We start from the raw sequence: 219,108 nt of genomic DNA, 5'->3' as shown, positions 1-219,108 counted from the left end.
CAGGCCCTGGCGGTCGAGATCGCTGGCGATCGCGCCGACCGCGACGTCGGTGACGGGCCGGACGTCGCCACCGAGGAAGGCGAGCTTCCCGACGACCGACAGGACGGCGACCAGCGCGCCGGCGCTAAGCGCGGCGAGGTTGCGAGGCATGGAGGATAGCCGCACATAGGATCGCGCCGCAGGCGACGAGCGAGGCCAGGCCGAACAGGGTCGCGCCCGGGCCGTGGTGGAGCCATTCGTAATATTGCGGGAAGCGCACGATCGCGGCGATCCGCACGACGTTGGTGGCGACCACGGCGACCCCCGCGGCAATTCCCGCAAGGACGATCGGGCGCGTGATCGGGGTGCGGAACATCTGCGTCAGGCTCGCCCACAGGATCGTCGCCTGCGACAGGTTCTTCAACGACGAGCAGGCTTCGAGGATGATGACGTGGGTGATCTGGTTCGAGCCGGGAACGAAGTCGGTGTCGACCACGTTGCCGTAGCCGCTGCTTCCCGTCACCGCGCGGACGATCGTCGCGTCGAGCGCGAGGATCGGCTCGGCGAAGGCGCTGAGCAGGAAGGCCCCGCCGACGAAGGTCGCCGCGACGACGCCGATTCGCCACACCGGGCTTTCGCGCGGCGAGGTCGCGAGCGCATAGGCCGCGAGCGGGACGAAGGCCGACTTGGCGAACCAGTGGAGCGGGACCAGCGCGAGCAGGCTGACGACGACCGCCGCCAGCCAGTCGAGCGGCCGGACGGGCTCATCATCTGCCGCGCGGGCGACCGTGATGAACGCGAAACCGGCGACGTAGAACACCAGCCCAACGGCGAACAGGTTGAGGCCCGAGCGCCACAAACCCTCCGCCGCGACGTCCTGCGCGGCGAGTGGAAGCTCGCTGTTGACGAGGAGAAGGACCGCCAGAAACGCAAAAAGACCGGCGCGGTTAACGCCGATCTCTGCGCGCGGCGTGGCCGCGATCTGCAAACTGCTTAGCGGGCGATGCGACGACGCATGAAGCGGTAAGCACCCATCGCGAGGCCCATGCCGATGACACCGGCGCCGATTTCCGGACCCGGGACACCGCCACCGCCGCCGCCGCCAGCGATCTGCGAAAACGCCGGCACGCTCTGACAGACGCCGATCACGGCGATCAACACACCCATCCGAAACTTCGACATAACATACCCCTTAGACGCGATAACCGAGTCAAAGCATTGTCGAGGAAGATCGTTCCGTTTTCAACCAACAATTTCACTTAAATCAGGAAATGACGCTTTCGGGCAACAAAACGGCGGAGCGTTGCCGCCCCGCCGTCCGATCGCCCCCGTGCAAAACCGTGTCAGGCGGCGGCTTCCGCCTCGTCGGTGGCGACGTCGCGAAGCACATAGCCGCGGCCCCACACCGTCTCGATGTAATTTTCCCCGCCGCAGGCCAGCGCCAGTTTCTTGCGCAGCTTGCAGATGAACACGTCGATGATCTTGAGCTCGGGCTCGTCCATCCCGCCGTAGAGGTGGTTGAGGAACATTTCCTTGGTCAGCGTCGTGCCCTTGCGAAGCGACAAGAGCTCGAGCATCGCATATTCCTTGCCGGTCAGGTGGACGCGGTTGCCGTCGACCTCGACCGTCTTGGCGTCGAGGTTGACCGCCAGCTTGCCGGTGCGGATGACCGACTGGCTGTGGCCCTTCGAACGGCGGACGATGGCGTGGATTCGCGCGACCAGCTCGTCGCGGTGGAACGGCTTGGTGACATAGTCGTCGGCGCCGAAGCCCAGCGCACGGACCTTGCTGTCCATCTCGCCCACGCCCGACAGGATCAGCACCGGGGTCGAGACCTTGGCGGTGCGCAACTTCTTGAGCACGTCGTAGCCGTGCATGTCGGGCAGGTTGAGGTCGAGGAGGATGATGTCGTAGTCGTAGAGCTTGCCGAGGTCCAAGCCCTCTTCGCCCAGGTCGGTGGTGTAGACGTTGAAGCCTTCGGTCCCGAGCATGAGCTCGATGCTCTTGGCGATGGTCTCTTCGTCCTCGATCAGCAGAACCCGCATCGTTCCAAACCCCTGTTCCTCGTCGCCCGCCGCGCCTCTTTAGGACGCGCTTAACGACGTTGAAGCCGTCATTAACCATTCGGCTTCTCGCCCCAAAAGGTTAATCTTGTGTAAAGCTTCGTAAAGAGGGGGCGGCGTTGCAACATTGCATCACATCGCGCAGGGGGCGGTGGTGAGCCTCGAACAGCAGATCCTCTTCGTCGACGGTGCGACGATCGTCATCGACAAGCCCGCCGGCCTGGCGGTCGACGCCCCGCGCGGGGGCGGCGACAGCGTCGAGGCGCGGGTCGGGCTGGGCGAGCTCAACCTCGGATTTCGCCGGCCGCCGGTCGCCATGCACCGGCTCGACCGCGACACCTCGGGCTGCCTGCTGTTCGCGCGCAACCCCAAGGCGCGCGCGCAATACCAGCAGGCGTTCGAGGGTGGGGCGGTGCGCAAGGCCTACCTCGCGGTGATCGACGGGACGCTCGGCGCCGACGAGGGGACGATCGACCTTCCGGTCGCCAAATTCTCGACCGCGCGCGGGGGGTGGCGGATGGTGGTCGACCCTGCGGCGGGCAAGGCGGCGCGGACCCACTGGAAGCGGCTCGGCGAGGCCGAGGGGCAGACATTGCTCGAACTTCGCCCCGAGACCGGGCGGACCCACCAGCTGCGGGTCCACGCGGCGCGCGGGCTGGGGGCGGCGATCGTCGGCGACCCGGTCTATTCGCGCGCCGACGACGCGCCGTTGGGCGCGATGCAGCTGCCCGACAGCGGGATGCTGCTCCACGCGTGGCGGCTGTTCGTGCCGCGCGATCCCAAGGAGCCGGTCGACGTCATCGCACCGGTCCCCGACCGGTTCGGTCGCTGGCTGGATTTCCTGCCGTGAAGCCCGAGGAGGTGCGGCTGCCCGAAGAGGCGCTGAGCGAGAAGTTCCTCGCCGCGACCGGGCCCGGCGGGCAGAACGTCAACAAGGTCGCGACCGCGTGCCAGCTTCGGGTCGACGTCTTCCGGCTCGGCCTGTCGCCCGCCGCCTATGCGCGGCTGAAGGCGCTGGCGGGGAGCAAGCTGACCGCCGGGGGCGAGCTGGTGATCACCGCGCGGCGCTATCGCACGCAGGAGGCGAACCGCGAGGACGCGCGGCGGCGGCTTGCCGAGCTGGTCGCCGAGGCCCACATCGTCCAGGCCAAGCGCCGCCCGACGCGGCCGTCGCGCGCGGCGAAGGCGAAGCGGGTCGAGACGAAAAAGAGCCGCGGCGCGATCAAGGCCGGACGCGGCAAGGTGAGGCTGGACTAGATGTACGATTTCAGGATCGAAGCGGCGGACAAGGCGACGCTCTATCGCGACCTCGCGAGCGCGCTCCAAGGGCTGGTTGGGGGCGAGCGAGACGGGGTCGCCAACATGGCCAATGCGGCGGCGCTGATCTGGGAAAGCCTGCCCGACCTCAACTGGTGCGGATTTTACCGGAACGTGGGCGAGGAACTGGTCGTCGGGCCGTTCCAGGGGCGCCCGGCGTGCATCCGGATCAAGTTCGGCGAAGGGGTGTGCGGGGCGGCGGCGGCGACGCTCGAGACCCAGCGGGTCGAGGACGTCCATTCGTTCGACGGCCACATCGCCTGCGACGCGGCGAGCGAGAGCGAGATCGTCGTTCCGATCGTGCGCGACGGCAAGCTGCTCGCGGTGCTCGACCTCGACAGCCCGAAAAAAGCCCGCTTCGACGCGGACGACGAAGCGGGCTGTGAACGGCTGGCGCAGATTTTGTCCAGCGCGATCTGATTATTTGATCACGACCGCCGCTGGCTGCGGCGCGGGGGCCGGGGTGGCCGACGCGATGGTCAGATCCTCGTCGAGGAACGCCTTGACCCCGCTGCCCGCCGGGATCTTGGCGCTGGTCCCGGTCATGAAGAAGCCCGCCACCGGCAGGAGGACGACTGCACCGACCACGCCGGCCGTTCCGGTCGTTCCCTTGTCGTCGAACGATCCGCTAAGTCGAACGAGCCGGTCGCCGACGCGAACGCTCAAGACGCGTGCGACGATGCGTCCCGACTTGCCCCACATGCCCTTGCGCCGGACATCTGTGATTTCGCCGGTCGCGGGGCTTCCGGCCGGAATGACGATTGATCGACCGAGCATGACGTCGCTGGCGACGGTCATCCTGAAGCGGTTGCCTTCCCGGACGGTCTTGTCGTTCGAGTCGAGGCTTTCTTCGAGGCGGAGCGGAATCTCCACCCCCGCGCGAAGAACGTTACCGCCGTCCGGCGACACGATCGTCGCGCGCTGCGGCGCGGCGAGAGCGGCTTGACCATTGGCTTGAGCGAGGGCGGAAGACGAAATGAGCAATGCCGCAGAAGCGGCGACTGTGAGACGAAGCATGAAACCCCCCATTACTTCCGCCACAAAGAGTAGCGGATGTCGAATTCATGCACAGTTTTGTCGTCGACGCAAACCGCCCTTAACTCAGCTTTTCGAGCTGGTCTTCGCTTAGCCCGCCGGGGATGACCATCACCGGGCAGGGGAGCTTGCCCGCGTCGTTGCCGGTGAAGTCGGCGACCAGCGGGCCGGGGCTGCCCGAGGCGGCGGCGCCGAGGACCAGCGCGGCGATGTCCTCGCGCGTGCCGACATAGGCGCGCACTTCGGTCACCGGGTCGCCCGCCTTGACGACGATGTGCGGCCTGATCCCCGCGGCGTCCATGATCTCGCCGACCGCGGCGGCGACGCTGGCCTCGATGCGGAGCCGCTGTTCCTCCTCCATCGCCGCCTGGACCCCGCCCCACTGGACGAAGTCCTGCGGCTGGGTGACCGCGAGCACCTCGACCGCGCCGTGGGTCTTGCTCGCGCGGCGCGCGGCGAAGCGGAGCGCGACCCGCGCCTCGTCGCTTTCGTCGATCACCACCAGATAGGTGCGTGCCACGGCTGCCCTCCTCTCGCGTCGCGGCGGCAGGCTGCGCACAAAGTCGGGCGCGGCGCAAGCGGGCGCACTTGACCCGGCGGGCGCGTTGGCGTTTGGAAGCGCTCGAAAAGCAACCACGGGAACGCCGAATGCCGATCGAACTCAAGATGCCCGCCTTGTCGCCGACGATGGAGGAGGGAACGCTCGCCAAATGGCTGGTCAAGGAGGGCGACAGCGTGTCGTCGGGCGATATCCTCGCCGAAATCGAGACCGACAAGGCGACGATGGAGTTCGAAGCGGTCGACGAGGGCACCGTGCTCAAGATCCTGGTCCCCGAGGGCTCGGACGGGGTCAAGGTCGGGACGCTGATCGCGATGCTGGGCGAGGAAGGCGAAAGCGCGGAAGCAGCCCCGGCACCCGCCGCCAAGCCCGAGCCCAAGCCCGAACCCGAAGTCGCCAAGGCGGCCGAGCCCGCGCCGCCCGCCAAGGGTGGCGGCGAGACTCCGCCCGCCCCCGCGCAGCCCGCGAAGGGCGGCAGCGGCGAGCGGATCAAGGCCTCGCCGCTGGCGCGGCGGCTGGCCGAGGCGCAGGGGATCGACCTTTCCTCGCTGACCGGCAGCGGGCCTGGCGGGCGGATCGTCCGCGCCGACCTCGGCAAGGGCGCGGCCAAGCCCGCGGTTGCGCCCACCGCAGTCGCCGCGGCTCCGGCCCCTGCCCCTGCCCCCGCGTCCACTACGCAGCCCGCGCCGGTCGATCCGGGCGACACGCCGCACGAGGCGGTCAAACTTAGCAACATGCGCAAGACGATCGCGCGGCGGCTGACCGAGTCGAAGCAGCAGGTGCCGCACATCTACCTGACGGTCGACATCCGGCTCGACGCGCTGCTCAAGCTTCGCGGCGAGCTCAACGCCGGGCTCGCCTCGCGCGGGGTCAAGCTCAGCGTCAACGACCTGCTGATCAAGGCGCTCGGCGTCTCGCTGATCGAGGTTCCCGAGTGCAACGTCAGCTTCGGCGGCGACACGCTGATCCAGTACAAGCGCGCCGACATTTCGGTCGCGGTGAGCATCCCGAACGGGCTGATCACCCCGATCGTCACCGGGGCCGAGGACAAGTCGCTGTCGAAGATCTCGAACGAGATGAAGGAACTGGCGGCGGCGGCGAAGGACGGCAAGCTCCAGCCGCACCAGTACCAGGGCGGCACCGCCAGCCTGTCGAACATGGGGATGTACGGGATCAAGCAGTTCGAGGCGGTGATCAACCCGCCGCAGGGCATGATCATGGCGATCGGCGCGGGCGAGAAGCGTCCCTACGTGGTCGGCGACGCCCTCGAGATCGCGACGGTCATGTCGGCGACCGGCAGCTTCGACCACCGCGCGATCGACGGCGCCGACGGGGCGCGGCTGATGAAGGCGTTCAAGGAGCTGTGCGAGAACCCGATGGGGCTGGTCGCCTGAGATGAGGTGGGTTTCGGCCCTCATCCTCGGCGCGATCCTCGGGTTCATCCTGCCGCTGGCGTTCGGCGGGCAGGATGGGTTGTGGCTCAACAGCTGGGCCGGGGCGGGGACGATCCGGCCGTCGGAGACGTCGCCCGGGCTGCTGTTTTCGATTCCCGTCGCGGCGGTGGGCGCGATCGCGGCACGGCTGTTCTTCAACTGGCACCGGAACTAGCCGCCTGGCGATGCGCGAACCCCTGATCCGCACCACCGCCATGCCGGCCGACACCAACCCCTATGGCGGGGTGTTCGGCGGCTGGCTGATGGGGCAGATGGGGCTTGCCTGCGGGAGCTTCGTGTCGCGGCGGACCGGGGGCAAGGCGATCCTCGTCGCCGCCGACGCTCTGAAGATTCCCGGCGCGATGGCGGTCGGCGACGAACTCAGCGTCTACGTCGAGCCGCTGAAAGAAGGGCGTACCTCGCTGCGGCTTCGCGCCGAGGGGATCGCGCGAGAGCGCGACGGGAACAATGAGATTTTGGTGGCGGAGGGCGAGTTCACCTTCGTCGCGCTGGACGCGGCGGGCAAGCCGCGCGCAATCGGGAAAGAGAGCAATGGCTGAACCTTCATACGACCTCATCGTCCTCGGTTCGGGCCCCGGCGGCTATGTCGCGGCGATCCGCGCGGCGCAGCTCGGGCTCAAGGCGGCGATCGTCGAGCGCGAGAACCTCGGCGGCATCTGCCTCAACTGGGGCTGCATCCCGACCAAGGCGCTGCTTCGCTCGGCCGAAATGCTTCATCACATGAAGCATGCCGACAGCTTCGGGCTGGCGCTTAGCGGCGAGATCAAGCCCGACCTGGGCAAGGTCGTCGGGCGCAGCCGGGCGGTGGCCAAGCAGCTCAACCAGGGCGTCACCCACCTGATGAAGAAGAACAAGATCGCGGTGCACATGGGCAGCGGCGTGCTGACCGCGCCGGGTAAGGTCGAGGTGAGCGGCGAGAAGGGCAAGGAGACGCTGTCGGCCAAGCACGTCATCGTCGCCACCGGGGCGCGGGCGCGCGACCTGCCGTTCGCCCCCGCCGACGGCAAGCGCATCTGGACCTACCGCCACGCGATGGTGCCGCCCGAGATGCCGACCGAGCTGCTGGTGATCGGGTCGGGGGCGATCGGGATCGAGTTCGCCAGCTTCTACAACGACATGGGCGCCAAGGTGACGGTGGTCGAAATGCTCGACCGGATCGTGCCGGTCGAGGATGCCGAGATTTCGGCGCATCTCGAAAAATCGCTGACCAAGCAGGGTATGACGATCCGCACCGCGACCGGGATCGAGGACCTCAAGGCCGACGCGAACGGGGTGACCGCGAAGATCAAGGGCAAGGACGGCAAGGTTGCCGAGCTGAAGTTCAGCCACGCGATCGTCGCGATCGGGATCGTGCCGAACACCGAGAACATCGGGCTCGACAAGCTCGGCGTGACGATGGAGCGCGGAATCGTCCAGACCGACGGGCTGATGCGCACCAACGTCGCCGGGATTTCGGCGATCGGCGACATCACCCCGGGGCCGTGGCTGGCGCACAAGGCGAGCCACGAGGGGATCATCGCGGTCGAGGCGATCGCGCAGGCGCTCGGCAACAAGCAGGTCCATCCGCACGCGATGGACAAGTCGAACATCCCCGGCTGCACCTATTGCCACCCGCAGGTCGCCAGCGTCGGGATGACCGAGGCGAAGGCCAAGGAGGTGGGGCACAAGGTCAAGACCGGCAAGTTCCCGTTCATCGGCAACGGCAAGGCGATCGCGCTGGGCGAGACCGACGGGTTCATCAAGACGGTGTTCGACGCCGAGACCGGCGAGCTATTGGGCGCGCACATGATCGGCGCCGAGGTGACCGAGCTGATCCAGGGCTATACCGTCGGCAAGCAGGCCGAGCTGGTCGACGAGGATTTCATCCAGACCGTCTTCCCGCACCCGACGCTGAGCGAGATGATGCACGAGAGCGTGCTCGCCGCCGACGGGCGGGTGATCCACATCTGACCCGCGCGCGGGGGCAGCGGCGGGGCAGGGCGGCGGCGCCGGCGCGCTGGCCGCTGGCGTTCGCCGCGGCGGCACTGGTCGGGTTCGCGGCGAGCCTTGCCCTGTTCCACCCCGGGATCGCGATGTACGACACGCTGGCGCAATATCGCCAGGCGCTCGACGGCCAATATGACGACTGGCACCCGCCGGTGATGGCGTGGGTGTGGCACGGCCTGCACCGGCTGTTCGGCGGAGCGGGCGGCCCGATGCTGGTGCTGCAGATGGCGACCTATTGGGCGGGGTTCGGCGCGATCGCGGCGGGGCTGGCGCGCGCCGGGCGGCCGGTGGCGGCGGCGCTCGTGCTGGGGCTGGCGGCGATGCCGCTGACGCTCGGCTGGCAGGCGGTGCTGCTCAAGGATTGCCAGCTGCTCGGGGCGATGCTGGCGGCGAGCGGGATCGTCGCGTTCGCGCGGCTCGGTGGGGGGCGGCTCGGCGGGGGACGGGTCGGCGTCTTGGGGTGGCTCGCGGTCGCGCTGCTGCTTGCCTATGCCGCGCTGCTCCGCGCCAACGCGATCTTCGCGGTCGCGCCGCTCGCGGTGCTGCTGGCGTGGCCCGGGGCGGGGCGGGTGCGGCAGGCGGTTGCGACCGCCGCGCTGGTCGGGATCGCGCTGGTCGCCGCGCCGGTCGTCAACCACCGGTTGATCGGCGCGAGCGCGAGCGCGGTCGACAAGACGCTGCCGCTCTACGACCTCGCCGCGATCGGGATTGCCGCGCCGACGGGAAGCCCGTTCACCGCCGACGAGCTGGCCGACATCCGCGCGCGCCATTGCGCGTCCCCCTACTGGTGGGACCCGCTGGGCGAGGAGGAGGGCGGGTGCCAGGCCGATATCGACCGGCTGCAGGAGGAAGTGCCGAGCGGCGCGCTCTACCGTGCCTGGGCGGGGCAGGTGGCTGCGCATCCGCTGGCCTATGCCCTGCACCGCGCGGCGCACTGGAATTCGACCGAGCGGTGGCGAGTGCCCGACGGCTTGATCGGTGCGGGGCCGCCTGACGAGGCCGAGCCCAACGACCTCGGCCTCGTCGCGCCGAGGAGACCGGCGGCGATCGCGTGGCAGGGGCTCGCCGACCGCCAGGCCGACAGCCCGCTCGGCTGGCCGATCCTGTTCACCGCGCTGGCGCTGGTCGGGACGATCGCCGCGTGGACGCGCGACGAGCCGGCGGGGCGGATCGCGTTCGCGCTGGCGGGGTCGGCGCTGGCGCTCGAGGCGAGCTTCGTGGTGGTCAGCATCGCCTCGGACCTGCGCTATCACTTGTGGACGATCGTCGCCGCGCCGCTCGCGCTGGTGCTGCTCGCCGACCGGCGGCCGAGCCCGCTCGCGCTGACCGGGTCGGTCGCGCTGGTCGCCGCGCTGCTCGCCACCGGCTGGCAGGCGCGCGCCGCGTTGCCGCGCGCTCCCGACAGCTACCAGGCGATGCTCGGCTGGCGCGGCTGGCCGGTGGACATCGCCGCCGACCGCGCTAAGCCCGCGCCATGAGCGGACGATCGGCAGGCGGACACGAGAACAACCGGACCCTGTGGATCGCCTTTGCCGCGAACCTCGGCGTCGCGATCAGCAAGTTCATCGCCGCCGCCTTCACCGGCTCGTCGGCGATGCTGACCGAGGGGGTCCACTCGGTGGTCGACAGCGCCAACCAGCTGCTCTTGCTGTGGGGGCGCCGCGCCGCCAGGCGCCCGGCCGACAAGCTTCATCCGCTCGGCTACGGGCGCGAGATTTACTTCTGGAGCTTCGTCGTCGCGGTGATGGTGTTCGCGCTCGGCGCGGGAGTGTCGATCTACGAGGGCGTGATCCACATCCAGCATCCCGAGGAGCCGGTCAGCCCCGGCTGGGCCTATGGCGTGCTGGCGGTCGCCTTCCTGATGGAGGGCGGATCGACCGTCTCGGCGTTCAGGGAATTCAAGGCGGCCAAGGGCAGCCTCGGCTGGTTCGAGGCGGTCACCCGCTCAAAGGACCCGCCGGCGTTCATCGTCCTGCTCGAAAATGGCGCGGCGATGGCGGGCATCCTCGTCGCCGCGGTCGGGCTGACGCTGACCCTGCTGCTGAAGAGCCCGTTTTTCGACGGGGCGGCGTCGGTGGTGATCGGGATCATCCTCGGCTTCACCGCCTGGCTCCTAGCCGCCGAATCGAAGCAATTGCTGATCGGGGAGAGCGCCGATCCCGAGATGGTCGACGGGCTCAAGGCGCTGACCGAACGTCAGCGCGGGGTGACCGGGGTTGGCGACGTGCTGACGCTCCATTCCTCGCCCGATTCGATCACCGTGCTGATGAGCGTCGATTTCGAGGACTCGATGAGCGCGGGCGACGTCGAGCGGCTGGTCGAGTGCATCGAGGACGAGGCGCAGGCGCGCTGGCCGACGATCAAGCGGACCTTCATCCGCCCGCGCGCGGGGGCGGCGGCGCTGGTGTTGCCCGACAAGCGCGCCGACTGACGAAACCCGTCCGCCGCCTCGCGCATTGGAGCGCGCGAGGAGACGAGGATGACAGCGACGACCGACGCCGACGACAAGGCCGACATCCGCAAGGATTTCGGCGAGGCGGTCAACATGGGGCCTGCCGAGCTCGAGAAATGGCTCGACAGCGAGGACAGCAAGACGGTCGGCTGGAAGGGCGCGGACGGCGACGGCAAGGGCGAGAGCGTCGGCCACGAGAGCGGGCGGCACATCGTCCGGATCAAGCGCAAGGACGTGAGCGACCTCACCGCCGCAGACTATGCGCACATGAAAAAGGTGATCGGCTATGTTCACCGCCATCTCGCGCAGCGCCCGGCGCACCCCGAGGAGTCGAACTGGCGCTACAGCCTGATGAACTGGGGCCACGACCCGATGAAGAAGAAAGGCTGAGCGGCGATGAAGGGATTCCACGACGACATCGAGGCGCTGACCACCGGCAACGGCGAATTTCGCCGCGTGCTCTACACCGGGCATCACCTCCAGCTGGTGCTGATGACCCTGCCGCCCGGCTGCGACATCGGCAGCGAGGTGCATGACGAACGCGACCAGTTCTTCCGGTTCGAGGAAGGCGAGGGCGAGGTCGAGATCGACGACAATCGCTACGCGGTGACCGACGGCAGCGGGGTCGTCGTCCCGGCGGGCGCGCGGCACAACGTCCGCAACACCGGCGATGCGCCGCTCAAGCTCTACACGCTCTACGGGCCGCCCGAGCACAAGGACGGGATCGTCCAGGCGACCAAGGAAGAGGCCGACTCCCGCCACCACGACGAGGAGTGGGACGGGGCGACGAGCGAATAGGGGTCAGCCGATCAGAAGGGCGGGCCGTGGTAGTGCCACTTGTCCTTCTGCGGGCGGTAGTTGCCCGAGATGGCCGCCTCCTGCCGTTCCTTGTGCGCGCTTGCCATCGACCATTGGCGAATCCCGAGCCCGATCGCGCCGAACGCGGTGCCGATGCCGAAGCCGCCGTACGGGAAGCCGTTGTAGTAGAGGTAGCCGAGCCACGCCGCGCCCGCGCCGATCAGCCAGAAATGAAGTTTGCCCACGCCTTGCCCCGTTTGAAAACTGCCGAACGCTCACCGCTTTAGCCCCTCACGACTAACGGTCGGTAAATGGCGGCGAGGGGCAGTAGGCACGGGGGCGAACGGTTGACGATCGGGGCGAATCCCACTAGGGGGCCGCTCGTCCGTGCCAGCTAATTGGCCGGGCAGAGCTGAACATTGCTTCAAGCACGCGAAACTCCGGCCGGCGTTTGCCGCCCGGGATTTCGCGCTTTTGCATTGGGCAAAGTAACCGCCGGCGATTCGGTCCGGCAACGAAAGGTGAAGGCTTCATGCCGACGATTAACCAGCTGATCCGCAAGGGTCGCGACCCGCAGAAGGCCAAGTCGAAGGTCCCTGCGATGGAACAGAACCCGCAGAAGCGCGGCGTCTGCACCCGCGTCTACACGACGACCCCGAAGAAGCCGAACTCGGCGTTGCGCAAGGTGGCCAAGGTTCGCCTGACCAACCAGCGCGAAGTCATTTCGTACATCCCGGGCGAGGGCCACAACCTGCAGGAACACAGCGTCGTGCTGATCCGCGGCGGCCGTGTGCGCGACCTTCCCGGCGTGCGCTACCACGTCCTTCGCGGCGTGCTCGACACGCAGGGCGTGAAGGATCGCCGCCAGTCGCGCTCCAAGTACGGCGCCAAGCGCCCGAAGTAAGCTGGTTTCGCCGGCCGCGCCGCTTGAGGCTGGCGCGCCGCTCTTGATAAGGAATAACTTATGTCCCGTCGTCGTCGCCCAGAAAAGCGCGTCATCCTGCCGGATCCCAAGTTCGGCGACATCACCCTGTCGAAGTTCATGAACAACATCATGCTCGACGGGAAGAAGTCGGTCGCGGAAAGCATCGTCTACACCGCGCTCGACAATGTCGAAGCCCGTCTGAAAAAGGACCCGATCGCGGTTTTCCACGACGCGCTCAACAATGTGAAGCCGGGCATCGAGGTCCGCAGCCGCCGCGTCGGCGGCGCGACCTACCAGGTCCCGGTCGAAGTCCGCGACGTCCGCGCGCAGGCGCTGGCGATCCGCTGGCTGATCACCGCCGCGCGCGGGCGCAGCGAGAAGACCATGGCCGGCCGCCTATCGGGCGAGCTGATGGACGCCTCGCAGAACCGCGGCAACGCGGTGAAGAAGCGCGAGGACACGCACCGCATGGCCGAGGCCAACCGCGCCTTCTCGCACTACCGCTGGTAACGATGGCGTCGCCCAACTGGCGCTGTCGAAAATAGTCCCTATATTCAGGGGGATCGGCTTTGCGCCGGTCCCCCGACATTGTTAAGGAAGCCCACTGACATGGCCCGCAGCCATCCGCTCGAACGCTATCGCAACATCGGCATCATGGCGCACATCGACGCCGGCAAGACGACGACGACCGAGCGCATCCTCTATTACACCGGCAAGTCGTACAAGATCGGCGAGGTCCACGAGGGCTCGGCGACGATGGACTGGATGGAGCAGGAGCAGGAGCGCGGGATCACCATCACGTCCGCGGCAACGACGACGTTCTGGAAGGCCGAGGACGGGCAGGGCCCCGAGCACCGGATCAACATCATCGACACTCCTGGCCACGTCGACTTCACCATCGAGGTCGAGCGTTCGCTGCGCGTGCTCGACGGCGCGGTCGCGGTGTTCGACGGCGTCGCCGGCGTCGAGCCGCAGTCGGAGACGGTGTGGCGGCAGGCCGACAAGTACGGCGTTCCGCGGATGTGCTTCATCAACAAGCTCGACCGCACCGGCGCCGATTTCTACTATTGCGTCCAGTCGATCATCGACCGCCTCGGCGCCAAGCCGCTGGTGCTGACGCTGCCGATCGGCGCCGAAAGCGATCTCAAGGGCGTGGTCGACCTGGTCAACATGCGCGGCATCGTCTGGCAGGACGAGAGCCTGGGCGCGAAGTTCGACTATACCGACATTCCCGCCGAGCTCGCCGACAAGGCGGCGCAGTATCGCCACGACCTGCTCGAGACCGTCGTCGAGCAGGACGACGAAGTCATGATGGCGTATCTCGAGGGCGAGGAGCCCGACGTGGCGACGCTCAAGGGGCTGATCCGCAAGGGCACGCTGGCGCGCGCGTTCGTGCCGGTGGTGTGCGGTTCGGCGTTCAAGAACAAGGGCGTCCAACCGCTGCTCGACGCGGTCGTCGACTACATGCCGAGCCCGCTCGACATTCCGCCGATCAAGGGCATCAACCCCGACAACGAGGCCGAGGAAACCCGTCCGTCGAGCGACGACGAGCCGTTCGCGGCGCTGGCATTCAAGATCATGAACGACCCGTTCGTCGGCTCGCTGACCTTCGCGCGCATCTATTCGGGCAAGCTGTCGAAGGGCAGCTACCTGAACTCGGTGAAGGACAAGAAGGAAAAGATCGGCCGCATGCTGCTGATGCATGCCAACAGCCGCGAGGACATCGACGAGGCCTATGCGGGCGACATCGTCGCGCTGGCGGGGCTGAAGGAAACCACCACCGGCGACACGCTGTGCGCCGAAAAGGCGCCGATCATCCTCGAGCGGATGGAATTCCCCGAGCCGGTGATCGAGCTGAGCGTCGAGCCGAAGACCAAGGCCGACCAGGAGAAGATGGGCGTCGCCCTGTCGCGCCTGGCCGCCGAGGACCCGTCGTTCCGCGTGTCGACCGACCATGAATCGGGCCAGACGATCATCAAGGGGATGGGCGAGCTTCACCTCGACATCCTGGTCGATCGCATGAAGCGCGAGTTCAAGGTCGAAGCGAACGTCGGCGCGCCTCAGGTGGCGTATCGCGAGTCGCTCGCGAAGCCGGTCGAGCTGATCTACACCCACAAGAAGCAGTCGGGCGGCTCGGGCCAGTTCGGCGAGGTCAAGGTCGCGCTTCGCCCGGGCGAACGCGGCCAGGGCATCAACTTCATCGACTCGATAAAGGGCGGCAATATTCCGCGCGAATATATCCCGTCGGTCGAGAAGGGCATGCGCGAGACCGCCGAGACCGGCTCGCTGATCGGCTTCCCGATCATCGACTTCGACATCGAGCTGCTCGACGGCAAGTATCACGACGTCGACTCCTCGGCGCTGGCGTTCGAAATCGCCGGCCGCGGCGCGATGCGTGAAGCCGCCCAGAAGGCCGGCATCAAGCTGCTCGAGCCGATCATGAAGGTCGAGGTGGTGACCCCCGAGGATTATCTCGGCGACGTCATCGGCGACATGAACAGCCGGCGCGGCCAGATCCAGGGCACCGACAGCCGCGGCAACGCGCAGGTGGTCGAGGCGATGGTGCCGCTGGCCAACATGTTCGGCTATGTGAACCAGCTGCGCTCGTTCACGCAGGGCCGCGCGCAGTACACCATGCAGTTCTCGCACTACGAAGAAGTGCCGCAGAACGTCGCCGACGAAGTGAAGGCGAAGCTGGCGTAATCGAAAATTAGTCGTTAAGGGCGCGCTCGCAACCGGGCGAGCGCCGCCCGATTCCATCAGATGAGCAAGAAGAGGCGTTAAAATGGCGAAGGCAAAGTTTGAGCGGAACAAGCCGCACTGCAACATCGGCACCATCGGTCACGTCGACCATGGCAAGACGTCGCTGACGGCGGCCATCACCAAGGTGCTGGCGAAGCATGGCGGCGGCGTTGCCGTCGACTTCGCGAACATCGACAAGGCGCCGGAAGAGCGCGAGCGCGGCATCACCATCTCGACCGCGCACGTCGAGTATGAGACCGACAAGCGCCACTATGCCCACGTCGACTGCCCGGGCCACGCCGACTATGTGAAGAACATGATCACCGGCGCGGCGCAGATGGACGGCGCGATCCTGGTGGTGTCGGCCGCCGACGGCCCGATGCCGCAGACCAAGGAGCACATCCTGCTCGCCAAGCAGGTCGGCGTTCCGACCATGGTGGTCTTCCTCAACAAGGTCGACCAGGTCGACGATCCCGAGCTGCTCGAGCTCGTCGAGCTCGAAATCCGCGAGGAGCTTTCGAAGCGCGACTTCGACGGCGACAACATTCCGATCGTGTCGGGCTCGGCGCTCGCCGCGCTCGAGGACCGCAACCCCGAAATCGGCGACGAGAAGATCCTCGAGCTGATGAAGGCGGTCGACGACTGGATCCCGCAGCCGGAGCGTCCGCTCGACAAGCCGTTCCTGATGCCGATCGAAGACGTGTTCTCGATCTCGGGCCGCGGCACCGTGGTCACCGGCCGCGTCGAGACCGGCGTCGTCAAGGTGGGTGAGGAAGTCGAGATCGTCGGCATCAAGGACACCAAGAAGACGACCGTCACCGGCGTCGAAATGTTCCGCAAGCTGCTCGACCAGGGCGAAGCGGGCGACAACATCGGCGCGCTGATCCGCGGCGTCGGCCGTGAGGAAGTCGAGCGTGGCCAGGTTCTGGCCAAGCCGGGTTCGGTCACGCCGCACACCGAGTTCCAGGCCGAGGTGTACGTCCTGTCGAAGGACGAGGGCGGCCGTCACACGCCGTTCTTCGCCAACTATCGTCCGCAGTTCTACTTCCGCACGACCGACGTGACGGGCGAAGTGCAGCTGCCGGAAGGCACCGAGATGGTCATGCCGGGCGACAACGTGTCGCTGGGCGTGAAGCTGATCGCGCCGATCGCGATGGACCAGGGCCTGCGCTTCGCGATCCGCGAAGGCGGCCGGACCGTCGGCGCGGGCGTCGTCGGCAACATCACCAAGTAAGGTTCGGCGCCTCCGGGCGCTGGACGATGAAAAGCCCGGTGCTTCCTTGCGAAGCGCCGGGCTTTTTGTTTCTGCACTCGCTGACTGCCGAGAAGCGCGGCAAATTTCGTCGATGTTCTCGAGAAGCGTATTTCAACGGGCCGCTGCGAACCTCAGTCGCCTACCTCGCGAAGGATGGTTGGCCGCCCTTTTTGCGAGCGCGATGTCTGCGGCTTCTGATATTGTTTTCTGGGCAACCGGCGAAAAGTTGACGACGGCGGCGATCGTGCCGGCAGTTCTCCTCGTGGCTGCTTCGCTGGCCGCGATTTACATTAGCACGCTCGGCATCATAGGTCGAAAGACGAGTTGGGCTGGCTATCTGCGCTTCGCCGGGATCAGCGCCGCGATGCTCGCCCCGCTCGGGGTCGTGCTTACGTTCGCGATCTCGACGAAGGCGGATTTTACCGAATCCGCTCGCGTGCTTGGATTGTTGCTGGGCCTTTTGATCTCTTTCTTTTTGGTAAGCCTTTTATCGTGCTGGCCTATTGCCCAGTCGCTCTCGGCCGCGTTTGTCTCTCCGGTACAAATATGGCGAAAAACACGAGGCCATCGCCTCTCGCTGATTACTGCTTCGCTTATATTGAATGGACTAAAGAGGGCCGACTTTATTCCAGAAATCGCGAAGGCGCAGGACGTCGTATCGGCTTCAGTCATTGCAATTGCTAATGGCCTTCTCAACGTGGTCGTGCTGGCCCTGACAGCGGCGGTTGCAGCAGCGGCTTGGGAATTGCAGCGCGAAACGGAGGCTGCCCGGCTTAGCGAATGACCGCACAGCTGACATCAACCTCGGCTCGTCGGCAATCCGCAATACCAAGGGGTTGATCTTCGCGCCGCTCGTCGGTAGAGGCGCCTCCAACGACGGGGATTCGTCCCCGTCCTGCAAATCATAGTCGAGGTCGTCCGACCCGGGGAACCGGGGTCAAACCGGGTGGCCTCTTTGTTTTCGGACCGGCAACGGTCCGTCGGCTCTTTCGCATCGGTAGGGACATGGAAACGCAGAATATCCGCATTCGCTTGAAAGCCTTCGATCACCGCGTGCTCGATCAGGCGACCGGCGACATCGCTGACACCGCTCGCCGCACCGGCGCGCTCATTCGCGGTCCCATCCCCCTGCCGACGCGCATCGAGAAGTTCACCGTCAACCGCTCGCCCCACGTCGACAAGAAGTCGCGCGAGCAGTTCGAGGTGCGCACCTACAAGCGGCTGCTCGACATCGTCCAGCCGACGCCCCAGACGGTCGACGCGCTGATGAAGCTCGATCTCGCCGCCGGGGTGGACGTCGAGATCAAACTGGCCTAAGGGCTGGCGCGCGGCGGTCGAATCGCTTCTTCGGCGATCCTGCTTCGCGAAAACCATAAGGGATACCGCGGTCGTCCTCCGGGACAACCGGCCTGCGTCCCCCGTCTCTCGCTAACGCGAGAATAGCCCGGCGGGGGCTCGCATCATTCAAATGGGCTGCATGCCTGTTCCGGCGACGGGGCAGGCCTCTGTGAGGAGCAACTGGTCATGCGCACTGGCGTGATCGCGAAGAAAATGGGAATGACCCGCCTGTTCCAGGCGGACGGGCGCCACGTGCCCGTCACCGTCCTCCAGCTGGAAGACGTTCAGGTCGTCGGCGTTCGCGAACAAGATCGCGACGGCTACACCGCCGTCACCCTCGGCGCCGGGAAGGCGAAGGCGAAGAACGTCGCCAAGCCGCAGCGCGCCGTCTTCGGCAAGGCCGAGGTCGAGCCCAAGGCGAAGGTCGTCGAGTTCCGCGTGGCCGAGGATGCACTCCTCGACGTCGGCGCGACCATCTCGGCCGACCACTTCGTCGCCGGCCAGAAGGTCGACATCCGCGGCGTGACGCAGGGCAAGGGCTTTGCCGGCGCGATGAAGCGCTGGGGCTTCGGCGGTCTGCGCGCGACCCACGGCGTGTCGGTCTCGCACCGCTCGCACGGTTCGACCGGCAACCGCCAGGACCCGGGCCGCGTGTTCAAGAACAAGAAGATGGCCGGGCACATGGGCGCGCGCAACCGCACCCAGCAGAACCTGGAAATCGTCCGTACCGACGCCGCCCGCGGGCTGCTGTTCGTCAAGGGCTCGGTCCCGGGCCACAAGGGCTCGTGGGTGACCGTCGCCGACGCGATCAAGCTGAGCCGTCACGACGAGGCGCCGTACCCGGCGGGCCTGTTCGACCCGAGGGCGAAGGCCCCGGTCGACGAAGCGCCGGCCGGCCTGGTCGACGATGCCGCGGTCCACGAGATTCCCGCGCTGCCGAGCGACGAGGAAGTCGCGGCGATCGCGGCCGAGCAGGAAGCGGGCGCGGAAGCGGCTGCTGCCGAGGCTGAGAACAACGATGCCGGTTCGGCCGACGCGGGCGACAAGCCTGCTGCCGACGAGAGCAAGGAAGGCTAAGCGATGAAGGTCAAGGTTCAGACCCTCGACGCCGGCAAGGGTGGCGATCTCGAGCTCAACGATGCCGTGTTCGGCGTCGAGCCGCGCGCCGACATCCTCCACCGCGTCATCACCTGGCAGCTGGTCAACCGCCGCGGCCCGGCGCGCGCCGCGCGCGAGCGCAGCGACGTTGCCCGCACCGGCAAGAAGTTCGGCAAGCAGAAGGGCGGCGGCACCGCCCGTCACGGCGATCGTCGCGCCCCGGTGTTCATCGGCGGCGGCAAGGCGCACGGCCCGCGGGCCCGCGTCTTCACCAGCTCGCTGAACAAGAAGGTCCGTGCGCTCGGGCTCAAGATGGCGCTGTCGGCGAAGGCCAAGGACGGCAGCCTGATCGTGCTCGACAACCTCGATCTCGGCAAGGAAGCCAAGACCAAGGCGCTGTCGGCCAAGCTCGGCAAGCTGGGCTTCGGCAAGACTGCGCTGGTGATCGACGGCGAGGCGCTCAACGTCGGTTTCGCCCGGGCGTCGTCGAACCTCGGCGCGATCAACCTGATGCCGGCGGCCGGGGCCAATGTGTACGACATCCTTCGCCACGAGACGCTGGTCCTGACCCGCGCCGCGGTCGAGAAGCTGGAGGCGCGCTTCGCCGTCACCGGAGGGGCTGAATAATGGCTAAGAAACCGCAGGCGGCGGCGATCGACAATCGCCACTACGACGTCATCGTCGCGCCGCACATCACCGAGAAGTCGACCCTGGTCAGCGAACAGAACGCCGTGGTGTTCAAGGTCGCCAAGACCGCGTCGAAGCCGCAGATCAAGGCGGCGATCGAGGCGCTGTTCAACGTCACCGTGACCGGCGTCAACACGATCGTCACCAAGGGCAAGACCAAGCGCTGGAAGGGCGAGGCCTACAAGCGCAGCGACGTCAAGAAGGCGATCATCCGCCTGAAGGACGGCGATTCCATCGATATCACGAGCGGGATCTAACCGATGGCACTCAAGCAATATAAGCCGACTTCGCCGTCGCGCCGCGGGCTCGTCCTCGTCGACAAGTCGGCGCTGTGGAAGGGCAAGCCGGTCAAGGCGCTGACCGAAGGCAAGCGCAAGACCGGTGGCCGCAACAACAAGGGCCACGTGACCTCGCGCGGGATCGCCGGCGGTCACAAGCAGAAGTATCGCATCATCGACTTCAAGCGTCGCACCTGGGACGTGACCGGCACGGTCGAGCGGATCGAATATGACCCGAACCGCTCGGCGTTCATCGCGCTGGTGACCTACGAGGGCGGCGAGCAGGCCTACATTCTCGCGCCGCAGCGGCTCGCGCCGGGCGACAAGGTCGTCGCGGGCAAGAAGGTCGACGTGAAGCCGGGCAACGCGATGGAGATCGGCCAGATGCCGGTCGGTACCATCGTCCACAACGTCGAGATGAAGCCGGGCAAGGGCGGCCAGATCGCCCGCGCCGCCGGGACCTATGTCCAGGTCGTCGGCCGCGACAAGGGGATGGTCATCGTCCGCCTCAACTCGGGCGAGCAGCGCTACATCCGTTCCGACTGCATGGCGACGGTCGGCGCGGTGTCGAACCCCGACAATGGCAACACCAACCTGGCGAAGGCCGGCCGCAATCGCTGGCTGGGCCGCCGTCCGCTGACCCGCGGCGTCGCCAAGAACCCGGTCGACCACCCGCACGGCGGTGGTGAAGGCCGGACCTCGGGCGGCCGTCACCCGGTCACTCCGTGGGGCAAGCCGACCAAGGGTGCCCGCACCCGTCACAACAAGGCGACCGACAAGTTCATCATCCGGTCGCGCCACGCGAGGAAGAAGTAATGGCTCGTTCCGTCTGGAAAGGTCCGTTCGTCGAGCTGTCGCTGCTGAAGAAGGCGGAGACCGCGCAGGACAAGGGTGGTCGCGCGCCGATCAAGACCTGGTCGCGCCGTTCGACGATCCTGCCGCAGTTCGTCGGCCTGACGTTCAACGTCTACAACGGCCGCAAGTTCGTGCCGGTCTCGGTCAACGAGGACATGGTCGGAATGAAGCTCGGCGAGTTCGCGCCGACCCGCTTCTTCCCCGGCCACGCCGCCGACAAGAAGGGTAAGCGCTGATGAGCAAGCCCAAGAGCCCCCGCAAGGTCGGCGACAAGGAAGCGCTGGCGACCGGCACGATGATTCGTGGCTCGGCGCGCAAGCTGAACCTCGTCGCGGGCCTGATCCGCGGCCGCAAGGTCGAGGAAGCGCTCAACATCCTCAAGTTCTCGCCGAAGGGCATGAGCGAGGATGTCTACAAGGTGCTGGCCTCGGCCGTCGCCAATGCCGAGAACAACCACAACCTCGACGTCGACGCGCTCGTCGTCAGCGAGGCGTCGGTCGGCAAGTCGATCTCGATGAAGCGTTTCGCGACGCGCGCCCGCGGCCGTTCGAGCCGGGTGGTCAAGCCGTTCTCGCGGCTCCGCGTCGTCGTTCGTGAGCAGGAAGAAGCCTAATGGGTAACAAATCGTCCGCGATCGGCCTTCGGCTTCAGATCAACCGCACCTGGGACAGCCGCTGGTACGCGGAAGGCCAGGACTACGGTCGTCTGCTGCTCGAGGATCTCAAGATCCGCAAGTACATCATGGCGAGCCTGCCGCAGGCCGCGATCTCGAAGGTCGTGATCGAGCGCCCGGCCAAGCTGTGCCGCATCTCCATCTATGCCGCGCGCCCCGGCGTGATCATCGGCAAGAAGGGCAGCGACATCGAGAAGCTGAAGTCGAAGCTCGCCAAGATGACGGGTTCGGATGTCAGCCTCAACATCGTCGAGATCCGCAAGCCGGAAGTCGACGCCCGCCTGGTGGCGCAGGGCATCTGCGACCAGCTCGAGCGTCGTATCGCCTTCCGCCGCGCGATGAAGCGCGCGGTGCAGTCGGCGATGCGCCTCGGCGCCGAGGGCATCCGGATCAACTGCGGTGGCCGTCTCGGCGGCGCCGAGATCGCGCGCTCGGAATGGTATCGCGAAGGCCGCGTTCCGCTGCACACGCTGCGCGGCAACGTCGACTATGCGGAAGCCCAGGCGCACACCGCCTACGGCGTCTGCGGGGTCAAGGTGTGGGTCTTCAAGGGCGAGATCCTCGGCCACGACCCGATGGCCCAGGATCGGCTTATGCTCGACGCGCAAACTTCGGGCGTTCGCCCGATGCGCGACGACCGGCGCTAAGGATTAGATCATGCTGCAACCCAAGCGCACCAAATTCCGCAAGGCCTTCAAGGGCCGCATCCACGGCAATGCCAAGGGCGGGACCGAGCTCAACTTCGGCGCCTTCGGCCTGAAGGCGATGGAGCCCGAGCGGATCACCGCGCGCCAGATCGAGGCGGCCCGCCGCGCGATCACGCGTCACATCCGTCGCCAGGGCCGTCTCTGGATCCGCATCTTCCCCGACCTCCCGGTCTCGTCGAAGCCCGCCGAAGTCCGCATGGGCTCGGGCAAGGGCGCGCCCGAGTTCTGGGTCGCGCGGGTCAAGCCCGGCCGCATCCTGTTCGAACTCGACGGCGTCCCCGGCCCGCTCGCCAAGGTCGCGTTCGAGCGCGCCGCGGAGAAGCTGCCGATCAAGGTCAAGGTGGTCGCCCGCCTTGGCGAAACGATGGTCGAGGAGGACTAAGCCATGGCCAAGAAGGAAAACCTTTCGGTCACCAGCGACGACCAGCTCGCCACCCAGCTTTCGGAGCTGAAGCGCGAACAGTTCAACCTGCGCTTCCAGTCCGCGACCAACCAGCTCGAGAAGCCGTCGCGGGTCAAGGAAGTGCGCCGCACCATCGCCCGGATCAAGACGCTGCAATCCGCCCGCGCGCGTGAAGCGGCCAAGGCGTAAGGGAGTATAGGAAGATGCCCAAGCGCGTCCTCACCGGCACCGTGGTGTCGGACAAGGGAGACAAGACCGTGGTGGTCCGCGTCGAGCGGCGGGTGAAGCACCCGCTGTACGGCAAGATCATCAAGCTGTCGAAGAAGTATCACGCTCACGACGAAGGCAATGCCTACAAGTCGGGCGAGCAGGTGCGCATCGAAGAGTGCGCCCCGGTCTCGAAGCTCAAGACCTGGACCGTGGTGGAGCGCGTCGGCGCCGCCCCGATCGAGGCCCACGAGTATGACGAGAACGCCGTGAGCAAGCCGGCCGACGAGGCCGCTGCGCCGAAGAAGGCGACCAAGGGCAAGGCCAAGAAGGCCGAGCCGGCGGACGCCACCCCTGAAACCACCGAAGCCTAAGGAAGGACTGACCCATGATCCAGATGCAGTCCAACCTCGAGGTCGCCGACAACTCGGGCGCCAAGCGCGTCCAGTGCATCAAGGTGCTCGGCGGATCCAAGCGCCGGGTGGCCGGCGTGGGCGACATCATCGTCGTCTCCGTCAAGGAAGCGCAGCCGCGCGGCCGCGTGAAGAAGGGCGACGTTCACCGCGCGGTGATCGTGCGGACCGCCAAGGACATCCGCCGTCCCGACGGCTCGGTGATCCGGTTCGACACGAACGCTGCGGTGCTGGTCAACAAGAACGAGGAGCCGATCGGCACCCGTATCTTCGGCCCGGTGGTCCGCGAGCTTCGCGCCAAGAAGCACATGAAGATCATTTCGCTCGCGCCGGAGGTGCTGTAATGTCCGCCGCCAAGATCAAGAAGGGCGACAAGGTCGTCGTCCTGTCCGGCAAGGACAAGGGCCGCACCGGCGAGATCGCCAAGGTGCTGACCAAGGACGCCAAGGTGATCGTCAGCGGCGTCAACGTCGCGGCGCGTCACAAGAAGGCGACCCAGGCCAACCCGCAGAGCGGGATCGAGCGCAAGGAAGCGCCGCTGCACATCTCGAAGGTCGCGCTGGTCGACCCGAAGGACGGCAAGGCGACCCGCGTCCGGTTCGAAACCGGCAAGGACGGCAAGAAGGTCCGCGTTTCGGCGCGCACCGGGGAGAAGATCGATGGCTGAGCAGGCTTACACGCCTCGCCTGAAGCAGGACTATAACGAGCGCATCGCCAAGGCGATGACCGAGAAGTTCGGCTACAAGAACGCGCTCGAGGTGCCCAAGCTCGAGAAGATCGTGATCAACATGGGCGTCGGCGAGGCGACCCAGGACAAGAAGAAGGTCGAGCAGGCCGCCGCCGAGATGGAAAAGATCGCGGGCCAGAAGCCGGTGATCAACAAGGCGAAGAAGTCGATCGCGCAGTTCAAGCTGCGCGAGGGCATGCCGATCGGGTGCAAGGTCACGCTTCGCCGCGAGCGGATGTACGAGTTCCTCGACCGTCTCGTGACGATCGCGCTGCCGCGCGTTCGCGACTTCCGCGGGCTCAACCCCAAGTCGTTCGACGGCCGCGGCAACTATGCGATGGGTCTCAAGGAGCAGATCGTGTTCCCCGAGATCAACTATGACCAGATCGACAAGGTCCGGGGCATGGACATCATCATCACCACCACCGCGAAGACCGACGAAGAGGCGCGCGAACTGCTGCGCCTGTTCAACTTCCCCTTCCCGGCGGCCGAACAGAAAGAAGCCGCGTAAGCGGCGCTGGAGAACTTAAGTCATGGCGAAACTGAGTTCCGTGAACAAGAACGAGCACCGTCGCAAGCTGGTCGCCAAGACCGCTGCGAAGCTCGAGAAACTGAAGGCGAAGGCGAACGACAAGTCGCTCGACGAGACCGAGCGTCTCATCGCGCGGCTGAAGATGGCCGAGCTGCCGCGCAACGGCAACCCGACCCGCATTCGCAACCGCTGCGAGCTGACCGGACGGTCGCGCGGCTATTATCGCAAGTTCCGCCTGTCGCGGATCATGCTTCGGGAACTGGGCAACAAGGGCCTGATTCCCGGTCTCACCAAGTCGAGCTGGTAAGGACAGCGTATGGCGATGACCGATCCCCTGGGTGATATGCTCACCCGCATCCGCAACGGCCAGCAGGCGAAGAAGGACAGTGTCCTGACGCCGGCGTCGAAGCTTCGCGCCCACGTCTGTGACGTGCTCCAGCGCGAGGGCTTCATTCGCGGCTACAGCGAGGAAGAGCTTGCCGGCCAGAAGGGCCTGCGCATCGAGCTCAAATATTTCGAGGGCCAGCCGGCGATCCAGCACCTGGCCCGCGTCTCGAAGCCGGGCCGCCGCGTCTATTCGGGCAGCAAGGAGCTGCCGCGGATCCGCAACGGCCTTGGCATCACCATCGTCTCGACGCCGCGCGGCGTGCTCAGCGATGCTGAAGCGCGCGAGCATAACGTCGGTGGCGAAGTGCTGGCGGAGGTGTTCTGATGAGCCGCATCGGTAAGAAGCCGGTCGCGCTGCCGAGTGGCGTCACCGCCACGATCGACGGGTCGACCATGACCGTGAAGGGTCCGAAGGGCACGCTCAGCATGCCGCTGATGGACGACCTCGTCTCGTACAAGGTCGAGGACGGCCAGGTCGCGGTCCAGCCGCTGACCCAGGCGCAGCGCAACCGCGCCGCGTGGGGGATGCAGCGGACCAACGTCCAGAACCTCGTCACCGGGGTGACCGAGGGCTTCACCAAGGTGCTCGAGATCACCGGCGTCGGCTACCGTGCCAACGCGCAGGGCAAGACGCTCAAGCTGCAGCTCGGCTACAGCCACGACGTCAACGTCGCGGTGCCCGACGGGCTCGAGGTCAAGACCCCGGACAACACCACCGTCGAGATCAGCGGCATCGACCGGCAGAAGGTCGGGCAGCTGGCCGCCGAAATCCGCCGCTGGCGCAAGCCGGAGCCCTACAAGGGCAAGGGTATCAAGTATCGCGGCGAGTTCATCTTCCGCAAAGAAGGCAAGAAGAAGTAAGCCATGGCGAAACTCTCTCTCTTCGATCGCCGCCGCCGCCGGGTTCGCACCGCGCTGCGCGCACGCGCCTCGGGCAAGCCGCGGCTGTCGGTTCACCGCTCGGGCCGTCACATCTATGCGCAGGTCATCGACGATGCCGCGGGCAAGACGATCGTCTCCGCCTCGAGCCTCGACAAGGACCTCAAGAAGGACGGCGGCGCGACCCGCGATGCCGCCAGCAGCGTCGGCAAGGCGCTGGCCGAAAAGGCCAAGAAGGCCGGCGTCGACAAGGTCGTGTTCGACCGCGGCGGTTTCCTGTTCCATGGCCGCGTCAAGGCGCTGGCCGATGCCGCCCGCGACGGCGGACTGGAGTTCTAAATGGCTGATGAAAACCAAACCCCGGTGGCCGACCAGACCGCCCCCGAAGCTACCTCGACCGAGGGCGCGCCGGCCGAGCAGCAGCGCGACGCGCGCGGCCCGCGCGGCGGCCGTGGCCGTGGCGGTCCCGGTGGCGGGCGCGGCGGCCGTGACGGCAATCGCGGGCGTCGCGACGACCGTCGTGGCAACCGCGACGAGGACGGCGGCGAAGAGCTGATCGAGAAGCTGGTTCACATCAACCGCGTCTCGAAGACCGTGAAGGGCGGCAAGCGCTTCGGCTTCGCCGCGCTGGTCGTGGTCGGCGACGGCAAGGGCCGCGCCGGTTTCGGTCACGGCAAGGCGCGCGAAGTGCCCGAAGCCATCTCGAAGGCCACCGCGGCCGCGAAGAAGGCGATGGTCCGCGTTCCGCTGAAGGACGGGCGCACGCTCCATCATGACGGGCTCGGCCATTTCGGCGCGGGTCGCGTGACGCTCCGCACTGCCCCGGCGGGGACCGGCATCATCGCCGGCGGCCCGATGCGTGCGGTGTTCGAGAGCCTCGGCGTCCACGACGTGGTGACCAAGTCGGTCGGCACCTCGAACCCCTACAACATGATCCGCGCGACCTTCGAGGCGCTCAAGGACCAGACGAGCCCGCGCTCGGTGGCCCAGCGTCGCGGCAAGAAGGTCAGCGACCTGCTTGGTCGCGGCGGGATGGACAAGGCCGAGGCCGAAGCCACCGCCGACGCGGTGACGGAGTAAGCGACATGGCCAAGATCAAGATCACCCAGACCGGTTCGCCGATCCGCCGCGACAAGACCCAGCGCGCGACGCTGGTCGGTCTCGGCCTCAACAAGATGCACCGCACCGTTGAAGTGGAGGAGACCCCCGAGGTCGCCGGCCAGGTCAAGAAGGTGGCGCACCTGGTGAGCGTCGAACGCTAATATCCAAGACCGGGCATCGGCCCACGCGCGACAAAAGCGAAAGCGAGTGCAATCATGAAGCTGAACGAAATCAAGGACAATGCCGGCGCCCGCAAGGGCCGGGTGCGCGTCGGGCGCGGCATCGGGTCGGGCCTGGGCAAGACCTCGGGCCGCGGTCAGAAGGGCCAGAAGAGCCGCAGCGGCGTCGCCGTCAAGGGCTTCGAAGGCGGGCAGATGCCGCTCCACATGCGGCTGCCGAAGCGCGGTTTCAACAACATCTTCGCCAAGGATTACGCCGAGGTGAACCTGGGCCAGATCCAGAAGCTGATCGACGCCAAGACGCTCGACGGCCAGGGCACGCTCGACCATGACGCGCTCAAGGCGGCGGGCATCGCGCGCGGCGGCAAGGACGGCGTCCGGCTGCTCGGCAAGGGCACGCTGACTGCCAAGCTCAGCTTCAAGGTTGCCGGCGCGTCGAAGTCGGCGATCGAGGCGGTCGAAAAGGCCGGCGGCAAGGTCGAGCTGATCGAGCGCAAGGATCCGGCCGCGCTGGCCGCCGCGAAGAAGGGCAAGACCCGCGACGCGCGGCTCGAGGCGAAGGCCAAGAAGGCGAAGGCGTAACCTTCGCCTCGCCGCATGAAGGGCTTCGCAAGCGCCCTTCCGTGACTATATCGGGCGGCGGGGGGTCTTTCGGGGCCATCCGCCGCTTTTCTTCTGCGCAGGATTGATCGATGGCATCGGCAGCCGAACAACTGGCATCCAATATTTCGCTCGGCAGCTTTTCGAAGGCCACCGAGCTCAAGAAGCGGCTGTGGTTCACCCTCGGCGCGCTGATCCTGTTCCGACTGCTGTCGTTCGTCCCGATCCCCGGCATCGACCCGCACGCCATGGCCGCGCTGTACGAGACGCAGTCGGGCGGCGTGCTCGACTTCTTCAACACCTTTTCGGGCGGCGCGCTGCAGCGCATGTCGATCGTCGCGCTGGGGGTGATGCCGTACATCACCGCCTCGATCGTGGTGCAGCTCGGCTCCTCGCTCTACGGCCCGTGGGCGACGCTCAAGAAAGAAGGCGAAACGGGGCGCAAGAAGCTCAACCAGTACACCCGCTACCTCACCGTGCTGCTGGTGATGGTGCAGGGCTATTTCATCGCCACCGGGCTCGAAGGCCTCGCCGCAAAGCAGGGCATTTCGGCGGTGGTCGAGCCGGGGATGCTGTTCCGCCTGTCGGCGACGATCAGCCTCATCGGGGGCACGCTGTTCCTGATGTGGATCGGCGAGCAGATCACCAGCCGCGGGATCGGCAACGGGGTGTCGCTGATCATCATGGCGGGCATCGTCGCGCGGCTTCCGCAGGGCATCGGCCAGCTGCTCGAAAGCGGGCGGAGCGGGGCGATGGACCCGTTCCTGATCATCACCATCGCGGTGCTGGCCTTCGCGCTGATCCTGTTCATCTGCTTCATGGAGCGGGCGCAGCGGCGCGTGCTGATCCAGTACCCCAAGCGCCAGACCGCGCGCGGGATGATGCAGCCCGAGCGCAGCCATTTGCCGCTGAAGCTCAACACCGCGGGCGTGATCCCGCCGATCTTCGCCTCGTCGCTGCTGCTGCTGCCGATCACCATCCTCCAGATGGCGGGCGCGCGAAGCCAGGCCGGGTCGAAGAGCAGCGAGCTGCTGATCACCCTGTCGACCTATCTCCAGCATGGCTCGCCGCTGTTCATGGTGCTCTATGCGGCGGGGATCATCTTCTTCGCCTTTTTCTACACCGCGGTGCAGTTCAACAGCGAGGAGACCGCCGAGAACCTCAAGAAGCACGGCGGCTTCATCCCCGGCATCCGCCCGGGCAAGGCGACCGAGAATTATTTCGATTACCTGCTCAACCGGATCACGGTGATCGGTGCCGCCTACCTCACCGTCATCTGCCTGATCCCCGAGATCATCTCGAACCAGATGGGGCTGACCAACCTCCGGCTCGGCGGCACCAGCCTGCTGATCGTCGTCAACGTGACGATGGACACGGTAAGCCAGATCCAGAGCCACTTGATCGCGCATCAATATGGCGATCTGATCAAGAAGGCGAAGCTCAAGACGGGCAAGCGCCGCTAAGGGTCGTCACTAGTCAGGGGCATCGCCGTGGACATCATCCTGTTGGGACCGCCGGGCGCGGGCAAAGGCACCCAGGCCGAGCGGCTGGTGGCCGAACATGGCATGGTCCAGCTGTCGACCGGCGACATGCTCCGCGAAGCGCGCAAGGCCGACAGCGACCTCGGGCGGCAGGTGGCGGCGGTGATGGATTCGGGCGCGCTGGTCAGCGACGACATCGTCTCGGCGCTGATCGACGAGCGGCTGTCGCGGATGGACGCGGGCGAGGGCGCGATCTTCGACGGCTATCCGCGCACGCTCGCGCAGGCCCAGGCGCTCGACGCGATCCTCGCCGCGCGCGGACGCGAGATCGACCATGTGGTCGAACTTGTGGTCGACGAGGACGCGCTGGTCGAACGGATCACCGGCCGCTTCAGCTGCGCCAGGTGCGGTGCCCCCTATCACGACAATTTCAAGCAGCCGAAGGTCGCGGGCACCTGCGACGTGTGCGGCGCCCACGAATTCGTCCGCCGGCCCGACGACAATGCCGAGACGGTACGCAAGCGGATGGCCGAATATCGCGCCAAGACCGCGCCGATCCTGCCCTATTATGAGGCAAAAGGCCTGATCGCGCGCGTCGACGGGATGGGTTCGCCCGCCGACGTCACCGCCGCGATCGACGCGATCCTCGGCGAATAGGCAGCCCGCGTCAGTCGGCGCGGTCGAGCGTCACGTAGCGATAGGCCGGGGTCTCGGCGGTCGCCTCATGGTCCTCGCACGCCACTTCGCGCCACCGCTCGGACGCGCGCAGGTCGGGCATGGTGACGTCGCCGTCGACCTCGGCCAGCACCTCGGTCAACTCGATCCGGTCGGCGCGCGGCTCGAATTCCTCGAACACCACCGCGCCGCCGATCACCGACACCGCCCCGTCCCCGGCGAGCGCCAGCGCCTCGTCGACCGACCGCGCGACCTCGACCCCGGGGTGCGACCAGGCCGGGTCGCGGGTCATGACGATATGGCGGCGACCGGGAAGCAGGCCGGGCAGGCTGTCGAACGTCTTGCGCCCCATGATCAGAGCGCTGCCCATCGTCAGCGCCTTGAACCGCCTGAGGTCGGCGGGGATGTGCCACGGCAAGGCGCCGTCGCGGCCGATGACGCCGTTGATCGCGCGGGCGAGGAGGAGGGTGATCGCCATGCCAAGGCGCTTGCCCCAGCGCGCGCGCTTTGCAAAGCGTCGACGCGATGAATCGCGTTCTCGCCCTCGTCGAACGGCTGCGTGATCGCTTCGGCGAGCGCGCGGTGGTGACCGACCGCGACGCGATCGCGCCGTGGCTGACCGACTGGCGCGGGCGCTGGACCGGGGCGGCCGAGGCGCTGCTCCAGCCCGGATCGACCGAAGACGTCGCGGCGATGGTCGCGGCGGCACGCGAGGCCGGGGTGGCGCTGGTGCCGCAGGGCGGCAACACGTCGATGGTCGGCGGCGCGACCCCGCCCGCCGACGGGTCGGCACTGATCCTGTCGCTGCGCCGGATGAACCGCATCCGCGCGATCGAACCGGCGTCGCGAAGCGCGCTGGCCGAGGCCGGGGTGATCCTGCAGACGCTGCACGAGGCCGCGAACCACGAGGGGCTGCGCTTTCCGCTGACGCTCGGCGCGCGGGGCAGCGCGACGATCGGCGGGCTCGTCTCGACCAATGCCGGGGGGACGCAGGTGCTCCGCTTCGGCACGATGCGCGGGCTCGTGCAGGGCATCGAGGCGGTGCTTCCCGACGGGACGGTCCACGACGGGCTGAGCGGGCTCAAGAAGGACAATCGCGGGACCAGCCTCGACCAGCTGTTGATCGGGGCCGAGGGTACGCTTGGGATTGTCACCGCCGCACGGCTCCGGCTGGTGCCCGCGGTGGCGGCGCGCGCGGTCGCGTGGCTCGGGCTCGCCAGCCCGCACGCCGCGCTCGACACGCTCCGCGCGCTCGAGGCAGCGACCGACCGGATCGAGGGGTTCGAGCTGGTCCCCGACGAGAGCCTGCAGGCGGCGTTGAGCGAGATCGAAGGGACCCGCGCCCCGCTGGCGGGCGCTCATGCGTGGCACGTGCTGGTCGAGGCGACCGCCGCCTCGCCGGCCGAGGAAGCGCCCGAGGCGCTGCTCGAACGACTGCTCGCGCCGCTGCTGGCGAGCGGGCTGGTCGAGGACGCGACCATCGCTGCGTCCGAATCGCAGGCCGAGGCCTTCTGGCGGATCCGCGACAGCCTGTCGGAGGCCGAGAAAAAGGCGTTCGGCCCCGCCACCCAGCACGACCTTTCGGTCCCGGTCGAACGCATGCCGACCTTCCTCGCCGAGGCGTCGGCGGCGGTGGAGGCGGCGTTTCCGGGGACGCGCGCGTCGGGCTTCGGCCACCTTGGCGACGGCAATATCCATTTCCACGTCCGCGCGATGGCACGCGGCCGTCCCGGCTGGATCGACCACGAAGGCCCGGCGGTGACCCGGCTGGTCGACGACCTCGTCACCGCCGCGGGCGGTTCGATCAGCGCCGAGCACGGCATCGGCCAGATGAAACGCGACGAACTCGCCCGGCTCGACCCGGCGCGCGTCGCGACCTTGAAAGCGATCCGCGCCGCGCTCGATCCGGGCGGGCTGATGAACCCGGGGAAACTGACATGAGCAGGCTTGCAGGAATCGAACTCGGCGGCACCAAGATCATCGCCGCGATCGCGGAAGGGACGACGATCGTCGCGCGGGAGCGGTGGGAGACCGGCCAGCCCGCCGACACGCTCGCCGCAGTCAACCGCTGGCTTCGCGAGCGGCAGGCCGAAGCCCAGTTCGAAGCGCTCGGCATCGCCGCGTTCGGCCCGGTGCGGGTCGACCCGGCGGCAAGCGATTTCGGCCATATCCTCTCCACTCCCAAGCCCGGCTGGGCGGGGGCCGACCTCGCGCCGCTCGCCGACGGCCTGGGAGTGCCGTGGGGGCTCGACACCGACGTCAACGCCGCCGCGCTGGCCGAGGCGCGGTGGGGCGCGGGGGCGGGCGCCAACTATTCGTCGCTGGTCTATCTCACCATCGGCACCGGGATCGGCGCGGGCGTGCTGATCGACGGTCACCCGCTGCACGGCGCGCTGCATCCCGAGATCGGGCATTTGCGGGTGCGCAAGGCCGACGGTTTCGCCGGGGTCTGCCCGTCCCACGGCGATTGCGCCGAGGGGCTGGTCGCCGGCCCGGCGCTGTGGAAGCGGCTGGGCGGCGACCCCAACGCGGCGGCCGACCTCGACGCCCCCGCGCGCGACCTCGCCGAACTGTTCGCCGCGCTGCTGCTCGCCTATGCGCCCAACCGGCTGCTGGTCGGCGGGGGGATTGGGGTCGGGGTGCCGCGGCTGATCGACGCCGCCTGCGCGCACGTCCCCGCGATCCTCAACGGCTATCTGCCCGGGCTCGACAGCGCCGCGGCGGTGCGCGCGGTGATCGAGGCGCCACGGCTCGGCGCGGACGCGGGGCCGCTCGGCGCGATCGCGGTCGCTGATGAAGCCCTTCGATTACGCTGACGCGTTCAATCGATTGGACCGATTGACTGCCAAGGCCTAGACCGGCCGCCTGTTCCATTCAGCGGAGACGATTCTCATGGACGCGAAAACTGGCGATATTGGCGGCTGCCCGATGCACGGCGGCAAGGCGCGCTCGCTGCTGGGCCGCACCAACAAGGACTGGTGGCCCGAGGCGCTTCCGGTCGACATGCTCCACCAGAACGGCCGGTCGCCCGACCCGATGGGTCCGGATTTCGACTATGCGACCGCGTTCAAGGGCCTCGACCATGACGCGCTCAAGGCTGACCTCACCGCGCTGATGACCGACAGCCAGCCGTGGTGGCCGGCCGACTATGGCCACTACGGCCCCTTCTTCATTCGCATGGCGTGGCACGCGGCGGGGACCTACCGTGTCACCGACGGGCGCGGCGGCGCGTCGAGCGGGCAGCAGCGGTTCGAGCCGCTCAACAGCTGGCCCGACAACGGCAACCTCGATAAGGCGCGGCGCCTGCTGTGGCCGATCAAGCAGAAGTACGGGCCGGCGATCAGCTGGGCCGACCTGTTCATCCTCGCGGGCAATGTCGCGATCGAGAGCATGGGCGGGCCGGTGTTCGGCTTCGGCGGCGGACGCAAGGACGTCTACCAGTCGGAAGGCGACACCTTCTGGGGCGCCGAGGAAATCTGGGTTAGCGACGGCGCGCCGACCCGGATCACCGAGGAGCAGGTCGAGCTTGAAGGCCCGCTAGCGGCGATCCAGATGGGCCTGATCTACGTCAATCCCGAAGGGCCGGGCGGCGATCCCGACCCGCTGAAGTCGGCGCGCGACATGAAGGCGACCTTTTCGCGCATGGCGATGAATTCGGAGGAGACGGTGGCGCTCACCGCCGGCGGCCACGCGTTCGGCAAGGCGCACGGCGCCAAGCCCGCCGACAATTTCGGCAAGAACCCGGCGTCGGAAGCGCTCCACCTGCAGGGGCTCGGCTGGCTGACCGACGACGAGCAGATCGGCAAGGGCAACATCACCACCTCGGGGATCGAGGGTGCCTGGTCGAACAACCCGACGAAGTGGGGCGGCGACTATTTCCGCCTGCTGTTCAAGTACGACTATGAGCTGACCACCAGTCCGGCGGGCGCAAAGCAGTGGACCCCGGTCAACCCCGAGCCCGAGGACATGGCTCCCGACGCACGCGACCCCAACAAGCGCGTGCCGACGATCATGACCACCGCCGACATGGCGCTGAAGATGGACCCCGAGTTCCGCGAGATCTCGCTCCGCTTCAAGGACGACCAGGCCGCGCTCGACGATGCCTTCGCCCGCGCCTGGTTCAAGCTGACCCATCGCGACATGGGCCCCAAGGCGCTCTACCTCGGGCCCGACGTCCCCGCCGAAGATCTCATCTGGCAAGACCCGGTGCCGCAGGGGACCGTCCCGTCGGCGGCCGACGTCGCCGCGTTCAAGGACAAGGTGCTGGCGAGCGGGCTGACGATCGCACAGCTGGTCAAGACCGCCTGGGCCTCGGCCTCGACCTATCGCGGGTCGGACAAGCGCGGCGGCGCGAACGGCGCGCGGATCGCGCTCGCCCCGCAAAAGGACTGGGCGGTCAACGAGCCCGCCGAGCTCGCCAATGTGCTCGCCAAGCTCAACGAGCTGCGCGGGTCGATCAGCCTCGCCGACGCGATCGTGCTGGCCGGCTCGGCGGCGGTCGAGAAGGCGGCGAAGGACGGCGGCAACGCGGTTGACGTGCCGTTCACCGGCGGTCGCGGCGACGCGACGCAGGAATGGACCGACGTCGAGAGCTTCCACTGGATGGAGCCGCAGGCCGACGGGTTCCGCAACTTCCTCAAGACCCGCCAGAATGTGAAGACCGAGGAACTGCTGCTCGACCGCGCCTCGCTGCTCGGGCTGTCGGCGCCCGAGATGGCTGTGCTCGTCGCCGGGCTGCGCGTGCTCGGCGCCAATTACGGCGACCGGCCGGAAGGAGTGTGCACCCACCGCAAGGGCCAGCTGACCAACGATTTTTTCGTGAACCTGCTCGACAACAACACCTTCTGGGACCTGAAGGACCCGTCGAGCGACGAGGAGTTCGTCGGCTACAGCCGCGGCGGGCGCGAGCAGAAGTGGACCGCGACCCGCACCGACCTCGTGTTCGGGTCGAACAGCCAGCTTCGCGCCATCGCCGAGGTCTATGCCGAAAAGGGCGGCGACCGGAAGTTTGTGGCGGACTTCGTCAAGGCGTGGGTTAAGGTGATGAATGCCGACCTGATCGGCTAAACCACGCTTCGGTCAAGGTAGCGGCCAGCGCCCGACCCCGGGCGCTGGCCGTTCCTTTGTCCGCTCAGCGCTGCATCTGCATGTTGGTCATCGTCTCGGGCGGCATCATGTTCGCGTTGAGGTTCGACATGATCCACAGCGTTCCGACGCACACCAGCACGACGACCAGCACCCCGAAGGCGACCGCGAGCGCGTTGTTGGTGTTGTCGGGACCGCTGGTGAGGTGAAGGAAGAAGACGAGGTGGATGCCCATCTGCGCCACCGCCAGCACGAGCAGCCCGATCGCCACCCCCGGCTGCCAGAAGACGCCGCCGTCGATCGCGATCCAGAAGGACACGCCGGTCAGCGCCGCCGCGAGGACGAGCCCGATAAGATAGCCGACGACTCCGTCGATCGGGTCGCGGTGGGCGTCTTCGCCGGGGGCGCGGTCGGCGCCTTGCGGGGTGTTGTGCTGCTCGCTCATCCGCGCGCTCCGAGTAGATAGACGACGGTGAACACGCCGATCCAGACGATGTCGAGCGCGTGCCAGAACAGCGCGAAGCACAGCATCCGCCGCTTGATGTCGTCGCGGAAGCCCTTTGCCCAGAATTGCGCCATCATCGTCCCGCACCACAGGATGGCGGCCGAGACGTGCAGCCCGTGGCAGCCGACGAGCGCGAAAAAGGACGACAGGAATGCGCTTCGCTGCGGGCCCGCGCCCTCGGCGATCATGCCGACGAACTCGTTGAGCTCGAGCGCGACGAAGACGAAGCCGAGCAGCCCCGTGACGAGCAGCGCGACCTGGGTCCAGCGCATCGAGCGCGCCTCGGCGGCGATGCTCGCCATGCCGCAGGCGAAGGTCGACAGCAGCAGGCAGCCGGTCTGGATCGCGGTTGTGTCGAGGTGGAACAGCTGCCGACCCGACGGGCCGCCGTCGGTATTGCCCGACAGCACCGCATAGGCGGCGAAGAAGCCCGAGAAGAGGATGATGTCCGACACCAGGAACAGCCAGAAGCCGTAGCTGACGACGATCCCCTTGGGCGCGGTCCCGCCCTCGGGCTTGGGTTCGCCGAGGATGGCGTGCGGGTCGGCCGAGGCGGCGCTCACTGGCTCCACTCCGGGTGAGCGAGGAGCGCGGTCTTGCGCTCGCGATTATGGCGCGAATAGGCGGCGAGCGTGTCGGCATCGACCTCATATTCCGGCTCGTCGCGCCACGCGAACCAGACGAACACTGCATAGGCGCCGATCAGCCCGAGGATCACCGCCCACCAGATGTGCCAGATCATCGCGAAGCCGAGCACGGTGGTGAAAAAGGCGACGACCACCCCGGTCGGCGAATTATGCGGCATGTGGATCGCCTGATAGTCGGGCTCGTCGGGCAGCTTCTGCTGCTCGATCGCCAGCCGCTTCATCCCCCAATAGGCCTCGGCATCCTCGACATGGAGGTCCTGCGAGAAGTTGTAGGAGGGCGGGGGCGAGCTCGTCGCCCATTCGAGCGTCCGCCCGTGCCACGGGTCGCCGCTTTCGTCGCGAAGCCGCTCGCGGTCGCGGATCGACACGTAGAGCTGGATCGCTGTGCAGGCGATGCCCGCGAGGATGATCAGCGCCCCGACGCCCGCGACGTAGAGATAGGGAATCCAGTCGGGATCGGTGGTGTGCTGCATCCGCCGGGTCATGCCCATCAGCCCGAGCGCGTAGAGCGGCATGAAGGCGACGTAGAAGCCGACCACCCAGCAGGCCCATGAGGCAAGGCCCCACCGCTCGTCGAGGCGGAAGCCGAACGCCTTGGGGAACCAGTAATTATAGCCCGCGAACGCCCCGAACAGCACGCCGCCGATCACGACGTTGTGGAAATGGGCGACGAGGAACAGCGAGTTGTGGAGGACGAAGTCGACCGGCGGGACCGCGAGCAGGACGCCGGTCATCCCGCCGATGACGAAGGTCACCATGAACGCCACCGCCCACAGGAGCGGGACCGAGAAGCGGACCCGGCCGCGGTACATGGTGAACAGCCAGTTGAACACCTTCACCCCGGTCGGCACCGCGATGATCATCGTCGCGACGCCGAAAAAGGCGTTGACGTTGGCCCCCGCGCCCATGGTGAAGAAATGGTGCAGCCAGACGATGAACGACAGCACCAGGATGGCCATCGTCGCGGTGATCATCGAGCGGTAGCCGAACAGCGGCTTGCCGCTGAAGGTCGAGATCACCTCGGAAAAGATGCCGAACGCCGGAAGGATCAGGATGTAGACCTCGGGGTGGCCCCACGCCCAGATGAGGTTGACGTACATCATCGCGTTGCCGCCGCCGTCGACGGTGAAGAAGTGGAAGCCGAGGTAGCGGTCGAGCATCAGCATCGCGAGCGTCGAGGTCAGGATCGGGAAGGCGGCGATGATCAGCAGGTTCGAGGCGAGGCTGGTCCAGCAGAAGATCGGCATCCGTGTCAGGCTCATCCCCGGCGCGCGCATCTTGAGGATGGTGGTGACGAAGTTGACGCCGGCCATCAGCGTTCCGGCGCCTGATATCTGGAGGGCGACGAGGTAATAGTCGACCCCGACGCCCGGCGAATAGGCAAGCTCGCTGAGCGGCGGATAGACCAGCCAGCCGGTACGCGCGAACTCGCCGACGATCAGGCTGATGTTGATCAGCGCCATGCCCGAGGCGGTCAGCCAGAAGCTGACCGAGTTGAGCGTGGGAAAGGCGACGTCGCGGATTCCGAGCTGGAGCGGGACGACGAAGTTCATCAGCCCGATCATGAAGGTCATCGCGACGAAGAAGATCATGATTGTCCCGTGCGCCGAGAAGATCTGGTCGTAATGTTCGGGCGAGAGGTATCCCGGCGCCCCCGCGACCGCCATCGCCTGCTGCGAGCGCATCATCAGCGCGTCGACGAAGCCACGCAGCAGCATCACCAGCGCGACGACGCAGTACATCACCCCGATCCGCTTGTGATCGACCGAGGTGATCCATTCGCGCCAAAGATAGGGCCAGTAGCCCTTCGACCAGGTCCAGAAGAGCACGGCGACCACGCTGACGATCACGATGCCGCCCGCGACGAGCGGGATCGGCTGGTCCAGCGGGATGGCGTCGAGGCCGAGTTTGCCGAACAGTTTCACCGGTTGCCTACCCTCTGCGTTTGTCCGTCGACGACCGCCGGCGGGGGCGGCGCCGCGGCGCGCCCCGCGACGATGTTCGCGAACAGCGCCGCATCGACCGCGCCGAACTGCGTCGGCGGGACGTTGCTCGACCGCTGCGCCAGCTTCGCGAAGGCCGGCGCGTCGAGCGCCGGCCCCGCCCCCCGGCTCGACGCGGCCCAGCGCGCGAAATCGGCCGGGGCAAGCGCGTCGACCGAAAAGCGCATGTCGGCGAACCCGTCGCCGCTATACTGCGCCGACATGCCGGCGAAGCGGCCGGGGCGATCGGCCTGAAGGTTCAGCCGCGTGACCATCCCCGACATGGTGTAGATCTGGCTGCCGAGCTGCGGCACGAAGAAGCTGTTCATCACGCCGTCGGACGTCAGCTGGAACTGGACCGGGGTCCCGGCGGGGATGACCAGCCGGTTGACGCTCGCGACGCCCTGCTCGGGATAGATGAACAGCCATTTCCAGTCGAGCGATACGACCTCGACCTGGACCGGCTTGACCGACGAGGCGAGCGGGCGCGACGGCTCGAGCTGCTGGCTGCCGATCCACGCGATCCCGCCGAGCAGCAGCACGACCATCGCCGGGATCGCCCAGACGACCAGCTCGACCTGTCCCGAATAGACGAAGTCGGGATCGTAGACCGCGCGCTTGTTGCCGGCGCGGTACCACCAGGCGAAGGCGATCGTCGCGAGGATCGTCGGGATGACGATCGCCAGCATGATCCCCAGCGAATTGAGCAGCAGCGTGCGCTCGGCCTCGGCGACCGGCCCTTGCGGCCCGAGCACGCCGCGGCCGCATCCGGCGAGGCAGAGCGCACCTGCCGCTAGCAGCGCGGCGCGCGCCCGCCGCGGGGCGGCATTTCCCATGGTCGGCATCGGCTCGTTCGGCACGTGACCCATCATCGTTCGCGAGCGGCGGACGGTCGCCCGACCGCCTGGTGGCCGGACTGAACCGCGGCTTGTCGCGCGACTCGCGGTCCCGCCGGACCCGCTCTCTTGGGGCGCCTTTAGTCCGGTAGACCGCTTATGGCCACCGCCAACTACGGTCAGATCTTCGCGCCAGGCGCTGAGGGCTCGCAGCGTCTGCCGGGTCAGTAACATTGACTCTGGAACCCCGCTTCGCTCTCTCATTCCAACCGGGGCGGAGGGGGATAGGATGCGGTTGTTCGCTTGGCTGGCCTTCGCGATGCTTGCCGGCAACGGGCCACCGCCGAAAATGGTCGTCGTCCGGGGACCCGCGGAATTGCCCGCAAAGCAATATGTTGTTGGCGGCTTGCCGAGCGTCGCCTTCCAATCGAATCGGTTCCTGACGGAGACGGTCCCTTCGCTCCGCGAGGACGTGGAGCATCTGCGGCAAACGGTGAGGATTGAAGACAATGTCCTCGCCAACGATCTGATCGCGGGATTGGCCGCGATCGCCATCCTGCAAAACCGGCCGAAGGACGCGATGGTGCTGGTCGAGGAAGCGCGAGCGGCGGGCGTCAAGCCACGCCAGCGTGCCTTCGACCTCCTGCCTTACGAGTTCGCCGCGGCCGTCGATCGAGGCGGCGCTCCCCCTGATTGCGGTCGGGGAGCAGCGCTCCTCGCCCGCCGGCTGGATTCCGTTCCGCCAGCCGTCGCAAGGGGAGAGGCGATCGCTCGATACGCGCAATTCGAAACCACTAGTCGCGCCTTGTTGGTCGGGTCGATCAAAGCGTCGATCGATCCGATAGCAGTTGCCAATCATGGCCGCGTGACCCTGCTGCAGGCCCTTCGCCTGGCGCGAAGCCGCGCAACCGCCGCAGCCATACCGGCCTGCCGGTCGGCGGTGAGTGAAATGCTTCGAACGTGGCTTGCGGATCCGCGCCACGCCGCCACCAACATTTGGAACGCGCGCGAACCCGCTGCGACGGCATTTTCGCACGCCTCTCCCGTCGTCGTGGCAATCTGGGACAGCGGCTACGATCCGAACCTGTTTCCCGGGCAGCTCGCACATGATCCGGCCGAGCCGGTCGACGGCCAGGATAATGATCGCAACGGCGTCGTCGATGACTGGAACGGCCCGACGCTCGACTATCGCCTGCGTCCGATTGCCGCGTCCTTACCGCCTCCCTCGCCGCTATTGGCGAGGCAACTCGACATGCAAATGACGCTCCACAAGGGCAACGACGACATGGAATTGGGCCTCGGCACCCCCGAAGCCGGCTTCATGGCAAAGCGCGCGCGCGAGGCTGATGTCGAGGCGCAGACCAACGACGACCTGCTGTGGAACGAGGTCGGGATCCGCAATCATGGGACCAAGCTCGCCAGCGAGATTGCGGACGGCGCGCCTTACGTCCGTCTCTACAACGTCTTCGCCTTGCCGTTTGGCTATGATCCCACGGCCGTGCCGCTCGACGAGGGACAGATCGATCGATGGGTCGCGGCGATCGATCGGGCAGGAGCGCGGATGCGAGCGGCCGGTGTGCGCGTCGCCAACCTCAGCTGGGGCATTACCGCCGCGGAGATCGCGCAGAACCTTCAGGAGGTCGGCGGCGAAACCGACCATTCGCGAGCCGTCGAGCGCGGAAAGGCATTGTTCGCAAAGGCGGATGCGGCGCTGCGTCGGGTCATCGCGGAATCGCCGGATATTCTGTTCGTGACGGGAGCGGGCAACAGCAACCAGAGCGACGTCATCCTGGCCTCATCGCCGCAATCGATCGTGGCGCCGAATCTGTTGGTGGTCGGCGCCGCGGAGCCGGATGGTACGATCAGCGACTTCAGCACCTTCGGCGACAGCGTTTCGATCTACGCCTGGGGCAATGGCGTGCCGGTGAGAACGCCGGGGGGCGGTGCCACGCACGGCAAGGGCACCTCCGAGGCGGCCCCCCTCGTCGTTCGGGCGGCCGCCCAAATGCTGGCCGTCAATCCGCGGCTGTCCGCCGTCCAACTTTCGCAAGCGTTGCGGTCGACCGCTACCAAGGGTGACGATGGCCTAGCCCTACTCCACCCCGCAAATGCGGTCGAATGGGCGAGGACGCATTGAACGACTTTCGTCGCGTTTGGCGGGATTCCGGCAAATTTTTCAATAGGTCAGCTCGCTCGAAACTGGCGCGCCCGGCAGGATTCGAACCTGCGACCACGAGCTTAGAAGGCACGTGCTCTATCCAGCTGAGCTACGGGCGCGCGCAGCGGCGCTTATGCGGGGGCCGGAAAGGGCGGGCAAGGTCACATATTTGTTTCTTGAGGCGCGATTGCGAAGGCCCCAAGTCCGCCGCTTCGCATCATCCAACGACAGAAAATGGAAATCCTGATGACCAAGCGCTCCACCGGCAAGTCGATCGCGATCTGGGTGCTTCGCCTCTTCCTCGGCCTCGCGTTCCTCGCGGCGGCGGCGATGAAGCTTAGCGGACAGCCGATGATGGTCGCCGAATTCGACAAGGTCGGCCTTGGGCAGGGCTTTCGCTACCTGACCGGGCTTCTCGAGCTCGCCGGCGGGATCGCGATCCTCGTGCCGCGCAGCTCGACGCTCGGTGCGTTGACGCTGCTGCTGGTCGACGTCGGCGCCTTCGTCGCGCAGTTGCTCGTCCTTCACGGGGACGTCATTCACACGCTCGTGATCGCGGCTTTGCTGGTCGTCCTGATCGCACTCCAGCGCCGGTCAGGCGAGCAGGCCTTCGACCAGTCCGTCGAATAGCCGGCGGCCGTCGGTGCCGCCGTGCGCGGCTTCGATCACCCGCTCGGGATGTGGCATCATGCCGAGCACGTTGCCCGCGTCGTTGAGGATCCCGGCAATCGACCGCGCCGAGCCGTTGACCTCTTCGGTATAGCGGAAAGCCACCCGGCCCTCACCCTCGAGCCGGTCGAGCGTCGCCGCGTCGGCCTGGAAATTGCCGTCGTGGTGCGCGACCGGCACCGCGATTTCCTCGCCCGCGCGGTAGCGGCTGGTGAACAGCGACTGGCTGTTCTCGACCTTGAGGCCCACCGTTCGGCAGACGAAGTGGAGCCCCGCGTTGCGCATCAGCGCGCCGGGCAGCAGCCCCGCCTCGGTCAGCACCTGGAAGCCGTTGCAGATGCCGAGCACCGGAACGCCCTTGCCCGCCGCCTCGGCGACGGCGCGCATGATCGGCGAGCGTGCCGCCATCGCCCCCGAGCGAAGGTAGTCGCCGTACGAAAAGCCGCCGGGGACGGCGATAAAGTCGGTGCCGGTGGGGAGCGCGCTGTCGCGGTGCCAGACCATCGCCGGGGCGCGGCCGGTCACTTCGCGAATGGCGACGGCAAGGTCGCGGTCGCAGTTGCTGCCGGGAAAGACGATGACCGCCGCGCTCACGCGGCGGGCTCCAGCCGCTCGATGCGGAAATTCTCGATCACCGTGTTGGCGAGCAGCTTGCGGCACATCTCGGCGATCGTCTCGTCGTCGGTCCCGTCGGCGAGGTCGAGCTCGATCAGCTTGCCCGCGCGGACGTCGGCGACCCCGTCGAACCCGAGACCCTCGAGCGCATGGTGGATCGCCTTGCCCTGCGGGTCGAGCACGCCGGGCTTCAAGGTGACGAACACGCGGGCTTTCATCGGGGGCTCCTCGGGCAGGAATGGCGATGCGCGCCCCTATGACGCCGACGCCGCAAAACGACAAGCTTCACCATCCATTTACCATTTGGGCGGACAATCGGCGACGGTTGCCGGGACTCGCTCCGGGGCCGTGGGGAAGGGTTGTTCGATGGTTCCGCTGGCCGCCGCCATGTTCGTCGCGCTGTTCGGCTGGGGCGCGCAATATTTCGGCTGGGACGATGCCGACGGCAAGGTCCAGCTCGCGCTGGTCACCGCCTACGTCCTCGGCGCGGTCTGCGGCTACAAGAGCAAGGGCTGATCGGCTAGGGCGGTCGGCGATGACCGACCTGCCTCCCTATGCCAAGCTGCTGCGCCTCTCGATGAGCGACGGGCTGGTGACGATGCCGTTCCACGACGACGTGCTCGGCCGGCCGGGCTTCCTCCACGGCGGGGCGATCGCGGGGCTGCTCGAATTCGCTGCGTTCGAGGCGCTGAAGGCCGCGCTCGGCGACGAGCCCGCGAGCCTCAAGCCGATCAGCGTCACGGTCGACTATATGCGCGGCGGCGCGGCGCGCCACGGCCAGACCAGCGCGAAGGGGACGGTCGAGCGGCTCGGCAAGCGGATCGCCAATGTCGAGGCGATCGCCTGGCAGCACGACCCGGCGCGGCCGATCGCCGCGGCGCGGATCAACTTTCTCGTCGAACGCGCGTCAGCCGCGGCCTAGCCGCCCGACCTCGCCGGCGTGAAAGCGCGGGCCGCCGAACAGCTCGTCGAGCACCGCCTGCCGTTTCATATAAAGGCCGATGTCATGCTCGTCGGTCATGCCGATCCCGCCGTGCATCTGGACGCCCTCCTGCACCGCGAGCCGCGCGACCTTGCCCGCCTTGGCCTTGGCCACCGCGGTCATCAGCGCCGCGCGCGGGTCGTTGGAATCGAGCAGCTGCGCCGCCTTCATCGTCGCGGCGCGCGCGATCTCGATCTCGCCGTAAAGGTGCGCGGCGCGATGCTGGAGCGCCTGGAACTCGCCGATCAGCCGCCCGAACTGCTTGCGCTGCCGAAGATAGTCGAAGGTCATCGCCGCCGCGCCGGCGGCGACGCCGACCAGCTCGGCTGCCGCGCCGGCGCGCCCGGCATCGAGCGCGCGCGACAGCGGCGCCCAGCCGCCGTCGACCTCGCCGACCACCGCGTAGGCATCGACCGCCACGCGCTCGAAGCCGATCCGCGCCGCCTTCGACGAATCGGCCAGCGCGACGTTCTCAATTGTCAGCCCCGCCGCGCCCTTGGGCACCGCGAACAGGGTCATGCCGTCGATCTCGCCCGCCGACCCGCCGGTCCGCGCCGCGACCAGCAGCAGGTCCGCGCTCGCGCCGTGGACGACGAACTGCTTGGCGCCGTCGAGCACGAAGCCGTTGCCCTGCCGCTCGGCGCGCATCGCGGTGCGCGCCGGGTCGTGGTGGCGTCCTTCGTCGACCGCCAGCGCGGCAACGGTCTCGCCCGCGGCGATACCGGGAAACCAGCGCGCGGCCTGCGCGCTGCCCTGGAGCGCGCGCACCGCCGCCACCGCGGTCGTGAGGAAGGGGGAGGGGGTGAGGTTGCGCCCCACTTCCTCGAGCACGAGGTTCGCCTCGACCTGCCCGAGACCCGCGCCGCCCTCGGCCTCGGGGACCAGCATGCCGGTCAGCCCGAGCTCGGCGAACTGCTTCCACAGCCCGTGGCCGAACCCGTCCTTGCAGCCGATGTCGCGCCAGTGGCGAAGCTGGGTCCGAATCGCCCCCTCGTCGGCCATGAACGGCGCGACGGTGTCGTGGAGCATCCGCTGGTCGTCGGTCAGGATCATCATCGGCTCACGCCCCCGGCAGTCGAAGGATATGCTTGGCGACGATGCCGAGCTGGATCTCGCTGGTGCCGCCCTCGATCGAATTGGCCTTGGTGCGAAGCCAGTCACGCGCCGCCTTGCCGCCGTTCGACCGGTCGCTGTCCCATTCGAGCGCGTCCGACCCGCCCGCCGCCATCGCCAGCTCGTGGCGGCGCTTGTTGAGCTCGGTGCCGGCATATTTCATCATGCTCGGCATCGCCGGGTGCGCTTGTCCGGCCTTCAGCTCGTCGATGAACTTCTCGCTCATGGCGGCGAAGGCGAGCGCGTCGACGTCGAAGTCGGCGATTTCGGCGGCGAGCAGCGGGTCGTCGACCGGACCGACGCTTTCGCCGAGCGTCAGCTTGGCCCCGCCGAGCCCCATGCCGCTGATCATCTCGCGTTCGTGGCCGAGCAGATATTTGGCGACGTCCCAGCCCTTGTCGACCTCGCCGACGACCTGGTCCTTGGGGACCTTCACATCGTCGAAGAAGGTTTCGCAGAAGGGCGAATAGCCGCTGATCAGCAGGATCGGCTTGGTCGAGACGCCGGGGCTCTCCATGTCGAACAAGAGGAAGCTGATCCCGCCGTGCTTGCTCTCGCTGGAGGTGCGGACGAGGCAGAAGATCCAGTCGGCCTGGTCGGCGTAGCTGGTCCACACCTTTTGCCCGTTGACCAACCAGTAGTCGCCCCGATCCTCATCAAAAGCTTCTTCGGCCTTGGTCTGAAGCCCCGCGAGGTCGCTGCCCGCGCCCGGCTCGCTATAGCCCTGACACCAGCGGATCTCGCCGCGCGCGATCTCGGGGAGGAAGCGCTTCTTCTGCGCCTCGGTGCCATATTTGAGCAGCGCCGGCCCGAGCATCGATATGCCGAAGCTGGTGAGCGGCGGCCGCGCGCCGATCGCCGCCATTTCTTCCTTGAGCACCTTGGCCTCGGGCGGGGTCAGTCCGCCGCCGCCATAGTCCTTCGGCCAGTCGGGAACGGTCCAGCCGCGCTCGCCCATGACCCTCAGCCAGTCGCGCTGCGCATCCGACTGGAAGACGAAATGCCGCCCGCCCCAACAGGCGTCCTTTTCGCTCTTCATCGGCTTCCGCATCTCGGGCGGGCAGTTCGCTTCGAGCCAGGCGCGGGTGTCGGCGCGGAAGCGTTCAAGATCGGTCATCGGAGTCGTCCTCTCGATCCCCATCTTGTCGCCCGCGCCCGGCAGGTCAAATGCCGCGCTTTCCCTAGGGGCGGGGTTTGAGGCCCGAATGGGTGATGTGCCAGCGGCGCTGCTCGGCGCTCGATCCGGGCACGTCGTTGACCCGGCGCATGGTGATCGGCCCTTCGAGCGTGAAGCCGCCGCCCCTCGACAGGTTGCCGGTGACCTGCAGCGGGACGGTGATGTAGGACGAGCCCGCCGCGCCCTCCATCGGGCCCGGATTGCCGATGTGGCAGTCGTAGGCACGGTACTTGGCGAAGCTGTCGCTGAACTGGCCCAGCGTCATGCCGGTCGCCTTTCCGCCGCCGTCCCACAACGCGTAGGCGTCGCGATACCGCTTAGTCGCCACCGCGTCGCAATATTCGAGCAGCCGGCGCGCCGCGCCCGCGGCGGTCTTTTCGCCGGGCGGAGGGGGCGCGTCGGGGTCCATATGCGGCGGCGGCGGGTTCGCGTCGGGCCGCGCCGGCGTGCCAGGCAAGCCCGGGATCGGGACGGGGACGGGAGTGGTTCCCTGGCGACCTTGCGCGCGTCCGATCCGCGCCTCGGGCGAGAGGTCGTTGGCGACCGGGCCGACGCTGTTCACGTCGGGCGTGGCCGGGAGCACGGTCTTGGTATCGGCATTGGCCTGGTTTCCCAGCTGGTCGGGCTGGACGGGCGAGTGGCAAGCGCCGAGCAGCAGCGTGGCGGAAAGGAGCGTCATCCGGGTCATGCGGGCTGAACCCGCGGCGAGCGAAGCCCGTTCCCCTTGCCCTGTCGCTGCGCTCGTCCTAGCCGGTTTCGACACGCAACCGAGGCGGCGTTCGCGGGCAGGAGAGACCGGTGGATTTTGACCTTACGGAACGGCAGGCTTTCTTCCGCGACAAGGTGAAAGCGTTCATCGATTCGCAGGTCCGCCCACGAGTCGGCGACTATCATCTGCAGCAGGCCAGCGGGGATCGCTGGAAGGTCCTGCCGGTCATCGAGGACCTCAAGCCCAAGGCGCGCGGGGCGGGGCTTTGGAACCTGTTCATGCCGCCGGGCGGCGCGCTCGCCCATGCCGACGAGAGCTTCGCGTTCGAGGGCGAGCAACTGACCAACCTCGAATATGCGCTGTGCGCCGAGGAGATGGGACGAATCCTCTGGTCGGCCGAGGCGTTCAACTGCTCGGCCCCCGATACCGGCAATATGGAGGTGCTCCACCGCTACGGCACCCGCGAACAGAAGGAGCAGTGGCTTGCCCCGCTGATGCGCGGCGAAATCCGCAGCGCCTTCCTCATGACCGAGCCGGGGGTCGCAAGCTCGGACGCGACCAACATCGAATGCCGGATCGACCGCGACGGCGACGATTACGTCATCAACGGCCGCAAATGGTGGAGCTCGGGCGCGGGCGACCCGCGCTGCAAGGTCGCGATCCTGATGGGCAAGACCGACACCGAGGCGCGCAAGCACCAGCAGCAGTCGATGATCCTCGTCCCGCTCGATGCGCCGGGGATCACGATCGAGCGCCACCTCAGCGTATTCGGCTATGACGACGCACCGCACGGCCACATGGAAATCGCGCTGAACGACGTGCGCGTCCCCGCCGCCAACCTGCTGCTCGGCGAGGGCCGCGGGTTCGAGATCGCGCAGGGACGGCTCGGGCCGGGCCGCATCCAGCACTGCATGCGCACCATCGGCGCCGCCGAGGAATCGCTCGAGCTGATGTGCGCGCGGCTCCAGTCGCGCGTCGCTTTCGGCAAGCCGATCGCCGCGCACAGCGTGTGGGAACAGCGCGTCGCCGAGGCGCGGATCGAGATCGACTGCACCCGGCTGCTGTGTCTCAAGGCCGCCGACATGATGGACAAGGCGGGCAACAAGGCGGCGAAGGCCGAGATCGCGATGATCAAGGTCAAGGCCCCGCGCATGGCGCTCAAGGTGATCGACGACGCGATCCAGGCGTTCGGCGGCGCGGGCGTGTCGCAGGACACGCCGCTGGCGCACAGCTATGCGGGCATCCGCACGCTGCGCCTCGCCGACGGGCCCGACGAGGTGCACAATCGCAGTATCGCGCTCGCCGAGTTCGCCAAGCACGGGGCCGGCGCTTGAGTGGGCTGTTCGACCTGACCGGCAAGGTCGCGATCGTCACCGGCTCGTCGCGCGGAATCGGCAGGGCGATCGCCGAGGCACTGGCGGAGCAGGGCGCGAAGGTCGTCATCTCGAGCCGCAAGCAGGACGCCTGCGAGGAGGTCGCCGCCGCGATCAACGCCGCGCATGGCGAGGGCACGGCGGTCGCCATCGCCGCGAGCATTTCCGAGAAAGAGGCGCTGGAGCATCTCGTTGCCCAAAGCCGAGCCGCCTTCGGCCGGATCGACATCCTCGTCTGCAACGCCGCGTCGAACCCCTATTACGGCCCGATGGCGGGGATCGCCGACGACCAGTTCCGCAAGATCCTCGACAACAACGTCCTGTCGAACCACTGGCTGGTCCAGCTCGTCGCGCCCGAGATGCTCGAACGCGGGAACGGCTCGATCGTCATCGTCAGCTCGATCGGCGGGCTGACCAGCTCGACCGTGATCGGCGCCTACAACATCTCCAAGGCCGCCGACTTCCAGCTGGCGCGCAACCTCGCCGCCGAGTTCGGGCCGAAGGGGGTGCGGGTCAACTGCATCGCGCCCGGCCTCGTCCGCACCGATTTCGCCCGAGCGCTGTGGGAAAATCCCGACACGCTGAAAGCCGTCACCCGCACCACCCCGCTGCGCCGGATCGGCGAGCCGCGCGAGATCGCGGGGGCGGCGGTCTACCTCGCCAGCGACGCGTCGAGCTTCATGACCGGGCAGGCGCTGATCGTCGACGGGGGAAGCACGATCGGGGTCGGGCTGTGAGCCGGCTGGCGGGCAAGATCGCGATCGTCACCGGCGCAGGGTCGGGCATCGGCGCGGCCACGGTCGAGCTGTTTCGCCGCGAAGGCGCGACGGTGGTCGGCGCCGACCTCAAGGGCGCCGACGTCGCCTGCGACGCGGGCGAGGAGGAACAGGTCCGCGCGCTGGTCGAGCAGGTCGTCGCCGATCATGGCGGGCTCGACGTCTTTTTCGCCAACGCCGGCGTGTCGGGCGGGTTCGACAGCCTGTTCGAGCAGGACGCGGCGACCTGGGCCGAGATCTTGCGGATCAACCTGATCGGCCCGTTCCTCGCGATCAAATATGCCGCGCCGGCGATGAAGGCGAAGGGACGCGGGTCGATCATCGCGACCGCCTCGGTCGCCGGGCTTCGCAGCGGCGCGGGCGGGCCGGCCTACAGCGCGTCGAAGGCGGGCGTGATCAACCTCGTCAAGGTCGCCGCGACCCAGCTCGCGGGCGCGAACATCCGGGTCAACGCGATCTGCCCGGGGCTTATCGAGACGGGGATGACCCAATTCATCTACGACCGCGCGCGCCAAAAGGGGCAGGAGGCGGCGATCGGCCACCTCAATCCCTTGAAGCGCGGGGGCGAGCCCGTCGAGATCGCCAACGCCGCGCTGTTCCTCGCCAGCGACGAGGCCAGCTACGTCAACGGGCAGGCGATCGTCGTCGACGGCGGCCTGTCGGCCTCGCACCCTTTCAATCACCAAAGCTACGGACGGACTTCGACATGAGCGATGCCATGACCAGTGGGCCCATCACGACCCAGATCCACCACGACATTCTTGTCGTCACCTCGAACAACCCGCCGGTCAACGCGCTCGGGCTCGCGGTCCGGCGGGGGCTGGTCGCGGCGATCGAAGAGGCCGAGGGCAATGACGCGGTCAAGGCGGTGGTGATCCGCTGCGAAGGACAGACCTTTTTCGCCGGCGCAGACGTCAGCGAGTTCGGCACCCCCAAGGCGTTCGAACAGATGCTGCCGACCGTGGTCGACATCATCGAGAATTGCACCAAGCCGGTGGTCGCCGCGATCCACGGCACCGCGCTCGGCGGCGGGCTCGAGGTCGCGCTCGCCTCGCACTATCGCGTCGCCGACAAGACCGCGAAGTTCGGCGTTCCCGAGGTCAAGCTCGGCATCCTCCCCGGCGCGGGCGGCACCCAGCGGCTACCGCGCGTCGCGGGCGTGCCGCTGGCGCTCGAGATGGCGACCACCGGCAAGATGATCGGCGCGAAGGAGGCGAGCGAGGCGGGGCTGATCGACCGGATCGTCGAGGGCGACCTCCTCCAGCACGCGGTCGCCATGGCCGAGGAAGTGAAGGACATTCGCCCGCTGCCGAAGTCGAGCGAGAAGCAGGACAAGGTCAGCGGCGTCGACCCGTCGGTGTTCGCCGACTTCCGCAAGGCCAACGCCCGCAAGTTCCGCGGCTTCGACGCGCCCGAAGCGAACATCCAGTGCATCGAGGCAGCGACCGCCAAGCCCTATGCCGAGGGCGTTCAGGTCGAGCGCGCCAAGTTCATGGAGCTGATGAGCGGGCTCCAGGCCAGGGCGCAGCAATATTTCTTCTTTGCCGAGCGCAAGGCGGCGAAGATCGACGGCATCCCCGAGGACACCCGGCCGCGCACGATCGCCAAGGTCGGGGTGATCGGCGCGGGGACGATGGGCGGCGGCATCTCGATGAACTTCCTGTCGGCGGGAATCCCGGTGACGATCTTCGAGATGAACCAGGAAGCGCTCGACCGCGGCACCGGCATCATGCGCAAGAATTACGAGGCGACGGCTGCCAAGGGCCGGATGAGCGCGGACCAGGTCGAGCAGGCGATGGGGCTGCTGACCCCGACGCTCGATTTCGCCGCGCTCGCCGATTGCGACCTCATCATCGAGGCGGTGTTCGAGCAGATGGAGATCAAGAAGGACATCTTCACCCGCCTCGACGCGACGGTGAAGCAGGGCGCGATCCTCGCCAGCAACACCAGCTACCTCAACATCGACGAGATCGCGGCGGTGACCAAGCGGCCTGAGGACGTGGTGGGCTTGCACTTCTTCTCGCCCGCCAACGTGATGAAGCTGCTCGAAGTCGTGCGCGGGGCGAAAACCGCGCCCGACGTGCTGGTCACCGCGATGCTGCTCGCCAAGAAGATCAAGAAGGTCGCGGTGGTCGCCGGGGTGTGCCACGGCTTCATCGGCAACCGCATGCTGATGCCGCGCCAGGTCGAGGCGACCAAGCTGCTGCTGGAGGGCGCGACGCCCGAGCAGGTCGATCGCGTCCATGTCGAGTTCGGCATGCCGATGGGCCCGTTCCAGATGGCCGACCTCGCGGGCGTCGACATCGGCTGGCACCGCGACCCGACCCGGATCGAAAACATCCGCGATGCGCTCGCCGCCGAGGGGCGCTGGGGCCAGAAGAAGCAGGCCGGCTTTTACGATTACGACGACAAGCGCCGACCGTCGCCCAGCCCGCGCGTGCAGGAGATCATCGACGATTTCCGCGCCAAGTCGGGGGTCGAGAAGCGCGACATCAGCGACGAGGAAATCGTCCAGCGCACGCTTTACACGATGGTCAACGAGGGCGCGAAAATCCTCGAGGAAGGCATGGCCCAGCGCGCGTCCGACATCGATGTCGTCTGGGTCTATGGCTACGGCTGGCCGGTCTATCGCGGCGGCCCGATGTTCTGGGCCGACAGCGAGGGGCTGCAGAAGATCGTCGACGGCCTCGAGGCGCAGGAATCGCGGATGGGGAGCGATTTTACGTTCAGCAAGTTATTGCTCGACAAGGCCGGGAACAATGAGAAGTTCACGCGCTGAAGGGAGACGCGCTCGATGTCGGACTATATGGTCAGCGAAACCACGGGGCAGGCGGCCGTCCGCTACCGGCCGAGCGTCATCGCGCTCCACTGGATCAGCGCGTTCCTGATCATCGCCCAGATCTTCGTTGGGCTGAAGTTCGGCGACATGCCCAAGGGGCCGGCGCGGATGGACCTGTTCGCTTGGCATAAGCTGATCGGCGTGGCGATCCTGCTGCTCGCGCTCGCCCGGCTCGGGGTCCGGCTGATGAACCCGCCGCCACCCTATCCGGCCGACATGCCGACGTGGGAACGTGCGGTCGCGGTGTGGACCCACCGCCTGTTCTATTTCCTGATTATCGCGCTCCCGGTGACCGGCCTCGCCGCCGTGTCGGGACGCGCGGTCGGCGGGATGACCGACCTCAAGTTCGGTCTGAAGTTCCCGGTCGTCCCGATCCCCGGCATCGGCGAATCGCACGAGTTGCTCGCGTGGGGCCTGATCGGCCTGCTCGCGCTTCACGTCCTCGCGGCATTGAAGCACCAGTTCATCGGCGACAGCCCGGTCAAGCGGCGGATGTCACCGGTCGGCTGATCGTAAACGAAGGATTTGTGACTGTACGGGCGTAGACACCAGCAAGACGCATCGTCGGACCGGGCCTTTCTGCGCGAAGCGGAGCTCGCGGTCCTCAACGCGCCCTTCGTCGAGGAAGGGTGGCGCAGTGCGCTTTGCGCGGTGTCGAGCGCGCTTCACTCGCGCGGCGCGAACCTCGTCTGCCTGGGCGGCGACCTGCCAACCCTCAACCTCGTCTCGGGCTTCGACCAGGGCGAGATCGACGACACGTTCGGGCTCCCCGAGCTGTGGGGCGCGGCGAACTGGCGGGTCGGTTCGACGACGAGGGTCGGCGATATCCAGCACGAACATCATTACGACCAGTACCGAACGCAGGCCCGAACCGAGATGTACGACGACGCGGTGAGCGATCTCGACATGCCCTATGGGTGCCAGACGCTGTTCCTCCAGGACGGTCGCGGCTTCGTCGGGCTCGCCCTGTTGCGCGGGCGGCGCAACGGGCGCTGCAAGGCCGAGACGCTCGCGGGTTTCAGCCGCCTCGCGCATTTCGTCGACCAGGGCGTGCGCGCGGAAATGGCGCTGGCGGGGGAGGGCGCGCACGTCGCGCTCGGCAACTACGACTCGATTTCGCCGCCGCTCTTGCTGCTCAACCGGCTCGGCTGGCTGGTCGCGACCAGCCCGGCGGCCGACCTCGCGCTCGACGAAGGCGACGCGGTCCGGGCCCGCGGCCGGCGAATCGCCTTCGTCGACGAGCGTCTCGACCGGAAATTCTGGCGGATCGCCGCCGCGCTTTTGCAACCCGGCAATGCCGCGCGCTCGATCAGCCTCGCGGTCGCGTCGGGGGCGATGCGGGCGCTTCATGTCGCGCGGATCGGCGGGGACGAGGACGCGCTCGGGCTTCACCCGTCGCTAGCGGTGCGGCTCGATTACGGACCGGCGTCCTAGCGCGCCGTCTCGCTGCTGTCCTCGGGCAGCAGAGCGAGCATCGCGCCCGCGATCGCGGCAAGCCCCGCCCCGGCGAGAAAGGTGGCGCTGGCCCCGTCGCGGTCCCAGATCAGCCCCGCGCCGAGGCTCGACAGCAGCGCCGCGACCCCCGACACGAAGAAAAAGGCGCCGAAGCTGACCGCGCGCCGCTCCGGCGCGGCGGCGTCGGCGACCATCCGGCTGAATACCCCCTGGGTGAGCGCCATGTGCGCGCCCCACAGCACGATCCCGGCGGCGACCGCGGCCAGGCTGGTCGACCAGGCCAGCCACAGGTCGGCGACGACCAGCACCACGATTCCCGCGCCGAGCAGGTGGCGCGGCGCGATCCGGTCGCTCCACGCCCCGGCGGGGTAGGCGAGCAGCACGTAGGACAGGTTGAACACCGCGAGTGCGAGCGGCGACCAGGCCGGGGCGACCCCCGCGTCGATCGCGCGCAGGACGAGGAAGCTTTCCGAAAAGCGCGCGAGCCCGAACAGGAACCCGACCTGGAGCAGCCGCCGAACGCCGGGGTCGAGATCGCGCAGCCCGCCCCAGCGCGCCTTGGGCGCGGGCACGGGCTTGTCCTCGCGCTCGCGCAGCATCGCCAGCAGGAACAGGAACGACAGCAGCGCCGGGATCACCGCGATCCAGAAGACGGTGCGGATGTCGTCACTGAACGCCCACATCAGCGCCACCGCCGCTAGCGGCGCGAGAAAGGCGCCGACGGTGTCGAGTGACTGGCGCAGCCCGAAGGCGGCGCCGCGCTGTTCGGGCGGGGTCTCGTCGGCGATCAGCGCGTCGCGCGGGGCGCCGCGAATGCCCTTGCCGATCCGGTCGATGAACCGCGCGCCGAGCACTGCGATCCACCCGGTCGCGAGCGGGAACAGCGGCTTCGACAGCGCCGCCATGCCGTAGCCGAGCAGGATCCACGGCTTGCGCCGCCGCTGCCGGTCGCTGAGCGCGCCGCTGCCGAGCTTGGCGATGTTGGCGGTCGCTTCGGCCACCCCGTCGAGCGCGCCCATCGCCGCGACCGGAAGCCCGAGCGTGACGGTCAGGAAGGCGGGGAGCAGCGCGTGATAGATCTCGCTCGACAGGTCCATCAGCAGGCTGACGATGCCGAGCACCCAGACGGTGCGGGGAAGCGATTGGCGCATCGCGCGACGCTAGCGGGGGGCCGCTCGCCGCGAAAGGGCGGGCGTGAAAATGCGTAAACATATTTGCGTGACGGCAAGTTTTCAGCTAGGGGTCCGGCATGTGGGGTAACAATTCTCCGGCGGCGCTTGCCGCGCGTTTCGCGGGACTGGTCGAACGGCTTGGCGGCGATGTCGGCGCCGCGCGCGCGGTCGGCCAGCAGCGCGAACTGCTCGAAGCGGTCCACCAGCTCGAACCCGCGACGCTCAACCAGGTTGCCGACCGGGTCGGGCGCGGCGCGCCCGCGGTCAGCCGCGCGGTCGACGCGCTGGTTCGTGCCGGGCTGGTCGAGCGGCAGGCCGATCCCGATCATCGCCGCCGCCTCGCGCTTCGCCTCACCGAGCAGGGGCACCAGGTGCTCGGGCGCCCCTCGGCGGGCGATGCGAAGCTTGAGGGCAAGCTCGCCAAGCTCGCCGCGAGCGAACTTCGCGCCCTCGAACGCGGGCTCGAAATCCTCGAGCGGCTGCCGCGGTAAGGTCTCGGCGCCTTACGCCGGTTGCCGCATCGCAGCATTTGCGCTAGGGGCCCGCGCAACCCCTTTTTCAGGAAAAATCGATGTCCCTTCGTAACGTGGCGATCATCGCCCACGTCGACCATGGCAAGACCACGCTCGTCGACCAGCTGTTCCGCCAGTCCGGCACCTTCCGCGACAACCAGCGCGTCGAGGAACGCGCGATGGACTCGAACGACCTCGAAAAGGAGCGCGGGATCACCATTCTCGCCAAGTGTACCTCGGTCGAGTGGAACGGCACGCACATCAACATCGTCGACACTCCCGGCCACGCCGACTTCGGCGCCGAGGTCGAGCGGATCCTCAGCATGGTCGATGGCGTCATCCTGCTGGTCGACGCCGCCGAAGGGCCGATGCCGCAGACCAAGTTCGTCACCGGCAAGGCGCTCGGCCTCGGGCTCAAGCCGATCGTCGTGGTCAACAAGATCGACCGCCCCGACGCGCGCGCCGCCGAAGTGCTCGACGAATGTTTCGAGCTGTTCCTCAATCTCGAGGCGAACGACGAGCAGCTCGATTTCCCGGTGCTCTACGCCTCGGGCCGCGCGGGCTATGCCGGGCGCGAGGACACGGTGCGCGAGGGCGACCTCACCCCGCTGTTCGAAACGATCGTCAGCCACGTGCCCGCACCGGGCCTCGACACCGACGCCGAGTTCAAGATGCTCGCGACGCTGCTCGACCGCGACAATTTCCTCGGGCGGATCCTGACCGGGCGGATCGAGAGCGGCACGCTCAACATCAACGACCCGATCCGCGCGATGGACGTCAACGGCAAGGTCGTCGAGGACGGCCGCGTGACCAAGCTGTTCGCTTTCCAGGGGCTCGAGCGCGTGCCGGTCGAGCAGGCCAAGGCGGGCGACATCGTCGCGATCGCCGGGCTGATGAAGGCGACCGTGTCGAACACCATCGGCACCCCGCAGATCAGCGAACCCTTGCATGCGCGTGAGATCGATCCGCCGACGCTCAGCATGACCTTCGCGGTCAACGACAGCCCGTTCGCGGGCAAGGACGGCGACAAGGTGCAAAGCCGCGTCATCCGCGACCGGCTCGAGCGCGAGGCTGAGGGTAACGTCGCGATCCGCGTCAACGAGACCGCGGGCGGCGAGGCGTTCGAAGTCTCGGGCCGCGGCGAGCTCCAGCTCGGCGTGCTGATCGAAACGCTTCGTCGCGAGGGCTTCGAACTGTCGATCAGCCGTCCGCGCGTGCTGTTCCGCGAAGGCCCCGACGGCCGCGAGGAGCCGTACGAGACCGTCGTGGTCGACGTCGACGACGAATTTTCGGGCACGGTCATCGACAAGATGGCGATGCGCAAGGCCGAGATGACCGACATGCGCCCGTCGGGCGGCGGCAAGACCCGGCTGACCTTCAGCGCGCCGTCGCGCGGGCTGATCGGCTACCACGGCGAGTTCCTGTCGGACACGCGCGGCACCGGCATCATGAACCGGCTGTTCGAGAAGTACGGCCCCTACAAGGGCAAGATCGACGGCCGCGCCAACGGCGCGCTGATCTCGATGGAGCAGGGGGCCGCGGTCGCCTACGCGCTCAACGCGCTGGAAGAGCGCGGCGTGCTGTTCGTCTCGCCCGGCGACATGCTCTACCAGGGCATGATCATTGGCGAGAGCGCCAAGCCGCACGATCTCGAGGTCAACGCCCAGAAGTCGAAGCAGCTCACCAACTTCCGCGCGTCGGGCAAGGACGAGGGCATCCGCCTCACCCCGCCGCGCAAGATGAGCCTCGAACAGGCGATCGCCTACATCCAGAACGACGAGCTGGTCGAAGTCACGCCCAAGGTCGTCCGCCTGCGCAAGCGCCACCTCGACCCGCACGAGCGGAAGAGGGAGAGCCGCAAGATGGAAGTCGCATAGCGGCGACCCCGCCGAGCGGTGCGTAAGCGGCGCGAAGCAAGCGTCGCACCGTCGAGAGACGGGGTCGCGCGGCCGACGGCCGAGTAGAACGAGAGCCGATCGACGGCGCGGGGATTCACTCCCCGCGCCGCGAACGCATTTTGAGAAAAGACGAGACCCATGACCCACCCCGCCGTCCACCCGACCCTCGCCAAGGCGCTCGAAGCGCGCGGCTACGCCACGCTGACCGCGGTCCAATCGGCGGTGATCGAGCCCGAGGCCGAGGGTCGCGACCTCGTCGTCTCGGCGCGCACCGGGTCGGGCAAGACGGTCGCCTTCGGGCTCGCGATGGCGGGCCAGCTGATCGAGGGCGAGCGCGTGCCGTGGCTCCAGCAGCCGCTCGGGCTCGTCATCGCGCCCACCCGCGAGCTCGCGCTCCAGGTCGGAAAGGAGCTCGAATGGCTCTACGCCGGGGCGGGGGCACGGATCGTCACCTGCGTCGGCGGGATGGACCCGATGAAGGAGCGCCGCGCGCTTCACGGCGGGGCGCATCTCGTCGTTGGCACGCCGGGGCGGCTTCGCGACCATCTCGAACGCGGCGCGCTCGACCTCAGCGAATTGCGCGTGGTCGTGCTCGACGAGGCCGACGAGATGCTCGACATGGGTTTCCGCGAGGAGCTCGAGGAAATCCTCGACGCCACCCCCGACACTCGCCGCACGCTTCTCTTCTCGGCGACCATGCCCCGCCCGATCCAGGCGCTGGCCAAGCGCTACCAGAAGGATTCGCTGCGGATCGAGACGGTCGCGCAGGGCGAGGCGCACGCCGACATCGCCTACCAGTGCGTCAGCGTGAACCCGACCGACATCGAACATGCCGTGGTCAACCTGCTCCGCTTCCACGAGGCCGAGACCGCGATCCTGTTCTGCGCGACGCGCGAGGCCGTGCGCCGGCTCCACGCCAGTCTGACCGAACGCGGCTTTCAGGTCGTCGCATTGTCGGGCGAGCATAGCCAGTCCGAACGCAACAACGCGCTCCAGGCGCTGCGCGACGGACGGGCGCGGGTTTGCGTCGCGACCGACGTCGCCGCGCGCGGGATCGACCTTCCCTCGGTCGGGCTGGTGATCCATGTCGAGCTGCCGCGCGACATCGAGGCGCTGCAGCACCGTTCGGGCCGGACCGGGCGCGCGGGGCGCAAGGGGACCGCGGTGCTGATCGTGCCGTTCCGCCGCCGTCGCAACGTCGAGGGGCTGCTTCGCCAGGCCAAGGTCGCCGCCGACTGGATCGAGCCGCCCCAGCCCGAGGAAATCCGCGGGCGCGACCGCGCGCGGCTGATGGAGCAGCTGACCGAGCCGGTCGAGATGGACGAGGACGACCGCGCCTTCGCCGAGCAGCTGATGGCGACGCTGACCCCACCCGAGATTGCCGCCGCGCTGGTCCGCGCGCTGCGCACCGACCTGCCCGCGCCCGAGGACATTCTCGCCGCCGGGCCGCGCGAGCGGGCACAGGACGCGGGGCCGCGCGCCGGGTTCGAGGGCGCGGGCTGGTTCCGGATCAACGCCGGGCGCCGCCACCGCGCCGACCCGCGCTGGCTGCTGCCGCTGATCTGCCGCTACGGCCATGTCACCCGGCAGGACATCGGCGCGATCCGCATCGCCGCGAGCGAAAGCTATTTCGAAGTGTCGGCGCGCGCGCTTCCGGCCTTCCGCAAGGCGCTGTCGCGCGCGGTGATTGCGCCCGAGGACGAGGGGCTGATGATCGAGGGCACGCCCGGGCCGCCGGTCCCCGGCACTCCCGTCCAGCACCGCCCGCGCCCGCACCCGATGACCAATCGCCCGCCGGTCAAGCGTCCGGGCCGGGGACCGAAGCGCTAGGCCTCGCCTTTCGCCCGCCCCCGCGATAGTCTGCCCGCTCGGAAGGGGGCCGATGACCGAGGGGCGCAAGCCGATCCTGTTCCTGAGTTACGCGCACGCCGACGAGGCGCGCGCGCGGCGACTGGCGAACGTGTTGACGTCGGCGGGCTACCAGCTGTGGTGGGACGCGCTGATCGAGGGCGGGGCGGCCTTCGCCACCTCGATCGAACAGGCGCTAGAGACCGCTGACGTGGTGGTCGTCCTGTGGTCGGCCGCCTCGGCCAAGTCTGATTGGGTCCGCGACGAGGCCGCGCGCGGGCGTGACCGGCACCGGCTGGTCCCGCTGAGCCTCGACGGCACGCTTCCGCCGCTCGGTTTTCGCCAATATCAGCAGATTGACCTCAGCCAGTGGCGCGGGCGGCGCGACAAGAGGATCGCCGCGGTCGAACGCGCGATCGCCGCAGTGATCGCGGGCCAGGTGCCAAGCGCCACCGCGGCGCCGTTCGTCGCCGACCGGCGCGCGTCGCGCCGCGGCGTGCTCTTGGGCGGCGCGGCGGCGGGGGTCGCACTGCTCGGCGGGGGTGCCTGGCTCGCCAATCGCGAGGGCTGGTTCGGCGCCGACCCGCCGCCGAGCCTGGCGGTGGTGCCCTTCCGCGATCTCGGCGGCGCGCCCGACCAGCGCTTCCTTGCCGACGGGCTGACCGAGCAGGTGCGAGTCGCGTTGACCCGCCTGCCCGAGCTCCAGGTGCTCGCCGCGACCTCGAGCGCCAAGGCCGCCGAGCAATCGGCCGACGCCAAGTCGATCGGCCACCTGCTCAATGTCGCTTGGGTGCTCGCCGGGTCGGTGCAGCGCGCAGGAAACCGGGTGCGGATCGTCACCGAGCTGAGCGACGGCGCGACCGGCTTCTCGCGCTGGACGCAGAGCTTCGACCGCGGGCTCGACGACATCTTCGCGGTCGAGAGCGAGATCGCTGGGCGAGTGGCCGAGGCGATGTCGGTCCAGATCGCGGTGCGCGAGGCGGCCCCCGGCGGCACGCGCAACGCCGACGCCTATCTCGCCTATACCCGCGGCAAGGCGCTGTTCGACCTCGCCAAGGACCAGGCGTCGGACAAGCGGGCGCTCGACTATTACGAGCTCGCGCTCGCCGCCGATCCCCGGTTCGCGCTCGCCTGGGCGGCCAAGTCGCGCTCGCTCGCCGCCTGGGCCAACGAATATGCGGTCGGTCCCGACATGAAGCCCTTCTACGAACAGGCGATCGCGGCGGCCGAAAAGGCGGTCGGCATCGCCCCCGGGCTCGCCGAGGCCCAGCTCGCGCTCGGCTTCGCCATTTACAACGGCAGGCTCGACGCCCCCGCCGCGCGCCCGGCCTACGACCGTGCTTACGCGCTGGGCAAGGGCGACGCCGACGTAGCGCTGCTCTTCGCGCTTTATTGCGGGCGCACGGGAAGGCCGGGGGAGGCGGCGCAGGCGGCGGCGCGCGCGGTGCTGCTCGACCCGCTCAACGCCCGCGCCTTCCGCGCGCAGGGGTCGGTCGCCTATGCCGCGCGCCGCTACGCCGACGCGCTCGGCCCGCTGGGGCGCGCGCTCGCGCTCAACCCGGCGATTACTTACGTCCACGCGCTCCAGGGCTTCTGCCTGCTCGGGCTCGGGCGAGCGGGCGAGGCGATGAAGGCGTTCGCGGCCGAGCCGCAACCGATGTTCCGCCTGTCGGGCCTCGCCATCGCGCAGGCGCGGTCGGGGGACAAGGCGGCGGCGACGCGGAGCTTCGAACAGCTGGTCGCCCAGTCGGGCGACGCGGCGGCCTACCAGCAGGCCGAGGTGTTGACCGCGCTCGGCCGACCCGACGAAGCGATCGCCGCGCTCGCGCGCGCCCGCGCGGTCGGCGACACCGGGCTCCACTTCCTCGCGACCGACCCGCTGCTCGACCCGCTTCGCGGCGACCCGCGCTTCGTCGCCTTCGCGCGCGAATTCCGCGGGTGAACCGGGCGACTCGCCCGGACCCGCGAAAAGTGGCATAAGTCCGAGGTTGTTTGGGAAGGGACGGATCATGGGCAAGGACAAGGACAAGGACCAGCAGGGTCAGCCGCAGGGCATCGTCGATGGCGATCCCAACACCCGCAAGGGCGTGACCCGCAACTCGGCGATCGACGGGGACCCCAACACCCGCGCCAAATAACCGCGTCAGGCCGGGGTGTCGGCCAAAGCGAGGATCGCCTGCCATTCCCCGGCCCTGACCGGAGTGACGCTTAGCCGCGACTGGCGAAGCATCTCCATCGCCGCGAGTGGCTTGCTCGCCTTGATCTCGGCCAGCGTCACCGGGCGCTTGAGCGCCTCGCCGGGCTCGACCCGGACGCTCGCCCACTGTCCGTCGGCGCCGTCGGGTTGCCACGCGCGGGTGATGCGCATCCTCGCCACCACCGCCTTCTGCTTGTTCGAGTGGTAGAAGAATGCCTCGTCGCCGGGCTTCATCTCCTTGAGGAAATTGCGCGCGGTGTAGTTGCGCACCCCGTCCCACTCGGTCGCGCCGTCGCGCACGAGGTCGTCCCAGCCAAACACGTCGGGCTCCGACCGCAGCAGCCAATAGGCCATGTCATTCCTCCGTTCGATTCGCCGCGACCTAACAAGGGCGGAACGACGAAGCGAGTGCCCAGCCCGGTGAACCGTTAAATTGCGTAAAAATTATCGATGTTTTTCAATCTGTTCCCACATTTATCGCAGATCGACCCCGGTTCATCGCCGTTTCCTTGTTTGCGCCGCAGCAATTCGTAAATCGCCCTCACGAAGTTTTTTAGCGAGAGATCCGGCGCAGCGTGGGGGCCGCCGGTTCGTGGGCAAGACGGATGGTTCGGGAGCGTGGCACGTCATCGCAGGGCGATGACGGCCGCGTTCCCGACCAGCCGCCAGAGAAGAGATACAGGTTGATCAGCATTTTGGGAGCCGGCCGCGCGTCGGCCGTGGCGGGGACGCTTTTGCTTGCGCTGGCGGGGTCGTCGGCGACCGCGCAGATGGTCGCGCCGGGGTCCGTCCAGCCTTACATCCAGCCGCTGGTCCAGCCGGTCGTCGCCGCGGTCCAGCAGGCGGTCGCGCCCGACCTCGACCAGCTCGTCGCGAGCAACAGCGGCGAGGACGCGCTCGACGACCAGGCGCAGTGCCTCGCTACCGCGGTCTATTTCGAAAGCCGCGGGGAGCCGCTCCAGGGCCAGCTCGCGGTCGCCAACGTCGTCATCAACCGCGCCCGCTCGGGCCGCTTCCCCGCCGACTGGTGCGGGGTGGTAAAGCAGCGCGCCCAGTTCAGCTTCGTTCGCAACGGCGCCTTTCCGTGGATCGACCCGGCGTGCGAGGCATGGCGCCGTGCCCGCGCAATCGCCCGGATCGCGCAGAAGAACCTCGCGGTCGAACTGCCCGCCGACGTGCTGTGGTATCACGCCAACTATGTCGCGCCGCGCTGGCGCAACCAGCTGGTCAAGGTCGAGCAGATCGGCGCGCACATCTTCTACCGCGCCTAGTTCCGCTCGCTTCGACTCGGTTCGTCGCCGAAAGCGGGCGGACTGGCGTTAACCCGTATGACGGGGGATTCGCGTGCCGATCGAAGTCGGTCAGCATCCCGTTCTAAGACAAGGATAATTGTCACGGGGAGACGCGACCTGTGCTGCGAATATTGATCGTCGAGGATGACCGGCAGCTCGCGACGACGCTCAAATATCTGGTCGAGGACAACCCGCGCTATCGCGTCGTCGGGATCGCCGACGACCTCGAAAGCGCGGTCGAGGTGGCCGAGCGCGAGACGCCCGACCTCGCGCTGGTCGATCTTCACCTTGCGCGCGGCACCACCGGTTTCTCGGTCGCGGTGCGGATGGGCGACAGCGGCATTCCCTGCTTCTTCATCACCGGGCGCGCGCCCGACTTCCCGATGCCCGACCTCGCGCTCGGCTGCCTGATGAAGCCGTTCACCGCCGAGGACATCCACCGCAGCCTTGCGGCCGCCGAGGACATGATGCGCGGGCGTGAATCGCTCCGCCCCAAGCTTCCGGTCAACCTGACGCTTTACGACCAGGCCGACGGCGAGGCAGCGCCGGAGGAACCGGGGTTCATCCCGTCAAAGCCGTCGCTCAAGACGCGGCTCGAACATTGGATCGCCGGCACGCAGCATTAGGCCCGTGCGGGGCGGGCTCAGCCTTCGCCTGATCCTACCAGCTTCGGTTCGAACGGTTTTCGCGCCGGCACCCCCGCCCGCGGGTGCGCGGCGAGGAAGGCGGGCAGGTCGTCGATCGCGGGCGACCAGAAGAAGCCCTGGCCCATCGCGCAGCCCGCGCTGGCGAGCACCGCGCGGCTGGTATCGTCCTCGATCCCCTCGGCGACCAGTTCGAGCCCGAGCTGGCGGGCGAGGTGGATGATCGCCAGCGTCACCGCCCGCTCGCGCGGGTGGCTCGCCATCCGGTGGACGAAGCGCTTGTCGATCTTCAGCCGGGTGATCGGGAAGTCGCTGACGTGGCTAAGGCTCGAATAGCCCGTTCCGAAATCGTCGAGCGCGATTCCCACGCCCGCCATCCGGAGACGCTCGAGCACCGTTCGCACCCGCGCCTGCTCGCCCAGCAACAGCGTGCTCTCGGTGATCTCGATCACCAGCCGGTCGGCGCCGATCCCCGCATTCCGCAGCCGGTCGAACAGCGCGTCGGCGAAGCCCGTCGCCATCAGGTCGCTCGGCGCGACGTTGACGCTGATCGCCTCGAGCCCGGGGCAGCTCTCGAGCATCGCGACCGTGTCGGTCATTACCCGGTCGAACACCCGCGCCGCGAGCCGGCTGTCGCCGAGCCCGAGCGCGAACTGTTCGGCCGGGACGACCTCGGTCCCGTGGCACAGGCGGATCAGCGCCTCGGCCCCGACGACATGGCCCTCGCGAAGGTCGACGATCGGCTGGAAAAAGGTCCGCACGCTGCCGTCGTGAAGCGAATCGCGCAGCCGCGCGCTCTGCTCCATGCGGGCGGTCGCGCGCCGTTCGATCGCCAAGCGGTTGCGCACCACCGAGCCGCGTTCGCTCTGCTTGCCATGGTAGAGCGCGGCATCGGCGCGCTGCTCGGCCGCCACCAGCGAGCGGTCGGCGCGGACCCGGCTGAGCCCGATCGTCGCCCCCAGCGTCAGCACGCCGAACGCCGAATCGCGCGGCTGGCGGAGCGATTCGACGAGCGTGTCGAGCCGCGCCTTCACCGCCTCTTCCTCGCCGTCGACCAGCATCCCGAATTCGTCGCCGCCGATCCGCGCGACGAGCGCGTCGGGAAACGCCTCGGCCATTCGCTCGGCGGCGGTGCGGAGCGCATGGTCGCCCGCCGCGTGGCCGAAAATATCGTTGATCAGCTTGAGGTGGTCGAGGTCGATGAGCGCGCAGAACAGCTTGCGCTCGGGATCGGCGGCGCGGACCGCGCCTTCCTCGTAAAAGGCGCGGCGGTTGAGGATCCCGGTCAATGGGTCGTGGGTCGCCGCCCAGCGCAACTGGTCGCGCTGCGCGCTCTCGTCGCTGATGTCCTGCACGACCCCGAAAATGCACGGGCGGCCCTGGCTGTCGGGGCGGGCGTGGCCGAGCGCGCGGATCCGCCGACGAACGCCGTTGGCGGTATACATCGTCGCTTCATAGTCGAAGTCGCCGCACACCTTGAACGCCTCGACCATCAGCGCGCGGGCGCGGACCCCGTCGTCGGGCTCGTAAAAGGAAAGCGCGTGGTCGACGTCGACCGGCGTCTCGGCCGGCAGTTCGTAGAGCGCGTAGGTCTGCTTCGAAAAGTGGAGCCGGTTGTCGCCGTCGAGCCACCAGTGGCCGATCTTGCCGACCTGTTCGGCCTGTTCGAGGTAGCGGGTGACCAGCGCGCCGGCTTCGTGCGCCCGCCGCGCGTCGTCGGCGGTCTCGGCGAGCGCGACCGACTGCTGCTGCGCCTTGAGCAATGCCTCGGCCATCCGCCCCAGGTCGACGATCGTCGCGATCTCCTCGGCGGAGAAGGTGCGGGGCCGCCGGTCGAGGATGGTGAGCGCGCCCGCGACATGCCCGCCGGGCAGGCGGAGCACGGTACCGAGATAGGCGCGAATGCCCCCGCCGACGACCAGCGGATGATCGCGGGTCCGCGGGTCGGCGGCGGTGTCCTCGATGACCATCAGCCCGCCCGCCGCCACCGCATGCTCGGTAACCGACCAGTCGCGCGGCATCTCGCTCTGTTCGAGCCCGATCGAGGCCTTGAAGATCACCCGGTCGGCGCCGACCAGGCAGACATAGGCGACCGGCGCCGACAGCAGCCGCGCGGCAAGGTCGACCAGCGGCGCGAACGCCCCGCCGCTTTCGGCGTCGAGCAAGCCCGACGCGCGCAGGGCCTCGACCCGCGCCGCCTCGTCGCTGCTCAACCCGGATACGGTCTGCAAACTCATCGCCGTCGTGGCTTAGCGAGAGGAGCTTAACATTTCCACTTGGCCGCGCGGTCGGCGGCGGGCGGCAGGAAAATTGGATGCCCGACGTGGATTCGAACCACGATTGACGGAGTCAGAGTCCGTAGTCTTACCATTAGACGATCGGGCAATCGTCGCCGGTGGGGGCCTTAGGAAGACCGCCCGGCCAAGTCAACGCTTGGCGCCGACGGTTGCGCATCGGCGGCGATTGGCGTTATGTCGAAGCCAAGTCAGCCGTCCGGCAAATCATTTCCGGCGGCGAAGGATAGAAATGGGTTCGGCCATGGCGCAGTCTGCCGCCACGCCGCCGCCGCCGGCTCGTTCCGTCGGCCCGGCCGCCTCCCCGGGAGGCCATGATCGGCACCGCCCGACCGCGCATCGCCATACCTATGCCGCGCTCGACCTCGGCACCAACAATTGCCGGCTGCTGATCGCGCGACCCGTCTTCAACGGCTTCGTCGTGATCGACGCCTTTTCGCGCGTCGTCCGGCTGGGCGAGGGCCTCGCGCTGTCGGGCCAACTCAGCAAGGAAGCGATGGACCGGGCGGTTGGCGCGCTCGCGATCTGCGCCGACAAGCTCGTCCGCCGCAACGTCAGCCTGTCGCGCTCGGTCGCGACTGAGGCGTGCCGCCGCGCCGCCAACGGGCGCGAGTTCATCGAGCGGGTGAAGCGCGAGACCGGGGTGGTGCTCGAAATCATCCCTCCCGCCGAGGAGGCCCGGCTGGCGGTGCTCGGCTGCCACAAGCTGCTCGAACCCGGCGGCGGTCCCGCGCTGATCTTCGATATCGGCGGCGGGTCGACCGAGCTGGTGCTGGTCGAACCGGGCGAGGGCGAAGCGGCGCCGCGGATCCGTGCATGGTGGTCGGCGCCGTGGGGCGTCGTCTCGCTGACCGAGAGCGAGGGACGCGAGGCGCTCGAGGGCCCCGACCGGGTGCGCGCCTACGAGCGGATGCGCGAACGCGTCCGCCGCAGCTTCGCCCGGTTCGTCGAGATGCTGCCCGAGGAAAAGGCCAACGTCGGCCTGCTCGGCACCTCGGGGACGGTGACGACGCTGGCGAGCGTCCACCTCGCGCTTCCCGCCTACGACCGGCGCGCGGTCGACGGGCTGAGCGTCCCGGTCGCGGACATGCGGCGGATCTCGACGATGATCGCCGAGATGGACTTCAGCGGCCGGGCCGGGCTGCCGTGCATCGGCAGCGACCGTGCCGACCTCGTCGTCGCGGGCTGCGCGATCCTCGAGGCGATCCTCGACATCTGGCCCGCCGAAAAGCTGGGGGTCGCCGACCGCGGCATCCGCGAGGGCATCTTGCGCTCGCTGATGGCGCGCGACGGATATGCGCTGTGACCGAGCGGCTGCGGTCGGCCAAGGGGCGCAAGGTCAGCTCGACCAAGTGGCTCGAGCGCCAGCTCGCCGACCCTTACGTCAAGCGGGCGAAGGCCGAGGGCTATCGCAGCCGCGCCGCCTACAAGCTGATCGAGCTCGACGAGAAGTTCGACCTGTTGAAAGGCGTCAAGGCGGTGGTCGACCTCGGCATCGCCCCCGGGGGCTGGAGCCAGGTGGTGCGAAAGCGTGTGCCCGCGGCGAAGGTGGCGGGGATCGACCTGCTGCCGACCGACCCGCTCGACGGGGTCGCGATCCTGCAGATGGACTTCATGGACGATGCCGCGCCCGACCGGCTGCGCGAGGCGCTCGGCGCGCCGCACGCCGACCTCGTGCTCAGCGACATGGCCGCCAACACCGTCGGCCACCCGCAGACTGATCACCTGCGGACGATGGCGCTGGTCGAGGCGGGGATGATGTTCGCCGCCGAGATCCTTCGCCCGGGCGGCGCCTATGTCGCCAAGGTGCTGGCCGGCGGCGCCGACAATAACCTCGTCGCCGAGCTCAAGCGCCGCTTCACCACGGTCAAGCACGCCAAGCCCCCCGCCAGCCGCAAGGGCTCGAGCGAATGGTATGTCGTCGCGCAGGGCTTCAAGGGCTAGGCCGCGCCTCCTTCCGCCTCGTCGCGCGTTAGAGCGGTCGGACAAGGAGCAACAAGCGATGCACACCCGCAAACTCGGCCGCGACGGCCCCGTCGTGTCGGCGATCGGCCTCGGCTGCATGGGGATCAGCACCGCCTACGGGACCGCGCTGGGCAGGGACGACGGCATCGCGCTCCTTCGCGGCGCGGTCGACCGCGGGGTCAGCCTGTTCGACACCGCCGAGGTTTACGGCCCGTTCGTAAATGAGGAGGTCGTCGGCGAGGCGCTCCGCCCGGTCCGCGACCGGGTCGTGATCGCGACCAAGTTCGGCTTCAATTTCGACGTCGACGGGAAACAATTGCCCGGGGTCAACAGCCGTCCCGAGCGAATCCGCGCGGCGGTCGACGGGTCGCTGAAGCGGCTCGGGGTCGAGACCATCGACCTGCTCTACCAGCACCGGGTCGACCCCGACGTGCCGATCGAAGAGGTCGCGGGGACGGTCAAGGCACTGATCGCGGCGGGCAAGGTGCGCTTTTTCGGGCTTAGCGAGCCGGGCGTCGACACGCTCCGCCGGGCCCATGCCGAACAACCGGTGACCGCGGTGCAGAACGAATATTCGCTGTGGTGGCGCGAGGTCGAGACCAACGGCACGCTCGCCGCCTGCGACGAACTGGGGATCGGGCTCGTGCCCTACAGCCCGCTCGGCCGCGGCTTTCTCACCGGGGCGTTCCCCAGCGGCCAGGCGCTCGGGGAGGGCGACTTCCGCGCCAACATCCCCCGCTTCCAGCCCGACGCGCTGGCGCAAAATCAGGCGTTCGTCGAGCTGCTTCGCTCGGTCGCGCAGGACGAGGGCGCGACCCCCGCGCAGGTGGCGCTGGCGTGGCTGCTCGCGCGGCGGCCGTGGATCGTGCCGATCCCGGGGACGACCAAGGCGTCGCGGCTGGACGAGAATATCGCCGCGACCGCGCTCGACCTGTCGCCAGGCGATCTCGCCAAGCTCGACGAAGGCGCATCGCGCCTCGTCGCGGCGGGCGAGCGCTACGCTCCGGCGCAGCTGGCGATGGTCGGGCGCGAGGCGACCCGCTCCGACGCCTGACCGGACGGTTGGTCGGCCAGACGATCAGAACGGCGCGCCGCGGCGACTAGGCCCAACAGCACCCACAAGTGGCGGGCATCCTCATACGAGCCGGTCAGCCCTTCGGCGGCGAACGCCGCGAGCCAGGCGAGCGCGAGCGTCGCGCCGAGGCCGTTCCCGCGCAGCGACACCGTCACCCAGCCGATCAGCAGCGCCAGCCCGGCAAGGCCGACCAGCCCGGTCTGCGCCGCGATATTGAGGTAAACATCATGCGCGTCGGTGACATTGTGCCACGCGCCGCCGGGATCGAGATAGTCGACCGATACCGGCCCCCCGGTCAGCCCCGTCCCGACCAGCGGATGCGCGGCCCACAGGCGCAGCGCGTCGCTCCACGCCAGCCAGCGAACCGCGGGATAGAACGGATGGCCCAGCATCTCGATCGACCAGTGCGCCGACGGGTGCGCGACCGGGGTCAGCGCCGCCGCCACGACCGACCCGGCCAGCGCGGCCGCGCCGCCTGCCAGCCACCAGCGCGATCGCCCGTCGCTCAGCGTCAGCCAGCCGCCGATCGCCAGCGCGAGCCCGCCGAGCCCCGGCGTCAGGCAGTACAGCGCGGTGATCGCGCTCGCTCCGCCAATCGTAAGGAACTTCCCACGGCCGATCCAGCCCGCGCGGCGCGCGTGGAGCAGCAGCAACACCGACACCGTCAGATAGGTGCAGAGCATCGCCGGGAAGGCGAAGGTCGACTGGAGCCGGGGATAGGGGCCGGGCGCCAGCGTCCCGAACGGGTGGAGCGCATAGTCGAGCCGGATGCCGAAGACGAACAGCGCGAGCGCGAGCACACCGACCCCCGCCGGGATCGCGCTCGCCCACAGCCACCGCCGCGCGGCGCGCTCGACCTGTCCCGCCGCGAGCCGGCTGGCGAGCAGCGCCAGCGCCGCCGAATAGCCGAGGATCGCGATCCGTTCGGGAACGAGCGTGCCGGCCGCGACCGTCGCGACGAGGAGTAGGCCGACATAGCCGAGGATCGGCAGGTCGCCAGGTTCGACCTTCAGCCGCGTCTCGCCGCGCAGCAGCGCCGCGACCCAGCACCCCGCCGCCACCGTGAACAGCGCCTCGGTGAGGCTAAGCGTCGCCCCGGCATAGGGGATGCCGAGTCGCGGCACCGCCAGCGACACGATGAGCGCGAGGAACGCGACCCGCGCGCTGGCGAGCACGTCAGCCTTTCCGCGCCGCCGCGATCGCTGCTTTCAGCCCGTCGTAGCCGACCGCCGCGTTGATCACCCGGTTGCCGACCACGAACAGCGGGGTGCCGGTCGCGCTGACCGCGCGGGCGAACTCGAAATTCTGGCGCAGCTCGGCGTCCTCGTCGGGGGTGATGCTGTCGGCGGCGGGGGACACGCCGACCTTGGCGGCGGCGGCGGCGATGTTCGCCTCGCTCGGGCTGTCGGTGCCGAACAGCGCGTCGTGGAAGGCGGCGAACCGGCCCGCCTTGGCCGCGGCCAGCGACACCTTGGCGGCGGCGAGGCTGTTCGGCCCGAGGATCGGAAGCTCGCGATAGACCACGCGCAGACCCTTGTCCTCGCTGAGCAGCCGGGCGATGTCGGGGTTCGACCGGCGGCAGTAGCCGCAGGCGTAATCGTAGAAATAGGTCAACGTCACGTCGGGCTTGGTCGCGCCTTCCCACGACGAATAGAAAGGCGTCTCGATCCGCGAGCGCCACGCGGCGAGCGTCGGCGCATATTGCCGGTCGCGAAGCGAATCGCCGACCTCGATCAGCATTTCGGGATGCGCCATCAGCGCCGATCGCACGAGCTTGGTGCCGACCAGTTGCGGCGCACCGAGCAGCAGCCCGACCACCGCGCCCGCTCCGACGAGCCCGCCGACGATCGCCGCGACCAGCGACGTCCCGCCGCGCGACCCGTTCCCCCCTGTTTCGACCGTCACGACTTGCCCTTTTTCTTCTTTTTCAATTCGGCCTCGGCCACCATGGCGATGTCCTGCGCGCGAAGATAGTCCGGCGTCCCGGCCTTCAGCCCGGCCATCGCCGTCTTGGCCGCGCCGAGCGCCTTCTTGGTATCGCCCTCGAGCTTGCTCTGCTCGGCATAGGCGAGCGAGGCGCGCGGCTGGTCGCCGTCATGGTCGTAGATCGACCCGAGCACGTACCAGGCGAACGGATTGTCGTTGTCGCGATTGACCGCCGCCTTCACCACCGCCTTGGCCTCGGCGAAATTCTTCGGATCCTCGGTCGCGATCAGCGCATGGCCGAGCATCACCGCGATCATCGGCTGGTCGGGCGCCTTCGCGACGGCGAGCCGCAGCGGGGCGATCGCGTCCGCCGGGTGCCCGCCTTCGAGGAGGATCTGGCCGTAAAGCTCGTTGTAATAGGGGTCCTCTGGGGCGAGCCTCAGCAGCGCCTGCGCCTCCATCTGCGCCTTTTGCGGATAGGAGCCCTGGTGATAGGCATAGGCCCGCGCGTAATGGGCGGCGGCGCTCTGGTCGCTCTCGGGATATTTCTGGACTGCGGTCTTGGGCTCGAGATAGCCGGTCAGCTTGCCCTTCACCCGCTGGAACCGCGCCTCGATCGCGGGGTCGCTCGGCCGGTTCCACGCCGGGTCGTGCTCGAGCTTCTGGTCGAGCGCGGCGATACGGTCGGCCGACAGCGGGTGGGTTCGGCCATAGGTCTGGTCGCTGTCCTGCGGGATGGCGAGGCGATATTCGAGGTTCTGCAGCTTCTTGAAGAAGTCGAGCATCCCCCTGCCGCTGATCCCCGCCTTCGACAGGTAGGTCGCCCCGGCGGCGTCGGCGGTCGCCTCTTGGCTGCGGGTGTAGGACAGGAAATTGCTCTGCGCCGCGGTCTGGCCGAGCGCCATGATGCCCATGCCGGCATCGCCCGCGCCCGCCGCGATCGCCGCCGCGCCGAGCAGCAGCGACAGGATCGAGATCCGGCTCGCCGATTTCTCGCCCTCGCCGATGCGGATCGCGTGGCCGCCGGCGACGTGGCCGAGCTCGTGCGCCAGCACGCCCTGCACCTGGTTGGCGTTGTCGGCGGCTTCGATCAGCCCGCTGTTGACATAGACCACCTGTCCGCCGGCGGTGAAGGCGTTCACCTCGGGGTCGTTGAGCAGGATGATCTGGACGTTCTTGGGGTCCATCCCCGCCGCCGCGATCAGCGGCGCGGCCATGTCGTGGAACAGCTTCTCGGTCTCGCTGTCGCGCAGCGCGTCCTGCGCGGCGGCGGGCTGCGCGGCGGCGAAGACGAGGGTCAGCGCCACCATGGCGCAGCGGGCGAAGCGGCGGACGGCGGTTCTCATCGCCCCGCCTGTCGCGCGATGCGGCTGAACCGACGATGAGCGCGAGCCCGGCCGCGTGGGCCGGGATCGCCGCGCATCGTCGGCCTAGTCACGATCAGCCGAAGGTTCGCTGCCACCAGCCGCGGCGCGGCTCGCCCTCCTCGGCCTCGGCCTCGGGGGCAGGGGCGGGATCGGGTTCCGGTGTCTCGCTCGGCGCGGGTTCGGTCGCGGTCGTCGGAGCTTCGTCGACGACCTTCTTGGCGCGCGACCGCTTCGGCTTGGCCGGGGCCTCGACCGGGGCCGTCTCCGCCGCCGGGGCGTCGACGGGCGTCGGCTCGGCGATCTCCGGCTCGGCAGCGACCGGCGCGGCGACCTTGCGCGCGCGGCTGCGCTTGGGCTTGGCCGGCGCTTCCTCCGCGACGGGCGCGTCGAGCGCGGGCGCCTCGGCCTCCGCCGCCGCGCGGGCGCGGGGCCGGCGCCGGGTCTTCGGCTTCGCCTCGGCTTCGGCATCGGCCTCTGCTTCGGTCCCGGCCTGCGTTTCGGCGACGGGCGCTTCCTCGCTCACCGGAAGGTCGACCATCGGCGTGTCGGCGACCGGGGCGTCGCCCTCGCTCGAATCGGCCAGATCGCCCTGCGATCCGCGCCCGCGCCGCCCGCGACCGCCGCGACGACCGCGACGCGAGCGGCTCCGCTCTTCGCCGTCATCCCCGCGATCATCCGCGTCGCGCGGCTCGATCTGGCCCTCTTCGGCATCGTCGGTGTCGCCGTCGGCCTGCGCCTCGAACGACCCGCCATGATCGGCGGCCTCGCCCTCCTCGCCACGCTCGTCGCGATTACGCCGGCCGCGCCCGCCGCGACGCCGCCGCCGCCGCTTGCGACCGCCCTGGTCGTCGCTGTCGCCACGGCGCGAGTCGCCGCGCTCGCCGCCGTCGGCGTCGTCCTCGTCGTCCTCTTCGTCGATCTCCTCGACGACGTCGTCTTCGTCTTCCTCGACGATCGGCGCGGCGATCCGCTCACGCGGGATCGGCCGGTTGCCGGTCGAATCGACGTTCATCCGCGCGCCTTCGAGCGCCTCGTCGATGACGATTTCGATGGTGACGCCATAGCGCGCCTCGATCTCGGCGAGTTCGGCGCGCTTCTTGTTAAGCACGTAGATCGCCGCCTCGCGCCCGGCGCGCAGGATCAGCCGGTCGCCGCGTCCGCGCGCCGCTTCCTCCTCGAGGATGCGAAGCGCCGACAGGCCCGCCGACGAAGCGGTGCGCATCAGCCCGGTGCCCTCGCAGTGCGGGCAGGCCTTGGTCGACGCCTCGAGCACCCCGGTGCGAAGCCGCTGGCGGCTCATCTCCATCAGCCCGAAGCTGGAAATGCGCCCGACCTGGATCCGCGCCCGGTCGTTCTTGAGGGCGTCCTTCATCGCCTTCTCGACCTTCCGGTTGTGACTGTTCTGCTCCATGTCGATGAAGTCGATCACCACCAGCCCGGCCATGTCGCGCAGCCTGAGCTGGCGGGCGATTTCGTGCGCCGCCTCGACGTTGGTGGCGAAGGCGGTCTGCTCGATGTTGTGCTCGCGGGTCGAGCGGCCCGAGTTGATGTCGATCGAGACGAGCGCCTCGGTCGGGTTGATGACGAGATAGCCGCCGCTCTTCAGCTGGACGACCGGCTGGTACATCGCGTTGAGCTGGTCCTCGACCCCGTAGCGCTGGAAGATCGGGGTCGCGTCGTCGTAATGGCGGACCTTCTTCACGTGGCTCGGCATCAACAGCTTCATGAAGCCGCGCGCCGCCTTGTAGCCGTTCTCGCCCTCGACGATCACCTCGTCGATGTCCTTGTTGTAAAGGTCGCGGATCGCGCGCTTGACCAGGTCGCTGTCGCGATAGATCAGCGCCGGGGCCGACGAGGACAGCGTCTTTTCGCGGATCTCGTCCCACAGGCGCGCGAGATAGTCGAAGTCGCGCTTGATCTCGGTCTTGGTCCGCTCGAGCCCGGCGGTGCGAACGATCAGCCCCATCGTCTGCGGCAGGTTCAGATCGCTCATCATCTGCTTTAGCCGCTTGCGGTCGGCGCCGTTCGAGATCTTGCGCGAAATGCCGCCGCCGTGGCTGGTGTTGGGCATCAGCACGCAATAGCGGCCGGCGAGGCTGAGATAGGTGGTCAGCGCCGCGCCCTTGTTGCCGCGCTCTTCCTTGACGACCTGGACCAAGAGGACCTGGCGGCGCTGGATCACGTCCTGGATCTTGTAGCGCCGGCGAAGCGCCTGGCGCTTCTTGCGAAGCTCGTCGGCGGCGCTTTCGTCGACCGGCGAGCGCGACGAGCCCGTGCCGACCTCGGTCGCGTCGGCGGCGACGTCGCCGCCGTCCTCGCCATGATCGTCGCCCGCATCGTCGTGCGCGTCGTCATGGCCGTCGTCGCCATAATCGTCGGCCTCGGCGCGCAGCCGCTCTTCCTCGGCGGCATGCTCGGCCTCTTCGCGCAGCAGCGCGTCGCGATCGGCCTTGGGGATCTGGTAATAGTCGGGGTGGATTTCCGAGAAGGCGAGGAAGCCGTGCCGGTTTCCGCCATATTCGATGAACGCCGCCTGGAGCGAGGGCTCCACGCGAGTCACCTTGGCGAGATAGATATTTCCCTTGAGCTGCTTGTGCTCGGCGGACTCGAAATCGAATTCCTCGATCCGGTTACCCTTGGCGACCGCGACCCGGGTTTCTTCCGGGTGGCGCGCATCGATCAGCATGCGCATGGACATTGAATGTTCTCCGCTCGCGCGCGGCGGCCGACTTTGGCCGGCGGCGCGCGAAATGGCCCGAGGTCAACGCCGATTCGGCGGCGGTGAGGCGGGCGGATGGGGTGGAATATGTCTTTGCTGCGTCATTGCGTGCCAAGCTGGCCAGGGCCGGATGGCCCAGGGACGCGCCGACCCGCTTATAGAGCGAGTGGAAAATCACGTCCTTCGAAATCATGCAGCGTCAACCTTGCGATGCCGCGCTGGTCCGGCATGGCCGGTCGCGGCTGGCGTCCCGGCAAACCGGGGCGATAGGCGGGCCTAGCACCGCCACCCCCCGCTTAGCAACATCGCTGACGCGACGATGTTCGCGGGGGTTTGACGAGGGGCCGACCTGCGACGAAGATGGCGACGGGTGGAGCGTCGTTCAATCCTGATCGCTACCGGGGCAGGGGCCGGCCTCGTCGCGCTCGCCGCGGCGGCGCTGCTGCTGCGCCCGGCGGCGCCGGGCACTGCCGGGGCTGACGACGCGCTGGTCGGCGAGGCACGCGACGGGCGCGTGCGGGTCGACCTGCCGCGGGTGATGGCCGGGATCACGATCAGCCAGTCGAAGGTGCCAGGCCGCCCGATCGTCGTGATCGACCCCGGCCATGGCGGGCGCGACCCGGGCGCGACCGGGGTGTCGGGCGCGGTCCACGAAAAGGATTTGACCCTCGCCGCCGCGCGCGAGCTTCGCGACCGGCTGGTCGCCGATGGGCGGGTGCGGGTCGCGCTGACCCGCGACGACGATCGCTACCTGACGCTCGAGGAACGCGCCGCGATCGCGCGCCAGCTCGGCGCCGGCCTGTTCGTGTCGATCCACATGGATTCGGCGCCCAATCCGCTGGCGCAGGGAGTGACCGTCTATTCGCTAAGCGACGTCGCCTCCAGCGCCGAGGCGGCGCGGTTCGCGGGGGTCGAGAACGGCAGCGCCGCGCTGTCGAGCGACAGAGACGGCTCGGTCCGCGCGCTGCTCGCCGACGTCGCGCTGCGCGACCAGATGGAACAGTCCGCCGCCTTTGCCGAGCGCGTCGTCGCGCGCGCCGCGGGGGTCCAGCTTCGTCCGCGCCCGCACCAGTTCGCCGCTTTCCACGTGCTTCGCCGTACCGAGGTTCCCGCATTGCTGGTCGAGGCGGGCTATGTCAGCAACGTCGACGACGAGAAGCGGCTGTCGAGCCCGGAAGGGCGCGCCCCGCTGATCCGCGCGCTGGCCAGCGCGATCGAGGCCGACGTCGCGACCCGGACCGCGCGCTAGAAGCCCTTCCGCCGCCGCCCCGCACCCGCTAGACAACCGAGCAGCATGATCGACCTCGTCGCGTTCAACACCCGCGTCCACGACCGCCTCGCCCCCTATTTCCAGCGGCGCTGGGTGCGCCGTTCGGCGTGGGGGCTGGGCGGGCTGTTCCTGCTCTTCGCCTGCCTGTGGATCTGGATCGCGAGCGGCCTGCCGTCGAGCGAGAAGCTGCTCGCCTACCAGCCGCCGCTGCCGACCAACGTGCGCGGTTACGACGGCGACCCGGTCGGCACCTTCGCGCGCGAGCGCCGGGTCGAGCTCAGCTACAACGAATATCCGCCGCTGGTCGTCCACGCCTTCATCTCGGCCGAGGACAAGAATTTCTTTTCGCACTCGGGCATCGACATCGGCGGGCTCGCCTCGGCGGTGTTCGACTATTCGCTCAAGAAGGCGACCGGCGGCGGGCGCGCGCGCGGCGGGTCGACGATCACCCAGCAGGTCGCCAAATATCTGCTGCAGGACAACAGCTACAACGTCGGGCGCAAGGCGCGCGAGGCGGTGCTCGCCTTCCGGCTCGAATCGACGCTGACCAAGCAGCAGATCCTCGAGCTCTACCTCAATTCGATTTTCCTCGGCCGCAACGCCTATGGCGTCCAGTCGGCGGCGCGCGCCTATTTCGACAAGGACGTGCAGGACCTGACCCTGCCCGAGGCGGCCTATCTGGCGGTGCTGCCCAAGGCACCGTCGAACTACGATCCGCTGCGCGCCACCGCCAAGGCGCTCGGGCGGCGCAACTACGTCCTCAACGAGATGCTCGCCAACGGCTACATCACCAAGCAGCAGCACGACGAGGCCGAGGCGACGCCGCTGGGCACGATCCGCTATGGCGCCGGGGTCCATTTCCGCGACCAGGGCGGCTATTATCTCGACTGGGTCCGTCGCCTGCTGATCGCCAACAAGGACTTCGGCGAAAATGCCGACGCCGGGCCGAACAGCGTCTATGCCGGCGGGCTGTGGGTTCGCACCTCGATGAACCCGGTGATGCAGGACGCCGCCGCCGACGCGCTGCGCGAAGGGCTGGCGACATTCGACGGGGGCAAGGGCTGGCGCGAGACCGGGCTGACGGTCGACCCGACCGGCGACTGGCGCGCGCAACTGTCGAACCTCGCGCTCGGCACCGGTTTTCCCGACTGGACCAAGGCGGCGGTGCTTTCGAAGGGCGGCGGGCAGGCGACGATCGGGCTTCCCGACGGCTCGACCGGGACGCTTGCCGCCTCGGCCGCGGTGCAGCCCAAGCGCGGGGTCGGCGGGGCGGCGTTCGATTATCTGAAGCCGGGCATGGTGATCGTCGTCAAGCGGATGGGCGGGGACAGCTACGCGCTTCGCTCGATCCCCGAAATCGGCGGCGCCTTCCTCGCCGAGGAGGTCCACACCGGGCGGGTGCTGGCGATGCAGGGCGGGTTCGACGTGATCGGCTCGTCCTACAATCGCGCGATGCAGGCCGAGCGGCAACCGGGTTCGGCGTTCAAGCCGGTGGTCTATACCACCGCGCTCGAAAACGGGATGACCCCCGCCTCGATCATCGTCGACGGGCCGTTCTGCGTCTGGCAAGGCGCCGCGCTCGGCAACAAATGCTTCAAGAATTTCGAGAAGGGCGGCGGCGGCCCGCACACCATGCGCTGGGGGGTCGAACAGTCGCGCAACCTGATGACCGTACGCGCCGCCTCGCAGATCGGGATGGGCAAGATCGTCGAGACCGCCAAGGACCTCGGGGTCGGCAAATACGATCCCTACCTGTCGGTGTCGCTCGGTGCGGGCGAGACCACCGTCCAGAACATCACCAACGCCTATGCCATCCTCGCCAACGGCGGGCGGCAGGTGAAGCCGAGCGTGATCGACTTCGTCCAGGACCGTAACGGCAAGGTCGTCTATCGCACCGACAATCGCTGCCAGGTGATGGAGGGGTGCAACGCCCCCGACTGGGACGGCAAGCCGATGCCGCGCCCGCCGCTTCGCCAGAAGCAGGTGGTCGACGCGATGGCCGCCTACCAGATGGTCCACATCATGGAAGGCGTGATCGAGCGCGGCACCGCGGTCGTGCTTCGCGACCTCGACCGGCCGCTGTTCGGCAAGACCGGCACTACCAACGGCCCGACCAACGTGTGGTTCGTCGGCGGCACCCCGGACGTCGTCACTGGCACCTACCTCGGCTACGACAATCCGCGGCCCATGGGCAGCTATGCGCAGGGCGGGCGGATCGCCGCGCCGGTGTTCAAGCAATGGGCGCAGGTCGCGCTCAAGGATGCGCCGAAGATCCCGTTCGTCGCCCCGGCGGGAATCCGCATGGTCCGCATCGACCGGGTCACCGGCAAGCGCGTGTTCGGCACCTTCCCGACCGACGAGGATCCCAAGTCGTCGGTGATCTGGGAAGCGTTCCAGCCCGAAACTGAGCCGCGCCGCAGCTTCCGCCGAAGCGCCAGCATCTCGACCGACACCGGCGAGGCCGACGAGACCGGCACCGGCAGCCTCGGGCTCGACGCCTTCGGCAAGCCGCGCGCCGCCCCGAAGAAGCCGGCGCCCAGGCCCAAGGCCAAGCCCGCCGACAGCGCCGACTTCTTGCAAAGGCAGGGCGGCATCTACTAACCCGCCGGTTCGAACAGGAACGGAAAGCTTATTCCATGCGCGCCGAAGCGCAGACATCGATCGACCAGGTCAACGCCGCGACGCAGCTGCTGCGCCGCTTCCTCGACTGGGACCGCGCCAACAAGCGGCTCGGCGAGCTTAACGCGCGGGTCGAGGACCCGACGCTGTGGGACGATCCCAAGGCGGCGCAGGAAGTGATGCGCGAGCGTCGCCGGCTAGAGGAGGCGATCGGCGCGACCACCAAGCTGGAAACCGAGCTCGCCGACACGGTCGAGCTGATCGAAATGGCCGAGGCCGAGGGCGACGCGGCGCTGGTCGACGACGGGGTGCGCGCGCTCGACGAGCTTGCCCGCCGCGCCGAAAAGGACAAAATCGCCGCGTTGCTGGCGGGCGAGGCCGACGCCAACAACAGCTATGTCGAGATCAACTCGGGCGCCGGCGGGACCGAGAGCAACGACTGGGCCTCGATGCTGCTGCGAATGTATACCCGCTGGGGCGAACGCCACGGGATGAAGGTCGAGATGGTCGACCATCATTCGGGCGAGCAGGCGGGGATAAAGTCGGCGACGATCCTGCTGAAGGGCGAGAATGCCTACGGCAACCTCAAGGTCGAGGGCGGGGTGCACCGCCTCGTGCGCATCTCGCCCTACGACAGCTCGGCGCGCCGCCACACCAGCTTCGCCAGCGTCTGGGTCTACCCCGAGGTCGACGACGACATCGAGATCGAGGTCAACGAAGGCGACCTCAGGATCGACACCTACCGCGCCAGCGGGGCGGGAGGCCAGCACGTCAACACGACCGACTCGGCGGTCCGCATCACCCACCTGCCGACTGGGATCGTCGTCGCCTGCCAGAACGAGCGGAGCCAGCACAAGAACCGCGCCTCGGCGATGAAGCAGCTCAAGGCACGCCTGTACGAAAACGAGCTGCAGAAGCGCGAGGCCGAGGCCAACGCCGCGAACGCCGCCAAGACCGACATCGGCTGGGGCCACCAGATCCGCAGCTACGTCCTCCAGCCCTACCAGCTGGTCAAGGACCTGCGCACCGGGGTCACCTCGACCGCGCCGGGCGACGTGCTCGACGGCGACCTCGACCGCTTCATGGCGGCGGCGCTGTCACAGCGGGTGACCGGCGAGAAAGTGGACGTTGAAGACGTCGACTAAGCACGCGCTGCTTTTCGCGGTCGCGCTGCTGGCGGGATGTCGCCGGCAACAGGACATTGCATTTCCGCCCGCCGGGCGCGACGTCGCACCGGTGGTCAGCGACCAGTTCTCGACCGAGGACGCGCGCGACCGGCTCGGTGAGGCCGAGGAGGTGATGCGGCTGGCCAGGGTCGCGCCGGGAATGATGGTCGCGGACATCGGGGCGGGGGAGGGCTATTACACCGTCCGCCTCGCCCCCGCGGTCGGCAAGACCGGGCGCATCCTGGCCGAGGACATCGACGCCGGGATAATCGACCGGCTCGCCCAGCGGGTCCAGCACGAGGGGCTCGACAATGTCGCGGTCCGGCTCGGCACGCCCGACGATCCCAAGCTTCCCGCGGGCACCTTCGATCGTATCTTCCTCGTGCACATGTACCACGAGGTGACCAGCCCCTACGCCTTCCTGTGGCACCTGCGCGACGGGCTCAAGCCGGGGGGCGAGATCGTCGTGGTCGACGCCGACCGGCCGACCAACCGCCACGGCATCCCGCCCGCGCGGCTGGCGTGCGAAATGGCGGCGCTCAACCTCCATGCCAGCGGGTATAATGTCCTCAACGGCGGCGACTCCTTCGTCACCCGATTCACCATCGCCGGGCCGAAGCCGGCGCCGGGAGCGATCAAACCGTGCGAGCGGCCCGATAGCTGACGGGTCGCCGCGAGCCGTCAAGCCGCTGGCTAGATACCGGTAACGCCCGCGAACAGCCGCCCGACGAGCGCGGTCACCGCCATCGCGATCGTCCCGAACACCACCACGCGGACCGTTCCCTTGAGCAGCGGCGCGCCGCCGGTCTTCGCGCCGAGCGCACCGAGGATCGCGAGGACGACGACGGTCACCGCCGGGATCGCCCAGACCACGGCAGGGCCGCGGACGAGCAGCGCGGTAATGAGCGGCGCCGCACCGCCGACAAGGAAGCTCGCCGCCGAGGCGATCGCCGCCTGGATCGGGTTGGCGCTCAACTCGTCGGTGATGCCGAGCTCGTCGCGGGCGTGCGCCGCCAGCGCGTCTTCGGCGCTGAGCTGCTCGGCGACCTTTTCGGCAAGCTCGGGCTTGACCCCGCGCTCCTCGTAAACCTTGGCGAGTTGCGCCTGCTCGCCCTCGGGGTCGTTGGCGAGCGACTGCTTCTCGCGCGCGAGCTCGGAACGCTCGATGTCGGCCTGGCTCGACACCGAGACATATTCGCCCGCGGCCATCGACATCGCCCCCGCCGCGATTCCGGCGACCCCGGTGAGAATCAAATGTTGGGCCGAGACCGAGGCGGCGGCGACGCCGATCATCAGGCTGCCGGTCGACAATAGCCCGTCGTTCGCCCCGAGCACCGCCGCCCGCAGCCACCCCGATCGATTGACGTAATGCTCGGTGCCGGCGTTGGGCTCGGCAGGGTCGGCTTGGGCAGTCATGGCGGGCTCCGGCTGGGTGCTGGCTAAATCCCGCCCGGCCGATAGCGTTCCATCGATGCGATAGCCGATGCTGGCGACAGGGCTTGTCCTCCGATCTCACGAACCGGGCGAGCCCTCCGACCGGGACGTCGCCTAGAGCAGCCCCATCCGGCGAAAGCTGCTGACGTCCGCCGCGCCGAACACGAGGTGATCGACCACCGCCAGGTCGATCGATTCGGCGGCGACCGCCAGTCGCCGGGTCGCGCGCTGGTCGTCGGCGCTCGGCCGTGCGTCGCCGCTGGGGTGGTTATGCGCCACGATCACGCCCGCGCTGTCGAACCGGGCGGCATCGCCGATGATCGTCCGCACGGGCAGGTCGACCGACCCCGCCTCGCCGACATGGCGCGACAGGTGAAGGCATCGGGCCTGCTGGTCGAGGTGGGCGACGAACAGCGACTCGGTCCCGGCCCGACGGTCGGGGAAGCAGCCCTGGAAAAAGGCCACCGCCGCGTCGTACCCGTCGAGCCGGGCCGGGGATTCGGCACGCTGAAACGCCATGCCGGGAGCCTATGGCGGCGACGGGCAAGGCCCAACGGCAATCCAATCCGCTGTGGACCGATCAATCCGGCTGGACGCGGCGCGCGGCGGGCCGCAAGGTGCCGCGATGCAATCCTATCTCGACTTGATGCAGCGGATCCTCGACGAGGGCGTCGTGCAGGACGACCGCACCGGTACCGGGACGCTTAGCCTGTTCGGGGCGCAGCTGCGGTTCGACCTCGCGCGGGGCTTCCCGCTGCTGACGACGAAAAAGCTCCATATCCGATCAATTATCGTCGAGCTGCTCTGGTTCTTGCGCGGCGACACCAATGTCCGCTGGCTGCAGGAGCGCAAGGTCAGCATCTGGGATGAGTGGGCGGACGAGGCGGGCGACCTCGGCCCGGTCTACGGCAAGCAGTGGCGCGACTGGGAAAGCGCGGACGGACGCCATATCGACCAGATCGCGGGGCTGCTCGACCAGATCCGCAACGATCCCGCGTCGCGGCGGCAGATCGTTACCGCGTGGAACCCGGGGGAAATCGGGCGGATGGCGCTCGCCCCGTGCCATTGCCTGTTCCAGACGCAGGTCGCCGCCGGAAACGACGGTATTCGCCGTTTGAACCTCCAGCTCTATCAGCGCAGCGCCGACTATTTCCTCGGCGTGCCGTTCAACATCGCCAGCTACGCGCTGCTGACCCACATGCTCGCGCGCGAATGCGGGCTCGAGCCGGGGACCTTCGTGTGGACCGGCGGCGACGTTCACCTCTATTCGAACCATCTCGAACAGGCGAAGACCCAGCTCTCGCGCGACCCGCGGCCCTTGCCGACGCTGGTGATCCGCGACCGCGGACAGGATCTGTTCGGCTACGAACCCGACGATTTCGCCTTCGAGTCCTATGTTCCGCATCCGCATATTTCGGCGCCCGTCGCGGTCTAGGAACATTTCGGCTTCGCAATGGCACCAAGCCGTGCCATCTGCGTTCATCCCTGGGTTTTAACGGAGGAAGTGTCCCATGGTTCGCAAGCTCACCACCATCGCCCTGATCGGCCTCGGTCTCACCGCCGCCGCCTGCAACACGGTTCGTGGCGCCGCCGCCGACGTCAACTCGGTCGCGAACACCACCGAAAACGCGATGAAGTAAGCCTCGGGCAAACTAGCGTCAGGGAGTAGTATTCATGGTTCGTCAGATCATAACGTTCGCGCTGATCGGCGCGGGTCTCACCATCGCCGCCTGCAACACCGTTCACGGTGTCGCCAAGGACATGAACTCGGCCGCCAACGCGACCCAGAACGCGATGCACTAAGGCCTGACGGTCTTTCGTCGCCCACTGGCGATAAAATAGCCCCGCCGGATCGCGATCCGGCGGGGCTTTTTTTCGAACTTAGGGCGCGATCAGGAGAGACGCGCCGCGATCTGCCCGAGCACGGCCGCGAGCGCGGCATGGCGGGCGGCGTCCGCGGGCGCGGTCGACGCTTCCGCCGCCAGCGCCTTGAGCCGCGCGGCGAGCGCGCCGTCCTTGCCGCCCGCGCCGAGCCGGGTGTCGGCCTCGGCCAGTGCCGCCGCGAGTCGCTGGTCGTAGCTCGCGTCGAGCGCCCCCCCTCGCCGCAGCTGGTCGGCATAGGCGCGCGCGACGACCGGCACCGCGGGCCAGCTCACCGGGTGCTGGTCCTGCGGATTGAAGGTGTCATTGTTGTAGGAAGCGAGCGCCGCCGCCGCGATCTCGTTGGCGCTGAGCGAGGCGCTCGGCTTCAACTCGAGCACGTCGAGCCCGCGGATGATCTCGGTCGCGTAGATCTTGCCCTTGTAATAATAGGCCGACCAGTCGCCGCCGAGCACGAGCCGCTTGGCATCCATCGGCCCGCGGTCGAACGAGGCGATCTCGGTCGGCCTGGTCGCGTCGGTGAAGTCGAATACCGAGATGCCGCCCTGGTACCACGCCTGGACCATGATGTCGCGGCCGGGGACCGGGACGATCGAGCCGTTGTGCGCGACGCAATTCTCGGTCTCGGTCTGGACCGACGGCAGCTTGTAGGTGCCGCGCCGCACCAGCTTGCCGTCGACCATGTCGTAGAGCGCGTCGGCGCCATAGTTGCGCGGGTCCGAAATCTGGCAGCGCGGGCGCATCCCGCCGCCCCATTCGTCGGTGAAGATGACCTTGGTTCCGTCATTGTTGAAGGTCGCCGAATGCCAGTAGGCGAAGCCCGGGTCGGTCACCGCGTCGATCCGCTTCGGGTGCCGCGGATCCGAAATGTCGAGCAGGATGCCGTTGCCCGAACAGGCACCAGCGGCGAGCTTGCGCGACGGGAAGACGGTGATGTCGTGGCACTGGTCGGTGACGCTGGTTTCCTGCGTGCCGTCTCCGTGGTTCCCGCCCTGCCAGAGCCCGGCGAGCTCGCCGGTTTTCAAATCGGCGAACACCGCCGGGCTGTCGACGATTCGCGCCGCGGCCGGATTGGCGACCGGTATCTCGACGATGTCGATCCTGAACCGGCTCGAATTGGCCGAGGGCAGCGCGACGCAGCCCGCCAGTTCGGCCGCCTTGCGGACCCCGGCGGTGCCCGAAACGTAAACGAGGATCTTGCCGTCGCCCTCGGGCCCCTTGACCACCGAATGGGTGTGCGATCCGCGGCAGGTCTGGACCTGTCCGACCTGGCGCGGGTTGGCGAGGTCGGAGATGTCGTAGATGCGGATTCCGCGGAACCGCTCCTTGCTGACGTCGCCCTTGACCCCCTGGGTGCCGCAGTCGACCCGCCCGTTGGGCATTTCGACCGAGGCGATCAGCAGATTGCCGACCACCGACACGTCGTCCTGCCCGCCCGGGCAGACCAGCGATCCGGCGTGAACCGGCACTCCGTCGGTGCCGAGCCGGTACATGTTGATGCCGTGGAAATTGCCGACGAACAGCGTGTCTCCGCGAAACGCCATGTCGCTTTGCATGAACAGGTTAAGCGGCCAGCGATCGCTTGCCGGGGCATCGGCGACCTTCTTCCCCTTCGCGGCGGGCTTCGGGCTTGCGCTGACGCGGGTCAGGTTGGCGCTCGCCTTGACGCCCTTGGTCGCCATCGGCGGGGGCAGGTCGGCGGGGTTCTGCGGGTCGAAGAAGCCCGCCGGGCGCGGCAGCGAGGTCACCAGCGCCATGTTCGACGCCGCGATCCCGGCATCGCGGAAACCCGCCTTCAGCCGGTCGCGCGGATCGGTCGACAGCGTCGCGGCAAGCTCGGCCATTCGCTTGATCTCGGCGGTCTGCTCGTTGCTGACGTCGCTGGTGAACTGAAACAGGACCGGATCGTAGGCGGCGCCCTGCTGGTGGAGCAAATCCTCGACCATCTGCACCGCGCCCTCGTGGTGCGCGCTCATCAGCTTGAGGAACATGCGGTCGAAGTCGACCCCCTTGGCGGCGGCGAGCGCGGCCATCTGCGCCGGGGTCGCCATGCCCTTCATGCTCATCGCGCCCATCATCATCATGTCGGGCATCCCCGGCATCGCCGCCATCGGCGCGTCGGCCGCCGCCGACTGGCCGCGCGCGGCGAGCCATTCGCGCATGAATTTCATCTCGTCCTTCTGCGAGGCGGCAATCCGCGCCGCGACCGCAAGCACCTCCTTGTTGCTCGTGCGGGTCTTGGCGAGATCGGTCATCTCGAGAGCCTGCGCGTGGTGGTGGATCATCGCCGCCATGAAATCGAGGTCGGCCTGGACGAAGGTGCGGTTGGCGTAGCGCGCCGCCTCGTCGGCGGTGAGCACGCGCCCCGCCTGCCCGGGGGCGCCGGGCTGGACGATCGGCACGCTCTGCGCCGCGCCGAGTGCCGCCCAGGCGATCGATGAAGCCGCGGCGCCCGCCGCAAGCCGCCTTGTCCAACGCGCCATGATTTCCCCCTGTCCTGATGTTGCCCGAGATTAAGAATAGCCCATTTTCCGCCAAAGAAAAGGCCGCCGCTCCTTTCGGAACGGCGGCCCGTTAAAGGCTGTGCGTCGCTATTTCAGGGCAAGTACCAGCTTACCGATGACACATCGTGCCCCGTCGCCGGTTTGCCATTCGAGTCGACGGGCGGTGCGTAGCGAGCGCGCTTGCGGATGATGTCGCAGGTACGCCGGTCCAGCGAGGCGCTGCCGCTGCTCTGTGTAATGGTGCACTGAGCGACGCGCCCGTCCGGCGCAATGTCGATCGCGAACCTGACGGTTCCCGTTTCATGCTTGTCGAGCGCGTCCTGAGGATAGTCGTCGTCCCTCATCAAGGATGCGTAATTTTGGCTCGGCTTAACGGGCACAGCGGCCGGCGACGTTGCAGTTGCGGCCTGAAGAAGCATCACAAAAATCATCGCGCATGGCCTCTTTGAAAAGTTCGCCAATTCCAGCTTCCACGCTTTTTTCCGACCGGCAAGAGCGCCGAAGGAAAAGGCCGCCGCTCCTTTCGGAACGGCGGCCTCCCATCCTCTCCTGAGGACCCGTGGCGGGCTCTTCGCCCTTAGTCGTTGAGATATTCGCCGGCGTCCGCGTCGGTGCCGTGACCCGAGGCGGTGACTTCGCCGAGCGGATCGGGACCGGTGGCCGAGGCGTCGCGCGGGCTCTGGGCGAGCTCGGCGGCGTGTTCTTCCGCGGCGGTGTGCGGCGCGATCAGCGCTTCCTGCAGCTTGCGCTGCTGGGCGCGCAGGGCGGCATCGCGGCTCGTCGCGGTGACCCGCATTCGGTCCATGCCCGCGCCGGTCCCGGCGGGGATCAGGCGACCGACGATGACGTTCTCCTTGAGCCCGTTCAGCGTATCGACCTTACCCTGCACCGACGCCTCGGTGAGCACGCGGGTCGTTTCCTGGAACGAGGCGGCCGAGATGAAGCTGCGGGTCTGCAGGCTCGCCTTGGTGATGCCGAGCAGCACCGGCTTGCCTTCCGCCTTCTTCTTGCCCTTGCCGAGCTTGGCGTTCTGCTCGTCCATCTCCTCGCGATCGACCTGCTCGCCGGCGAGCAACGTTGTGTCGCCGCCGTCGGTGATCTCGACCTTCTGCAGCATCTGGCGAACGATCACCTCGATGTGCTTGTCGTTGATCTTCACGCCCTGCAGTCGATAGACTTCCTGAATCTCGCTTACGAGATATTCGGCCAGCGCCTCGACGCCCAGCACTTCCAGGATGTCGTGCGGATCGGGCGACCCGCCGACGAGGTTGTCGCCGCGCTTGACGTAGTCGCCTTCCTGGACGTCGATCACCTTCGACTTGGGGACCAGATATTCGACCGGATCGCTGCCGTCCTCGGGGACGATCGCGATCTTGCGCTTGGCCTTATAGTCCTTCTGGAAGGTGACCTTGCCCGAGACCTTGGCGATGATCGCGTTCTCCTTGGGCTTGCGCGCCTCGAACAGCTCGGCCACCCGAGGCAGACCGCCGGTGATGTCGCGGGTCTTGGCGGCTTCGCGCGGCATCCGGGCGAGCACTTCGCCGGCCTCGACCGACTGGCCGTTCTCGACCGCGATGACCGCGCCAGGGGCGAGGCGATAGACACCCGCTTCCTTGGCGTCGGCTCCGGCCAGCGTCAGGCGGGGACGGAGGTCCTCCTTCTTCGACTTGGCGAGGTCGTCGATCACCGCGCGCTGCGAGATGCCGGTCGACTCGTCGGTCTGTTCGACCAGCGTGCGGTTCTCGATCAGGTCCTGGTAGGCGACGGTACCCGCCTTTTCGGTGATCACCGGGCTGAACGAGGGATCCCACTCGGCGATGCGGTCGCCCCGGCTGACGATGTGGCCGTTGTCGACCAGCAGGTGCGCGCCATATGGGATGCGGTGGGTCGACAGCTCGCGCCCGTCCATGTCGAGGATCGCCAGCTCGCCCGAACGCGACAGCGACACGTGGCGGCCGCGCGGGTCGGTGATCGTCGGCATGTCGCGAAGCTCGATCGTCCCGTCGACCGGCGCTTCGAGGTTCGAGGTCTCGTTGAGCTGCGCCGCGCCGCCGATGTGGAAGGTCCGCATCGTCAGCTGGGTGCCCGGCTCGCCGATCGACTGCGCCGCGATCACGCCGACCGCTTCGCCGATGTTGACCGGGGTGCCGCGGGCGAGGTCGCGCCCGTAGCACTTGCCGCACACGCCCTGGCGGCTGGCGCAGATCAGCGGCGAGCGGATCTTGATCCCCTGCACGCCGATCTCTTCCAGCTTGGCGACCATCGGCTCGTCGAGCAGCACGCCTTCCTTGATGATCGTCTCGCCGGTCTTGGCATCGACGATGTCCTCGGCGGTGGTGCGGCCGAGCACGCGGTCGGCGAGCGAGGCGATCACCGCGCCGCCCTGGACGATCGCGCGCATCTCGAGCGCTCGGTCGGTCCCGCAATCCTCCTCGACGATCACCGCGTCCTGCGACACGTCGACGAGGCGGCGGGTCAGGTAGCCCGAGTTCGCCGTCTTGAGCGCGGTGTCGGCCAGACCCTTGCGGGCGCCGTGGGTCGAGTTGAAGTATTCAAGGACGGTCAGGCCCTCCTTGAAGTTCGAGATGATCGGGGTCTCGATGATCTCGCCCGACGGCTTGGCCATCAGCCCGCGCATGCCGGCGAGCTGCTTGATCTGCGCCTGCGAGCCACGCGCGCCCGAATGGGCCATCATGTAGATCGAGTTGGTCGGCAGCTCGCGCCCGTTCTCGCCCTTCTTGACCGACGAGATTTCCTTCATCATCGCGTTGGCGACCTGGTCGCCGCAACGGCTCCAGGCGTCGATCACCTTGTTGTACTTTTCCTGCTGGGTGATCAGGCCGTCCTGGTACTGCTGCTCATAGTCCTTCACCAGCGCGCGGGTCTCGTCGACCAGCTTTTCCTTTTCGGCCGGGATGACCATGTCGTCCTTGCCGAAGCTGATGCCCGCCTTGAACGCGTGGCGGAAACCGAGCCCCATGATGGCGTCGGCGAACAGCACCGTCTCCTTCTGGCCGGTGTGGCGATAGACCTCGTCGATGACGTCGCCGATGTCCTTCTTGGTCAGCAGCCGGTTGACCGTCTTGAACGGCACCTTGTGCGACCTGGGCAGCGTTTCGCCGAGCAGCATCCGGCCCGGGGTCGTCTCGACCCGCATCATGTACTGGTTGCCGCCCTCGTCGGTCTGCGGGACCCGGCTGATGATCTTGGTGTGGAGCGTCACCGCCCCGGCGGCGAGCGCCTGGTGCACCTCGGTCATGTCGGCGAGGATCGAGTTCTCGCCCGGCTCGCCTTCCTTTTCCATCGACAGGTAATAGAGACCCAGCACCATGTCCTGCGAGGGCACGATGATCGGCTTGCCGTTGGCGGGCGAGAGGATGTTGTTGGTGCTCATCATGAGCACGCGCGCCTCGAGCTGCGCTTCCAGCGAGAGCGGCACGTGGACCGCCATCTGGTCGCCGTCGAAGTCGGCGTTGAACGCCGAGCAGACCAGCGGGTGGAGCTGGATCGCCTTGCCCTCGATCAGCACCGGCTCGAACGCCTGGATGCCGAGGCGGTGAAGCGTCGGCGCGCGGTTGAGGAGGACCGGGTGCTCACGGATGACTTCATCCAGGATGTCCCAGACTTCCTTGCGCTCCTTTTCGACCCACTTCTTGGCCTGCTTGAGGGTCATCGACAGACCCTTGGCGTCGAGCCGCGAGTAGATGAACGGCTTGAACAGCTCGAGCGCCATCTTCTTCGGCAGTCCGCACTGGTGGAGCTTGAGCTCCGGCCCGGTGACGATGACCGAACGGCCCGAATAGTCGACGCGCTTGCCGAGCAGGTTCTGCCGGAAGCGGCCCTGCTTGCCCTTGAGCATGTCGCTCAATGACTTGAGCGGGCGCTTGTTGGCGCCGGTGATGGTGCGGCCGCGGCGGCCGTTGTCGAACAGCGCGTCGACCGCTTCCTGAAGCATGCGCTTTTCGTTGCGGACGATGATATCCGGCGCGCGCAGCTCCATCAGGCGCTTGAGGCGGTTGTTGCGGTTGATCACGCGGCGATAGAGATCGTTGAGGTCCGACGTCGCGAAGCGGCCGCCGTCGAGCGGCACCAGCGGGCGAAGCTCGGGCGGAATCACGGGCACGACGTCAAGGATCATCCACTCGGGCCGGTTGCCCGATTCGAGGAAGCTCTCGACGACCTTCAGCCGCTTGATGATCTTCTTGGGCTTGAGCTCGGACTTGGTCGTCTCGAGCTCTTCGAGCAGCGCCTTTTTCTCGCCTTCGAGGTCGAGCTCGGTCAGCATCTGCTTGACCGCCTCGGCGCCGATCCCGGCCGAGAAGGCGTCCTCGCCATACTCGTCCTGCGCGGCGAGGAGCTCGTCCTCGGTCAGCAGCTGGAACTTCTCGAGCGCGGTGAGGCCCGGCTCGGTGACGATGTAGCTTTCGAAGTAGAGCACGCGCTCGAGCTGCTTCAGCTGCATGTCGAGCAGCAGGCCGATGCGGCTGGGCAGCGACTTCAGGAACCAGATGTGCGCCACCGGGGCGGCGAGCTCGATGTGGCCCATCCGCTCGCGGCGGACCTTCGAGACGGTGACCTCGACCCCGCACTTTTCGCAGACGATGCCCTTGTACTTCATCCGCTTGTACTTGCCGCACAGGCATTCATAGTCCTTGATCGGACCGAAGATGCGCGCGCAGAACAGGCCGTCACGCTCGGGCTTGAACGTGCGATAGTTGATCGTTTCCGGCTTTTTGATCTCGCCGAAGCTCCACGAGCGGATCTTGTCGGGCGAAGCGATGCCGATCTTGATCTGGTCGAAGGTCTCCGGCTTGGCCACCGGGTTCGCGAAGTTGGTCAGTTCGTTCATCTTGTCGTCTCCAACCCCCTCCCGTCTTCACGGGAGGGAAGGGAATGTTCGGTGGCTTATTCGGCGGCGATCGCGGTCGGCTCGTCGCCCTTGTCCTCGACGCTGTCGAGGTCGACGTTGAGGCCGAGCGAGCGCATTTCCTTGACCAGCACGTTGAAGCTCTCGGGGATGCCGGCCTCGAAGGTGTCGTCGCCCTTGACGATCGCCTCGTAGACCTTGGTCCGGCCGATCACGTCGTCCGACTTCACGGTCAGCATTTCCTGCAGCGTGTAGGCGGCGCCATAGGCCTGGAGCGCCCACACCTCCATCTCGCCGAAGCGCTGGCCGCCGAACTGCGCCTTGCCGCCCAGCGGCTGCTGGGTGACCAGCGAGTAGGGTCCGATCGAGCGGGCGTGGATCTTGTCGTCGACCAGGTGGTGCAGCTTGAGCATGTAGATGATGCCCAGCGTCACCTTGCGGTCGAACGGCTCGCCGGTGCGCCCGTCATAGAGCGTCGACTGGCCCGAGGTGTCGATCCCGGCCTTCGCCAGCATGTCGGACACGTCGCTTTCGCGCGCGCCGTCGAACACCGGGGTGCCCATCGGGATGCCGCCGACCAGGTTCTGCGCCAGGTCCATGACCTCGGCGTCGTCACGCGCGTCGATCTCGCCGACATAGGCCTCGCCGTAGATGTCCTTCAGCTTGGCCTTGACCGCATTGACGTCCTTGCCCGCGAACTCGCCGCCCTTGGCGTGCATGCCCTCGAGCATCTCGCCGATCTGCTGGCCGAGGCCGCGCGCGGCCCAGCCGAGATGGGTTTCGAAGATCTGCCCGACGTTCATCCGGCTCGGCACGCCCAGCGGGTTGAGCACGATGTCGGCATGGGTCCCGTCCTCGAGGAACGGCATGTCCTCGACCGGAAGGATCCGGCTGATGACGCCCTTGTTGCCGTGACGGCCGGCCATCTTGTCGCCCGGCTGCAGCTTGCGCTTCACCGCGACGAACACCTTGACCATCTTGAGCACGCCCGGCGCGAGCTCGTCGCCCGCCTCGAGCTTGCCGATGCGGTCCTCGAGCCGGCGGTTGATCACCGCCGCGGCCTCGTCATACTGCGCCTTCAGGGCTTCGAGGTCGGCCTGCGCCGCGTCGTCCTTGACCGCGATCTTCCACCACTCGTGCTTCGGCGTCTCTTCGAGCGCCGCCTCGTCGATCGCCGCGCCCTTCTTGACGCCCTTCGGCACCGCGGTCGCGGTCTGGCCGATCAGCATCTCCTTCAGACGGGCGAAGGTCGCGCGGTTGAGGATGCCGCGTTCGTCGTCGGCGTCCTTCTTCAGGCGCTCCTTCTCCTCGGTCTGGATGGCGCGGGTACGGTCGTCGATGTCGATGCCGTGACGGTTGAACACGCGCACGTCGACGATCGTCCCGGCGACGCCCGGCGGCAGCCGCAGCGAGGTGTCGCGAACGTCGCTCGCCTTTTCGCCGAAGATCGCGCGGAGCAGCTTTTCTTCCGGGGTCATCGGGCTTTCGCCCTTCGGCGTGATCTTGCCGACGAGGATGTCGCCCGGCTCGACCTCTGCGCCGATGTAGACGATGCCCGCCTCGTCGAGGTTGCGCAGCGCTTCCTCGCCGACGTTCGGAATGTCGCGCGTGATGTCTTCCGGCCCGAGCTTGGTGTCGCGGGCCATCACCTCGAACTCCTCGATGTGGATCGAGGTGAACACGTCGTCCTTCACGATGCGCTCGGAAATGAGGATCGAGTCCTCATAGTTGTAGCCGTTCCACGGCATGAACGCGACGAGCACGTTGCGGCCGAGCGCGAGCTCACCGAACTGCGTCGAGGGACCGTCGGCGATGATCTCGCCCGCGCCGACCGTGTCGCCGACCTTCACCAGCGGACGCTGGTTGATGCAGGTCGACTGGTTCGAGCGCTGGAACTTCATCAGCGTGTAGATGTCGACGCCCGACTCGCCGGCCTTCAGTTCGCCGGTCGCGCGGACGACGATGCGGGTCGCGTCGACCTGGTCGACCACGCCCGGCCGGCGCGCGGCGATCGCCGCGCCCGAATCGCGGGCGACCGTCTCTTCCATCCCGGTCCCGACCAGCGGCGCGTCGGCCTTGATCAGCGGCACCGCCTGGCGCTGCATGTTCGAGCCCATCAGCGCGCGGTTGGCGTCGTCGTTCTCGAGGAACGGGATCAGCGAGGCGGCGACCGACACAAGCTGCTTGGGGCTGACGTCCATCAGCGTGATGGTGTCACGCGGCGCCATCAGGAAGTCGCCGTTGCGGCGGCTCGAGACGATTTCCTCGGCGAACCCGCCCTTGGCGTCCAGCTCGGCGTTGGCCTGCGCGATGGTGTGCTTCTGCTCCTCCATTGCCGACAGGTAAACGACCTGGTCGCTGACCTTGCCGTCGATCACCTTGCGGTACGGAGTCTCGATGAAGCCATACTTGTTGACCCGGCTGAAGCTCGCGAGGCTGTTGATCAGGCCGATGTTCGGGCCTTCGGGAGTCTCGATCGGGCAGATCCGGCCATAATGGGTCGGGTGGACGTCGCGGACTTCGAAGCCGGCACGCTCACGGGTAAGGCCGCCCGGCCCGAGCGCCGAGACGCGGCGCTTGTGGGTGACTTCGGACAGCGGGTTGGTCTGGTCCATGAACTGCGACAGCTGCGAAGAACCGAAGAACTCGCGCACCGCGGCGACCGCGGGCTTGGCGTTGATCAGGTCGTTGGGCATCACCGTCGACACGTCGACGCTGCTCATCCGCTCCTTGACCGCGCGCTCCATGCGCAGCAGCCCGACGCGATACTGGTTCTCCAGCAACTCGCCGACCGAGCGGACGCGGCGGTTGGCGAGGTTGTCGATATCGTCGATCTCGCCCTTGCCGTCCTTCAGGTTCACCAGCTCCTGCACCACCGCGATGATGTCCTCGCGGCGCAGCGTGGTGACCGTGTCCTCGGCGTCGAGGCCGAGGCGCATGTTGAGCTTGACCCGGCCGACCGCCGACAGGTCGTAGCGCTCGGGGTCGAAGAACAGGCCGTAGAACAGCGCGTCGGCGGTCTCGCGGGTCGGCGGCTCGCCCGGGCGCATGACGCGGTAGATGTCCGACAGCGCGCTGTCGCCGTCCTCGCTCTTGTCGGCCTTCAGCGTGTTGCGGATCCACGGGCCGGTGTTGATGTAATCGATGTCGAGCAGCTCGAGCCGGTCGACGCCGGCCTTGTCGAGCTTCTCGAGGTTCTCGGCGCTGACCTCGTCGCCCGCCTCGATGTAGATCTCGCCGGTCTTCTCGTTGATGAGGTCGTAGGCCGAGAAGCGGCCGAAGATTTCCTCGGTCGGGATGATGACGTTCTTGACGCCGTCCTTGCCCGCCGCGTTGGCGCGGCGCGGGGTGATCTTTTCGTGCGCCTTGAAGATGACCTCGCCGCTGTCGGCGTCGACCACGTCGTGGTTCGGCTTCTGCCCGCGCCAGCCCTCGGCGGTGTAAGGCACCTGCCAGCCGTTCTTGCCGCGGACGTAGCTCAGTTTCTTGTAGAAGGTGTTGAGGATCTCCTCGCTCGACAGGCCGAGCGCGTGGAGCAGCGCGGTCACCGGCAGCTTGCGCTTGCGGTCGATGCGGACGTTGACGATGTCCTTGGCGTCGAACTCAAAGTCGAGCCACGAGCCGCGGTACGGGATCACCCGCGCGGCGAAGAGATACTTGCCGCTGGCGTGAGTCTTGCCGCGGTCATGATCGAACAGCACGCCCGGCGAGCGGTGCATCTGGCTGACGATCACGCGCTCGGTGCCGTTGATGATGAAGGTGCCGTTGCCCGTCATCAGCGGCATGTCGCCCATGTAGACGTCCTGCTCCTTGATATCGATCACCGACTTGGCCTCGGTGTCGGGATCGATTTCGAAGGTGGTCAGGCGCAGTGTCACGCGCATCGGCGCGGCGTAGGTCAGCCCGCGCTGGCGGCACTCGTCGGTGTCGAACTTCGGATCCTCGAGGACGTAATGGTCGAAGTCGAGATGCGCGGTGCCGGCGAAATCCTGGATCGGGAACACGCCGCGGAGCGTCTTTTCGAGCCCCGAGACATAGCCGATCGACGGGTCCGAGCGAAGGAACTGCTCGTAGGACTCGCGCTGGACCTCGATCAGGTTCGGCATCTCGCTGATCTCGTGGATGTTGCCGAAGATCTTGCGGATGCGGCGCTGCTTGGTCATGCGGGCCATCGTCGGCACGTCTTTGCTCTGGGTCGCCATGGGTCGTCCTGCGCTTCGGGCACGCGTTGGGGCACGCGGGCCACTGGGTTCAAAGGCAGCGCTTGGTCCTGCGATCCCCCGCCATACGTTCGGGCCGTTGCGCGGGTCGGCCCGTGTCCCGGCGGGGACAGGAACAGCCCCGGGCACGCCAAGCGGCGCGGCGGAGCCGATATGTCTGGATGGGTCGGATATAGCGCTTATCCGATTGCGCGCAAGGGGGTTACAATGCTGTGCCGCCTTGATCGTTCCCCGCCCGCGCCCATCTGCCGGGCATGACCGAGATCCGCATCCACGATTTCCACGCCCACATCTATTACGACCCGGCCGAGGTCGAGCGGGCCAAGGCGCTCGCCGCCGAGGTGCAGCGGCGGTTCGGGGTCGCGGTCGGGCATTTTCACTTGCGCCCGGTCGGCCCGCACCCGCGCGGGTCGGTGCAGATGACCGTTCCCGCCGCCCGCTTCGGCGAGGTCGCGACGTTCCTGAGCGTGGCGCGCGGCGGGCTCACCGTCTTCGCCCACGCCTCGACCGGCGACGATTACGCCGATCACACCCGCAACGTCGTCTGGTTCGGGCCGAGCGAGCCGCTCGACCTGTCGATCTTCTAGCCAATCGGAACGCAGCGCCCGCTGCCGCGGGTGCGCACGACCGACCCGTCGTCCTGCGGCGCGGCGAGGCTGACGCTCACCGTCCGCGCGCGACGGTCGAACCGCATCGTCCCCTTGGGCGAGGCGAGCAGCACCTGCGCCGCGGTCCAGCTGCGCACCTCGAACCCCTTCAGCGACAGCGACAGGAAGGGAAGGAAGCCGACCTTTACCGACACGTCGCTCGCGGCGCGGTCGAAATGGACGTCGGGCGACAAATGCGTCGTCTTGCTGCCGCCGGGCCGGGTCTCGACATAGTCGACCTCGCAATGCCAGTCGGCGGCGGGGGAGGGGGCCGCGGCGGCGGCCGCGAAAAGCAACAGGACCATGGCCGAAGCGTAGGCGGCGGCGCGCCTGGGGACAAGCTGGGATTACAGGCCGGGTTGACAGGCCGCGCCCGCGCCGGGAAGATGGCGTCCATGTCCACCGCCGCCACTCGTTCGATTCCGACCGGCCGCTGGTGGTGGCGCGCGTCCCCTTCGGCGGCGCGTTGGCGCGGCTGGTGAGCTGATCGCCTCAGACCACCGACCGACCTGACCGACCCGCCCGCGAGGCGGGTTTTTTATTGCCGAGGGATTTCGCAACGCCATGTTCGAGCCGCAAACCGAGCCGCACCGGACGCTTCCGCCCGACGCCGGCCCCGTGCCCAACCCCATGCCGCGGCTGCTCGACGGCAAGGACCTCAGCGCCGACGAGGCCGGGCATCTGTTCGAACGCCTCGTGCTCGGCCGGCTCGAACCGGCGGAGATCGCCGGGGTGCTCGTAGCGCTCAGGGTCAAGGGCGAGACGACCGACGAGATCACCGGCGCGGCGCGCGCGCTCGCCGCCGCCGCCGAGCCGTTCGAGAGCCCCGACTATCTGTTCGCCGACTGTTGCGGCACCGGGGGCGACGACAGCGGGCTGATCAACGTGTCGACCGCCGCCGCCTTCGTCGCCGCCGCCTGCGGGCTTCCGGTCGCCAAGCATGGCAACCGCTCGGTCAGCTCGAAATGCGGCTCGGCCGACGTGCTCGAAGCGCTCGGCGCCAACCTCGAAGTGTCGCCCGCCCGCGCCCGCGACCTGCTCGACCGGACCGGCTTCTGTTTCCTCTATGCCCCCGCCTATCACCCGGGAATGAAGCACGCCGCGACCGTCCGGCGGCAGCTCGGGGTGCGAACGGTAATGAACCTGCTCGGGCCGTGCGTGAACCCGGCGCGCCCGCCGGTCCAGCTGCTGGGCGTCGCCGACCCGTCACGGCTCGGGCCGATCGCCGAGACGCTTCGGGCGCTGGGCGTGGCCCGCGCGCTGGTGGTCCATGGGGCGGGACTGGACGAAGTCGCGATTCACGGCGACACTCGGGCGATGCGGCTTGGCGACGGCAAGATCGAGGAACTGCTGATCACCCCGGAAATGGCGGGGCTGACCCGCGCCGACCCGGCGGCGGCGATCGGCGGCGACGCGCTCGAAAATGCCGCGCGGCTAAAGGCGCTGTTCGCGGGCGAGGCGCACCCGGTCGAACGCGACATGGTGCTGATCAATGCCGGCGCGCTGCTGATGACCGCGGGCCGCGCCGACACGCTTTCCGCCGGGGTCGAGCTTGCCCGCGACGCGCTCGCGTCGGGGCGGGCCGCCCGGGTGCTCACCGACTATATCGAGGCGTCTCATGGCTGATGTTCTTGCCCGGATCGTCGCGCGCAAGCGCCGCGAGGTCGCCGACCGGCTCGGCAACCGGATCACCCCCGCCGACCCGACCCCGCGCTCGCTTCGCGCCGCGCTCGCCCGCCCGGGCGCGCGGTTCATCATGGAGGTCAAGAAGAAGTCGCCCTCGGGCCACGCCAGCCCGCGCTCGGTTGACGAGGCGGTCGCCGCCTACGCCCCGGTCGCCGACGCGATCAGCGTGCTGATCGACGGCGAGGATTTCGGCGGTTCGCTCGACGACCTGCGCACCGCGCGTCACCGTTTCGGCGGCCCGATCCTCGCCAAGGACTTCATCGTCGACCCGGTCCAGGTCAGCGAGGCGCGCGCCGCCGGCGCCGACGCGGTGCTGGTGATGATGTCGGTGCTCGGCGACGCCGAGGCCGCCGCGGTTCTCACCGAGGCCGCGCGGCTTGGCATGGACGCGATCGTCGAGGTCCACGACGAGCCCGAACTCGCCCGCGCGCTCGCGCTCGGCGCGACCATCGTCGGGATCAACAACCGCGATCTGAAGACGCTGCGGACCGACCTCGCGGTGACCGAACGGCTCGCCCCGACGATCCCGCCCGGGGTGCTGGTGATCAGCGAGTCGGGGGTCGCCACCCGCGCCGACGTCGACCGGCTCGCCCCGCTGGTCGACGCCTTCCTGGTCGGCTCGTCGCTGATGGCCGCCCCCGACATCGGCGAGGCGGCGCGCACGCTGGTCCACGGGCGGGTCAAGCTGTGCGGGCTGACGCGGGTCGAGGACGTCGCGCTCGCCGCCACCGCGGGCGCGACCCACGCCGGCTTCATCCTCGTTCCCGGCACCCCGCGCGCGCTGCCGGTGGCCGAGGCGCGGATGCTCGCCACCACCGCGCGCGACATGGGGCTGAAGGCGGTCGGGGTGTTCCGCGACGCCGATCCCGCCGCAGTCGCGCGCGCTGCCGAGGCGCTCCGGCTCGACGCGGTCCAGCTCCACGGCAGCGAGAGCGAGACCGACATCGCAGCGCTTCGCGCCCGCCTTCCCAAGAAGACCGAGATCTGGGCGCTGTGCGGGGTCGACGTGCGCGCCGGGCCGGGCCGCAAGGGTGCCGACCGCAGCCTGTTCGACACGCGCACCGGCGGCCGCTCGGGCGGGACCGGCCAGCGCTTCGACTGGTCGCTGGTCGAAGGGCGCGACGACCTGTCGAGGGGGTTCATCGCCGGGGGGATCGGCGCCGCCAACGCCGCCGAGGCGTCGCGGCTCGGGGCCTATGGGCTCGACGTCGCCAGCGGGGTCGAGGCGGCCCCCGGGATCAAGGACCGGGCGCGGGTCGAGGCGCTGTTCGCCGCGCTCCGCCCGGCCAAGAGGAGCAACGACGATGCGGCGTGATGGCCGGTTCGGCCGCTTCGGCGGCTGCTATGTCCCCGAAATTCTCGTCCCCGCGCTCGAGCAGCTCGAAGCGGCGTTCCTCGATGCCGAGGAGGATGCCGGCTTCCAGGCCGAGCTCGCCGATCTGCTCGCCACCTATGCCGGGCGGCCGACCCCGCTCACCCGCTGCCGCAACCTCGGCGCGGGCAAGGCGACGATTTATCTGAAGCGCGAGGACCTGCTCCACGGCGGCGCGCACAAGACCAACCAGGTCCTCGGCCAGGCGCTGCTCGCCAAGCGGATGGGCAAGCGCCGGCTGATCGCCGAGACGGGGGCCGGGCAGCATGGCGTCGCCACCGCGATCGTCGGCGCGCTGTTCGGCTTCGACACCGAGATTTACATGGGCGCCGACGACATCGAGCGGCAGGAGCTCAACGTCTTCCGCATGAAGCTGATGGGCGCGAAGGTGATCCCGGTGACCAGCGGCAGCCGGACGCTCAAGGACTCGGTCAACGAGGCGCTGCGCGACTGGACCGCTAGCTTCGCCGACACCCACTACATCCTCGGCACCGTCGCCGGGCCGCACCCCTTTCCCCTGATGGTGCGCCAGTACCAGCGGGTCATCGGGCGCGAGGCGCGCGCGCAGGTGCTCGAGGCCGAGGGACGGCTTCCCGACCTCGTCACCGCCTGCGTCGGCGGCGGGTCGAACGCGATCGGGCTGTTCAGCGACTTCCTCGGCGACGAGGTCGAGATCGTCGGGGTCGAACCGGCGGGCAAGGGACTGTCGGGGCGCGAACATGGCGCGACCCTGCTGCGCGGGCGTCAGGGCGTGTTCCACGGCGCCGAGACGATGATCCTGCAGGACGCCGACGGGCAGGTCGACGACACCTGGTCGATCTCGGCCGGGCTCGACTATCCCGCGGTCGGTCCCGAGCATGCCCACCTCCAGGACATCGGCCGCGTGTCCTACGTCGGGGCCGAGGACGGCGAGGCGCTTGACGCCTTCGTCGCGCTGGCCGAGGGCGAGGGCATCGTCGGGGCGTTCGAAAGCTGTCACGCGATCGCCCACGCGCTCAAGGTCGCCGAACAGCGCGACGATCACCCGGTAATCCTCGTCAGCCTGTCGGGACGCGGCGACAAGGACGTCACCCAGGCCCAGCGCCTGCTCGCCGAACGCCGGCTGAAGGCGGTCGCATGAGCCGCTATGCACAGATGTTCTCGCGCTGCGGCGGGGCTGGCGAGGGTGCATTGGGCGCCTTCCTCACGCTCGGCGATCCCGACGCGGCGCGCTCGGCCGACTATCTCGACGCGCTGGTCGAGGGCGGGGCCGACATGGTCGAGCTCGGCATCCCGTTCAGCGACCCGGTCGCCGACGGCCCGGTAATCCAGGCGGCGGCGCAGCGCGCGCTGGCCGCCGGGGTGCGCACTGCCGACTGCCTCGCGATGATCGCCGACTTCCGCGCCCGCCACCCGGCGGTACCGGTCGGGATCCTGACCTATGCCAATATCGTCGCCGCGCGCGGCATCGCCGCCTTCTGGGCCGATCTCGCCGCCGCCGGGGCCGACAGCCTGCTGGTCGCCGACGTGCCGAGCCTTGAGGCAGCGCCCTACGCCGAGGCGGCGCGCGCGGCGGGTCTCGACCTGGTGATGATCGCCGCCCCGAACACCGCCGCGCCGGTGATCGACCGGATCGCGGCGCTGTCGTCGGGCTATACCTATTGCGTCGCGCGCGCGGGCGTGACCGGGGCCGACCAGCGACTCCAGCTCGATCATGCCGCGCTGTTCGAAAAGCTCGCCGCCGCCGGCGCGCCGCCCCCTGTGCTCGGCTTCGGCATTGCCACCCCGGCACACGTCGCCGAGGCGGTCGCGGCGGGCGCAGCGGGGGTAATCAGCGGCTCGGCAATCGTCCGCCTGATCGAAGAAGGCCGCTCACCCGGCGAGGTGGCGGCCTTCGTCAGCTCCCTGAAATCGTCGACCGGGGCAGCGCGAAAGGGAGCACACGCCGCCCCGGCCTAACTCACGCGCCGATCAGCACGGTCGTCCCGACATCGGTGATCCCGTAAAGCTTCTTGGCGAAAGCGGCGGGAAGGCGGATGCAGCCGTGGCTCGCCGGATAACCCGGGTTGAAGCCGGCGTGCAGCGCGATCCCGTAATTGTCGATGCGCTGCATCCACGGCATCGGCGCGTCGTCATACTTCTTCGACCGATGCATTTCCTCCTTGGCAAGGACGTTGAATTCGCCCGCGGGCGAGTCCTTGCCCGGCTTGCCGCTCGAAATCGTGCTGACCGCGATCAGCTGGTCGCCGCGATAGACGTAGGCAAGCTGGTCACCAAGCGAGATGACCACGCGCGGCGCTTCGGGCGAGCCGTTATCGTGCCACACATAGGCGCCGGGCTTGAGCGATTTTGCGCCGAGCAGGTCCATGGAGTCGACACGAGCGTCTACCGCGGCAGTGCTCGCGGCGGCGATCGCGGTCTCGCTCTCGTCAGAGGCGAAGGCGGCGGTGGGGGCGGTCAGGGCGCATAGCGCCGACGCCGCCAGCGCGAGGGCTAGCTTGCTCATCATCTTGAATTCCCTTTTGAATTTCTAATTCGAAGGGGAAAACGATGAGCCCATTTTGATTGTTCCTAGTATTACGGAACCGGAACAACATAATCGCTTGACAGACAGGCAAAAAGAGAGGCGCCGCCTTTCGGCGACGCCTCCCGTTCGCGATCAATCGCGAAGTCCGATCGCGTAAGCGGTCGCTTACTTGAGCTCGACGGTCCCGCCGGCTTCCTCGATCTGCTTCTTGATCTTCTCGGCTTCGTCCTTGGCGACGCCTTCCTTGACGGCCTTCGGCGCGCCTTCGACCAGCGCCTTGGCTTCGCCCAGGCCCAGGCCGGTGATGGCGCGGACTTCCTTGATGACGTTGATCTTCTTGCCACCGTCGCCGGTGAGGATCACGTCGAACTCGGTCTGCTCTTCGGCAGCCGGGGCAGCGGCACCGGCGGCCGGGCCGGCGACGGCGACGGCAGCGGCGGCCGAAACGCCCCACTTCTCTTCGAGCAGCTTGGCGAGCTCAGCCGCCTCGAGGACGGTCAGCGCCGACAGGTCGTCAACGATCTTGTTCAGGTCAGCCATTCTAATCTCCTAGGGGCCCCACGGCCCGATTGTGTCGTGCTTAATCGAAAAATCAGGCCGCGGCCTTGGCGGCGAAGATGCGCGCCAGCTGGCCACCCGGCTCCATGGCGATCCGGGCGATCTTGGTGGCGGGCGCCTGGACGAGGCCCACCAGCGTTCCGCGCAGCTCGTCGAGCGAGGGCAGGGCCGCAAGGGCCTTGACGCCTTCGACGTCGAGCAACGTGTCGCCCATCGCGCCGCCCACGATTTCGAACTTGTCGTTCGTCTTCGCGAACTCGACGGCCACTTTCGCGGCCGCGACCGGGTCCGAAGAGGTCGCCAGAGCGGTCGGTCCCTGCAGGAACTCCCCGATCGGGCTGTACTTCGAGCCTTCGAGCGCAATCTTCGCCAGCCGGTTCTTCGCAACCTTGAACTGGGCACCGGCGTCGCGCATCTTCGAACGCAGGTCGGACGACTGCGTGACCGAAAGACCGAGGTTGCGGGTCACCACAACCACGCCCGTTTCGGCGAAGACACCCTTCAGCTCGGCAACCAGATCGGCTTTTTGCGAACGATCCATGCCAACTCCAAAGTTTCGGCCAGGGCAGGCGCCCGGGCCGAGTTCAAATTTGCCGGGGAGCCAAGGCTCCTCGACGCGGAATGTCCGTGGGGCGTGGGATCGAGCACGAGGGACGCCATCGGGCGATCGCTCGAAAATCTCACCGTTTCCCCGTCTAGGCCGCGGATTAAGGGGCGCGGATTTCTCCGGGTCCCGGCGACTGTCTCGGACGAGAAGCGCCCGGCGAACCGGACGCGTCGCCGCTTCCCCTAGCCAAAAGTGCCGCGAAGTCAACCGGCTGGCGCGGCCCCGGCCTGCTCGGCCGCGTCCTTCGCTGCCTCGACATGAGTCCAGATCGACGACACCACCACCGATCCCTCGCCGACCGAGGAAGCGACCCGCTTGACCGAGCCCGAGCGGACGTCGCCGACCGCGAAGATGCCCGGGCACGACGTCTCGTAGCCCGATCGGCCGCCCGCGTCGCGCCCGGTGCGGACGAACCCCTTGTCGTCCAAATCGACCAGCTCGCACAGCCAGTCGGTGTTGGGCGCCGCGCCGATCATCACGAACAGCGCGCGGCAGTCGATCTCGCGCCGCTTGCCCCGCTCGTCGATCGCGACCCGTTCAAGATGCTCGCCCCCGTCGAGCCCGGTCAGCCGGCTGTGGTAATGAATGCTGATCCTCGGCTCGGCCTCGAGCCGCTCGCGAAGGTAGGAGGACATGGTCGCGGCGAGGCTGTCCGACCGCACCAGCAGGTGGACGTGCCGCGCCGCGCGCGACAGGTACATCGCCGCCTGCCCCGCCGAGTTACCGCCGCCGATCACCACCGCGTCGGTCTCGCGGCAGAAGCGCGCCTCCATCTCGGTCGCGGCGTAATAGACGCCTGTGCCCTCATATTCTTCGATCCGCTCGATCGGCAGGCGGCGATATTGTACCCCGGTCGCGACCAGCACCGCGCGCGCGCAAAGCTGCTGCCCGCCGTCGAGCGTCGCGCAGAAGCCGCCGTCGTTGCGCTCGAGCCGCTCGACCCGGCGCGGCATGGCGAAACGGGTACCGAACTTCATCGCCTGGATCTGCCCGCGATAGACGAGGTCGGCGCCCGAAATGCCGGTCGGGAAGCCCATGTAATTCTCGATCCGGCTCGACGTCCCGGCCTGTCCGCCGATCGCCGCGTCCTCGATCACCAGCGCTTTCAGCCCCTCGGACCCGGCATAGACCGCCGCCGCGACCCCCGCCGGCCCGCCGCCGACGATCAGCAGGTCGAGCCCGGGATGTTCGCCGCTGTCGAGGTCGAGCCCGAGCAGCCCGGCGACCTTGCGCGGGGTCGGCTCGTCGATCTTCTGCCCCTTGTTGAAGATCACCGCCGGCCCGTCGTCGGCGACCCGGCACAGGTGCGCCATGTCCTCGCCCTGCGCATCGAGGTCGAACGACTGGAACGGGATGCGATTGCGCGACAGGAAGCTCGCCACCCGCTGCACCGCCGGGTCGCGGTCGGCGCCGAGCAGGGTGATCGCGCTCCGCCCCTGAGCGACCTGCATCCGCCGCCGCGCCGAAAAGACGGTGAGGATGTGATCGCTGAGCTCGGGCACGTCGGCCATCAGCTGGAGCATCGCGTCGCGCGGCACCTCGAGCGTCCGGGTCGCCGCCGCCGCGCGCATCCCCAGCGTCGCCGACCCGCCGTTGAGGAAATTGAGCTCGCCCGCGAACTGTCCGGGCTTCAGCGTCCCCGGCAGCAGCCGGTCCCCGGTGTAGGGATTGACCACTTCGATCTCGCCCGCGCGCAGGTAGATGAACCGGTCGAGCGGCTCGCCGACGTCGAGCACCATCGCGCCGGCGGGATAGTCGACCTCCCTTCCGATCGCCTCGATCGCCGCGAGCTGCTCGCCCTCGAACGGCTTGGGCGAGAGTTGCGACAGGTCGACGCCGATCGATTCCATCGCGCGACGCTAGGCCATGCGCGCGGCGCATCCAAGCCGCGCGTTCGGTGTTGCGCAAAGGCGGCTCAGCGGACCACGATCTCGCCGTTCATGCCCATCAGATTGTGCAGCGCGTGGGTGCATTTGAACCGGTAGCGGCCCGGCTGCATCGGGGCGGTTAGGTGGAGCGTGATCGCGCCGCGCGACGGCACTTCGATCCCGCGTGCCGGGTCGATCAGCGCCCGCTCGGCGGGGGCGACGCGCGCCTGCGCGAAAAAGGCCGGGGCGAAAAAGCTGTGCGCCCCGCCGTCGCTCGCTAGCGTCAGCGTATAGTCCTGCCCGCGCTTCAAGAAGAGCATCTTCGGGCCGAACCGGAAGTTCGACAGGTGAAGCACCACGGGGGTCGCCGGCGCGCCCGGAGGGGCCACCGGCGAGGCTGCCCCCGAAACCGCGATCGCCGCCATCAGCGCCAGCCCGAGTCGAGTCCGCATGGTCATCCTCCTCACCGTCATCATGCCTCTTCCGCGAGCAGCCGGTCGACCCGCGCCTTGAGCTGGTCGACGACGAACGGCTTGGTCATCACCTCCATGCCCTCGCCGAGCGCCCCGCCGTCGAGCACCGCGGTCTCGGCGTAGCCGGTGATGAAGAGCGTCCTCAGCCCCGGTCGGAGCCCGCGCGCCCGGTCGGCCACCTGCCGCCCGTTAAGCTCGCCCGGGAGCCCGACGTCGGTCACCAAGAGGTCGATCGCCGCGTCCGATTCGAGGATCGCCAGCGCCTCTGCGCCGTCCTCGGCCTCGTGGCAGTGGATCCCCGCGTCGCTCAGCGTGTCGACGATCAACATGCGGATCACCGGCTCGTCGTCGACCACCAGCACGCTCTTGCCCTGCGGACGCTCGGCCACCGCCTCGGGCGCCGCCGTTTCGTCCGCGCGCGCCATCGACCCGCGATAGCGCGGCAGCAGCAGCGTGACGGTCGTGCCCTCGCCCTCGACCGACTCGATGTCGGCGCGCCCCGCCGACTGGAGCGCGAACCCGTGGACCATCGACAGCCCCAGGCCCGTCCCCGCGCCGAGCGGCTTGGTGGTGAAGAAGGGATCGAACACCCGCTGGATCACCGCCGCGGGGATGCCCGTCCCGGTGTCGGCGACCGCCAACGAGACATAGTCGCCCGGCGCGAGGTCGAGCGCCGCCGCCTCGTCGCGCCCGATCGAGCGGTTGCGGCAGCGGATGGTGATCGCCCCGCCGCCGGGCATCGCGTCGCGCGCGTTGATGCACAGGTTGAGCAGCGCATTCTCGAGCTGGCTGCTATCGACCAGCGTCGGCCATCCCCCGGCACCCCCGTCGAGCCGCACCGCGATCCGCGGGCCGACCGTGCGCCGGACCAGCTCGACCAGATCGGGCAACAGGTCGGCGAGCCGCACCGGCTCGGGCAGCAGCGTCTGCCGCCGCGCGAAGGCGAGCAGGCGGTGCGTCAGCGCCGCGGCGCGCCGCGCCGAGCCCTGCGCGGCGGCCAGATATTTGCCGATCTCCGCGCCGCGCCCCTCGGCGATCCGCGCCTCGATCATCTCGAGCGCGCCCGAAATCCCGCCCAGCAGATTGTTGAAGTCGTGCGCGATCCCGCCGGTCAGCTGGCCGACCGCCTCCATCTTCTGCGAATGGAGCAGCGCCTCTTCGGCGGTCTTCAGCCGCGCCTGTTCGGCCAGCCGGTCGGTCACGTCATAGACGAACTGGTAGGCCCCGATCAGCCGGCCCTTGCCGTCGCGCAGCGCGTTGAACCGCATCTCGTAGGCCCGCCGCTCACGCCCGGGGTCGCCGAACTCGGCGATCTCGACAAATTCCTCCCCGGCCAGCGCGCGTTCCCACGCCACGCGCACCTCGGCCAGGCGGTCGGGCTGGTCGGCGAGGAGGTCGAGCATATTGTCGCCGACCCTCGGCCGGACGCCGAAAATCCGCTCGAACTCGCCCGCCGAAGCGCTGTTGATCGCCAGCCAGTTGAAGCGGGTGTCGGCGACCTGGACGAAGGCGTTGGTGCCCTCGACGATGTCGGCGAGAATGCTCCGCTCGGCAATCGCCTCGGCGATCCGTTTCTCGAGCGTCTCGTTGAGCTCGCGAAGCGCCTGTTCGGCCCGCTTGCGCGCGGTCAGGTCCTGGAACATCACCGCGACCTGGTTGAGCTCGGGCGGCTCGATCCGGAACGACGACAGCTCGAGATGCCGCCCGGTCGCGACCAGCTCCTGCTCGAAGCGGATCGGCTCGCCGGTCAGCAGCACCGGGCGATAGCGCGCGATCCACTCGTCGGCCTCGTCGGGCACCATCTCGCGCAGCTTCTGGCCGACGACGTTCTCGATCCCCGCGTGGCGCGCGTAGGCGGCGTTGGCTTCGACATGGACATAGTCGCTCAGCGGACCGTGCGGTCCGTCGAAGAACTCGATGATGCAGAAGCCCTCGTCCATCTGGTCGAACAGCGCGCGGTAGCGGTCGCGGATGGCGGCGGCGGCGGGGACGGCAAGCGGATCGGAATTCATCTCGGCGATACCCTTAATAGGCCTCCCGGGCGCGCGCCAGATGTCGCATCGTCGACAAAACGAAAACGGCCGGGGATCGCTCCCCGGCCGTTCGCGTCATCGCCTCTGTTCGGCTTAGCGGAACTTGGCCGACAGCGACACGCCGATGATCCGCGGGTCGTTGTAGACCCCGGCCATATAGTTCTCGATCACCCCGATCAGGTTCTTCTCGTTGGTGATGTTGCGCGCGAACAGCGCCGCTTCCCAGCGGTCAGTGGCGTAGCCGACCTTGGCCCCGCCCTCGAAGTTGCCGCGCGTGGTGAACTCGACCGTCGAATAGGGCACCAGGCTGGTGCGGCCCTGGACGTTCCAGTCGGTGGCGACGAACGCGCGCCCGGCGCCGACCGGCAGGTCGTAACGCGCGGCGAGGTTGAGGTTGTAGGTCGGCGCCTGCGGCAAGGCGTTGCCGTCGATCTGGGCGAAGGTGTTGCTGCCGACCTTCACCGTCGGGTCGAGCACGGTGCACACCACCTGCCCGCCGAACGCGCAGACCTGCGCATAGACGCGCTTGTCGTGGATCGCGGTGTGGAGCAGGCTCAGCCCGGCATCGAGCTTCAGCCCCTCGACCGGGCGCAGCGCGAGGCTCGCCTCGATGCCGCGGCCGATCGCCCTGTCGGCATTGAACAGCACGCCGTTGCCGAAGCTGTCGTTGCCGTTCAGCTGGATGTTGCGGACCGTGTAGGCGAAGCCGGTGAGGTCGAACTTGACCTTGCCGCCGAGGAAGCTGGTCTTCACGCCCGCTTCATAGCTGGTGTTGGTCTCGCTGTTGGCGGTGCTGAAGTCGGCATTGAACACCGCCGAGCGCCCCTGGATGGTCGGCCCGCGGAAGCCGCGCGCGATACGGGCGTAGAAATTGACCTCGTCGTTCGCCTTGTACAGCGCGCTGACGTCCCAGCTCGGCTCCTTGCCGGTCAACTTGACGTCGCGGCGACCCTTGTAATTGTCGACCCCCGCGGCGGTCAGCGCCGCCTTGAGCAGCTGCGTTTCCTTCTTGTCCCACGAATAGCGCGCGCCCGCGGTGAGGGTGAGGCGCGGCGCGACCTGGTAGCTCGCCTGCCCGAACACGCCCCACAGCGTGTTGACGTTGTGCAGCAGCACCCAGTTGTTCGGGTTGCGCGACGCGTTGGTCAGGAAAAAGGCGCGCTGGTCGAACTCGGTGAGGTCGCGCGAGTCGAAGTAGTTGACGCCCGCCTGCCACTTGAGCGGACCTGGGGTCGAGTTGGCGAAGCGCACTTCCTGCGACCATTGGTTCAACCGGCGCACCCGGCCCTGCGATTCGCCGAAGCCGACCCCGCCGAAAGCGGCCGCCGCGCCGCCGTCGGTGTCGCCGCGGCTGTAGCCGTGAAGCCCTTCCCACGCGGTGATCGAGGTCATCGTCACCCCGCCGAGGTCGTAGTCGGTCTTCAGCGAGCTGCCGTAGGTGCGGTAATGCTGCGGGTTGCCCATCGCCTCGTCGTAGCGGACGGTGCCGAGGTCGAGGGTCGCGGGCACCTTGTCGCTGCCCTTGATTACCGAGCCGCGACGGAACAGCGTCGAGGTGCCGGCATAGTCGCGGTAGTGGCCCGACAGGCGCAGCTTGAGCGCACCGAGGCTCGAGCCGAGCTGGAGCCGCACGTCGCGCTCGTCGAACCCGCCCATCGCGTTTACCTGCGGGGTGCGGGTGCCGTCGTCGCTCGGCCCCTGGAACCCGTTGTCGACCCAGTTGTCGCGGTGCTGGAGCAGCGCCGACAGGCGGAAGTTGAGCTTGCCGTCGGCGATCAGCGGGCCGCCGACGCCGCCGTCGAAGCTGACCGACCCCTTGCTGCCCGCGCTCGCGGTGAACTGGCCGCTGAACACGGAAGCCGGCTGGACGGTGTCGAACTTGACGATGCCCGCGGTGGTGTTGCGCCCGAAGAGCGAGCCCTGCGGCCCGCGCAGCACTTCGACCTGCGCGACGTCGAACGCCGGGTTCGACTTCATCACCACATGCTCGAGCACGACGTCGTCATGGATGATGCTGACCGGCTGCGAGGCACCGAGGTAGAAGTCGATGTTGCCGAGCCCGCGGATGTAGAAGCGCGGGAAAATGCGGCCGGTGGTCGATTCGATGTAGAGGCTGGGCGCCTTGCCCGACAGCGACAGCAAGGTGTCCGACCCGCCCAGCTGATAGTCGCGAACCGTGTCGCCCGACTGCGCAGTGACCGACAGCGGCACGTCGCGGATGTTCTGGACCCGGCGCTGCGCGGTGACGACGATGTCACCCTGCGTCGTCTGCGCGCTGGACTGGTCGGTGCCCGGCGCGGCCGCCGGCGCGGCGGCATCCTGGGCGAGGGCCGCGTTCGAGAAACCGAGCGCGAAAAGGCTTGCGGCCGACAGCGCGGCCGTGCGGAAACTGGTCATGTGGTCAAGTCCCCCGACTTTGTATGGATCGCCGGTCAGCCGGCTGCGACGGCCCATAGCGCGACGATGTTGCAGCGCAATGTCGAACGAAAAGAGCCGGGGCGTTTCCGCCCCGGCTCCCTGAAACTGTTGCTTTTCGGTCGCTTAGGCGCCGGCAACCTCGGCCAGGTCGATCTTGACCCCCGGGCCCATCGAGCTGCTCATGCTGAGCTTCTTGACGTACTTGCCCTTGGCGCCCGACGGCTTGGCCTTGACGATCGCGTCGACGAACGCCTCAAGGTTCGCCTTGAGGTCGGCCTCGGCGAAGCTCGCCTTGCCGATCCCGGCGTGGATGATCCCCGCCTTTTCGACGCGGAACTCGATCTGGCCGGCCTTGGCGTCGGTGACCGCCTTGGTGACGTCCATGGTGACGGTGCCGAGCTTCGGGTTCGGCATCAGGCCCTTGGGACCGAGCACCTTGCCGAGGCGACCGACGACGCCCATCATGTCCGGCGTCGCGATGACGCGGTCATAGTCGAGCTTGCCCGCCTGCATTTCCTCCATCAGGTCCTCGGCGCCGACCTTGTCGGCCCCGGCCGCGGTCGCTTCGTCGGCCTTGGCGCCCTTGGCGAACACCGCGACCTTGACGGTCTTGCCGGTGCCCTTGGGCAGGTTGACGACGCCGCGGACCATCTGGTCGGCGTGGCGCGGATCGACGCCGAGCGCCATCGCGACTTCGACCGTCTCGTCGAACTTCGACGTGGCGAGCGACTTCACGAGGCCGATCGCCTCGTCGACGCCGTACAGCTTGAGCGGTTCGACCTTGCCCTCGAGGGCCTTCTGCTTCTTGGTCTGTGCCATCGGATCAGCCCTCCACGACCTGCAGGCCCATCGCGCGCGCGGAGCCTTCGATGATCTTCGTCGCCGCCTCGATGTCGTTGGCATTGAGGTCGGCCATCTTGGTCTGCGCGATCTCGGCGAGCTTCGAGCGCTTGATCGTGCCCGCGCTGACCTTGCCCGGCTCCTTCGAGCCCGACTTGAGGTTCGCCGCCTTCTTCAGGAGGAAGCTCGCCGGGGGCGTCTTCGTGGTGAAGCTGAACGAACGGTCGGCGTAGACCGTGATCACGGTCGGGATCGGGGCGCCCTTCTCAAGCTCCTGGGTCGAGGCGTTGAACGCCTTGCAGAATTCCATGATGTTGACGCCGCGCTGGCCGAGCGCCGGGCCGATCGGCGGCGACGGGTTGGCGGCGCCGGCGGGCACCTGCAGCTTGATGTAGCCGGTGATTTTCTTTGCCATGTCTCACTCTCTAGGGGGCGCGAGGCCCGTTCAAGTTTAGCGGTTCGTTCGGCAGCGGACTGCCTCCCGCATGGATTTCCAATGGATTGGAAGGCTGCGCCCCTACACGAGCGAGGGGGGAAGCGCAACCGCGGCTTAAGGTCGCAAAAGCCAGCGTCACCCCGGACATTTTCGTGACCTTAAGCGAGGGGGAGAGCGTTTGGATCGCCCGGGGCGGGGCGCGGGACGGTGCACGGGGCGGGGCGGCGAATCCAACTGTCGACGACTATCGCACGGCGATGGGGCTGTAGGACAGCGAAAAACGGCTATGGCGAGACGATGACCGAGCCGCTCGACCGACCGATCTGGCACGCACTCAAGGGGCGGCAGGCGCACCTCGCGGTCGGGACGGCGCGCGCCCTGCGGTTCGATCCCGAGGTCGAGCCGTTCGTCGCCTCAGCCGACGACAGCGCCGACGCGCTCGCCGGCGTGGCGGGGCTGCTCAAGGACGACGAGGACCGGATGCTGTTCATCCAGCGCGGGGCCCCGCCGTTGCCGCCGGGGACGCGCGAGGTCGAGCGCGGACTGGGGGTGCAGCTGGTGGTCGACGGCTTCGCGCCGACGCCCCCGCCGCCGGGCGTGATCGCGCTGACCGAAAGCGATGTCCCGGCGATGATCGCGCTCGCCGCGCTGACCGAGCCGGGGCCGTTCAGGAAACGGACTCACACGCTCGGGCAATTCTGGGGGGTGAAGGACTCGGACGGGCGATTGCTGGCGATGGCGGGCGAGCGGATGAAGCTTGCCGGGATGAGCGAAATCAGCGGGGTGTGCACCCACCCCGGCGCACGCGGGCGCGGGCTGGCGGCGATGCTGTCGCGCCATGTCGGGTCCGAGATCTGCCGCCGCGGCGAGGCGCCGTTCCTCCACGCCTGGGCGGGCAACGAGGGCGCGATCCGGCTTTACCGGCGGCTCGGCTTCAGAATTCGCGGCGAGGTCGGGACGCTGCTGGTGGCGCGGGCATGAGCTGGCTCTTCGCGATGGCCGCGCTGGCGATGCAGCCCCCGCTTCCGGCGGTGGGCGACACGCCGATACAGACCGGGGCGCAGGCGCTCGACCAGGACTCGGCGGCGTTCGCCCAGATCGAGAAGCTCGACCCGGCCGAGGCGCGGAGCCGGCTGGCGGCGATCGAGGAAAGCGTGCCGACGACCGAGGCGATCGCCGCGCGCTTCGCCGGGCGGCTGGCGGGGATATCGCTGGTCGAGGCGCCGTCGCTGTCGATCCGCGTGCTGCTGACCGGCGACGCGCCGGTCGCGGGCGAGACGTTCACCGCGAAAGACGGGCGGGTGGTGCCGATCGCCTATGTCACCGGGGCGAGCGCGACCCGGCGGCAGCTGGTGCAAGCGATCTACGCGCACCAGGCCGAGCTTCACCGGATGCTGCCCCAGGAGCGCGGGGTCGGGGTCGACCAGCGGCGCGGCGAGCTGCGGTTGTTCATCGCCGGGGAGATCGGCGACGCGGCGGCGATCGAGCGGCAGGCGAGCGCGATCGCGGGGGTGCCGGTGCGGGTGTCGCGGACCGATGCGCGGGTATTCGACTTCGCCGTGACTGGAGGCGGGCGGGTGATCGGCGCGGTCGGCAGCCAGCGCTTCGCCTGCACTACCGGCTTCATCGTCACCGACGGCAGGCGGCAGGCGGTGACCACCGCCGCGCACTGCCCCGACGAGCTCAGCTATTACGCCCCCGACGGGGGGATCGAGCCCTTGCCTTATATCGGCGCGTGGGGCGCGCGCGCCTACGACGTCCAGCTGAACGGGCTGGTGTCGATCGCGCGGCCGCTGGTCGCGACCGACCCGGCGGGGGGCGCGGCGCGGCCGGTGACCGGCTGGCGCGGGCGCGACGCGATCCGCGCGGGCGAGCCGCTGTGCCATGTCGGTCAGAAGTCGGGCTATGCCTGCGCGAGCGTCGAACTGACCGACTTCGCCCCGCCCGGCGACCTGTGCGCGGGGCCGTGCGAGCCCTTGTTCATCACCATCGCCGGGCCGGCGTGCGGACCGGGCGACAGCGGCGGCCCGGTGTTCGTCGGCACCGAGGCGGTCGCGGTGATCAAGGGCGGAAGCTATTCGGGCCCCGACAACCGCTGCAACTTCAGCTTCGTCCAGTCGGTGGACTATTTGCCGCCGGGGTGGCGTCTGGAAGTGGCACCGAGCGCAACGCCGCGCGTGCAAGGCACGCGCAAGTTGCGCGTAGAGCTGCCACGACGCGGCCGGCGGGTCGCGTCCGCGCGAACCCGTCCGACGGCGCGGGATTCACTCCCGCGCAAACCGTGACGCCGAGCGCAGTGAAGCGGGCGCGAAGCATCCGCGAGCAGCGCGTAGAGCCGTCACGTGGCGGCCGGCGGGTCGCGCCCGCGCGAACCCGTCCGACGGCGCGGGATTAAGTCCCGCGCAAGCCCTGACGCCCAGCCACCCCAAGGAAACCTTGCCCGCGCCCCCGTGTTATCCCCGCAAATGACCGATTCCCGCCTTCCCACCGCCGCCTCGCCCCAGCCCGAGACCAGCGCCGAGACCGAGCTGACCGCGGTCCGCAACGCTTTGCGCGAGAGCAACCTTCGCTGGCAGACGCTGGCCGACGCCTTTCCGCACATGGTGTGGTCGACGCTGCCCGACGGCTTTCACGATTATTACAACCAGCGCTGGTACGAGTTTACCGGGGTGCCCGACGGGTCGACCGACGGCGACGCGTGGAACGGCATGTTCCACCCCGACGACCAGGAGCGTGCGTGGGCGCGGTGGGCGCACAGCCTGGAGACCGGCGAGCCCTACGAGATCGAATATCGGCTGCGCCATCGCGACGGGGATTATCGCTGGGTGCTCGGCCGGGCGATGCCGATCCGCGCGCAGGACGGGCGGATCATCCGCTGGATGGGGACCTGCACCGACATCGACGCGCAGAAGAAGCAGGACGAGCAGAACGAGATCATGAGCCGCGAGCTCAGCCACCGGATCAAGAACATCTTCGCGGTGGTGAGCGGGCTGATCGGGCTGAGCGCGCGGCAGGAGCCCGAGCATGGCGAATTCGCGCACAAGCTGCAGGACCGGATCGCCGCGCTCGGCCGCGCGCACGAGTTCGTCCGGCCGCACAGCGAGCGCTCGGCCCCCGACGGGCTGCCCGACCGGCTGCACGCGGTGCTGTGCGAGATTCTGGCACCCTATCCGGCGCTCAAGGAGGGGCGGATCAGCGTGCGCGGAGACGACTTCCAAATCGATGACCGCGGGGCGACCCCGATCGCGCTGCTGACCCACGAGCTTGCGACCAACGCGGTCAAATATGGCGCGCTGGCTAACGACAGGGGGACGGTTGCGATCGCCACGCGGCGCGAGGGCGAGCGGCTGACGATCGAGTGGGTCGAAGCGGGCGGGCCGCCGGTCGAGGGCGCGCCCGGTCACGCGGGGTTCGGGACCCGCCTGGCGGAACTCAGCATCGTTCGCCAGATGGGCGGGACGATCGAGCGCGAATGGCGGCGCGAAGGGCTGGTGGTGCGCGCCGGGATCCCGGTGGTCAGCCTTGCGCGATCGCGCGCGGGAACAGCGTCAGCGCCGCGGGCGGGCTGACCTTTTCGCCGCTGCGGCGGGCGAGGACGTAGCGCACCGCCGCCGCGACCGTCGCCGCGTCGGTCGGCTTGCTGATCACGCCGATGGTGCCGGCGATTCCCTCGCCGAGCTGACGCGGGTTGGCGGTGATGAACACCACCGGGACGCCGTTCGCGTCGAGCCTTTCGCCGATCTGGGGGCCGGTGAGCCCGTCACGCAGGTTGAGGTCGACCAGCGCGAGATCGAGCGGCTGGTCGTAATATCGTTCGGCGCTCGCGAGGTCGGGGGCGATCCCGACCGGCTGGTGGCCGAGGTCTTCGAGGATCGCTTCCAGTTCCATCGCGACGAAGATCTCGTCTTCGACGATGAGGATGCGGGCGGTCATGTTTCTAGCCAATCGCGAAATTTGAAAAATCGTTCACCAAGCAAACATGAAAACGCCGGCCGGGTTCCCCCGACCGGCGATTCAATCCGATCCGTGGCGCGCGCGCCGCAGCCGGCTACTTGACGCGTTCGACCTGCTCGAACTCGAGCTCGACCGGGGTCGCGCGGCCGAAGATCGAGACGCTGACCTTGACCCGGTTGCGGTCGAAATCGAGTTCCTCGACCACGCCGTTGAAGCTGGCGAAGGGGCCGTCGAGCACCTTGACCGCGTCGCCGATCTCATAGTCGACCTTGACCTTGGTCTTGGGCGCGGCGGCGGCGGCTTCCTCCTTGGTGTTGAGGATCCGCGCGGCCTCGGCCTCGCTGATCGCCTGCGGCTTGCCGTTGGGGCCGAGGAAGCCGGTCACCTTCGGGGTGTTCTTGACGAGGTGGTAGACGTCGTCGTTCATGCCGAGCTTGGCGAGCACGTAGCCGGGGAAGAACTTGCGGTCCGAGGTGACCTTCTTGCCGCGGCGGATCTCGGTCACCTTTTCGGTCGGCACCTCGACCTGTTCGACCAGCGCCTCGAGCTGGAGGCGCTTGGCCTCGCTGAGGATCGACTCGCGGACCTTGTTCTCGAAGCCCGAATAGGCGTGGATGATGTACCAGCGCGACATGTGAAGATTTCCCGTGTCTGGATCAGGCGAGCAGGCCGAGCAGCAGCTGCACGATCTTGTTGAAGAAGGCGTCGACGCCGAAGAAGAAGGCGGCGAGGATGGTGGTCATGATCAGCACCATGATCGCGGTGGTGACCGTTTCCTTGCGGGTCGGCCAGACGACCTTGCGCGCCTCGGCGCGGACCTGGTTGACATATTCGCCGGGGGTAACCTTGGCCACTTGGCTCTCCATCTCGTCGCCGACCGGTTTCGGGTAGGGCTCTTCCCTCGCCCCGGCGGACCGGGATGAGGAGCGAGCGTTTCCGATGTCGGAATGGAGTCGCAGTTAGACTCAAGAGGGCGGCAATTCAAGGGCCGTCACGGGGATGAACCCCGTGACGTCGGTCCTGTCTGCGCTTCGCTTGCAGGCCGGCCGGCCTTTCGCAGCTCTTCGCGCAGCTCCGCTGCGCTCGGTGGCTCGGGCGGGCGCGGAGTGAATCCGCGCCGTCAGTCGCGCTTCGCGCGCTGGCCGGCCCTCGCCGGCTCTACCGCAGCCGGGCTGCGCTCGGCGGCTCGGGCCTGGCAGGGGCAGGGGGACTCGAACCCACGACCCTCGGTTTTGGAGACCGATGCTCTACCAACTGAGCTATACCCCTAGGCCGGCGCCCGGTTAGCTTCGCGGGGTAGTAATGACAAGGGGGCGCCGGGCCGGCGCGCGGCAGGAAGGCGGGCTCAGCCGATTCCGACCGCCGAGCCGATCGAGGTGACGAGGTCGCCGACCTGGCCGCCGAACGGCAGGCCGATCAGGTAGAGCGCGAACAGCTCGACGAAATGCTGGTCCATCGTGCGGATCGGGGTGACCGACGCGCGCGCCTGGTCGGCGCGGGCGGGGATGCCCGAGCGGCGGACCGCGAAATGCTCGATCGCCTCGGCGAGCGCCTTGCGGTCGCCCGAGGCGTAGGCATAGCCGGTCGCCTCGTCGAGCTGGGCGAAAGCGCCGCCGCGGTCGGGGACGATCAGCGGCAGCCCGCTCGCCTTGGCCTCGCTGGCGACGAGGCAGAAAGTTTCCGATTCGCAGCCGTGGACGAGCGCGTCGGCGCTGGCCATCAGCGTGGCGAGCGACAGCCGGTCCTTGATCGGCGGGGCGACCGTGACGTGCGGCAGCCGCGAAGCGATCCGCTCGAGCTTTGGCGCGTGCGGGCCGTCGCCGACCAGCACCAGCCCGGCCGGTACCCGCTTGCCCGCCGCGGCGGCGGCCTTGAGCACCATCGGCCAGCGCTTTTCGGCGCCGAACCGGCCGACCGAGAGCAGCAGCGTCGCGTCGGCGCCAAGTCCGAGCCGCGCCAGCCAGTCGGCGCGCAGGTCGGGGGCGCGAAGCGACGGCGAGAACAGCTCGCTGTCGACCCCGAACGGGACCGAGGTGACCTTTTCCAGCCCGCCCGCGCGAAGCCGCCGTTCGAGGTCGCGGTTGGGAGTGACGACCACGTCGAACCTGCGGTCGAGGCTCCGCAGGTGCCGCCAGAACCAGTCGAACCAGTGGTCGATCCGCTTTTGCGACACGACCGGGCCGAACCAGCGATAGGCGTAGCTGGCAAGCGGGTCGGAATGCATCACCAGCGAGCGGGTCGCGGGGCCGGGATAGCGCGCGACCATCGACGCGCTCGACCAGGGCGAGGAGGCCTCGATATGGTCGGGCTTCCACCGGTCGAGCGCGGCGTGGAGCGCGGCCTCGTCGTCGAAATAATGGTAGCGGCGGTCGAGCGGCATGAACGGCGCGGGAATGGTGTGGAGCAGCGCGCCCGGCGCGACCTCGACGACCTCGTCGCGCTCGCCCGGCGCGACAACGACCAGCTCGTGCCCCAGCTGCGGCGCGGCACGCATCTTGCGCTCGATATAGGTTTTCACACCCCCGCCCTGCGGCGAATAAAAGGCGCAAACGTCGACTATTCGCATGATTTTTCTAAACCGCCCCCCCGGTTGAACGGTGCCTTAACAGCCATTCTCGATGTTGCAACCGCGAAGGTGGCGCGGCAAGGGGAACCATGTCTAACGAACGCCTCCTGTTTTCGATCCACGACGTCGCCCCCGCCTTCGAGGACGAGGTCGACCGGCTGCACGCGCTGGCCCAGCCGATCGTCGGCGACCGGCTGGCGATGCTGGTCGTTCCCAACCATTGGAAGAGTGAGAAAATCACCGCGGGGACGCCGTTCGCGGCGCGGCTTCGCGGCTGGGCCGAGGCGGGGATCGAGATGTTCCTCCACGGCTTCACCCACCGCGACGACAGCGACCATGGCGATGCCGCGGCGCGGCTCAAGGCGACGAAGATGACCGCGGGCGAGGGCGAGTTCCTGGGGCTCAGCCATGCCGAGGCGGCGCGGCGGATCGCCGACGGGCGCGCGCGGGTCGAGGACATCATCGGGCGGCCGGTGGCGGGGTTCATCGCGCCGGCGTGGCTCTACGGCGAGGGCGCGCTTGCGGCGATCCGCGAGGCGGGCTTCCCGCTCGCCGAGGATCATCTCAAGGTGTGGCGGCCGGCCGACGGCAAGGTGCTCCACCGCGCCCCGGTGATCACCTGGGCGAGCCGGACGCCGGCGCGGCTGCGCTCGTCGCTGTGGGTGGCGAACGCGGCGCGCGCGCTGCCGATGCCGCGCACGATGCGGGTCGCAACCCACCCGCCCGACATCCGCGTGCCCGCGCTGGTCGACAGCATCGGCGCGACATTGAAGGTGCTTGCGAAAAAGCGGCGGCCCGCGGCCTACGCGGAGTTGCTGGGGTAATGGAGGGTCAGGGGCGCGGGGCGGAGACCGCCTGCCGCGCCTCGATCGCGCGGAGGCGGGCCAGCCCGACGCGGAGCGTGTTCATCGGGTCGCTGCCGTCGTCGCGCTCGACGATCGCGTGGCGCAGCCCCGAGCGCGGCGCGGCGGCGAGGATCGCGGCATAGTCGATCGTCCCGTCGCCGATGTCGGCCATCGCCCCGCCGGGGGTCATGTCTTTGAAATGGGCGAGCGGGAAGCGGCCGGGAAAGCGGCGGAACAGCGCCATCGGGTCGCCCCCGCCGCGGCGGGTCCAGTAGACGTCGATCTCGAAATCGACCAGCGCGGGATCGAGCCCCTTCTGGAGCAGGTCGATCGGGCGGACCCCGGCGATCGGGCGATATTCGAAATCGTGCGCGTGGTAGGCGAGCCGCAGCCCCTTCGCCCGCGCCATCGCCCCGACCGCGTTGAGCCGCGCGATCCAGCCGCGCCATTGCGCGAGGCTCGCCCGCTGTTCGGGCGGGAGCCAGGCGAGAACCAGCCACGGGGCGCCGAGGCGGCGGGTCTCGTCGATCGCGACCTCGGGATGGTCGCGGAACTGCTGCCAGTCGATGTGCGAGGCGACCGGGCGCAGGTGGAGTTCGGCCAGCAGCGCGCGAAAATGCTCGGGCGACTTGCCGAACAGGCCGGCGAACTCGACCTCGTCATAGCCCATCGCCCCGACCGCGCGGAGCGTGGCGTCGGGGTCGCGCGCCATCGACTCGCGCACCGTATAGAGCTGCGCGCCGATCGCGACCGGCGGCGATGCCGGGGGCGCGGGCACGCTCGCGCACGACGAGAGGCAGAGCAGCAGCGCGGCGATCGCCGCGGCGCTCGGAGCGCGCCGCGTCACCGGGTCAGGCCGCGACGTCGAAGGGGACGATTTCGCCGCTGAGGTAAAGGTTGCGTGCCTTCGAGCGGGCGAGCTTGCCCGACGAGGTGCGGGGCAGGGTGCGCGGGGGAACCAGCTCGACCAGCGGGGTGAGCCCGGTGACCGCCTTGACCCGCTCCTTGATGTCGTCCTTCAGCCGGACTCGCTCGTCGGCGTCGCTGACCCGGCAGTGGACCAGCACCGCGGGGGTTTCCTCGCCCGACGGGCCGGTGATCGCGAAGGCGGCGATGTCGCCCGACTTCATTCCCGGCAACTGCTCGACCGCCCACTCGATGTCCTGCGGCCAGTGGTTCTTGCCGTTGATGATGATCATGTCCTTGGCGCGGCCGACGATGAAGATGTAGCCGTTCGACATGTAGCCCATGTCGCCGGTGTCGAGCCACGGGCTGCCGCCGTCGGGATCGGCCACCATGCAGGCGTCGGTCGCCTCGGCATCGCGGTAATAGCCGACCATCACGCTGGTGCCGCGCACCCACACCTTGCCGATCGAGCGATCGGTGAAGACGGTGCCGTCGGCGTCGCGGATCTCGATCTCCATGCCCTTGACCGGCTTGCCGCAGTTGACGATCGCGCGGTAGCGGCGAGGGCGTTCCTGCGCCGGGGTGCCGACGCCCGACAGCTCGCTTTCCTCGACCAGTTCGAGCCGGATGCCTTCGCCCGGCGGCATCAGCGAGACTGCCAGCGTCGCTTCGGCGAGGCCGTAACTGGGGCAGAAGGCCGAGGCCTCGAACCCGGCGTCGGCGAAGCTGTCCACGAACGCCTGCATCACGTCGGGACGGATCATGTCGGCGCCGTTGCCCGCGATCCGCCAGCGCTTGAAGTCGAAGCGGTCCGACGCCTTGGTCACGCTGCTCATCCGGCGCGAGCAGATGTCATAGCCGAAGGTCGGCGAATAGCTGACCGATGTGCCGGGGTTGCGGCTGATCATGTCGAGCCACGCCAGCGGGCGGCGGGCGAAATCCTCGGTCTTGAGATAGTCGGCGCTGATCTGGAGCGCCATCGGCGAGAGCATGCAGCCGACGAGGCCCATGTCGTGATACCAGGGCAGCCAGCTGATGCAGCGGTCGCTGTCCTTCACCTCGAGCCCGACGCCATGCGCGTGGAGATTGTCGAGCAGCGCGCGGTGGGTGACCGCGACGCCGTGCGGGAAGCGGGTCGAGCCGCTCGAATATTGGAGATAGCCGATCTCGTCGGGGCTTGCCTCGGGCAGGTCGACCGGGGTGGCGGCGAGGTCGGGCAGCGTGGTCCAGTCGCGCGCCGCGACCGACAGCCGCGCTGCGGCGTCGGTGCAATAGTCGGCGAGCTCGGGCGGATAAAGGAACAGCTGCGGGTCGCAGCTGGTGAGCATCACGACGAGCTGTTCGACATAGGCGTCACGCCCGCCGAAGCTCGTCGGGAGCGGCAGCGGCACCGGCCACAGCCCGGCGTAGACCGCGCCGAAGAAGCAGGCGGCGAACTCGGCGCCCGTCTCGGCGATCATCGCCACCCGGTCGCCCTTGGCGAGGCCGAGGCCGGCGAAGCGATAGGCGTTGGCGCGCGCGTCGCCCTGCAGCTCCGCATAGGAATAGGCGCGGACCAGCGTCCCGCGCGCGTCGTGGAAGTTGAACCCGCGGCGACCGGTCGCGGCATAGTCGAGCGCTTCGACGAGCGTGCCGAAGTCGGCGACGCGGCGCGGCAGTCGGTCGGCGGTGGGGGTGCAGCCCGCGGGCGTCAGCCCGTCGGCATCGTGCGCGGCGTCGATCGTCACAGTTCGGTCGAACACACAGTCATCCTGATCGTTGCATCGGGTCTTTGGCGTCATGACGCCCGCAGCGCCGAAGCCGCTAGCCTGATGGTTGGCAAACGTGGCACAAACATGGCGCGATGGAGACCCGAAACCGCCGGACCCGCCGACCCCGGCCGCCGCTGACCGAGGCCAGCCTGAACGACCTGGCGCTCGCCTATGTCGGACGGTTCGCGACCAGCCGGGCCAAGCTTGCCGATTACCTCGGGCGCAAGCTTCGCGAGCGCGGGTGGGAGGGCGACAGGGGGCCCGACCCGCGCGCGCTCGCCGAGCGGCTGGCGGGGCTCGGCTATGTCGACGACCGCGCCTTCGCCGACGGGAAGGCGCGCGCGCTCGGCGCGCGCGGCTATGGCGCGCGGCGGGTCGGGATGGCGCTCCACGTCGCGGGGATCGCCGAGGCCGACCGCGCCGGGGCCGACGCGATCGTCGCCGGGCAGGCGGTGGAGGCCGCGCTGCGCTTCGCCCGGCGGCGGCGGCTGGGGCCGTTCTCGACCGCTCCGACCGGCGACCCCAAGCAGCGCGAAAGGGCGATGGCGGCGATGATCCGCGCCGGGCACCCGCCGGCGCTGTCGCGCGCGATTCTCGATTGCGGCGACGAGGCGGCGATCGACCGCGAAAGTCTGCAGGAGTTGATACGATAGCGTTATAATGTCGGTTTAACGACATAGCATATTCTGTTATCAGCGACGAAATGCGTAGCGACGTGGATTTTGCGGAGCGTAGCGGAGTAGGCGGCAAGCAGTTGGAAGCGGAGGCGCACGACACTTCGGAATCCGGGTTCCGGTTCGACGGACGGGTCAAATGGTTCGACGCGACTCGGGGATTCGGTTTCGCGGTGTGCGACGGGCTCGACGGCGACGTGCTGATCCACTTCTCGGTGCTCAAGGCGCACGACCGCCGGTCGTTGCCCGAGGGCGCGACCGTCAGCGGGGTCGCGGTTCGGCAGGCGCGCGGGCTTCAGGCCACGGAGATCGACGACATCGACCTGTCGACGGCCTTGCCGACGAGCCCGGTTCACGCCAATGGTTCGGCGGTCCGCGCCGATCGCCAGCAACTGGCGAAAGACGCGGGTCCGTTCGAACCGGTGGAGGTGAAATGGTTCAACCGCGTCAAGGGCTATGGCTTCCTCAATCGGATCGACGGCAACCGCGACCCGTACCAGGCGGACGAGGACATCTTCCTGCACATGGAGACGGTGCGCGCGGCGGGGATTCCCGACCTTGCGCCGGGGCAGCGGATCGAGGCGCGAATCGCCGAGGGGCGCAAGGGGCTGACCGCGGTCGAGGTCCAGCTCGACTGATCGCGCTCGCGTTGGCCGGGGCGATCGCCGCCTGCTCGCCCTCGGGCAACGCGGCGTCGGCGACGATGGGCCAGTCGCCCGCCGGCCTGGCCGAGGTGCCGCTGACCGTCACCACCGCCGCGGGCAAGACCGAGAAGTTCACCGTCGAGGTCGCCAAGACCCCCGCCGAGCAGGAAAAGGGGCTGATGTTCCGCCAGCAGATGGCGCCCGACCACGGCATGATCTTCCCCTACGACCCGCCGGTGTCGGCGATCTTCTGGATGAAGAACACCTACATCCCGCTCGACCTGGTCTTCGTTCGCGCCAACGGCACGATCGCGCGGATCGAGGAGAATGCGGTGCCCTTGTCCGAGGACCAGATCCCCGCCGGCGAGCCGATCGCCGCGGTGCTCGAGATCAACGGCGGGCGCTCGGCGCAGCTTGGCATCAAGGCGGGCGACAGGGTCAGCTGGCAACACTGAGGATGAAGGTTTACGGTCCGCAAAGGCCGGGATCGACCGGACTTGTCCGGTCGACCGCTGCGCGGCGGGCCGCCTTTGCCCCATGGCGGCGTCGCTCGTCGGCGACGATGCATGTACATCGCCTCCTCCTCTCTCCTGGCCCTGGAACAAAATCGGCTCCGTCACGGCCGTTGCAGACCGCAAACCTTCATCCTGCGGCTTGCGATTAGCGGCGCGAACCGGCAAAGGCGCGGGCATCATGGGACTTTTCGCGAACGCCTTCACCTGGTGGAACGGGGCCTCCTGGGGCACCAGCCTCTTTTCGCGCCGCCACGGCCGCGAGGTCGGGCGCGACCCGGCGGGCAACGTCTATTTCGAGGACCGCAAGGGCGGCGACCGGCGCTGGGTGATCTATTCGGGCGCGAACGATTCGAGCCGCGTGCCGCCCGAGTGGAACGCGTGGCTGCGCGGGACGGTTCGCGAGCTGCCCGACAAGGCGATGCCGCCGCGCCGCGCGTTCCAGAAGGCCCCCGAGCCCAACCTCACCGGGACCGACCGCGCCTATCGCCCGTCGGGCGCGATCGAGCGCGGCGGGGTGCGCGCCGGGGCGACCGGGGACTATTCCGCCTGGACCCCCGAATAAGCGTGCGCCGCGCCGGCCTTATCGCCTGCCTCGCCGTGGCGATGCTTGCCGGGTGCAAGCGCGCGGGCGACGACAATAACGCGGTCGGCGACCAGCAGCCGATCGCCAAGAGCGCGGTCGATGCCGGGATCACCCCGATGGCCGAGCGGGTCGCGGTGCTGGGCGTGCTCAACAAGCGCAACGGGATCGTCACCAACCTGACGATGAAGCCGGGGCAGGCGCTTCGGCTGCGCGACCTGATCGTGCGGCTGCGCGCGTGCGAGGCGACCGCGCCGTGGGAGGACGAGAAGCTGACCGGGGCGTTCGTCCAGGTCGACCGGCAGCGGCCGGACGGGAGCTGGTTCCGTCGCTTCTCGGGCTGGCTCTACAAGGAAAGTCCGTCGCTCAACGTGGTCGAGGACCCGGTCTACGACGTGTGGCCCAAGAGTTGCGCGATGAGCTTCCCGCCCGCACCGGGAATGCCCGCCGATGCATCGCCGGGCGGCAGCTCGTCGAGCAGCGCGTCGAGCGCGAAGAAGTCGGGCGCGGCGCGCGGGTCGGCGGCGCCCGCCGCGGGCGACGAGGCGCCGGCCGAAGGCGATTCGCCCGCCGCGGCGGCGCCGCCCTCGAACCCCGCCCCGCCGCCGAGCGCCGAGCCGAGCAACCGCGCGTAGCGGTCGCGGCTGACGCTCGTCGCGCCGAGCGAGGCGAGGTGATCGGTCATGAACTGGCAGTCGAGCAGGGTGAAGCCCCCGACCCTGAGCCGCGCCACCAGCCAGGCGAGCGCGACCTTCGACGCGTCGGTCGCGCGGCTGAACATCGATTCGCCGAAAAAGGCGCGGCCGAGCTTGACCCCGTAGAGCCCGCCGACCAGCGCGCCGGACGCGTCCCAGCACTCGATCGAATGGGCGTGGCCGGTGGCGTGGAGCGCGAGGGTGGCGCGCTCGATCGGGTCGTTGATCCACGTTTCGTCGCGGTTGGCGCAGGCGAGCACGACCTGGTGGAAGGCCTGGTCGCGGGTCACCCGGAAGCGGTCCGAGCGGAGCCGGCGGGCGAGCGAGCGCGAGCAGTGGAAATGGTCGATCGGCAGGATCGCGCGGGTGCGCGGTTCGACCCAGAAGATATCGTCGGCGTCGCGGCTGTCGGCCATCGGGAAAATGCCGGCGGCATAGCCGCGAAGCAGCAGGCGCGGGTCGAGCGGACCGCTCACAGCAGCGACTTCACCTTATCCTGCGGGCGGCAGAGCGCGACGCCCTTGTCGGTTTCGACCAGCGGCCGGTTGATCAGGATCGGGTGCGCGATCATCGCGTCGAGGATCTCGTCCTCGCTCTTCATCCCGTCGAGGAGGCCGAGCTCGGCGGCGAGCGGCTCCTTGGCGCGAAGCCCCTCGCTCGCGCGGATGCCCGCGCGGGCGTAGAGCCGCGCAAGCTCGTCGCGGGTCGGCGGGGTCTCCAGATATTCGATCACGGTCACGTCGCGGCCCGACTCGCGCAGCAGGTCGAGCGTCTTGCGCGAGGTGCCGCACTTCGGGTTGTGGTAGATGGTCGCGTTCATCGCCGCCGATTGTGGCACAGTCGACACGGCTTGCAACCGTTCGGGCGGCGCGGCGGAACTCGCATCGAACCGATCTCGTTGACCGGCGAAACGAGTCTCGCGCAGGCGGGATCGATGAATTAAGAGGCGCGGATGCGTAAAGTTCGAATTTCACGCCCGCGCGCCGCGCGATCGCTGGTCCTCGGCGTGGCGGCGGCCGGAATGCTGCTGGGCAACGGGCCGGCGAAGGCCGCGATTGCCGGCACCGGCGCCGCGCCGGGCAAGCCGGTGACCGCGGCGCCGTCGACCGGGTTCGACGCCTTTTACCGCTCGCGCGGCAACCGGCCGCTATGGCTCGATCCCAAGGCGGGCAACGCGGCGAAGGACCTGATCGCGCTGCTCCGCTCGGCCTCGCTCGACGGGCTCGACCCGGCGCGCTACCGCCCCGACGCGCTCGAGGCGCTGGTCGCGGCGGCGCGGCCGACCGACCCCGCCTCGATGATCCGCGCCGACGCGGCACTGTCGATGGCGTTCACCGACTATGTCGGCGACCAGCGGCGCGCGGCGGCGCGCGGCGAGGGCGTCACCTATGTCGATCCCTCGCTGCGGCCCGCGCCGCCGACCCCGCTCGCGCTGCTGCTCCGCGCGCAGGCCGCGCCCTCGCTCGACGGCTACGTCAAGTCGATGTCGTGGATGCACCCGATCTACATCGGGCTTCGCGCGGCGCTCGCCGACCCGGCGCTGACCGCCGACCGGCGCGCGCAGCTGACGCTCAACCTCGACCGGGCGCGCGCGCTTCCCCCGGCGAGCGGGCGCTACATCATCGTCAACGCGGCGCAGCAGCGGCTGTTCGCCTATGACGACGCCAAGGTGGCCGAGACGATGCGAGTGGTGGTTGGCAAGACCAAGCACCAGACGCCGATGCTGGCGGCCTATGTCCGCTACGCCGCGCTCAACCCCTACTGGTACGTCCCCGCCGACCTCGCCGCCGAGGACGTCGGGCAATATGTCGCCAAGTCCGGGCTGAAATATCTCGACACCTACGGCTACGAGGTGGTCGACAGCCTCGAGCCCGACGCGCACGTGCTCGACCCCGCCAAGGTCGACTGGAAGGGGGTCAATTCGGGCAAGGTGCAGGTGCTGATCCGGCAAAAGCCGGGGCCGAAGAATTTCATGGGGCGGATGAAGTTCATGTTCCCCAACGCCTTCGGCGTCTACCTGCACGACAACCCGCGCCGCGAATTGTTCGAAAAGGCCGAGCGTTTCTATTCGGGCGGCTGCGTGCGGCTCGAGGACGCGTCGCGGCTGGGGCAGTGGCTGTTCGGCCACCCCCTCGACTGGCAGGCGGCGGGGACCGAGCAGCAGGTGCCGCTGGCGCGGCCGGTGCCGGTCTACATCACCTACCTGACCGCGGTGCCCGACGAGACGGGGACCGGGATCGCCTATTTCGACGACGCCTATGGCCGCGACGCGGCCAAGACGGTCGACGCTCAGACGCCGGCGGGCGAAGGGGCCGGCGCCGGGGCAGCGAAGGTCGTCGCCGAGCGCTGAGCCTCGACAAGGTCGGGGCAGGGGGCGATCTTCGGCACCGCGAGCCACCACCAGCCGCTTCCGAACAGGGCGATGGCCGCGGTCAGCCAGAAGGCGCCGAGGTAATTGCCCCCGGTGGCCTGGATGATCGCGCCGGTGAGGATCGGGCCGACGATGCCGCTGGTATTGCCGACCCCGTTCATGATCCCGACCCACGCCCCCGCGGCGCGCCCGGCGAAGATCTGCGAGATGGCGTAGGGGTTGGCGCCGCCCATCCCGCCGAACAGCCCGAACACGAGCAGCGCGGCGAACAGCTCGGTGCGGGTGCTCGCCAGCCCGGCGGCGATGACGGTGGTGCCCATCGCGGTCTGGTAGACGACCATCAGTGCGCGGCGGACCTTCCCCTCGTCGCGGCCCGCGGCGACCAGCCGGTCGCTGAGCCAGCCCCACAGCAGCGCGCCGACTCCCTGGACGATGTAGACCATGGTCAGCATCGCGGTCATATCGGGGATCGCGATGCCGCGCTTTTCGGTCAGGAACAGCGGCAGCCAGGCGAGCGCGAAGAAAAAGGGATAGGTGTTGCAGAAGTGGCCGATCCCCATCGACCACGGCGCCCAGCGGCCCGCGACGAGGCGCAGCGGCACATCGGCGCGGCGCTCGGCACGGGTCGACCAGTGGGGCTTGCTGGTCATGAACCAGAAGGGCAGCCAGACGAGGGTCAGCGCGCCGAAGATCCAGAAGATCGGGCGCCAGCCGTGCGTGGCGAGGATATGGCCACCGGCGAAGGTGCCGATCGCCGGGCCGATCGCCAGCGCGGCGGCAAGCGCGGCGTTGGCGAGCCCGCGGTGGCGGTCGGGGACGTGCGCGGCGATGATCTTCGACGAGCAGGGAAAGGCGACGCCCTCGCCGATGCCGAGCAGCAGCCGCATCGTGACCAGCGCGGTCAGCCCGCCGACGAAGCCGGTGAAGAAGGTCGCCAGCGCCCAAAGCGCGAGCCCGCCCGCGACGATGCGGTAGACGCACATCCGCCCGCTGAGCCAGCCGATCGCGAGCTGCGCGGGGGCATAGACCCAGGCGAAGGCGCTGACCGCGAGCCCGAACTGTTCATGGTCGAGGTGGAGGTCGCCCTTGAGCTTGGGCGCGGCGATGCCGATCGCGCCGCGATCGACATAGTTGATCACCACGAACAGCGCGAGCAGCACGGTCAGTGCCAGCCCGCCGCGCTTGTGCGGCTCGCTCATCATCCTCTCCCTCGGCGGGAAGCTATGGCAGGCCGATCAGGACTGCGCCAGCCGGTCGGGGTGGGCGCGCTCGAACCGCACCGGCCAGTCGTCGCCGATTTCGGCGGAATAGAAGCGCGGGTCCTGCCCGTCGATCGTCACCGTCGCGTCGTAGGGGTGGCCGGTGGCGGGGTCGGTCCAGTCGAGTTTCACCGCGGCCGAGCCGATGATGTAATAGGTCTTGTTGCCGTCGACCCTGTAACGGCCGGCGAGCTGGTCGCGGGTGCAGGGGGCGTAAGCCGAAGTGCCGTCGCCGTCGAACGCGCAATTGCGCTCGATCGTCTCGACCGTGGCGGTGACCGGGACGGTCGCGGCGAGGAAGCGGTGATGCTTCCACCACGTCCAGCCGCCGACCAGCGCCGAGGCGGTGACGAACAGGATCTGCGCGCGCCAGTACCAGGTCATGCGTCCGGCCTAGCGCGGGCGCGTGAACAAAGCGTTCAGGCCTCGCCCGATTGCTCGTCGAGCCAGCGCTCCAGATGGTTGGGGCGCTGAATTTCGGAATGCGGCCGCACCATCCCCCGGATGGTACTATTTTCCGCCTTCCTCAAGCCAGCGTTCCAACCATTTGATGGTATAGTCACCATCGACGAAGGCGGGCTCGTCGATGATCCGCTGCTGGAGCGGGACGGTGGTCTTCATCCCCTCGACGACGAATTCGCGGAGCGCGCGCTTCAACCGCATGATGCATTCGTCGCGGTCGCGGCCGTAGACGATCAGCTTGGCGATCATGCTGTCGTAATAGGGCGGAACGCGGTAGCCGGCGTAGAGCCCGCTATCGACCCGTACGTGCATGCCCCCGGGGGCGACGTAATTTTTCACCAGCCCGGGCGAGGGGGCGAAGGTGACCGGGTCTTCGGCGTTGATTCGGCACTCGATCGCGTGGCCGGTGAGGTGGACCTCGTCCTGGCTCACCGACAGCCCGTCGCCCTGCGCGACGCGGATCTGTTCGCGCACGAGGTCCATCCCGCTGATCATCTCGGTCACCGGATGCTCGACCTGGAGCCGGGTGTTCATCTCGATGAAGTAGAATTCGCCGTTCTCGTAGAGGAACTCGACGGTGCCCGCGCCGCGATAGCCCATGTCGGCCATCGCCTGGCGGACGCGTTCGCCCATCGTCGCGCGCTGTTCGGGGGTGATGACCGGGGAAGGGGCCTCCTCGATCACCTTCTGGTGGCGGCGCTGGACCGAGCAGTCGCGCTCGCCGAGGTGGATCGCGTTGCCGTCGCCGTCGCCGAACACCTGGAACTCGATGTGCTTCGGGTCGCCGAGGTATTTTTCCATGTAGACGGTGGGGTCGCCGAACGCCGCGTTGGCCTCCGACGAGGCCTGCCCCATCAGGCTTTCGAGCTGGTCTTCGGACGGCACGACCTTCATCCCGCGCCCGCCGCCGCCCGACGCGGCCTTGATCAGCACCGGGTAGCCGATGTCGGCGGCGAGGCGCTTGGCCTCCTCGACGCTGTCGAGCGGGCCGGGCGAGCCGGGGACCAGCGGCAGGCCGAGCGTCTCGGCGGTGCGCTTGGCCTCGATCTTGTCGCCCATCACCCGGATATGTTCGGGCTTGGGGCCGACCCAGATGAGATTGTGCGATTCGACGATCTCGGCGAACTGGGCGTTCTCGCTGAGGAAGCCGTAGCCGGGGTGGACCGCGTCGGCGTGGGTGACCTCGGCGGCCGAGATGATGTTGGCGATGTTGAGGTAGCTGTCGCGCGCCGCCGGGGGGCCGATGCAGACCGCCTCGTCGGCGAGGCGGACGTGCATCGCGTCGGCGTCGGCGGTCGAATGGACCGCGACCGTCTTGATCCCCATTTCGTGACAGGCGCGGAGGATTCGAAGCGCGATCTCGCCGCGATTGGCGATGAGCAGCTTCTCGATGCGCCTGGTCAAGCGATCACCACCAGCGGCTGGTCGAACTCGACCGGCTGCGAATCGCCGATCAATATTTCCTTGATCGTGCCGCCCTTGTTGGCGGTGATCGGGTTCATCACCTTCATCGCCTCGATGATCATCAGCGTGTCGCCCGCGGCGACCTTCTGGCCGACGCTGACGAACGGCGCGGCGCCGGGTTCGGGCGAGAGATAGACGGTGCCCACCATCGGCGACTTGAGCGCGTCGGCGGCGGGCGCGGGCGCGGGCGCGGCGTCGGCCGCGGGGGCGGGCGCGGCGGCGGGCGCCGGGGCGGGCGCGGCCGGCGCGGCGTGGTGCATCGGCGCGGGGGCGTAGGCCATCACCGCGGCGGCCTCGCGGCGGACGCGGATCTTGCGGCTGCCGTCCTCGACCTCGATCTCGGTCAACTCGTTGGCGGCGAGCAGCTCGGCGAGCTCGCGCACCAGCGCCGAGTCGACCTGCATCGCGCCCTTGTCTGTCTTGTCCTGCGCCATCTGAAAAACCCTTCGAATTCGAGCCGCGCCTCCTGTCAGAGCGCGGCGGCCGCGTCCAGTGCCGTAAGGTAACCCGCCGCGCCCTGGCCCTTGATCACGCGGGCGGCGACCTCGCCGACATAGTCGACGTGGCGGAACGCCTCGCGCGTCGCCGGGTCACTGAGATGGACCTCGATCACCGGGGTGGCGATCGCGGCGACCGCGTCGCGAAGCGCGACCGAGGTGTGCGAATAGCCGCCGGGGTTGAAGATCACCGCCTTCGCGCCCCGGTCCTCGGCCTCGTGCAGCCAGTCGATCAGGTGACCCTCGTGGTTCGACTGGCGCTGGTCGAGCGTGACTCCGAGCGCCGCGGCGCGGGCGTGGAGCGAGGCGGCGATATCGTCGAGGCTCTGGGTCCCGTAAATCCCCGGCTCGCGCTTGCCGAGCCGGTTGAGGTTGGGGCCGTTGAGCACGTAAATCAGCGGTGGCGAAGGCATCGACAGCCCCTATATGGGCGTCATGACCGGAGCGATAGTCGAATGAGCGTGGACGGCACCGCGGGGGTCGTCATCAACGGCGAGCATCGCCGCGTCGGCGCGAATACCAGCCTCGCGCAGCTGATCGCCGAGATCGGGCTCGACCCGGCGCGGGTCGCGGTCGAGCGCAACCTCGAGATCGTGCCGCGATCGACCTTCGACAAGGTGATCGTCGAGGACGGCGACACCTATGAGATCGTCCATTTCGTCGGGGGTGGTTGAGTGAGCGATACGTGGCAGGTTGCCGGGCGGACGTTCGGCTCGCGGCTGATTGTCGGGACCGGCAAGTACAAGGATTTCGCGCAGAACGCGGCGGCGGTGGAGGCCAGCGGCGCGGAGATCGTCACCGTCGCGGTGCGGCGGGTCAACATCTCCGATCCGTCGCAGCCGGTGCTGATGGATTATATCGACCCGAAGAAGGTCACCTACCTGCCCAATACCGCGGGCTGCTTCACCGCCGACGAGGCGGTGCGGACGCTCCGGCTGGCGCGCGAGGCGGGGGGCTGGGAGCTGGTCAAGCTCGAGGTGCTCGGCGAGGCGCGGACGCTCTATCCTGACATGCGCGAGACGCTGAAGGCGTGTGCGACGCTGGCCAAGGAAGGCTTCCAGCCGATGGTCTACTGCGCCGACGACCCGATCGCGGCGAAGCAGCTCGAGGAGGAGGGCGCGGTGGCGATCATGCCGCTCGGCGCGCCGATCGGATCGGGGCTCGGAATACAGAACCGGGTGACGATCCGGCTGATCGTCGAAGGCGCGAAGGTGCCGGTGCTGGTCGATGCCGGGGTCGGCACGGCGAGCGACGCGGCGGTGGCGATGGAGCTCGGCTGCGACGGGGTGCTGATGAACACCGCGATCGCCGAGGCGAAGGACCCGGTGCGGATGGCGCGGGCGATGAAGCTGGCGGTCGAGGCGGGGCGCGAAGCCTATCTGTCGGGACGGATGGCGACCCGCAAATATGCCGATCCTTCGAGCCCGCTGGCCGGGCTGATCTAGTGGGATGGAGACGCCGCGCGACGCGGTCGAGGCGACGCTGGCGATGATCGCGGCGGCGCTTGCGGGCGAGGGGTTCGCGCTGAAGCCGGGCCTCAAGATCAAGCGCGTAGACGGCGATTATACCGATGTCATCCGCACCCAGACGAGCGTGTGGAACCGGACCGACACCCAGGCCTGGTTCACGCTGACGGCGGTGATCGAGAGCGGACGCTTCGGCCGTTTTCTCAAGGCGCGCTGGCCCGATCGCCCGGCGAACGTCAGCCGCCATGACCGCTTCGTCACCTCGCGCCAGCTGAAGAAGCCGGGGACGAACCTGACTTGTCGCTGGGACGCGATCTTGCCGGGCGACCGGGCCGCGATCGCCGAAGAAGCGACGGGAAACATCCGCACCCAGATCCTGCCGTGGTTCGCCGCGATGCGCGATCCGCTGGCGGTCGTTCGCCAGATCCCGGGCCCGTTCGCCGGGACGAGGCTGCTCCACTATGCGCTGGCGAACGGGCTCGAGCGGGAAATGCGCGCGCATCTCGTCGAGGTGTCGCAAAAAGTGCCCGCGTTCGGCGAGGCGATGGCGCGGATGAAAGCGGGCACGATGGACCGCCGGCCCGGAAATTCGTTCGACGAGATCGCGCTCAGGGCGATCGAGCTGGGTCTCGCCTGACGCGGCGAGCCGAGTCGCGATGCGACGAATGGTGAAACAATGGGCAAGTCGCGGCGTCATCCTCCCAACAACACATCGAGAGGAGTATAAGTCATGGGTGAGTTCACCGACAAGCTCAAGGGTCATGTCAACGACGCGATCGGCGAACTGAAGCAGAAGTCGGACAATCCCGACACGCAGGCCGAGGGCAAGCGCCAGGAGATTCACGGCGAGATGCAGAAAACCAAGGGCGAGGTCGAAGGCGCCATGGGCGATCGTATCTAAACGATACCTTCGGTAATATTAGGGCCGTCTCCGCGAGGAGGCGGCCTTTTTCGTGCGTGATTCCGCTTAGCGCTCGCGCAGGCGGGTGATGGTGGTGGCGTTGCTGATCACCTCGACGTCGGTGACGCAGTGGAGCAGGCGGATGCCGGTGCGCGCCTTGGCTGCCTCCAGCGCCAGGGCGAAGTCCTCGGTCTTTTCGACCCGCACGCCCCAGCCGCCGAACGCCTCGGCGAGTTTCACGAAGTCGGGGTTGGCGAGCACGGTCGCCTCGACCCGGCCCGGATATTCGCGTTCCTGGTGCATCCGGATCGTGCCGTAGGCGCCGTTGTCGACGAGGATGACGATGAGGTTCGCGCCATATTGGGCGGCGGTGGCGAGTTCCTGTCCGTTCATCAGGAAATCGCCGTCGCCCGCGACGCAGACCACGGTGCGTTCGCTGAAGCGAAGGCTCGCGGCGACCGCGGCGGGAAGACCGTAGCCCATCGTGCCGCTGGTTGGGGCGAGCTGGGTCGGCATCGGTCCATAGTGCCAGTAACGGTGCCACCAGCCGCTGAAATTCCCCGCGCCGTTGCAGACGATCGTGTCGGCGGGAAGCGCGGCGCGCATCGCCGCGACGCACGGGCCGAGGTCGAGCGTCACGCCCTCGCGCGGCTTCGGGTCGGACCAGTCGAGCCATTCGCGGTGGGCTTCCTCGCCCGCGCGGAAGGGCAGGAGGTCGGGTTCGTGCCAGTCGGCGACGACCTCGGCGAATTCGTCCATCTCGGCGCAGATCGGCAGGTCGGCGTGATAGACGCGGCCGAGCTCGTTGGGATCGGGGTGGACATGGACCAGCGTCTGGCCGGGGTGGTCGGGGGTGACCAGCCTGTAGCCGTCGGTGGTCGACTCGCCGAGGCGCGCGCCGACGACGAGCAGCAGGTCGGCCTCGCGCACCCGCTGCTGGAGCTTCGGATTGGGGCCGTAGCCGAGCTGGCCGGCATAGACGCGGCAGTCGTTGGCAATCGCGTCCTGGCGGCGGAAGGCGGCGGCGACGGGGATTCCGTGGCGCGCGGCGAAGTTCGCGAAATGGTGCGCGGCGGCGGGATTCCAGCCTGCCCCGCCGACGATCGCGACCGGGTTGGTGGCGTCCTTCAATAGGCCGAACAGCGCCTCGACCGCGCCCGCGCAGGGCGGCTGGTTGATCGGCGGGACCGGCGGACGGTCGAGCGCCTCCACCTCGTCGCGCAGCATGTCCTCGGGGATGGCGAGGACGACCGGGCCGGGGCGGCCCGAGGTGGCGACGCGATAGGCGCGCGCGATATATTCCGGGATCCGCCGGGCATCGTCGATCCGCGCCGCCCACTTGGCGATGGGGGCGAAAAAAGCGGGGAAATCGACTTCCTGGAAGCCCTCGCGGTCCTTGTCGGCGCGGTCGAGGTCGCCGACGAACAGGATCATGGGGGTCGAATCCTGGAAGGCGACGTGGACGCCCGCGCTGGCGTTGGTCGCGCCGGGTCCGCGGGTGACGAAGGCCACGCCGGGGCGCCCGGTGAGCTTGCCGTCGGCGTCGGCCATGTAGGCGACCCCGCCTTCCTGCCGGCAGACGACGACGTCGATCGCGGGCGCGTCGTGGAGCGCGTCGAGCGCGGCGAGGAAGCTTTCGCCGGGAACGGTGAAGACGCGGTCGCAGCCCTGGATGCGAAGCTGGTCGACGAGGATCTGGCCGCCGGTGCGTGTGGTCATGCCTGGTGGATCGCTTTCACCACCTGGTAGCTTTCCATGCCTTCCTTGCCGCCTTCGCTGCCGAAGCCCGAGTCCTTGACCCCGCCGAAGGGGGCGTCGGCGACCGAGATGGCGAAGCTGTTGATCCCGACCATGCCGCTTTCGACGAGGTCTCCGATCAGGTTGGCGCGGCGGCCGTTTTCGGTGAAGGCGAAGGCGGCGAGGCCGAAGGGAAGGCGGTTGGCCTCACCGATCACCTCGTCGAAGGTCGCGAACGAACGCGTCACCGCGACCGGGCCGAACGGCTCCTCGTTCATGATGCTCGCCTCGTTGGGGACGTCGGCGAGCAGGGTCGGCTGGAAGAAGAAGCCCCCATTCTTATCGAAAGCGCCTCCGCGCTCGCCGCCGGCGAGAACGCGCGCGCCCTTGGCCCTGGCGTCGCCGACCAGCTTCTCGATCGCCTCGGGCCGGCGGTCGTTGGCGAGCGGGCCCATCTTGGTGTCGGCGTCGAGGCCGTCGCCGACCTTCACCTTCGCGGTCCGCTCGGCGAAGCCCTTCAAGAAGGCGTCGTAGATCGATTCCTGGACGTAGAAGCGGGTGGGCGAGACGCACACCTGCCCGGCGTTCCGGAATTTCTGCGGCACGACCATGTCGAGCGTCTTGTCGAGGTCGCAATCGTCGAAGATCATCACCGGCGCGTGGCCGCCGAGTTCCATCGTGATCCGGGTCATGCTGTCGGCGGCGAGGCGCATCAGGTGCTTGCCGACCGCGGTCGAGCCGGTGAAGCTGACCTTGCGGATCTGCCGGCTGCCGATCAGCGTGCGGCTGATGAGGTCGGCCTCGCCGTGGACGAGCTGGGCGACGCCCCTGGGCAGGCCCGCGTCGGCCAGCGCGCGGAACATCTCGGTGACGCAGCCCGGGGTCTCCTGCGGCGGGCGCGAGATGACGGTGCAGCCGGCGGCGAGCGCGGCGGCGAGCTTCTTGGCGAGCAGGTAGACCGGGAAATTCCACGGGGTGAAGGTGGCGACCGGGCCGACCGGCTGGCGGATCACGCGGCTGAGCTGGCCCGCCGGGCGGACGAGGGTGCGGCCATAGTCGCGCTTCGCCTCCTCGGCATACCAGTCGAACAGCTGCGCGCTGCCCATCACCTCGGCCTTGGCCTCGGGCAGCGGCTTGCCCTGTTCCTGAGTCAGGATCGCGCCGATGTGGTCGGCGCGCTCGCGCAGCAGCTGCGCGGCCTTGCGCAGGATCGTAGCCCGCTTGTCGACGTCCATCGCCTTCCATTCGGGCCACGCGCGTTCGGACGCGGCGAGCGCCTCGTCGAGGTCGGCCCTGGTCGCGTTGGGGAGGTCGGCGATGCCGCCCGCGGTGACCGGGTTGACGACGGTAAAGGTTTCGCGGCCCTCGCCGCTGCGCCAGGCGCCGTCGATGAAATGCTGGAGGTCGGTGTCGTAGCTCATGGACGGGCAGATAGGCGCGCCTTGAACGCGCCGCAACGGCTCGCTAGGCCGGGCGGCGAAGAGGAGCCAAGCGCATGACCAAGTCCGAACTCGCCCACAAGATGAACGACGCGCAGGCGTGGCTGCCGGGCAAGACGGTGAAGCTCGATTTCGGCCCTGACGGGGCGGTGATGCTCGACGGCAAGGCGAGCGCGGTGACCGAGGACGACGGGCCGGCGGACACGACGATCAAGGTGTCGTGGGCCGACTGGGAAGCGATGACCCAGGGCCAGCTCGACGGGATGACCGCGTTCATGACCGGCAAGCTCAAGGTCGAGGGCGACATGTCGAACGCGATGCAGCTTCAGGGCGTGCTGTCGAAGCTGCGGGGCTGAGTCGTGCGCCGCGCCGCGACGTTGCTGGTCGCCGGCCTGCTCGCGGCGTGCGGACGGCACGATCCGCCGTCCGCCGATAAGGTCGATCGCACGGCCGAGGCGACATCGGCGCCGGTCGGGCCGGCCAACGCGGTCACGGTGGCGCCGGACGACCGGAGGCATAGCGCCCTTACCGCGGTAAAGGCCGCGGCGGGCGAGACCGCCCCCGACGCGCGCGTCGCGCTGGCGTTCGCCGACATTGGTGGCGACGCGCGCGAGGAAGCGATCGCCTACCTGGTCGATTCCAACCATTGTGGGACGGGCGGTTGCTCGCTGATCGTGCTGACGCCGTCGGGCAAGGGGTGGAAGACCCTGGCGCAGACCAGCGTGACCCAGCTTCCGGTCAATCGGCTGTTGACGAGGAAGGACGGCTGGAACGACCTCGCCGTGGCGATCGGCGGCGGGGGCGGCAAGGCCGGCATCGCGCTGCTCCGCTTCGCCAACGGGCGCTACCCTGACAATCCGTCGGTCGAGCCGATCCTCAATCGCCTGCCCGAAGGCGCGCGGCGGATCTTGCCCGACGATCACGACCACCTCGTCCCGCTTGGCGGCTAGCGGCCGCGCCGGTTGACCCGCCGCCGCCGCTCGCCCTAGGGCCATCGGTCTAAGAGGAGACGCGCCTTGGCCAACAAGATCTACCCCGATGCCGCCGCGGCGCTCGACGGGTTGTTGTTCGACGGGATGACGATCGCCGCGGGCGGGTTCGGGCTGTGCGGGATCCCCGAGCGGCTGATCGACGCGATCGTGGCGAGCGGGGTGAAGGACCTCACCATCGCCTCGAACAATGCCGGGATCGACAACGAGGGGCTCGGCAAGCTGCTGCGCACGCGGCAGGTGAAAAAGATGATCTCGTCCTACGTCGGCGAGAACAAGGAGTTCGAGCGGCAGTTTCTCGCGGGCGAGCTCGAGGTCGAATTCTGTCCGCAGGGGACGCTCGCCGAACGGATGCGCGCGGGCGGGGCGGGAATCCCGGGCTTTTACACGAAGACCGGGGTCGGCACGCAGGTCGCCGAGGGCAAGGAAGTGAAGAGCTTCGACGGCCCAAATGGACCTGAAGACTATATCCTCGAACGCGGCATCCGCGCTGACCTCGCGATCATCAAGGGGTGGAAGGCCGACGAGAGCGGCAACCTCCTGTTCCGCAAGACCGCGCGCAACTTCAACGCACCGGCCGCGACCTGCGGCAGGATCTGCGTCGCCGAGGTCGAGGAGGTCGTGGCCGTCGGCGCGCTCGACCCCGACGCGATCCATTTGCCGTCGATCTACGTCAAGCGACTGATCGACGGCGCGCCCTACGACAAGAAGATCGAGTTCACGACCACCCGCGAAAGGACCGCCGCATGATCGTCTTCCTCGCCGCGCTGGCCGCCGCTGCCGCGCCCGCGCCGTCGACCCGCGCCGCCGACCTCGTCGCGATCGACGCGACGATCAAGGCGACCTACTCCGTTATCTCGGGTCCCGCCGGGCAGAAGCGCGATTTCGACCGGATGCGGTCGCTGTTCGCGCCCAACGCGCTGCTTCGCGTCATCACGCCCAAGGGCATTCGCGGCGGCAGCCTCGACGACTATATTTCGAAGAGCGGGCCGATCCTCGAGAAGGAAGGCTTCTACGAGCGCGAGTTGGGACGGCGGACCGAAGTCTACGGCAACCTCGCCCATGCCTGGTCGTCGTACGACGGGCATACCGCGAGCGGCTCGTTCCACGAGCGCGGGATCAACAGCTTCCAGCTGGTGAAGATCGACGGCCAGTGGAAGGTCGCCTCGATCCTGTGGCAGGAAGAGGGCTCGCCGCCGGTGTATCCGCTGCCCAACCTGGGCCGGAAGGTCGGCCGCTGATGGCCTGGACCCGCGACCAGATGGCGGCGCGCGCGTCGAAAGAGCTGCGCGACGGTTACTACGTCAACCTGGGCATCGGCATCCCGACGCTGGTGGCGAACCATGTGCCCGAGGGCATGGAAGTGACGCTGCAGTCCGAGAACGGGATGCTCGGCATCGGGCCGTTCCCCTATCCCGACGAGGTCGACCCCGACCTCATCAACGCGGGCAAGCAGACCGTCAGCGAGCTCGACAAGACCAGCTATTTCTCGTCCGCCGACAGCTTCGCGATGATCCGCGGCGGGCACATCGACCTTGCCGTGCTTGGCGCGATGGAGGTCAGCCAGCGCGGCGACATCGCCAACTGGATGATCCCCGGCAAGATGATCAAGGGCATGGGCGGGGCGATGGACCTCGTCGCCGGGGTCAAGAAGATCATCGTCGTGATGGAGCACAACGCCAAGGACGGCAGTGCCAAGTTCATCCCCGCCTGCACGCTGCCGCTGACCGGCAAGAACGTGATCGACATGATCGTCACCGACCTCGCCGTGTTCCAGCGGCCCGACCACGACAGCGCGTTCCGGCTGGTCGAGCTGGCGCCCGGGGTGAGCGCTGACGAGGTGCGCGCGAAGACCACCGCGGCCTACGAGGGGTGAGCCGGGCGCGCCTCGCGCTCGCCGTCGCGGCGCTGTTCGCGCTCGGCGGCTGCGACGCGCTCGACAAGCTGGCGAAGAAGCGCGAGGCGAAGGCGGGACCGGCGGCCAACGCGGCGGCGCCGGTGGCCGACGAAAGCTGCGCCGAGGGATGGCGGGTGAGTCTCGACGAGGCGAGCTTCGCGTCGGCCTCGCTGTCCGCCGACCGGCTCGACGCGCTCGGCGAGGCGGTCGGCGAGCGCGCCGCCGACAGCGCCGACCAGGCGTGCGCCGACGGTGCGCTCGACCCGGCGAGGGCGCGCGCGGTGCGCCATGTCGTCGTCGCCAACAGCGCCGATGGCGGGGCGCCGCTGTTCCGGCTCGACGGCGACACGGTGCGCGTCGAGTGGGGCTTCGCGCGGCACGAGCTCGCGCTTCCCGGCGACGGCGAGTGGCGCGCCGGCCTCATCTGTTCGATCGACCCCGAAAGCGAGGAATGTCCGCATGAAAGCGCTGCTCAGTAAGGCCCCCGGCGGCCCCGATTCGCTGGTCGTCGAGGAGGTCGCCGCGCCCGTCGTGGGGCCGGGGCAACTGAAGCTCCGCGTGCGCGCGGCGGCGGTCAACTATCCCGACGTGCTGATCATCGAGGACAAGTATCAGTTCAAGCCGCCGCGCCCGTTCAGCCCGGGAGGCGAGGTCGCGGGCGAGGTGGTCGAGGTCGGCGAGGGGGTGACCGGCTGGGCGGTCGGCGACCGCGCGATCGCCGTCCCCGGCTGGGGCGGAATGGCCGAGGAGATCGTCATCGCGGCGGCCTCGGCCTACCGGTTGCCCGCGGGGCGCAGCTTCGTCGACGGGGCGGCGCTGCTGCTGACCTATGCAACCTCGATCCACGCGCTTTGGGACAGGGGGCGGCTCGAGGCGGGCGAGACGCTGCTGGTGCTCGGCGCGGCGGGGGGCGTCGGGCTCGCCGCGGTCGAGCTCGGCAAGGCGCGCGGGGCGCGGGTGGTCGCGGCGGTGTCGAGCGAGGACAAGGCGGCGGCGGCGCGCGCGGCGGGGGCCGACGAGACGCTGGTCTATCCGCGAGGGGACCTCGACAGGGAGGCGTCGAAGGCGCTGGCCGAGGCGTTCAAGGCGGCGGTCGGCAAGGGCGGGGCGGACGTCGTCTACGACCCCGTCGGGGGCGACTATGCCGAGCCGGCGCTTCGCGCGATCGGCTGGGAAGGGCGCTACCTGGTGGTCGGATTCCCGGCGGGGATCCCCCGGCTGCCGCTCAACCTTACGTTGCTCAAGAGCTGCGACGTGTGCGGGGTGTTCTGGGGCGCGTTCGCCGCTCGCGAGCCGGCCGCGAACGCCGCGCATGTCGCCGAGCTGTTCGCGCTGTGGGACGCGGGGAAGATCGCGCCGAAGGTCAGCGCGACCTATCCGCTGGCACGCGGGGGCGAGGCGATCGCGGCGCTGGCGGGACGGTCGGTGATCGGCAAGCTGGTGGTCGAGCTTTAGGCGGAAGGGGACGGCCGCCGACGGCTCGGCATTGACGGCTTGGCTTTGACGGCTTGGCTTTGACGCCTCGGCATTGACGCCTTGGCATTGACAGGGGCGGCGGGGCGCGGCCATGGTGCCCGCGATGCGTGACTCGATCCGCCTTGCCGACCTGTCGACCGCTTCGCGCGGCTGGTGGTGGCGCTTGCCCAAACGATGGCGCGCGCGCGGCTGACGGACCTCTTTCAAGGTTCATCGAATGTGTGACCCGCCCTCACCCGGCGGGTTTTTTCTTGCTCCCCATCTTTCGAAAGTGACATTTTTCCCATGATCATCGTGATGAAGCCCGAGGCCGACCAGGCCGAAGTCGACCGCCTGCTCGCCCAGATCGAGGCGAAGGGGCTGAAGCCGCTGCACATGCCGGGGAGCGAGCGGGTCGTGCTCGGCGCACTCGGCGACGAGCGGGTCCTGGCCGAGCTTTCGCTCGAGGCCGATCCCTATGTCGAATCGGTCAAGCCGATCCTGTCGCCCTACAAGCTGGTCGCGCGCGACCTTCACCCCCACGACACGATCGTGAAGATCGGCGACGCCAGCTTCGGCGGCGGGCGATTTGGGCTGATCGCGGGGCCGTGCGCGGTCGAGAGCGAGAGCCAGCTGCTCGCCAGCGCGAAGGCGGCCAAGGCGGCCGGCGCGCGGGTGCTTCGCGCCGGGGCGTACAAGCCGCGCACCAGCCCCTACAGTTTCCAGGGGCATGGGCCCGAGGGGCTGACGCTGCTGGCCGAGGTCGGGCGCGAGGTCGGGCTGCCGGTGGTCACCGAGGTGATCGAGACCGCCGACGTCGAGCTGGTCGCGACCCATGCCGACGCGCTCCAGGTCGGGGCGCGCAACATGCAGAATTTCGCGCTGCTGAAGGCGGTCGGGTCGGTCGCCAAGCCAGTGGTGCTGAAGCGCGGCATGTCGGCCAAGGTCGAGGACCTGCTGCTGGCGGCCGAATATATCCTTGCCGCGGGCAACGACCAGGTGATCCTGTGCGAGCGCGGAATCCGCACCTTCGAGACCGCGACGCGCAATACGCTCGACCTCGCGGCGGTGCCGATCCTCAAGAAGAAAAGCCATTTGCCGGTCGTCGTCGACCCGAGCCACGGCACCGGCATCCGCGACCTCGTCACGCCGATGGCGCTGGCCGGGGCGGCGGCGGGGGCCGACGGGCTGATGATCGAGGTCCATGTCGATCCCGCCACCGCGCTTAGCGACGGGCCGCAGTCGCTCTATCCCGAGCAGCTGCTCGCGCTCGGCAAGCAGCTCGAGGCGATGCTGCCGGTGCTCGGGCGCTCGCTGTGAGGCAAGGGCGTTGAAAATCGCGGGCGAGGGCGAGACCGCGCTGCTGGCGCGGCGGCTGGCCGAGCGGTTCGACTCGGTCGAGCTCGCCGACCGGCTGGGCGCGGCCTTCCTGTTCCGGCGCACCGGCGGGGCGGCGCTGATCCTCGTCGATGCCGCGCTGCGGCTCGAGGCGAAGGGGGGCGAGGCGGTGCTGACCGCGCTGTCCGACGGCGGCGAGGCGCTGCTCGCCCCGCTCGCCGCGCGGCTGGCGGCGAACCTCGTCGCGCGCGAGCCGCGGCGGTTGGCGCTTCGCTACGATCGCTGCGACGACCCCGACGAGGCGGTGCGCGCCGCCGCGCCGAGCGCGCTCGACCCGCTCCGCGCGCTGGTTTCGGCGATCCGCCCCGCCGACCGCGACGAACGCTTCGCGCTGGTCGCGATGGGGCTGGTCGGGTTCGATCATGTCGACATGGTCGAGGCGCTGCCCCCCGCCGCGCCGGGCGATTTTCCCGACCTGGTGTTCGTCGTTCCCGAGACGCTGGTGGTGGTCGAGCCGGGCGGGGCGAGCCGGGTGCTGAGCCTTGCCGCCGGCGACTCCGACGAGGCGCGCGCGCGGCGGCTCTACCATCTCGCGACCGAGCGGCTGGTGAAGACCGTCGCGCGGTGCGAGCTTCCCGCGCCGCCGCGCGAGGAGGCGCCGCCGCCGCGCAGCGAGGCGGTCCCCGACCTCGACGATGCGGCGTTCGCGGGGGTGGTCGCGCGCTTGAAGGAGCATGTCGCGGCGGGCGACATCTTCCAGGCGGTGCCGAGCCGCGCCTTTCGCGCGCCGTGCGACGATCCGGCGGCGGCGTTCCGCCGCCTCGTCGCCGCGGACCCGAGCGCCTACCAGTATCGCTTCGACACCGGGCACGGGACGCTGTTCGGCGCTTCGCCCGAGACCGCGGTCGAGATCCGCCGCGAAGGCGAGGCGCGCAAGGTCATTGTCCGCCCGATCGCGGGCACCCGTCCGCGCGGGGCGACCGGGGACGAGGACGACCGGCTCGAGGCCGACCTGAGGCTCGACCAGAAAGAGAATGCCGAGCACATGATGCTGGTCGACCTGGCGCGCAACGATGTCGCGCGGGTGGCGATACCGGGGACCCGGCGGGTCACCCGGCTGCTCGACACGCTTCGCTTTCGCCGGGTGATGCACCTCGAATCGACGGTCGAGGGCGAGCTTCCCGGCGACGCCGACGCGATCGACGTGATCCGCACCTGCCTCAACGTCGGCACGCTGTCGGGGGCGCCCAAGCTCAGCGCGATCGACCTCATCCGCCGGGTCGAGGCGAGCCCGCGCGGGCCCTATGGCGGGGCGATCGGCTACCTCACCGGGGACGGGGCGATGGACACGGCGGTGGTGATCCGCTCGGCATTGGTGCGCGGCGGGGTCGCCGAGGTTCGCGCCGGGGCGGGAGTGGTCGCCGACAGCGTTCCGCTGGCCGAGGCGGCGGAGACGCGGGCGAAGGCGAGCGCGGTGCTGGCGGCGATCGGTGCGGTGGCATGAACATCCTGCTGGTCGACAACCGCGACAGCTTTACGTTCAACCTCGCCGAGGCGTTCCGCTCGGCGGGGGCGCGCGTCGAGGTGGTGCGCAACAGCATCGACCCGGCGACGGCGCTGGCGCGCGCCGAGGCGAGCGGGGCGGCGATTCTGCTGTCGCCCGGGCCGGGCGCGCCCGCCGACGCGGGCTGCTGCCTCCAACTCATCGCGCTGGCGAAGGGCCGGGTGCCGCTGATCGGCATCTGCCTCGGCCACCAGGCGATCGTCGAGGCGGCGGGCGGGACGGTCGAGCGCGCGAAAGAACCGGTCCACGGGCGCTGCTCGTCGCTGGTGCACAATGGCGAGGGCGCGTTCGACGGGCTGCCGAGCCCGCTCACCATCGGCCGCTACCACAGCCTGTGCACCCCGGCGGCGAGCCTGCCCCCGGGGATCGTCGCCGACGCGGAGCTCGAGGGGATGGCGATGGCGATCCGCGACGAGGCGGGGCTGGCGATCGGACTCCAGTTCCACCCCGAGTCGATCCTGACCCCGCGCGGCGACCGTCTGATCGCCGGAATGCTGGGCTGGGCGAAGGCGCGACTGGCCGCCCCGACGCCCGTTGCCCAAACGCCTGCCCCCGCCTAGATGGAGGAGGAACAGACCAAGGACCGCCGATGACCCAGTTCGACGACCGCGAGCGCGCCTTCGAGGCGAAGTTCGCCCATGACGAGGAAATGCAGTTCCGTATCACCGCGCGCCGCAACCGGCTGCTCGGCGAATGGGCGGCGCGGCTGATGGGGCTGACCGAGGTCGAGGCCGAGGCCTATGCCAAGGACGTGGTCCGCGCCGATTTCGAGAATGCCGGCGACGAGGACGTGGTCCGCAAGCTGCTGGGCGACCTGACCCAGGCCGGGGTTGACGTCGACGAGGCGAAGATCCGCGAGGCGATGGGCCACAAGTCGGTCGAGGCGCGCCGCCAGATCATCGAGCAGATCAACTGATGCCGATGCGTGCCGACGAGATCGAGGCGCTGATCCTCGCCGCGATGCCCGACGCGGCGGTCGAGATCCGCGACCTCGCCGGCGACGGCGACCATTATGCGGCGAAGGTGATCAGCCCGTCCTTCGCCGGTTTGAGCCGGGTTCGCCAGCACCAGCTGGTCTACCAGGCGCTCGGCGGGCGAATGGGCGGCGAGCTTCACGCGTTGCAGCTCGAGACCGCCATTCCTTCCGGAGACCATCAATGAGCGACGACACCCGCCAGCGGATCGACCAGATCGTCCGATCCAACGACATATTGCTGTTCATGAAGGGCACCGCGCTGTTCCCGCAGTGCGGCTTTTCGAGCCGCGCGGTGGCGATCCTCGACCATCTCGGCGCGCCGTTCGAGACGTTCGACGTATTGCAGGACCCCGAGGTCCGCGCGGGAATCAAGGAATATAGCGACTGGCCGACCATTCCGCAGCTTTACGTTCGCGGCGAGTTCGTCGGCGGCAGCGACATCATGATGGAAATGTTCGAAAGCGGTGAGCTGAAAGCGCTGGTCGACGGGACCGACGCCTGAGCCGGGGCGATCCGGTCGCCCCGCGCCGCCTTCCCGGAATCAAGGAAGGGACGGTGAGGGGGGACCAGAAAACCACCCTCACCGTCCCTTCGATTGGTTTGTGGAACCAAGTGGACGAATGACATGATGCACCCGCCGTGCCAAATTGAAGGAATGGCGGAAAACGGGGAAAATATTCCTGTGGCCCGAGTGCGCTCCTTCGCCTCCTGTCAAAAATCCCGACGTTTCGTGGCCGCGGTTCGATGATCGTCGCCGACGTCACCCAGAGCTGGTCGGCGGTCGGCGGGGGGGTCGGCACCTATTTGCGCGCCAAGCGCCGCTATCTGCTCGAGCGGACGGAGGCGACCCATGTGATGGTGCTCCCCGGACCGCGCACCGAGACGCTGGTCGAGGCGGGCGGACGCGCGATATCCTGTTTCGTGAAGTCGCCCCCGGTGCCGTTCAGCCCCAACTACCGGCTGATGCTCGACAACCGCGCGGTGCGCGCCGCGCTCGCCGCGCACCGGCCCGACGTGATCGAGTGCCAGGACGCCTATAATTTGCCGTGGGCGGCGCTTCGCCATGCGCGGCGGAACCCGGGGACCGCGGTGGTCGGCGCCTATATGACCGATTTTCCCACCGCCTATGTGTCGCGGCCGATCGGCAAGGTCGCGGGGGCCGCGGTCGGCGGGGCGCTGGCGCGGCTCGCCTATGCCTATGTCGGCCAGCTCTACCGCCGGTTCGACCTCGCTTACGCGCTGAGCCGTCACGGCGGCGCCGACAAGCTCGAGCGCGCGGGCGTGACCGGGGTCGAGGTGGTGCCGCTCGGCGCGGACATCGACGCCTTTTCGCCGGACCTGCGCGACGAGGGGTTTCGCGCCGCGCTCGGGGTCGCGCCGGGGCAGGCGCTGCTGGTCTATGCCGGGCGGATGGACGCCGAGAAGCGCGCGCAGACGGTGGTCGACGCCTTTCTCGCGCTACCCGAGGAACTGGGCGCGCACCTGCTGCTGCTGGGCGACGGGCCGCTGCGCGAAAAATTCGTCGCGCAGGGCGCGGGGCGGCGGCTGCACGCGCTTGGGTTCGTCGGCGAACGCGCCCGGCTGGCGACCGCGCTGGCGAGCGCCGACCTCTACGTGTCGGGGATGGCCGACGAGACCTTCGGCCTGTCGATCGTCGAGGCGCAGGCGTCGGGGCTGGGAATCGTCGGGGTCGCCGCGGGGGCGATGATCGACCGGGTGCCCGCCGCGCTCGGGCGGCTCGGCCCGGTCGGCGACGGCGCGGCAATGGCCGACAATATCCGCGCGATGCTGGGCACCGACCTCGTCGCGCTTCGCGGCGCGGCGCGCGCCCATGCCGAGCGCTATAGCTGGACCGCGACGATGGACCGGCTGGTGGGCGAGCTCTATCCGCTCGCCCGCGCTCGCGCCGCGGCGAGTGCCGGGCGAGCCCCGGTGCGTGGCGGCGCGCCGCTCGCCGAGGCCTGAGCTCCCGCCGCCGCGCTTCACCTGACGCGCGTTTGCTGTCACAACGGCGCGCGTGGAGGCGCCGTTCGAAAAGCTGGAGACGCTGGAGGTCGCGATCGGGCGGGTGCTGGCGCGCAACCCGTCGCCCTACACCTACACCGGCACCCAGACCTACCTTGTCGGCAGCCACGAGCTGGTGGTTATCGACCCCGGCCCCGACCGGCCCGACCATGTCGCGGCGGTAATCGCGGCAATCGGCGGGCGTCCGGTCAAGGCGATCGCCTGCACCCACACGCACAACGACCATTCGCCCGCCAGCCGCGCGCTGAAGGAGGCCACCGGCGCGCCGATTATCGGCTGCGCCCCGCTCGCGCTCGATAGCGACGGCCCGCGCGCCGACGCCGCGTTCGACCCCGACTATGCGCCCGACGAGGTGCTGGACGACGGGCAGTCGATCCTGTTCGACGGCGGCTGGCGGCTGACCGCGGTGGCGACCCCGGGGCATACGTCGAACCACCTCTGCTTCTTCATGGACGGCAACGGTGCGCTGTTCACCGGCGACCATGTGATGGGCTGGTCGACCACGGTGGTGGTGCCGCCCGACGGCGACATGGGCGCGTACATGGACAGCCTGCGCAAGCTGCGCGCGCGCGAGGACCGCATCTTCTACCCCGCGCACGGCGCCCCGGTGACTCGACCCGACCAGTATCTGCGCGGGCTGATCGGCCACCGGATGCAGCGCGAGCGGCAGATCCTCGGGCTGCTCGCCGAAGGGGTGACGACCATTCCCGCGATCGTCGCCGCCGCCTATCCCGGGCTCGACGGGCGGCTGGTCGGGGCGGCGGGCGGGACGGTCGCGGCGCATTTGCTGGACCTTCGCGCGCGCGGGCTCGTTGAGGAGGGCGAGGGAGAGACATGGACGCCGAGCCCCAGCAACGCCTGACGCGAACGCCGAGGATCGAACGCCCCGTCGCGATCGGGCTGATCGTACTCGCGCTGCTGCTCGGGCTGGTGATCGGCCCCGTGCTGGGCGTCGGCAAGTGGCTGATGGGCGGATCGAACCCCGAGACGGTGGCGACCTCGGCGCTCCAGTCGATGCGCGCGCAGAACCGGCTGGTGCCGTTCGTCGCGCGCTACGTATCGGTGGTGACCAGCAGCGAGAGCCGGCTCGGCGGGCTGCTGTCGGCGCAGCGGACGCTGATCCTGCCCGGCGACGTGCGCTACGAGCTCGACTTGTCGAAGCTCGGCCCCGGCGACGTCAAGTGGAACGGGGCGACCAACACGTTGAGCGTGAACCTTCCCGAGATCGAGATCGCGGGGCCCGAGGTCGACCTCCACAATGCGCGCGAATATGGCGCGGGCGGGCGGCGCGGGGGGGGGACCCCGGCGGGGGCGAGCCCCGACCAGGCGAATCGCGACCGCGCGGTCGCCGACCTTCGCAAGCAGGCTTCGGCACCGGTGCCGATGGGGCTTGCGCGCGAGGCGGGGCGGCAGGCGATCGAGCGAAGCTTCGCGATGCCTCTGCAGGCGGCGGGGTTCAAGGACGCCAAGGTGGTCGCGCGCTTCCCGGGCGACGGCGAGCCGCTGAACGGCGAAGTGCTCGACCATAGTCGCAGCTATAACGAGGTCATGACGTCGAACCGGGGGTGACTCGGCTGTGTTAGTCTGGTAAAGCACCCGAGTCTCGTAAAGGGGGGACTCACATGGCAACCACGATCGACGCGATCGCCGGCAATCGTCCGGGCGGTCGCGGCTACATGGCCGACCAGGCCTTTTTCACGCGCTACGCGATTTTCCTGGCCGCCTTCATCCTGTTCGGCTTCATCCAGTTCGAGCTTCGCGGCTTCGTCGACATCCGCACCGTGCCGCCGATCTTCCACCTGCACGGCGCGGTGATGGTCAGCTGGCTGGCGCTCGGCGTCGTCCAGAATCTGCTGATTTCGAAGATGCAGGTGAAGACTCACCGCACGGTCGGCTGGATCGGCGCGGCGCTGGCGGTCGCGGTGGTCGCGGTCGGCATGGCGGCGGGGCGCGCGGCGCTCGGCTATCACAGCGTGCCGCCCTTTTTCACCAACGCCTATTTCCTTTCGCTCACGCACGTCGAGCCGCTGCTGTTCGCGCTGACCGTCGCCTGGGCGATCGCCAAGCGCCGCGACACCCAGTGGCACCGGCGCCTGATGCTCGCCTCGACCATCCTGATCGCCGAGCCCGCGCTCGGGCGGCTGCTGCCGATCCCGCTGCTCGGCGGCTGGGGAGAGTGGGTAATCCTGGCGGTCCAGCTGCTGTTCGTCGCGGTGCTCACGCGGCACGACCGCAAGCAGCTCGGCCACGTCCATCCCGCGACGCTGGCTGGGGCCGGCGTGCTGGTCGCCAGCCACGTGCTGGTGACGCTGGCAGCGATGGTCCCCGCGGTACAAAGTGCCGCGGCGCTTGCCGGGGCGTAAGCCTCACCATATCTCGGGCGGCGGCAGCGTTCCGCCGCCCGGGAGAATGACGTGACCGAACAGCCGGCCAGCCTGAAGGGCCTCGACCTCCTCGCCGAGATCGACCGGCTGAAGCGGGAGCGAAACGCGGTCATCCTCGCCCATTATTACCAGAAGCCCGAGATCCAGGACCTCGCCGATTTCGTCGGCGACAGCCTCGACCTGTCGCGCAAGGCGGCGGCCACCGACGCCGAGGTGATCGCCTTCTGCGGGGTTCGGTTCATGGCCGAGACGGCGAAGATATTGTCGCCCGACAAGACCGTGATCCTGCCCGACATGGACGCGGGGTGCAGTCTCGAGGACAGCTGCCCGCCCGACCAGTTCGCCGCCTTTCGCGCCGCGCACCCCGACCATATCGCGCTGACCTACATCAACTGCTCGGCGGCGGTGAAGGCGCTCAGCGACGTGATCGTGACCTCGTCGAGCGCCGAGCAGATCCTGTCGCAGATCCCGGCCGAGCAGAAAATCATCTTCGGCCCCGACCGGCACCTCGGCGGCTATCTGGCGCGCAAGACCGGGCGCGAGATGTTGCTGTGGCCGGGCATCTGCATCGTCCACCAGGCCTTTTCGGAAACCGAGCTGCTGAAGCTCAAGGCCGAATATCCCGACGCGCCGGTCGCGGCGCATCCCGAGTGCCCGCCGCACATCGTCGACCATGCCGACCTCGTCGGCTCGACCCGCGCGATCCTCGACTTCGCGCTGGCCTCGCCCGCCGAGACGACCCTCGTCGCGACCGAGCCGCACATCATCCATCAGATGGAAAAGGCGGCGCCGCACAAGCGCTTCATCGGGGTGCCCGGGGGCGACGGCAACTGCAACTGCAACATGTGCCCCTACATGGCGCTCAACACGCTCGAGAAGCTCTACGTCGCGCTGCGCGACCTCGAGCCGCGAATCGAGCTCGACCCCGAGACGATGGCCGCCGCGCGGGTGCCGCTCGAACGGATGCTCGACATGGCGGGCGGAACCGTGGGGCAGGGCGACGTCGGTCGCCCGAAGCTGGCGGGCGATTAGGTCCTTTCGTCTCCGTCCCGGAACGATTCGCCGTGAACCGGGGTTATGATGAACGTTAACCTCGGGCGGGGTTCAGAAACCCATGCCAAGGTCAGGCGTTGCCCCAGGCAGACATCGAAAACAAAACAGAGGAAACGACCCATGAACCGCAGTTTCACCAAGGCCGTCAGCGTCGCCACGCTCGCCGCGGTCACCGCCACCAGCTTCGCCGGCGTCGCCGACGCGCGCAAGCGTCACCGCTATTACGGCTCGTCGCGCTATCACTATAAATATTGCCGCCATTCGCCGGCCACGACCGGTGCGGTTGCCGGCGGCGTCGGCGGTGCGGTGGTCGGCAGCCAGGTGCTTGGTCACGGCTTGCTCGGGATCGGCGCGGGCGCCGTCGCGGGCGTGGTCGCAGGCAAGGCGATCGACCGGACGCTGACCGCCCGCCAGCGCTGCTACTACCGCTAAGCGAGACCGGCGTGCGCCGACCGGCGCATAGAGGATGGAGCGCGGAGCCTCGCCGAGGCCCCGCGCTCTTTCTCGTTGGGCTCGTCCACCTCGGGCTCGCGCTGCTGTTGCTGCGCGGGCTTGGGGTCGACGTGACCCGCCCGGCCGAGGTGGTGACTCGGATCGTCGACATCAGCATTCCGCCGCCCCCGCCGCCGGTCGTCGAGGTCAAGCCGCGCGAAATCGCCAAGTCAAAGCCCGCCGCTGCCGCCCCCGCGCTTCCCGCGCCCAAGGGCGGACCGAAGGGGCCGGCGAAGGTCAAGCAGGTTCAGCCCGACGTTACCCGCGTTCCCTACCCGGTGCCGCGCCCGGTCGCGCCGGCGGGCGGAGGGCAGGGCAGCGGCACCGCGCTCGGCGCCGGCGCCGGGGGCGGGACCGGCGGGGACGGCAATGGCGACGGCGACGGGGAGGGCGGGGGCGACCTCGAGCAGATCGCCGGCGACATCGACGCGCGCGACTATCCGCGCGACCTCGGGCGGAGCGGGATTAGCGGGCGAGTGTTCTTCACCATCCAGGTCGGGGCCGACGGACGAGTCCACGGTTGCCGCGTGACCCGCTCGAGCGGGGTGGCCGAACTCGACAGCCTGACCTGCCGGCTGGTCCAGTCGCGGTTCCGCTACCGGCCTTCGACCGATCGCTACGGACGGCCGATCGCCGACGAGGTCGACGGCGAACAGGACTGGATCGCCCCGCGCTAGCGAAGGCGTTCGGCGCGGCCTTCGACGATCCCCGTTTCCGGGTGATATTTGTCGAGATGCTTCTTGATGATCTTCAGATTGTAACTGTTCGACCGGTAGAGCATGTTGGGGATCGCGCCGACCACCGGGATCACCGACAGCAGGCCGAGCGCCCAGTTGACCCCGACATTGCCCGCCATCCGGCTCATCTGCCATTTCGACATGCCGAGGTTGCGCGCTTCCCAGATGATGTAGCTGCCGAGCGCGGTCGCGGCGAGGTCGCCGACCACCGGGATGAGGTCGAGCAGCGCGTCGAGCCCGACCTGCTGCCTGGTGCCGGGAATGACGAACAGCCGCTCGAGCAGCTTTTCCATCGCTTCGACCCGCTGGCGGACCGAGGCGGGATCGCGGTCGAGCGGGATGGGGCTGGTGATCGGCATCAGTTGCTTGCTCCGGGTCGGTCCTTCAACCCTGCCAACGGATGGCGCGCGTATCGGTTCTCCTGGAATCCGGGAAGCGTCCTGGCGACCAGCGACCAGCGCACCGGGGCGGCGAGCGGGATGAACAGCTGCGCCTCGTCCATCATCTGCGCGGCCTGAACGAGCAGCAGCGTGCGCTGGAGCGGGACCTGCGTGCCGCGCGCGGCGTCGAGCAGCGGGTCGGCCTTCGGTTCGCACACCGGGGTCCAGTCGCAGCGGAACTGGCGCAGGAACCAGGCGGCCGAATCCGACGGGGCGACCTTGTCGACGAGGGTGAAGTCGGCGGGCCGGCCCGGCGCGGCGCGATCGACGGCGAAACCGAGCGGTCCCCAGTCGGCGCGCAGCCGGGCGAGCAGCAGGTCGCCGCCGGGAGTGGCGGGAAGCGCGAGCGTCAGCGGCTCGGGCGCGATCAGCGGCGCGTTGCCCGCGGTGGGCTTTGTCTTGGGCCCGGGCTTGGGGGCGGGGCGGACCGCGTGCGCGGCGGCGATCAGCGCGGCGCGGCGCTGGTCCAGCGGCTGGGCGAGCCATGGCGGCTGGGTCGGGTCGGGCATCGCGTAGAGCCCGCCTTGGAGCAGCGTCGCGCGGCCGCTCAGCCCGGGGACGCCGAGCGACCTGACCAGCGCGTCGCGGTCGATCGCCTGGCTGAGGATCCGCCGCAGCCGCGGGTCGGCGGCGGGGCCGTCGCGGCGCCCCGGGACGAGCCCGAACAGCCCGGCGACGGGATCGAATCGCAGCGTTCCGCGCGCGAGCTTGGCGGCGGTGGCAAGCGGCAGGTCGTCGACCGTCCCGCCGAGCACGAGATCGACCTCGCCCGCCGCGAAGCGCGCGATTGCGGGGGCGGCCGGGGCGACGCCGAGCGAGACCTCCTCCGCCGCGCTGTCGTCTCCGTCGCGGCCGGGCTCGGTATGGCGGAGCAGAAGCGGGCCGCCCGGCTTGCTGCGGGCGGGAACGAGGGCGAAGGGGCCGGTGCCCTCACCGTCGCGGATCAGCGCGAAGTCGGGTTCGGCGAGCAGCGCGAGCAGGTTGGGACGCGGCGCGGTGAGGCGAATCTCGATCACCCGGTCGGTCATCGGCACGACCTCGTCGATCGCGCCGATCGCGTCGCGGGTGGCCTGCCCCGGGCGTGCCTGGCGCATCGCGTTGAGCATCCGCGCGACGTCGCGCGCGGTGATCTTCTCGCCGGTCGGCCAGTTCTGGGTCGCCAGCCGGAAAATGAAGCTCGACCCGTCGTCGCTGACGTTCCACCGCTCGGCGAGGCCCGGGTCGATCTGCCCGGCCTCGTCAAACCGGACCAGCCCCTGCGCGATCGCCCCGCGAAGCACCGCCGAGGCCTCGTTCGCGGGCTCGCTCCCCGCCGTGCCGAGCACCGGTGGCTGGTCGCCGATCACCAGCACCCGGGTCGCGCCGTCCTCGCCGCGCGAACAGCCTGCGAGCGCGGCGGCGAGGAGGAGCGCGGCGGGCCAGCGGCAGCGGTTGCGACGAGGCGATGGCATCGGCGCGATGGTAGCCGTAATGGTCGGTTCAGCAACCACTGGATATTCCAGCCGGGCTGTATTATTCGAATAAGGCAGTGGAAGCGGAACACCCCTTCGAGACCGACGGACCGTGGCGGCGTGGCGGGCTCGACATCGAGCAGCTTCCCGACCCGTTCGCGCCGCCGCCTCCGCCGCCGCCGGCCGAGGAGGCGAAGCCGCGCCGGCGGTGGAAGCGGTGGCAGATCGTCGGCTCGGCGATCGGCGCGCTGTTCCTCGTCACCATCCTGTGGCTCGTCATTACCGCGCCGCTCGGTCGCGCGCTCGAGCCGCTGCGCAACCCGGCGATGCTGCTGGTGTCCGAGGAGGGGCGGCCTATCGCGCTTCGCGGGGCGATCAAGGAAGCCCCGGTCGACGCGGCGAAGCTCAACCCGCAGACCCCGGCGGCGTTCATCGCGATCGAGGACCGGCGCTTCCGCTCGCACTGGGGGATCGACGTCCACGCGATCGGGCGCGCGGCGCTCGCCAACCTTCGCGCGGGCGGGGTGAAGCAGGGCGGATCGACGATCACCCAGCAGCTCGCCAAGACCAGCTTCCTGTCGTCGAACCGGAGCATGAAGCGCAAGGCGCAGGAAGTGATCATCGCCTTCTGGCTCGAGGCGTGGCTGAGCAAGGACGAGATCCTCTCGCGCTACCTGTCGTCGGTCTATTTCGGCGACGGGGTCTACGGGCTGCGCGCGGCGGCGCATCATTATTTCGGGCGCGAGCCCGAGAAGCTGACGCTCGCCCAGTCGGCGATGCTGGCGGGAATCGTCAACGCGCCGTCGCGGCTCGACCCATACGACCATCTCGCCGCGGCGCAGGCGCGCGGGCGACTGGTGCTCCAGGAAATGGCCGACACCCGCGTCATCAGCCTCGCGCGGGCGCGCGCGACGCCGTCGGCGCGGCCGATCCCGCAGCGCTCGCACATCCCCTCGGGCACCTACTTCGCCGACTGGGTCGCGCCGCAGGCGCAGGGCGCGTTCGAAAGCGACTATGGGCAGGTCAAGGTCCGGACCACGCTCGATTCCGACCTGCAGCGGCTGGCGACCCGCGCCATCGCCGGCGCGCCGGCGGGGTCGCAGGCGGCGCTGGTGGCGATGCGGCCCGACGGACGGGTGGTGGCGATGGTCGGCGGGCGCGACTATGCCGCCTCGCCGTTCAACCGCGCGGTGCAGGCGCGGCGCCAGCCGGGCAGCGCGTTCAAGCTGTTCGTTTATCTCGCCGCGATGCGCGCCGGTTACACCCCCGACAGCCTGGTCGAGGACCGGCCGGTGACGATCGGCGGGTGGAGCCCGAAGAACAGCGACGGCGTCTATCGTGGCCAGATCACGCTGCGCGAGGCGTTCGCGCGATCGTCGAACGCGGCGACGGTGCGGCTGGCGGAAAAGGTCGGGCGGGGCAACGTCATCCGCGCCGCGCGCGACCTCGGCATCGCCTCGCCGCTCGACGACAAGCCGAGCCTCGCGCTCGGCACCTCGGGGGTCAGCCTGCTCGAATTGACCGGGGCCTATGCCGCGCTCGCCAGCGGCCACTACCCGGTCGCGCCGACCGGGCTTCCGCCCGATTCGAAGGCCGAGGAGTCCGGCTTCACGCAATGGCTTGGGCGCGGGGGAACGCTCGACCGCGGGCGCGACTGGGCGCCGATGCTCGACCTGTTGTGGAGCGCGGCCAACCAGGGCACCGGGCGGCGCGCCGCGCTTTCGATCGCGACTTTCGGCAAGACCGGCACGACGCAGGACAACCGCGACGCGCTGTTCGTCGGCTTCGCGGGGGACCTGGTGGTCGGGGTGTGGGTCGGACGCGACGACAACAGCTCGCTCGGCGCGGTCACCGGCGGGTCGGCCCCGGCGCAGATCTGGCGCGCGTTCATGGCCCCGGCGATCGCCATCGACCGGCAGGCCTACCCCGCGCTTCCATGGCGCGCGCCCCAGCCCCAGCCGTCCGAACCGACGCCGGGCGACTGGCAGTCGCCGCTGCCCCCGGGGTTCGACGATCCCGACAAGGTGCTGCGCAAGGTCGGCGACTTCCTCGACCAGCTGTTCGGCGACGAGCGCAGGGGTCGCTGACGGCGGTTCGAACCCTCGCGAAAATTTTTCGTGGTTAACGCGCCGATACCATGGCGCTTTAAAACTTTCTCAACTCCTCGGGCGGTATTTCCCTCTCAACCGGGTGCCAAATCGAGCGGCATTCGGCGGGGGGAGTGGATCCCCAGTGGAACCTGAAGGAGACCAGACATGGCGAAGTTTCTTAAGCTGATTCGCAACAACGAGGGTGCCACCGCGATCGAGTACGGCCTGATCGCCGCGCTGATCGCCGTCGCCGCCATTGGCGCGATGTCGGGCATCGGCTCGAAGCTCAGCACGACCTTCAACAACGTCGGTTCGAGCCTCAAGTAAGCTCGGCCTCACGGTTGAAACGGGGCGGCGGTACCGGAAGGTGCCGCCGCCTTCGTTTGCGCGTCAGCGGTTCGCGACACTCCGCGCGCAGGGCGCAGCCGCCGCGGCGGGATCGCCGAGCCCGTCCCACAGCGCGGCGTTGAACCGGGCGGTGTCGAGCCGGTCCTCGCTGCTGAAATCCTGCCCCGCCATCGCCGACGCCCACCAGGCCGAATCGCGTCGCGGACAGGCGCTTGCGGTCGTCGCCGGTGCGAAGCGGCTCGCCGGGATCGGCAGCGCGGTCGAGCGCAGCGCGGCGGCGGCGACGGCGTCGAAACGCCAGTGCGCCAGCGCGGGGTCGGGGTCGAACAGGTCGGCCATCGGCATCGCCAGCGCGTCGTTGAGCCCGAGCGGTTTCAGCCCGAGCAGCGCGCCGATCGTGCGGACCACGCTGACCGTGGTATAGCGGGTCGAGATCACCGCGCCGCGCCGGACGTGCGCGCCGACGACGAGCGCGATCGAGCGGCGCGCATCGACATGGTCGGCGCCGTTCTGGGCATCGTCCTCGATCACGAACACGACCGTCGAGGCGGCGTCGCGGCTCCTCGACAGCCGCTCGATCACCAGCCCGAGCGAATAGTCGTTGTCGGCCATCTGCGCTTCGACCGTGTCGACCCCGTCGATCGCCTTGTCGAACGAGCCGAAATGATCGTGGCTCAAGCGCAGCAGGGTCAGCGCGGGGACCGTTCCCGCGGCGTCGGCGGCATCGAACTCGCGCTGCCATTCCTTTACCCGCCAAAAGTCGGCGAGCCGCTGGTCGAAGCCGCGAAAATAGGGGTCGCTGCGGGTCGCGAGCTGGCGGTCGGCGGGGGTCCACACCGTCCGCTTTTCGGCGAACGGGTCGCGGATCGGCGGGACGTCGCCCGGCGCGCCCGAATCGTAGACCGAGGCATCGGCGAAGCCGTAGTTGCGAACGCTGAGGCCCGCGCGGATTGCCGCGTCCCACAGGAAACCCTCGTTCGGCCGCCGGTCGTCGTCGGCGTCGGGCGCGGTGAGCAGCGCCGGGCCGGGCAGGATGTCGGGGTCGTCCGGGGTCTTGGGGTTGGTCGCGACGCGCCCGGCGAGCGACTGGCTGGCGGCGATGTTGCGGTCGGTCCCCTCGGCCTCGTAGGCGAGGCCGCGCCCGGCGTAATTCACCGGCACGGTCTTTTCGAGCAGATCGGTCTCGCGTCCCGCGGTCGACCAGGTCCAGCCGCTGCTCGACACCTCGCCGCTGTCGAAGAATCGGTCGAGCGTGACGAACTGGCTCGCCAGCCGGTGGTGGTTGGGGGACAGCGCCCCGCCGAGGATCGCGAGCCGCGGGTCGCCGTCGGCGCCGGGAAGGTCGCCGAGCAGCTGGTCGTAGGTGCGGTTCTCCTTGATGATGAACACCACGTGCCGGATCAGCGGGCGGAGCCGCGCGATCGCCGCCTCGGCGCGCCGCCGCGTCGCGCGATCCGCGAGGCCGAGGTTGGCGGCGACCTGCCGCGTTGCTGCCGCGAGGATCGCCGGGGTCGGCTCGGGCAGCGTCAGCAGCCCCGCCTTTTCGAGCTGCCAGATATATTGGTTGGCGGCGCCGCAGGCGTTGGGCTGGGCGCGGGCGATGGCCAGCCTTGGCGCGCAGCCCTGCGGGTTGGGGCCGGGCGGGCTCTTGCGGTTGGCGACGAACAGCCGGCTGCCCGCGCGCGCCACCGCGCTCGGGTACCAGCCGGTCGGGAGCAGCGCGTCGATCGATCCGCTTCGGCCGACGATGGCGAGCGCGTTGATCCCGCCGAGCGTGACGAGCAGCCGGCCGTCGTTGCCGAGCGCGAGGCCATTGGGGTTGAGCCCCTTGGCGAGCGGCGCGCCGAGGCTGGCGGGGAGGGCGAGCCGGGGCTCGGACCGGAGGCGGCCGGTCGCCAGGTCGAGCAGCGCGAGCCGGTCGCCATTGTCTTCGGTCGCGACCAGCCGCCCGCGCGCGGGATCGGCGAGAAGCGCGGTCGGCTCGGCGAGCGTGTGGGTGCGACCGGCGACGCGCAGCCGGTCCCCGGAGATGGCGAGGCGGACGATCTCGCGGTCGCGCGGGGCGGAAACGAACGCGGTGCCGGCGGCGGCCCACGCCACCGCGAAGGGGGAGCTGCCGCCGGGAACGCCGCGTTTCGCGCGGTCGATCTTGCCGGGCCTGAGGTCGAGCTCGGCCACCACGCGACGGGCGGCGAAGTCGACCAGGCTGACGCTGTCGTTGTAATAGTTGGCGACCAGCGCGCGGCGGCCATCGGGGCTGAACGCCACTCCGGCGGCCTGCGGCTGGACGTCGGCGCCGTTGCCGGCCTTGTGCCCGAGCGCGACGTCGCCCGCGGGATCGAACCGGTCGCCGCGGCGGGCGAACAGCAGCAGCTTGTCGTCGACCCCGCCGCCGACCGCGAAGCCGGTGCCGTCGGGCCGCCATGCGATCCCGCCGAAGCTGTTGGGCACGGGCAGCGTCTGCACCCAGCGCGCGCCGTCCGGCCCTAGCGCGTAGCGAAGCACGAACTGGGTGGAGGCGGCGTCGATTTCCTTGCCGTCGGCGCCGTTGACCTTGTTGTAGCCGCTGGTGAGCACGAGCAGCTCGCGGCCGTCGGGCGACAGCGCGAGCGCCGCCGCGCCGTCGGCGACATAGTCGGGACGCGGGCCGTCGCGCACGGTGAGCGGCTCGAAACGCGACCCGGGGACCGCTGTCGGGGTGAGCATCTGGCCGGTCGGCAGCGCGATCGGCGGCAGCGGCTGGGCTGAAAGCGGGGCCGCCGACGCGAGGAGAAGGAGGGCAGCGGGCAGGTGAGGGCGCATGGCGGGTCTCCCGGGGGTCGGTCGCACCGCCCTACCTAGCCCGCGTGACGCGTGCGCGACAGGGGCCGCGCGGCGCAACAAAAAACCCGCGGTTTCCCGCGGGTCTTGAGAGGGATGGTGGAGCCGAGGGGGATCGAACCCCTGACCTTCGCAATGCCATTGCGACGCTCTCCCAGCTGAGCTACGGCCCCATGTCCGGGCGGGCCTTTAGGCGACAATCGCCGGGCCCGCCAAGCATAATTTTAATGTTCGTCGTCTTCGCTGCCGGTATCGAGGCCCAGATCGTCCTCGCCGGTCTGCAAGTCGACCTCGTCGTCGGCGCTCGGCTCCTCGTCCTCGTCGGGCACCAGCTCTTCCGCCGCCAGGTCGTCGTCGGCCTGCTCGGGCTCCTTCGCGGCGCTCGGCGCGGCCATTTCGAACGGCATCGGCTGCTTCGACTTGAGCACCGGCTCGGGCATCCACGCGGTGCCGCAGGCGATGCAGGTCACCGGGTCTTCCTTGCCCAGGTCGTAGAAGCGGGTCGAGCATTTGGGGCAGGTGCGCTTGGTGCCCCATTCGGGATTGACCATCGGGTCGAGTCTCCAGTTGAGTAGAGCACCACGCGAGAGACGGCGGCGCATTCGGCGCGCGCCTTGCCATAGGCGGGTGCGGCTGTCAAAGCGCGGTCCCGTGACCGACAGTGCCCCCCTCGTCATCGCCGTCGACGGCCCCGCCGCCAGCGGCAAGGGCACGATCGCCAAGGCGCTCGCGGCGCATTTCGGGCTGCCGCACATGGATACCGGGCTGCTCTATCGCCGGCTGGCACTGTCGCTGTTCCGCTTCGGCGGCGACCCGGGCAGCGAATTCGAGGCGGCGCGCGCGGCGCACGACCTCGACAAGATCGACCCGGCCGATCCCGAGTTGCGGAGCGAGGTGATCGGCGGGATCGCCAGCCGGGTGTCGGCCTATCCCGAGGTGCGCGCCGCGCTGCTTGACCGGCAGCGGGCGTTCGCCGGGCAGGCGGGCGGGGCGGTGCTCGACGGGCGCGACGTGGGGACGGTGATCGCCCCCGGAGCGACGGTGAAGCTGTTCGTCACCGCGAGCGACGAGGTGCGCGCCGCGCGGCGGCTGGCCGAGCTCGAGGCGCGGGGAATGCCCGCGCATCATGACGAGGTGCTCGCCGACATCCGTGCCCGCGACGCGCGCGACCGGGACCGCGCCGCCGCGCCGCTAAAAGCGGCGGACGACGCGATCCGGCTCGACACCAGCGACCTGACTCCCGAGCAAGCCGTCGCCGAGGCGATCCGACTCGTCGAGGCACAGCGCGCGCGCTAGCGGACGATCGCGTAGCGGACGGTTACGTCGGCGGCGGTGGTCAGCTGCACCGGGGTGATATCGACCAATACCGGCGGCGGAGGCGGGGGAGGCGGCGGCGGCGGGGCGGGCGCATCCCGTTCGAACGCCTGCGCTTCGAGGCCAGTGCTTCCCGAAGAGATCGACAGAACCTGGCCGAGCGTGACTCGGTTGGCGGCGGCGACGGCGCGCGCCTTGGCTGCCGCATCGGCCGCCGCGGCGGCGAGGGCGGCCGTGCGCGCCCGTTCGCGGTCATTATACTGGAAGCTGTTTATCGACGCATTGCTCGCCCCGCCGCGGCTGGCGAGCCCGACCATCGTGCCGGCATCCTTGAAGTGGCTCGTCTCCACCGTGATCGACTGCGTCGCAACGTAGCCGAGGACCGCGCACGCGCCGGTCGACAGCTGCTTTGCGCCATAGCTGTTTTCCTTGCACGCATCGCTTCGCACCGGCTGCGTACTGACGTCGTTGGTGCGCGGGATCGCGTTGCGGTCGAGTGCGCGGATCCCGCCCTCGATCGCCTTGCCCTGCACGACCATCGCCCGGAGGGCGTCGTCGCTGGTCGCGCCTTCGCCGCGCAGCGTGTAGCCGATCACCGCCTGGTCAGGGTCGGTCTTCACCTCGCCATGCCCGCTGACGAGGATGCTCGGCACCTTGTCGATGTCCTGCGCGAAGGCGGGTGAGCTCGCCAGCAGGCAGCCGGCCAAGGCCATGGGAAGATACCGCATTGTCTACGCTCCTGTTTGGTGGTGCCCTTGTCACGAAGGCTAGGGGGGCGCGGCGATGCTTGCAATTGCCCGCCTTGCTTGCGCGCGAGGCGCTTTTCCTCTAGGGGCGCGGCAGTCCAGCGGGCTTTGCCGCGCGGACGGCCCGTCTCCAGGATGCGCCCGGCTCGGCCCTCACGCCGATGCGCCGCCTCGTCCTGTCGAAGCCGCCCGCTCGCCATCGCCCAAGGATGTCCCGTCCGGATGGGCCGGCGCGGGGCGGAACAAGGGTTTGACCAAGCCCGCCTCATAAATCCGTCACGGTGACGGGTCGGCGGCCAGACCTTTTCGAGACGAAAGACAAAAATAGATGGCCAGCACGGCATTTCCGAGCCGCGACGATTTCGCGGCGCTCCTCAACGAACAGCTCGGCGGCGAGAACGAGGCCTTCGAGGGCCGCGTCGTCAAGGGCACCGTCACCGGGATCGAGAACGACCTCGCGGTAATCGACGTCGGGCTCAAGAGCGAAGGCCGCGTCGCGCTTCGCGAATTCGCCGCCCCGGGTCAGAAGGCCGATCTCAAGGTCGGCGACGAGGTCGAGGTCTATGTCGACCGCGTCGAGAATGCCAACGGCGAAGCGATGCTCAGCCGCGACCGCGCCCGCCGCGAGGCGGCGTGGGACCTGCTCGAAAAGGAATATGAGGCGGGCAACCGCGTCGACGGCGTCATCTTCGGCCGGGTCAAGGGCGGGTTCACCGTCGACCTCGGCGGCGCGGTCGCGTTCCTTCCGGGCAGCCAGGTCGACATTCGCCCGGTGCGCGACGTCCAGCCGCTGATGGACATCGCCCAGCCGTTCCAGATCCTCAAGATGGACCGCCGCCGCGGCAACATCGTGGTGTCGCGCCGCGCGATCCTCGAGGAAACCCGCGCCGAGCAACGGTCGGGCCTGATCCAGTCGCTGGCCGAGGGCCAGGTGATCGACGGCGTCGTCAAGAACATCACCGACTACGGCGCGTTCGTCGACCTCGGCGGGATCGACGGGCTGCTGCACGTCACCGACATCAGCTACAAGCGCGTCCAGCACCCGAGCGAAGTGCTCAACATCGGCGACACGGTGAAGGTGCAGATCGTCCGCATTAATCGCGACACGCAGCGCATCAGCCTTGGCATGAAGCAGCTCGAGAGCGATCCGTGGGAAGGCGCGGCGGCCAAGTATCCGGTCGGCGGGACCTTTACCGGCACTGTCACCAACATCACCGAATATGGCGCGTTCGTCGAGCTCGAGCCGGGCATCGAGGGCCTCGTCCACGTGTCGGAGATGAGCTGGACCAAGAAGAACGTCCACCCGGGCAAGATCGTCTCGACCAGCCAGGAAGTCGAAGTGAAGGTGCTCGAGGTCGACCAGGAGAAGCGTCGCATCTCGCTCGGCCTCAAGCAGGCGCAGGCCAATCCGTGGATCGACTTCGCCGAGAAGCACCCGGTCGGCTCGACCGTCGAGGGCGAAGTCAAGAACGCGACCGAGTTCGGCCTGTTCATCGGGCTTCCCGGCGACGTCGACGGCATGGTCCACATGTCGGACATCGCGTGGGGCGTGTCGGGCGAGGAAGCGCTGGCGCTTCACCACAAGGGCGAGACCGTCCAGGCGCAGGTCCTCGACGTCGACGTCGAAAAGGAGCGCATCAGCCTCGGCATCAAGCAGCTCGAGCGCGGCGGTGTCGCGGTCGGCGGCGCGGGCCGCGGTGCGGGCAGCGGCGCGAACAAGGGCGAGACGGTGACCGTCACCGTGCTCGAGGTTCGTGACGGCGGGCTCGAAGTGCAGGTCGGCGACGACGGCGCGACCGGCTTCATCAAGCGGACCGACCTCGGCCGCGACCGCGACGAGCAGCGCCCCGAGCGCTTCCAGGTCGGGCAGAAGTTCGACGCGCAGGTCACCGGGCTCGACCGCTCGAAGAAGCCGACCTTCTCGATCAAGGCGCTGCAGATCGCCGAGGAGAAGCAGGCGGTGGCGCAGTACGGCTCGTCGGACAGCGGCGCGTCGCTCGGCGACATCCTCGGCGCCGCGCTGAAGGAAAAGGCCGACGCGACGACCGAGCCGAAGGCGAAGTCGAAGAAGAAGTAAGGCGGCCTTAAAACCGCCAGGCGGGACGAAGGGCGTGGATGCTTCGGCATCTGCGCCCTTTTCCTTTGCAACACAGCCTGATACGCATTTTGCTCAATCGGCGCGGGGGCGCCGCGAACGAGTGAAGAAAGAGCGGGGAGCGGCATGATCCGATCGGAACTGGTGCAGAAATTGTGCGGCGATTTTCCCGACCTCACACAGCGTGAGATCGAGACGGTGGTCGGCGCTTTGTTCGATTCGATCACCGACCAGCTGGCCAGTGGGGGCCGCGTCGAGCTTCGGGGCTTCGGCGCCTTTTCGACCCGCCAGCGCGACGCGCGCACCGGGCGCAACCCGCGCACCGGCGAGGCGGTCGCGGTCGACGCCAAGCGCGTGCCCTATTTCAAGCCGGGCAAGGAAATGCGCGAGCGGTTAAACCTGAGCGAGGTCACGGCCGAGTAGGGGAGCGGGGTCCGATTGGAAGGGGGACCTTCCGTCGTCGGTGCGGCCCTGAATGGCTGGCCGGGTTCCTTGATCTCCTTCACGCAATCGATGGCGCGCGCGCCGTCACGGGAATAAACCCTACGTCGTCTTTGGGCGACTTCGCCCGTGACGTAAGTCCTGTCGCTACGCAAAGGCTGGCCGGCTTTCGCCAACTCCTCGCCTAATGCTGGTTCGCTTGGCGAACCGGCGTTAGGCTCGGTGGCTCAAGCGGACGTGGCGGAATGGTAGACGCTGCCGACTTAAAATCGGCTTCCGACAAGGAGTGCGGGTTCAAGTCCCGCCGTCCGCACCATCGATCGTTGAGACCGTCCGGGGGACGGTCTCAACGATCGATCAGGTCAAAACCGTCCGGGGGGCGGTTTTTCGCTTCGATCACAAGGACTCCGGGGGCATCGCTCGTCACGGTTGAGTATTTCTTAAGCTAATCCGGCTAGCCCGTCGGCCGTGCGTATCGGTCTCAATCCGCGCCGCGAGGAGGCGCTCAGCGTCGTTTACGCCCCCGCGCCGCGGCGGCGCGACCTGCCGGTTATCGTCACGTTGATCACCGCGGTTATGCTGCTGATCTGGAACGGCAGCGCTCTGTTCCGCGAGCTAGAGGCGGCGGGCGACATCTTCGGCCCCGGCCTCAAGATCGCCTGGGCGGCGATCACGCTCAACGTCGCGCTGATCCTGTTCGGCTGGCGCCGCTACGTCGACCTGCAGCACGACGCGATCCGCGAAGTCGAAAGCGAGGAGCGCGAGAAACGCATGGCCTCGACCGACACGATGACCGGGCTGCTCAACCGCAAGGGGTTCGGCGACGAGGGTGGCCGGATGTGCGAAGCGGCGATCGCCGAACAGTCGCAACTGGTCATCTTCTCGATCCAGCTTCATCGCTTCAAGGCGGTCAACGATCGCCACGGCTTCGATATCGGCGACGCGGTGCTCGGTCAGATCGCCGAGGCGATCCTCGAGTGCGCGCCCGACGAATCGGTCGTCGCGCGGGTCAGCGGCGACGAGTTCGCGGTGGCGATGCTGCGCGGCACCGAGAAGCGCGAGGAATTGATGACGCTCGGCTCGGCCTTCCTGCAGAGCGTCACGCGGCCGTTCGAGGAGCAGGGCAAGTTCGTGCAGATCGGCGCGTTCGTCGGAGTCGCGGCGGCCGATCCGGGCGAATGCGCGCTTCACGACCTGCTGCGCCGTGCCGACATCGCGATGGACCATGCCCGTTCGAGCCGGTCGGCGCGCCCGTCCTGGTTCGACGCGGGGATGGAGCGGGCGCTGATCCTTCAGGGCGAGCTTGAACAGGGGGTGCGCGCGGGGATCGAGCACGACCAGTTCGTCCCCTTCTTCGAGCCGCAGGTCGACCTCGACAGCGGCGAGATCCGCGGGTTCGAAGTGCTGGCGCGCTGGATCCACCCGTCGAGCGGGATGATCGGTCCCGACCGGTTCATTCCGATCGCCGAGGAACTCGGCCTGATCGGGCGGCTGAGCGACCAGGTCGTGCGCAAGGCGCTGCTGGCGGCGGTCGACTGGGATCCGTCGATCAGCCTGTCGATCAACATTTCGCCGAGCCAGCTCGCCGACAGCTGGCTGGCGCAGAAGATCGTCCGGCTGCTGACCGAGACCGGCTTTCCTGCCGAACGGCTGGTGGTCGAGGTCACCGAAAGCTCGCTGTTCGCCGACCTCGAGCTCGCGCGCTCGATCGTCACCAGCCTCAAGGCGCAAGGGATCCGGCTCGCACTCGACGATTTCGGCTCGGGCTTCTCCTCGCTCTCGCACCTGCGCGCGCTTCCGTTCGACCTGATCAAGATCGACCGCAGCTTCACCGCCGCGATCACGAGGGACCGCGAAAGCGCAGCGATCGTCAGCGCGGTCGCGACGCTGGCCAAGGCGCTCGACGTCCCGGTTGTCGTCGAGGGGATCGAGAATGCCGTCTCGCACGAGGCGGTGCTCCAGTTCGGCTGCCGCACCGGCCAGGGCTGGTATTTCGGCAAGCCGATGAGCGCCGACGACGCGCGCCAGCTGCTGCGCCTTCGAAAGGGCGGACCGGAGGCGGTGGCGCTCAGCGCCTGATCGGCAAGCGCTTGACGAAAATTGTCTCGCCGCGGGACGCGCGGATCGATCGCGCGCGGATGCCCGTTGTCAGCATGGTAAAGAACGTCTTAACGAGTTTTCCATGCAGTCGATGTCGTCGCTCCGGCTCCGCCGCCTGTTTCACTTCGGCAAGGGCCGCACCTACCTGCGCGGCCCGGTGCAAGCGGTGCGCGCGCAGCCGCTGCTGGGCGACGAGCTGAAGCTGTTCGCCGGGACCTTCGCCGCCGGCTTCCTATTCGTGACGGTCTATTTTTCCTGACAGTCGGGCGAATCGCAGGCGAGGTGGAGTTTCCAGCCGAGCCATGCGCTGACGAGGCACATTGCCGCCACCAGCACCAGCTGGCCTCCCGGGCCGATCCCCGCGAGCGTGAGCAGGAAAGCGCCCGCCGAGCCGACCACCATCGCGCCTGAATTGACGATGTTGTTGGCGGCGACCGTCCGCGCGGTTTCCGACTGGTCGACCGTCGTGGTGAGGAAGGCGTAGAGCGGGACGACGAACATTCCCCCGGTGATCGAGATGCCGAGCAGCGCGGCGATCAGCAGCGGCGCGCTCGCCTGGTGGAGGAAGTTGCCGAGCGTGATCAGCTCGCCGTGGCGATGTTGCGCCCAGCCCATCGCCACGAAGTGCAGCAGCAGCACGAACCCGCCCATCGCCAGCACCGAGGCGGGGGCGTAGCGCGCCGACACCTGGCTCTTGAGCAGCCGGTTGATCAGCACCGAGCCGATCGCGATGCCGATCGAGAAGATGCCGATGAACAGGCTGGCGACATGCTCGTTCGCGCCGAGGATGTTCTTCACCAGCGGCGGGAAGGCGATGATCAGCACCGCGCCGATCGTCCAGAAGAAGCTGATCGAGCAGATGGCGAGGAACAGCCGGCGGATGTGCATCGTCCCGCTGACCAGTGTCGTCGAGGCGCGCAGGATGTGCCAGTCGGGGGGCGGGATGTCGGCGTGCGGCGGGGCCGAGGGAACCTTCCGCCCGATCAGCAGTCCGACGCAGGCGACCAGCACTACCGCGATCGCCGCGACCTTCGGCGCGGTCGACAGCAGGCCCGCGGCGATGGTGCCGCCGAGGATCGCGAGATAGGTCCCCGCCTCGACCAGCCCGGTCCCGCCGAGCACTTCGTCGCGGGTCAGGTGCTGCGGCAGGATGGCGTATTTGATCGGCCCGAAAAAAGTCGAGTGGACCCCCATCGCGAACACCGCGGCGAGCATCAGCGGGACGTTGTGGAAATAAAGTCCTGCCCCTCCGAACAGCATGATGCCGATTTCGGCGGTCTTGATGATGCGGATCAGCGAGGCCTTGTCGCGGATATCGGCGAGCTGCCCCGCGGCGGCCGAGAGCAGGAAGAAGGGGAGGATGAACAGCCCTTGCGCGATCGCGCTGAACTGCGCTTCCTTCGCCGGATTCGAATAGAGCTGATAGGTGACGAACAGCACCACCGCCTGCTTGAACAGGCTGTCGTTGAACGCGCCGAGGAACTGGGTGCCGAACAGGGGCACGAAGCGGCGCTCTTTGAGCAGGTGAATCGTATTCTGCATCAAGGCGTTAAGCGCCGTACTCTGCCCCCGGGGAGCGATTGGCATAGCCAGCTTTGCGGGGAGCGACAAACACTATAACGACACTCGTCGACACGATGCTGACGCTGCCCAACATTTTGACCCTCTCGCGCATCCTCGCGGTGCCGATCCTGGTGTTCCTGCTGTGGCGGCCGATGCCGCTCGATTATGGCATCACCTTCGTTCTCTACTGCATCGTCGGGATCACCGATTATTTCGACGGCTATCTCGCCCGCGCGACCCAGCGGATCAGCCGGCTCGGCCAGTTCCTCGACCCGATCGCCGACAAGATCATGGTCGCGGCGGTGCTGATCATGCTGATTTCCAGCCGCAAGGCGAACCCGGTGCCCGAAATCGGCGGGCTGCACATCATCGCCGCGCTGGTCATCCTCCTGCGCGAGATCATCGTGTCGGGGCTGCGCGAGTTTCTCGGTCCGCTCAACGTGTCGGTCCCGGTCAGCCGGCTGGCGAAATGGAAGACGACGTTCCAGCTGGTCGCGCTCGGCGCGCTGATTCTCGGCGGGGCGTTCCCGGCGCAGTCCTGGGTCCACGACGCCGGGCTCGCCTTCCTCTGGGCGGCGGCGGCGCTGACGCTGGTCACCGGCTACGATTACCTGCGGGTCGGGCTCAAGCACATGGACTAGGGCGTGCGCGGCGCTAGCGCGCTCGCCAGCAGCCTGAACTCTTCCTCGCGCGGGCTCGACCGGCGCCAGGCGAGCGCGATCGTCCGGCTTCCCGCCGCCGCGGCGAGCGGCCGCGCCTCGACCCCGGTCCCCTCGAGCAGCCCCGCCTCGATCGCCATGCGCGGGACGAAGGTGAGGCCGAGCCCGTTGTCGACCATCTGCACCAGCGTGTGGAGCGAGGTGCCCATCATCGCCGCCCCGGCGCGGATCTCGGGTCGGTTGCAGGCGGCGAGCGCATGGTCCTTGAGGCAATGCCCGTCCTCGAGCAGCAGCAGCCGCTGCTCGTCGATCGCGTCCGATTCGACCCCGCCGTCGGGGGCCTCGCCGCGCGGGTAGGCGATCAGCAGCTCGTCCTCGAACAGCGCGGCGACATCGACGTCGCCGCACGCGAACGGCATCGCCAGGAGCACGCAGTCGAGCTGGCCGCGGTGGAGCGCCGAGCAGGCGGCGGCACTCGTTTCCTCGCGCAGGAACAGCTTGAGCCGCGGCCATTCGGCGCGGAGCCGGGGAAGCATCGCCGGGAGGAGGAAGGGGGCGATGGTCGGGATGACCCCCATCCGCAGCTCGCCGGTCAGCGGGGCGCGCTCGGCGCGCGCCATGTCGGCCAGTTCCTCGCCCTCGCGGAGCACGCGCTCGGCCTTGTCGGCGATCCGCGTGCCTAGCGGGGTGAAGCGGACCACGCGGCGCGTGCGCTCGACCAGCGTCGTGCCGAGCAGCGTCTCGAGCTCGCGGATCCCGGCCGACAGCGTCGACTGGGTGACGAAGCAGGCCTCGGCCGCCTTGCCGAAATGACCATGGCGGCGGAGCGCCACCAGATATTGCAGCTGCTTGAGGGTGGGGAGGTGGACGATCAACTGGTCAGCAGCTTCACCGCCACCAGCAGCAGCGTCGCGGCGAGGACCGGGCGAAGCAGCCGGTCCGAGGCGCGGCTGCCGAGCATGCTGCCGATGATGATCCCCGGGATCGAGCCGACCAGGAGCGCCGCCATCAGTCCGAAATCGACCGCGCCGTAGAGCCAGTGACCGACCCCGGCGACGAAGGTCAGCGGCACCGCGTGGGCGATGTCGCTGCCGACGATCCGCGATACCGGCAGGCGCGGATAGAGGATCAGCAGCGCGGTCGTCCCGATCGCGCCCGCCCCGACCGAGGTGACCGAGACGAGGATTCCCAGCACCGCGCCGAGCAGGACCGTGGCGCGGGCGATATGCGCGTCGTCGAGCTTGTCGTAATGCGGCTGGGCGAAGGCGACGATTCGCGGCTGGAACATCACCGCCGCACTGGTCGCGAGCAGCGTCACCCCAAGCATGATGTTGAGCACGCCGACCGCGTGCTGGCCGAGGCTTCCGGCGCGGGCAAGGACGAACAGGGTGATCGCCGCGGTGGGCACGCTGCCCGACGCGAGCCGCCCGACAATCCGCCAGTCGACCGTCTTGCGCTTGCCGTGGACCGCGGTGCCGACGGTCTTGGTCACCGAGGCGTAGAGCAGGTCGGTGCCGACCGCGGTCGCCGGGTGGAAGCCGAACAGGATCACCAGCAGCGGGGTCATCAGCGATCCCCCGCCGACCCCGGTCAGCCCGACGAGCAGGCCGACCAGCAGCCCGGCCAGCGAATAGAGCGGATTGAAGTCGATGGTCGCGCGCCCCTTTTCGTTTCGCCACGACTGCCCAACCGCCTCGCCGTGCGCAAGATGTTGCGTCGCGGCGAGGCTGGATATTGCGCCGGTACGTGCCTAGATTGCCGGTCGATGACCAACGCGCTGACGGATTATCTCGACTCGGTGAAGGCGCGCGACCCGGCGGCGCGATCGCGCTGGGAAGTGCTGATCTACCCGGGGGCGTGGGCACTGCTGTTCCACCGCGTGGCGCACTGGCTGTACGGCGGCCGGCTGTTCTTCCTCGCCCGGCTGGTCAATCATATCTCGCGTGGCCTGACCGCGATCGACATCCACCCGGGCGCGGTGATCGGGCGCAATTTCTTCATCGACCATGGATTCACGGTGATCGGCGAGACGGCGGTGATCGGCGACAACGTCACCATCTACCAGTGCGTCACGCTGGGCGGGACCAACCCGTCGGGCGGGGTCGACGGGCATCGCCACCCGACGCTCGAGGACGATGTGGTGGTCGGCTCGGGCGCGCAGGTGCTCGGCCCGATCAGGGTCGGCAAGGGCGCGCGGATCGGGGCCAATTCGGTGGTGACCAAGGACGTCGTGCCGGGCGCGACGATGGTCGGCATCCCCGCCAAGCCGGTGCTGATGGACGCGGCCGAGCGAGCCGAGGGCTTCGTCCCCTACGGCACGCCGTGCAACGAGATCGCCGATCCGCTGCTGGCGCGATTGTGCGAGCTCGAGACCGAAATCCGGGCGCTGCGCGCGCGCCACGCGGGCAAGCCGAAGGCCAAGAGCGCTTGAGCGTCGTGACGCCGTTCCCGGGGCCACGGGACCGGCAGGAGGTCGCCGCCTTCGACCGGATCGAGCTGCAGCGCATCCTCGACCTCTACGGCAGGATGGTCGCGGCGGGCCACTGGCGCGATTACGGCATGAGCTTTTCGCCCGAGGTGGCGGTGTTCGCGGCGTTTCGCCGCACCGCCGAGCGGCCCGAGGTGCGGATCGAGAAACGCCCCCGGCTTCGGCTGAAGCAGGGGGCGTATGCGCTCGTGTCCGAACATGGCGCGGTGCTCAAGCGGGGGCACGATCTCGCGAACGTGCTCGCCCCGCTCGAGCGGCGGCTCATGCGGCTGGTTGGGGAAGACTGACCCGGTTGAGGTCGGGCAGCCGTGCCTGGAGCGCGGCGGGCAACGCCTTGACCACCAGCGTCCGCGCCGAATGCCAGTAGGCCGACAGCATCAACAGCGCCGAGCCGATCACCAGCGCGGTGAGCGCGACGTTGAGCTGGACCGCGCCAAGGCTCTTGAACAGCTCGGTGAGCGCGTAGAGCACATAGGCGAGCGCCGACACCAGCAGCGCGCGGCGGTCGATCGCCAGCGCGGTGATGCCCAGCACGACGTAAAGCGCGACGACCGCGAGCCCGCCGGCGATCGAGATGCTGCCCGCGGTCAACCCGAGCAGGGTAAACACCGGGTGGACGATCATCGGCGCGGCGAGCAGGTGGAGCCAGAAGGCGACGTCGCTGCGCCGGGTCGTGCGCGACGGATCGGTCCCGTCCCACCACATCGCGAACAGGAACATGCCGACGCCCAGCAGCAGCGTGAAGCCGAGGAGAATGTCGCGGCTTTGAACGGCTTCGAGGTTGAGCGTCGATGCTATGAGCGCGAGGACGACCATAGCGATCGAGGCCGCACCGGCGGCGACGGTGATCGGGACGTGGAAGCGGCGCCAGTGAAGATAAGCCGCCGCCGCCGCGACTGCCGCCGAGATTGCACCGAGCATTGCCATCGTCGTCGGCGAATCCTCGCGGACTCGATCGATCCCGCTGACGATAACGCCGAGAAAGCCGGTCCCCGCGAGAACACCGCCGACGAACGTCAGCAGGAGGAGGATCGAGGGAAGCGCCATCCGGCGACGCGCCGTGAACACCTCGGCGAGGAACCACGAGGTGACGGCGATGGCGAAGCCGATCAGCGGGCTCGGCCCGTATGAGTCGCTGCCACCCTGGTCATGGATGGCGAAGCCGATCGCCTGACCGATCGACTGGGCGATCCAGCCAACCGCGAACAGCAGGATCGCCGCGGCGATCGAGACGAAGATGTCGTTGAAGCTGGTGATGAGGCGGAACTGCTCTTCGTCGACGCTCGGGCTGCGCCGCTGCCGGTCCATAAAGTCGCGAAGCGCGGTCGCGCTGTCGGCGCTCAGCGCGCCGGCCGCGACCGCGTCGTCGAGATCCTGTTGTGTGTACATGTCGAAACCTCCCTGATGCGGGACGGGATGACATGGGTGTGTTAGGCTGTCAACACAGTGCCAGGCTCGAGCCGGGTGAGGAGGGGCGGAAACGAGGGTGGCCGGCGCCGGATCAGGGGGTGGGGGTTGGCGCCGGCCGGTCTCGAAACTCGTACTCGAGGGTTCGAGCGAAGCTCGGTGAGGCCGGGCGGACCGAAGCCCGCCCGGCGGCCTCCCCGGCCTCTGGTTGCGACTGTTCGCGCTTCACCTCGCCCCGGCAACCCGCGTTAACCATGCGACGTCGATATTAACGGCGAACGGTTCGTCGCGGCGTGGTAAGGCTCAGGCGGGTATGTGCAATCTTTACACGATGACCGCGACGGTCGACGAATTGAAGCGGCTGTTCGGGCCGTTCGAGGGCGATACCGCCAACCTGCCGCCGTTTGACGAAATCTATCCGGGTCGCGCCGCCCCGGTGCTTCGCGAGACCGGTGAGGGGCGGCTGAAGCTCGAGACGATGACCTGGGGTTTCCCCGGTCCCGCGGCGGCGAAGGGGCGCCCGGTGACCAACGTGCGCAACCTCGACAGCCCCTTCTGGCGCTCGGCGCTGAGCGAGCGCACGCGGCGCTGCATCGTCCCGGTCACGCGCTTTTGCGAATGGACCGCCGAGCCCGACCCGGTGACGAAGCGCAAGGCCAAGGTCTGGTTCGGCCTTCACGAGCACGAGCCGCTGTTCGCCTTCGCGGGGCTGTGGCGGCCGGGGGCGAAGGACGGAAGCGACGGGCCTTTCATGGCGTTCCTGACTTGCGCCCCGAACGATACGGTCGGCACCGTCCATCCCAAGGCGATGCCGGTGATGCTTCGCGCGGGCGACGCGCTCGATTGGCTTCGGCACGAGCGCGAACAGGCATGCGCCCTTGCGGTTCCCTTTCCCGATGCCGACATGCGGCGTATCGAACTGGATTGAACAGGGAAGGAATCGGGACGATGGCGAAGTCGGACGAGCCGAAGAAAAAGACCAAGCGCGGAGTCACCGCCGACCTCGGCGGGGTCAAGATCCGGGTGAAGACCGCCAAGCCGAAAAAGGCCAAGGACGGCACGAAGGCCAAGGTCAAGGTGAAGGACCAGGCCAAGGCCAAGGCGTCGGGCGCGTTCGATTCGCTGAGCAAGCTGGCCGATTCGCCCTTGGTCGCCGACCTCATCGCGGTCGGCGCGACCGCCGCGGTCGCCGCGCTCGCCGAGGCGATCACCGACAAGGACGGCAAGCACAAGAAATCGTCGGTCAAGAACGCCGGCAAGGCCGCCGCGACCGCGATCGGCACCCGGTTGATGAACGAGTTCAGCGCGCTGAAGGACGCCGCGAAAAAGAAATAGTGCGCGCTAGTTGCGCAGCAGCGTGAGCCGGGCGCGGCCGACGTCGCGCCCGGCCTCGACCGTGTAGGGACCGGGCTCGACCGTCTCGCCGCGCATCGTCTCGACCGCCAGCCAGCCGCCGGGCGCAAGCCAGTTCGCCGCCGCCACCGCCGCGACTGCCGCGCTGCCCGATCCGGGTGCGTAAGGGGGGTCGGCGAGCACGAGGTCGAACGGGCCGCCGGGGGCGAGCCGCGCGGCCGACGTCGCGCGGACTATGATCCTCGCGCTCGCGCCGAGCGTGGCGGCATTGGTCTCGATCGCCTTGAGCGCGGCCCGGTCGGTTTCGACCACCGTCACCTTCGCCGCGCCGCGCGACAGTGCTTCGAACCCGAGCGCGCCGCTGCCCGCGTAGAGGTCGGCGACCGCCAGCCCGTCGAACGTGCCAAGCCGGCTGGCGAGCATCGAGAAGAGCGTCTCGCGGGTGCGGTCGGCGGTCGGGCGGGTGGCGATCCCGGCGGGCGCGACCAGCTTCCGCCCGCGCCACTCGCCGGCGATGATCCTCACGCTTCCGGTGCCTCGCGCTTCGGCGCCTGGCTCTTGAGGGAATGTCGGAAGCGGAACAGCGTCTCGCGGTCGATCTCGCCGATTTGGCCGCTGCGCATCCCCTCGGCGGTGAACGGGCCGTAAGCGACGCGGATCAGCCGCGATACCTGCAGCCCGAGATGAGCGAACACGCGCCGCACCTCGCGATTCTTGCCCTCGGTCAGGCTGAGCTGGATCCATCCGTTCCGCCCGGTCCGCCGCTCGAGGTTGGCGTCGATCGAGCCGTAGCGGACGCCGTCGACCTCGACTCCCTCGGCAAGCGTTTCGAGCTGCGCCTGGCTGACGTCGCCGAAGGCGCGCGCGCGATAGGTGCGCACGACGCCGCTGCTCGGCAATTCGAGCTGGCGCTTCAGTTCGCCGTCGTTGGTCAGCAGCAGCAGCCCTTCGGTATGATAGTCGAGCCGCCCGACCGGCATCAGCCGCGGCAGGCCCGCGGGGAGCTTGTCGTAAATCGTCGGGCGTCCGGCCGGATCGCGCGCGGCGGTCAGCGTCCCGGCGGGCTTGTAGAACAGGAACAGCCGCGCCGCGCCGGCGGGCTTCACTTCCTTGCCGTCGACGGTCACGCCCTTGAGCGATTCGAGCAGCGTCGCCGGGGTCGTCAGCACCTCGCCGTTGAGCGCGATCCGGCCGTCGGCGATCATCCGCTCGATGTCGCGGCGGCTCGCGATTCCGGCGCGCGCGAGCAGCTTGGCGATGCGTTGCGGCCCGTCCTCGCGCGGCGGGCCGGGGCGTGGGCCGCGGCGTGGCACCGGCGGGCGTCTCGTTCGTTGCGGGGGTGTAGTCTTCGTCATAGGATGTGCAGATGCTGTTCGGCAGGCGCAAGCGTATCGTCAAGCGGATCCTTGTTGTCGAGGACGAGCCGCTGACCGCGTTCGATAATGAATCGATGCTCGACGCGGCAGGATACGAGGTGGTGGCGACGCTCGACACCTATGCCGCTGCGGTCGAGGCGCTCGATTCGGAAAAGGTCGACCTGATCCTCAGCGACGTGCGGCTGGCGGGCAAGCGCGGCGGGGTCGAGCTGGCCGAGGAAGCCAGGCGCCGGTCGATTCCCGTGCTGTTCGTGACCGGCAGTCCGCCGCCGCAGGCGCGCGAGCTGGCGATCGGGTCGCTGCTCAAGCCCTATACCGACCGGACGCTGCGCGCGGCGCTGAAAGCGGTAGAGGCGAAGCTCGGCGGCGAAAAGGCGCGCCCGCCGAAGGGGATGGAACTCTACGAGACGGCGGTCGACCCGGCCTGACCGGTCGCGGCGTCAGCGCGCGAGAGCGGCGTCGATCCGGCGGTGAAAGTCGGCGATCCCGTTTTCGAGCGTGCCTAGCGTCACCGTCTCGATCGTCCCGCTCGCCAGCCCGCGATAGCAGCGCGCCGCCGCGCCGAAATCCTCGGTCCCGAACGCGCCACCGTCGAGCAGCGCCCAACTCTTCTGCCAATGCGCCGCGGCCTCGTTGGTCTGCGGCGGCTCGGGGATCAGCATATAATCCTCGACCAGCGTTCGCCCGACCGACTGCGGCATGCATACCAGCAGATTGATATAGTCGGGGCTCACCACGACGATCGAGGCGGGGAACAGTGCGTAGGTGAAGGTCACCGCGCGGCGCAGCGAGGCCATGTCGTCGAGGTCGGCGCGTTCGAGCAGCGCCGCGCGCCCGACCGCCGCGCGCTGGTGCGGGCCGACCCGGTCGGCGACGGTGATCCCGTCGGCGAAGAAATGGGCGATGGTCTGCGCGTGGAGCCGCTGGACGTGATAGCTTTCGAGGAACGCGTCGACGATCAGCTTCCAGTTGGCGGCGACGTCGTGGACCCGGCGCTCGTAAAGGTGAAGCCCGGCCATGCCGAAGGCGTCGAAGTCGGGTTCGAGCGCGCGCAGGTCGGAGAAGTCGGCCTGTTCGTCCTCGGCGTAGAACAGCAGCCCGCCGATCTCGGCGCTGGGGTAGGCGCGTAGTCCGTTGGCGCTTCGGTCAAACCCCGGGAAGCATTCGGCGCGAGGCATCCCGCTCAATTCGCCGTCGGGCTTGTAGGCCCAGGCGTGATAGGGGCAGACGATCCGCTTCGCCCCGACCACCTCGTCGCCGTCGACCAGCCGGGTGCCGCGATGGCGGCAGGCGTTGGCGAGCACGTGCGCGCGTCCGTCGGCGCCGCGGGTCAGCAGCAGCGGCGAACCATAGCCGTCGTGTGCGACCGCGCTGACCGCCTCGGGCAGGAGCGCCGAGGGGGCGACCAGCTGCGGAAGCGTGCGGAACAGCCGCATCTCGGCGGCGAAGCGGTCGGGGTCGGTATAGGTCGCGGCGGGAAGCTGCTCGATGCCCTCGCCCATCATCGCCTCGCCGCGCGCCAGCGCCTCGGCGAGCGCGCGCTGGCCGGGGGTCGGGCGGCGGGGCTGGAGCGGAAAATCCATCGCGGCGAACGGTGCGCCCGAAACGGTCGCCGCGCAAGCGGGGCTGGCCAATCGCGTCGCGCGCGCTAGGCTAAGGGTGCGAAGCGGAGGGAAATAGCGAATGGCGGGACAGGCGGCGCGGCCGAAGGGATTCAAGCTGCTCAGAACGGCGCTCAGCACGCGCAAGTCGGGCTCGATGCTGGCGTTCGGCTTTTCCTCGGGCCTGCCGTTCGCGCTGCTGATCGGGACGCTCAACGCGTGGCTCGGCGAATTGAAGGTCAACCTCGCCACCATCGGCGTGCTCAGCTGGATCGGGCTGGCCTATTCGTTCAAGTTCCTGTGGTCGCCCGCGGTCGACCGGCTCGCGCTTCCGGGCCTGTCGCGGCTGGGGCGGCGAAAGAGCTGGATCACCTTCTGCCAGGCGGTGCTGGTGCTCGCGCTGCTCGGCCTGTCGGTGACCGACCCGCTGACCAATATCGGCACCTTCGCGCTGATCGCCTTCGTCGCCGCCTTCGCCTCGGCGACGCAGGACGTCGCGGTCGACGCGTGGCGGATCGACGTCGCCGACGAAGTGACCAGCGTCGAGCTGCTCTCGGCGGTCTACCAGTTCGGCTATCGCATCGCCTCGATCGTTGGCGGCGCGATCGCGCTGTTCCTTGCCGCGCGGATGAGCTGGCCCAACGTATTCCAGCTGATGGCCGGGGCGATGGCGGTGATCCTCGTAATCGCGGTCACCGTCGCGCCCGACACGCCGCGCCCGCCGGGCCGCGAGATGCTCGAAGGCATCGCCGCCAAGGGCGAGATCGATCGCCGGAGCCGGACAATCGCCATGGCCATCGTCGCGGCCGCCTGGGCCTGGGCGATCAGCAAGATCGTCATCTTCATGGTCTCGATGCTCGCCGAGCGGCCGGCTGGCGTGAAGCCGCCCTCGGTCGGCGATTTCACCAAGGCGTGGGGTCCGTGGATCATCGTCGCCACCGTGTTCGTGCCGCTAGTCGTCGCGGCGACGCTCAACTGGCTGCAGGCGCGTGGGGCAGCGACCCAGCACGAGGCCGCCGAACCGGCGCGCGGCGTGCGCGCGGCGGCGGATTTCACCTACGGCGCGCTCGTCGCCCCGTTGGCCGAGCTGTCGCGGCGGCTTGGCTGGGGCGTGCTGGTCATCATCGGCTTCATCCTGACCTACGCGCTCTGCTATAACTTGTGGTCTAGCTTCGCCTTTCCCTTCTATCTCGACTATCTCAAGTACACGAAGGACGAGGTCGCCTTCGCGTCGAAGGTTTTCGGGATCATCATGACGATGATCGGGATCAGCTTCGCCGGCTACCTGCTCGCGCGGATCGGCAAGTTCCCGACGGTGCTGCTCGGGTCGTTGCTGCCGCCAACCGGCAACCTCGTCTACGCCGACCTTGCCGACGGTGGGCCGCGGATTGACGCGGTAAGTCACGCGCTCATGCTCGACCGCTTGGTGGGCGTATTCGGGTTTGACGAGCGGATGGTCCGGCTGCTGCTGGCGATCAGCTACGAAAACATCGCCACCGGCATCGCCTTGACCGCGTTCGTCGCGTATCTGTCGGGGATCGTCTCGAAGAAGTTTACCGCGGTTCAATATGCGCTGCTGTCGTCGCTGACCTTCCTCGTCGGTACGCTCGGCAAGGGCGCGGTGGGCGAGGCGTTCGATAAGTACGGCTATGCCACCACCTTCCGCTGGACCGCGGCGTTCGGCTTCCTTTCGGCGCTGTTCGTGCTGCTCGAGTGGATCCGCTCGTCGCGCGCCGAGCGGCGGGCTAGTCGGGAAGCTGCCGATTTAGCGAAAGCACCCGACCAGCCAGATACAGCGAACCGGCAACCAGCCTAGGCGCGGGGAGGGGGGCGAGCGCCTCCTCGACCGAGGCCGCCGCGCGTCCGCCGAACCGGGCCGCGAGCGCATCGGGATCGTGATGCTCATGGTCGGGCACCGGCACGAAGCTCAGGCTGAGCGCGTGCGGCTTCAGCGCGCCGACGATCGCCCCGGCGTCCTTGTTGGCGAGGACACCGAGGACAAGGTGCATTGGGCCCACATCGGCGAGCAGCGCGGCGAGCGCGCAGGCGGCATCCTCGTTATGCGCGCCGTCGAGCCAGGTCTCGACCGCACCGAGCGGGCCGTCGGCGAGCCGCTGGAACCGCGCCGGCCAGTCGGTCGCGGTCAGCGCCGCGGCGAAACTCGCCTCGCCGACCGCGAACCGGTCCTGCGCGTCCAGCATCTGCCGCGCGAGATTGGCGTTGCGGACCTGGTGCGCGCCGGGAAGCGCGGGCTTGAGGGACGGGTCGATCGCCCAGTCGCGCCCTTCGAGCCGGAGCGGCGCGCCGACCTCGGCCGCGACCCGCGCGAACGCGGCCTCGGCCTCGGGCAGGTTGGCGAGCGCGACCAGCGGCACGCCGGGCTTGGCGATCCCCGCCTTCTCCACTGCCACCGCGCCGATCGTGTCGCCGAGGAACTGCTGGTGGTCGAGCCCGATGCTGGCGATGCCGGTGACCAGCGGCGCCTCGATCACGTTGGTCGCGTCGAGCCGCCCGCCGAGCCCGACCTCGAGGATCGCCGCGTCCGCCGCGACCTCCCCGAACGCGAGGAAGGCGGCCGCCGTGTTCACCTCGAACAGGCTCGCGCCGATCGCCTCGTTGGCGTCGAGCACCGTCCCCATCAGTCGTGCCAGCCGCTCGTCGTCGATCAGCCGCCCGGCCAGCCGGATGCGCTCGTTGTAGCGGACGAGGTGCGGGCTGGTGAAAACGTGGACGCGATGCCCCGCCGCCTCCAGCGCGGCGCGGAGGAAGGCGACGGTCGAGCCCTTGCCGTTGGTCCCGGCGACGTGGAAAACCGGCGGCAGCGCGTCCTGCGGGCGGCCGAGCGAGTCGAGCAGCGCCGTAATGCGTTCGAGCCCGATCTGGTCGCGATCCTTAGACTGGGTCGCCTGCCGGGCGATCAGCGCGGCGACGCGGGGATCCGCCGAGCGGATCACCTCCTTCATCAGGCGGCTTTCTTCTTCCCCGGCGCGAGGTAGCCGATGAGCCGGCCGAGCCGGTCCTTCAGCGCGTGCCGGTGGACGACCATGTCAATCATCCCGTGCTCCAGCAGATATTCGGCGCGCTGGAATCCCTCGGGCAGTTTCTCGCGGATCGTCTGTTCGATTACCCGCTGCCCGGCGAAACCGATCAGCGCCCCCGGCTCGGCGAGCTGGACGTCGCCGAGCATCGCGTAACTGGCGGTGACCCCGCCGGTGGTCGGGTCGGTCAGCACGACGATATAGGGCAACCCCGCCTCGCGCAGCTCGGCCAGCGCGACGGTCGCCTTGGGCATCTGCATCAGCGAGAGAATGCCCTCCTGCATCCGCGCGCCGCCGGCGGCGGTGAACAGGATGTAGGGAGCCTTGGCCTTGATCGCCGCCTGGACCCCGGCGACGAACGCCGCGCCGACGCCAATGCCCATCGACCCGCCCATGAAGGCGAAATCCTGCACCCCGATCACCGCGATCCGCCCGTCGATCTTGCCGCGCGCGTTGATCAGCGCGTCGTCCTCGCCGGTCTTGGCGCGCGCCGCCTTGATGCGTTCGGCGTAGCGCTTGCTGTCCTTGAACTTGAGCGGGTCCTGCGCGACCGAGGGGGTCGCCAGCACGTCATACTGGCCGCGGTCGAACAGATGGTCGAAGCGGTCGGTCGGCCCGATCCGGTCGTGATGGTCGCAGCGCGGGCAAACCTTCTGATTGTCTTCCCATTCCTTGGTGAAGACCATCGACCCGCACTTGCCGCACTTGTGCCAGAGGTTTTCCTCGCTCTGGCGCTTGGTGGTCAGCGAGGTGATGCCCTTGCGGACGCTGCTCAGCCAGCTCATTCGAACACTCTCCAATACCGGGCGCGCGAGGTAGGCGCTGTGCCGGGCCGAGTCTAGAGCGCGGCCGCGATCGCGCGCGCCGCTTCGGCGGGATCGGGGGCGGCGGTGATCGGGCGGCCGACGACCAGCATCGACGCCCCGGCATCCAGCGCTTCGCGCGGGGTCATCACCCGCTTCTGGTCGCCGACGTCGGCGCCGGGCGGGCGAATGCCCGGGACGACGAAATAGCCCTGCGGCCAGCGATCCCGCGCCGCGCCGACTTCGGCCCCCGAACAGACGATTCCGTCGAGCCCGGAAGCGCGGGCGAGGTCGGCGAGCCGCGCGACCTGGTCGGCGGGCGAGCCCGCGACGCCGATGCTGCCGAGGTCGGTGGCGTCGAGGCTGGTCAGCACGGTGACCGCGACGACCTTGCACCCGTCGGGCGCGGCGGCCTTCGCCGCTTCGAGCATCGCCCGGCCGCCAGCGGCGTGGACCGTCAGCACGGCGGGCGCGAGCGGGCGCAGCGCCTCGACCGCCTTGGCGACGGTGTTGGGGATGTCGTGGAGCTTGAGGTCAAGGAACACCGGCAGGCCCGCCTCGGCCAGTCGCGCCACCCCGGTCGGGCCGTTGGCGGCGAAGAATTCGAGGCCGAGCTTGAGCCCGCCGACCGACCCGGCGAGCGTTTGCGACAGCGTTTCGGCGCGCGCGAGGTCCGGGGTGTCGATCGCCACGAACACGGGACTGGTCAAAATATCTCTTCCTCACTGGCGATCGGGGCGGGGCGATTCGGCGGCGGGACGGCCAAGGCACGCGTTCGCCGCCGCTGGCGCGTGGTGCTGAAGGCCCAGCCGACCAGCATCCCGACGAGGCCGACCAGCAGCAGCAGGAGCGGCAGCTTGATGTCGAGCTCGACCGGGCCCCACAGCGCGACGGTGACGTTCTGCCAGTTGCGCATCGCGAACAGCAGCACGATCATCGCCGCGCTGAGCCACAGCAGGGTTTTCAGGAAACGCATCGACGCGCCTTAACCCCCGGCAAGGTCGAGCGCCAGCCGACTCGATTCACCGCCTGTCGCACTCGCTTGGACGCAGCCGCTTCCCCGCCCGGATTGAGCGGGCCGCGCGCGCCCGCCAAGGCGGGCCGGGGAGGATCTGCTTGGAACGCCAACTCAAATACGGGCTGGCCGCGTTCGCCGCGGTCGCCGGACTTGTCGCGGTCGTCGCCTCGCACGGCTCGCACTCGGTCGCGCCCGCCGACCGCCGCGCCAAGGCGCAGGAAGCGGTCCGCGTCCGGCTGGTCCAGGTCGATCCCAACGCACGCCACGCCATCGACTATGCCGCGCTCGACGCCCGGCTGCAGCAGATGATCACGCGGCCGGCGATGGTCGGCATGGCGGTCGGGGTCGTCGAGAACGGGCGGATCACCTTCCTCAAGGGCTATGGCGACACGATCGAGGGATCGGGCGACAAGGTCACCACCGACACGGTATTCCGCTGGGCGAGCTGCTCGAAGGGGGTCGCGGGGACGCTTGTCGCCAAGCTCGCCGAGCAGGGCAAGCTCTCGCTCGACGAGCCGATCGCCGACCTCGGCACCTCGCTTCGCCTGCCGATGGCGGCCGAGCGGTGGGCGACGGTGACCGACCTGCTCAGCCACCGGCTCGGCCTTTATCGCAACGCGCTCGACAACAAGCTGGAGGAAGGCGCCGACCCGCACGCGCTGCGCGGCGAGCTCGGCGGGCTCAACCCGGTGTGCAAGCCGGGGACCTGCTGGAACTACCAGAACGTCGCCTATGACGCGGCGAGCGAGATCGTCATCAAGAAGACCGGGCTAAGCTACGACCAGGCCGCGCGGCAGCTGCTGTTCAACCCGATCGGCATGACCTCGGCCTCGACCACCATGGCGGGGCTTGAAAGCGCGAAGAGCTGGGCGCGGCCGCACAGCGTTGGGCGGCGACCGCTGCCGATGAGCGACGCCTATTACCGCGTTCCCGCGGCGGGGGGGATGAACAGCAACATCCGCGACATGGCGATGTGGATGCTGGCGCAGATGGGCGAGATGCCGCTGGTGCTCGACCCCAAGCTGCTCGACACGATCCACGCGCCGCTAGTCGCGACCCCGCTCGAACGGCAGCATCTGCGCAAGTTCCTCGAGCGGCTTCACGACCCGATGTACGGGCTCGGCTGGCGAAGCTACGATTACGAGGGCCACCACATCGTCGGGCATCGCGGCGGTATCAACGGCTATCGCTCGCTGATCCTGTTCGACCCCGCGCTCAAGAGCGGGGTGGTGGCGCTATGGAATTCGAACACCAACCAGCCGGGCGGGCTCGAGTTCGAGGTGATGGACATGCTCTACAAGCTGCCGTTTCGCGACTGGATGGAACTCGGCCACGGCGGGCAATCGACCGACGAATCCGACGGCAACGGCGACCGCTAATCAGTTGGTCGCGCTGGTCGGCACCGGCTTCATCGCCTCGCTCGCGACCGTGGGCGAAGAGAGCCCGGCGGGGGTGGCGGGCACCGATGGCTGGCCGGTCGCCAGCGTCGAGGCGCCGGCCGGGTCGAGGCTGTAGATGTCGTTCGCCCAGCGGACCGCGTCGCCGGTCGGCTGCGCGGTCAGATAGCTGATATAGACCGGCACCGCCTGCGGCAGCTGGACGAGCTGGTCACCCTCGGTGCCGTCGGCCTTGGGAACGCTGCCGTTAAGGAAGGTCGCCAGCCGCGCGGCATCCTCGAGCCGGACGCAGCCATTGCTTTCGACGCGGACGTCGTCGGCGAACAGTTTCTTGCTCGGGCTGTCGTGGAGATAGATGCCGTAATTATTGGCAAAGCCGAACTTCATCCGCCCCATCGAGTTGAACGGCCCGGGAAGCTGACGCATCTGGATCGTCTGTTCGCCCGACAGCACCTTTTTCCAGTCGACCGAGGCCGGCGACACCACCGTCGCCTTCGCGCCGAATCCGTCGACGATCTGGTAATGCCCGCGATTGAGATAGGCGACGCCGCCGCGCGCCGCACGCGGAGCGAGGATTTTCTGCACGAGGTCGCTCGGCACGTTCCAATAGGGATTGACCGTGATGTAGTGGAGCATGCTGACCATCGGGTGGGTCGGGGTCTCGACCTTGCCGACCACCACCTTCATCCGGTCGGCGATTTGCCCGTCCTGAACCATCAGCAGTTCCTGCGTCGCCGGGTTGACGACGACCACCTTGCCGACGGGGGGAATCGCCCGTGCGCGTTCGAGGTTGGCCATCAGCCGTGGGTCGGGGGTGCCGCCGCGCGAGGCGGCGTCAGCGATCGCTGCGGCGCGAAGGTCGTAATAAATCTGCGACCGGCGCAGCGTCATGTCGACCTGCGACTGGAGATTGGGCGACTGCGCCGCGGTGATCAGCAGCATGTCCGGCCCGGCGACCCGCGGCATCGCCTCGGGCTCGTTATAACGAAGGCCGGCAGGCGGGGTGTTCATCAGCCGGACGAGCATCGCATAGCCGCCCGACAGCGCGCGATCGGCGTCGGCGATATTCTGCTGGGCAAGATCGGACGAAACCCGCGCGGCGAGAATCGGGCCGGCCGGAAAGCCGTCGAAGTTCGCCGAACGCAGCCGGCCCAGCAGCGCCGAGCCGGCGGGCGAGAGCGCCGCGCCGTTGAACCACAGCCGCTGGCCGGGGCGCGACTGTTCGAACCGGTCGACTGCCGCCAGCGTGGCGGGATCGATCCCGGCGATCGGGGGAAGCGGCGCCGGGGCGACCGGGGCGGGCGGCGGCTTCTTGCGCGCCCAAGCGGGAACGGAGCCGGTGACCAGGCCGAGCGCGGCGATGCCGCCGATCAGAAAAGTGCGTCCTTGCATGGGCTTAATAACGCAATTGAATCCCAAGGGTTCAAGGGCGGGGGTCGAAAACCGAGCGGCGTTGCCAATACGCAACGCGCGAATCCCCGTTAAGCCTTTGCTAGCAAGCCGCGGCGCATCCTCGGATCCGTCATGGCCGACCGCGCTTCGCAAACCATTTTCGTGATGTCCGCCGGGCTGCCGTGGCCGCACGACGCGCACGCATCGGACACGCTCGGCGCGCTCGACGACGTCGCGCTCTACCAGCAGGGCGAGCCGCGACCCTGCGCGATTCGGCGGATCGCCTCGGGCGGGGCGATGATCCGCCTGCGTGACGCGCCGCTGAGCGGGGCCGAGGTCGCGCTCGAGCTCGCCACCGGGCAACGCGCGGCGGCGACGGTCGAATGGGCGCGCGGGGAGGAGGCGGCGATCCGCTTCCGACAGCCGATCGACATGGTCGCGCTGCTGAACCGCAAGCTGGTCGCGCAGACGGCCGAGCGCCGCCGAATGCCGCGGGTCGAGCTTCGCTGCCACGTCGGACTGCGCTGGGGCGGTAGCCTTGCGGCCGCGACGCTACGCAACATCAGCGCCACGGGGATCCAGGTCGAAGGCGATGGGCTTCCAGCCACCGACACCTTCGTTTCGATCTTCATCGACGGGCTCGTAATCCCTTCGGGCGAGGTCGTGTGGAAACAGGGCCGGCTTGCCGGGATCGAGCTGATGGAAGAATTGCGCTGGTCATCGCTGATGCCGTGGATACGGACGCAGGCGCGCGGTTAGCCGACCGGCTGACCCTTTTCTTCGAGCCAGCGTTCGAGCTCGCTCGCGCCGCCGATCGTCTCGCCGTCGATTTCGACCAGCGGGGTGGTCGCGACCCCGCGCTCGGCCTCGAACTTGTCCACTTCTTCGCGCGTGGTGAGGACATGGTCGTCGACCGTGTAGCCGGCGCCTTCGAGCAATTGCTTGGCGCGGACGCCGAACGGGCAGGTGTGGTCGGGAAGGACCATGCGGGTGAGGGTTGCTGTCGTCATGCCCCCTCGACGCGCGGGCGGCGGGGCGGGTTCCCTCAGCCGTCGCGTTCGAGGATATAGATGCGCGCGGCCGACTGCTGCGACAGCGGCTTGGCCGGCCCGACAAAAGACAGGGTGCGACCGTCGCGGTGGCGAAGCTCGAAGGCGTGCCGCTCGCCGGCGACCGGGAGCGGATCGGACGCGCCGAACACCAGCGAGGCGGGGCCGCCCTTTACCTCCGCCGCTTCCCAGCCGAGCAGCGCCTCGGCCCCGCGCCCCCACTGGTCGATCCGTTCGCGCGAATCGACCGAGAAGATCACCCGATCGCCGCAGAAATCGAGCAGCGTCTTCAGCGCGGCTTCCTTTTCGGACAGCGACGCCTGCATCCGCGCCTGTTCGGTGACATTGTCGAACAGGATCCCGACGCCGCCCATCGGGGAGGGGAGGGGAATCATCGTCACCGCGACGCGGCGGTCGGGATGGGTCGCCGAATTCCCCTCGTAGCGCGCGATCTCGCCGGTCTCGAGCACGCTGCGCAGCGTCGGCATCTGGTCGCGGATGGTCGGCACCGCCTCGAGGATCGGCTTGCCGACGATCTCGTCGCGGGTCCGGCCGATGAACAGCTCGGCCATCCGGTTCGCGGTCTGGACCCTGAAGTCGGCGTCGATCGACAGATAGCCCTCGCGGACATGGTCGAGCACGATCTGCAGCTTTCGTTTCCATACCGACGCGGTCTCGGCACTCGGCGCCTGAACGAGTTCCTCATAATGGGCGAGGCTGGCGATGATCAGCGCGCGGCGCCCATGATAGGTGATCCCGACCGGGGCTTCGAGCACCCGGCGGCGGATTTCTCCGAACCGCCGATTCAGGTCGGCGGACGATACGTCGAACGTCGGATTTTCTGGCATCTTTTGTCTCGAAAAGCTGTCGTTCGTAACGTCAATTGGTCGAAAATACATTCTTTTATCGTGTAATCAAGCAAACCTCTTGTGATCTCCAGAATTATGTGCGTGAGTGTCCGTAAGTCGCGTAGAGTTTGACACAATTCGTTGAATGCGGCGTTCGATCGATCTTTCACCCTTTAGATCGATCGATCGTCGCGGCCAGCGCGAGGGCCAGCGGGCGCGAGACCGAGCTTCCCCGTTCGGTATCTCTCGCGCTGGCCACCCCTGGGAAGTTGCGCGACCTTGCTCAAGGTCGCCATCGAGCATGATCAGGACAGCGAGACGAACGAGTCGAGCACTCGCTTGCGGCCCGCTTTCTCGAACTCGATCTCGAGCTTGTTGCCCTCGACCGCCTCGATGATGCCGTAGCCGAACTTGCCGTGGAACACGCGCATACCGACCTCGACGTCGTCGCGCCCCTTGTTGCCGATGCTGACCGCGCTGGCCTTAGCCTCGACCACGCGCTGCGGCTCGGTCGTGAAGCGGCCCTGCGCGCGCTGCCAGCCCGCGCCGCGCGTCGCCGCGCGCCCGGAATTGGCGGCGGCGAGGTGAGCGAAGGGGTCGCCGCGTTCGCTCCACTGCGCGCGCCACAGGCTCTCGCCACCCGACATGGTGGTTTCCTCGTCGATATGCTCCTTGGGCAGCTCGCCGACAAAGCGCGAGGGGATCGAGCTGGTCCACTGGCCGTAGATGCGACGATTGGCGGCGTGGATCACGGTCGCCTTTTCGCGCGCGCGGGTCAGCGCGACATAGGCGAGGCGGCGCTCCTCCTCGAGGCTGGCGAGCCCGCCCTCGTCGATCGCGCGCTGCGATGGGAAGACGCCTTCCTCCCACCCGGCGAGGAAGACGATCGGGAACTCGAGCCCCTTGGCGGCGTGGATGGTCATGATCGTGACCTGGTCGCCGCCCTTGTTGCTGTCATTGTCCATCACCAGGCTGACATGCTCGAGGAAGGCGCCGAGACTGTCATACTCCTCCATCGCGCGCGTGAGCTCGGTCAGGTTCTCGAGTCGCCCCGCCGCCTCGGCGCTCCGCTCGGCCTGGAGCATCGCGGTGTAACCGCTCTCGTCGAGGATCTGTCGCGCCAGCTCGGGGTGGGGCAGGCTTCCCGACATCTGCCGCCAGCGCGCGACGTCGCCCACGAACCGGCCAAGCGAATTGCGCGCGCGCGCCTGCAGCTCGTCGCTGTCGAGCATCTGCGCCGCCGCCATCAGCAGCGGCTGGCCGGCGGCGCGCGCAAACTGGTGGATGGTGGCGATTGCCTTGTCGCCGAGCCCGCGCTTGGGCTGGTTGACGATCCGTTCGAAGGCGAGGTCGTCATTCGGCTGCGAGACGAGGCGGAGGTAGGCCAGCGCGTCGCGGATCTCGGCGCGCTCGTAGAAGCGGAAGCCGCCGACGATCTGGTAGGCCAGCCCGATCGAGATGAAGCGTTCCTCGAACTCGCGGGTCTGGAACTGGGCGCGCACGAGGATCGCGCAATCGGCGAGCTTGCCGCCGCGACGGAGGTGGCTTTCGATCTCGTCGCCGACCCGCCGCGCTTCCTCGGGCCCGTCCCACACCCCGATCACGCGCACCTTTTCGCCCGCGTCGAGCTCGGTCCACAGCGTCTTGCCGAGCCGCCCGCTGTTGTTGGCGATGAGGCCGCCGGCAGCGCCAAGGATGTGCGGGGTCGATCGATAATTCTGCTCGAGCCGAATCACCGCCGCGCCGGGGAAATCCTTTTCGAACCGGAGGATGTTCGCGACCTCGGCCCCGCGCCACGAATAGATCGACTGGTCGTCATCACCGACCACGCAGATGTTGCGCCGCGGCTCGGCGAGCAGCCGAAGCCAGTCGTACTGCGAGGCGTTGGTGTCCTGATACTCGTCGACCAGGATGTAGCGGAACCGCTCGCGGTAGCTTTCGAGCACGTCCGCGTGCGCGCGGAAGATCGTCAGCATGTGCAGCAGCAGGTCGCCGAAATCGCACGCGTTCACCGCCGCCAGCCGCGCCTGGTAGGCGGCGTAGAGTTGCTGCCCCTTGCCGTTGGCGAACGCCTCGCTTTCGGCCGCGTCGATGTGCTTGGGGGTCCAGCCGCAGTTCTTCCACCGGTCGATCAGCGCCGCCAGCTGTCGCGCGGGCCAGCGCTTCTCGTCGATCTCGGCGGCGGCGATCAGCTGCTTCAAAAGCCGCAACTGGTCGTCGGTATCGAGGATGGTGAAGTTGGATTGCAGCCCGACCAGCTCGGCATGGCTGCGCAGCATCCGCGCCGCGACCGAGTGGAAGGTGCCAAGCCACGGCAGCGATTCGAGCGCGCCGCCCGACAGCCGCGCGACCCGCTCGCGCATTTCGCGCGCGGCCTTGTTGGTGAAGGTCACCGCGAGGATCTGGCTCGGCCATGCCCGGCGGGTGGCGATCAGGTGGGCGAGGCGGGCGGTCAGCGCGGCGGTCTTTCCCGTGCCCGCCCCGGCGAGCATCAGCACCGGACCCTCGGTGGTCAGTACGGCCTCGCGCTGCGGCGGGTTGAGGCCGCGCAGGTAGCCGGGTTCGTCGGTGAGAGCAGGGGATTCGGGCACGGGTCGGAGGTAGGGCGGGCGGAACGAAACGGCAACCGCGGCTTATCCGCGATATCCCCGTTATCCACAGGGCCGAACCTGCAGATTCCCCTTTGCGCGACTCGGAAATCGGAGTCAGTCTCCAAGGGTGATCGGGGCAACGGACCCGGCCTCCTTCGGGAGGAAGGGTTCCAGAGAACCGATCTCCGCCGGCAGGCGATGAGGCGAGATCTTCGGATCTCAAGTCGGACCAGCCGGTCAGAGGCGCCGGAAGAGTTGGTTCTTCCCGATGCGAAAGGCCGGTCCTTCGGGACAAGGCAGCGCGACGGGGGTCCAGCCCAAGAAGGGCCGCTGAACATCGGACGGCCATGGCTTCGGTCAGGTCGGGCAAGGCGGAAGGGAGCAAGCGGGTCTTCGGACAGCGCGGAATTCCCGAAAGTCGCGTCGGGCTCCTCTTAGAGGAAAGCGTCCGGTCGGAAGCGACGCCTGAGCAGGTGAGCAAGGATTGCGAGACGAAGGTTCCTCGGAACCCGAGAAACGCAAACACCGGCGGATCCGCGCTCGGCGCAGAGGGGGCTTGCCGCAAGGCGAGCCCCCTTTTCTTTGCGCGGGCTTGCCGCAAGGCGAGCCGCTTTTCTTTAAGCGGGCTTGCGGCAAGGCGAGGCCGCTTTTCTTAAAGCGGGCTAGCGGCAAGGCGAGCCCCTTCTCGACAGACTACACCGTCGACACCGGCTTGCCGGGGAAAGCGCCAGCGCGCATGGTCGCTTCGCTCGGCAGGCTCGATCGAAGGGGCGGTGTTGTGATGTTCTTGCCATGGATCGGCGCGGCCCTGGCCGCGGCCCAGCCGGTGCCTGCGCCGCCGCCCGCGCCCGACCCGTCCGCGGCGCAGCCAGGCGACGTACGGGCGACGAAGAAGCGCGATTCCGGTCCCGGGCTGACCAACCTTCAGGAAACCTTTAGCGACAGCGACTATCCGCCCGAGGCGATAAGGTCGGGCAAGCAGGGCGCGACGCACGCTATACTTAACATCGGTCCGGACGGTCGGCCGATCGACTGCGCGATCGATCAATCGTCGGGCGATTCGAGCCTCGACAAGGTGACCTGCGACCGGCTGATGGCCAAGGGTCGCTATCCGGTGGTCAAGGGATCGTCGGGAAAGGCGACGCGCTACCTCACCCACACCACCGTTCGCTGGGTCCTCCCGACGATGGGGCCGACCCCGTTCGAGCCGCACTGGTCGCTCGCCGAGCTCAGGGTCGACGCGAAGGGCGCGGTCGGCGAATGCCATTTCTCGCAGGGCGGGCCACAGATGCCGCCGATGGACCGGGTGACCTGTCCGCCGCCAGTCGTCGCCAACTATGCGCGCTTCATTGCCGGCGCTCCCGCCGCGATACTCAAGGAAGGGCGCCGCTTCTTCGTCCGCGAGGGATTTCTGACCCAAGCCGCGGGGCTCGACCTCCCTGCGGTGCCCGACGACGCCGTCGGCGGGCGGCCGCAGGCGGTTACCGTCACCATCGACCCGTCGGGGCACGTCGACAGCTGCTCGCCGTTTGATGCGAGCCTTCCGGAAACCGCGACGGCGGGCGTCTGCGCGGCGGCCAGGCGGGCGACGTTCAAGCCGATCGCCGCCGGTCTCGGCGAGCGGCGCGCGGTCAGCTACATGATGGTCTACTACCGCGATTGAAGCCGTGGCGGCGTCGGGCGCAATATGTCATCGTGCGCAAGACAGACGCAGGGGGGCGACATGACACTCACGAGGCGGCATCTGCTCGAGGGGCTCGGGCTGTGGGGTGCGGGCGGGGCTAGCTTCGCCGCAATGCAGATGCTGACGATGGGTGCGCCGGGCGCGGCGCGCGCCGCCGCCCCGCCGCTCCCGCGCGGGCCTGCCAACGGCAAGTCGGTGGTCGTGCTCGGCGCGGGGATCGCCGGGCTGGTGTCGGCGATGCAGCTGCGCGACGCGGGCTACAAGGTGACCGTGCTCGAAGCGCGGGGCCGCACCGGAGGGCGGGTGTGGACCATCCGCGGCGGCGACGCGGTCGAGCAGGTCGACCGCCCGTTCCAGCGCGCCGCCTTTTCGCCCGGCCTCTACCTCAACGCCGGGCCGGCGCGGCTACCGCACTGGCATTATCGCATCCTCGGGCTCGCGCGCCGCTTCGGGGTCGCGCTCCAACCGTTCGTCAACACCAATCGTGCCGGGGGCTGGGACTTCAGCGGCAAGGTCCACCGCGAAAAGCAGATGGTCTACGACCTTCGCGGGCGAATGGGCGAAATGCTGTTCGAGGCGCTGAAGAAGGGCGCGGTCGACGTCCCGCTCGACAAGGCCAACGTCGAGCCCTTCCGCCGCTTCGTCCAGTTCTTCGCCGGGCTGACCGACGAGGGCAAATATCCCGGGTCGATGTCGGCGGGGTTCGCGCGGCTTCCCGGCGGCTACGACAAGCCGGGGCTCGCCAACCCGCCGCTGACGCTGCGCGAGCTGATCCCCAGCCAGGCGATCGCGCTGCCCTATTTCTTCGAGGGCATCAGCGACATGGAAGCGACGATGCTCCAGCCGGTCGGCGGGATGGACCGGATCCAGCATGCGCTGTTCGACCATGTCCGCCCGCTGGTCCGGCTCGGCACGCCGGTCACCGCGATCCGGCGCGAAGGCGCGGGCGTGAGGATCGAACATGAGGGCGGGGTCACCCGCGCCGATTATGCCGTGGTCACCATCCCGCCGCCGATCCTGGCGCGCATCCCCAACGATTTCGCGCCCGCCAAGCAGGCGGCGATCAAGGCGGTGCCGTACCTGCGCAGCGCCAAGATCGCGTTCGAGGCGCCGCGTTTCTGGGAAGAGGAGGGGATCTACGGAGGCAACAGCTGGACCGACCGGCTGAACGAGAACGTGATGTATCCCTCGGCCGCGGTCGGCTCGGCCCGCGGGGTGCTGGTCGGCGGTTATGTCGCCGGCTGGACCCACCGCGACACGCCGGACGCGTTCACCGCAAAGCCGTTCGCCGAGCAGTTCCAGATCGCGCGCGACAGCATCGAGGCGCTCCATCCGGGCAAGTCGCGGCTGCTCGAAAAGCCGCTCGCGGTGAACTGGGGAAGCGTGCGCTACTCGGAAGGCGTCGGCGCCGGCGGTCCCAATTTCGGCGATGCGCCGCGCGACGCGAGTTATCGCGAACTGCTACGCCCCGAGGGTCCGATCCTCTTCGCCGGCGAGCATCTCAGCTACATGGGGCTGTGGCAGGAGGGGGCGGCGGCGTCGGCGGAAGAAGCGGTTGCCCTGCTTCACCGGATGGCGTCGGCGACCCGAGGCTAGACCGCCTTGATCTTGGGCGAGGCGAACGGCTGGCGCGCCTTGCCGCGACCCATCGACCAGTTGGTCTGTAGCCGGACCTGCGGGTTGGGGACGCACCATATCTCGCCGCCATCGTCCATGCCGACCACCCACAGCAGGTCGAATTCCTGCCCATAGTCGATAACCGCGATGGCGAAGCCGTTGCCGCGATCGAGGACGTGGAGCGGTATCGGCGGGTCGAGCTGGACGAAGCCTTGCATGAGACGGGTAACGAGCGTTCGTCGAAGCCGGTTCCTCTGTCGCCGATCCGACGGAGACGCGCGCGTCGAACCGCGCTAGGCCGGGGCGCGACACAGGAGGAGAAGCGGCGATGAACAAATTCACCCTCGGACTGGCGCTAGGCGCGGCCTTGCTGCCGGCATCGATCGTCGCGAAGGTCCCGCACCCGACACCGATCGCGGCCGCGGACGCCGCGCACCGCACGCCCGACAACGTCAAGCTCGACGACGGACGAAAGCCCGCCGCGGTGCTCGCCTTCATGGGGCTGCGGCCCGGGATGCGCGTCGGCGACATGGTCGGGATCAACAAATATTGGGCCGAGCTGACCTCGCCGATCGTCGGGCCACGCGGCCATGTCACGGTGTGGGAGCCGACCCAGTTCCTCAACGACAAGAGCCGGGCCGCGTTCGACGCTTTCGCCAGGACCCATCCCAACGTGTCGCTGATCACCAGCCCGTTCGAGGATCCGCGCCTGCCTTCGAACGCGTTCGACGCGATGCTGATCAACACCGACTATCACGACACCTACTGGCAGAACGCCAAATATGGCGTCGTCCGGCAGGACCCCCGTGCATGGGCGCGCAAGGTCTTTGCCGCGATTCGACCGGGCGGGACGCTGGTGGTGATCGACCATGTCGCCAAGGCGGGCAGCGACCCGCGGCAGAGCGTCGAGGCGATGCACCGGATCGACCCGGCGGTGCTCAGGGCCGACTTCCTCGCCGCCGGCTTCCGCCTCGCCGCAACCAGCGACCTGCTGCGCAACCCGGCCGACGACCACGGCAAGGAAGTGTTCGACCCCGCCGTCCGCGGCCACACCGACCGCGCCATGTTCAAGTTCGTCAAGCCGCGACGATAGGCCGCTCTTGCTTTTGGTCACTGCTGCTGCATCGTGCCGCGGAGATTGCACCGGGGGACACGATGGCGGGTTTGTGGCGTAATGCGTTGGCGGGGCTCGCCGTCGCCGGATTGATCGGCGCGGCACCGACGGCGGCGGGGGCGACTGCGCCGCTCACGCCGGTCGGACAATGGATCGTCGATTACAACGAGGTCGGCTGCTTCGCCTCGCACAAATATCAGGGCGGAACGGACAGCGAGACGCTCGCGCTGAAATATTCGCCCGGCGGCCATGTGGTGCAGGCGCTGGTGGTCGAGCCGGGCAACGACTCGCACCAGGCCGAACAATCGACTGGCTTCATCCAGATCGACGGCGGCAAGTCGGTGATCAAGCGATTCCTCGTCTATGGCGTCAAGACGGCGACCGGCTCATCGAAAATGCGCAGCACCCTGCTCGGCGACGCCGAGATCGCCCAGTTGCCGGCTGCGCGCTCGCTGACGCTCGCCTGGAGTGGCGAGCGCCGTGAGTTTACGCTTGCCAACATGGCTCCACTGACCAAGGCGATGAGCGAATGCATCGCCGACCTGCGGGAATATTGGAACATGGACGAGCAAAGCGGCGCCACGATCCGGCCGACGCTGGTCGGAAAGATCGGCAATTACATCTCGTCGTCCGACTACCCCGACATTGCGACCCACAACCTCAACGAGGGGACGAGCGAAATCCTGCTGCTGGTCGACGAGAGCGGCAAGGTCCGCGGTTGCTTTAATGAGTCGACCACCGGCTTCGCCGCGCTCGACGGCCAGGCCTGCGCGGCGGCGGAACGGATCCGTTTCACCCCGCCGCACGACCCGGCGGGCAAGCCGATGCGATCGGTGTTTCCGTTGACAATCGACTGGAACACCATCTTTGGATGATCGCTGGCGCGGCGTTTCGAAGGAACCGGGGTTGATCGAGGAGGAAAGCGCAAAGTCCGGCGGCGACCACGCCCGGACCTGGCTGGTGCTAGGCGCGCTGGTCGGCGGGCTGCTGATCGGGGCGCTGTCGGCGCGGCTGGGGGACGGAGTGCGCGAGCCGCTGGTGCGGATCGCCGGGGCGATCGGCGGGCTGTGGCTCGACGGGCTCAAGATGACCGTCATCCCGCTGATCGTCGCGCTGCTGGTGACCGGGATCACCGGCGGGGCCGATGCGGCGCGGGCGGGCGGTATCGCCGGGCGGAGCTTCATCTGGTTCGTCGTCGTGCTGACCCTGTCGGCGACGATCGGCGGGGTGACGATGCCGCTGCTGCTCAAGCTGTTCCCGCTGCCCTCGAGCGCGACCGACGCGCTTCGCGCCGGGCTGGCGACGATCAACCAGGCCGATGCCGCCGCCTCGGTGCCCAAGCTCGAAGATTTCGTCGCCGGGTTGCTGCCGACCAACCCGATCGCCGCCGCCGCCAACGACAAGGTGCTCGCGCTGGTCATCTTCACCGCGCTGTTCGCCTTCGCGCTGACCCGGATCGAGGACGATTCGCGCGCTTCGGTGACGCGTTTCTTCAAGGCGGTCGAACAGGCGATGCTGGTGATGGTCGGCTGGGTGCTGTGGCTCGCCCCGTTCGGGGTCGGCGCGCTCGCCTTCGCAGTCGGCGCGGGGGCGGGCGGAGCGGCGTTCGCGGCGCTCGCTCACTACATCGTGCTGGTCGCGAGCGTCGGGGTGATCGTGGTGCTCGCCGGCTACGCCATCGCGGTGTTCGGCGCGGGATGGAAGCTCGGCGACTTCTTCCGCGCGATGGCCGGGCCGCAGGCGGTGGCGATTTCGACCCAGTCGAGCCTCGCCGCCTTGCCGACCATGCTCACCGCCGCGCGCTCGCTCGGGGTGCCCGACCGCAACGCCGATGTTTCGCTGCCGCTCGCGGTGGCGCTGTTCCGCGCGACCGGGCCGGCGATGAATCTCGCGGTCGCGATCTACGTCGCCTACTGGACCGGGACCCCGCTCGGCGTCCCGACGCTGATCGCGGGGATCGCGGTCGCTTCGGTCGCGAGTTACTGGGCGGTCAGCCTTCCCGGGGCGCTCAGCTACGTCACCTCGATCGCCCCGATCGCGCTGGCGATGGGGGTGCCGATCGCCCCGCTCGCCATCCTGATCGCGGTCGAGGTGCTGCCCGACATCATTCGCACGCTCGGCAATGTGGTGATGGACGTCGCGGTGACCGGGGCGGTGGCGCGGCACACGCCGGCCGCCGATTAGGGGCTCGACGGAAGGCCCTCAGCGGCCGGCCATTGCCCGCACCTGGTCGGCGTAGAGGCGGCCGACCGGCTGTTCCTCACCATCGGCGAGCCGCGCGATCCAGCGGCCCGACGGGTTGCGCGAAAAGCCGGTGATGAAGTCGCGCCGGACGATCGCCGAGCGATGCAGCCGGACGAACAGCTTCGGGTCGAGCCCTTCTTCGAGCGCCGCCATCGAGTGGTGGATCAGCCAGCTTCGCGCGCCGACGTGGAGCCGCATATAGTCGCGCTCGGCCGACACGCGGTCGATGTCGCGCGCCGCGACCCGGACCAGCCCGCTGAGGTCCGAGGCCCAGAATTCCTCGAGGTAGCGCCCCTCGGCCTCGACCGTCGGCGACGCGTCCTCGTCGGCGCGCTGGCGCAGGTAAGCGCGCGCGCGATCGATCGCGAGGGCGAGCCGCGCCGGGTCGACCGGCTTCATCAGATAATCGACCGCCGCCACCTCGAACGCGGCCACCGCGAACTGGTCGAAGGCGGTGACGAAGATCACCGCGGGCGGCTGCGCGATCGACGATAGGGCGCGCGCGACCTCGATCCCGTCGAGCCCCGGCATGGCAATGTCGAGCATAACGAGATCGGGCGACAGCGCCTCGGTCATCCGCACCGCCGCCTCGCCATCGCCCGCGGTGCCGACGAGGTTCACCCCGTCGATCCGGTCAAGCAGCAGCGCCACCCGCTCGGCGGCGAGCGGTTCGTCGTCGGCGACGAGGACTCGCAGCGGTTCAGTCATCGAGGTCGACCGGGATCGCGAGCGAGACCTGGTAGCCGCCTTCGATCGGCCCGTAGCGGCAATCGGCGCGCTGGCCGTAGTGCGCCTGGAGCCGCTGGCAGACGTTGCGGAGGCCGAGCCCGGTGCCCGAATGGGCGGGCAGCGGCTTCTTGCCGCGGCGGCTGCCGGCGAGCGTGTTGGTGACGTCGAGCTGCATCCGCCCGCCGTCGAGCCAGCGCGCGGTGATCGCCAGCTTCACCAGGTCGCGGGTCTGCGACACGCCATATTTGATCGCATTCTCGACCAGCGGCTGAAGCAAGAGCGCGGGAACGCGCGCACGGGTCAGTTCGTCGGGCACGTCGATCGCGACCTCGAGCCGGTCGGGGAAGCGCACCCGCTCGATGTCGAGATATTGCCGCTGGAGCGCGATTTCCTCGGCGAGGCTGACGTCGGCGCTGGGATCGATGCTCAGGCTGGTGCGGAAGAAGTTCGATAGCGCCAGCAGCATCGCTTCGGCCTGTTCGGCGCGCCCGGTCATCACCAGCGACGACAGGCTGTTGAGCGTATTGAACAGGAAGTGCGGGTTGATCTGGTAGCGCAGCGCGCGGACCTGCGCGGCGTGAGCGGCGCCCTCGGCCTCGGCGAGCCGAAGCTCGGTCCGTCGGGCGAGCTGCTGCTGGGTCATCGCGATGTAGATCGCGGTCCAGGCCGCGAACAGGAAGAACCAGGTGACCATCCCGTCGGCGAGCAGGCGCGGCAGCTTGTCGCGGATGACCTGCTCCATCGGCGGCAGGTTAATCTCGATTTCCTTGCCGTTGCCCTGGACGATGCGCACGTTTCGCCCGTGCTGGACGATCGCGACGCCTTCCTGAGTCGTGATCGACGACTGCGGGCCGATCGGCGAGGCGCTGTCGGCGATCATGTGGAGCGAGATGCCGGCAAGCAGCAGCGAAGCAGGGATCGCCACCCCGGTCGCGACCAGCGCCATCCGCTGCGCGCTGCGGTCGCGCGCGAACAGCCGGATCGACAGGTAGATGGCGGCGCTTAGCGCGACCCCGATGACCGCGAAGATCGCGCGATATTTCATCGCCGACGCCGCCTCGGGTCCGAGCAGCGCGCGGAGCAGCACAGTGGCGAGGTAGAACAACCAGAAGCCCGCGATCGAGCGCAGCGCCAGCCGCCAGTCGGCCAGCAGGCCCGGGCGCGGCGGGCGCGCGGCGATCGACGGCGAAAGGACGCGGTGCTCCATTGACTCTTCTCTAGCGAGCGCCGGGCCCAAGGGGCAATCCGCCGACACGCGCTTGGCAGAGCCGGATCGCCCGCCCGTCGATTGGCGGCCGCGTGGGAACGCGCGCCGCTGGCCGCTCGTTCGTGGCATCGAGCAAGAGGAGCCCAGAGATGACCGACGACACCGCCCCGAAAGAGGGCATTACGCTGCCCGACGACCCGAGCCGCGCGCTCGAGCTGAAGCTTCGGCAGAACCCCGAGGACAAGGATGCCAAGGTCGACGTCGGCTCGGACGAGTCGATGGACGCGTCGGATCCGGTGGCGGCGACCGTGCCGGGCGACTCCGAGCCGGTGCCCTCGTCGGGATTTCCCGATCATAAGTGACGGGTTGGCAACGACTCTCTCCGATCGTGTTTGAATTGTCACAGCGCCGTCAAAAGCGGCGCGGGGGTGAAGATTTGGATTTGCCCCGCCCCGCCCTGCTGATTCAATGTGAACGCGGGGTGGGAACTTGGTTAAGCGTTTCGAAACCGTGACGCGCGCATGATCCCACACGAGGCAAAAGGAGTGTGGGACGATGTCGACCAAGACCAGCCAGCCCGCCGGGGGCGCGCTGCTGATCAGTGAGATGAAGGAATTCGCCGCCTTCCCCAAGGCGACCCAGCGTTACATCCGCCGCTCGCTCGACGTCGCGTTCGGCCGCGCCAACCCGCTCGAGACCTGGGCGCGCGACGACGTCGAGGCCGCCTCGATCGCCGCGCAGGGCCGCTTCTACAAGCAGCTCGACCATCTTCGTCTCCAGGTTCCCGACGACAGCGGGCTCGACATGATCGAGCCGTTCATGGGCATCCTCGTGACGATCACCGCGTTCGACCTCGGGCAGGACCGGCTGCCGGGCTTCGCCGCCTTCCGCTTTCTCTACGAACGGCTGCTCGGCGCGGCGGTTCGTCCGTGGCTGCCCGCCGCCTTCTGCGCCGCGAGCGCGCTTCCGCACCTCCACCCCGACCGTCGCCGCGCGCTGCTCCAGTCGATCAGCGAAAATGCCGCGACCGCCCCGGGCTGGTCGAGCCGCGAGCCGGTGTTCTGGCCCGAGTGGGTCGAAAAGGTCGACATCGCCCAGGCCGCCTGAGGCCTAGGCAAGTCCCGGAAAGATGATGCGGAGCGCGGCGAGGCTGCGCTCCGCATTTTCGTGGATCACGAACATCCCGCCCATCGCCTCCCACGCCTCGGCGAGACGGGCGCTGTCGTCGACCAGCACGTCGCCCGGCGCGCCGTGGCGATGCTTGTCGCGGGCCATCGTCGCGATCACTGGCAGCCCAGGGAAATGCGCCGCCACCCACGCGCGCTTCTGCGGCTCGGCCCATTTGCCGATCGGAAGCCCGGTGAGGATCGTCGGGGAAAGCGGACGCACCGCCTCGACCAGTTCCCGCGCGTCGGGGAGTTCGTCGAGCTGCTCGTAGAAGCCAGGGGCGGTGGCGAGCGCTTTCCAGAAGCCGCCCTTGCCATGTCTCTCCTGATAGATCGCCGCGTCCATGCCCAGCAGCCGGCGCGCGCCGCCGTCGAAGTCGGCGAGGACCCCGTCGAGGTCGAGGAACAGGCGCCTCGTCGCCACGGGTTCAGGCTTGTCCGAGGCGGGTGACCAGCGCGGCGGCGAACTCGCTCAGCGTGTCGTCTCGCGCGCCGAGGATGGCGATGGTGTCGCCGGGCCGTGCCTCGGCGATCAGCGCCTCGCCGATCGCCGTGCGGTCGGGCAGGTGGACCGCACCGGGCACTCGCGCCGCGAGCCAGTCAGACCCGCGCGAGCGATCGACCGTCCCGCCCTGGTAGACCGGGTCGGGAAGGTAGAGCCGGTCGTCGGCGCGGAGTCCGCCGACGAAGGTCGCGGCGAGTTCCTCGCCCATCTTGGCGAGCGGGCCATAGCCGTGCGGCTGAAACATCAGCAGCAGTCGTCCCGGCCGGGCGGTGAGGGTCGCCAGCGTCGCGGCGATCTTGTCGGGGTTGTGGCCGAAATCGTCGATCACCGTCACGCCGCCCGCCGCGCCGACCGTCTCGAGCCGCCGCTTAAGCCCCGCGAAACGGCCGAGGGCCGCCGCCGCCTCGCCCAGCGGCAACCCGAGCGCGTGGATTGCGGCGAGCGCGGCGAGCGCGTTCATCGCATTGTGCCGGCCGGGCAGGGGGAGGGCGACCGCGTGGGATTCGTCGCCAGACGAAAGGGTGAAACGCAGCGAGTCGGGCTCGAGCCTGAGGTCGCGCCCGCGAAGCGCGGCGCCCGGGCTGTCGAAGCCGAAGCCGACGACGTGGGCGGCCGGAAGCGCCTCGGCGATCGCGCGCACCTCGGGATCGTCGAGATTGACCGCGGCGCGCCTCGATCGGGCGAGGAAGGCGCCGAACAGGCTGCGCAGGTCCTCGAGGCTGTGATGGTCGAGGCTGACGTTGCCGAGCACCGCGACCGTCGGGCGATAGAGCGCGATCGACCCGTCGCTCTCGTCGACCTCGCTGACGAACAGGTCGGGATCGCCGACCAGTGCCGAGGCGAAGGGGGCGTCGTCGCTGACGAAATTCTTCATCACCGCGCCGTTCATCACCGTCGGCCGCTTGCCCATCGCGTCGAGCATCCAGCCGATCATCCCGGTGACGGTCGACTTGCCCGAGGTGCCGCCGACCGCGACGCTGGTCGCCGCGGCGTTGAGCAGCCGGGCAAGCAATTGCGGGCGGGTGAGATGGGCAAGGCCGAGTTCGCGGGCGCGCACCACGTCGGTTATGCTGTCCTCGACCGCCGCTGAGGTGACCAGCGTCGCGCCCTCGGCGAGGCCGCTTCCGTCCTGCGGGAATAGCGCGATCCCGAGCGACCGGAGATAGTCGAACTTGGCCGCCAGCCGACCCGCGTCGAGCGCGCGGTCGGACCCGCTGACGCGTGCCCCCGAGGCGCGCACGATCGCCGCCAGCGGCAGCATCCCGCTGCCCCCGACGCCGCAGAAATGATAGGTTTCGGTCTCACTCATTGCCCCGCCCTATGCGGCGCGCGCGGCTTGTGCAATTCAGCCAGGCGATGAAGATTGCCGTCGTCGCGCCGAGTTGCCCGTTGAAGCCCGAAGCGGCCGAGAAGGTCGCCGCGATCGTCGCCGCGCGGGGCGACTGCACGCTGGTCGTCCACCCGCAATGTTTCCTCAGCGACGGCCATTTCGCCGGGCCCGACGAGGCGCGGCTGGCGGCGCTTCGCGAGGTGATGGCCGACGACGGCGTCGACGCGGTCTGGTTCGCTCGCGGCGGCTATGGCTCGAACCGGATCGCGGAGGCCGCCGCGCGCGACCTTCCGGGCGCGGCGCGGCGCAAGCGCTACCTCGGCTATTCGGATGCGGGATTCCTGCTCGCCGCGTTCGACCGGGCCGGGCTGTCGGTCGCGCACGGGCCGCTGGTGCAGGACGTCGTCCGCGACGGCGGCGAAGCGGCGGCGCAGCGCGCGCTCGACTGGCTGGTGCGCCGCGACTCGGCGAGCCTCGAGAGCGGACTGGTCCCGGGCGGGCGGGCGATGGCGTTCAACCTCACCGTCCTGTCGAACCTGCTCGGCACCGCGATCGAGCCCGACTTCGCGGGCGCCGACCTCTTGGTCGAGGACGTCGACGAGCATGACTACCGGATCGACCGCACGCTTTTCCACGTCACCGGCAGCCCCGCGATCCGCCGCGCGACGCGGTTGCGGATGGGGCGTTTCAGCCAGATTCCCGCCAATGATCCGCCGTTCGGGCGCGACGTAGAGGCGATCGTCCGCGACTGGTGCGCGCGGTCGGGCATCATATTCGGCGGCTCGGCCGATATCGGCCACGATTCGGCCAATAAAGTCGTGCCGTTCGGCGGTTGATTTCGTTAACCCAATAATCCTTCCGTCTTCACTTGCGCGGCACCGGGTTTTTCGCTCTACCACGTCCACGAAAACAACAGGAGGGCCACATGGCAAAAGCTTCAAGCGGTACTGGTCGTAAAGCAGGTGGCGGGCTCGCCCGCCCGGTAACCCCCTCGCCCGAGCTGGCGGCCGTGGTCGGCTCCTCGCCGCTCCCGCGCAGCGAAGTCGTGTCGAAGGTGTGGGACCATATCCGCAAGAACAAGCTGCAAAACCCGGAGAATAAGCGGGAAATTCTTGCCGACGACAAGCTCAAGAAGGTGTTCGGCACCGACAAGTGCACGATGTTCGAGATGAACAAGCACCTCTCGAAGCACCTCAGCTAAGAGACCATCCTCAAGGATGATGATGGGGCTCCGGCGAAAGCCGGGGCCCTTTTCGTATCGGGGCGACTCGGGGGCGGTGATCGCGCGGTCTTCAGCGGCGGAAGGCGCTCGCCAGCGGCTCGGAGGTGACCGGGTAGCCGCGGTCGGCGGGAATGACGACATGGTCCTTGCCGTCGCGCGGCTCGATCCACGGGACGATCGTGTCCACCGGGAAGGCGCGCGCGTCGGCGACCGCCTCGTCGAGGCCGTCGAAGCACGCGAGCCGCTCGAGGTTGCGCTTGGTCGGGAAGATCGCGCGCGCCGATCCGGCGGCGATGCGGTCGAGCATCGCGCGCGCCGAAACCCATTCGGCGGCGACGCATTCGCCGGGCTGGGGACGCGGGGCGGGCGGCCCGGACGGGGAGGCGGCAAGGTAGAACATCGTGTCGAACTTGCGCGGCTGGGCGAACGACGGCTTCCACCGCGCGAACGGGGTGAGCGCGGTGATCGCCGCGCGGAGCCGGTCGACATCGACCTGGTCGGCGAGCGAGGTCCCCCGGTGGAGCGCCGATTGCAGCGAACGGGCGTCCGCGTCGGCGAGGCCGAGACCGGGCGCGATCCCGCTTTCCTCGATCGTTTCGCGAAGCGCGGCGACCCTCGCGCCCTCGCCCGGAAGCCCGAGCCGGTCGGCAATCGCCATGTCCTCCGGATCGACCCGCCCGCCCGGGAACACCCACATGCCCGCGGCGAAGGCCATTTTCGCGGCCCGTTCGACCATCAGCAGGCGCGGGACCGGGTCGGCGGTCATCACGACCAGCGTCGCGGCGGGGATGGCGTCGTCGTCGCTCACCGGCCCGCCTTGACCGGGGCCGGCGCAAAAGAAAAGGGCCGGCGGCCCGAAGGCTGCCGGCCCTTTGACCCTCCTTCCGCCAGGCGGCGGAAGGACGAGCGACTTACATCGCGTTGACTTCCTTCTTGGCCTGCGCGGCGCTGGCACCATTGTCCATCTTGGCATCGACCGCGTCGGCCTTGTTCGCGCCGGTATTCTCGAGCTGGTCGGCCTGGTTCTTGAGCGCGTCGGCCTCGGCGCTGTTCGCCGTATTGTCGGCGGCGGCCTCGAGGTTGTCGGCGGCGTTCTCGTAGTTGTTCTGAACCTGGTCGGCGGCATCATGCTTGTTGCCGCAGGCGGCAAGGCCGAGCGCGGTGGCGCCGATCAAGGCGATGGTCAGCTTGTTCATCGATATCGTCCCTCTGTTGGAATTCGAGCGGCGGCGATCCCGTCGCCTACGCGATGGCACCCAACGCGCGCTGTTTCGTTACGGTTCCGGTCGTGTGCGACGAGCCGTTTCCTTGAGCTTTGCGGATCGCACGCCTACATTGGCCGTGCCGGGCAACCGGCTACGTCGGTAGACGATTTGGTGGAATAGGCATTTCGGACCCGGGGGGCAGTACCCCGGCGCCTCCACCACCAGCCGCGGCCAAACGCTGCTGCTGATGGGGGCGAAACAGGATCGACGAGTGCAATAAAGGCCAGGTTGCCGATCGGATTGGCCCCCCGCAACGGGCCATTCACACAAGTGCCAACGATAACGAGGCTCTTGCGATTGCTGCGTAACTGACGGCCTAACGGTCTAGGTTACAAAGACAAAAGCGCGGTCGGACCCCACCGGGCAACAGAAGGGGATACCAGCGGCCGCCAGGGGAGCCGGGCAACAGAATCCCCTGGACTGTTTTCAGTACGCGCTGGCGCGTGGCTGCCGGAAATCTCCTATCCCGGCGAACTGAAAAGACGGTTGCGCCGACCCCCGCGCTGGCGCACCTTTCCCCTCGTCAATTTGGGGGAAATCGATGACCATTCGCAATCTTTGCCTTGCGGTAACGCTGCTCGCCACCTCGTCGCTCGCGCTCGCCGCGCCAATGAAGAAGGAGGAGATGCTCGTCCCTCCGCCGGGCGCGCGACACTATACGATCAGCTCGACCGCGGCGAAGAGCGGCGACATCTGGAGCTGGACGCTGCCCGACGGGCGTATCGCCTATCGCGAATCGATCAACCTCAGGGGCTGGATCACCGAGGAACAGTCGATCGTCACCCCCGGACCCGACGGCCGTCCGGCGAAGGTCGAGGTGCGCGGCTATACCGACCAGGGCGAGGCCACCGAGGATTATTCGGTCGACGGCGCGGGGCTCGCGCGCTGGAAGACGACGGTCGACGAAGGCTCAGCCCCCGCGGCGGCCAGGCTTTACGCCAGCTATGGCGGGCCGTGGCTGGCGATGGAGAACGACATCGCCGCGCTGGTCAAGGCGGGGCCCGCGGGCGTCGACCTGCTTCCGGCTGGGCATGCCAGCCTGTCGCTCGGCAAGACCACGGTGATCGAGGGGCCCGGCGGGCCGAAGACGGTGCGGCTGGCCTATGTGAACGGCTATGGCTTCGCACCCAACGCGGTGTGGCTCGACGAGAACAACCGCTATTTCGGCTCGGCCGGCGTCATTTCGCTAATGCCCGCGGGCTATGAGGCTGCGGGGCCGGTGCTCAAGAAGATTCAGGAAGCGACCTCGGCCGAGATGGTCAAGGCGACCGCCCACGCCTTCCTCAGCCCCGCCAACCGCACCCCGACGCTGGTCGACCATGTGCTGATGTTCGATTCGGTCGCGGGCAAATATGTCCCGGACCGCGCGGTGCTAATCGCCGACGGCAAGATCGCGCGGGTCGCGCCGGGCGGGACGATCAGGGCGACGAAGTCGACCACGGTGATCGACGGGAAGGGGCGGACGCTGCTGCCCGGCTTGTGGGATTCGCACCAGCACGTCGGCAACGACGGCTACGGCCTGCTCCAGAACGTCGCCACCGGCATGACCAATTTCCGCAGCCCCGGTTCGAGCATCGATGACGCGCACGAGGTCGACCGCCAGCGCGCGGCGGGCGACATCGTCGCGCCTGAGGGCAAGTATAGCGTGATCATCGACCGCAAGGGCCCGCTCGCGGCGCAGGTCGCGATTACCGTCAGCAGCGCCGACGAGGCGATCGCGGCGGTGCGCAGGATCAAGGCGGCGGGGCTGTGGGGCGCGAAATTCTACACCTCGATGAACCCCGAGTGGATCGCCCCCGCCGCGGCCGAGGCGCACCGGCTTGGGCTCCACGTCCACGGCCACGTCCCCGCCGGGATGCGTCCGCTCGACGCGGTGCGCGCGGGCTATGACGAGGTCACCCACATCAACTTCATCATGATGCAGGCGATGCCGCAGGAGGTGGTCGACAAGGCCAATACCGCCGCGCGACTCGAAGGCCCGGCGCGCTACGCCAAGGACGTCGACCTCGATTCGCCGGCGATGAAGGCGTTCTACGCCGAGCTGGCGAAGCGCGGCACGATCGTCGACCCGACGCTGAGCGTGTTCGAGCCGATGATGACCTCGGACGGCTCGGCGATCTCGGCCGATTACGCCGCCTATGCGAAGGTCGCCCCGCCGAGCGTCGTGCGCGGCTGGCGGTCGAGCGGCTACCCGCTGTTCGGCGGGCTGACCCGCGACGATTTCCGCAAGAGTTTCGCCAAGATGGTCGGGCTGGTCGGGCGGCTCCACCAGGCGGGGGTGCGGATCGTCGCCGGGACCGACGGCTACGGGCTCGAACTGGTGCGCGAGCTCGAACTCTACCGGCAGGCGGGGCTGACCAATGCGCAGGCGCTCCAGACCGCGACGATCGTCCCCGCGCGGATGGTCGGGATGGACGACCGTTTCGGCTCGATCGCGCCGGGCAAGACCGCCAACGTGATCCTGGTCGAGGGCGACGTGTCGAAGGACCTCGGCAACCTCAGGCACGTGCGCACCGTGTTCGAGGACGGCTACCGCCTCGACGCCGACGCGCTGCGCAAGGCGAGCGGGCTGACCGGGATGCCGGAATGAGAAAGCCGGGAGCGGTCACGGAGTGAAGCCATCAACGAGGTGCGGCGTGCCGGGGGCATGCCGCACCTCGTTGATCGTCGGTCTTGTCTGCTTCGCGGCAGGCCGTCCGGTGTCGCCGTCTCTCGACATATGTCGGGCGCCGCGCGTTCCGCGCGGCGGCGGCTTTACGCTCGGCGGCTCCGGAGTTCGTCCCTGATCTCGGTCAGCAGCTCGGTTTCGGTCGGTCCCTTCGGCGCTTCGGGCGCCCTGGGCATCGCCCGGCTCGCCGCCTTGACCATCAGGAAGATGATCCAGGCAAGGATCAGGAAGCTCACCACTTGGGTCACGAACTCGCCCCAGCCGAGCACCGGCGCGCCCGCCTTCTTGAGCGCGGCGTAATCGGTCATCGATCCGTGATAACCGGCCGGGACCGGGCCGAGCATGGTGAAGTGGCTCGAAAAGTCGAGCCCGCCGAAGATCGCGCCGACCACTGGCATGATGACGTCCTCGGTCAGGCTGGTGACGATCTTGCCGAACGCCGCGCCGATGATCACCGCGACCGCGAGGTCGAGCACATTTCCCTTGGCGATGAATGCCTTGAATTCCGAAAGCATCGCGTTGCCTCCTCTTGCCCTGATCGTCGACGAGGATGCGCCGAACGCAATGTGATTGAAAGCGGCAATCGCGGCCCCTAGATTCATCACATCATTCCAGGGGGACCATTGCCATGCGCAAGTTTCGTTCGCTCATCCTCGTGCCGCTCGCCGCGCTCAGCCTGTCGGCGTGCGGGATCAACGCGATCCCGACCGCCGAGGAAAACGTCAACGCCAAATGGGCCAACGTCCAGAGCGAGTACCAGCGCCGCAGCGACCTCATCCCCAACCTCGTCGCGACGGTGAAGGGCTATGCCCAGCAGGAAAAGTCGGTGCTGGTCGAAGTGACCGAGGCCCGCGCCGCGGCGAACAGCGTCAAGCTCAGCGCCGCCGACCTGAGCGACCCGGCCAAGGTCCAGCAATATAACGACGCGCAGAACCGGCTGACGCAGGCGATCGTCCCGTTCCAGCGGCTGCAGGAAGCCTACCCCGACCTCAAGTCGAACCAGAACTTCCTCGCGCTGCAGAGCCAGATCGAGGGGACCGAAAACTCGATCCTCGTCGCGCGCAAGGATTACAACGAGGCGGTGCAGTCCTATAACACCCGCATCCGCACCTTCCCCGACGCGATCGGCGCCAAGATTTTCTACGGCGCCAAGCCCAAGGTACCGTTCACGGCCGCGGCGGGCGCCGACGTCGCGCCCAAGGTCGACTTCAATACCGCCGGATAGGGTGCGGCATTTCCTCGCCGTAATGTGGCTGGCGCTGTTCGCGCTCGTCACGCCCGCGATCGCCCAGTCGCCGCCGCTGACCTTTCCCAAGCTCACCGGCCGGGTGGTCGACGATGCGCACCTGCTCCGTCCCGAGCAGCAGGTCGACATCAACTCGAAGCTCGAAAACCTCGAGGCGCGGAGCGGGCGGAAGCTAGTGGTGGTGACGCTGCCAAGTCTCCAGGGCGATACGATCGAGGATTTCGGCTATCGTCTAGGGCGGACCTGGGCGATCGGGCAGAAGGGCAAGGACGACGGGATGCTGCTGATCGTCGCCCCCAACGAGAGAAAGGTGCGGATCGAGGCGGGCTATGGCGCGCGGGTGTTCCTCACCGACGCGATCAGCGGGCTGATCGTGCAGGACGCGATCCTGCCGAAATTTCGCGCGGGCGATTTCGGCGGCGGGATCACCGCCGGGGTCGACGAGATCGTCAAGGTCGCCGCGCTCCCGCCCGACCAGGCCGCCGCCTATGCCAAGCAGGCCGAGGCAAAGCAGCAGGCGCGCCGCGACGGCGGCGGATTCGACCCGGGCGCGATCGTGTTCATCGTCATCTTCCTGTTCTTCGTCGTCATCCCCTTCCTCCGCGCGATGCGCGGCGGCGGCGGTCGTCGCCGGGGCCCGGTCATCCTCTGGGGGCCGGGCTGGGGCGGCGGCGGCTGGGGCGGGGGCGGCGGCTCGGGCTGGAGCAGCGGCGGCGGTTCGGACTGGGGCGGCGGCGGCGGCGGCTTTTCGGGAGGCGGCGGCAGTTTCGGCGGCGGGGGCGCATCGGGGGGATGGTGACGCTCGTCTTTTCCGAGGCCGACCGCGACCGGGTCAGCGCCGCGATCGCCGCGGCCGAGGCGCGGAGCGATGGCGAGATCCTTGCCATCGCGACCGAGGTCAGCGACAGCTATCACGACGTCGGGCTGCATTATGCGGTCGGGGTGATGTTTCTCGCGATGGCGGTGATCGCCGCCTGGCCCGCCTATCTCCACTGGTGGGTCGAGCGGCTGTCGGGCGGCTGGACCGAGCCGAGCGAACGCGCCCTGTTCACGATCGTCCTCGGCGTGCTGCTGGCGAAGTTCCTCGGCACGCTGTTCCTGATGAAGTGGCGGCCGCTGCGGCTCGCGCTCACGCCGGGCGCGACCAAGGAGCGGCGGGTTCGGCGGCGCGCGGTCGCGCTGTTCAAGGCGGCGGCGCAAAAGCGGACGATCGGCCGAACCGGGGTGCTGATCTACCTGTCGGCGGGCGAGCGCCGTGCCGAGATCATTGGCGACGAGGCGGTGACGAAGGTCGCCGACGGCGATTGCTGGGCCGAGGCGATGGCGGTGCTGCTTGCCGAGGTCCGCGCCGGGCGCCCGGGCGACGGGCTGGTCGGCGCGATCGAGCGGGTCGGGGGCGTGCTCGCGAGCCATTTTCCCAAGACCGCGACCGACAGCAACGAAATCCCCGACAAGCTGATCGAGCTGTGACCGCAAGGACCGCCTGGCAGGGCAAATGGCTGTCGGTGAAGACCGACGGCAAGTGGGAATATGTCAGCCGCGTCGGCGGGGTCAGCGCGGTAGTGATCCTCGCCGGGCATGACGGCAGGATCATCCTCGTCGAGCAGCATCGCGTCCCGCTCGGGCGGCCGTGCCTCGAACTGCCCGCCGGGCTGGTCGGGGACGAGGATCCCGACGCGACGGTCGAGACGACCGCGATCAAGGAGCTGGAGGAAGAGACGGGCTTTACCGGCGAGAGGGTCGAGCGGCTCGGCGACTATTACAGCTCGCCGGGCATGGTCAGCGAGGGCTTCACGCTCGTGCGAGTCCACGGCGTCCGCCCGACCGGGACCGCGCCCGAAGAGGGAATGACCGTCCGGCTGGTCGAGCGGGAGGGAATCGCGGCGTTCGTCGCCGCGGCGCGCGCGCGGGACGTGGCGATCGACGTCAAGCTGCTCGCGCTGCTCGGGGTCGCGGGGGGCTAGCGCGCGCGGTTCATCGCCACCAGCTTGTCGCGCAGGCTGAGGTTGAAGCCATGTTCGAGCGCGGCGGCGATCGGCGGGTTGGCGGCGAGAAAGGCGTTGAGCGCCGGGGCCGGGGCCGCCCAGAACCGCGAGGCACGGGTCAGCACCACCGTCGCGGTCGCGCTGCCGTCGGTCAGCACCGTCGCCTCGCCGACCAGCTGGCCCGGCCCGCAGGTCGCCACGGTCCGCCCGTCGACGCTGACCGCCGCCTCGCCGCTGGCGAGCCAATAGAGGTGGGCGGTGCTCTCGCCCTCGCGCGTGAGAACGTCGCCCGCGGTGCCGTTGAGCCATACGCCCTGGTCGAGGAAGCGGCGGAGCTGGCCCGGCGACAGTCCGGCGAGCGGCCCGTCGCGAAGCGCGGCTTCGTCGGCGCTCAGTGCCGCGCCGCGGTCGGCGACCGCCGCGCCGAGCGCCTGCGCCAGCGCGACCGTCGCGGCCAACGCGGGGAGCGCCGCGCCGAGCGCCCCAAAAGCATTCCAGCCGTAAGCGCCGCCGAGGCTCGCGGCGAGCGCGAATCCGAGCCGCGCCCGGCGCTCGCCGCGAACCAGCAGCGCGCACAGCAGGACGCCGAACGCCGCGCCGAACAGGATCGCCGAACTCCCCATCGCTACCGCTTTAGCGCGTCGCCGCGCCGCGCGCGAGGGTCGCCGCTAGTCGAGCCGCGCCGCCCTGGCCTGCGCCAGCGCCAGCTCGGCGAGCGGCTCGGTATAGGCGGCGGTCGCCTCGGCATGCGCCGAGCTCGCGCTTCCGCGCCGCAGCCGGCCGCGGATGCCGTGGGTGATCGCGGCGAGACGGAACATCACGAACACCGACAGATAATCGAGGTTGGCGATCCGCTCGCGCCCGGTCCGCCGGCAGTAGGCGGCGACATAGTCTTCCTCGGTCGGGATTCCGAGCGCGGCGAAGTCGAGCCCCTTCAGCCCGGTGAACATTCCCGCGGGCATGCGGTACATCATCAGGTGGTAGACGAAGTCCGCCGCCGGGTCGCCGATGGTCGACAATTCCCAGTCGAGCACCGCCTTCACCTCGGGCGCGTCGGCGGCGAAGATCATGTTGTCGCAGCGAAAGTCGCCGTGGACGATCCGCGCCTCGCCGCTGTCGGGCGGAAGGTGGGTGCCGAGCCAGTCGACCAGCGCGTCCATCGCCGGCACCCGCCCGCCCTCGACATCGCCCAGATATTGCTTCGACCAGCGCCGCACCTGCCGTTCGACGAAGGCGGCAGGCGCGCCATAGTCGGCGAGCCCGACCGCCGCCGGGTCGATCGCGTGAAGCCGGGCGATCGTCCGGTTCATCGCGTCGAAATGGGCGGCGCGATCGGCCGGGGCCAGGCCGGGAAAGGTCGCTTCCCACACGATCCGCCCCTCGACCATGTCCATCACGAAGAAGGGCGTGCCGATCACGCCCTCGTCGTCGCAGGTCGCGAACACGCGCGGTACCGGGAAGCCGGTCGGCCCGAGCGCGGCCATCACCCGCGCCTCGCGGTCGACCGCGTGCGCCCCGGGCAGGGTCGCGCCGGGCGGCTTGCGGCGAAGGACGTAGGAACGGGCGGGGGTATCGAGCCGGTAGGTCGGGTTCGACTGGCCGCCCTTGAACTGGCGCACCGCCAGCGGCCCCTCGAACCCCTCGACGTGTCCCGCCATCCACGCCGCCAGCGCCGCCTCGTCGAAGCGCAGCCGGTCGGCGACCTCGCGCGTCCCGCTATTGGCTTCGGTCCGGTCCATCGGCGGGTCATGCGGAAACTCAATCGGGGTGACAAGGGTTGTCGGGCGCATGGCCAAGCTCATCCACCTGTCCGACCTTCACTTCGGCGCGCACGATCCCACCATCGTCGAGGCGGTCGAGCGCAAGGTCGACGAGGAACGACCCGAACTCGTCGTCGTGTCGGGCGACTTCACCCAGCGCGCGAAGACCGAACAGTTCGAGGAGGCGTGCCGCTTCCTCGCCCGGCTGCGCGACGCGGGGCACGAGGTGCTCGGCGTGCCGGGCAATCACGACGTCCCGCTCTACGACGTCCTCCGCCGCTTCCTGTCGCCGCTCAACCGCTACAAGAGGTTCATCGACGACACGCTCTGCCCGTTCGTCGACCTGCCCGACGTCACCGTGCTGGGGATCAACACCGCGCGCTCGCTGACCTTCAAGGACGGGCATATCAGCCACGAGCAGATCGACCATATCCGCGATTGCTTCGCGACCACCGACGCGGCCAAGCCGCGCGTGCTCGTCACCCACCACCCGCTGTTCGCCCAAACGGTCGAGGGCGAGCATGAAAAGGGGATGAAGGACCAGCGCCGCGCGCTCGATGCGATCGCCGAAGCGGGGGTCGACCTGCTCCTCGCCGGGCACAACCATCGCGGCATGGTCGCACGGGCGAGCGACCTCGCCACCGGCGCGGGAAGCGCGCTGGTGGTCCAGGCAGGAACCGCGACTTCGGTCCGGTTGCGCGGCGAGCCACAGAGCTTCAACCGGATCGAGATCGACCGCGACTCGGTCGCGGTGACCGTGCTCGAATGGGCGGGCGACGCGTTCCGCCCCGCCGACACCGAGACCTTCACCCGCGAGGACGGGCAGTGGCACCTGTCGAGCGGCGCGCCGGTCGTCGCGGCGAGCGAGCAGGACGCCGCCTGAGCTTGTCGCCTCGTCCCGCTTCGGCCAAGGCGGCGGCGATGTTTTCGCGCGAAAAGGACGCCCCCACGATGACCGACGCCGTGCCGTTCAGCCTGCCGCGCTTCGACCTTGCCGACTATGTGCGGCGATCCCTCGACGAGGACCTCGGCGAAGCGGGCGACGTCACCAGCCGCGCGACGATCGGCGCCGACGTCCGCTTCACCGCGAGCATGAACTGCCGCGAGCCGATCGTCGTCGCCGGGATCGAGATCGCGATCGCCTTTTTCCAGACGCTCGACCCGGCGGTGATCGTCCGCCGCCGGGTCCGCGATGGCGAGGCCGTCGCCGCGGGCACCGAGCTGCTCGAGCTCGAGGGCGACGCTCGCGCGATGCTCGCCGCCGAGCGGAGCGCGCTCAACACGCTCCAGCACCTGTCGGGGATCGCCACCCTGACTCGGCGCTACGTCGAGGCGATCGCCGGGACCGGCGCGATCCTGCTCGACACGCGCAAGACCATCCCCGGGCTGCGCGTCCTTGAAAAATATGCCGCGCGGATGGGCGGGGCCGAGAACCACCGGATGCGGATGGACGACGGGTTGCTGATCAAGGACAATCATGTCGCGGTCGCCGGCGGGGTCGGCGCGGCGGTTCGCGCGGCCAAGGCGGCGGACAGCGGGCTCAAGGTACAGGTCGAGGTCGACCGGATCGACCAGATCGACGAGGCGCTCGCGGCCGGGGCCGACCGGCTGCTGCTCGACAACATGACCCCGGCAGAGCTGCGCGAGGCGGTCGCGCGCGTCGCCGGCCGGGTCCCGACCGAGGCGTCGGGCGGGGTCCGGCTCGATACCATCCGCGCGATCGCGACAAGCGGGGTCACTTTCGTCTCCGTCGGGCGGATCACCCAGTCGGCGCCCGCCGTCGATATCGGTTTCGATTATGAACGGAAATAAACGAGCCATTCAGAACAACGTCAGTGACTTAGGCGTCTAACGGCACCGAGAGGGCAGGACTCGCCAGCGAGCCCGGAAGACCTTCCCGTTTACGGAGTGCAGCAAGATGAAAACGCTTCTTCTCGCCACCGCCGCGCTCGGCGCGGTCGTCGCCCCGGTCGCCGCCTCGGCCCATGATCATGACGGCGATCGCTATGGCTACGCCTATCGCGACGGCGGCCGCTACTACGGCTCGGCTTATCGCCACTATGGCTACCGCAACTACGGCAACTATGGGTACCGCAGCTACGGCTACGCCTATCCGTCGTACGGCTACAGCAGCTACGGCTACGGCTACCCCGCCTACGGCTACTCGAACTATGGTTATTCGAGCTACCCGGCCTACGGCTACAACGGCTACGGCTACGACGGCTATTGCCGCAACAATGCCGGGACCGGCGCGGTCATCGGCGGGATCGCCGGCGCAGCGCTCGGCAATGCCGCGGGCAGCGGCGGCCACTACACCCGCTACGGCTATTACCGCTCGGGGGATCGCACCGCGAGCACGCTGATCGGCGCGGCGGTCGGCGCGATTGCCGGCGGCGCGATCGCCTCGTCGAGCTGCTAAGGCCCGGCGCGCGTTAGCAAAGAGGGGCGTGGCCGTTCGCGGTCGCGCCCCTTTTTTTGCGCGCAATATCCGTGCGACCGACTATATGGTCGGCAATTCGCTTTCGGGAGAGCAGTTTGTTCAAGGGTTTGAAGCCGATCGTCTATCGCGGACGCGAAGTGTGGCCGCTGGTCGAAGGCGGCAAGGGCGTGTCGGCGACCAACCACATGTCGTCGGGCGCCTGGGCGGCGGCGGGCGGGATCGGCACGGTCAGCGCGGTCAACGCCGACAGCTACGACCCCGACGGCCGCATCATCCCGCAGGTTTACAAGGCGCTGACCCGGCGTGAGCGGCACGAGGAACTGATCCAGTACGCGGTCGACGGCGCGGTGGCGCAGGTCAAGCGCGCCTACGACATGGCCGGCGGCAAGGGCGCGATCAACATCAACGTGCTGTGGGAAATGGGCGGGGCGCAGCGCGTCCTCAACGGCGTGCTCGAACGCACCCGGGGCCTCGTCAGCGGGGTCACCTGCGGCGCGGGCATGCCCTACAAGCTGAGCGAAATCGCTGCGCATTACGGCGTCTCCTACCTGCCGATCGTCAGCTCGGGCCGCGCCTTCCGCGCGCTTTGGAAGCGCGCCTATTCGAAGGTCGCCGACCTGCTTAGCGCGGTGGTCTACGAGGACCCGTGGCTGGCCGGCGGCCATAACGGCCTGTCGAACGCCGAGGACCCGCGCCAGCCGCAGGATCCTTACCCCCGGGTCAGGGAACTGCGCGCGGTGATGCGCGAGGGCGGAATCTCGGACGACGTGCCGATCGTCATGGCCGGCGGCGTGTGGCGGCTCGACGAGTGGGAAGACTGGATCGACAATCCCGAGCTCGGGCAGATCGCCTTCCAGTTCGGCACCCGCCCGCTGCTGACCCAGGAAAGCCCGATCCCGCCCGAATGGAAGGCGCGGCTGATGACGCTGGAGGAGGGCGACGTGCTGCTCCACCGCTTCTCGCCGACCGGCTTCTATTCGTCGGCGGTGCGCAACCCGTTCCTCCGCGCGCTCGAACATCGCAGCGAGCGGCAGGTGGCGGTGACCAAGGAGCCGGTCGGCGACCACCAGTTCGCGCTCGACGTCGGCGTTTCCTCGCGCAAGAATTTCTATGTCACCAAGGGCGACCTCCAGCACGCCCGCGAATGGCACGCGGCCGGCTATACCGAGGCGATGAAGTCGCCGGACGACACGCTGATCTTCGTCACGCCCGAGGATTTCAGGACGATCCGCAAGGACCAGGCCGACTGCATGGGCTGCCTGTCGCATTGCAGCTTTTCGTCCTGGGCGGACAATGAGAAGAATTCGACCGGGCGGCTCGCCGACCCGCGCAGCTTCTGTATCCAGAAGACGCTCCAGGACATCGCCCACGGCGGCGACGTCGAGCAGAACCTGATGTTCGCCGGCCATGCCGCGTTCCGGTTCAAGACCGATCCCTTTTACTCGAACGGATTCGTGCCGACCGTGAAGCAGCTGGTCGACCGGATCCTGACCGGCGCGTGATGCGGCGGGCGGGGGGAGTCGCGGGCGTTGCCCTGCTGGCGCTGGCATCGGCCGCGTCGGCCGGAGACCCGGCGGAGAAGAAGCCGCCCTACTGGGCCTCGATTGCCAGCGGCGAGGCGATGATGCGCACCGGCCCGGCGCGTAACTATCCCGGCGTGTGGCTCTACAAGCGCCGCGACCTGCCGGTGAAGGTCGTCCAGAAGCATGAAAACTGGCGCCGCATCGTCGACCCCGACGGGGTGCAGGGCTGGATGCTGGTGACCATGCTCAGCGACAAGCGTACCGCGCTCGTCCGGCCGGGCGAGCCGCGCGCGATCCGGGTCAAGCCCGACGCGTCGTCGCCGATCCAATATCGCGCCGAACCCGGCGTCGTCGGTCGCATCGATCATTGCGACGAAAGTTGGTGCCATATTGCCATCGGCAAGCGAGACGGGTGGGTCGCCCGCGCCGATCTTTACGGCATGGACCCCGGCGAAGTCGTTGATTGAAACCGAAAATCCATCCAAGTTCATTAATTTGGATTAAGTTCATTGGCATGGCCGTCGCTCTGGGTTAGAGTTGCCCCGCGGGAGTGCGACATTTCTGCAACGGGGGCCGCGATATCGCTCAGGTCCCGGAACGGTCGCAGTCCCACGATGTTGGAGCGGGAGCACTTGCTCGGATTGGTGCCTTCGTTCCTGCCATAAAGGGGAGTTATCTACATGGCTTTTCGTACACGGACAGCGCTTATGGGAAGCGCGATTACCGGGGCGCTTCTCGCGTTCTCGGCGCCGGCCCAGGCCGGCTGCCTGACCGGTCAAACCAACAATCCCGCGGACACGCTCACCTGCACGAGCACGACGACGACGGACACGTCGGCGCCGACCAATGTTCCGAACGACCGCAACTATCCTTTCCTGGGGGCCAACTACCCCGCCTATTTCGTGATCAGCGATGGCGCGCTGGTTGACGGCTACGGCCTCGCCTTCACCGAAACCGATGTCGGCGCCAATCCGATCGAAATCTACAACAACGGCACCGTCCAGGTCGACGCGGGCAACTTGGCGACGGCCGGTGGCAGCGCGGCGCTGAATTCCACGACGACCGGGACGACCAACGTCACCTACACCGGCACTGGCAACGTCTATAACCTCGGGACGGCGGGCAACGGCCTCGAGTTCGACATGACCGGCACCGGGAATCTCAGCGCGGTCGTTGGCGGCAACGTCACGTCTGCGGCTGGTGCTGGGCTGACTTCGGGCGTTGGCATTCTTGCCAATGGAACCGGGGCTGGAGGAAACCAGACGATCTCCAACACATCGGCGAGCGTCGTTCGCGCCGATTTCGCCGGCATCGTCGCTTTTCAGTCCAACGCCGCGTCGGCAGGCAACCTCTCGGCGACGAACAACGGCATGATCGGCAGCCTCACGGCCACCCCGAACACGCTCGACTTCGGTGTCGTCGCTCAGACGGCCGGCACCGGCAGCGTGACGGCGGTCAACAACGGCATGATCGGCAGCGCCACGGATCGCATTTCGAACACCGGCGTCGGCGGTGCCATCGGCAATGCCGCTTCGACGGCTGCCTTGACCGTCAACACCGGCGCCAGCAGCCAGACTTGGACCTCGGGCACTGGTGCGCTCGCCATCAACTCCGGCACAGGTACGACGACGGTCAATTCGCAGGGTGTCATCAACTCGACCGGCGCATTCGGTATCAACGCGTCGGGCACGACTGGCGCCATTAGCGTGACGACGGGCGCCGGTGCGACATCCGCGACCGGTGCTGGCGGAATCGGTATCCATGTCGTCAACGGCACGGGTGCCGCGACGATCACCACCGGGGCCGGTGCGGTCACTGGCGCTGGCTACGGCATCCAGGCGGCGACGACTGGCACCCAGGCGATTACCGCGGGTGGCGCCGTTACCGGCACCGCCACGGCGGGCATCCACTCCGACACCACGGCGGCGCGGACGATCACGGTCAACTCGGGCGGCAACGTCACGGGCGGTACCGAGGCGATCCTCCTCACCAACACGGGTGCGGCGACGGTCAACAACAGCGGCACCATCGGTGCGGCCTCGACCGGTCTCGCGGTGCTGGCGGCGACGCCGAGCGCCACGACCGTCAACAACCTGTCGGGCGGTGTGCTCAACGGTCGTCTGACGCTCGGTGCGGGCAACGACTCGCTCGTCAACGGCGGAACCTGGAACACCCAGGGCACGACCGATTTCGGCGCGGGCACCGACGTCCTGAACAACCAGGCGGCGGGCACGATCAACCTGACCGGCAACACGGTGTTCGCCAACCTCGAGACGTTCAACCAGAACGGCAAGCTCAACCTCGCCGGCTACACGCTGACCGGGTCGGGCGCGTTCAACAATGGCGGGACGATCACGACGACGGGCAATGCCGGCCTCACCGGCTTCACCTCGTTCACCAACGCGGGGACGCTGAACCTCGCGGCCGGGACGTTCACCGCGCCTGCCGCTCCGTTCAACAACTCCGGGACGGTCAACGCGGTCAGCGGGGCCTCGACGATCACCGGGCAGACGGTGTTCAACAACTCGGGCCTGATCAACCTGAAGGACGGCGCTGCCAACGACACGCTGACGATCAACAGCAACTATGTCGGTTCGGGCGCGGCCGCGGTGGCGCTCGATGCCAGCGCGACGGCGTCGGACAAGCTGATCATCAACGGCACCGCGACCGGGTCGACCAAGGTGAACGCCAACATCCTCAGCGGTGGGCTGTTCATCCCGGGCGACACGATCGTGACCACCACCGGTGGCTCGAACGCCTTCACCCTTGGGACGCTGTCGGGCAACACCAGCCCGCTGGTGAACTACGCGGTGGTCCAGTCGGGCAACAACTACATTCTCCGCGGCACTCCCACCGCGGCGGTGTTCAACCCGCTGGCGATCAACACGATGGCCAACTCGCTGTGGTACCAGAGCGCCGACGAGGTGCAGAACCAGACCGACCTTCCGGCCGCGACGGTCGGCCTGTCGGGCTGGGGCCAGGTCTATTACAGCGAAGACAAGATGGGTCATCGCGACGACACGGCGACGATCCAGGGCACGACCTACACCTATGACGACCGGGTCAAGACCCGCCGTCTGGGTATCCAGGGCGGCGTCGACTACGGCATGGGCGGTGGTCGCCTCGGCATCACCGGCGGCTGGGGCCAGGCCAAGGCCCACAACGACCTCGACAACCGTCTGCGTGCGCGTGGCTGGAACATCGGTGTCTACGGCCAGTTCGGCGGTGAAACCGGGTTCCACGGTTCGGCGCTGGTCAAGTACGACCGTTACAAGCTGCGGTTCACCGACGGCGCCTTCCTCGGTGACGGCACCCGCCTCAAGGCGCTCGGCTTCGACGGGTCGCTCGGCTATCGCTTCGGCACGCCGGGCGAGACGGTGTTCGATGCCAAGATCGGCCTCAGCCACGTTCGCACGAAGATCGACGAGCTCAACGACTTCGGCTTCACCTACAACTTCGGTCACTCGACCTCGACGCGCGGCCGCGCGGCGATCCGGGCGACCTTCGCGGGTGAACTCGGGCCGTACATCGATGCGTCGATCCACCACGAGTTCCATCGTCAGGACACGGTGTCGCTGTACGATGGCGCGACCTACTACGATCTCGACAATCGTGGTCGCGGCACCTGGGGCCGGATCGAGGGCGGTATCGCCGGTCGCGGCGGTCCTGGACCGGTGCTCGCGGTGTGGGCCGATGTCGGCGACAAGCGTGGCTTCGGTGTCCGCGCGGGCTACCGCTTCGGTGGGGCGATGACCCCGCCGCCGCCGCCGCCCCCGCCGCCGCCGCCGCCGCCGCCCCCGGCGCCGGCTACCCAGACCTGCCCGGACGGCACGGTGATCGACGCGACGGCGACCTGCCCGCCGCCGCCGCCGCCGCCGCCCCCGCCGCCGCCGCCGCCCCCCGCCGGGGAGCGTGGCTAAGGCAAAGGCCTGACACGAACGGAAACGGCCCCGGAGAAATCCGGGGCCGTTTTCCTATCTGCGGTCACGCTTGCCAGCTCGCGATCTTTGCGGTGTGATGCGCGCCAACAGGAGGGCCCCATCATGCGCATCTTGCCGTTCGTCGCCTTGTTGCTGTTCACCAGTGCCGCCTTCGCCGCCCCGCCGCGCCCGGCGGTCGAGCATATCGGGGCGGGGGTGATGGACGGAAAACCGCTCCCCTTCTCGGAAGCGGTGCGAGTCGGCGACATCCTCTACCTGTCGGGTCAGCTCGGCCGCACCAGCGACGGAAAGATGCCCGACGGTATCGAGGCGCAGACCCGCCAGACGCTCGACAACATCGGTGCGACGCTGAAGAAGGCCGGCGCGACTCACGCCGACCTGTTCCACTGCACCGCGTTCCTCGCGGACATGAAGTTGTGGCCCGCCTTCAACGCGGTCTACATCACCTATTTCAAGCCGGGGCAGATGCCCGCACGAAGCGCCGTCGGCGTGAACGGCCTGGCGTTGGGCGCGCTGATCGAACTCGAGTGCCAGGCCTACGTCGGCAGGCGCTGACGGCCAGCCGAAGCCCGACCGCCAGCGCCAGGCGTCCCGTCAGGCGGGCTTGTTCCCGGCGAAGGCGACGCGGGTGATATCGATCATCGTCTTGCCGTCGGCCGTGCTTTGCCCGGTCTTGCCGATCTCGGGCAGCGGCGAGGGGATGGTGTAGCAGACATGGTCGTCCTGCGGCGTCCCGTCGAGGTTCTCGCACACCTTGCCGCCGCTCTCGACGTAGGTGCCGCTCTCGACCAGTTTGCCCCCGGCAATGTCGTAATAATGCCCGTCGGTGCCGAAGGTCGCGGTCGTATCGCCGTTCGGTCCCTTGAAGGTCCAGCTCGTGCCCGCCAGCTGCCCACCCGCGGGCGCGGCCATGTTCACGTCGCTCGTCGCGGCGGTGTTGGCCGCCATGTTGAGGTCGCTCGTCGCGAACGCGTCCGCGGTCGACTGGTTCGCGGCCGAGTTGGTTTCCTCGACCCGGCAGCCGGTCAAGGCCATCGCGGCGGCGGCAAGGCAGACGAATTTTTGCATGGTCGATCCTCCCTGTTGATCGGGATCAACCTAAGCCATGCGTCCGCGAACGCCAATCAGGCGAGTTCGATCGCCACCGCGGTCGCCTCGCCGCCGCCGATGCACAGGCTCGCGACGCCGCGCTTCAGCCCCTTGCCCTTGAGCGCGTTGATCAGCGTGACGAGGATACGGGTCCCGCTCGCGCCGATCGGGTGGCCCAGCGCGGTCGCGCCGCCGTGGACGTTGATCTTGTCGTGCGCGATGCCGAGGTCCTTCATCGCGAACATCGCGACGCAGGCGAACGCCTCGTTGACTTCCCACAGGTCGACGTCGCCGACCGACCAGCCGGCCTTCTTCAGCACTTTCTCGATCGCGCCGACCGGGGCGATGGTGAAATCCTTGGGCTCGCGCGCGTGGGCGGCGGTGGCGACGATGGTGGCGACCGGGGTGAGTCCCTTTGCCTCGGCCTCCGACTTGAGCGCCAGCACCACCGCCGCCGCGCCGTCCGAAATCGACGAGCTGGTCGCGGCGGTGATCGTGCCGTCCTTGGCGAAGGCGGGCTTGAGGCTAGGGATCTTGTCGGGCTTGCCGCGGCCCGGGGCCTCGTCGGTGTCGACGATCGTCTCGCCGGCGCGCGACTTGACCGTCACCGGCACGATCTCGTCCTTGAAGCCGCCGGCGTCGATCGCCGCCTTCGCGCGCGCGAGGCTCTCGATCGAGAAGCCGTCCATGTCCTCGCGGGTCAGCTGGTAATCGTTGGCGGTGTCCTGCGCGAAGGTGCCCATCGCCCGGCCGGCGTCATAGGCGTCCTCGAGCCCGTCGAGGAACATGTGGTCGTAGGCCATGTCGTGGCCGATGCGCGCGCCGCTGCGGTGCTTCTTGAGCAGGTACGGGGCGTTGGTCATCGATTCCATGCCGCCCGCGACGATCAGGTCGGCGCTGCCGGCGCGGAGCGCCTCGTCGGCCATGATCACCGTCTGCATGCCCGATCCGCACACCTTGTTGACCGTGGTCGCCTGGACCGACTTGGGCAGCCCGGCCTTGATCGCCGCCTGCCGCGCCGGCGCCTGGCCCAGCCCGGCGGGAAGCACGCAGCCCATGTAGATGCGGTCGATCTGGCTGGCGTCGACGCCCGCGCGCTCGACCGCCGCCTTGACCGCGGTCGCGCCGAGGTCGGTCGCCGACACGTCGGCCAGCGCGCCCTGCATCGCCCCCATCGGCGTGCGGGCATAGGACAGGATGACGGTCGGGTCGGTAGCCATGCGGATACTCCATCGGAATCGGTTGGTTGAAGCGCACATAGGCCGACCGCCGCGCTTGTTCAAATCGCGGGCGCGGGGTAGCGGACGGGCCGACAGGAGAGTTTCAAATGAGCGAGTATCCGGGCCTCGATTTCGGCCTCGGCGAGATGGCCGACACGATCCGCGACACGACCGAACGGTTCGCGCGCGAGCGGATCCAGCCGATCGCAGCGGCAATCGACGAAAGCGACGAATTCCCGCGCGAGCTGTGGCCCGAGATGGGCGCACTCGGCCTGCACGGGATCACGGTCGAGGAAGAATGGGGCGGGCTCGGGCTCGGTTACCTCGAACATGTCGTGGCGCAGGAGGAGGTGGCGCGCGCCTCGGCCTCGGTGGGCCTGAGCTATGGCGCGCATTCGAACCTTTGCGTCAACCAGATCCGTCGCTGGGGCAACGACGAGCAAAAGGCGAAATATCTGCCGAAACTGATCAGCGGCGAGCATGTCGGCGCGCTGGCGATGAGCGAGGCGGGGGCCGGGTCGGACGTCGTGTCGATGAAGCTGAAGGCCGAGAAGTCGGGCAATGGCTACCGGCTCAACGGGACCAAGTTCTGGATCACCAACGGCGCCTATGCCGACACGCTGGTGGTCTACGCCAAGACCGGCGAGGGCAGCCGCGGGATCACCACCTTCCTGATCGAAAAGGGGATGGACGGCTTTTCGATCGGGCAGAAGATCGACAAGTGCGGGATGCGTGGGTCACCCACCAGCGAGCTGGTGTTCGACGACTGTTTCGTCCCGGCCGAGAACATCATGGGGCCCGAGAACGGCGGGGTCGGGGTGCTGATGAGCGGGCTCGATTACGAGCGGACCGTGCTCGCCGGGATCCAGCTCGGGATCATGCAGGCGTGCCTCGACGTGGTGCTGCCCTATGTGCGCGAGCGCAAGCAGTTCGGGACGCCGATCGGCCATTTCCAGCTGATGCAGGCGAAGGTCGCCGACATGTATGTCGCGCTCAATTCGGCGCGGGCCTACGTCTACGCGGTGGCGCGCAATTGCGATGCGGGCAAGACGACGAGGTTCGACGCGGCGGGAGCGATCCTGCTGGCGTCCGAATCGGCGTTCAAGGTGGCGGGCGAGGCGGTGCAGGCGCTCGGCGGGGCGGGCTACACCAAGGACTGGCCGGTCGAACGCTACATGCGCGACGCCAAGCTGCTCGACATCGGCGCGGGGACCAACGAGATCCGCCGGATGCTGATTGGGCGGGAATTGATCGGCGCCTGACCGAGCGCAGCGACGCCGACGGCGAAGCCGTCGCCGGAGCAGCGCGTAGAGTTCAGGCGCCGCGGACGGCCTGCGCGAAGCGACAGGACCGACGGCGCGGCTTTGCCGCGACGGCCCGCCTTAAGGTCACAAAGCCAGCGTCACCCCGGACCTTTTCGTGACTTTTAGCGAGGGAAAGACGCTGCGGAATCCGCGGGGAGGGCGTCGCCGGGCGGCGAGGGCGGGTGCGAATCCAATGCAGAAGAAAGAGCCGCGCGCAGTGTCTCACGGGTCGGGGGCTGTAGGACAGCGAAAAGTGCGGAACGTCCGCTAAGGGTGGAAAGCGGACATACGAAGTCGTATCGCTCGACCGTGGATTTTTCGACCATCCTCATCTTGCCTCTCAGCGCGTTAGTGTCTTTCACCGCCGTTGTCGCAGCAGCGATTATCGGATGGCCCAGGCCGCGCACCCTATGGTCGTTCTGTCTCTCTAGTTTGGTCGCCGTCGTTGTCTTTCTCCGTTTACCGCCCGCGGCCGACTCCGGCAGCTGGCTATGGATGGTGGCAATGGTCGTTTTTTGGTCCGCAGCAATTGGAACGGTCGTCGGAGAGCTTTTGGCGCGGGCGGCGATCGCATGTTTCAAGTGGATGAGTTCAAGCCAACGACCGTAGTGGTCGCTAATGAACGAACAGGCCGGGCGGCGAGTTTGGGTGGAAAGCAGACGTAAAGCAGGAATTCGATAGGATTACATCGCTCATTCGGAGACAGATGTTATCCCAAGTGAGGCATGAGCGGAGGTAGATGTGCGCTTGAAGGCAATATTAGTG

General features: G+C 68.7%; 229 protein-coding genes, 5 tRNA genes, 1 other RNA gene and 3 pseudogenes (1 of these 238 only partly in view). 147 read left to right on the top strand and 91 right to left on the bottom strand.

Annotated elements, in window-relative coordinates; translation table 11 throughout:
• The 4 genes from ABDK56_RS05050 to ctrA all read right to left on the bottom strand — a co-directional run.
• On the bottom strand, window positions 1-150 hold the beginning of the coding sequence (locus ABDK56_RS05050) for a hypothetical protein (RefSeq protein ID WP_349807045.1). Its footprint begins 339 nt before the window's first position; only the first 150 of its 489 coding nucleotides appear in the window; it begins with the start codon at window positions 148-150; the stop codon falls past the left edge of the window.
• Complete coding sequence (locus ABDK56_RS05045; RefSeq protein ID WP_349807044.1) at window positions 125-967, bottom strand: exosortase/archaeosortase family protein; 843 nt, start codon at window positions 965-967, stop codon at window positions 125-127. The genes ABDK56_RS05050 and ABDK56_RS05045 overlap by 26 nt, the downstream gene beginning before the upstream one ends.
• A gap of 5 nt (window positions 968-972) precedes the next feature.
• Window positions 973-1,161 (bottom strand): hypothetical protein, encoded by a 189-nt coding sequence (locus ABDK56_RS05040; protein ID WP_349807043.1) that lies wholly within the window; start codon window positions 1,159-1,161, stop codon window positions 973-975.
• 161 nt (window positions 1,162-1,322) lie between these two features.
• A complete protein-coding gene (gene ctrA / locus ABDK56_RS05035) occupies window positions 1,323-2,024 on the bottom strand; it encodes a response regulator transcription factor CtrA (RefSeq protein WP_349807042.1) in 702 nt (233 codons plus the stop codon).
• Window positions 2,025-2,196: 172 nt separating this feature from the next.
• On the opposite strand from ctrA, the gene ABDK56_RS05030 reads away from it, so the two are divergent.
• Genes ABDK56_RS05030 through msrC form a run of 3 tightly spaced genes read left to right on the top strand, consistent with a single transcriptional unit; the run spans window position 2,197 to window position 3,779 of the window.
• A complete protein-coding gene (locus ABDK56_RS05030) occupies window positions 2,197-2,892 on the top strand; it encodes an RluA family pseudouridine synthase (RefSeq protein WP_349807041.1) in 696 nt (231 codons plus the stop codon).
• Window positions 2,889-3,299, top strand: coding sequence for an alternative ribosome rescue aminoacyl-tRNA hydrolase ArfB (arfB, locus tag ABDK56_RS05025; protein WP_349807040.1), 411 nt, complete (start codon window positions 2,889-2,891; stop codon window positions 3,297-3,299). The genes ABDK56_RS05030 and arfB overlap by 4 nt, the downstream gene beginning before the upstream one ends.
• A complete protein-coding gene (gene msrC, locus ABDK56_RS05020) occupies window positions 3,300-3,779 on the top strand; it encodes a free L-methionine (R)-S-oxide reductase MsrC (RefSeq protein WP_349807039.1) in 480 nt (159 codons plus the stop codon).
• On the opposite strand, the gene ABDK56_RS05015 is transcribed toward msrC, so the two are convergent.
• Both ABDK56_RS05015 and ABDK56_RS05010 read right to left on the bottom strand, forming a co-directional pair.
• The gene (locus ABDK56_RS05015; RefSeq protein WP_349807038.1) at window positions 3,780-4,388 is read right to left on the bottom strand and encodes a hypothetical protein; all 609 of its coding nucleotides are present in this window, start codon (window positions 4,386-4,388) and stop codon (window positions 3,780-3,782) included.
• Between the two features lie 67 nt (window positions 4,389-4,455).
• The gene (locus tag ABDK56_RS05010; RefSeq protein ID WP_349807037.1) at window positions 4,456-4,914 is read right to left on the bottom strand and encodes a universal stress protein; all 459 of its coding nucleotides are present in this window, start codon (window positions 4,912-4,914) and stop codon (window positions 4,456-4,458) included.
• A gap of 128 nt (window positions 4,915-5,042) precedes the next feature.
• Here ABDK56_RS05010 and ABDK56_RS05005 point away from each other — a divergent pair, with 128 nt between their 5' ends.
• The 8 genes from ABDK56_RS05005 (at window position 5,043) to ABDK56_RS04970 (ending at window position 11,643) form a co-directional block, all read left to right on the top strand.
• A complete protein-coding gene (locus ABDK56_RS05005; protein ID WP_349807036.1) occupies window positions 5,043-6,347 on the top strand; it encodes a pyruvate dehydrogenase complex dihydrolipoamide acetyltransferase in 1,305 nt (434 codons plus the stop codon).
• Between the two features lies 1 nt (window position 6,348).
• Window positions 6,349-6,561: a hypothetical protein gene (locus ABDK56_RS05000; protein WP_349807035.1), complete on the top strand. Its 213-nt coding sequence runs from the start codon at window positions 6,349-6,351 to the stop codon at window positions 6,559-6,561.
• A gap of 10 nt (window positions 6,562-6,571) precedes the next feature.
• A complete protein-coding gene (locus ABDK56_RS04995; protein WP_349807034.1) occupies window positions 6,572-6,946 on the top strand; it encodes an acyl-CoA thioesterase in 375 nt (124 codons plus the stop codon).
• Window positions 6,939-8,357 (top strand): dihydrolipoyl dehydrogenase, encoded by a 1,419-nt coding sequence (gene lpdA, locus ABDK56_RS04990; protein WP_349807033.1) that lies wholly within the window; start codon window positions 6,939-6,941, stop codon window positions 8,355-8,357. Before ABDK56_RS04995 ends, lpdA begins: the two co-directional genes overlap by 8 nt.
• A gap of 122 nt (window positions 8,358-8,479) precedes the next feature.
• Window positions 8,480-9,871, top strand: coding sequence for a hypothetical protein (locus ABDK56_RS04985; RefSeq protein WP_349807032.1), 1,392 nt, complete (start codon window positions 8,480-8,482; stop codon window positions 9,869-9,871).
• Complete coding sequence (locus ABDK56_RS04980) at window positions 9,868-10,824, top strand: cation diffusion facilitator family transporter (RefSeq protein WP_349807031.1); 957 nt, start codon at window positions 9,868-9,870, stop codon at window positions 10,822-10,824. The genes ABDK56_RS04985 and ABDK56_RS04980 overlap by 4 nt, the downstream gene beginning before the upstream one ends.
• Before the next feature lie 48 nt (window positions 10,825-10,872).
• A complete protein-coding gene (locus ABDK56_RS04975; RefSeq protein ID WP_349807030.1) occupies window positions 10,873-11,235 on the top strand; it encodes a DUF3140 domain-containing protein in 363 nt (120 codons plus the stop codon).
• A gap of 6 nt (window positions 11,236-11,241) precedes the next feature.
• Entirely contained in the window at window positions 11,242-11,643 is a 402-nt protein-coding gene (locus ABDK56_RS04970; protein ID WP_349807029.1) for a cupin domain-containing protein, read from the top strand.
• A gap of 11 nt (window positions 11,644-11,654) precedes the next feature.
• Here ABDK56_RS04970 and ABDK56_RS04965 read toward each other — a convergent pair whose 3' ends face one another.
• On the bottom strand, window positions 11,655-11,888 hold the full coding sequence (locus ABDK56_RS04965) for a hypothetical protein (RefSeq protein WP_349807028.1): 234 nt from the start codon (window positions 11,886-11,888) through the stop codon (window positions 11,655-11,657).
• A gap of 287 nt (window positions 11,889-12,175) precedes the next feature.
• On the opposite strand from ABDK56_RS04965, the gene rpsL reads away from it, so the two are divergent.
• From rpsL to ABDK56_RS04825, 28 genes and pseudogenes are all read left to right on the top strand, one after another.
• Window positions 12,176-12,547 carry a 30S ribosomal protein S12 gene (gene rpsL, locus ABDK56_RS04960; protein WP_187541387.1) on the top strand — a complete coding sequence of 124 codons (372 nt, stop codon included), beginning with the start codon at window positions 12,176-12,178 and terminating at the stop codon, window positions 12,545-12,547.
• A gap of 60 nt (window positions 12,548-12,607) precedes the next feature.
• Window positions 12,608-13,078: a 30S ribosomal protein S7 gene (rpsG, locus tag ABDK56_RS04955; RefSeq protein ID WP_349807027.1), complete on the top strand. Its 471-nt coding sequence runs from the start codon at window positions 12,608-12,610 to the stop codon at window positions 13,076-13,078.
• Window positions 13,079-13,177: 99 nt separating this feature from the next.
• Window positions 13,178-15,271 (top strand): elongation factor G, encoded by a 2,094-nt coding sequence (gene fusA, locus ABDK56_RS04950; protein WP_349807026.1) that lies wholly within the window; start codon window positions 13,178-13,180, stop codon window positions 15,269-15,271.
• A gap of 82 nt (window positions 15,272-15,353) precedes the next feature.
• Window positions 15,354-16,544, top strand: coding sequence for an elongation factor Tu (gene tuf / locus ABDK56_RS04945; protein WP_349807025.1), 1,191 nt, complete (start codon window positions 15,354-15,356; stop codon window positions 16,542-16,544).
• 178 nt (window positions 16,545-16,722) lie between these two features.
• The gene (locus ABDK56_RS04940) at window positions 16,723-17,349 is read left to right on the top strand and encodes a hypothetical protein (protein WP_349807024.1); all 627 of its coding nucleotides are present in this window, start codon (window positions 16,723-16,725) and stop codon (window positions 17,347-17,349) included.
• A gap of 221 nt (window positions 17,350-17,570) precedes the next feature.
• A complete protein-coding gene (rpsJ, locus tag ABDK56_RS04935) occupies window positions 17,571-17,882 on the top strand; it encodes a 30S ribosomal protein S10 (protein ID WP_028969184.1) in 312 nt (103 codons plus the stop codon).
• A gap of 207 nt (window positions 17,883-18,089) precedes the next feature.
• Window positions 18,090-18,980, top strand: coding sequence for a 50S ribosomal protein L3 (rplC, locus tag ABDK56_RS04930; protein ID WP_349807023.1), 891 nt, complete (start codon window positions 18,090-18,092; stop codon window positions 18,978-18,980).
• Window positions 18,981-18,983: 3 nt separating this feature from the next.
• Window positions 18,984-19,628 carry a 50S ribosomal protein L4 gene (gene rplD, locus ABDK56_RS04925; RefSeq protein WP_349807022.1) on the top strand — a complete coding sequence of 215 codons (645 nt, stop codon included), beginning with the start codon at window positions 18,984-18,986 and terminating at the stop codon, window positions 19,626-19,628.
• Window positions 19,628-19,945 (top strand): 50S ribosomal protein L23, encoded by a 318-nt coding sequence (locus ABDK56_RS04920; RefSeq protein ID WP_349807021.1) that lies wholly within the window; start codon window positions 19,628-19,630, stop codon window positions 19,943-19,945. The genes rplD and ABDK56_RS04920 overlap by 1 nt, the downstream gene beginning before the upstream one ends.
• A gap of 3 nt (window positions 19,946-19,948) precedes the next feature.
• A complete protein-coding gene (gene rplB, locus ABDK56_RS04915; protein WP_349807020.1) occupies window positions 19,949-20,782 on the top strand; it encodes a 50S ribosomal protein L2 in 834 nt (277 codons plus the stop codon).
• Complete coding sequence (rpsS, locus tag ABDK56_RS04910; RefSeq protein WP_349807019.1) at window positions 20,782-21,057, top strand: 30S ribosomal protein S19; 276 nt, start codon at window positions 20,782-20,784, stop codon at window positions 21,055-21,057. The genes rplB and rpsS overlap by 1 nt, the downstream gene beginning before the upstream one ends.
• Window positions 21,057-21,434: a 50S ribosomal protein L22 gene (gene rplV, locus ABDK56_RS04905; RefSeq protein ID WP_349807018.1), complete on the top strand. Its 378-nt coding sequence runs from the start codon at window positions 21,057-21,059 to the stop codon at window positions 21,432-21,434. The genes rpsS and rplV overlap by 1 nt, the downstream gene beginning before the upstream one ends.
• Window positions 21,434-22,141: a 30S ribosomal protein S3 gene (gene rpsC, locus ABDK56_RS04900; RefSeq protein WP_349807017.1), complete on the top strand. Its 708-nt coding sequence runs from the start codon at window positions 21,434-21,436 to the stop codon at window positions 22,139-22,141. Before rplV ends, rpsC begins: the two co-directional genes overlap by 1 nt.
• Window positions 22,142-22,151: 10 nt before the next feature.
• The gene (gene rplP, locus ABDK56_RS04895) at window positions 22,152-22,583 is read left to right on the top strand and encodes a 50S ribosomal protein L16 (RefSeq protein WP_349807016.1); all 432 of its coding nucleotides are present in this window, start codon (window positions 22,152-22,154) and stop codon (window positions 22,581-22,583) included.
• A gap of 3 nt (window positions 22,584-22,586) precedes the next feature.
• Window positions 22,587-22,793 carry a 50S ribosomal protein L29 gene (rpmC, locus tag ABDK56_RS04890; RefSeq protein WP_349807015.1) on the top strand — a complete coding sequence of 69 codons (207 nt, stop codon included), beginning with the start codon at window positions 22,587-22,589 and terminating at the stop codon, window positions 22,791-22,793.
• 14 nt (window positions 22,794-22,807) lie between these two features.
• Window positions 22,808-23,047 (top strand): annotated as a pseudogene (gene rpsQ, locus ABDK56_RS04885) (30S ribosomal protein S17); the annotation flags it as partial.
• Window positions 23,048-23,199: 152 nt separating this feature from the next.
• Window positions 23,200-23,568 (top strand): 50S ribosomal protein L14, encoded by a 369-nt coding sequence (gene rplN, locus ABDK56_RS04880; RefSeq protein WP_187541373.1) that lies wholly within the window; start codon window positions 23,200-23,202, stop codon window positions 23,566-23,568.
• The gene (gene rplX, locus ABDK56_RS04875; protein WP_349807014.1) at window positions 23,568-23,891 is read left to right on the top strand and encodes a 50S ribosomal protein L24; all 324 of its coding nucleotides are present in this window, start codon (window positions 23,568-23,570) and stop codon (window positions 23,889-23,891) included. Before rplN ends, rplX begins: the two co-directional genes overlap by 1 nt.
• On the top strand, window positions 23,884-24,462 hold the full coding sequence (gene rplE, locus ABDK56_RS04870; protein ID WP_349807013.1) for a 50S ribosomal protein L5: 579 nt from the start codon (window positions 23,884-23,886) through the stop codon (window positions 24,460-24,462). Before rplX ends, rplE begins: the two co-directional genes overlap by 8 nt.
• Before the next feature lie 22 nt (window positions 24,463-24,484).
• Complete coding sequence (gene rpsN / locus ABDK56_RS04865) at window positions 24,485-24,790, top strand: 30S ribosomal protein S14 (RefSeq protein WP_349807012.1); 306 nt, start codon at window positions 24,485-24,487, stop codon at window positions 24,788-24,790.
• Between the two features lie 9 nt (window positions 24,791-24,799).
• Window positions 24,800-25,195 carry a 30S ribosomal protein S8 gene (gene rpsH / locus ABDK56_RS04860; RefSeq protein ID WP_349807011.1) on the top strand — a complete coding sequence of 132 codons (396 nt, stop codon included), beginning with the start codon at window positions 24,800-24,802 and terminating at the stop codon, window positions 25,193-25,195.
• Window positions 25,195-25,731, top strand: a complete 537-nt coding sequence (gene rplF / locus ABDK56_RS04855; RefSeq protein WP_349807010.1) for a 50S ribosomal protein L6 — start codon at window positions 25,195-25,197, stop codon at window positions 25,729-25,731. Before rpsH ends, rplF begins: the two co-directional genes overlap by 1 nt.
• 3 nt (window positions 25,732-25,734) lie before the next feature.
• Window positions 25,735-26,088, top strand: a complete 354-nt coding sequence (gene rplR, locus ABDK56_RS04850; protein WP_349807009.1) for a 50S ribosomal protein L18 — start codon at window positions 25,735-25,737, stop codon at window positions 26,086-26,088.
• Window positions 26,089-26,829 carry a 30S ribosomal protein S5 gene (rpsE, locus tag ABDK56_RS04845; RefSeq protein WP_349807008.1) on the top strand — a complete coding sequence of 247 codons (741 nt, stop codon included), beginning with the start codon at window positions 26,089-26,091 and terminating at the stop codon, window positions 26,827-26,829.
• A 5-nt stretch (window positions 26,830-26,834) separates the two neighbouring features.
• Window positions 26,835-27,011 carry a 50S ribosomal protein L30 gene (gene rpmD / locus ABDK56_RS04840; protein ID WP_349807007.1) on the top strand — a complete coding sequence of 59 codons (177 nt, stop codon included), beginning with the start codon at window positions 26,835-26,837 and terminating at the stop codon, window positions 27,009-27,011.
• Window positions 27,012-27,065: 54 nt separating this feature from the next.
• Window positions 27,066-27,611, top strand: coding sequence for a 50S ribosomal protein L15 (gene rplO / locus ABDK56_RS04835; protein WP_349807006.1), 546 nt, complete (start codon window positions 27,066-27,068; stop codon window positions 27,609-27,611).
• A 110-nt stretch (window positions 27,612-27,721) separates the two neighbouring features.
• Window positions 27,722-29,092 (top strand): preprotein translocase subunit SecY, encoded by a 1,371-nt coding sequence (gene secY, locus ABDK56_RS04830; protein WP_349807005.1) that lies wholly within the window; start codon window positions 27,722-27,724, stop codon window positions 29,090-29,092.
• Window positions 29,093-29,119: 27 nt separating this feature from the next.
• Window positions 29,120-29,767 carry an adenylate kinase gene (locus ABDK56_RS04825; RefSeq protein WP_349807004.1) on the top strand — a complete coding sequence of 216 codons (648 nt, stop codon included), beginning with the start codon at window positions 29,120-29,122 and terminating at the stop codon, window positions 29,765-29,767.
• A gap of 10 nt (window positions 29,768-29,777) precedes the next feature.
• On the opposite strand, the gene ABDK56_RS04820 is transcribed toward ABDK56_RS04825, so the two are convergent.
• Window positions 29,778-30,263, bottom strand: a complete 486-nt coding sequence (locus ABDK56_RS04820; protein ID WP_349807003.1) for a dihydrofolate reductase — start codon at window positions 30,261-30,263, stop codon at window positions 29,778-29,780.
• A gap of 47 nt (window positions 30,264-30,310) precedes the next feature.
• Between ABDK56_RS04820 and ABDK56_RS04815 the strand changes: the two genes are divergently transcribed.
• From ABDK56_RS04815 to katG, 3 genes are all read left to right on the top strand, one after another.
• On the top strand, window positions 30,311-31,726 hold the full coding sequence (locus ABDK56_RS04815) for an FAD-binding oxidoreductase (RefSeq protein ID WP_349807002.1): 1,416 nt from the start codon (window positions 30,311-30,313) through the stop codon (window positions 31,724-31,726).
• The gene (locus tag ABDK56_RS04810) at window positions 31,723-32,601 is read left to right on the top strand and encodes an ROK family protein (protein WP_349807001.1); all 879 of its coding nucleotides are present in this window, start codon (window positions 31,723-31,725) and stop codon (window positions 32,599-32,601) included. Before ABDK56_RS04815 ends, ABDK56_RS04810 begins: the two co-directional genes overlap by 4 nt.
• Before the next feature lie 76 nt (window positions 32,602-32,677).
• Complete coding sequence (gene katG, locus ABDK56_RS04805; protein WP_349807000.1) at window positions 32,678-34,852, top strand: catalase/peroxidase HPI; 2,175 nt, start codon at window positions 32,678-32,680, stop codon at window positions 34,850-34,852.
• A gap of 64 nt (window positions 34,853-34,916) precedes the next feature.
• On the opposite strand, the gene cyoD is transcribed toward katG, so the two are convergent.
• Genes cyoD through cyoA form a run of 4 tightly spaced genes read right to left on the bottom strand, consistent with a single transcriptional unit; the run spans window position 34,917 to window position 38,849 of the window.
• On the bottom strand, window positions 34,917-35,315 hold the full coding sequence (gene cyoD / locus ABDK56_RS04800; RefSeq protein WP_349806999.1) for a cytochrome o ubiquinol oxidase subunit IV: 399 nt from the start codon (window positions 35,313-35,315) through the stop codon (window positions 34,917-34,919).
• Window positions 35,312-35,938 carry a cytochrome (ubi)quinol oxidase subunit III gene (locus ABDK56_RS04795; RefSeq protein ID WP_349806998.1) on the bottom strand — a complete coding sequence of 209 codons (627 nt, stop codon included), beginning with the start codon at window positions 35,936-35,938 and terminating at the stop codon, window positions 35,312-35,314. The genes cyoD and ABDK56_RS04795 overlap by 4 nt, the downstream gene beginning before the upstream one ends.
• Window positions 35,935-37,947, bottom strand: a complete 2,013-nt coding sequence (gene cyoB / locus ABDK56_RS04790) for a cytochrome o ubiquinol oxidase subunit I (RefSeq protein WP_349806997.1) — start codon at window positions 37,945-37,947, stop codon at window positions 35,935-35,937. Before cyoB ends, ABDK56_RS04795 begins: the two co-directional genes overlap by 4 nt.
• Window positions 37,944-38,849, bottom strand: a complete 906-nt coding sequence (cyoA, locus tag ABDK56_RS04785; protein WP_349806996.1) for a ubiquinol oxidase subunit II — start codon at window positions 38,847-38,849, stop codon at window positions 37,944-37,946. Before cyoA ends, cyoB begins: the two co-directional genes overlap by 4 nt.
• A gap of 280 nt (window positions 38,850-39,129) precedes the next feature.
• On the opposite strand from cyoA, the gene ABDK56_RS04780 reads away from it, so the two are divergent.
• Window positions 39,130-40,977 carry a S8 family serine peptidase gene (locus ABDK56_RS04780; RefSeq protein ID WP_349806995.1) on the top strand — a complete coding sequence of 616 codons (1,848 nt, stop codon included), beginning with the start codon at window positions 39,130-39,132 and terminating at the stop codon, window positions 40,975-40,977.
• Between the two features lie 63 nt (window positions 40,978-41,040).
• On the opposite strand, the gene ABDK56_RS04775 is transcribed toward ABDK56_RS04780, so the two are convergent.
• Window positions 41,041-41,117 (bottom strand) — tRNA-Arg (locus ABDK56_RS04775).
• 127 nt (window positions 41,118-41,244) lie between these two features.
• Here ABDK56_RS04775 and ABDK56_RS04770 point away from each other — a divergent pair.
• Window positions 41,245-41,628 carry a DoxX family protein gene (locus ABDK56_RS04770; protein WP_349806994.1) on the top strand — a complete coding sequence of 128 codons (384 nt, stop codon included), beginning with the start codon at window positions 41,245-41,247 and terminating at the stop codon, window positions 41,626-41,628.
• On the opposite strand, the gene purQ is transcribed toward ABDK56_RS04770, so the two are convergent.
• A complete protein-coding gene (gene purQ, locus ABDK56_RS04765; RefSeq protein ID WP_349806993.1) occupies window positions 41,593-42,261 on the bottom strand; it encodes a phosphoribosylformylglycinamidine synthase subunit PurQ in 669 nt (222 codons plus the stop codon). The genes ABDK56_RS04770 and purQ overlap by 36 nt on opposite strands.
• Complete coding sequence (gene purS, locus ABDK56_RS04760; protein WP_349806992.1) at window positions 42,258-42,500, bottom strand: phosphoribosylformylglycinamidine synthase subunit PurS; 243 nt, start codon at window positions 42,498-42,500, stop codon at window positions 42,258-42,260. The genes purQ and purS overlap by 4 nt, the downstream gene beginning before the upstream one ends.
• Before the next feature lie 148 nt (window positions 42,501-42,648).
• On the opposite strand from purS, the gene ABDK56_RS04755 reads away from it, so the two are divergent.
• Together ABDK56_RS04755 and ABDK56_RS04750 are read left to right on the top strand one after the other, a co-directional pair.
• Window positions 42,649-42,798, top strand: coding sequence for a hypothetical protein (locus ABDK56_RS04755; RefSeq protein WP_349806991.1), 150 nt, complete (start codon window positions 42,649-42,651; stop codon window positions 42,796-42,798).
• 19 nt (window positions 42,799-42,817) lie between these two features.
• Window positions 42,818-43,204, top strand: coding sequence for a PaaI family thioesterase (locus ABDK56_RS04750; protein ID WP_349806990.1), 387 nt, complete (start codon window positions 42,818-42,820; stop codon window positions 43,202-43,204).
• Here ABDK56_RS04750 and ABDK56_RS04745 read toward each other — a convergent pair.
• From ABDK56_RS04745 to ABDK56_RS04735, 3 genes are all read right to left on the bottom strand, one after another.
• Complete coding sequence (locus ABDK56_RS04745; RefSeq protein WP_349807276.1) at window positions 43,190-44,317, bottom strand: acyl-CoA dehydrogenase family protein; 1,128 nt, start codon at window positions 44,315-44,317, stop codon at window positions 43,190-43,192. The genes ABDK56_RS04750 and ABDK56_RS04745 overlap by 15 nt on opposite strands.
• A 7-nt stretch (window positions 44,318-44,324) precedes the next feature.
• Window positions 44,325-45,494, bottom strand: coding sequence for an acyl-CoA dehydrogenase family protein (locus ABDK56_RS04740; protein ID WP_349806989.1), 1,170 nt, complete (start codon window positions 45,492-45,494; stop codon window positions 44,325-44,327).
• Window positions 45,495-45,558: 64 nt separating this feature from the next.
• A complete protein-coding gene (locus ABDK56_RS04735) occupies window positions 45,559-46,242 on the bottom strand; it encodes a hypothetical protein (RefSeq protein WP_349806988.1) in 684 nt (227 codons plus the stop codon).
• Between the two features lie 110 nt (window positions 46,243-46,352).
• Between ABDK56_RS04735 and ABDK56_RS04730 the strand changes: the two genes are divergently transcribed.
• From ABDK56_RS04730 to ABDK56_RS04705, 6 genes are all read left to right on the top strand, one after another.
• Window positions 46,353-47,597, top strand: coding sequence for an acyl-CoA dehydrogenase family protein (locus tag ABDK56_RS04730; protein ID WP_349806987.1), 1,245 nt, complete (start codon window positions 46,353-46,355; stop codon window positions 47,595-47,597).
• Window positions 47,594-48,373 carry an SDR family oxidoreductase gene (locus ABDK56_RS04725; protein WP_349806986.1) on the top strand — a complete coding sequence of 260 codons (780 nt, stop codon included), beginning with the start codon at window positions 47,594-47,596 and terminating at the stop codon, window positions 48,371-48,373. Before ABDK56_RS04730 ends, ABDK56_RS04725 begins: the two co-directional genes overlap by 4 nt.
• The gene (locus tag ABDK56_RS04720; protein WP_349806985.1) at window positions 48,370-49,122 is read left to right on the top strand and encodes an SDR family NAD(P)-dependent oxidoreductase; all 753 of its coding nucleotides are present in this window, start codon (window positions 48,370-48,372) and stop codon (window positions 49,120-49,122) included. The genes ABDK56_RS04725 and ABDK56_RS04720 overlap by 4 nt, the downstream gene beginning before the upstream one ends.
• A gap of 8 nt (window positions 49,123-49,130) precedes the next feature.
• A complete protein-coding gene (locus ABDK56_RS04715) occupies window positions 49,131-51,191 on the top strand; it encodes a 3-hydroxyacyl-CoA dehydrogenase NAD-binding domain-containing protein (RefSeq protein WP_349806984.1) in 2,061 nt (686 codons plus the stop codon).
• Window positions 51,192-51,206: 15 nt separating this feature from the next.
• Window positions 51,207-51,761, top strand: a complete 555-nt coding sequence (locus ABDK56_RS04710) for a cytochrome b (protein WP_349806983.1) — start codon at window positions 51,207-51,209, stop codon at window positions 51,759-51,761.
• Window positions 51,762-51,902: 141 nt separating this feature from the next.
• Window positions 51,903-52,685: a hypothetical protein gene (locus ABDK56_RS04705; protein ID WP_349806982.1), complete on the top strand. Its 783-nt coding sequence runs from the start codon at window positions 51,903-51,905 to the stop codon at window positions 52,683-52,685.
• Here ABDK56_RS04705 and ABDK56_RS04700 read toward each other — a convergent pair.
• On the bottom strand, window positions 52,682-53,857 hold the full coding sequence (locus ABDK56_RS04700) for an MFS transporter (RefSeq protein WP_349806981.1): 1,176 nt from the start codon (window positions 53,855-53,857) through the stop codon (window positions 52,682-52,684). The genes ABDK56_RS04705 and ABDK56_RS04700 overlap by 4 nt on opposite strands.
• Before the next feature lie 98 nt (window positions 53,858-53,955).
• On the opposite strand from ABDK56_RS04700, the gene ABDK56_RS04695 reads away from it, so the two are divergent.
• The 5 genes from ABDK56_RS04695 (at window position 53,956) to ABDK56_RS04675 (ending at window position 60,274) form a co-directional block, all read left to right on the top strand.
• Complete coding sequence (locus ABDK56_RS04695; protein WP_349806980.1) at window positions 53,956-54,369, top strand: MarR family winged helix-turn-helix transcriptional regulator; 414 nt, start codon at window positions 53,956-53,958, stop codon at window positions 54,367-54,369.
• A gap of 80 nt (window positions 54,370-54,449) precedes the next feature.
• Window positions 54,450-56,267: a translational GTPase TypA gene (gene typA, locus ABDK56_RS04690; protein WP_349806979.1), complete on the top strand. Its 1,818-nt coding sequence runs from the start codon at window positions 54,450-54,452 to the stop codon at window positions 56,265-56,267.
• Window positions 56,268-56,426: 159 nt separating this feature from the next.
• Complete coding sequence (locus tag ABDK56_RS04685) at window positions 56,427-58,118, top strand: DEAD/DEAH box helicase (protein WP_349806978.1); 1,692 nt, start codon at window positions 56,427-56,429, stop codon at window positions 58,116-58,118.
• Between the two features lie 52 nt (window positions 58,119-58,170).
• On the top strand, window positions 58,171-60,078 hold the full coding sequence (locus tag ABDK56_RS04680; protein WP_349806977.1) for a TIR domain-containing protein: 1,908 nt from the start codon (window positions 58,171-58,173) through the stop codon (window positions 60,076-60,078).
• Window positions 60,079-60,145: 67 nt separating this feature from the next.
• Entirely contained in the window at window positions 60,146-60,274 is a 129-nt protein-coding gene (locus tag ABDK56_RS04675; RefSeq protein WP_349806976.1) for a hypothetical protein, read from the top strand.
• Window positions 60,275-60,279: 5 nt separating this feature from the next.
• Here the strand turns inward: ABDK56_RS04675 and ABDK56_RS04670 are convergent, their stop codons facing one another.
• Window positions 60,280-60,687 carry an EVE domain-containing protein gene (locus tag ABDK56_RS04670; RefSeq protein ID WP_349806975.1) on the bottom strand — a complete coding sequence of 136 codons (408 nt, stop codon included), beginning with the start codon at window positions 60,685-60,687 and terminating at the stop codon, window positions 60,280-60,282.
• 329 nt (window positions 60,688-61,016) lie between these two features.
• Between ABDK56_RS04670 and ABDK56_RS04665 the strand changes: the two genes are divergently transcribed.
• Window positions 61,017-61,604 carry a cell wall hydrolase gene (locus ABDK56_RS04665; protein ID WP_349806974.1) on the top strand — a complete coding sequence of 196 codons (588 nt, stop codon included), beginning with the start codon at window positions 61,017-61,019 and terminating at the stop codon, window positions 61,602-61,604.
• 152 nt (window positions 61,605-61,756) lie between these two features.
• A complete protein-coding gene (locus tag ABDK56_RS04660) occupies window positions 61,757-62,251 on the top strand; it encodes a response regulator (RefSeq protein WP_349806973.1) in 495 nt (164 codons plus the stop codon).
• Between the two features lie 17 nt (window positions 62,252-62,268).
• Here ABDK56_RS04660 and ABDK56_RS04655 read toward each other — a convergent pair whose 3' ends face one another.
• The gene (locus ABDK56_RS04655; protein ID WP_349806972.1) at window positions 62,269-64,506 is read right to left on the bottom strand and encodes a putative bifunctional diguanylate cyclase/phosphodiesterase; all 2,238 of its coding nucleotides are present in this window, start codon (window positions 64,504-64,506) and stop codon (window positions 62,269-62,271) included.
• Between the two features lie 74 nt (window positions 64,507-64,580).
• Window positions 64,581-64,654 (bottom strand) — tRNA-Gln (locus ABDK56_RS04650).
• A 153-nt stretch (window positions 64,655-64,807) separates the two neighbouring features.
• Between ABDK56_RS04650 and ABDK56_RS04645 the strand changes: the two genes are divergently transcribed.
• The 3 genes from ABDK56_RS04645 to ABDK56_RS04635 are packed head-to-tail and all read left to right on the top strand — an operon-like array spanning window position 64,808 to window position 67,582.
• Window positions 64,808-65,869 (top strand): Ppx/GppA phosphatase family protein, encoded by a 1,062-nt coding sequence (locus ABDK56_RS04645; protein ID WP_349806971.1) that lies wholly within the window; start codon window positions 64,808-64,810, stop codon window positions 65,867-65,869.
• The gene (locus tag ABDK56_RS04640; RefSeq protein ID WP_502959266.1) at window positions 65,866-66,507 is read left to right on the top strand and encodes an RlmE family RNA methyltransferase; all 642 of its coding nucleotides are present in this window, start codon (window positions 65,866-65,868) and stop codon (window positions 66,505-66,507) included. The genes ABDK56_RS04645 and ABDK56_RS04640 overlap by 4 nt, the downstream gene beginning before the upstream one ends.
• Window positions 66,508-66,565: 58 nt before the next feature.
• A complete protein-coding gene (locus ABDK56_RS04635; protein WP_349806970.1) occupies window positions 66,566-67,582 on the top strand; it encodes an aldo/keto reductase in 1,017 nt (338 codons plus the stop codon).
• Here the strand turns inward: ABDK56_RS04635 and ABDK56_RS04630 are convergent.
• The 4 genes from ABDK56_RS04630 to ABDK56_RS04615 all read right to left on the bottom strand — a co-directional run bounded on the left by ABDK56_RS04630 (window position 67,525) and on the right by ABDK56_RS04615 (window position 73,594).
• Window positions 67,525-68,778, bottom strand: a complete 1,254-nt coding sequence (locus ABDK56_RS04630) for an O-antigen ligase family protein (RefSeq protein WP_349806969.1) — start codon at window positions 68,776-68,778, stop codon at window positions 67,525-67,527. The two genes, ABDK56_RS04635 and ABDK56_RS04630, sit on opposite strands and share 58 nt — an antisense overlap.
• 1 nt (window position 68,779) lies before the next feature.
• Entirely contained in the window at window positions 68,780-69,508 is a 729-nt protein-coding gene (locus ABDK56_RS04625; protein ID WP_349806968.1) for a DsbA family protein, read from the bottom strand.
• Entirely contained in the window at window positions 69,505-70,875 is a 1,371-nt protein-coding gene (locus ABDK56_RS04620; protein WP_349806967.1) for a M48 family metalloprotease, read from the bottom strand. Before ABDK56_RS04620 ends, ABDK56_RS04625 begins: the two co-directional genes overlap by 4 nt.
• A gap of 94 nt (window positions 70,876-70,969) precedes the next feature.
• On the bottom strand, window positions 70,970-73,594 hold the full coding sequence (locus ABDK56_RS04615; protein WP_349806966.1) for an Rne/Rng family ribonuclease: 2,625 nt from the start codon (window positions 73,592-73,594) through the stop codon (window positions 70,970-70,972).
• Between the two features lie 391 nt (window positions 73,595-73,985).
• Between ABDK56_RS04615 and ABDK56_RS04610 the strand changes: the two genes are divergently transcribed.
• The 4 genes from ABDK56_RS04610 to ABDK56_RS04595 are packed head-to-tail and all read left to right on the top strand — an operon-like array spanning window position 73,986 to window position 79,334.
• Window positions 73,986-74,864, top strand: a complete 879-nt coding sequence (locus tag ABDK56_RS04610) for an N-acetylmuramoyl-L-alanine amidase family protein (protein WP_349806965.1) — start codon at window positions 73,986-73,988, stop codon at window positions 74,862-74,864.
• A gap of 45 nt (window positions 74,865-74,909) precedes the next feature.
• Window positions 74,910-77,486, top strand: a complete 2,577-nt coding sequence (locus tag ABDK56_RS04605; protein ID WP_349806964.1) for a penicillin-binding protein 1A — start codon at window positions 74,910-74,912, stop codon at window positions 77,484-77,486.
• A gap of 35 nt (window positions 77,487-77,521) precedes the next feature.
• Window positions 77,522-78,649: a peptide chain release factor 2 gene (prfB, locus tag ABDK56_RS04600; RefSeq protein ID WP_349806963.1), complete on the top strand. Its 1,128-nt coding sequence runs from the start codon at window positions 77,522-77,524 to the stop codon at window positions 78,647-78,649.
• Window positions 78,633-79,334: a class I SAM-dependent methyltransferase gene (locus ABDK56_RS04595; protein WP_502959265.1), complete on the top strand. Its 702-nt coding sequence runs from the start codon at window positions 78,633-78,635 to the stop codon at window positions 79,332-79,334. The genes prfB and ABDK56_RS04595 overlap by 17 nt, the downstream gene beginning before the upstream one ends.
• A gap of 29 nt (window positions 79,335-79,363) precedes the next feature.
• On the opposite strand, the gene ABDK56_RS04590 is transcribed toward ABDK56_RS04595, so the two are convergent.
• Together ABDK56_RS04590 and ABDK56_RS04585 are read right to left on the bottom strand one after the other, a co-directional pair.
• Window positions 79,364-80,086, bottom strand: a complete 723-nt coding sequence (locus tag ABDK56_RS04590) for a VIT1/CCC1 transporter family protein (protein WP_349806962.1) — start codon at window positions 80,084-80,086, stop codon at window positions 79,364-79,366.
• Between the two features lie 132 nt (window positions 80,087-80,218).
• The gene (locus ABDK56_RS04585; protein WP_349806961.1) at window positions 80,219-80,623 is read right to left on the bottom strand and encodes a JAB domain-containing protein; all 405 of its coding nucleotides are present in this window, start codon (window positions 80,621-80,623) and stop codon (window positions 80,219-80,221) included.
• 106 nt (window positions 80,624-80,729) lie between these two features.
• Here ABDK56_RS04585 and ABDK56_RS04580 point away from each other — a divergent pair, with 106 nt between their 5' ends.
• The 3 genes from ABDK56_RS04580 (at window position 80,730) to ABDK56_RS04570 (ending at window position 81,907) form a co-directional block, all read left to right on the top strand.
• Window positions 80,730-81,539, top strand: a complete 810-nt coding sequence (locus ABDK56_RS04580; protein WP_349806960.1) for a thymidylate synthase — start codon at window positions 80,730-80,732, stop codon at window positions 81,537-81,539.
• A 76-nt stretch (window positions 81,540-81,615) separates the two neighbouring features.
• Window positions 81,616-81,744, top strand: coding sequence for an entericidin EcnAB (locus tag ABDK56_RS04575; RefSeq protein ID WP_349806959.1), 129 nt, complete (start codon window positions 81,616-81,618; stop codon window positions 81,742-81,744).
• 34 nt (window positions 81,745-81,778) lie between these two features.
• Complete coding sequence (locus ABDK56_RS04570; RefSeq protein ID WP_349806958.1) at window positions 81,779-81,907, top strand: entericidin EcnA/B family protein; 129 nt, start codon at window positions 81,779-81,781, stop codon at window positions 81,905-81,907.
• An 89-nt stretch (window positions 81,908-81,996) separates the two neighbouring features.
• Here the strand turns inward: ABDK56_RS04570 and ABDK56_RS04565 are convergent, their stop codons facing one another.
• From ABDK56_RS04565 to rpoB, 4 genes are all read right to left on the bottom strand, one after another.
• The gene (locus tag ABDK56_RS04565; protein WP_349806957.1) at window positions 81,997-84,468 is read right to left on the bottom strand and encodes a DUF305 domain-containing protein; all 2,472 of its coding nucleotides are present in this window, start codon (window positions 84,466-84,468) and stop codon (window positions 81,997-81,999) included.
• A gap of 113 nt (window positions 84,469-84,581) precedes the next feature.
• Window positions 84,582-84,920 (bottom strand): energy transducer TonB, encoded by a 339-nt coding sequence (locus tag ABDK56_RS04560; RefSeq protein WP_349806956.1) that lies wholly within the window; start codon window positions 84,918-84,920, stop codon window positions 84,582-84,584.
• 146 nt (window positions 84,921-85,066) lie between these two features.
• The gene (rpoC, locus tag ABDK56_RS04555) at window positions 85,067-89,338 is read right to left on the bottom strand and encodes a DNA-directed RNA polymerase subunit beta' (protein WP_349806955.1); all 4,272 of its coding nucleotides are present in this window, start codon (window positions 89,336-89,338) and stop codon (window positions 85,067-85,069) included.
• A gap of 56 nt (window positions 89,339-89,394) precedes the next feature.
• The gene (gene rpoB, locus ABDK56_RS04550) at window positions 89,395-93,558 is read right to left on the bottom strand and encodes a DNA-directed RNA polymerase subunit beta (protein WP_349806954.1); all 4,164 of its coding nucleotides are present in this window, start codon (window positions 93,556-93,558) and stop codon (window positions 89,395-89,397) included.
• Window positions 93,559-93,830: 272 nt separating this feature from the next.
• Between rpoB and ABDK56_RS04545 the strand changes: the two genes are divergently transcribed.
• A complete protein-coding gene (locus tag ABDK56_RS04545) occupies window positions 93,831-94,163 on the top strand; it encodes a DOPA 4,5-dioxygenase family protein (RefSeq protein WP_349806953.1) in 333 nt (110 codons plus the stop codon).
• Here the strand turns inward: ABDK56_RS04545 and ABDK56_RS04540 are convergent.
• Window positions 94,160-94,528 (bottom strand): hypothetical protein, encoded by a 369-nt coding sequence (locus ABDK56_RS04540; protein WP_349806952.1) that lies wholly within the window; start codon window positions 94,526-94,528, stop codon window positions 94,160-94,162. The genes ABDK56_RS04545 and ABDK56_RS04540 overlap by 4 nt on opposite strands.
• A 259-nt stretch (window positions 94,529-94,787) precedes the next feature.
• On the opposite strand from ABDK56_RS04540, the gene trpD reads away from it, so the two are divergent.
• From trpD to trpA, 4 genes are read left to right on the top strand one after another with little or no spacing between them, the layout of a single operon-like run.
• Window positions 94,788-95,849, top strand: a complete 1,062-nt coding sequence (gene trpD / locus ABDK56_RS04535; RefSeq protein WP_349806951.1) for an anthranilate phosphoribosyltransferase — start codon at window positions 94,788-94,790, stop codon at window positions 95,847-95,849.
• On the top strand, window positions 95,842-97,224 hold the full coding sequence (gene trpCF, locus ABDK56_RS04530; protein ID WP_349806950.1) for a bifunctional indole-3-glycerol-phosphate synthase TrpC/phosphoribosylanthranilate isomerase TrpF: 1,383 nt from the start codon (window positions 95,842-95,844) through the stop codon (window positions 97,222-97,224). The genes trpD and trpCF overlap by 8 nt, the downstream gene beginning before the upstream one ends.
• The gene (trpB, locus tag ABDK56_RS04525) at window positions 97,214-98,401 is read left to right on the top strand and encodes a tryptophan synthase subunit beta (RefSeq protein WP_349806949.1); all 1,188 of its coding nucleotides are present in this window, start codon (window positions 97,214-97,216) and stop codon (window positions 98,399-98,401) included. Before trpCF ends, trpB begins: the two co-directional genes overlap by 11 nt.
• On the top strand, window positions 98,398-99,219 hold the full coding sequence (trpA, locus tag ABDK56_RS04520) for a tryptophan synthase subunit alpha (RefSeq protein WP_349806948.1): 822 nt from the start codon (window positions 98,398-98,400) through the stop codon (window positions 99,217-99,219). Before trpB ends, trpA begins: the two co-directional genes overlap by 4 nt.
• A 1-nt stretch (window position 99,220) precedes the next feature.
• Here trpA and ABDK56_RS04515 read toward each other — a convergent pair whose 3' ends face one another.
• From ABDK56_RS04515 to rplK, 9 genes are all read right to left on the bottom strand, one after another.
• On the bottom strand, window positions 99,221-99,766 hold the full coding sequence (locus ABDK56_RS04515) for a L,D-transpeptidase family protein (RefSeq protein ID WP_349806947.1): 546 nt from the start codon (window positions 99,764-99,766) through the stop codon (window positions 99,221-99,223).
• Window positions 99,767-99,952: 186 nt separating this feature from the next.
• On the bottom strand, window positions 99,953-100,327 hold the full coding sequence (gene rplL, locus ABDK56_RS04510; RefSeq protein WP_349806946.1) for a 50S ribosomal protein L7/L12: 375 nt from the start codon (window positions 100,325-100,327) through the stop codon (window positions 99,953-99,955).
• A gap of 52 nt (window positions 100,328-100,379) precedes the next feature.
• Window positions 100,380-100,886 carry a 50S ribosomal protein L10 gene (rplJ, locus tag ABDK56_RS04505; RefSeq protein ID WP_349806945.1) on the bottom strand — a complete coding sequence of 169 codons (507 nt, stop codon included), beginning with the start codon at window positions 100,884-100,886 and terminating at the stop codon, window positions 100,380-100,382.
• Between the two features lie 269 nt (window positions 100,887-101,155).
• Entirely contained in the window at window positions 101,156-102,802 is a 1,647-nt protein-coding gene (locus ABDK56_RS04500; protein ID WP_349806944.1) for an FAD-dependent oxidoreductase, read from the bottom strand.
• Window positions 102,803-102,867: 65 nt separating this feature from the next.
• Window positions 102,868-103,272: a hypothetical protein gene (locus ABDK56_RS04495; RefSeq protein ID WP_349806943.1), complete on the bottom strand. Its 405-nt coding sequence runs from the start codon at window positions 103,270-103,272 to the stop codon at window positions 102,868-102,870.
• 20 nt (window positions 103,273-103,292) lie between these two features.
• Entirely contained in the window at window positions 103,293-105,305 is a 2,013-nt protein-coding gene (locus ABDK56_RS04490; protein WP_349806942.1) for a PAS domain-containing protein, read from the bottom strand.
• 114 nt (window positions 105,306-105,419) lie between these two features.
• Window positions 105,420-107,723 (bottom strand): TonB-dependent receptor, encoded by a 2,304-nt coding sequence (locus ABDK56_RS04485; RefSeq protein WP_349806941.1) that lies wholly within the window; start codon window positions 107,721-107,723, stop codon window positions 105,420-105,422.
• 144 nt (window positions 107,724-107,867) lie between these two features.
• Window positions 107,868-108,563: a 50S ribosomal protein L1 gene (rplA, locus tag ABDK56_RS04480; RefSeq protein WP_349806940.1), complete on the bottom strand. Its 696-nt coding sequence runs from the start codon at window positions 108,561-108,563 to the stop codon at window positions 107,868-107,870.
• Between the two features lie 4 nt (window positions 108,564-108,567).
• The gene (gene rplK / locus ABDK56_RS04475; protein WP_349806939.1) at window positions 108,568-108,999 is read right to left on the bottom strand and encodes a 50S ribosomal protein L11; all 432 of its coding nucleotides are present in this window, start codon (window positions 108,997-108,999) and stop codon (window positions 108,568-108,570) included.
• A 318-nt stretch (window positions 109,000-109,317) separates the two neighbouring features.
• Here rplK and ABDK56_RS04470 point away from each other — a divergent pair, with 318 nt between their 5' ends.
• The 3 genes from ABDK56_RS04470 (at window position 109,318) to ABDK56_RS04460 (ending at window position 112,589) form a co-directional block, all read left to right on the top strand.
• Window positions 109,318-110,001, top strand: a complete 684-nt coding sequence (locus ABDK56_RS04470) for a GNAT family N-acetyltransferase (protein ID WP_349806938.1) — start codon at window positions 109,318-109,320, stop codon at window positions 109,999-110,001.
• Window positions 109,998-111,305: a chymotrypsin family serine protease gene (locus tag ABDK56_RS04465; protein ID WP_349806937.1), complete on the top strand. Its 1,308-nt coding sequence runs from the start codon at window positions 109,998-110,000 to the stop codon at window positions 111,303-111,305. Before ABDK56_RS04470 ends, ABDK56_RS04465 begins: the two co-directional genes overlap by 4 nt.
• A 180-nt stretch (window positions 111,306-111,485) precedes the next feature.
• Entirely contained in the window at window positions 111,486-112,589 is a 1,104-nt protein-coding gene (locus tag ABDK56_RS04460; protein ID WP_502959264.1) for a sensor histidine kinase, read from the top strand.
• Here the strand turns inward: ABDK56_RS04460 and ABDK56_RS04455 are convergent.
• The 5 genes from ABDK56_RS04455 to ABDK56_RS04435 form a co-directional block, all read right to left on the bottom strand.
• Entirely contained in the window at window positions 112,537-112,953 is a 417-nt protein-coding gene (locus ABDK56_RS04455) for a response regulator (RefSeq protein ID WP_349806936.1), read from the bottom strand. The two genes, ABDK56_RS04460 and ABDK56_RS04455, sit on opposite strands and share 53 nt — an antisense overlap.
• Window positions 112,954-113,068: 115 nt before the next feature.
• Complete coding sequence (gene nusG / locus ABDK56_RS04450; RefSeq protein WP_349806935.1) at window positions 113,069-113,608, bottom strand: transcription termination/antitermination protein NusG; 540 nt, start codon at window positions 113,606-113,608, stop codon at window positions 113,069-113,071.
• Between the two features lie 22 nt (window positions 113,609-113,630).
• Window positions 113,631-113,828: a preprotein translocase subunit SecE gene (gene secE, locus ABDK56_RS04445; protein WP_349806934.1), complete on the bottom strand. Its 198-nt coding sequence runs from the start codon at window positions 113,826-113,828 to the stop codon at window positions 113,631-113,633.
• A gap of 339 nt (window positions 113,829-114,167) precedes the next feature.
• Window positions 114,168-114,243 (bottom strand) — tRNA-Trp (locus ABDK56_RS04440).
• A gap of 76 nt (window positions 114,244-114,319) precedes the next feature.
• The gene (locus ABDK56_RS04435; protein ID WP_349806933.1) at window positions 114,320-115,540 is read right to left on the bottom strand and encodes a glycosyltransferase; all 1,221 of its coding nucleotides are present in this window, start codon (window positions 115,538-115,540) and stop codon (window positions 114,320-114,322) included.
• An 89-nt stretch (window positions 115,541-115,629) separates the two neighbouring features.
• Between ABDK56_RS04435 and ABDK56_RS04430 the strand changes: the two genes are divergently transcribed.
• Window positions 115,630-116,364, top strand: coding sequence for a DUF2334 domain-containing protein (locus tag ABDK56_RS04430; protein ID WP_349806932.1), 735 nt, complete (start codon window positions 115,630-115,632; stop codon window positions 116,362-116,364).
• Window positions 116,365-116,371: 7 nt separating this feature from the next.
• Here the strand turns inward: ABDK56_RS04430 and ABDK56_RS04425 are convergent, their stop codons facing one another.
• Both ABDK56_RS04425 and ABDK56_RS04420 read right to left on the bottom strand, forming a co-directional pair.
• Window positions 116,372-117,232 carry a sugar phosphate isomerase/epimerase family protein gene (locus ABDK56_RS04425; protein WP_349806931.1) on the bottom strand — a complete coding sequence of 287 codons (861 nt, stop codon included), beginning with the start codon at window positions 117,230-117,232 and terminating at the stop codon, window positions 116,372-116,374.
• 4 nt (window positions 117,233-117,236) lie between these two features.
• Entirely contained in the window at window positions 117,237-119,072 is a 1,836-nt protein-coding gene (locus ABDK56_RS04420) for a fatty acyl-AMP ligase (protein ID WP_502959263.1), read from the bottom strand.
• A 62-nt stretch (window positions 119,073-119,134) separates the two neighbouring features.
• Here ABDK56_RS04420 and ABDK56_RS04415 point away from each other — a divergent pair, with 62 nt between their 5' ends.
• The 5 genes and pseudogenes from ABDK56_RS04415 to ABDK56_RS04395 all read left to right on the top strand — a co-directional run.
• Entirely contained in the window at window positions 119,135-119,695 is a 561-nt protein-coding gene (locus ABDK56_RS04415; RefSeq protein ID WP_349806930.1) for a RecX family transcriptional regulator, read from the top strand.
• A gap of 62 nt (window positions 119,696-119,757) precedes the next feature.
• A complete protein-coding gene (locus tag ABDK56_RS04410; RefSeq protein ID WP_349806929.1) occupies window positions 119,758-120,354 on the top strand; it encodes a cold-shock protein in 597 nt (198 codons plus the stop codon).
• Window positions 120,355-120,365: 11 nt separating this feature from the next.
• Window positions 120,366-120,815: a DUF192 domain-containing protein gene (locus tag ABDK56_RS04405; RefSeq protein ID WP_349806928.1), complete on the top strand. Its 450-nt coding sequence runs from the start codon at window positions 120,366-120,368 to the stop codon at window positions 120,813-120,815.
• Window positions 120,816-121,053: 238 nt separating this feature from the next.
• The gene (locus tag ABDK56_RS04400) at window positions 121,054-121,437 is read left to right on the top strand and encodes an NADH:ubiquinone oxidoreductase subunit NDUFA12 (protein ID WP_349806927.1); all 384 of its coding nucleotides are present in this window, start codon (window positions 121,054-121,056) and stop codon (window positions 121,435-121,437) included.
• A 41-nt stretch (window positions 121,438-121,478) separates the two neighbouring features.
• Window positions 121,479-121,808, top strand: a pseudogene (locus ABDK56_RS04395) (DUF2155 domain-containing protein); the annotation flags it as partial.
• A 35-nt stretch (window positions 121,809-121,843) separates the two neighbouring features.
• Here ABDK56_RS04395 and aat read toward each other — a convergent pair.
• Together aat and arsC are read right to left on the bottom strand one after the other, a co-directional pair.
• A complete protein-coding gene (aat, locus tag ABDK56_RS04390; protein WP_349806926.1) occupies window positions 121,844-122,626 on the bottom strand; it encodes a leucyl/phenylalanyl-tRNA--protein transferase in 783 nt (260 codons plus the stop codon).
• A complete protein-coding gene (gene arsC / locus ABDK56_RS04385) occupies window positions 122,623-122,970 on the bottom strand; it encodes an arsenate reductase (glutaredoxin) (RefSeq protein WP_349806925.1) in 348 nt (115 codons plus the stop codon). Before arsC ends, aat begins: the two co-directional genes overlap by 4 nt.
• 132 nt (window positions 122,971-123,102) lie before the next feature.
• Here arsC and ABDK56_RS04380 point away from each other — a divergent pair, with 132 nt between their 5' ends.
• Window positions 123,103-124,500 carry a L,D-transpeptidase scaffold domain-containing protein gene (locus ABDK56_RS04380; RefSeq protein WP_349806924.1) on the top strand — a complete coding sequence of 466 codons (1,398 nt, stop codon included), beginning with the start codon at window positions 123,103-123,105 and terminating at the stop codon, window positions 124,498-124,500.
• On the opposite strand, the gene ABDK56_RS04375 is transcribed toward ABDK56_RS04380, so the two are convergent.
• The 5 genes from ABDK56_RS04375 to ABDK56_RS04355 all read right to left on the bottom strand — a co-directional run bounded on the left by ABDK56_RS04375 (window position 124,440) and on the right by ABDK56_RS04355 (window position 128,616).
• Entirely contained in the window at window positions 124,440-125,720 is a 1,281-nt protein-coding gene (locus ABDK56_RS04375; protein WP_349806923.1) for an MFS transporter, read from the bottom strand. The genes ABDK56_RS04380 and ABDK56_RS04375 overlap by 61 nt on opposite strands.
• Before the next feature lie 36 nt (window positions 125,721-125,756).
• Window positions 125,757-126,164 (bottom strand): hypothetical protein, encoded by a 408-nt coding sequence (locus ABDK56_RS04370; protein ID WP_349806922.1) that lies wholly within the window; start codon window positions 126,162-126,164, stop codon window positions 125,757-125,759.
• A 126-nt stretch (window positions 126,165-126,290) separates the two neighbouring features.
• A complete protein-coding gene (accC, locus tag ABDK56_RS04365) occupies window positions 126,291-127,646 on the bottom strand; it encodes an acetyl-CoA carboxylase biotin carboxylase subunit (protein WP_349806921.1) in 1,356 nt (451 codons plus the stop codon).
• Window positions 127,643-128,140, bottom strand: coding sequence for an acetyl-CoA carboxylase biotin carboxyl carrier protein (accB, locus tag ABDK56_RS04360; protein ID WP_349806920.1), 498 nt, complete (start codon window positions 128,138-128,140; stop codon window positions 127,643-127,645). Before accB ends, accC begins: the two co-directional genes overlap by 4 nt.
• 35 nt (window positions 128,141-128,175) lie before the next feature.
• Window positions 128,176-128,616: a type II 3-dehydroquinate dehydratase gene (locus ABDK56_RS04355; RefSeq protein WP_349806919.1), complete on the bottom strand. Its 441-nt coding sequence runs from the start codon at window positions 128,614-128,616 to the stop codon at window positions 128,176-128,178.
• Between the two features lie 42 nt (window positions 128,617-128,658).
• On the opposite strand from ABDK56_RS04355, the pseudogene thiS reads away from it, so the two are divergent.
• From thiS to ABDK56_RS04340, 3 genes and pseudogenes are all read left to right on the top strand, one after another.
• Window positions 128,659-129,648 (top strand): annotated as a pseudogene (gene thiS, locus ABDK56_RS04350) (sulfur carrier protein ThiS).
• A 4-nt stretch (window positions 129,649-129,652) separates the two neighbouring features.
• Window positions 129,653-130,306, top strand: a complete 654-nt coding sequence (locus ABDK56_RS04345) for a DUF4304 domain-containing protein (RefSeq protein WP_349806918.1) — start codon at window positions 129,653-129,655, stop codon at window positions 130,304-130,306.
• A 93-nt stretch (window positions 130,307-130,399) separates the two neighbouring features.
• Window positions 130,400-130,570: a CsbD family protein gene (locus tag ABDK56_RS04340; RefSeq protein WP_349806917.1), complete on the top strand. Its 171-nt coding sequence runs from the start codon at window positions 130,400-130,402 to the stop codon at window positions 130,568-130,570.
• A gap of 66 nt (window positions 130,571-130,636) precedes the next feature.
• Here the strand turns inward: ABDK56_RS04340 and ABDK56_RS04335 are convergent, their stop codons facing one another.
• Window positions 130,637-132,289, bottom strand: a complete 1,653-nt coding sequence (locus tag ABDK56_RS04335; RefSeq protein ID WP_349806916.1) for a thiamine pyrophosphate-binding protein — start codon at window positions 132,287-132,289, stop codon at window positions 130,637-130,639.
• A complete protein-coding gene (locus tag ABDK56_RS04330) occupies window positions 132,286-133,728 on the bottom strand; it encodes an NAD-dependent succinate-semialdehyde dehydrogenase (RefSeq protein ID WP_349806915.1) in 1,443 nt (480 codons plus the stop codon). Before ABDK56_RS04330 ends, ABDK56_RS04335 begins: the two co-directional genes overlap by 4 nt.
• A gap of 74 nt (window positions 133,729-133,802) precedes the next feature.
• Between ABDK56_RS04330 and ABDK56_RS04325 the strand changes: the two genes are divergently transcribed.
• The 20 genes from ABDK56_RS04325 to ABDK56_RS04230 all read left to right on the top strand — a co-directional run bounded on the left by ABDK56_RS04325 (window position 133,803) and on the right by ABDK56_RS04230 (window position 148,596).
• Window positions 133,803-134,102: an SCP2 sterol-binding domain-containing protein gene (locus tag ABDK56_RS04325; RefSeq protein WP_349806914.1), complete on the top strand. Its 300-nt coding sequence runs from the start codon at window positions 133,803-133,805 to the stop codon at window positions 134,100-134,102.
• Window positions 134,103-134,105: 3 nt separating this feature from the next.
• Window positions 134,106-134,696, top strand: a complete 591-nt coding sequence (locus ABDK56_RS04320; protein ID WP_349806913.1) for a COG3650 family protein — start codon at window positions 134,106-134,108, stop codon at window positions 134,694-134,696.
• Window positions 134,697-134,762: 66 nt separating this feature from the next.
• On the top strand, window positions 134,763-135,485 hold the full coding sequence (locus ABDK56_RS04315) for a CoA transferase subunit A (protein ID WP_349806912.1): 723 nt from the start codon (window positions 134,763-134,765) through the stop codon (window positions 135,483-135,485).
• On the top strand, window positions 135,482-135,976 hold the full coding sequence (locus tag ABDK56_RS04310) for a nuclear transport factor 2 family protein (protein ID WP_349806911.1): 495 nt from the start codon (window positions 135,482-135,484) through the stop codon (window positions 135,974-135,976). Before ABDK56_RS04315 ends, ABDK56_RS04310 begins: the two co-directional genes overlap by 4 nt.
• Window positions 135,976-136,611, top strand: coding sequence for a CoA transferase subunit B (locus ABDK56_RS04305; protein WP_349806910.1), 636 nt, complete (start codon window positions 135,976-135,978; stop codon window positions 136,609-136,611). Before ABDK56_RS04310 ends, ABDK56_RS04305 begins: the two co-directional genes overlap by 1 nt.
• Window positions 136,608-137,111 (top strand): hypothetical protein, encoded by a 504-nt coding sequence (locus ABDK56_RS04300; RefSeq protein ID WP_349806909.1) that lies wholly within the window; start codon window positions 136,608-136,610, stop codon window positions 137,109-137,111. Before ABDK56_RS04305 ends, ABDK56_RS04300 begins: the two co-directional genes overlap by 4 nt.
• Window positions 137,092-138,087 (top strand): NADPH:quinone oxidoreductase family protein, encoded by a 996-nt coding sequence (locus ABDK56_RS04295; protein WP_349806908.1) that lies wholly within the window; start codon window positions 137,092-137,094, stop codon window positions 138,085-138,087. The genes ABDK56_RS04300 and ABDK56_RS04295 overlap by 20 nt, the downstream gene beginning before the upstream one ends.
• A 306-nt stretch (window positions 138,088-138,393) precedes the next feature.
• Window positions 138,394-139,407 carry a 3-deoxy-7-phosphoheptulonate synthase gene (gene aroF, locus ABDK56_RS04290; RefSeq protein WP_349806907.1) on the top strand — a complete coding sequence of 338 codons (1,014 nt, stop codon included), beginning with the start codon at window positions 138,394-138,396 and terminating at the stop codon, window positions 139,405-139,407.
• Between the two features lie 10 nt (window positions 139,408-139,417).
• Window positions 139,418-140,929 carry a chorismate-binding protein gene (locus ABDK56_RS04285; protein WP_349806906.1) on the top strand — a complete coding sequence of 504 codons (1,512 nt, stop codon included), beginning with the start codon at window positions 139,418-139,420 and terminating at the stop codon, window positions 140,927-140,929.
• Complete coding sequence (locus ABDK56_RS04280) at window positions 140,926-141,549, top strand: anthranilate synthase component II (protein ID WP_349806905.1); 624 nt, start codon at window positions 140,926-140,928, stop codon at window positions 141,547-141,549. The genes ABDK56_RS04285 and ABDK56_RS04280 overlap by 4 nt, the downstream gene beginning before the upstream one ends.
• Window positions 141,550-141,578: 29 nt before the next feature.
• Window positions 141,579-141,905, top strand: a complete 327-nt coding sequence (locus ABDK56_RS04275) for a DUF1476 domain-containing protein (protein ID WP_349806904.1) — start codon at window positions 141,579-141,581, stop codon at window positions 141,903-141,905.
• Complete coding sequence (locus ABDK56_RS04270; protein WP_349806903.1) at window positions 141,905-142,150, top strand: BolA family protein; 246 nt, start codon at window positions 141,905-141,907, stop codon at window positions 142,148-142,150. Before ABDK56_RS04275 ends, ABDK56_RS04270 begins: the two co-directional genes overlap by 1 nt.
• Window positions 142,147-142,467 (top strand): Grx4 family monothiol glutaredoxin, encoded by a 321-nt coding sequence (gene grxD / locus ABDK56_RS04265; protein WP_349806902.1) that lies wholly within the window; start codon window positions 142,147-142,149, stop codon window positions 142,465-142,467. The genes ABDK56_RS04270 and grxD overlap by 4 nt, the downstream gene beginning before the upstream one ends.
• Before the next feature lie 242 nt (window positions 142,468-142,709).
• On the top strand, window positions 142,710-143,930 hold the full coding sequence (locus tag ABDK56_RS04260) for a glycosyltransferase (protein ID WP_349806901.1): 1,221 nt from the start codon (window positions 142,710-142,712) through the stop codon (window positions 143,928-143,930).
• A gap of 52 nt (window positions 143,931-143,982) precedes the next feature.
• Window positions 143,983-144,852: an MBL fold metallo-hydrolase gene (locus ABDK56_RS04255; RefSeq protein WP_349806900.1), complete on the top strand. Its 870-nt coding sequence runs from the start codon at window positions 143,983-143,985 to the stop codon at window positions 144,850-144,852.
• A complete protein-coding gene (locus ABDK56_RS04250; protein WP_349806899.1) occupies window positions 144,825-145,559 on the top strand; it encodes a DUF4230 domain-containing protein in 735 nt (244 codons plus the stop codon). Before ABDK56_RS04255 ends, ABDK56_RS04250 begins: the two co-directional genes overlap by 28 nt.
• Window positions 145,560-145,612: 53 nt before the next feature.
• Window positions 145,613-146,353 carry a hypothetical protein gene (locus tag ABDK56_RS04245; RefSeq protein ID WP_349806898.1) on the top strand — a complete coding sequence of 247 codons (741 nt, stop codon included), beginning with the start codon at window positions 145,613-145,615 and terminating at the stop codon, window positions 146,351-146,353.
• Window positions 146,354-146,404: 51 nt separating this feature from the next.
• The gene (gene nadA / locus ABDK56_RS04240; RefSeq protein ID WP_349806897.1) at window positions 146,405-147,406 is read left to right on the top strand and encodes a quinolinate synthase NadA; all 1,002 of its coding nucleotides are present in this window, start codon (window positions 146,405-146,407) and stop codon (window positions 147,404-147,406) included.
• Window positions 147,407-147,547: 141 nt separating this feature from the next.
• On the top strand, window positions 147,548-147,859 hold the full coding sequence (locus tag ABDK56_RS04235; protein WP_349806896.1) for a hypothetical protein: 312 nt from the start codon (window positions 147,548-147,550) through the stop codon (window positions 147,857-147,859).
• 107 nt (window positions 147,860-147,966) lie between these two features.
• The gene (locus ABDK56_RS04230) at window positions 147,967-148,596 is read left to right on the top strand and encodes a TonB family protein (RefSeq protein ID WP_349806895.1); all 630 of its coding nucleotides are present in this window, start codon (window positions 147,967-147,969) and stop codon (window positions 148,594-148,596) included.
• Here ABDK56_RS04230 and ABDK56_RS04225 read toward each other — a convergent pair.
• Window positions 148,593-149,015 (bottom strand): DUF4112 domain-containing protein, encoded by a 423-nt coding sequence (locus ABDK56_RS04225; protein WP_349806894.1) that lies wholly within the window; start codon window positions 149,013-149,015, stop codon window positions 148,593-148,595. The genes ABDK56_RS04230 and ABDK56_RS04225 overlap by 4 nt on opposite strands.
• Window positions 149,015-150,547 carry an ABC transporter substrate-binding protein gene (locus ABDK56_RS04220; RefSeq protein WP_349806893.1) on the bottom strand — a complete coding sequence of 511 codons (1,533 nt, stop codon included), beginning with the start codon at window positions 150,545-150,547 and terminating at the stop codon, window positions 149,015-149,017. The genes ABDK56_RS04225 and ABDK56_RS04220 overlap by 1 nt, the downstream gene beginning before the upstream one ends.
• Window positions 150,548-150,624: 77 nt before the next feature.
• On the opposite strand from ABDK56_RS04220, the gene ABDK56_RS04215 reads away from it, so the two are divergent.
• Together ABDK56_RS04215 and ABDK56_RS04210 are read left to right on the top strand one after the other, a co-directional pair.
• Window positions 150,625-152,634, top strand: a complete 2,010-nt coding sequence (locus ABDK56_RS04215) for a transglycosylase domain-containing protein (protein ID WP_349806892.1) — start codon at window positions 150,625-150,627, stop codon at window positions 152,632-152,634.
• Window positions 152,635-152,802: 168 nt separating this feature from the next.
• On the top strand, window positions 152,803-152,964 hold the full coding sequence (locus tag ABDK56_RS04210; protein ID WP_349806891.1) for a Flp family type IVb pilin: 162 nt from the start codon (window positions 152,803-152,805) through the stop codon (window positions 152,962-152,964).
• A gap of 63 nt (window positions 152,965-153,027) precedes the next feature.
• Here the strand turns inward: ABDK56_RS04210 and ABDK56_RS04205 are convergent, their stop codons facing one another.
• The 3 genes from ABDK56_RS04205 to ABDK56_RS04195 form a co-directional block, all read right to left on the bottom strand.
• Complete coding sequence (locus tag ABDK56_RS04205; protein ID WP_349806890.1) at window positions 153,028-155,787, bottom strand: bifunctional YncE family protein/alkaline phosphatase family protein; 2,760 nt, start codon at window positions 155,785-155,787, stop codon at window positions 153,028-153,030.
• Between the two features lie 115 nt (window positions 155,788-155,902).
• Window positions 155,903-155,978: transfer RNA gene (locus ABDK56_RS04200), tRNA-Ala, on the bottom strand.
• A 51-nt stretch (window positions 155,979-156,029) separates the two neighbouring features.
• Complete coding sequence (locus ABDK56_RS04195; protein WP_349807271.1) at window positions 156,030-156,356, bottom strand: TIGR02300 family protein; 327 nt, start codon at window positions 156,354-156,356, stop codon at window positions 156,030-156,032.
• A 100-nt stretch (window positions 156,357-156,456) separates the two neighbouring features.
• On the opposite strand from ABDK56_RS04195, the gene cmk reads away from it, so the two are divergent.
• Window positions 156,457-157,101: a (d)CMP kinase gene (gene cmk / locus ABDK56_RS04190; RefSeq protein ID WP_349806889.1), complete on the top strand. Its 645-nt coding sequence runs from the start codon at window positions 156,457-156,459 to the stop codon at window positions 157,099-157,101.
• Here the strand turns inward: cmk and ABDK56_RS04185 are convergent.
• Window positions 157,098-157,847, bottom strand: a complete 750-nt coding sequence (locus tag ABDK56_RS04185) for an SIMPL domain-containing protein (RefSeq protein WP_349806888.1) — start codon at window positions 157,845-157,847, stop codon at window positions 157,098-157,100. The genes cmk and ABDK56_RS04185 overlap by 4 nt on opposite strands.
• A gap of 346 nt (window positions 157,848-158,193) precedes the next feature.
• Here ABDK56_RS04185 and rpsA point away from each other — a divergent pair, with 346 nt between their 5' ends.
• The 5 genes from rpsA to ABDK56_RS04160 all read left to right on the top strand — a co-directional run bounded on the left by rpsA (window position 158,194) and on the right by ABDK56_RS04160 (window position 162,760).
• Window positions 158,194-159,942 (top strand): 30S ribosomal protein S1, encoded by a 1,749-nt coding sequence (gene rpsA, locus ABDK56_RS04180; protein WP_349806887.1) that lies wholly within the window; start codon window positions 158,194-158,196, stop codon window positions 159,940-159,942.
• Window positions 159,943-160,086: 144 nt separating this feature from the next.
• Window positions 160,087-160,383 carry an integration host factor subunit beta gene (locus tag ABDK56_RS04175; RefSeq protein ID WP_349806886.1) on the top strand — a complete coding sequence of 99 codons (297 nt, stop codon included), beginning with the start codon at window positions 160,087-160,089 and terminating at the stop codon, window positions 160,381-160,383.
• A gap of 249 nt (window positions 160,384-160,632) precedes the next feature.
• Window positions 160,633-160,717, top strand: a tRNA-Leu gene (locus tag ABDK56_RS04170).
• A gap of 152 nt (window positions 160,718-160,869) precedes the next feature.
• Complete coding sequence (locus tag ABDK56_RS04165) at window positions 160,870-162,480, top strand: putative bifunctional diguanylate cyclase/phosphodiesterase (protein WP_349806885.1); 1,611 nt, start codon at window positions 160,870-160,872, stop codon at window positions 162,478-162,480.
• 103 nt (window positions 162,481-162,583) lie between these two features.
• Window positions 162,584-162,760, top strand: coding sequence for a hypothetical protein (locus ABDK56_RS04160; RefSeq protein WP_349806884.1), 177 nt, complete (start codon window positions 162,584-162,586; stop codon window positions 162,758-162,760).
• Here the strand turns inward: ABDK56_RS04160 and ABDK56_RS04155 are convergent.
• On the bottom strand, window positions 162,748-164,043 hold the full coding sequence (locus ABDK56_RS04155) for an MFS transporter (RefSeq protein WP_349806883.1): 1,296 nt from the start codon (window positions 164,041-164,043) through the stop codon (window positions 162,748-162,750). The genes ABDK56_RS04160 and ABDK56_RS04155 overlap by 13 nt on opposite strands.
• 95 nt (window positions 164,044-164,138) lie before the next feature.
• Between ABDK56_RS04155 and pgsA the strand changes: the two genes are divergently transcribed.
• Window positions 164,139-164,705, top strand: coding sequence for a CDP-diacylglycerol--glycerol-3-phosphate 3-phosphatidyltransferase (pgsA, locus tag ABDK56_RS04150; protein WP_349806882.1), 567 nt, complete (start codon window positions 164,139-164,141; stop codon window positions 164,703-164,705).
• Here the strand turns inward: pgsA and ABDK56_RS04145 are convergent.
• Window positions 164,702-165,598 carry a hydrogen peroxide-inducible genes activator gene (locus tag ABDK56_RS04145; RefSeq protein ID WP_349806881.1) on the bottom strand — a complete coding sequence of 299 codons (897 nt, stop codon included), beginning with the start codon at window positions 165,596-165,598 and terminating at the stop codon, window positions 164,702-164,704. The genes pgsA and ABDK56_RS04145 overlap by 4 nt on opposite strands.
• On the bottom strand, window positions 165,595-166,374 hold the full coding sequence (locus ABDK56_RS04140; RefSeq protein ID WP_349807270.1) for a sulfite exporter TauE/SafE family protein: 780 nt from the start codon (window positions 166,372-166,374) through the stop codon (window positions 165,595-165,597). The genes ABDK56_RS04145 and ABDK56_RS04140 overlap by 4 nt, the downstream gene beginning before the upstream one ends.
• A gap of 114 nt (window positions 166,375-166,488) precedes the next feature.
• On the opposite strand from ABDK56_RS04140, the gene epsC reads away from it, so the two are divergent.
• Together epsC and ABDK56_RS04130 are read left to right on the top strand one after the other, a co-directional pair.
• Window positions 166,489-167,154: a serine O-acetyltransferase EpsC gene (gene epsC, locus ABDK56_RS04135; protein WP_349806880.1), complete on the top strand. Its 666-nt coding sequence runs from the start codon at window positions 166,489-166,491 to the stop codon at window positions 167,152-167,154.
• Entirely contained in the window at window positions 167,151-167,498 is a 348-nt protein-coding gene (locus ABDK56_RS04130; RefSeq protein WP_349806879.1) for a DUF2794 domain-containing protein, read from the top strand. Before epsC ends, ABDK56_RS04130 begins: the two co-directional genes overlap by 4 nt.
• Here ABDK56_RS04130 and ABDK56_RS04125 read toward each other — a convergent pair.
• A complete protein-coding gene (locus ABDK56_RS04125) occupies window positions 167,473-168,600 on the bottom strand; it encodes a hypothetical protein (RefSeq protein ID WP_349806878.1) in 1,128 nt (375 codons plus the stop codon). The two genes, ABDK56_RS04130 and ABDK56_RS04125, sit on opposite strands and share 26 nt — an antisense overlap.
• A 331-nt stretch (window positions 168,601-168,931) precedes the next feature.
• On the opposite strand from ABDK56_RS04125, the gene ABDK56_RS04120 reads away from it, so the two are divergent.
• On the top strand, window positions 168,932-169,546 hold the full coding sequence (locus ABDK56_RS04120) for an SOS response-associated peptidase (RefSeq protein WP_349806877.1): 615 nt from the start codon (window positions 168,932-168,934) through the stop codon (window positions 169,544-169,546).
• Between the two features lie 20 nt (window positions 169,547-169,566).
• On the top strand, window positions 169,567-169,953 hold the full coding sequence (locus ABDK56_RS04115) for a hypothetical protein (RefSeq protein WP_349806876.1): 387 nt from the start codon (window positions 169,567-169,569) through the stop codon (window positions 169,951-169,953).
• A 6-nt stretch (window positions 169,954-169,959) separates the two neighbouring features.
• Here the strand turns inward: ABDK56_RS04115 and rsmD are convergent, their stop codons facing one another.
• Both rsmD and ABDK56_RS04105 read right to left on the bottom strand, forming a co-directional pair.
• Window positions 169,960-170,496 carry a 16S rRNA (guanine(966)-N(2))-methyltransferase RsmD gene (gene rsmD / locus ABDK56_RS04110; protein WP_349806875.1) on the bottom strand — a complete coding sequence of 179 codons (537 nt, stop codon included), beginning with the start codon at window positions 170,494-170,496 and terminating at the stop codon, window positions 169,960-169,962.
• On the bottom strand, window positions 170,493-171,326 hold the full coding sequence (locus tag ABDK56_RS04105) for a pseudouridine synthase (protein WP_502959262.1): 834 nt from the start codon (window positions 171,324-171,326) through the stop codon (window positions 170,493-170,495). Before ABDK56_RS04105 ends, rsmD begins: the two co-directional genes overlap by 4 nt.
• Window positions 171,327-171,337: 11 nt before the next feature.
• Between ABDK56_RS04105 and ABDK56_RS04100 the strand changes: the two genes are divergently transcribed.
• On the top strand, window positions 171,338-171,775 hold the full coding sequence (locus tag ABDK56_RS04100) for a response regulator (RefSeq protein ID WP_349806873.1): 438 nt from the start codon (window positions 171,338-171,340) through the stop codon (window positions 171,773-171,775).
• A gap of 12 nt (window positions 171,776-171,787) precedes the next feature.
• Here ABDK56_RS04100 and ABDK56_RS04095 read toward each other — a convergent pair whose 3' ends face one another.
• Window positions 171,788-172,981 (bottom strand): aromatic ring-hydroxylating oxygenase subunit alpha, encoded by a 1,194-nt coding sequence (locus tag ABDK56_RS04095; RefSeq protein ID WP_349806872.1) that lies wholly within the window; start codon window positions 172,979-172,981, stop codon window positions 171,788-171,790.
• A gap of 49 nt (window positions 172,982-173,030) precedes the next feature.
• Between ABDK56_RS04095 and ABDK56_RS04090 the strand changes: the two genes are divergently transcribed.
• On the top strand, window positions 173,031-174,764 hold the full coding sequence (locus tag ABDK56_RS04090; protein ID WP_349806871.1) for an AmpG family muropeptide MFS transporter: 1,734 nt from the start codon (window positions 173,031-173,033) through the stop codon (window positions 174,762-174,764).
• Here ABDK56_RS04090 and ABDK56_RS04085 read toward each other — a convergent pair.
• From ABDK56_RS04085 to ABDK56_RS04070, 4 genes are read right to left on the bottom strand one after another with little or no spacing between them, the layout of a single operon-like run.
• Window positions 174,694-175,911, bottom strand: coding sequence for a bifunctional folylpolyglutamate synthase/dihydrofolate synthase (locus tag ABDK56_RS04085; RefSeq protein ID WP_349806870.1), 1,218 nt, complete (start codon window positions 175,909-175,911; stop codon window positions 174,694-174,696). The genes ABDK56_RS04090 and ABDK56_RS04085 overlap by 71 nt on opposite strands.
• The gene (gene accD, locus ABDK56_RS04080; RefSeq protein WP_349806869.1) at window positions 175,911-176,771 is read right to left on the bottom strand and encodes an acetyl-CoA carboxylase, carboxyltransferase subunit beta; all 861 of its coding nucleotides are present in this window, start codon (window positions 176,769-176,771) and stop codon (window positions 175,911-175,913) included. The genes ABDK56_RS04085 and accD overlap by 1 nt, the downstream gene beginning before the upstream one ends.
• A gap of 53 nt (window positions 176,772-176,824) precedes the next feature.
• Entirely contained in the window at window positions 176,825-177,499 is a 675-nt protein-coding gene (gene pyrF / locus ABDK56_RS04075) for an orotidine-5'-phosphate decarboxylase (RefSeq protein ID WP_349806868.1), read from the bottom strand.
• Complete coding sequence (locus ABDK56_RS04070; protein ID WP_349806867.1) at window positions 177,496-177,765, bottom strand: lipopolysaccharide assembly protein LapA domain-containing protein; 270 nt, start codon at window positions 177,763-177,765, stop codon at window positions 177,496-177,498. Before ABDK56_RS04070 ends, pyrF begins: the two co-directional genes overlap by 4 nt.
• 140 nt (window positions 177,766-177,905) lie before the next feature.
• On the opposite strand from ABDK56_RS04070, the gene ABDK56_RS04065 reads away from it, so the two are divergent.
• On the top strand, window positions 177,906-179,186 hold the full coding sequence (locus tag ABDK56_RS04065) for a serine hydrolase domain-containing protein (protein ID WP_349806866.1): 1,281 nt from the start codon (window positions 177,906-177,908) through the stop codon (window positions 179,184-179,186).
• Here ABDK56_RS04065 and ABDK56_RS04060 read toward each other — a convergent pair whose 3' ends face one another.
• Complete coding sequence (locus ABDK56_RS04060) at window positions 179,187-180,596, bottom strand: L,D-transpeptidase family protein (protein WP_349806865.1); 1,410 nt, start codon at window positions 180,594-180,596, stop codon at window positions 179,187-179,189. It abuts the gene before it with no gap.
• Between the two features lie 132 nt (window positions 180,597-180,728).
• Here ABDK56_RS04060 and ABDK56_RS04055 point away from each other — a divergent pair, with 132 nt between their 5' ends.
• Entirely contained in the window at window positions 180,729-181,355 is a 627-nt protein-coding gene (locus tag ABDK56_RS04055) for a PilZ domain-containing protein (RefSeq protein WP_349806864.1), read from the top strand.
• Here the strand turns inward: ABDK56_RS04055 and ABDK56_RS04050 are convergent.
• The 3 genes from ABDK56_RS04050 to ABDK56_RS04040 all read right to left on the bottom strand — a co-directional run bounded on the left by ABDK56_RS04050 (window position 181,352) and on the right by ABDK56_RS04040 (window position 185,084).
• Window positions 181,352-181,606, bottom strand: coding sequence for a glutaredoxin domain-containing protein (locus ABDK56_RS04050; protein WP_349806863.1), 255 nt, complete (start codon window positions 181,604-181,606; stop codon window positions 181,352-181,354). The two genes, ABDK56_RS04055 and ABDK56_RS04050, sit on opposite strands and share 4 nt — an antisense overlap.
• 35 nt (window positions 181,607-181,641) lie before the next feature.
• Entirely contained in the window at window positions 181,642-182,493 is an 852-nt protein-coding gene (locus ABDK56_RS04045) for a PAS domain-containing protein (protein ID WP_349806862.1), read from the bottom strand.
• Window positions 182,494-182,798: 305 nt separating this feature from the next.
• On the bottom strand, window positions 182,799-185,084 hold the full coding sequence (locus ABDK56_RS04040; protein ID WP_349806861.1) for an ATP-dependent helicase: 2,286 nt from the start codon (window positions 185,082-185,084) through the stop codon (window positions 182,799-182,801).
• 781 nt (window positions 185,085-185,865) lie between these two features.
• On the opposite strand from ABDK56_RS04040, the gene ABDK56_RS04035 reads away from it, so the two are divergent.
• A complete protein-coding gene (locus ABDK56_RS04035; RefSeq protein WP_349806860.1) occupies window positions 185,866-186,747 on the top strand; it encodes an energy transducer TonB in 882 nt (293 codons plus the stop codon).
• Between the two features lie 60 nt (window positions 186,748-186,807).
• Window positions 186,808-188,364 (top strand): flavin monoamine oxidase family protein, encoded by a 1,557-nt coding sequence (locus ABDK56_RS04030; protein ID WP_349806859.1) that lies wholly within the window; start codon window positions 186,808-186,810, stop codon window positions 188,362-188,364.
• Here the strand turns inward: ABDK56_RS04030 and ABDK56_RS04025 are convergent.
• Window positions 188,361-188,603, bottom strand: a complete 243-nt coding sequence (locus tag ABDK56_RS04025) for a hypothetical protein (RefSeq protein ID WP_349806858.1) — start codon at window positions 188,601-188,603, stop codon at window positions 188,361-188,363. The genes ABDK56_RS04030 and ABDK56_RS04025 overlap by 4 nt on opposite strands.
• Window positions 188,604-188,713: 110 nt before the next feature.
• On the opposite strand from ABDK56_RS04025, the gene ABDK56_RS04020 reads away from it, so the two are divergent.
• From ABDK56_RS04020 to ABDK56_RS04010, 3 genes are all read left to right on the top strand, one after another.
• Complete coding sequence (locus tag ABDK56_RS04020) at window positions 188,714-189,478, top strand: class I SAM-dependent methyltransferase (RefSeq protein WP_349806857.1); 765 nt, start codon at window positions 188,714-188,716, stop codon at window positions 189,476-189,478.
• 86 nt (window positions 189,479-189,564) lie between these two features.
• Entirely contained in the window at window positions 189,565-190,374 is an 810-nt protein-coding gene (locus ABDK56_RS04015) for a TonB family protein (RefSeq protein WP_349806856.1), read from the top strand.
• 31 nt (window positions 190,375-190,405) lie between these two features.
• The gene (locus ABDK56_RS04010; RefSeq protein WP_349806855.1) at window positions 190,406-191,683 is read left to right on the top strand and encodes a dicarboxylate/amino acid:cation symporter; all 1,278 of its coding nucleotides are present in this window, start codon (window positions 190,406-190,408) and stop codon (window positions 191,681-191,683) included.
• A gap of 18 nt (window positions 191,684-191,701) precedes the next feature.
• On the opposite strand, the gene ABDK56_RS04005 is transcribed toward ABDK56_RS04010, so the two are convergent.
• Both ABDK56_RS04005 and ABDK56_RS04000 read right to left on the bottom strand, forming a co-directional pair.
• Window positions 191,702-192,451 carry a LytR/AlgR family response regulator transcription factor gene (locus tag ABDK56_RS04005; RefSeq protein ID WP_349806854.1) on the bottom strand — a complete coding sequence of 250 codons (750 nt, stop codon included), beginning with the start codon at window positions 192,449-192,451 and terminating at the stop codon, window positions 191,702-191,704.
• Complete coding sequence (locus ABDK56_RS04000; protein WP_349806853.1) at window positions 192,444-193,679, bottom strand: sensor histidine kinase; 1,236 nt, start codon at window positions 193,677-193,679, stop codon at window positions 192,444-192,446. The genes ABDK56_RS04005 and ABDK56_RS04000 overlap by 8 nt, the downstream gene beginning before the upstream one ends.
• 149 nt (window positions 193,680-193,828) lie before the next feature.
• Between ABDK56_RS04000 and ABDK56_RS03995 the strand changes: the two genes are divergently transcribed.
• A complete protein-coding gene (locus ABDK56_RS03995) occupies window positions 193,829-194,041 on the top strand; it encodes a hypothetical protein (RefSeq protein ID WP_349806852.1) in 213 nt (70 codons plus the stop codon).
• A 193-nt stretch (window positions 194,042-194,234) separates the two neighbouring features.
• Window positions 194,235-194,786, top strand: a complete 552-nt coding sequence (locus tag ABDK56_RS03990; RefSeq protein ID WP_349806851.1) for a hypothetical protein — start codon at window positions 194,235-194,237, stop codon at window positions 194,784-194,786.
• 3 nt (window positions 194,787-194,789) lie between these two features.
• Here ABDK56_RS03990 and ABDK56_RS03985 read toward each other — a convergent pair whose 3' ends face one another.
• Window positions 194,790-195,269 carry a 5' nucleotidase, NT5C type gene (locus tag ABDK56_RS03985; protein ID WP_349806850.1) on the bottom strand — a complete coding sequence of 160 codons (480 nt, stop codon included), beginning with the start codon at window positions 195,267-195,269 and terminating at the stop codon, window positions 194,790-194,792.
• Window positions 195,270-195,273: 4 nt separating this feature from the next.
• A complete protein-coding gene (locus ABDK56_RS03980) occupies window positions 195,274-196,659 on the bottom strand; it encodes a Mur ligase family protein (protein WP_349806849.1) in 1,386 nt (461 codons plus the stop codon).
• A 47-nt stretch (window positions 196,660-196,706) separates the two neighbouring features.
• Between ABDK56_RS03980 and ABDK56_RS03975 the strand changes: the two genes are divergently transcribed.
• Together ABDK56_RS03975 and ABDK56_RS03970 are read left to right on the top strand one after the other, a co-directional pair.
• Window positions 196,707-197,516 (top strand): LD-carboxypeptidase, encoded by an 810-nt coding sequence (locus ABDK56_RS03975; protein WP_349806848.1) that lies wholly within the window; start codon window positions 196,707-196,709, stop codon window positions 197,514-197,516.
• Between the two features lie 89 nt (window positions 197,517-197,605).
• Window positions 197,606-197,881: an SWIB/MDM2 domain-containing protein gene (locus ABDK56_RS03970; protein WP_349806847.1), complete on the top strand. Its 276-nt coding sequence runs from the start codon at window positions 197,606-197,608 to the stop codon at window positions 197,879-197,881.
• Between the two features lie 91 nt (window positions 197,882-197,972).
• On the opposite strand, the gene ABDK56_RS03965 is transcribed toward ABDK56_RS03970, so the two are convergent.
• Window positions 197,973-198,710 (bottom strand): NUDIX hydrolase, encoded by a 738-nt coding sequence (locus tag ABDK56_RS03965; RefSeq protein WP_349806846.1) that lies wholly within the window; start codon window positions 198,708-198,710, stop codon window positions 197,973-197,975.
• A gap of 103 nt (window positions 198,711-198,813) precedes the next feature.
• Entirely contained in the window at window positions 198,814-199,098 is a 285-nt protein-coding gene (locus ABDK56_RS03960; protein WP_349806845.1) for a hypothetical protein, read from the bottom strand.
• A gap of 108 nt (window positions 199,099-199,206) precedes the next feature.
• On the opposite strand from ABDK56_RS03960, the gene ssrA reads away from it, so the two are divergent.
• Window positions 199,207-199,548: a transfer-messenger RNA gene (gene ssrA / locus ABDK56_RS03955) on the top strand.
• 160 nt (window positions 199,549-199,708) lie between these two features.
• Window positions 199,709-201,757 (top strand): amidohydrolase family protein, encoded by a 2,049-nt coding sequence (locus tag ABDK56_RS03950; protein WP_349806844.1) that lies wholly within the window; start codon window positions 199,709-199,711, stop codon window positions 201,755-201,757.
• 164 nt (window positions 201,758-201,921) lie between these two features.
• Here ABDK56_RS03950 and mscL read toward each other — a convergent pair whose 3' ends face one another.
• The gene (mscL, locus tag ABDK56_RS03945; protein ID WP_349806843.1) at window positions 201,922-202,350 is read right to left on the bottom strand and encodes a large conductance mechanosensitive channel protein MscL; all 429 of its coding nucleotides are present in this window, start codon (window positions 202,348-202,350) and stop codon (window positions 201,922-201,924) included.
• Between the two features lie 113 nt (window positions 202,351-202,463).
• On the opposite strand from mscL, the gene ABDK56_RS03940 reads away from it, so the two are divergent.
• The 4 genes from ABDK56_RS03940 to ABDK56_RS03925 are packed head-to-tail and all read left to right on the top strand — an operon-like array spanning window position 202,464 to window position 205,045.
• Window positions 202,464-203,060: a LemA family protein gene (locus ABDK56_RS03940; protein ID WP_349806842.1), complete on the top strand. Its 597-nt coding sequence runs from the start codon at window positions 202,464-202,466 to the stop codon at window positions 203,058-203,060.
• Window positions 203,061-203,082: 22 nt separating this feature from the next.
• Window positions 203,083-203,880, top strand: a complete 798-nt coding sequence (locus ABDK56_RS03935) for a TPM domain-containing protein (RefSeq protein WP_349807269.1) — start codon at window positions 203,083-203,085, stop codon at window positions 203,878-203,880.
• Entirely contained in the window at window positions 203,874-204,551 is a 678-nt protein-coding gene (locus tag ABDK56_RS03930; protein WP_349806841.1) for a TPM domain-containing protein, read from the top strand. The genes ABDK56_RS03935 and ABDK56_RS03930 overlap by 7 nt, the downstream gene beginning before the upstream one ends.
• Entirely contained in the window at window positions 204,548-205,045 is a 498-nt protein-coding gene (locus ABDK56_RS03925) for an NUDIX hydrolase (protein ID WP_349806840.1), read from the top strand. Before ABDK56_RS03930 ends, ABDK56_RS03925 begins: the two co-directional genes overlap by 4 nt.
• Here the strand turns inward: ABDK56_RS03925 and ABDK56_RS03920 are convergent.
• On the bottom strand, window positions 205,042-205,689 hold the full coding sequence (locus ABDK56_RS03920) for a cyclic nucleotide-binding domain-containing protein (protein WP_349806839.1): 648 nt from the start codon (window positions 205,687-205,689) through the stop codon (window positions 205,042-205,044). The two genes, ABDK56_RS03925 and ABDK56_RS03920, sit on opposite strands and share 4 nt — an antisense overlap.
• Before the next feature lie 45 nt (window positions 205,690-205,734).
• Entirely contained in the window at window positions 205,735-206,805 is a 1,071-nt protein-coding gene (locus ABDK56_RS03915) for a phosphotransferase family protein (RefSeq protein WP_349806838.1), read from the bottom strand.
• A 49-nt stretch (window positions 206,806-206,854) separates the two neighbouring features.
• Between ABDK56_RS03915 and ABDK56_RS03910 the strand changes: the two genes are divergently transcribed.
• The 7 genes from ABDK56_RS03910 to ABDK56_RS03880 all read left to right on the top strand — a co-directional run bounded on the left by ABDK56_RS03910 (window position 206,855) and on the right by ABDK56_RS03880 (window position 215,285).
• Window positions 206,855-207,709, top strand: a complete 855-nt coding sequence (locus tag ABDK56_RS03910; protein WP_349806837.1) for a metallophosphoesterase family protein — start codon at window positions 206,855-206,857, stop codon at window positions 207,707-207,709.
• Between the two features lie 68 nt (window positions 207,710-207,777).
• Window positions 207,778-208,638, top strand: a complete 861-nt coding sequence (nadC, locus tag ABDK56_RS03905; protein WP_349806836.1) for a carboxylating nicotinate-nucleotide diphosphorylase — start codon at window positions 207,778-207,780, stop codon at window positions 208,636-208,638.
• A gap of 106 nt (window positions 208,639-208,744) precedes the next feature.
• On the top strand, window positions 208,745-209,245 hold the full coding sequence (locus ABDK56_RS03900; RefSeq protein WP_349806835.1) for a hypothetical protein: 501 nt from the start codon (window positions 208,745-208,747) through the stop codon (window positions 209,243-209,245).
• Window positions 209,246-209,361: 116 nt separating this feature from the next.
• Window positions 209,362-210,768 carry an NAD(P)H-dependent flavin oxidoreductase gene (locus tag ABDK56_RS03895; RefSeq protein WP_349806834.1) on the top strand — a complete coding sequence of 469 codons (1,407 nt, stop codon included), beginning with the start codon at window positions 209,362-209,364 and terminating at the stop codon, window positions 210,766-210,768.
• Window positions 210,768-211,256 carry an SH3 domain-containing protein gene (locus ABDK56_RS03890; protein WP_349806833.1) on the top strand — a complete coding sequence of 163 codons (489 nt, stop codon included), beginning with the start codon at window positions 210,768-210,770 and terminating at the stop codon, window positions 211,254-211,256. Before ABDK56_RS03895 ends, ABDK56_RS03890 begins: the two co-directional genes overlap by 1 nt.
• A gap of 240 nt (window positions 211,257-211,496) precedes the next feature.
• Window positions 211,497-214,709: a hypothetical protein gene (locus ABDK56_RS03885; RefSeq protein ID WP_349806832.1), complete on the top strand. Its 3,213-nt coding sequence runs from the start codon at window positions 211,497-211,499 to the stop codon at window positions 214,707-214,709.
• 123 nt (window positions 214,710-214,832) lie between these two features.
• A complete protein-coding gene (locus ABDK56_RS03880) occupies window positions 214,833-215,285 on the top strand; it encodes a RidA family protein (RefSeq protein WP_349806831.1) in 453 nt (150 codons plus the stop codon).
• Window positions 215,286-215,324: 39 nt separating this feature from the next.
• Here ABDK56_RS03880 and ABDK56_RS03875 read toward each other — a convergent pair whose 3' ends face one another.
• Both ABDK56_RS03875 and ABDK56_RS03870 read right to left on the bottom strand, forming a co-directional pair.
• Complete coding sequence (locus tag ABDK56_RS03875; protein ID WP_349806830.1) at window positions 215,325-215,798, bottom strand: hypothetical protein; 474 nt, start codon at window positions 215,796-215,798, stop codon at window positions 215,325-215,327.
• Between the two features lie 56 nt (window positions 215,799-215,854).
• Entirely contained in the window at window positions 215,855-217,039 is a 1,185-nt protein-coding gene (locus tag ABDK56_RS03870; RefSeq protein WP_349806829.1) for a thiolase family protein, read from the bottom strand.
• A gap of 107 nt (window positions 217,040-217,146) precedes the next feature.
• On the opposite strand from ABDK56_RS03870, the gene ABDK56_RS03865 reads away from it, so the two are divergent.
• Window positions 217,147-218,301, top strand: a complete 1,155-nt coding sequence (locus ABDK56_RS03865; protein WP_349806828.1) for an isovaleryl-CoA dehydrogenase — start codon at window positions 217,147-217,149, stop codon at window positions 218,299-218,301.
• Window positions 218,302-219,108: the final 807 nt, after the last annotated feature.

Origin of the sequence: Sphingomonas sp. ASV193 (assembly GCF_040203355.1) — a bacterium.
GTDB lineage: Bacteria > Pseudomonadota > Alphaproteobacteria > Sphingomonadales > Sphingomonadaceae > Sphingomicrobium.
Note: the sequence above shows the minus strand (reverse complement) of the source record. Positions and strands in the feature narration are given on the sequence as shown.

What these genes read in the sequence shown, in the direction of transcription:
- rplP (WP_349807016.1), top strand. Translation starts at nt 22,152, where the DNA reads ATGCTGCAACCCAAGCGCACCAAATTCCGCAAGGCCTTCAAGGGCCGC.
- ABDK56_RS04580 (WP_349806960.1), top strand. Translation starts at nt 80,730, where the DNA reads ATGCAATCCTATCTCGACTTGATGCAGCGGATCCTCGACGAGGGCGTC.
- ABDK56_RS04710 (WP_349806983.1), top strand. Translation starts at nt 51,207, where the DNA reads ATGTCGGACTATATGGTCAGCGAAACCACGGGGCAGGCGGCCGTCCGC.
- ABDK56_RS04575 (WP_349806959.1), top strand. Translation starts at nt 81,616, where the DNA reads ATGGTTCGCAAGCTCACCACCATCGCCCTGATCGGCCTCGGTCTCACC.
- trpA (WP_349806948.1), top strand. Translation starts at nt 98,398, where the DNA reads ATGAGCCGCTATGCACAGATGTTCTCGCGCTGCGGCGGGGCTGGCGAG.
- ABDK56_RS04685 (WP_349806978.1), top strand. Translation starts at nt 56,427, where the DNA reads ATGACCCACCCCGCCGTCCACCCGACCCTCGCCAAGGCGCTCGAAGCG.
- ABDK56_RS03900 (WP_349806835.1), top strand. Translation starts at nt 208,745, where the DNA reads ATGAAAACGCTTCTTCTCGCCACCGCCGCGCTCGGCGCGGTCGTCGCC.
- ABDK56_RS04565 (WP_349806957.1), bottom strand. Translation starts at nt 84,468, where the DNA reads ATGGCGCGTTGGACAAGGCGGCTTGCGGCGGGCGCCGCGGCTTCATCG.
- ABDK56_RS04160 (WP_349806884.1), top strand. Translation starts at nt 162,584, where the DNA reads ATGCAGTCGATGTCGTCGCTCCGGCTCCGCCGCCTGTTTCACTTCGGC.
- ABDK56_RS04100 (WP_349806873.1), top strand. Translation starts at nt 171,338, where the DNA reads ATGCTGTTCGGCAGGCGCAAGCGTATCGTCAAGCGGATCCTTGTTGTC.
- ABDK56_RS03960 (WP_349806845.1), bottom strand. Translation starts at nt 199,098, where the DNA reads ATGAACAAGCTGACCATCGCCTTGATCGGCGCCACCGCGCTCGGCCTT.
- ABDK56_RS04375 (WP_349806923.1), bottom strand. Translation starts at nt 125,720, where the DNA reads ATGAGCGAGCCGCACAAGCGCGGCGGGCTGGCACTGACCGTGCTGCTC.
- trpD (WP_349806951.1), top strand. Translation starts at nt 94,788, where the DNA reads ATGTTCGAGCCGCAAACCGAGCCGCACCGGACGCTTCCGCCCGACGCC.
- rplL (WP_349806946.1), bottom strand. Translation starts at nt 100,327, where the DNA reads ATGGCTGACCTGAACAAGATCGTTGACGACCTGTCGGCGCTGACCGTC.
- ABDK56_RS04345 (WP_349806918.1), top strand. Translation starts at nt 129,653, where the DNA reads ATGGAGACGCCGCGCGACGCGGTCGAGGCGACGCTGGCGATGATCGCG.
- rplF (WP_349807010.1), top strand. Translation starts at nt 25,195, where the DNA reads ATGAGCCGCATCGGTAAGAAGCCGGTCGCGCTGCCGAGTGGCGTCACC.
- ABDK56_RS04735 (WP_349806988.1), bottom strand. Translation starts at nt 46,242, where the DNA reads ATGACCCGGATGACGCTCCTTTCCGCCACGCTGCTGCTCGGCGCTTGC.
- ABDK56_RS04205 (WP_349806890.1), bottom strand. Translation starts at nt 155,787, where the DNA reads ATGCGCCCTCACCTGCCCGCTGCCCTCCTTCTCCTCGCGTCGGCGGCC.
- ABDK56_RS04810 (WP_349807001.1), top strand. Translation starts at nt 31,723, where the DNA reads ATGAGCAGGCTTGCAGGAATCGAACTCGGCGGCACCAAGATCATCGCC.
- rplK (WP_349806939.1), bottom strand. Translation starts at nt 108,999, where the DNA reads ATGGCAAAGAAAATCACCGGCTACATCAAGCTGCAGGTGCCCGCCGGC.
- rplJ (WP_349806945.1), bottom strand. Translation starts at nt 100,886, where the DNA reads ATGGATCGTTCGCAAAAAGCCGATCTGGTTGCCGAGCTGAAGGGTGTC.
- ABDK56_RS04770 (WP_349806994.1), top strand. Translation starts at nt 41,245, where the DNA reads ATGACCAAGCGCTCCACCGGCAAGTCGATCGCGATCTGGGTGCTTCGC.
- ABDK56_RS04195 (WP_349807271.1), bottom strand. Translation starts at nt 156,356, where the DNA reads ATGGTCAATCCCGAATGGGGCACCAAGCGCACCTGCCCCAAATGCTCG.
- ABDK56_RS04125 (WP_349806878.1), bottom strand. Translation starts at nt 168,600, where the DNA reads ATGTACACACAACAGGATCTCGACGACGCGGTCGCGGCCGGCGCGCTG.
- ABDK56_RS03885 (WP_349806832.1), top strand. Translation starts at nt 211,497, where the DNA reads ATGGGAAGCGCGATTACCGGGGCGCTTCTCGCGTTCTCGGCGCCGGCC.
- aroF (WP_349806907.1), top strand. Translation starts at nt 138,394, where the DNA reads ATGATCATCGTGATGAAGCCCGAGGCCGACCAGGCCGAAGTCGACCGC.
- ABDK56_RS04025 (WP_349806858.1), bottom strand. Translation starts at nt 188,603, where the DNA reads ATGCAAGGCTTCGTCCAGCTCGACCCGCCGATACCGCTCCACGTCCTC.
- trpB (WP_349806949.1), top strand. Translation starts at nt 97,214, where the DNA reads ATGCGGCGTGATGGCCGGTTCGGCCGCTTCGGCGGCTGCTATGTCCCC.
- rplR (WP_349807009.1), top strand. Translation starts at nt 25,735, where the DNA reads ATGGCGAAACTCTCTCTCTTCGATCGCCGCCGCCGCCGGGTTCGCACC.
- ABDK56_RS04055 (WP_349806864.1), top strand. Translation starts at nt 180,729, where the DNA reads ATGGCCGACCGCGCTTCGCAAACCATTTTCGTGATGTCCGCCGGGCTG.
- ABDK56_RS04920 (WP_349807021.1), top strand. Translation starts at nt 19,628, where the DNA reads ATGGCTAAGAAACCGCAGGCGGCGGCGATCGACAATCGCCACTACGAC.
- ABDK56_RS04780 (WP_349806995.1), top strand. Translation starts at nt 39,130, where the DNA reads ATGCGGTTGTTCGCTTGGCTGGCCTTCGCGATGCTTGCCGGCAACGGG.
- rplB (WP_349807020.1), top strand. Translation starts at nt 19,949, where the DNA reads ATGGCACTCAAGCAATATAAGCCGACTTCGCCGTCGCGCCGCGGGCTC.
- ABDK56_RS04325 (WP_349806914.1), top strand. Translation starts at nt 133,803, where the DNA reads ATGACCAAGTCCGAACTCGCCCACAAGATGAACGACGCGCAGGCGTGG.
- rpmD (WP_349807007.1), top strand. Translation starts at nt 26,835, where the DNA reads ATGGCCAAGATCAAGATCACCCAGACCGGTTCGCCGATCCGCCGCGAC.
- ABDK56_RS03920 (WP_349806839.1), bottom strand. Translation starts at nt 205,689, where the DNA reads ATGGGGAGTTCGGCGATCCTGTTCGGCGCGGCGTTCGGCGTCCTGCTG.
- mscL (WP_349806843.1), bottom strand. Translation starts at nt 202,350, where the DNA reads ATGCTTTCGGAATTCAAGGCATTCATCGCCAAGGGAAATGTGCTCGAC.
- ABDK56_RS04235 (WP_349806896.1), top strand. Translation starts at nt 147,548, where the DNA reads ATGAACCGCAGTTTCACCAAGGCCGTCAGCGTCGCCACGCTCGCCGCG.
- accB (WP_349806920.1), bottom strand. Translation starts at nt 128,140, where the DNA reads ATGGCGCAGGACAAGACAGACAAGGGCGCGATGCAGGTCGACTCGGCG.
- prfB (WP_349806963.1), top strand. Translation starts at nt 77,522, where the DNA reads ATGCGCGCCGAAGCGCAGACATCGATCGACCAGGTCAACGCCGCGACG.
- rpsN (WP_349807012.1), top strand. Translation starts at nt 24,485, where the DNA reads ATGGCGAAACTGAGTTCCGTGAACAAGAACGAGCACCGTCGCAAGCTG.
- ABDK56_RS04695 (WP_349806980.1), top strand. Translation starts at nt 53,956, where the DNA reads ATGTGGGGTAACAATTCTCCGGCGGCGCTTGCCGCGCGTTTCGCGGGA.
- purS (WP_349806992.1), bottom strand. Translation starts at nt 42,500, where the DNA reads ATGAAAGCCCGCGTGTTCGTCACCTTGAAGCCCGGCGTGCTCGACCCG.
- nadC (WP_349806836.1), top strand. Translation starts at nt 207,778, where the DNA reads ATGACCGACGCCGTGCCGTTCAGCCTGCCGCGCTTCGACCTTGCCGAC.
- rpsC (WP_349807017.1), top strand. Translation starts at nt 21,434, where the DNA reads ATGGGTAACAAATCGTCCGCGATCGGCCTTCGGCTTCAGATCAACCGC.
- rpmC (WP_349807015.1), top strand. Translation starts at nt 22,587, where the DNA reads ATGGCCAAGAAGGAAAACCTTTCGGTCACCAGCGACGACCAGCTCGCC.
- rpsG (WP_349807027.1), top strand. Translation starts at nt 12,608, where the DNA reads ATGTCCCGTCGTCGTCGCCCAGAAAAGCGCGTCATCCTGCCGGATCCC.
- ABDK56_RS04260 (WP_349806901.1), top strand. Translation starts at nt 142,710, where the DNA reads ATGATCGTCGCCGACGTCACCCAGAGCTGGTCGGCGGTCGGCGGGGGG.
- typA (WP_349806979.1), top strand. Translation starts at nt 54,450, where the DNA reads ATGTCCCTTCGTAACGTGGCGATCATCGCCCACGTCGACCATGGCAAG.
- ABDK56_RS04225 (WP_349806894.1), bottom strand. Translation starts at nt 149,015, where the DNA reads ATGCCGATCACCAGCCCCATCCCGCTCGACCGCGATCCCGCCTCGGTC.
- ABDK56_RS03940 (WP_349806842.1), top strand. Translation starts at nt 202,464, where the DNA reads ATGCGCAAGTTTCGTTCGCTCATCCTCGTGCCGCTCGCCGCGCTCAGC.
- ABDK56_RS04815 (WP_349807002.1), top strand. Translation starts at nt 30,311, where the DNA reads ATGAATCGCGTTCTCGCCCTCGTCGAACGGCTGCGTGATCGCTTCGGC.
- ABDK56_RS04585 (WP_349806961.1), bottom strand. Translation starts at nt 80,623, where the DNA reads ATGGCGTTTCAGCGTGCCGAATCCCCGGCCCGGCTCGACGGGTACGAC.
- ABDK56_RS04570 (WP_349806958.1), top strand. Translation starts at nt 81,779, where the DNA reads ATGGTTCGTCAGATCATAACGTTCGCGCTGATCGGCGCGGGTCTCACC.
- ABDK56_RS04245 (WP_349806898.1), top strand. Translation starts at nt 145,613, where the DNA reads ATGGCAACCACGATCGACGCGATCGCCGGCAATCGTCCGGGCGGTCGC.
- rpsS (WP_349807019.1), top strand. Translation starts at nt 20,782, where the DNA reads ATGGCTCGTTCCGTCTGGAAAGGTCCGTTCGTCGAGCTGTCGCTGCTG.
- ABDK56_RS05000 (WP_349807035.1), top strand. Translation starts at nt 6,349, where the DNA reads ATGAGGTGGGTTTCGGCCCTCATCCTCGGCGCGATCCTCGGGTTCATC.
- ABDK56_RS04670 (WP_349806975.1), bottom strand. Translation starts at nt 60,687, where the DNA reads ATGGCCTATTGGCTGCTGCGGTCGGAGCCCGACGTGTTTGGCTGGGAC.
- ABDK56_RS04495 (WP_349806943.1), bottom strand. Translation starts at nt 103,272, where the DNA reads ATGCGGACTCGACTCGGGCTGGCGCTGATGGCGGCGATCGCGGTTTCG.
- lpdA (WP_349807033.1), top strand. Translation starts at nt 6,939, where the DNA reads ATGGCTGAACCTTCATACGACCTCATCGTCCTCGGTTCGGGCCCCGGC.
- ABDK56_RS04975 (WP_349807030.1), top strand. Translation starts at nt 10,873, where the DNA reads ATGACAGCGACGACCGACGCCGACGACAAGGCCGACATCCGCAAGGAT.
- ABDK56_RS04085 (WP_349806870.1), bottom strand. Translation starts at nt 175,911, where the DNA reads ATGAAGGAGGTGATCCGCTCGGCGGATCCCCGCGTCGCCGCGCTGATC.
- ABDK56_RS03865 (WP_349806828.1), top strand. Translation starts at nt 217,147, where the DNA reads ATGAGCGAGTATCCGGGCCTCGATTTCGGCCTCGGCGAGATGGCCGAC.
- ABDK56_RS04675 (WP_349806976.1), top strand. Translation starts at nt 60,146, where the DNA reads ATGGGCAAGGACAAGGACAAGGACCAGCAGGGTCAGCCGCAGGGCATC.
- ABDK56_RS04715 (WP_349806984.1), top strand. Translation starts at nt 49,131, where the DNA reads ATGACCAGTGGGCCCATCACGACCCAGATCCACCACGACATTCTTGTC.
- ABDK56_RS04355 (WP_349806919.1), bottom strand. Translation starts at nt 128,616, where the DNA reads ATGCCTTCGCCACCGCTGATTTACGTGCTCAACGGCCCCAACCTCAAC.
- ABDK56_RS04210 (WP_349806891.1), top strand. Translation starts at nt 152,803, where the DNA reads ATGGCGAAGTTTCTTAAGCTGATTCGCAACAACGAGGGTGCCACCGCG.
- pgsA (WP_349806882.1), top strand. Translation starts at nt 164,139, where the DNA reads ATGCTGACGCTGCCCAACATTTTGACCCTCTCGCGCATCCTCGCGGTG.
- nusG (WP_349806935.1), bottom strand. Translation starts at nt 113,608, where the DNA reads ATGTCGCGCTGGTACATCATCCACGCCTATTCGGGCTTCGAGAACAAG.
- rpsL (WP_187541387.1), top strand. Translation starts at nt 12,176, where the DNA reads ATGCCGACGATTAACCAGCTGATCCGCAAGGGTCGCGACCCGCAGAAG.
- rplA (WP_349806940.1), bottom strand. Translation starts at nt 108,563, where the DNA reads ATGGCACAGACCAAGAAGCAGAAGGCCCTCGAGGGCAAGGTCGAACCG.
- ABDK56_RS04740 (WP_349806989.1), bottom strand. Translation starts at nt 45,494, where the DNA reads ATGACCGATCTTGAACGCTTCCGCGCCGACACCCGCGCCTGGCTCGAA.
- ABDK56_RS04335 (WP_349806916.1), bottom strand. Translation starts at nt 132,289, where the DNA reads ATGACCACACGCACCGGCGGCCAGATCCTCGTCGACCAGCTTCGCATC.
- ABDK56_RS04435 (WP_349806933.1), bottom strand. Translation starts at nt 115,540, where the DNA reads ATGCGAATAGTCGACGTTTGCGCCTTTTATTCGCCGCAGGGCGGGGGT.
- ABDK56_RS04645 (WP_349806971.1), top strand. Translation starts at nt 64,808, where the DNA reads ATGGCGCAGTCTGCCGCCACGCCGCCGCCGCCGGCTCGTTCCGTCGGC.
- ABDK56_RS04500 (WP_349806944.1), bottom strand. Translation starts at nt 102,802, where the DNA reads ATGGAATCGATCGGCGTCGACCTGTCGCAACTCTCGCCCAAGCCGTTC.
- ABDK56_RS04605 (WP_349806964.1), top strand. Translation starts at nt 74,910, where the DNA reads ATGATCGACCTCGTCGCGTTCAACACCCGCGTCCACGACCGCCTCGCC.
- ABDK56_RS04275 (WP_349806904.1), top strand. Translation starts at nt 141,579, where the DNA reads ATGACCCAGTTCGACGACCGCGAGCGCGCCTTCGAGGCGAAGTTCGCC.
- ABDK56_RS03930 (WP_349806841.1), top strand. Translation starts at nt 203,874, where the DNA reads ATGGTGACGCTCGTCTTTTCCGAGGCCGACCGCGACCGGGTCAGCGCC.
- ABDK56_RS04070 (WP_349806867.1), bottom strand. Translation starts at nt 177,765, where the DNA reads ATGCGTTTCCTGAAAACCCTGCTGTGGCTCAGCGCGGCGATGATCGTG.
- ABDK56_RS04985 (WP_349807032.1), top strand. Translation starts at nt 8,480, where the DNA reads ATGTACGACACGCTGGCGCAATATCGCCAGGCGCTCGACGGCCAATAT.
- ABDK56_RS04030 (WP_349806859.1), top strand. Translation starts at nt 186,808, where the DNA reads ATGACACTCACGAGGCGGCATCTGCTCGAGGGGCTCGGGCTGTGGGGT.
- rplD (WP_349807022.1), top strand. Translation starts at nt 18,984, where the DNA reads ATGAAGGTCAAGGTTCAGACCCTCGACGCCGGCAAGGGTGGCGATCTC.
- tuf (WP_349807025.1), top strand. Translation starts at nt 15,354, where the DNA reads ATGGCGAAGGCAAAGTTTGAGCGGAACAAGCCGCACTGCAACATCGGC.
- ABDK56_RS04970 (WP_349807029.1), top strand. Translation starts at nt 11,242, where the DNA reads ATGAAGGGATTCCACGACGACATCGAGGCGCTGACCACCGGCAACGGC.
- ABDK56_RS04750 (WP_349806990.1), top strand. Translation starts at nt 42,818, where the DNA reads ATGACCGACCTGCCTCCCTATGCCAAGCTGCTGCGCCTCTCGATGAGC.
- rpsE (WP_349807008.1), top strand. Translation starts at nt 26,089, where the DNA reads ATGGCTGATGAAAACCAAACCCCGGTGGCCGACCAGACCGCCCCCGAA.
- rplV (WP_349807018.1), top strand. Translation starts at nt 21,057, where the DNA reads ATGAGCAAGCCCAAGAGCCCCCGCAAGGTCGGCGACAAGGAAGCGCTG.
- ABDK56_RS05015 (WP_349807038.1), bottom strand. Translation starts at nt 4,388, where the DNA reads ATGGGGGGTTTCATGCTTCGTCTCACAGTCGCCGCTTCTGCGGCATTG.
- ABDK56_RS04995 (WP_349807034.1), top strand. Translation starts at nt 6,572, where the DNA reads ATGCGCGAACCCCTGATCCGCACCACCGCCATGCCGGCCGACACCAAC.
- ABDK56_RS04540 (WP_349806952.1), bottom strand. Translation starts at nt 94,528, where the DNA reads ATGGTCCTGTTGCTTTTCGCGGCCGCCGCCGCGGCCCCCTCCCCCGCC.
- ABDK56_RS04655 (WP_349806972.1), bottom strand. Translation starts at nt 64,506, where the DNA reads ATGAGTTTGCAGACCGTATCCGGGTTGAGCAGCGACGAGGCGGCGCGG.
- grxD (WP_349806902.1), top strand. Translation starts at nt 142,147, where the DNA reads ATGAGCGACGACACCCGCCAGCGGATCGACCAGATCGTCCGATCCAAC.
- ABDK56_RS04430 (WP_349806932.1), top strand. Translation starts at nt 115,630, where the DNA reads ATGTCTAACGAACGCCTCCTGTTTTCGATCCACGACGTCGCCCCCGCC.
- ABDK56_RS04005 (WP_349806854.1), bottom strand. Translation starts at nt 192,451, where the DNA reads ATGACTGAACCGCTGCGAGTCCTCGTCGCCGACGACGAACCGCTCGCC.
- ABDK56_RS04635 (WP_349806970.1), top strand. Translation starts at nt 66,566, where the DNA reads ATGCACACCCGCAAACTCGGCCGCGACGGCCCCGTCGTGTCGGCGATC.
- ABDK56_RS04310 (WP_349806911.1), top strand. Translation starts at nt 135,482, where the DNA reads ATGATCGTCTTCCTCGCCGCGCTGGCCGCCGCTGCCGCGCCCGCGCCG.
- ABDK56_RS03890 (WP_349806833.1), top strand. Translation starts at nt 210,768, where the DNA reads ATGCGGCGGGCGGGGGGAGTCGCGGGCGTTGCCCTGCTGGCGCTGGCA.
- ABDK56_RS04105 (WP_502959262.1), bottom strand. Translation starts at nt 171,326, where the DNA reads ATGACGAAGACTACACCCCCGCAACGAACGAGACGCCCGCCGGTGCCA.
- accD (WP_349806869.1), bottom strand. Translation starts at nt 176,771, where the DNA reads ATGAGCTGGCTGAGCAGCGTCCGCAAGGGCATCACCTCGCTGACCACC.
- ABDK56_RS04485 (WP_349806941.1), bottom strand. Translation starts at nt 107,723, where the DNA reads ATGACCAGTTTCCGCACGGCCGCGCTGTCGGCCGCAAGCCTTTTCGCG.
- ABDK56_RS03870 (WP_349806829.1), bottom strand. Translation starts at nt 217,039, where the DNA reads ATGGCTACCGACCCGACCGTCATCCTGTCCTATGCCCGCACGCCGATG.
- ABDK56_RS04020 (WP_349806857.1), top strand. Translation starts at nt 188,714, where the DNA reads ATGAACAAATTCACCCTCGGACTGGCGCTAGGCGCGGCCTTGCTGCCG.
- epsC (WP_349806880.1), top strand. Translation starts at nt 166,489, where the DNA reads ATGACCAACGCGCTGACGGATTATCTCGACTCGGTGAAGGCGCGCGAC.
- ABDK56_RS04060 (WP_349806865.1), bottom strand. Translation starts at nt 180,596, where the DNA reads ATGCAAGGACGCACTTTTCTGATCGGCGGCATCGCCGCGCTCGGCCTG.
- rplO (WP_349807006.1), top strand. Translation starts at nt 27,066, where the DNA reads ATGAAGCTGAACGAAATCAAGGACAATGCCGGCGCCCGCAAGGGCCGG.
- ABDK56_RS04220 (WP_349806893.1), bottom strand. Translation starts at nt 150,547, where the DNA reads ATGCCATCGCCTCGTCGCAACCGCTGCCGCTGGCCCGCCGCGCTCCTC.
- ABDK56_RS03990 (WP_349806851.1), top strand. Translation starts at nt 194,235, where the DNA reads ATGTCGACCAAGACCAGCCAGCCCGCCGGGGGCGCGCTGCTGATCAGT.
- ABDK56_RS04280 (WP_349806905.1), top strand. Translation starts at nt 140,926, where the DNA reads ATGAACATCCTGCTGGTCGACAACCGCGACAGCTTTACGTTCAACCTC.
- rplE (WP_349807013.1), top strand. Translation starts at nt 23,884, where the DNA reads ATGGCTGAGCAGGCTTACACGCCTCGCCTGAAGCAGGACTATAACGAG.
- ABDK56_RS04050 (WP_349806863.1), bottom strand. Translation starts at nt 181,606, where the DNA reads ATGACGACAGCAACCCTCACCCGCATGGTCCTTCCCGACCACACCTGC.
- ABDK56_RS03875 (WP_349806830.1), bottom strand. Translation starts at nt 215,798, where the DNA reads ATGCAAAAATTCGTCTGCCTTGCCGCCGCCGCGATGGCCTTGACCGGC.
- ABDK56_RS04455 (WP_349806936.1), bottom strand. Translation starts at nt 112,953, where the DNA reads ATGACCGCCCGCATCCTCATCGTCGAAGACGAGATCTTCGTCGCGATG.
- ABDK56_RS03970 (WP_349806847.1), top strand. Translation starts at nt 197,606, where the DNA reads ATGGCAAAAGCTTCAAGCGGTACTGGTCGTAAAGCAGGTGGCGGGCTC.
- ABDK56_RS03935 (WP_349807269.1), top strand. Translation starts at nt 203,083, where the DNA reads ATGTGGCTGGCGCTGTTCGCGCTCGTCACGCCCGCGATCGCCCAGTCG.
- ABDK56_RS04560 (WP_349806956.1), bottom strand. Translation starts at nt 84,920, where the DNA reads ATGATTTTTGTGATGCTTCTTCAGGCCGCAACTGCAACGTCGCCGGCC.
- ABDK56_RS03915 (WP_349806838.1), bottom strand. Translation starts at nt 206,805, where the DNA reads ATGGACCGGACCGAAGCCAATAGCGGGACGCGCGAGGTCGCCGACCGG.
- ABDK56_RS04090 (WP_349806871.1), top strand. Translation starts at nt 173,031, where the DNA reads ATGGCGGGACAGGCGGCGCGGCCGAAGGGATTCAAGCTGCTCAGAACG.
- rplC (WP_349807023.1), top strand. Translation starts at nt 18,090, where the DNA reads ATGCGCACTGGCGTGATCGCGAAGAAAATGGGAATGACCCGCCTGTTC.
- ABDK56_RS04465 (WP_349806937.1), top strand. Translation starts at nt 109,998, where the DNA reads ATGAGCTGGCTCTTCGCGATGGCCGCGCTGGCGATGCAGCCCCCGCTT.
- msrC (WP_349807039.1), top strand. Translation starts at nt 3,300, where the DNA reads ATGTACGATTTCAGGATCGAAGCGGCGGACAAGGCGACGCTCTATCGC.
- ABDK56_RS05040 (WP_349807043.1), bottom strand. Translation starts at nt 1,161, where the DNA reads ATGTCGAAGTTTCGGATGGGTGTGTTGATCGCCGTGATCGGCGTCTGT.
- ABDK56_RS04175 (WP_349806886.1), top strand. Translation starts at nt 160,087, where the DNA reads ATGATCCGATCGGAACTGGTGCAGAAATTGTGCGGCGATTTTCCCGAC.
- rpoB (WP_349806954.1), bottom strand. Translation starts at nt 93,558, where the DNA reads ATGGCGACCCAGAGCAAAGACGTGCCGACGATGGCCCGCATGACCAAG.
- ABDK56_RS04700 (WP_349806981.1), bottom strand. Translation starts at nt 53,857, where the DNA reads ATGCGCCAATCGCTTCCCCGCACCGTCTGGGTGCTCGGCATCGTCAGC.
- ABDK56_RS04330 (WP_349806915.1), bottom strand. Translation starts at nt 133,728, where the DNA reads ATGAGCTACGACACCGACCTCCAGCATTTCATCGACGGCGCCTGGCGC.
- ABDK56_RS04035 (WP_349806860.1), top strand. Translation starts at nt 185,866, where the DNA reads ATGTTCTTGCCATGGATCGGCGCGGCCCTGGCCGCGGCCCAGCCGGTG.
- ABDK56_RS04305 (WP_349806910.1), top strand. Translation starts at nt 135,976, where the DNA reads ATGGCCTGGACCCGCGACCAGATGGCGGCGCGCGCGTCGAAAGAGCTG.
- ABDK56_RS04545 (WP_349806953.1), top strand. Translation starts at nt 93,831, where the DNA reads ATGACCGAGATCCGCATCCACGATTTCCACGCCCACATCTATTACGAC.
- ABDK56_RS04115 (WP_349806876.1), top strand. Translation starts at nt 169,567, where the DNA reads ATGGCGAAGTCGGACGAGCCGAAGAAAAAGACCAAGCGCGGAGTCACC.
- ABDK56_RS04295 (WP_349806908.1), top strand. Translation starts at nt 137,092, where the DNA reads ATGAAAGCGCTGCTCAGTAAGGCCCCCGGCGGCCCCGATTCGCTGGTC.
- ABDK56_RS04415 (WP_349806930.1), top strand. Translation starts at nt 119,135, where the DNA reads ATGGAGACCCGAAACCGCCGGACCCGCCGACCCCGGCCGCCGCTGACC.
- ABDK56_RS04340 (WP_349806917.1), top strand. Translation starts at nt 130,400, where the DNA reads ATGGGTGAGTTCACCGACAAGCTCAAGGGTCATGTCAACGACGCGATC.
- ABDK56_RS04490 (WP_349806942.1), bottom strand. Translation starts at nt 105,305, where the DNA reads ATGAATTCCGATCCGCTTGCCGTCCCCGCCGCCGCCGCCATCCGCGAC.
- ABDK56_RS04470 (WP_349806938.1), top strand. Translation starts at nt 109,318, where the DNA reads ATGACCGAGCCGCTCGACCGACCGATCTGGCACGCACTCAAGGGGCGG.
- ABDK56_RS04045 (WP_349806862.1), bottom strand. Translation starts at nt 182,493, where the DNA reads ATGCCAGAAAATCCGACGTTCGACGTATCGTCCGCCGACCTGAATCGG.
- ABDK56_RS03910 (WP_349806837.1), top strand. Translation starts at nt 206,855, where the DNA reads ATGGCCAAGCTCATCCACCTGTCCGACCTTCACTTCGGCGCGCACGAT.
- ABDK56_RS04590 (WP_349806962.1), bottom strand. Translation starts at nt 80,086, where the DNA reads ATGACTGCCCAAGCCGACCCTGCCGAGCCCAACGCCGGCACCGAGCAT.
- katG (WP_349807000.1), top strand. Translation starts at nt 32,678, where the DNA reads ATGGACGCGAAAACTGGCGATATTGGCGGCTGCCCGATGCACGGCGGC.
- ABDK56_RS05005 (WP_349807036.1), top strand. Translation starts at nt 5,043, where the DNA reads ATGCCGATCGAACTCAAGATGCCCGCCTTGTCGCCGACGATGGAGGAG.
- rpsA (WP_349806887.1), top strand. Translation starts at nt 158,194, where the DNA reads ATGGCCAGCACGGCATTTCCGAGCCGCGACGATTTCGCGGCGCTCCTC.
- rpsJ (WP_028969184.1), top strand. Translation starts at nt 17,571, where the DNA reads ATGGAAACGCAGAATATCCGCATTCGCTTGAAAGCCTTCGATCACCGC.
- ABDK56_RS04185 (WP_349806888.1), bottom strand. Translation starts at nt 157,847, where the DNA reads ATGCGGTATCTTCCCATGGCCTTGGCCGGCTGCCTGCTGGCGAGCTCA.
- cyoD (WP_349806999.1), bottom strand. Translation starts at nt 35,315, where the DNA reads ATGAGCGAGCAGCACAACACCCCGCAAGGCGCCGACCGCGCCCCCGGC.
- ABDK56_RS04000 (WP_349806853.1), bottom strand. Translation starts at nt 193,679, where the DNA reads ATGGAGCACCGCGTCCTTTCGCCGTCGATCGCCGCGCGCCCGCCGCGC.
- ABDK56_RS03995 (WP_349806852.1), top strand. Translation starts at nt 193,829, where the DNA reads ATGACCGACGACACCGCCCCGAAAGAGGGCATTACGCTGCCCGACGAC.
- rplN (WP_187541373.1), top strand. Translation starts at nt 23,200, where the DNA reads ATGATCCAGATGCAGTCCAACCTCGAGGTCGCCGACAACTCGGGCGCC.
- ABDK56_RS04120 (WP_349806877.1), top strand. Translation starts at nt 168,932, where the DNA reads ATGTGCAATCTTTACACGATGACCGCGACGGTCGACGAATTGAAGCGG.
- ABDK56_RS04745 (WP_349807276.1), bottom strand. Translation starts at nt 44,317, where the DNA reads ATGATCCTGACCGACGACCAGCGGATGCTCCACGACACCGTCGCGCCG.
- ABDK56_RS04370 (WP_349806922.1), bottom strand. Translation starts at nt 126,164, where the DNA reads ATGACCTGGTACTGGCGCGCGCAGATCCTGTTCGTCACCGCCTCGGCG.
- ABDK56_RS04400 (WP_349806927.1), top strand. Translation starts at nt 121,054, where the DNA reads ATGGGACTTTTCGCGAACGCCTTCACCTGGTGGAACGGGGCCTCCTGG.
- ABDK56_RS03980 (WP_349806849.1), bottom strand. Translation starts at nt 196,659, where the DNA reads ATGAGTGAGACCGAAACCTATCATTTCTGCGGCGTCGGGGGCAGCGGG.
- ABDK56_RS04680 (WP_349806977.1), top strand. Translation starts at nt 58,171, where the DNA reads ATGACCGAGGGGCGCAAGCCGATCCTGTTCCTGAGTTACGCGCACGCC.
- secY (WP_349807005.1), top strand. Translation starts at nt 27,722, where the DNA reads ATGGCATCGGCAGCCGAACAACTGGCATCCAATATTTCGCTCGGCAGC.
- trpCF (WP_349806950.1), top strand. Translation starts at nt 95,842, where the DNA reads ATGGCTGATGTTCTTGCCCGGATCGTCGCGCGCAAGCGCCGCGAGGTC.
- ABDK56_RS03880 (WP_349806831.1), top strand. Translation starts at nt 214,833, where the DNA reads ATGCGCATCTTGCCGTTCGTCGCCTTGTTGCTGTTCACCAGTGCCGCC.
- ABDK56_RS04615 (WP_349806966.1), bottom strand. Translation starts at nt 73,594, where the DNA reads ATGTCCATGCGCATGCTGATCGATGCGCGCCACCCGGAAGAAACCCGG.
- rpoC (WP_349806955.1), bottom strand. Translation starts at nt 89,338, where the DNA reads ATGAACGAACTGACCAACTTCGCGAACCCGGTGGCCAAGCCGGAGACC.
- ABDK56_RS04420 (WP_502959263.1), bottom strand. Translation starts at nt 119,072, where the DNA reads ATGACGCCAAAGACCCGATGCAACGATCAGGATGACTGTGTGTTCGAC.
- cyoA (WP_349806996.1), bottom strand. Translation starts at nt 38,849, where the DNA reads ATGCCGACCATGGGAAATGCCGCCCCGCGGCGGGCGCGCGCCGCGCTG.
- ABDK56_RS04155 (WP_349806883.1), bottom strand. Translation starts at nt 164,043, where the DNA reads ATGCAGAATACGATTCACCTGCTCAAAGAGCGCCGCTTCGTGCCCCTG.
- ABDK56_RS04980 (WP_349807031.1), top strand. Translation starts at nt 9,868, where the DNA reads ATGAGCGGACGATCGGCAGGCGGACACGAGAACAACCGGACCCTGTGG.
- ctrA (WP_349807042.1), bottom strand. Translation starts at nt 2,024, where the DNA reads ATGCGGGTTCTGCTGATCGAGGACGAAGAGACCATCGCCAAGAGCATC.
- ABDK56_RS04820 (WP_349807003.1), bottom strand. Translation starts at nt 30,263, where the DNA reads ATGGCGATCACCCTCCTCCTCGCCCGCGCGATCAACGGCGTCATCGGC.
- rplX (WP_349807014.1), top strand. Translation starts at nt 23,568, where the DNA reads ATGTCCGCCGCCAAGATCAAGAAGGGCGACAAGGTCGTCGTCCTGTCC.
- rpsH (WP_349807011.1), top strand. Translation starts at nt 24,800, where the DNA reads ATGGCGATGACCGATCCCCTGGGTGATATGCTCACCCGCATCCGCAAC.
- ABDK56_RS04250 (WP_349806899.1), top strand. Translation starts at nt 144,825, where the DNA reads ATGGACGCCGAGCCCCAGCAACGCCTGACGCGAACGCCGAGGATCGAA.
- ABDK56_RS04270 (WP_349806903.1), top strand. Translation starts at nt 141,905, where the DNA reads ATGCCGATGCGTGCCGACGAGATCGAGGCGCTGATCCTCGCCGCGATG.
- ABDK56_RS04380 (WP_349806924.1), top strand. Translation starts at nt 123,103, where the DNA reads ATGCGTAAAGTTCGAATTTCACGCCCGCGCGCCGCGCGATCGCTGGTC.
- ABDK56_RS04460 (WP_502959264.1), top strand. Translation starts at nt 111,486, where the DNA reads ATGACCGATTCCCGCCTTCCCACCGCCGCCTCGCCCCAGCCCGAGACC.
- ABDK56_RS03975 (WP_349806848.1), top strand. Translation starts at nt 196,707, where the DNA reads ATGAAGATTGCCGTCGTCGCGCCGAGTTGCCCGTTGAAGCCCGAAGCG.
- ABDK56_RS04620 (WP_349806967.1), bottom strand. Translation starts at nt 70,875, where the DNA reads ATGAGAACCGCCGTCCGCCGCTTCGCCCGCTGCGCCATGGTGGCGCTG.
- arsC (WP_349806925.1), bottom strand. Translation starts at nt 122,970, where the DNA reads ATGAACGCGACCATCTACCACAACCCGAAGTGCGGCACCTCGCGCAAG.
- fusA (WP_349807026.1), top strand. Translation starts at nt 13,178, where the DNA reads ATGGCCCGCAGCCATCCGCTCGAACGCTATCGCAACATCGGCATCATG.
- ABDK56_RS03950 (WP_349806844.1), top strand. Translation starts at nt 199,709, where the DNA reads ATGACCATTCGCAATCTTTGCCTTGCGGTAACGCTGCTCGCCACCTCG.
- ABDK56_RS04515 (WP_349806947.1), bottom strand. Translation starts at nt 99,766, where the DNA reads ATGAGCAAGCTAGCCCTCGCGCTGGCGGCGTCGGCGCTATGCGCCCTG.
- ABDK56_RS04755 (WP_349806991.1), top strand. Translation starts at nt 42,649, where the DNA reads ATGGTTCCGCTGGCCGCCGCCATGTTCGTCGCGCTGTTCGGCTGGGGC.